The organism is Dokdonella sp., assembly GCF_019634845.1.
Classification (GTDB): Bacteria; Pseudomonadota; Gammaproteobacteria; order Xanthomonadales; family Rhodanobacteraceae; genus Dokdonella_A.
Genome location: NZ_JAHCAQ010000003.1, coordinates 57672 through 253451 on the forward strand (window position 1 = coordinate 57672; position 195780 = coordinate 253451).

Here is a 195780-nt window from a genome sequence, read left to right on the forward strand (position 1 = left end):
CGCGCACGACAGCCGGCGCGCCGCCGGCATGATCGTTGTCGCCGTGGCTGACGATGAGCAGGTCGAGGTTGCGCACGCCCAGTGCGTGCAGACTTGGCAGCACGGCCGCCTCGCCCAGATCAAAGCCCGACGCAAAACGCGCCCCGCTGTCGTAGAGCAATGTGTGGCGCTGGGTGCGCACGATGACCGCCAGGCCTTGGCCGACATCGAGCACGACCGCCTCGAAGCCGCCGGGCGGTGGCGTGGGGCGTACCGGCAGCAGCAGCGGCAGGAACAGCAGCAGGCCCAGTGCGCGTGCCGGCACGCCGCGCGGCAGGAACAGCCAGGCCGCGCCGAGCATCGCCAGCAGCAGCGCCCATGGTGCCGGCGCCGGCAGATAGCCATGCGCCGCCGGCCAGGTGGCGGCCCATTCGAGCAGACGCCACTGCTGGTGCGAGAACCAGGCAGCCAGCAGCAGCGGTGGCGTGGCCAGTGCCGGCACCAGCAGCAAGGCCAGCGTGCCGGCCAGGCACAGCGGCACGATGACGAAGCTCACCAGCGGCACCGCGATGAGGTTGGACAGCGCGCCGACCAGCGACGCCTCGCCGAAGAACCAGATGCCGAGCGGCAACAGCGCCACCGTCATCACGATCTGACCGCTCGACAGTTCGTGCAGGAAGCCCAGCAGCGAACGCGGCCCGCGCACGATGCAGAGCATGAGGAAAGCAACGCCGACGAAGGACAGCCAGAAACCGGGCGCCAGCGTCGCCAGCGGATCGGCGACCAGGATCGCCAGCATGGCCAGTGCCAGCGTGTGCGCGCCGCTGGCGTTGCGGCGCAGGAGGCGGGTGAGCGCGAACACGCCGATCATGAGTAGCGTGCGCAAGGTCGGCAGGCTGCCGCCGGCGAGCACGCCGTAGGCGGTTGCGCTGGCCAGCGTCGCCAGCGCCTGCACCTGTGGCAACGCCACGCGCAGGCCCAGCGGCGGGTGCAGCAGCCAGGCCAGCCACGCCAGCGCCGCGCCGAACAGGCCGGCCACGCCGACATGAAAGCCCGAGATGGCGATCAGATGCGGGATGCCGTTGATGCGGGCGACGCGCCAGTCCTCGTTGTCGAGCCCACGGGTGTCGCCGATCGCGAATGCCTGCAGCAGCGCGGCATCGTGCGCATCCGGGACGCGTGCCGCGATGTCGCCGGCCAAGCGTTCGCGCAGCGCATCGACGCACCAGGCGCGCTGGCCAAGTGCCGCGTTGACAGCGTCATCGCGCACGTAACCGACCGCGACGACGCCGCGCTCGAGCGCCTGTCGTTCGCTGTCGTAACCGCCCGGGTTGACGAGGCCGCGTGGGCGCTTGAGGCGCAGGCGCAGGCGCCAGCGACTGCAGGCGCGCAGCTGCGCCGGGACCTCGTCGTACCACGACAGCCGCAGCAGGCCAGCGAGCGGCACGCGGCGTCCGTCGCGTTCGGCCTGCTCCACGCGCAGCGCAAAGCGCGTGGCATCCTCGCGCCGCAACGGCAGGCCCTCGACCTGCCCCACCACGACGAAGTCGTGCCCTTCCTCGGCGCGCGGCAGGCGCGCGTCGAGGGCCAGGTCGGCGCGCAGCGCACACCAGGCAAAGCCGAGCAGACACAGCCCGAGCAGACGTGCGCGCGGCAACCACAGCAACGGCACCGCGATCGCGCCGAGCACCAGGTCGAGCCAGCGTGGCGGCAACTGTGGCAGGGCATGCACCGCAAGCACGCCGGCAACCGCAGCCAAGGCGCCGGCGGCGCCGAGCAGCGGCAGCGCGCGGGGACTGGCTGGCGGCTTCCTGCCCATGGCCGTGGTTCACCCGCTGGCGCGTGTCACATCGTGCAGCGAGCCGCCGCGCAGTTCGACCACGCGATCGGCGCGGGCGGCAAGTTTGGCGTCGTGGGTGACCAGCACCAGCGCGGTGCCGATTTCTTGCTTGAGCTCGAGCATGAGCTCGTAGACCTGCGCCGCGTTGCCCTCGTCGAGATTGCCGGTGGGTTCGTCGCCGAGCAGGCAGGCCGGGCGCGTGACGAGGGCGCGCGCCACCGCGCAGCGTTGACGCTCGCCGCCCGACAGCTCGCCGGGCTTGTGTTCGAGCCGCGCACCGAGTCCCACGCGCTGCAGCAATGCCGCAGCCTGCGCGCTCGCCGTCGCGATCGCGCTGCCGCGGATCAGCAGCGGCATGCAGACGTTCTCCAGGGCGGTGAACTCGGGCAGGAGGTGATGGAACTGGTAGACGAAACCGAGGGCGCGGTTGCGCAGCTCGCCGCGCGCGCGATCGGACAGCCGCGACATGGTCTGGCCAGTGACGCTGACCTCGCCGGCGCTGGGGGTGTCGAGGCCGCCGAGGATGTGTAGCAGCGTGCTCTTGCCCGATCCCGAGGCGCCGATGATGGCAAGCGATTCACCCCGGTGGACGACGAGATTGACCTCGCGCAGCACTTCGGTGCGCAGCTTGCCTTCCTCGTAGGTCCTGGCCACGCCGGTGGCGCGCAGCACGACCTCGGCGGCGGCGACCTGCGGCGCCGTGCGCGCGGTGGCGGTGGCCGCGGTCGTGGTCATGGCGCCGCCCCTGCGCAGCGGCCCCATGCGCGAGCGACGCGCTGGCGCCTGGCGCGGGCCTGGCTTCGCGGCCATCGCGGCGTGATGGTCGATGCCTGTTCGTGCATGACAGCGAGCTTCACTGGCCGCCTCCCGGTCTCTGCTTACTCATACCGCAAGGCCGCGGCCGGCTGCGTGCGCGCGGCGCGCCGCGCCGGATACAGCGTGGCGAGGGCGCAGAACACGAAGGCCGTCACCGTGATCCAGGCCACGTCGCCCCAGTGCAGGTCACTCGGCAGCTCGCTGATGTAGTACACGTCGGGCGACAGGAAGGTGACGTGGAAGGTCTGCTCGATCCACTGCACGAGCGAACTGAGGTTGAGCGCGAGCAGCACCCCGAACAGCACGCCGAGCGCGATGCCGAGCGTACCGACGAGGATGCCCTGCACCATGAAGGTCGCCATCACGCTGCGTGGGCTCTGGCCCAGCGTGCGCAGGATCGCGATGTCGGCCTGCTTGTCCTGCACCAGCATCACGAGCGTCGAGACGAGGTTGAACGCGGCCACCGCCACGATCAGCGACAGGATCAGGAACATCACCTTCTTCTCCATCGCCACGGCCTTGAAGAAATTGCTGTGGCCCTGCATCCAGTCGCTGACGCGGTAATAGTTGCTGCCGAGGTTGGCACTCAGTTCGCGGCCGATGTCGCGCGCCACCGCGTAGGCGCGGAACATGTCGTCGAGCTTGAGGCGGATCCCGGTCGGGCCGTCGAGGCGATACAGCACCTGCGCGTCATGCATCTGCATGAGCGCGAGGCCCGAGTCGTATTCCTGCATGCCGACCGCGAACAGGCCGACCACGCGCATGCGCTTGCTGCGCGGCAGCGCGCCGATCGGCGTGACGCTGAAACTTGGCGTGTACACCACGACCCAATCGCCGATGCCGACGCCGAGTGTCTGGGCCAATTCCTGCCCCAGCACGATGCCGAAGCCGCCTTCGACGAGATCATCGAGTTTGCCGGCCACCATGTGGCTGCCGACATCCGACACCTGCTGCTCGAGGGCGGGCTCGATGCCGCGCACCAAGGCCCCGCTCGAGCGGGTGCCCTGGATCAGCGCCTGTCCTTCCACATAGGGCGCTGCGCCAACCACGTGCGGATTGCGCCTGGCGATCGCGATCGCGCCGGGCCAGTCGCGCACCGAGCTGTCGACGCCCTCGATCGTGGCATGCGCGACCATGCCGAGGATGCGCTGCTTGAGTTCGCCGTCGAAGCCGTTCATCACCGAGATCACGGTGATCAGCGCCGTCACGCCGACTGCGATGCCGAGCACCGACACGAACGAGATGAACGATATGAAGTGATTGCGGCGCTTGGCGCGCGTGTAACGCAGGCCGATGAACACTTCCAGTGGGCGGAACATGCGGCGGCGATCCTCAGCGCGCATTGGCTCGCGCGCACGGCGGGGCAGACAGGCCGACGTACGCGCGATGCGACGACGGCGGCGCAGAGTGCCGCATGCGCGCGGGCGCGGCAAGTCGGCCACCGGCGCGGCGTGATGTAGGAAGATCGCGCATGCCGTATTGTCTGCCTGCCGATCCGCCCATATTGACTCGTCCATGAATGACTCCAGCGGCCTCACCCCCGTCCTGCGCGATGCCCTGACCCGCGCGCTCGCCCAGGTCAACCAGGTCGTGCTGGGCAAGCCACGCGAAGTCAGGCTCGCCTTCGTCTGCCTGCTCGCCGGCGGGCACCTGCTGATCGAGGACATTCCCGGCGTGGGCAAGACCACGCTCGCTCATGCGCTGGCGGCAACGCTCGGCCTGAGCTTCCAGCGCATCCAGTTCACCTCCGACCTGCTGCCGGCCGACATCATCGGCGTGGGCATCTACGAGCGCGAAAACAAGCGCTTCGAATTCCATCGCGGTCCCTTGTTCACCCAACTGTTGCTGGGGTTCAGCCGAGATACGTGTAAAAATGCCCCACGAACCTATAATAGTTCTTTCAATGCAATAACTTAGCCGACATTTTTCTTCTTCACCGGCTGCGCTAGCAGATCGAGCGTCGGGCACGGAGCGCCTGTCGCCGCATGGCGACATTCATCCACCAAATGCTCAAGGTCGGCTTCCAGTTGTCGTAGGTCATCTAGTCGCCGTCGTATTTCGGCCAACTTCAGTTCAGTCAGGTGGCGAGTCTGTTCGCAGGCGCGCTGGCCTTTGACCGCCAGCAGCCCCGCAATCTCGTCGAGACTGAACCCCATCGCCTGTGCCCGGCGGACGAACTGAAGCCGGCCGACATCGTCTGGACCGTACCGCCGCACGCTGCCCATGGGGCGCTTAGGCTCTGGCAGCAGACCTCGCCGCTGGTAGTAGCGGACTGTTTCCACATGAACGCCGGCGGCTGCAGCCAGCCGGCTGATCGTCATTGCGCCAGCAGCCATCCACTTGACTCCGTACTTAGGTACGGAGATTACCATGCGGGTATGGCCCTACGCCCCGCGCATTCCTCCCTCCCTGCCCTCATAGGAGCTGCCGTCGCGACTATCGGCGCGTCCGTGTGCTGTGTCGTGCCCTTGGTGCTGGTCCTGATGGGTATCAGTGGCGCCTGGATCTCCAATCTCACTGCACTGGAGGCTTGGCGCCCGTGGTTCAGCGCGGCCACGTTGGTGTGCCTGGGCTGGGCGTTCTGGAGGCTCTATGGTCCAACCCGACGCTGCCACATCGATGGCATTTGCGTCGATCCCATGCGATTGCAACGCCAGCGGTGCTGGCTGTGGTTCGCCACTGGCCTGATCGTTCTACTGCTGCTCTTCCCTTACTACATCGGCTGGTTCCTGTAGGAGTCCCACATGCACAAGATCCTTCTCAGTCTGGTACTCACGGCATGGATGGGCCTGGCTTGGGCGGCTACTCCAAAGCAGGTAGTCCTGCAGGTGGAGAACATGACTTGTCCAGCGTGCAACATCACGATCGAAAAGGCGTTGGACGCGGTACCGGGTGTGACGACGAAGCGTATTGATGCCAAAGCCGCCACCGTGTCGGTGGGGTTCGATGCCGAGCGGACCAACGTGGCTGCTATCGCGAAAGCCATCACCAACGCCGGCTTTCCGGCCAAGGTGAGCGCGAACGGTGGCTAAGACGCAGCTGCAAAGTACGCTTACGTGCCCTGCATGCGGGCACCAGGCAACCGAAACCATGCCCACCACGGCGTGCCAGTTCTTCTATGAGTGCTCCGCCTGCCACACGCTCCTGCATCCTAAAACAGGCGATTGCTGTGTGTTTTGCTCCTTCGGCACGGTGCCGTGCCCGCCTATCCAGCAACACAGTTCCTGCTGCGGCCATACAGGCTGAATCCCGCTACGCAATCAGGGCCAGCTCGATTTCGTACGGTTCCGGAAGATCGTCCACGTCGATCAGGTAATCGCCGAAGCGCTTCACGTGACTGGTCACGTAGGGGCTGAGCGTAGCCACGTCCTCCTGGGTGATCTTCCAGCCAGCCCGTATAAGCGTCTTGATGATGCGGGTTTGTTCGACCACGTTATGGAAGATGACGGCGTTGGCGACCAGGTCGTTGTACTTGACTGCCTTCTCCTGCTCGAGCGGATCGTTATCGGCGATCACGCCCTCTCCGCCGAAGAAGAAATACTTGGAGAATCCGTTATAGGCCTCGACCTTGTTGGTGGAGGCGGTGATCTGCTCGCGCAGCTCGCGGTCGGAAATGTATTGCAGCAGGAACAACGTGCGTACCGCGGCCCCCAGAGCCCGAAAGGTCTGGTACAGCCGATTCTTGCGGCTGTAGTTGCCAAGCTTGCGCAGCAGTGTCGACGCCGCGATCTTGCCGGACTTGATCGACAGCACCACTTGCATCAGATCCTTCCAGTGGGTCTCGATCAAATCCCAGTCCACGTCTTCCCGGAACAGCGCGTCGATGTGCTCGTAGCGGCTGTCCTCCTCCGGACGGAAGAACCGGTAGTCGCGCCAATTGCGGATACGCGGCATCAGCTGGATGCCCAGTAGATGCGACAGCCCAAACACCGGCAACGATTGGCCCTGAGTATCGGCGTGGACGGTGTCAGGTTGGATATCAGAGGTGTTCTTCAACAGCCCGTCGATGATGTACACCGCTTCCCACACACCGCAAGGGATGAAATGACTGAAGAGCGCCACGTAGGTATCAGATACGTGGTGATAGGCAATGCCGCCGTAGCCGCCATAACGGATGTGGTATGACGCGAGCAGATTCTGGTCGTACAGGTCGTACTTGGTGCCGTCGGCCGCGGCACGCTTCCCGTCACCCCAGAGTTTTGGGAGTTGCAGGCCGGCATAGCTGTTGATGATGTCGCGACAGGCCGCTGCCAGCTTGTTCGCATCCACGTGCCGGCGATTGACGAACGACAGCATGTGCGCGGAAGCGGCGCCACGCAGGTGCCGTGCGGCTTGGGCCGGGCCAAGGTTGCAGCCATAGGTGAACGCCGTCAGCACGTAGCGCTCGGTCGGCTGGTCGATCTTGGTGTCGGATCCGGACAGCGGTCCGAAATGCCGCGGCCAGCCGGTCCAGTGGGCCACGTCGCACAGGATCTCGATGACGCTGCGCTCGCGCAGGCGGTCGAGGATCGCGGTTTCCAAGGCGCGAGCACCGCGGCTCATGTCCTTGGCCTTGTGGCGTTTGAGCACCGGCAACCCGTCGTCGTCGATGATCACCTGGCCGTTCTCCAGATAACCCTGGTCGGTCAGGTCTGCAACCTGCATCAGCTTGCTCTGCAGCGCATTGACGAATCCCACCGCAGAGGCCGGCAAGCCTACTTGGCGACAGTAGTCGTCCAGCAGCGGCTCGCACTGCTCCCAAGGCAGCAACTGCTGGCGGTAGTCGGCGTAGGTTTCCGAGCCGCGTACAGCCACGTCGCCGGATTTCAGTTCGTTGGCCAGCGAGGAGAACACGCACACCTCGAACAGGCGGCGATGGATGCGTTCCTCTCCCTGTTCGGTGCGGCGGGTAATGGTCTTTCGCCAGAGATGGGTCGTGAACGCCAGATCGACCGGTTCATCGAGCCAATCGCCGCGGGCACGCTCCTGCGACAGGATCAGCTCGATAGCATCCATCAACGAACGGTCTTCGGTGGTGGATTCCAGGTCTAGCCTGCGCACCATGCGCAGGATGGTGGCGCGGTGGCTCTTATAGAAAGGCCACAGCAACGGCAGATGGTTGTCACCGCTGTGGGCGGCGATGGCCTCGCAATCGGCCTGTAGGGTCTGGGCGCCCCCGCGCGTGTTGACCAGGCGGCGGATTTCCCGTCCCGCGTCGGTGTCGCCAGGATGGCGATCGAGCACCTGGATCACATCCGACATCGTGGCCACGATGGCCTCGGTCTTCTCGCGGTAGCGCGCATGCAGCCGCTCCAGTTCCTCTTTACCGCGGTTGTGGATGTTGCCCATGCGTTTGATGAACATTTCCGCCAGGTCATCGCGGGTTTGCACGCGGGCGCGGTGGATCAGGCACAGTAGTAGCGCGTGTCGCTTAGCCGGGCCGAAATCGCGCAGCTCGGCGGCGTCCAGCGCCCGGGCCTCGGCAGCAAAGTGCTTGCGTTTGAGTTCTGGCACCTCCGCCAGATGTTGCTCGTCGCCTACCAGCTCGCCTAACTGGGCGATATGATCGATCAGTTCCTGGAAGTGCTGCAGCGACGAGCGCTTGGGCAAGCGCTTGATGGCCTGCAGTAGGCTCTTGGTGCGAACATCGGTGACGACCAGAAGATCGTCCAGCCGTTGCTTCTCGTCCACCGTCAGACGGGCGTCGATGAGGGCGAAGTAACGACCGTTGACCAGGGTCCGAATCCGGCGCGCCAAACGATCCAGCGCAGAGAACGCGGGGAGCTCGATGCGGTCGCGCACGAGTTGCTCGATCGCCACGTTGATCAGATCGGCCGGATTGTCCATGACGGCCGCGGCTTGGTGGATGGCGCGTGCCGCCACGTCCAGGCCACCATCGGCGTAGGCGCGAACCTGCAGATAGGTCCGGATGCGCTGGAAATAGCGGTAGCGCTTGTTCGGCGCGATGTCGGCGGGCTTGACCTGGACCCGGTACCGCAAGGCATTGCGAAGGTGGCGGACGACCGCGGCGGGCACTTCATCAATTGCCGGGAAGTAGCCCAGTCGCTGGAAGGATTTGAGCAGGAGGGCCAAGGTCAACCGATGGCCGGGTTGCCGGGCGCTATCGGTGATGAAAGCCAATTCGGCGTCGGTCGGCGTGTAGGCCGTGACCAGTTCCCGGACGACCGGGTTGCGCTTGAATTGTGGGTACGCGGTCCGCTCGATCGACGCCATGCAGGTCCTTAGTCGGTCATGGGGATGGAAGTGTCGGCGCTGGCAGGCCAGCCTCGATGCGCTGGCGGGCGAATGGGTCGCCGCCATCGAGGTAGCGCATGGCCGAGTGCACGTCGCGCCAGCCGACGTACTCCATCAGCGCCTTGACATCCCACCCGTTGGCGTTGGCCCATCCAGCGAAACCGCGACGCAGGGAATGGCTGCTGTAGTCCTCGGCATCGGGAAGGCCGGCGGCCTTGAACAGGCGGCGCAGCAGCGGAATCAAACTGTTCGGATGCAGCGGCGTCTCGCTGACGTGGCCCCAGCGATCGACACCGCGGAACACCGGCCCCTGTATCAAGTCGGCCGCGGCAATCCATTCAGCAGTCGCAGTCACCGGACACAAGCGCGACAACGCCGGCACCTTGTACGTATTGCCCATGGCTTGGCGATCCCCCTTGCTGCGCGACAGGAAACAGGTCATGCCTTCACCGGGCACCAGGCGCAGGTGTTCGACCTGCACGCGGATCAGTTCGTCGCCGCGGAAGCCCCGCCAGAAGCCGAGGAGGATCAGGGCGCGATCACGCTGAAGGCGGAGTGCATCTGCGCAATCATCGCGTTCCCACGCAACTGCAATCTCGGTACCAAGCCAATCATCCACCTGGGCCAGTCGGGTCAACTGCAGCGGTTCGGCCTGCTTTTCGACCGAGGGGTGGAGGGTTTGAATGCCCTTGAGCACCTTGCGCACCAAGGGCGCCTTGGTCGGATCGACGAAGCCCTGTTCGGTATGCCACTGCGCCAACGCCGCCAGACGTTGCTTGAGTGTGTTGGTAGCCAGTTGGCCGGCGTACTCGGCCAGGTAACGGGCGACGTTGTCAGCGGTCGCCGGCAAATGACCACCCCACTCGACCTCGAAATGCCGCACCGCTGAGGCATAGCTCCGTCGCGTATTCTCGCGCGTGGCGGCTTCGAGGTACCGGTCCAGCGTCATACGCGGCACCGGGCAACGTCGCGCTTTGAGACGATTCCCGTGTCCCGCAGCGCATGGAGGATGGTGCAGCACTCGCGCTCGCCGCCGGCGCACTGGGCGATCACACGTTCCAGTTCCATGGCCATGCGCTGGAGTTCGTCGATCCGCAGGTGAATGTCAGCCAAGTGCGTCCGTGCGATCGCATCGACATCGCCGCACGACATCTTGGAGTCGTCTTCCAACCGCAACAGGCTGCGGATCTCCTCCAGGCTGAAACCCAGTTCGCGCCCGCGGCTGATGAAGCGCAGCCGTTCCACCTCGGCCGGGCGGTAGGCGCGGTAGCCGCTCGCGGTTCGTGCCGGCGGCGGCATCAGCCCGACACGCTCGTAGTAACGGATGGTTTCCAGGTGGCAACCGCTGGCGGCGGCGGCTTCACTGATCTTCATGTGCATCCCGCTTGACTCTGTAGCTATTACGGACTTTACGCTGCACTTGCTCCGGTGCCAACTCAGGGACCGGCACCTTCTCTCGCGGCTGCCCATTTCCCTGCTTGCAGCTCTAATCCGCATGCTGCACCTGACTCCCATCCACGCCCTGCACACACACCGCTGAAGAACAGTGACCCTGACCATGAGTGATTGCAGTTGCCATCACGAAGCCAAGAATGCCGCGGAGCGTCGGGTACTGTGGGTTGCCCTGGCACTGAATGCGGCCATGGCAGTTATTGGTGGCGTAGCCGGCTGGATCGCACAGTCCGCCGGCCTGCTGGCCGATGCGCTGGACATGCTTTCCGACGCCACAGCCTATGCGATCGGGCTGATTGCCATTGGGCGGACCGCTCGTTTCAAGGCCAATGCGGCCTGGCTGAGCGGCAGCGTGCTGCTGGTGCTCGGTGTGGGGGTATTGATCGAAGTGGGGCGTCGCGTGCTGCATGGCGCCGAGCCGCTGAGTGGTTGGATGATTGGCACCGCGTTGTTGTCGCTTGCGGTGAACGTCTACGTGCTGCGCTTGCTGGCGCCGCTGAAGTCAGGTGAGGTGCATTTGCGAGCAACCTGGCTATTCACCCGCGCGGACGTGGTGGCCAACGTAGGCGTGATTCTCGCCGGCGTGCTGGTGCTATGGCTAGGCTCGCCCTATCCGGACTTCATCATCGGCACCCTGATCGGCCTGTACGTCATCAAGGAGGCTGTGGAAATCCTCGGTGACGCACGGCGGGCGCGTCAGAAGGCGCGGAATCGCAGCAGCGCAACCGAGTAAGGCATGCTGCCCTGGCCTCGCCGCTCGCCCGCAGACGCCTTCCGAGAAGGCGCTGCCTGATGCAATTTCATAACACCCCCGCCGGCCGGTATCATGCGCCGATGCTTGCGACCGCTCCCAGCACCATGCTTGGCCGCCTACGTGCTTCGGCGCGGCTGGCGGCGCTGGTGCTACTGGTATTCGCGATGAAGATCGGCGTAGTCGCCGCCTGCGCCCAGCACGACTTTGCCCTTTTGGGGCTGGGGACTGATTCCACCCACCAGTTGATCGTGAATTCTGTGTCGGACACGGATGGCGCAGACCCGGCCCAAGGCACGTTGGCGCAGGGTAGCGCCTGCACGCACTGTAGCTGCCCCCATGCAGTGGCCGTCCCGGTGACGCCCCACACCATGGCAACAGCCCTGCCACACGCACGGTTTGGCTATGTCGTATCGGCCAATCGCAGTGCACCTGTGCTCCTGGAGCTTCGACCTCCCATCGTCTGATCGACATCCATCATCCCTCCACTCGTCATGCGTGGGAGGGGCCCGTCGATTCAGAGGATTGATTCATGCCTGTTTTCCATTCGTCACGGCGACGTTTCGTCGTGCGTGCGGCCGTCGCCCTGCTGGCCATCGGCTCTTGGCTCACACCTGCCTGGGCCGCTGACGCGAGCACAGCTCCGCCCGCCATCCGTCAAGCGCTGCAAGCCGCCTGGCAGCAGCACCCGTCTTACCGGGCGACCGAAGCGCAGTTGGCCGCCGCCCGTGCCCGCCTGACCGCCGCAGGACAGCCGCTGTACAACCCGGAGCTGGAGCTGTCCAGCGACGATGAAGGTACCGAACGAACGAACAGCGCCGGCCTGAACTTGACCTTGGACCTGAGCGGCAAACGGCGGGTCCGTCGCGATGCCGCCAGCGCCCGCGTCGATCAGGTCACCGCCGAAGCGCGGGTGCGCCGACGCGATTTCGCCCGGCAGTGGTTCGCCGGTTGGGCCGATCTGCAGACGGCGCAGCAGCGCGTGCGTACCGGCGAACGTCGGTTGGCGTTGGTGACCCGGTTTGCCGAACTGGCCGAGAAGCAATTCACGGCCGACGACATCTCCGGCCTGGAGCGCGATCTGGCGCTGCTCGCCCGGGATGAGGCGGAGGCGGAACAGGCGCAGTTGCTGGCCGACCAGGCCGATGCCGAAGCCCGCTTCCGCACGGTCGGCGGAACGTCCGAGTGGATCGCCGGCACGGCGCTGCCGACCGACCTGCTGCCGGCCCCGGAAACCGCCGTTGATGGTGTCGAGTCTCTGCCGGACTGGCAGGCCGCGCAGGCTGCGGCCACCGCCGCCGAACGCGAGGTCACGGTGGCGCGCCGCAACCGTATCGCAGACCCGACCGTCGGCGCCTATGGCGGGCGCAAGGAATACGACGTTGGTGGCCTGACCGACAATGTCGTCGGGGTCACCCTCACCATCCCGCTGTTCGTACGCAATTCGTACCGCGCCGAAGTCGTTGCCGCCCAGGCCGATGCGGACGTGGCGCAGGCCGATCTGCGGCGGGTGCAACTGGAACTGGAAGCCGACCGCCGCCGCACGATTGACAGCTATGCCGCGGCGTTCGCGGCCTGGAAGCGATGGAAGAACAGTCGCGGTACCGATGTTGACAGGCGCGCCAACCTGTTGGAAAAACTCTGGCGCGAGGGCGAACTCTCCACCGCCGATTACCTGCTGCAGCTCAAGCAGACCCTCGACACGCAACTCGCCGGTGCCGAACTCGAAGCGCGCCTGTGGCGCCACTACGCTGATTACCTTGCCGCCACCGGCCAGCTCGAACGCTGGGCCGGCCTGGAGGGTACCCCATGAGAACCCTACTGATGACGCCGTCCCGACTGATCATGCTGCCGCTTGCTGCGGCATTGCTGCTGGCGATTTCCGCTTGCTCGAAAGCGCCAGAGACTGAATCGACCCACGCGCCCACCGCCGAACATGCCGAGTCGGGTGAAGCCGATCATGCCGAAGGTGCGGAAGCGCACGCTGAAGCAGGCGAAGAAGGCGAAGCCGCCAAGCCAGTGAAGATGGACGAGGCCGCGCTCAAAGCCGCCGGTATCAAGTTGCAGACGCTGCAACCGTCCTCGCTCAGCGAGGAACTGCGTGCACCGGGCGAAGTGGTCGACAGCGCCTATGGCACGACCTTGATCACGCCCCGTGTCGAATCGCTCGTAGTCCGCCGGCACGCCAAGCTCGGTGATGAAGTGCGCGCCGGCGCGCCGTTGGTGACGCTGGCCAGCGTCGAGGTGTCCGACGCGCAGGCCGATCTGCGCATTGCCGAACAGGAGTGGCGGCGTGTCTCGGCCTTGGGTCGCGAGGCCGTTGCCGGCCGCCGCATCAACGAAGCCAAGGTGGCAGTCGAGCGTGCCCGCGCCAAGGCGCAGGCCTACGGCTTGCCTGGCACATCGAGTGGCAGCGTCAATGGTCAATTCACCCTGACCGCGCCGCATGCCGGCCGCCTCACCGAGGACGATTTTGTCGTCGGCGAGCGCATCGAGCCGGGCAAGGCGCTGTTCCGACTGGTGGACGAGTCGACCGTCTGGGTGGATGCCAAGTTGCCGTCTGGCACAGCCTCCCGCATTGAGGCCGGAAGCGCGGCAACCATCGTGGTGGGTGGGGAGCATCTTGTCGGCAAGGTGCTACGTAGCGCCCATCGCACGTCCGAAGCCACCCGCAATGCTTCAGTCCGGGTCGAGGTGCCGAACGAGGGCGACCGTCTGCATGGCGGCGATTTCGTCGAAGTGTATTTCGAGGCCGCTCCTGCGGCTAATACGGACAACAAATCCGCCACGCAGCTAGCCGTCCCAACCGATGCATTGGTGCAACTTGAAGGTGAAACCGTGGTATTTCGTCGCAACCGCGCTGGGGCTCTCGAACCCGTTCCGGTGCGCGTGGGTGAAGTGATCGGCGATCGCACCGTCATCCGCGAAGGGTTGAAGGCAGGCGATAACGTCGTGGTCGCCGGTGCGTTTGCGGTCAAGTCGCAGATTCTCAAGGCGCAACTGGGAGAGGGTCATGGTCATTGATCTCTCCCTCGTGATACGCGGAGGTGCGCCATGCTGAATCGCCTGGTCGAACTTTCCCTGCGCTACAAGTTTCTGGTGCTGATCGCTTTCGCGGTGGTGGCCTTCCTCGGTATCAGCGCAGTGCGCAACGTGCCCATCGACGCCTTTCCGGACGTCACGCCCGTCCAGGTCAACGTCTATACCGAGTCCCCCGGCCTGGCCGCGGAGGACATCGAACTTCTGTTGACAACCCCGATCGAATCGGCGCTCGCCGGTCTGCCGAAAGTGCAGGAAATCCGATCGGTCAGCCTGTTTGGTCTGTCATATGTCGCCGTCTATTTCGAGGACGACATGGACATCTATTTCGCGCGGCAGCTGGTCAACGAGCGACTGCAGGAGATTGGCGATCGACTGCCCGAAGGTTATGGCAAGCCGAGCATGGGGCCCAATACCTCCGGTCTGGGTCAGGTGTTCTGGTACACGGTCGAGCGTGCTCCGGGCGTCAGCAAGGATCAGGTCACCGACATGGACCTGCGCACCTGGCAGGAATGGACGGTGCGCCTGATCCTGCGCACCGCTCCTGGTGTGGACGATGTCTCCTCCTGGGGCGGCGGCGAGCGCGAGTATCAGGTCCAGATCGATCCGCAACGGCTCTATGCGCGCGGACTGGGGTTTGGCGACGTGATCAACGCGATTCCGGCCAACAACGGCCAGGTCGGCGGCAACGTCATGGACGTGGGGCGCGAACAGTTCCTTGTTCGTGGCCTGGGCCTGTTGCGATCTACCAAGGATATCGGTGAGATCGTGCTCAAGGCCGAGGATGGCGTGCCGGTGTATTTGCGCGATGTGGCCACCGTGGTGGAAGCCCCGGCACCGCGTTTTGGTGCGGTGACCCGCGACGGCGAGGAAGTCGTGCTGGGCATGGCCCTGGCGCGCATCGGCGAGAACGCCAAGGACGTGGTCGAAGCGGTCAAGGGCAAACTCGATGTCGTACGCGATGCGTTGCCAAAGACTATGGTGCTCAAGCCGATTTACGAGCGCACCGACCTGGTCAACAAAGCGGTGGGGACAGCAACTCGCGCGTTGATCGAAGGCTCGATCCTGGTGGCGATCATCCTGTTCCTGTTCCTGGGCGAACTGCGCTCGGCGCTGGTCGTGATCGTGACGTTGCCACTGGCGATGCTGATTGCCTTCATCGGGATGGGCCAGGTTGGCCTGTCGGCCAACCTGATGTCGCTGGCTGGATTAGCGATCGGCATCGGCATGATGGTCGACGGCGCGGTGGTGATGGTCGAGAACGCCTTCCGGATCATGGCCGAGCGTCTCGAACACGGCGAAAAGGTCGACAGGACCTCCGCGGTGCTGGCGGCGGCGAAGGAAGTGGCCAATCCGATTACGTTTGCGATCGGCATCATCATCGTCGTGTTCCTGCCGCTGTTCGCGCTGGAAGGACTCGAAGGCAAGATGTTCAAGCCGATGGCCTTCAACATCGCCTTTGCGATGGCAGGTTCGCTGATCCTGAGTCTGACCCTGATCCCGGTGCTGGCCTCGATGATCCTCAAGCCCAAGCCGGAGCGCGATACGTGGCTGGTCGCCAAAATCAAGCGCGGCTACCGGCCGCTGCTGGACAAGGCGCTCGCACGCAAGCGGGTGGTCGTGGTCAGCGCCGTCCTCGCGCTGGTGGCAAGCCTAGCGCTGTTCCCGTTCCTGGGTAAGGAGTTCATGCCGCAGTTGCAGGAAGGCTCGATCATGTGGCGCGTCACGGGCATCCCGTCGACTTCGCTGAACGAATCGATCAAGACCAGCAACACCATTGCCAAGGCATTCGAGCAGTTTCCGGAGGTCGAAACCACGCTGGCGATGATCGGCCGCGCCGAGAAGGGCGAAACTGCCGACGTCAACTACATGGAAATCTACACCGCCCTCAAACCTGAGGACGAGTGGACCTCGGGCCGAAACATCAAGCAACTCGAAGAAGCCATGCAGGAGACGCTGGAACAGGTCGTGCCCAACGTGGTGCCGGGCTACACCCAGCCGATCCAGATGCGCGTGGAGGAACTGATCTCGGGCGTGCGCGCGACCTTGGCGCTGAAACTCTATGGCGAAGACCTGGAGGAACTCGACCGCATCAGCGGCCAGCTCAAGACTGTCCTCGGCAAGGTGCAAGGGGTGGCCGATCTCTCGCTGGAAGCCAATGTCGGCAAGCCGCAGATCCGCATCCAGGTCGATCGTGACGAACTGGCCCGCCACGGCATGAACGCCGAGGAAGTGCTGACCATCGTCCGCAATGGCCTGGGCGGTGAGCCGGTGAGCGTGCTGCTCGACGGCGTGAAGCGGTTCGACATCGCGGTGCGGTTGAGCGATGCGACACGCGATTCGGTCGAGGCCTTGCGGCAGATCCCGTTGCGCACAGCCGCCGGTGCCCTGGTGCCGTTGTCGGAGGTTGCTGACGTGAGTGTGGCCGAAGGCTACTCCTTCGTTCGCCGCGAGCAATTGCAACGCTACGCCGTGATCCAGATGGACGTGCGCGACCGAGACGTCGACGGTTTCGTCAAGGAGGCTGAGGCCGCGATCAAGCAGCAGGTGAAACTGCCCGCAGGTTACTGGATCGAGTGGGGCGGCGCATTCGAGAACCAGCAACGCGCCTTGGCGAAGTTGGCGTTGATCGTGCCGATCACGATCTTCTTCATCTTCGTGCTGCTCTATACCGCGTTCAACTCGATCAAGTATGCCGCGCTGATCCTGGCCAACGTGCCGTTCGCCACCATCGGCGGCTTGATCGCACTGTTTGTAACCGGCCAATATCTGTCGGTGCCCTCGGCGATCGGTTTCATTGCGGTGTTCGGCGTGGCCATGCTCAACGGTATCGTGCTGGTGAGCTTCCTCAACGAGTTGCGCGACAAGGGACGATCGGTGCGTGAGGCCGTGATCCAAGGTACGGCCTTGCGGTTGCGCCCTGTGCTGATGACGGCCAGCGTCGCGATCCTGGGCCTGGTGCCGATGCTGCTGTCCAGCGGCGTCGGCGCCGAGACCCAGCGTCCATTGGCGACGGTGGTCGTGGGCGGCCTGATCAGCTCGACGTTTCTGACGCTGATCCTGTTGCCCGTCTTGTACGAATGGCTGGAAAACCGCGCTGAGCGCAAAGCACAGGAGACCACTCCATGAAACAGATCAAGGCGTTCGTGCACCGCAACCGGGTCACTGATCTGATCCACGCACTGGAGGCTGCCGGTTTCCAGCGACTGAGCCTGTTCGACGTGAAAGGCCTGCTACGCGCACTCAGTGCGCGCGAGCAGCAGTACTCGGTCGAGTTGGGCGACAAGGTCATCAATGAAATACAGATGGAGTTGTTCTGTGAAGACGATGACGTTGCGAAGGCGGCCGAGATTTTCCGGACCGTAGGGCGTACCGGCCACGCAGACGCGGGCTGGATCTACGTCAGTACGATCGAACAATCGATGCCAATCAACGACACGCCATGAGCGTGTGGGCGCTTGAGGGATACCACCATGAAACTGATCGTCGCATTCGTCCATCCCTCCCACGCCGGGCCGGTTGTGCGTGCGCTTGAACGAGCGGACCTATACCACCTGTCGCTCAGTCGTGCGCATGGCGTCGTGCAACCCGACGCACCCATCACGCGACCGGACATGGGCGCAGAGGGCGAGCCAGAGATCCGGCTGGAAGCCTACTGCGAAGACGCGCGTGTCGAGCAAGTCGTCGGGCTAATTCGAGAAAAAGGACACGTTGGCGGCCTCCCCTCGGGGGCCGTCTTCGTCCATCCGGTGGACCACGCCTGGCGTGTGGGTCAAGCAGTCACAGGAGACCGGTGATGGGTGCAGGTCACGATCACGGCACCAGCGAAATCAGGCATGAGAGGCCGCTGTGGTGGGCGTTCGGCCTGACATCGGCGTTCCTGGTCGCGGAGGTCGTTGGCGGCCTGTTGACCAACAGCCTGGCGCTGTTGTCCGACGCGGCGCACATGATGACCGACGTGATCGCGCTGGCGATCTCGTTGTTTGCAGTGCGGCTCAGCCGGCGCCCGCCCGACGCCAGACGTACCTACGGCTGTGCCCGCATGGAGGCCATCGGCGCGATGATCAACGGCGGGCTGCTGTTCGTCGTGGCCGGCTACATCCTGTGGGAGGCAGCGGGTCGCTTTCGGCAGCCGCCAGAAGTGGCCTCTGGAGGCATGCTGGTGATTGCGACCATCGGGCTAGTGGTGAACCTGATCTCAATGCGCCTGCTCAAGGCCGGTAGCGGCACCAGCTTGAATGTGCGGGGTGCCTATCTGGAGGTCTGGAGCGACATGCTGGGATCGGTCGGCGTGATTATGGGCGCGCTCGTCATTCACTTCACCGGTTGGACCGTGGTCGATCCAATCATTGCCGTGCTGATCGGCCTGTGGGTGCTCCCGCGCACCTGGACGTTACTGCGCCAAGCCGGCCATGTGTTGATGCAAGGCGTGCCGGCAGGGATAGATCTAGAAGCGATTCGTGGCGCGTTACGTGCCTGCCCTGGCGTGCGCGAGATCCATGACCTTCACGTATGGGCGCTGGGGTCACAGCAACCGATCCTGACCGCCCACGTGGTGCTACAGGACGGCGGCGTAGATGCAGAGCAGGTGCGACGCACATTGACCGAGACGCTGGAGGGGCGGTTCAACGTTCACCACGTCACACTGCAGGTAGAGTTGACGCCGTGCGCGGAGGAGTGCAATCGATCGTGAGGTGCGATGTGTGGTTCTGAATCGCTGGACGACCAAGTCGGTGCTGACAGTGCAGCTATTCGTCCGCCGTGGCGGTGGCGCTCGATGGCCTTTTCATCCGCAAGCTGCACGAGCAGGGGGCTGCCGGACAGTACGAGCATGGACGGTGCGTTGGGCCGCCTGCGCTCGGTTCTGATGACGTGGTTGACCGTGTGGAGAGTTAGCCCCACGTTCGTGCCGCTCACTGGGAGCTGAGATGCCAACCGAATAGCCGAAGAGAGGGTTGGCAGGGGTTCGGTAAGAAAACAGCGTCGGGTGGCCCCTCCCGCTGACGCTATGCGCGCATAGCACTGCTTTCTGTTCGAGATGGGGGCTGGATTCGGGGTGATTGCCGTTCAATATTCATTCGATTATTCTAGAAAAATGGAAACGAATCAGGTAATCACCGCGCTGACGGCGCTGGGCCACGCCACCCGGCTTGCAATCTTCCGATTGCTGGTCGAAGCCGGTCCGGACGGCCGCATGGCAGGCGAAATCGGCGAGGCGTTGGCCGTACCCGGCGCCACCCTGTCCTTCCACCTGAAGGAACTCGTGCATGCCGGCCTGATCAGCAGCGAGAGCCGGGGCCGTAACGTTTGTTACCGCGCCAACTTTGATGCCATGAACGTCCTGGTCGCCTATCTGACTCATAACTGCTGCGCAGGCTCCTCAGACACGAGCTGCAGCCCTGGTGTGGCGACCGCCCGCGCCTGCTGACTGCCGCCTCAGCCCCTCCCCAATCAAGGAACCCACCCCGTGAAGCGTCGCGTCCTCTTCCTCTGTACCGGCAACTCCGCCCGCAGCGTCCTGGCCGAAGCCACGCTTCGCGCCTGGGCCGGCCATCGCTTCGAAGTCTTCAGTGCCGGCAGCCAGCCGACGGGCACGGTCAATCCCTTCGCGCTGGGCCAGCTGGCGGCCGAGGGCATCGCCACCGCCGGCCTGCGCAGCAAGTCCTGGGACGAGTTCGCGACAGCGGATGCGGCGCCGATGGATCTGGTGGTGACGGTCTGCGATTCGGCGGCGGCCGAAACCTGCCCCGTCGTGTTCGGCGACTTCCTGCGCGCGCACTGGGGGCTTCCCGACCCGGCCGCGGTGGAGAGCAATGACGAGGACAAGCGAGAGGCGTTCCGCCAGGCGCACCGCATCGTCAAGGCGCGCCTGCAGGCGCTGCTGGCGTTGCCGGCCGAGATCTGGGACGACCGTGCAGCTCTGAAGGAGTCGCTCGATCGTATCGGCTTCGTGCAACCTGACGACGAGGGATCCGTCGATGGCTGAGGCAGCGCCCCGCATGGGGTTGTTCGAACGTTACCTGACCCTCTGGGTCGGGCTGTGCATCGTGGTCGGCACCGGTCTGGGGCACTTCCTGCCCGACGCCTTCGCAAGCCTTGGCCGCATGGAGGTGGCCAAGGTCAACCTGCCAGTAGCTGCCCTGATCTGGCTGATGATCATCCCGATGCTGCTGAAGGTCGACTTCGGCGCCATGCGGGAGGTGGGCAAACACTGGCGCGGCATAGGCGTCACCCTGTTCGTCAACTGGGCGGTCAAGCCGTTCTCGATGGCCCTGCTGGGGTGGTTCTTCCTCCGATATGTGTTCGCCGACTGGCTGCCACCCGACCAGGTCGACTCCTACATGGCCGGCCTGATCCTGCTGGCGGCCGCGCCGTGCACCGCGATGGTGTTCGTGTGGAGCAACCTGTGCCGCGGCGATGCGAACTTCACCCTGAGCCAGGTCGCGCTCAATGACGCCATCATGGTGGTCGCCTTCGCGCCGCTGGTGGCCCTGTTGCTGGGGCTGTCGTCGATCACGGTGCCGTGGGACACGCTGGCGCTCTCGGTCGGGCTGTACATCCTCGTGCCGGTCGCGGTCGCCGTCCTGCTTCGCCGCTGGCTGCTTGCCAGTGGTGGTCAGGCGAGGCTGGATGCGGTGCTCGCGCGACTAGGGCCAGTGTCACTGGTCGCGCTGTTGGCGACGCTGGTGCTGTTGTTCGGCTTTCAGGGCCGGCAGATCATCGAGCAGCCGCTGATCATTGCGATTCTGGCCGTGCCGATCCTGATCCAGGTGTATTTCAACTCCGGCCTGGCCTACCTGCTCAACCGTAAGCTAGGCGTCGCCCACTGCGTGGCAGGGCCGTCAGCGCTGATCGGTGCTAGCAACTTCTTTGAGCTCGCCGTCGCCACCGCGGTCGCCTTGTTCGGCGTGCAATCGGGTGCGGCGCTGGCCACCGTGGTGGGCGTGCTGATCGAGGTGCCGGTAATGCTGTCGGTGGTCAGGATCGTCAATCGATCCCAGCCCTGGTACGAGCGCCGACTTCGGGCGTCATAGTCCGAGCAGGCGAGTCTCAGGATGCCATTTGGCATACTGCCTAACGGATCGTTAGCCATCACACCAAATATGACTAGACATTCCAACTATTTGAGCATCAGGCATCGAGCCAAGCCCATACCATACGGCGGTGATGGAGTACTGCGAGAGGATGGCGACGCCAACTATGGCTTTAAGTACGTCAAAGGCGATGAGGCCGCGCTCCGCGCCATACCTGAGCTAGCTAAAGACTCGGCCTTGCTTGATCTGGCGCTTGCAATCAATTCTCATCAGACAGGCTTGTGCTCGGTAGGCTGCGTAAGTGGGCCTATCGACGACGATCAAGGACATCGAGACTCCGGATATATTGAGTTCGCAATAAACTCTAAGTCCGCTATTGCCGACGCAAAGAACTACTTTCCAATATTCTTCCACTTCGATCGCTTCTTGCACACTTCTAATTTTTCCGCACCAACTTCGTTCAATTGGGAGCTGGAAGGCGCAACATTCACGGAATATGGTAATTCGTCTGGTTTTACTTGCACAATTTTTATCAACACGGGCTACTCCGCTACACGCGAAGAGGCCACACACATCTGGGCTGAGTCGCTAGGAGCGCTCGCTCACTTTTTGCAGAGCGTGCCTTCTGAGAGCAGTGACTTCATCTACCCGCAGTGATGGCTAACAGTTCATTCAAGCCGAAGCCGCTTCGCGGCTCGGCTTAATTCAGGTGATATGCGACTCTCCAACACCCTAACTTCGATCACAAGCTGACTATCGGACGCGGTGGCGCCGCGCTTCATCAAGGCTTGGATCAATTATTGGATGGACTGGACCCGGATAATCGTGGCGTTCATGCCTTCGGCAGTGAACTCAAACTGCACTTTCTGACCGGCCCGCACTGAGGCGATCTGCTCGGGTGTGGCTTTGAAGGCCATCGTCATCGCCGGCCATTGCAGCACCTCTACCGGGCCGTGCGCGATGGTGATCTTGCTGGCTGCGGCATCGACTGCTTGCACGGTGCCTGTTGCCGACGCCGTCACGGCAGCGGACGCTTCGGCCGGTGTTTTCGCTTGCTCGGCTTCGGACATCGGCATCTGCTCTGTGGGCGCGGCCTGCACCGCTTCGGTGTTGTCAGGGGCCTGCGAGCAGCCTGCCAGAAGCAAAGTGGTGATGAGATAGGCGGGGATCTTCATTGGTGTTCTCCTGTGATGACATGGGATGACGGGGTGGACGAACGGCGGCGAGTCAAGGCGCGGCCGTGCAGCAACCGGTATGCGGCCGGAATCACGAGCATGGACAACAGTGGCGCAGTGACCATGCCGCCGATCATCGGGGCGGCTATGCGCTGCATCACTTCCGAGCCGGCACCGTGACCGAGCAGGATCGGAAACAGACCGGCGAGAATGACCGCGACGGTCATCGCCTTCGGGCGCACGCGCTGCACGGCACCTTCGCGGATTGCTGCATCCAGCGCTTCCTGGTCTGCGTGGGGATCGAGCGCAAGTTGGTGCTCCCAGGCATGGTGCAGATACAACAGCATCACCACCCCAAACTCGGCTGCGACGCCCGCCAGCGCGATGAAGCCGATGATCGTGGCCACCGACACCGCATGACCAAGCAACCAGATCAGCCATAGGCCACCGACCAGTGCCAAAGGCACGCTGGCCATGATCAGCGCAGCTTCGCTCACGCGTCTGAAAACGGCATAGATCAATAGAAAAATGATCACCAGCGCAATCGGCACCACCACCTTGAGCCTTTCCGTGGCACTGGCCAGATATTCGAACTGACCGGACCAGGCCACGGTCGTACCCGGCGGCAATTTGACTTGCCGCGCCACCGCATGTTGCAGATTGGCCACCACCGTGCCCAGATCGCTGCCGGCCGTATCGACGTAGACATAAGTGGCCAGTTGGCCACCCTCGCTTTTCAACATGGAAGGTCCTGCAACCACCGCGATGTCGGCCACCTGACTCAGCGTGAGTTGGGCGCCGTTTGCGGCGACGATCGGCAGTTGTCGCAAAGCCTCGACCGAGTCGCGCTCGGCACGCGGGTAGCGCACCACGATGGGATAACGCTCGCGCCCTTCAACGGTCTGGCCGATCGGATCGCCGCCCACCACCGTCGCGATCAACTGCTGCACGCGCTCCTGGGTCAATCCGTAGCGCGCCGCGGCATCACGACGGATGTGCACATCGACGTAGCGGCCACTGGTCGGGCGTTCAGCAATTGCCGAGCTGACGCCGGGCACGGTCTTCGCCACCGTTTCGATCTGGTCGGCCACGGTCTGCAGCGTGGCCAGATCGGTGCCCAGCACCTTGATGCCGATCGGGCTCTTGATGCCGGTGGAGAGCATGTCGATGCGATTGCGGATCGGCGGCACGAACAGGTTCGTCAGCCCCGGCACGCGTACCGCCTTGTCCAGTTCCGCCTTGATCTTGTCCATCGTCATGCCGGGCCGCCACTGGTCCTTCGGCTTGAAGGTGATCGTGGTCTCGAACATTTCCAGCGGTGCCGGGTCGGTGGCCGTGTCGGCGCGCCCCGCCTTGCCAAACACATGATCGACCTCCGGCACGGTCTTGATCATGCGGTCGGTCAACTGCACCAATTGCGAGGCCTTTCCGGCGGACAGCCCCGGCAATGCCGTGGGCATGTACAACAACGTACCTTCATCCATGGCGGGCATGAACTCGCTGCCAAGCCGGCTGAGAGGCAGCAGCGCGGTGAGCAGCAGCAATCCGGCCAGCGCCAGGGTCACCTTCGGATGGCGCAGCACCGCTTCCAGGATCGGCCGGTACAGCGCGATCAGGCCGCGGTTGAGCGGGTTGGCGTGTTCCGGCCGGATGCGCCCGCGGATCAGGTAACCCATCAGCACCGGCACCAGCGTCACCGCGAGCCCAGCCGCTGCAGCCATCGCGTAGGTCTTGGTGAAGGCCAGCGGCGTGAACAGCTTGCCTTCCTGCCCCTGCAGCGCAAAGACCGGCACGAACGACAGCGCGATGATCAACAAGCTGACAAACAACGCAGGCCCCACCTCGGTGGCAGCGTCGGCGATTAGCGACCATCGTTCTGCACCTTGTGGTTCACGTCCTTCGTTCGCGTTACGCCAATGTTCCAGATGCTTGTGGGTGTTCTCGATCATCACGATCGCCGCATCCACCATCGCACCGATCGCGATGGCGATACCACCGAGCGACATCAGGTTCGCCGTGACACCTTGCAGATGCAGTGCAATGAAGGCGACCAGTACGCCCAGCGGCAGCGTGATCACGGCCACCAGCGCCGAGCGCAAGTGCACGAGAAACAACACGCAGACCAGCGTCACTACCAGGAATTCTTCGAACAACTTGCTCCACAGATTGCGCACTGCGGCATCGATCAGTTGCGAGCGGTCATAGGTGGGCACGATCTCGACGCCAACCGGCAGGCTACGCTGCAGTTCCGCCAGCCGCGCTTTCACGGCGGCAATGGTGGTCTTCGCGTTCTTGCCAGTGCGCATCACGATGATGCCGCCGACCACTTCGCCTTGCCCGTCCAACTCGGCGAGACCGCGGCGGAACGTCGGGCCTCGTCGCACAACGGCCACGTCACGCAGCAGCACCGGCACGCCGCTGGCGTCGGTGGTGACCGGCACGTTCTCGAAGTCCACGCGGCTCTTCAGGTAGCCTTCGCTGCGCACCATCAGTTCTGCTTCGCCCTGTTCGATCACCGAGCCACCGTTGGCACCATTGGCAGCTCGAACGGCGTCCACCAATTGCGCTACCGTGATGCTGCGGGCGGCCAGCGCCTGCGGATCGGGTACGATTTGCCACGCCCGTTCCATGCCGCCCAAAGTCGCCACTTCGGCGACATTCGGCACGGTCTTGAGCTGGTAGCGCAGGAACCAGTCCTGCAGCGCACGCAACTGGCCGAGGTCGTGCTGGCCGGTGCGATCGATCAGCGCGTATTCGTAGATCCAGCCCAGTCCCGTCGCATCGGGGCCGAGCGCGGGCGTGACACCGGCCGGCAGGCGGTCCCGCGCCTGGCTCAGGTATTCCAGCACCCGCGAGCGAGCCCAGTACAGGTCGGTGTTGTCATCGAACAGCACGTCGACGTAGGAGTCGCCGAAGAACGAGAAGGCGCGCACCGTCGTCGCGCCGGGCACCGAGAGCATGGTGGTGGCCAGCGGATAAGTGACCTGATCCTCGACCACCTGCGGTGATTGGCCCGGGTAGCTGGTGCGGATGATCACCTGGGTGTCGGACAGGTCCGGCAATGCATCGACGGGCGTGCGTGTCACCGAATACGTGCCGATCATGGCCAGGGCCAGTGCGGCCAACAGCACGAACACGCGATGCGCAATCGCGGCGCGAATCAGGGCGGCGATCATTGCCGATCTCCCATCGGCATGCTCGGCATGGGCGCGCTCGTGGTTGGCGTTGGTTTGGTGGAGGTGTCATTCAGGCGTTCCAGCGCACCGGACAGACTCGCCTCCGAATCGATCAGAAACTGGCCTGAGACCACGATCTTCTCGCGGCCAGTAAGCCCGGCGAGGATCTCCGTGCGCCCACCACTGCTGCGTCCGGCGCGCACCCGGACGGGACGGAAGCCGCCGTCGGCGTCTTGCACGATCACGCGGCTATCGGCACCAGTGGCGATCAGTGCCTCGGTCGGTACCAGCGGCACTGCGGCACCATCCTGTGGTTGCAGCGTCACCTCGGCGAACATGCCAGGCGCCAGGACGCCATTGGGATTGCGCAGCACGATGCGCGCCCGCTGTGTGCGGCTGGTGGTATCGACCAGCGGCAACAGCGCTTCGACCTCACCGACGAACGTCTGACCAGGCGCTGCGCTGACGACGGCTTCCACCGGAGTACCAGGACGCAACGCCATCGCACTGGCCTGCGGGATCGCCGCTTCCAGCCACAGCGTGTCGGTGCCGTTGATGCGGAATAGTGGTGTGCCCGGCATCACCGTCTGACCTTCGCGGGCGAGCACTTCGGTGACGACACCGTGTTTCGGTGCGCTCAGCGTTACGCTGCCGTCGCGGGCCATGCCGCCAGGCACGCCCAACACGCGCAGGCGTTGCTGGGCGGCAGACTGTAGTTCCCGCGCCGAAGCCGACTGCGCCTGGCGCAAGGCCCGCGCCTCGGCCAGTGCACTGCTCCAACTCGGTGCCAGCAGCGAGGCCAGCGGCTGGCCGCGCGCTACCTTCGTGTACGGGGCTTTCACCTGCACGTGGCTTACGAGGCCTTCGACGCGGGCGCTCACCACCGATTCCTGACGCAAATCCCAGGTCAGCGTGCCCGGCACGCGCACCGTGGACGCCAAGCGGCCGATTTCGACTTGCGCAGTGCGGATGCCGACACTCTGCTGCAATCCGGCGTCGATGCGCACGCTGCCGCCGGCGACTTCGTCGGCGTACTTGGGCACCAACTGCATGTCCATGAAGGGCGACTTGCCGGCCTTGTCGAAGTGCTGGTCCGGCGCCATCGGGTCGTACCAGTACAGGACCTTGCGCTCGGTCTGGCTCGCCATTGGCGTGGCCGTTTGCTTCAGGTCGTGGCCGGCATGGCGCTGCGTCCACCAGTAGCCGGCACCGAGTCCCACGGTCAGCAGCCCAGCAGCGGCTGCCGCCAACATCAAACGGTTCGTCGTGGATGTCATGGCGTGGTCTCCGCGGGCAGTAGATAGGCCAACGCTGCCCAGGCGCGGCCGAGTTCGCCCAGATGGCGGGCGTGCTCGATGTGCAGTTCGATTTCGTCGCGGCGCGCTTCCAGCCACGGTTGCAGGTCACCGCCGCCGGCATAGGCAGCCAACGCTGTCTTCGCGCGGTCGTGGGCCAGCGGAAGGGATTGGGTTTCCTTGCGGGTGACCTGACGTTGCAGGCCCTGCCAGTCGGCCAAAGCGCGGCGGACGACTTCGATCTGGACGCGACGAGCATCCTCGCGTTCAGCGGACACCGCATCCAATTCGGCTCGCCGTGCTGCCACGCCTCGATCCTGCCGATTGCGGGGGAACAGCGGCAGGTCGACAGCGAATTCGACCATCAGCATGTCGCTACGCGATACGCCTCCCGATGTTCGGTCGCGTTGCCCATAGGTCACACCGAGGCTCCAGTCTGGTCGCTTCTCAGCGATGGCAGCATCGATTTGGGCTTCGGCCAGGGCTTCGCGTGAGCGCCACGGCAGCAGTGGTCCTTGGCGGTCGATTGAGGCCAGCAGCGTGGCCGGGGCGACGGGCAGTTCCGTCAACTCGGGCGGTGCGTCTTCGGCGTCCATATCCGCCGGATCCACACCGAGCCACCGCGCCAAGCCAGCGCGAGAGGCTTCCAACGTGGCTAGCGCGGCATCGATCCGGTTTTCCAGTTCCAGCGCCGCAGCTTGCGTGGCCAGAGTGTCAGTTACCGTGCCAGTGCCACCCGTCAAACGCGCCTCGGCTGTGCGCACGGCGATGGAAGCCGGTTCCCGCAGGGTCTGCAGCGCGACTACTTCGCGCTGGGCGGCCCACAGGGCAATCCAGGCCTCGGCCGTGCCGCGTCGAACCGCCAACTGTTCGGCCACTGACAACGCTTCCGCTTGCTCGATCCCGCGATCGGCTACGGCCTGACGCGCTTGGCGTTTGGCACGAGCCGGGAATTCCTGCATCACGCCGATCTGCTTCATGGTCATGTCGTCGGCGCGGAATTCGAACGCGTCGGGACCGGTGACCGGCCAGCTGGTCAGACCCAGCGTCAGTTTGGGATCGGGCAAGGCGGCGGCGCGGGCGGCTTCTTCCTGCGTGGCCGCGATTTGCGCTTGGCGGGCCTTGAGCAAAGGAGCGCGTTCGGCCGCCAGCCGCTGCGCGTCATTGAAAGAGATGCCAGCCGCGATGGACCAGGCGGGCGTGACAACGAAACCGATGGCGAGGGCCCACACGGGCCAGCGACAAGTGCCGCACCAGCGGTGCAGCGAGAAAGAAAAGGACATGAGACCTCCGAGCACACAACGACGAGCGCGCCGCCGTGATCGGCAGCGCGGGGACGGGGTGCGGTCGGGGTCTAGATCTGCAGGCTACAGAAGCGCTGCGCCGGCGGGGGATCGGACCGGCAGGTCGGTACGTCTTCGTAGTGCTGGTCCTGCACCGGCGTCAGCAGGGCTTCGGTCAGGGTGAAATGCAGCGCCGGCAGTGCTAGCGGCGGCACCTGCGGGGCCTTGAGATCAGGATTGGTGACATGCTCACGTTGGCAGTGCTGGTCGCACAGCACCGGCGCAGTGGGGTCCGGCATTTCCATGCCTTCGCAGCCGGCCATCATCGCCTTCGGCTCCGGTGGCGTCTCGCTGACTGGGCACACGTAGGCGGCCAGCGCGACCTGCTGGAACAACAGCGCCAGCAACGCCAGCCAAGCAAAGCGAAGGCGGAGCGATCGAGTCCGGAGCACGCGCAACTTCATGGACCTCTCTCGCAACACAACGTCGCGCCGTGGCGAGCGGAAGCCATGGACAGACTTTGCGTGAGAGGGGCCAAGGGCTGGAGCATCGCCGATCTAGTGTACTGCGGGCTGTTCGCTTGGAAGTGCATTGAATCCCGAAAGTTCCCGGTACAGGCCATTTCGTACTGTCTGGCAGCCGTCGGGCACCACCTGTGGAGCATCAGGCGGGATAAACTACTATTATCCCGCCTAAATTTACAGCCAAAGCTCGATGATTCACGTGGTTGAAACGATATGTAATTACATGGTATGTAATACATTACGAAATCGTCCGGGGAGGCGGCCATGGCCCGTGCTGGGTTGTACAAGAGCGATGTACAGAAGGCCCGCGACGCGCTGCGGGTGCAGGGCAAGCACCCGTCGGTGGACGCGGTGCGGGTGGCATTGGGCAACACCGGCTCCAAGACCACCATCCACCGCTATCTGAAGGAACTGGAGGAAGAGGAAGGGCAAGGCTTGGGCGCGAAAGTCGCTGTCAGTGAGGCGCTACAGGACCTGATCGGGCGGCTCGCCGGACGTCTGCACGAGGAGGCTGAGACCGTTGTTGCCGAGGCCCAGCAGCGTTTCGAGGCGCAGTTGCAGGAGCGCGGACAAGCACTGGAGCGTGCGCAGCAGGAAGCCGTGGCCTTGAGCGCCCAGCTCCAGGGCAACGAAACGGCGTTGCACGACGAAAAGACCGCTCACGCGACCACCCGGCAGGCCCTGGCCGACCGTGTCACCGAGGTCGCCCAGCTCGGCGAGCGCATCGCCGGCCTGACCACACGCCTGGCCGAGCACGAGGCCCATGCGCAGTCGCTGGAACAGAAGCACCAGCACGCCCGCGAGGCGCTGGAGCACTACCGGACCTCGGTCAAGGACCAGCGGGAGCAGGAACAGCGCCGCCACGAGCACCAGGTGCAGGAGTTGCAGGTCGCGCTACGCCATGCCAACGAGGCGCTGACCGCCAAGAACCACGAGTTGGTACAGCTCAATCGCGACAACGGGCAGTGGCTGGAGCGCCACACACGCCTGGAGCGGGAACTGACCCAAGTGCGGCAGGATGCAGACGATCGGCAGAAGGAACTGGACGCGCTGCGGCTCACGGCCATCGAGCACCAAGCCTTGCAGACGCGCTGGACGCAAGATACCCAGACGCTGGAAGCTGTACGGGCAGAATTGGGCGGTGCTCGCGCCGATCTAACGAAGGAGCGGGAGCGTCGCGAACAGGCTGAAGCCGACGCGTTGCGGGCCGGTGTGCGCAGGGACACGCTGGAGCAGGTGCTGGCGCAGTTGCGCCCAGATCAAACTCCCGGCTCAGTCGGCAAGAAAAAATCGGCAACCAGATGATTTCACGAAAAAAATCACGTCCTATGGGGCATTTTTACACGTATCTCGGCCGAACCCCTTGCTGGCCGACGAGATCAATCGCGCGATGCCGCGCACGCAGAGCGCCCTGCTGGAGGCGATGGCCGAGGGCCAGGTCACGGTCGACGGCGTCACCCATCGGCTGGAGGCGCCATTCTTCGTGGTGGCAACGCAGAATCCACTCGACCTCATCGGCACCTGGCCCCTGCCCGACTCGCAGCTCGACCGCTTCATGCTGCGCATGAGCCTGGGCTATCCCGATCGCGCGGCCGAACAAGCGATGCTCGGCGGCGGCGACCGACGCGATCTGGTCGCCTCGCTCGGGCCCTGCCTCGGCGCGGCGCAGATCCTCGAGCTGCGCCGCGCGGCGGCAGGCGTGCTGGCGAGCCCGGCGCTGCTCGAATACGTGCATGGCCTGCTCGCGGCCAGCCGCAACCATGCCGCCATCCGCATCGGCCTGTCGCCGCGCGCCGGACTTGCGCTGCTGGCTGCCGCGCGCGCCCATGCCCTGCTCGACGGCCGCGCACACTGCCTGCCCGAGGACGTCCAGGCCGTGTTCGCGTTCGTTGCGGCACATCGTCTGGTGGCCAACCTCAATGTCGCCGGCGATCGCTCGCAGTTGGCCCAGGCGCTGCTCGAAGCCACCCCCGTGCGCTGACCGATGCCGCGTGTGCTTGCCGCCATGCGCAGTCGCCTGCTTGCCGTCGCGGAGCGACGGCTGCCTGCGCTGACACGCCTGCGCCTGCCCGAGCCAGTGCCGCTGACGCTGCATCGGCGCCGCATCTATGTACTACCGACCGCATTCGGGCTTGGCTTCGCCGTACTGCTGCTGGTGATGCTGCTCGGCGCGCTCAATTACGGCAACAACCCGGCGCTGCTGCTGACCTGCCTCATCGGCGGCATCGTCGGCGCGAGCCTGTTCGCGGGCTTCCACGCGCTGCATGGCCTGCGCCTGTTGCAACTGCATGCGCCCGAGATGCATGCGGGCGCACGCGCGGTGCTCGGCCTGCGGTTCGATCCGGCGGCGCGGTCGCGGCCGGGTCTGCGCCTGCGTCACGACAATGAGGAACTGGGCTTCGCGCTGCCGGCGGTACCGACCGTCGTCGAACTGCCGTGGACCGCGCCCGGGCGCGGCTGGCAGCGCTGCGGGCGGCTGCGGCTGTGGACCGAGTACCCGCTGGGCCTGTTCGACATCTGGAGCTGGGTCAATCCCGCACCAGCCTTTCTCGTCTATCCCGCGCTCGAAGCCGACGCACCGCCACTGCCGGAGGGCCAGGGCGCCATCGGCGAGCGCGCCCGTCACGGCGACGACGAGGAACTGGCCGGCCTGCGCGACTATCGCAGCAACGATGCGCGGCGCCTGATCGCGTGGAAGGCCTCGTTGCGGCACGACCATCTGCTCGTGCGCGAAGTGGAGCCGCGCGCCGGTCTGGCACTCACGCTCGACTATGACCGGCTGCATGGGCTCGGCCACGAGGCACGCATCCGCCGACTGGCGGCATGGGTGGTGGCGGCCGATGCGCAGGCGGCGAGCTACACGCTGCGGCTGCCTGACAGCTGCCTCGGGCCGGCGCGCGGCGCCGAGCATCGCCGCGAATGCCTGCGTGCGCTGGCCCTGCTGCCCGCTGCGGAAGCCGTCCCGTGAAACGCGTGCTCGATCGTGCCCAGTTCGCGTTGCTGGTGGTGGCGGTGGCCGCCACCATCGCGACCCATCTGCCGCACCTGCCGGCCTGGCTCGCGCCTGCGCTTGCGCTGGCGATCGGCCTGCGTGTGGGCTGGCGACGCGGTCATCCGGGTTCGGTGCGGGCGATCCTGCGACTGCCGCTCGCGGCCGCCCTGCTGGTGGCCGTGGTCGGCGAATACGGCAATGTGTTCGGTCGCGATCCGGGCAGTGCCTTCGGCTGCGGCCTGCTCGCGCTCAAGCTGCTCGAAACCGAGACGCCGCGTGACGCGCGCGTGGCACTCGCGTTCTGCGCCTTCGTGCTGATGTCGGCGCTGCTGTTCGAGCAGGGCCTGCCGTTCACGCTGCTGGTGTGTGCGGTGCTGATCCTGCAGGTCGCCGCGCTCAATCGGCTTGAACCTGCACCACTGCCGGGGCGCCAGCCGCTGTGGCGTTCGCTGGCACTGGCCGCTCGACTTGCGCTGGTGGCGACGCCGCTGGCGTTGGTCGGTTTCGTGCTGGTGCCACGCCTGGGCACGCCGCTGTGGGGTTCGCCCGGCAGCGACGGGCTCGGTCGTACCGGCCTGGCCGACAGCATGGCGCCGGGTCAGTTCAACGATCTCATGCTCGACGACAGCCCGGCGCTGCGGGTGACGTTCGACGCTGCGCTGCCGCCGCCGAGCGCGCAGTATTTCCGCACGCTCGTGCTGAGCGACTTCGACGGCACGACCTGGACGCGCGTCATGTCGGGCCTGCGCCATGCGCCACGCCCGGTGCAGGCCGGCAGCGGCCAGCGCTACGACTACCGCATCACGCTGGAACCGAGCCGGCAGCGCTGGTTGCCCGCACTCGACGTGCCGGTGAGTGTGCCCGCCGGTGCCGTGCTGGCCGGCGACGATACGCTCATCGCCAACCTGCCGGTCACCCAGCCGCGCGAGTATGCCGTGACCTCGATCAGCGGCGGCCGCGACGTGGAGAGTCTGCCCGGCTATCTGCGCCAGCGTCTGCTGCGCCTGCCGCCGGACGTCGGTTTGCGCGCGCGCGCCCTGGCCGCGCAATGGCGCGCCGAGGCCGGCAACGACGCCGGCGTGGTGGAGCGCGCGCTGGCGCTGTTCCGCAGCGACTTCAGCTACACCCTGAGCCCCCCGCTGCTCGGGCGCGATTCGATCGACGAGTTCCTGTTCGATACCCGTAGCGGTTTCTGCGAACACTACGCATCGGCGTTCGTGTTCCTGATGCGCGCCGCCGGCATCCCGGCGCGCGTGGCGACCGGTTACCAGGGCGGCTGGTGGAGCGGTGCCGGTGGCTATCTGCTGGTGCGCCAGTCGGACGCACATGCCTGGGCCGAGATCTGGCGCGATGGCGTGGGTTGGCTGCGCGTGGACCCGACCGCGGCGGTGGCGCCGCAGCGCATCGACCTTGGCGCGCGCCAGGTCAATGACGCGCCGAAGTGGACCCAGGCAGGCTGGGTGCGCGCATTGCGCAACCACGTCGATCTGGTCAACCGCTGGTGGACCCAGGGCGTGGTGCGCTTCGATGCGCTGCGCCAGCGCGCGCTGCTGAGCGAATTTGGCATCAGCCACAACGAACATGGCGATCTGCTGCTGATGCTGGCGGGCGCACTGGCACTGCTGATGCTGCTGGCTACCGTGTGGGCGCTGCATGCGACGCGCGACCGCAGTGGCGATGCGCTCGACCGGGTATGGCGGCGCTTGCGGCGCGATCTGGCCCGCGCGGGCGTGGCCAGTCGCGACTGCGACGGGCCGTCCACGCTGTGGCAGCGCGTGCGCGACATCGATGCCGAACTGGCACGCTCGCTGCAACCCGTGATCGATGCCTACGCGCGCTTGCGCTATGGCGTGGCGCGGCCCGACGATGGCGAGGTGGCGCGGCTTTCGCTGAACGCACGCCAATGGTCGCGCCAACGGCTGCAACGCCGCCGGCTCGCGCGTTGTCTACAATCGGTGGCTGCAGCGACCGGCATCAACACTGCCTTGCATCGAGGTCGATCATGAACCGAATCATTGCGATTACCGCACTCGCCGCCGCATTGGGCGCCTGCGCCAGCGTGCCGACGGCACTGCAGGGCAACTTCGACAAGTCCACGCCGCGCGACGCCGTGGCGCGACAAGACAGCGCTGCGGTGCGTTGGGGCGGACAGATCATCAATGTCGAGCCCAAGGCAACCTCGACCTGTTTCGAGATCATTTCCCGACCGCTCGACGCGAGCGCGCGCCCACAGCGCGAGCAGGAAGCCAGCGCCGGCCGCTTCATCGCCTGCCATCCGGGTTTCTTCGACCCCGAGCTGTATGCACGCGGGCGTGACCTCACCGTGGTCGGCCACGTGACCGGCAGCCAGATCGGCAAGGTTGGCCAGTTCGACTACACCTATCCGGTGGTCGAGGCCAGCGCAGTGCACCTGTGGCCGAAGCGGCCACTCTACGTGAACAACCCCTACTACGACCCGTGGTACATGGGGCCGCCGGGATGGCACGGTTACTGGGGCTGGGGTTGGGGACCGTATTGGGGTCCCGGACCGATCATCATCCGCGACCGTCACCCGCATCCGGAGCCGCGGCCAGCACCCGAGCCCAAGGCGCGGCAGTGAGCCGGCAGGTCCCGGCGCGCAGGATGTCGTGACCGGCGCCGCCGCGACGCTGCCGTTTGCGCCGACCGGCCGAGCTCCACGCGCGGCGCGCAGCCACGCCGCAAGTCTGCATCGCGTCACATCCGGCGGGTGTGCCAATGCGACCGTGCCGGCGCGTGATCGATGCGGTCATTCCTAGCCGGGAGGCCAGTGCAGCGCACGGCCTGCGAGCAGATGCAGGTGGATGTGGTAGACGGTCTGGCCGCCGTCGCGGTTGCAGTTCATGACCACGCGATAGCCATCGTCGGCGAACCCCTGCTGCCTGGCCCATTTCGCCGCCGTGACGATGAGCTTGCCGATCAGCGGTGCATCGGCATCGGTGAGCTCGTTCATCGTCGCGAACGGCTTCTTGGGAATGAACAGCACGTGCACCGGGGCCTGCGGATTGATGTCACGGAAGGCCAGCACGTCGTCGTCCTCGTAGACGATGTCGGCGGGAATCTCGCGGCGGATGATCTTGGCGAACAGGGTCATGGGCGGATGCGCTCGGCAAGCGGGAAATGCGTCGGCAACAGGCTCGCAGCTTGCGCCGACCCGTGCAAGGGCCGGTCGTGCCGCGCTGCGCGGGCGGGCTTGCGCAAGGCGGTGCGCGTCACGCCGCCACCCACCTCACAAGGCCTGCCGCCCGCCGAAGGCATGCGCCAGCGTGCCGCGATCGATGAACTCGAGCTCACCGCCGAGCGGAACGCCATGCGCGAGGCGGCTCGCGCGCACGCCGGCCGCGTGCGCGAGCTGCGCCAGCATGTGAGCGGTCGCCTCGCCCTCGACGGTCGGATTGGTGGCGACGATGAGCTCGTGCACTTCACCCTCGGCCAACCGCTGCGCCAGCAGGTCGAGCCCGAGCTCGCGCGGGCCCATCCCGTCGAGCGGCGACAAGCGTCCAAGCAGCACGAAGTACTGGCCGCGATAGCCGGTGGCCTGCTCGATCGCGAGCTGGTCGATCGGTGTTTCCACCACGCACAGCAGGCTGCGATCGCGCGTCTGGCTTGCGCACAGCGCGCACACGGCCTCCTCGCTGAAGGTGCGACAGCGCGCACAGTTGCCGATGCGCTCGACGGCCACGGCCAGCCGCTCGGCCAGCCGCCGGGCGCCGTTGCGGTCGCGCTCGAGCATGTGGAACGCCATGCGCTGCGCCGTCTTGGCACCGACTCCGGGCAGGCAGCGCAGTGCTTCGATGAGTTCGCTCAACAGGGGCGATGAGGACATGGGGTGACCGCGCGCTGGTGGCGCATCGCTCTCAGAACGGCAGCTTGAAGCCCGGCGGCAGGTTCATGCCGGCGGCGAGGCCGCCGAGCTTCTGCTGGCTCAGTGCCGCGACCTTGTTGACCGCGTCGTTCACCGCGGCCGCGACGAGGTCTTCGGCCATCTCGGGATCGTCCGCAAACAGTTTGCGGTCGATGCTGACGCCACGCACCTCATGCGCGCCGCTCATGCGCACGCTGACGAGGCCGCCGCCGGCCTGGCCGGTGACTTCGGCCTGCGCGATCTCGGCCTGGGCGCGCTTCATGTCTTCCTGCATGCGCTGGGCTTGCTGCATCAAACCGGCAAGTGGACCCTTCATCTCATCACCTTTGCTTGTGCGATCCGTCCGTCCCGCTCGCCGGCGTTCCGGCGGCGGCGGCTGACGATCATGCGGGCTTTTGCAAAGCCCATTCGCGGCCAGCCACGGCCGCACTCCTCGAACACCTGCCTCAACCCAGTGGACGCACGCTGTCGGCGATCACGCGGGCATCGAAGGTATCGACCAGCGCGCGCACGACCGGGTCGCGCGCGACCGCACCCTCGGCCTCCGACTGGCGCGCAGTGGCCGCCTGCGCGCGCTGCCGCGCGGGGGTGTGCGCCTGCGCCTGCGCCGTCCGCTCGAACCGCACGCGGATGTCGCGCCCGAGCACGTTCGAGATGCTGCGTTCGAGCTGCGCCACCATCGATGCGGTGAGCAGGTGCTCATGCGCCGCTTCGATCGCCAGTCGCAGCGTGCTGGCGTCCAGTGTGAGCAAGGTCGAGTGTTGCGCGATCTGTCCCAGCGGCCCGCGCAAGCCCGCGCGCTCGATCAGCGCGGCCCAGTCATCGACGGCGACCGGCTCGGCGCATCGCGCGCCGGCATCCGCAGCGCCGCTGCCGGCTTGCGTCATGCCGGACGTCGGCGTGGCGGCGGGCTGCGTGGCGGCAGGCGGCGTGGTGGCGGGCTGCGTGGCGGCAGGCGGCGCGACTGCGCCGGTTGCCCGCGCAGCGGGGCCGCGCGCGCTCGCCGCTGCCGCGACCGGGGTGCGCCCATCGCTGGCGCTGCCCGCCGCAGCGCCGCCCGGCGCGAACGCGAGCATGCGCAACAGGCACATCTCGAAGCCGACGCGCGGCGTTGGTGCAAGCGGCAGGTCGCGCCGCCCGGTGACGGCGATCTGGTACCACAGTTGCACGTCCTGCGCCGACAGCTCGGCGGCGAACCTGCCGGCGGCCGCATCGGCCGACGCGGCGACGAGCTGGGCCACTTGCACCCGGTGCAGCAGACCGGCGAGCTCGTCGAGCACCTGGGCGAAATCAGGGGCGAAGCCGGCGATGTGTTCGATTTCGGCGAGCAACGCGGCCGCATCGCCGCGCGCCAGCGCCACCAGCAGTTGCTGCACCTTGGCGCGCTCGACCGTGCCAAGCATTGCGTGCACCTCGCTCGCCTGCAGCGTGCCACCGCCATGGGCGATCGCCTGGTCGAGCAAGGACAGCCCGTCGCGCAGCGAGCCGTCGGCGGCAATGGCCAGCGTGTCGATGGCCTCGGCGTCGAAGCCCACCTGCTCAGCCTCGAGGATGTGCCGCATCTGGCCACTGATCTGCTCGGGCGACAGGCGCTTGAGGTTGAACTTGATGCAGCGCGACAGCACGGTCACCGGCAACTTCTGCGGATCGGTGGTGGCGAGCAGGAACTTGACGTGGGGCGGCGGTTCTTCCAGCGTCTTGAGCAGCGCGTTGAAAGCGCTGCGCGAGAGCATGTGCACCTCGTCGATCAGATAGACCTTGTGACGACCGCGGGTCGGTGCGTACTGCGCGTTGTCGATGAGTTCGCGCACATTGTCGATGCCGGTGTTGCTGGCAGCGTCGATTTCGAGCAGGTCGACGAAGCGTCCGGCGTCGATCTCGCTGCAGGCGCTGCACTGGCCGCACGGGTCGGAGGTCGGACCGCGGTCGCAGTTGAGCGACTTGGCGAATATGCGCGCGATCGTGGTCTTGCCCACGCCCCGCGTGCCCGTGAACAGGAACGCGTGATGCAATCGCCCGCTGTCGAGGGCGTGGGTGAGCGCGCGCACGACGTGTTCCTGCCCGACCAGTTCGGCGAAGCGGCGCGGGCGCCATTTGCGTGCGAGGGCTTGGTACGACATGGGCAATCCGCAGGCGAGTGCGTGATTGTAGCAGTCGCGGCGCGGCGACTCGCCGCATGGGCGAGCGCGCGTGCTGGCATCGACACGAAGGGTGGCGGCTCCGCCAGCCGATCTCCGGCACCCGCATCACCTGCTACCGTTGCTTCCTTCCGGACCTGGCGGAGTTTGCAGGCTAGCGTCGCGAAGGGACCGACGGAGCCACCATGAAGCGTGCCCACGTCATCGACGCGGGCGATCAAATTGGCGGAGAGGGCGGGATTCGAACCCGCGAAGCGGTTTGACCCGCTTACGCACTTTCCAGGCGCGCTCCTTCAACCACTCGGACACCTCTCCAATGTTTCTCATCCCGCTGCGCACTGCGTGCGCAGGGCGGGATGGCTCGGCACATCCTGTGCCTCACTCGGACGCCCAGTCCGATGTCACTCACCCGTACGGTACAGCGTCGCAGGGCGCGCGAGGATACTAGGGACGGCGCGATCAATCCACACTCGCGCCATCGCCACGCCGATCGCGATCGAGCGAACTGTCGCTAACGCCTTGATGTGCAACGGCGCCGGAACCGTCATCGGGCGCGGCGCGCAGGCCTGCACGATCCGTCGCCGCACCGGATCGGCGCGCACCTTGCTGGTGCGACCGCTCAGCCGATGAGCACGAACACGAGGATCAGGACCAGTTGCGCGAGCGGATACAGGCTGGCGCGATCGAACAGGCGCGCTGCGCGGCGCCCCTCGTGCGACCGCAGCAGCGCCACCGCCGGCACCAGTAGCAGGTAGCCGCCGATCACGAGGCTCGCGAGGCGATAGGGCCAGCCCAGTGCGAGTGGCGACATCACGGGCAGCGCCAGGCTCAGCAGCACGGTCACGCACAAGGCAACGAGCACCACGCGACCCGCGATGCGTGGCCCGAACACGAGCGGGATCGTGCGCGCACCGACGCGGCGATCTTCCTCGACATCGTTCCAATCGGCCGGGATGTTCTGGCCACCGATCTCCCAGGCGATGAGCCAGGCGACCATCAGGGCGAGCCATGCGGGTGACGGCTCGGGGATCACCGCGAGCACCGCGGCCACCGGGCCGAGCGCCTTGACGCAGCCGCTGACGAGCACGCGCCACCAGCTCAGCTTGAACAGCAGGCAGTAGATCGTCTCGAGCACGGGGGCCGCCAGCACCACGGGCAGCAGCCACGGGTTGAGCCACCAGGCACCAGCCAGCGCGCCGGCGTACCACACCACGAACCAGGCGATGCCACGGCCGAGGCTGAGCTTGCCCTGCGCGATCGGGTAGCGCAGATCGGAAGCCTCCACCGAATAGCCCGGGTTCGGCCCCGCGCCGGCGAACTTTTCGCGGTCGACCCGCACCCCGATGATGTCGTTGAGCGCGTACAGCGCCGTGTAGCCAGCCACGGCGGTGAGCAGCGCCACGGCGAGCACGGGCCAGCTCGGAAAGTGGCCGAGCCACAGCAGCGCCGCGAAGCCGGGCATCGCGATGTCGAGCACGCCGTGGGTGGATCGCGACAGGGCGAGATACTTGCGCAGCATGCTCAGGCCCGCTTGACGAAGCTGGCCATGTAGTTCACGTCTTCCCTGCCTGGCGCGACGCGAAAGCTCTTGTTGAGCGGGTTGAACATGAGACTCGCGCTGCGCAGGAATGCAAGTCCGCTGGCGCCGGCCCAGCGCCGCATCTCGTCGGGGCGGATCAGCTTGGCGTACTCGTGGGTGCCGCGCGGCAGGATGCGCATGACGTACTCGCCGCCGACGATCGCGAACAGCCAGGCCTTGAAGGTCCGGTTGATCGTCGAGAACACGACATGGCCGCCGGGCTTGAGCAGGCGCGCGCAGGCGTCGATCACGGCAGCGGGATCGGGTACGTGCTCGAGCATTTCCAGGCAGGTCACGACGTCGTAGCTGCCTGCCTCGAGCGCAACGAGCTCCTCGACGGTCTGCAGGCGATAGTCGATGTCGAGCCCGCCCTGGCGTGCATGCTGGCGCGCAACCTCGAGCGTGAGGTCGGACTGGTCGATGCCGACCACATTGGCGCCAGCCTTGGCCAGCGTCTCGGTGAGGATGCCGCCGCCGCAGCCGACGTCGACGACGCGCGCGCCGTTGACGTCGGCATGGTCGAACACGAACTGGCTGCGCAGCGGGTTGATCACGTGCAGCATGCCCATCTTGCCGGTGGGGTCCCACCACAGGTTGGCGACACGGTTGAACTTGTCGATTTCCTGCCGATCAACGTTCGAGGGCTGGTTCATGGCTGTCCTTGAGGCGGGTGTGCAACGCGCGCAGGGCGCCGTCGAGTTCCGCGCGGGTGATGTCGTTGGCGAAAGTGCAGTGGCCCAAACCGGCTGGCAGCGGCACGCGCTGCAGGCCATTGCGGTGTTCGATGCGGTCGAGCAGCGAATGCCACATGACCTCGCCGTCGAGCACGCCGTAGTCGAGTTCGATGCCGAGCGCCGCCACCAGCGCGAAGATGCGGGCGGCCTCGGTGGCGCGCAGCAACTGGCGCCGCTCGGCGATCATGGTCGACACGAGGATGTCGAGCAGCACCGCCTCGCCGTGCAGCAGGCGCTGCTCGTGGCGCGTCTCCAGCCCGTAGCTGAAGCTGTGGCCGAAATCGACCTTGCGCGCGAGCTCTTCTTCGTACAGGTTCGGCGTGAGCTCGTCGAGCATGCCGCCGATGGCGCGGTCGAGGATGAGATCACCGGTCGGGTTGGCGAAGTGCGCGGCGACGCTGGCGGCGCCATGCAGTTCGAGTGTCTCGAACAACACGCCATCGCGGATGATCGCGAGCTTGATGATCTCGCACATGCCGTTGAGCAGGTGGCGGCGTGGCAGTGTCACCAGCAGTGACTTGTCGAGCAGCACGGCTTGCGGCGGCTCGAAGCTGCCGAGGCGGTTCTTGTTGCCATTGAAGTTGATGCCGGCCTTGATGCCGAGTGCCGCATCGACGTAGCCCATCAGCGTGGTCGGCACCTTGAGGTGCGGCACGCTGCGGCGATAGCTGGCGGCAACGAAGGCGACGACGTCGGTCAGCACGCCGCCACCGATCGCGATGATCGGCTCGTCGCGGCGATGGATCGGGAATGCGTCGAGCGCACGCAGGATGTCCTGCCAGATCTCGACCGACTTGTGTTCCTCGCCACCGGGAAACACGACGATGCGGGCGTCGACCCCACGCTGGGTGAAATAGCCGCGGATCGCGCTGCCGTGGTGGCGCGCGACCTCGCCATCGACCACCACGAAGCGGCGGCCGCGCGGGCGGCCGAACGCCATCAGCGCCTCGTTGGCCGGATCGAACAGGCCCGGCGCCTTGATGACGTCGTAGGCGATCGGGCGGTCGACGCGGACCTGCCAGCGCATGCCGGTCCCGCTCATGCCGCATCCAGCCAGTCGGCGCGGCGGGCCAGGATCTCGCGCGCCACGCGCTGCGCGTCGGCGAGGCTGTGGTTGCGGTAGTTGCCGCACTGCTCGATGTTGGCGTAGGGCACTTCGCGTGCGTGCTCGATCGCGGCGAGGATCTGCTCGAGCGTGTCGCACAACCGCCCTGCCCGCCCCTCATTGCGGAACGCGAGGTAGAACCCGGTCTGACAGCCCATGATGCCCACCGAAACGAAATGCGCCGGCAGCAGGCGCATGAAGCCTTCGAGCAGGAAGTGTTCGACCGAATGCAGTTCGGTGCTGGTCAGGTAGTGGTCCGCATTGGGGTGGCGCACGCGCAGGTCGACGCAATAGATCGCCTCGCCATCGGCCGCGCCTTGTGCCGAGCGCAACTTGACGCTCGGCGCCTTGAGCCGGCGATGGTCGAGTTCGCCGACGAGTGCGGCGCGCCAACCGAGGATTTCAGTATCGATCATGCGGATGTCTGACAACGGCGCCGGTCAGTGGGCGCCCACGAACGGGGCAAGGTGGCGGTAGCTGTCGTCGAGCGCCTTCTGCCAAGAGGCAACGTGGTGGTACAGCTCGACCGAGCCATAGCCGGAAAAACCGTTGTCGGTCAGCGCCTTGAAACTTGCCGCGAAGTCGAGTGTACCTTCGCCCGGGATTTCGTGGAAATGCACCACGCCGGTCAGCGTGTTGGCCACCATGCGCTGCTGCAATGCCGGGCCACGCACGCCGCGCAGCCAGGCCACGATCGGTCGCGTACGTTCGAGCACGTCGAACGACAGGCCCGGCACCGAGATCATCCAGGTGAAGATCTCGTCGTCCAGCGGCGAGGCACCCGCGTACAGGCTGCGGTAGTCGAGCGTGGCCAGTGGCCGGGTCACGCCGCTGCGCGCCAGCAAGGCATCGATGCGGCTGCGCCGCGCGGCGGACGGCGTCTGCTCGCGGAAATAGGTCGGATGCTCGCGGTCGAGCAGCAGGAACTCGGCGCTGTCGGGAAAATGCACGAGCACGCTGGCGAAGCCGAGATCGGGCGCCAGCTCAGCATGGTCGTCGACCACCTTGAGGTTGTAGCCGGCCTGTGCGTCGGAAATGTGCAGGTAGCGCGCATGCGGCGCGGCTTCGCCAAGCGCCTTGATGTAGTCCGGTTCCGAGCAGTAGGCGTGGCAGATGTCGATGTGCAGCTTGAACTTGGGCGAATCGACCTTGCGCATGAGATCGAGGCCCTGCGCGAGCGTCTCGATGTACATGCCCGGCTCGGGCTCGACCAGCAGCGTGATGTCCTCGTCGTCGCGGATCTCGCGCAGGCATTCGTGGATCGAGTCGACCAGCAATTCACCGGGATCGACCTGCGGGTGGGCCACATGCTCGGCGCGGATGAAGCCGCTGCCGAACGTCACGAGATTGACGCCCAGATGCCGAGCGACGTCGATGCCGCGCCTGACCAGATCGATGCGGCGCTTGCGCGCGGCGCGCGACAGCGCCATCAGTGAGGGCTCGTGGGGGCGCAGCGGATCGAAGAAGTGCGAAGCGGTGGCGACGCAGGCTGCCTTGACGCGGCGCTGGTCGAGGCGCTGCTTGACCCGGGCGAGATAGGCGTCGTCGATGTCGAAGGGGTTGAACTGATCGCGATGGAACGAGATCTCGATGCCTGGATAGCCGGCCCGGTCCACCGCGTCGATCGCGTCGAGAAAGTCGAGTTCGGTCAGGCCGAAGGTGCTGTAGCTGAGCTGGATCTGGCCCATGACTGGTCCGCTGCAAAGACTGGAGACTGAAGGTCGTTGGTACAGCGGCCCGCTGCCGCGGTCAGCCCAGCCCGACGCGCGCCGCGCCCCCGATGTCGGGCGCGCGAGGCTGCGTTTCAATGGCCGGACTGGTTGCCGGCGCGGAAGGGATCACTCGCGCCCGGGCCACGGCGCTCATTGTACCCAGTCCAGGGGCCGGCCTTCACGGGCCCGGCGTGGCGCCGCGCTCGGCCGGCTCGGATGCCGGCGCATGCCGCATCAGCGGCGGCGCCAGCGCCAGCAGCTCGCCACGCCGCGCCACGCGCCAGCCGCCGCGCTGCATTGCCGCGGCTTCGGCTTCGCTGCCGTAGTGGTAGAGCACGAGGCGTTGGCGCAGCTCGGACGGGTACTCGCGCGCCAGGTCGTCGGTGCCGCTGTGTGAGGGATTGCCCTGCAGGCTGCAATCGTGGGCGACGAGCTCGCCGCGCCCGGCGTGGTGGCCGAGCATTTCGGGGATCGGGCGTGTGTCACCGGTCCAGACCACGCTGCCCGGCAGGGCGAGTCCGTACGACGTCTCGGGCGCATGGTGGCGCGTGGCGAACACCTCGAACCACAGTCCTTCATGCCAGAACCCGCGCGAACACGGCACCAGCTGGAACGCATCCCAGTAGTTGGCGCCGCCTTCGGCCAGCGGTTCGGGAAAATCGGCCACGCGCGCCTGCAGCAGCGGAATCAGCTTGGCGTGTGCGTACACGCGCAGGCGACCGCGCCGCGCCGGATCGAACCAGGCCTGGTAGAACAGGCGCTCCATGCCGCCGACATGATCCATGTGGGTGTGGGTGACGTACACCGCCGGCGGCAATGCCGCGTAGTGTGCCAACCAGGCGCTCAGCGCCTCGGGGCCGCAGTCGATCATCAGCAGTGGCACGCCATCACGCTCGAGCGCGCCGCAGGCGGACCCGAGTTCGGGTGCGTTGGCATTGCCGACGCCGACGAAGCGCAGTCCGAGACTCACGCGCCGCCCCCGCCACTGGCCATCGCCGCGTGGTAGGCGGCCAGCAGTGGATGCCAGAAGCCGGCATCGAAACCGATGATGCGACGCGCTCCGAGTTTGTCGAACGAGCGGCGCAGGCGCACGAGGTTGGCGCGTTGCCACACGAGCTGCGGCTTGCGCAGCCGGCCACGATCGAAGTCGAGCAGCCAGATCGTGCCGTCCGAGCCGACAAGGATGTTCGAGGCGTTGAGATCGGCATGCCACACACCGCGGGCGTGAAAGCGCGCGAGGGTGGCACCTACCGCACGCGCAAGCGCCTCGTCGAGGCGCTGCGCGGTCATGCGCGCCGCCAGTGGCTCCACCGCCTCGATGCGGCGCGTGAGCAGATCGGCGCGATAGCGCAGGCCGCGCCGGCGATAGCGTGCCGCCACCGGCGCCGGCACCGGCAGGCCGGCATCGGCCAGCGCGGCGAGCAGGCGGAATTCGCGGAACGCGCGCGTGCGCTCGGCGCCGAACCAGGCATACGAATCGCGCGTGAAGCGTGTCATCAGACCGCCGCGACGATAGTGGCGCAGCGCACAGGCGCCGAGCGGGGTGTCCACGAACAGGGTTCCTCCGCGGCCACCATCGACGCCGTGTGCACGCCCCAACGCCTGCCAGTACGCCGCATCGAGCCACTGCGCCTGCGGCTGCTGCGCAAGGCCGGCGTCGACCAGCAGCGCACCATCTTGCGTCGGTTGAACTTGCGCGTGGATCATTCGTCTGACAACTTCGCCCGCGCAGTCCGCGCGCCCCTGTCCCAATAGTAGCAAGCAGCGCATGATCCGACCCGACTCCGTCGCCACTGCGCCCGCATCGCTGTGCATCCTGCGCACCTCGGCGATCGGCGACGTGACCCATGTGGTGCCGCTGCTGCGTACGGTGCAGTCGCACTGGCCCGCCACGCGCCTGACCTGGCTCATCGGCAAACTCGAGCACAGGCTGCTCGGCGACCTGCCCGGCGTCGAGTTCATCGTGTTCGACAAGGCGGCCGGGCGCTCGGGCTACCGTGCGGTTCGCACCCAGCTGGCCGGGCGCCGCTTCGATGCACTGCTGCACATGCAGGTCGCATTGCGCTCCAACCTGCTCAGCCTGGCGGTTCGGGCGCCGCTGCGCATCGGCTACGATCGCGCCCGCGCCAAGGACCTGCATGGTCTGTTCGTCAACTGCCGCATTCCGGCGCGCAGTGGCGAACACGTGCTCGACGCGATGGGCAGCTTCCTCGAGCCGCTCGGCCTCAAGCAGGATCAGGTGCGCTGGGACCTTCCGATCCCCGAGTCGGCGCGCGCGTTCGCGCGCGACCACCTGCCCGACGATGAGCCCACGCTGGTGGTCTGCCCGGTATCGAGCCATCGCCTGCGCAACTGGCGGCCGGAGCGCTATGCGGCCGTGATCGACCACGCGACCCACTCGCTGGGTTGGCGCGTTGCGCTGTGTGGCGGGCCGAGTGCGTTCGAGCGCGACTTCGGCGACGCGATCCTCGCCCACGCCCGTTCGCGCCCGCTCGACCTCATCGGCAAGGACACGCTCAAGCAGCTGCTCGCCGTGCTCGAACGCGCCACGCTCGTGCTGTGCCCCGATTCGGGCCCGATGCACATGGCCAATGCCGTCGGCACGCCGGTGCTGGGCCTGCACGCCGCGAGCAATCCGGCGCGCTCGGGCCCCTATTCCGACCGTCAGTGGTGCGTCGACCGCTACGACGCGGCGGCCCGCAGGTTCCGCCACAAACCGGCCGCGGCACTGGCCTGGGGCAGCAAGCTCGAATATCCCGGGGTGATGGATCTGATCGAGACCGATGCGGTCATCGAGCGGCTCGAAGCCTTTGCCACCCGTGCGGTGGGCGCTCAGGCGCGATAATCGGCGTAGGACTTTTCCTCGACGAGCGTCGAGCCGAGTTTTTCGTTGATCGCGCGCTTGATCGCCGCGCGCTCATCGTTGCGGAAGTACACCGCGCGCGCCAGTTCGATGAACTCGGCATCGAATGCCTGGGCCTTTTCCTTGAGCCGGATGCGGTCCTCGATATCCCACAAGGTCTGGTTGACCGCGCGCAAGGCAGCCCGCTCGGGTGCGATATCGGTGCGCGACGCCGGATGGGCAGCCCAGGTGGTGCCGAGCAGCTCGAGTTCGGTGCGCACATTGGCGAGCTTGGTCGCGTCGCTCATGTGCTGGGTCTTGATCTCGAGAATCGTGATCTTGTCGATCAGTTCGCCGTAGGACACCGGAGTCGAGATCGTGCTCATGGTCTGCCGCCTCCTGTTGACATGTTGGCGGAGAGGGTGGGATTCGAACCCACGTTACGGTAGAACCGTAAACCGGATTTCGAATCCGGCGCATTCGACCACTCTGCCACCTCTCCACATGTCCCGCCGATGCTGCTGAGTGCAGGCCACACCGGCGCATTGTTCGCATCATCCTGATGCTCACCCCTCGCTGTCGCTCGGGGCCAGCCTTGCGGCTGTCCCGATTCGCTCCCGGCGAATCGGTCGACCACTCTGCCACCTCTCCACATGTCCCGCCGATGCTGCTGAGTGCAGGCCACACCGGCGCATTGTTCGCATCATCCTGATGCTCACCCCTCGCTGTCGCTCGGGGCCAGCCTTGCGGCTGTCCCGATTCGCTCCCGGCGAATCGGTCGACCACTCTGCCACCTCTCCACATGTCCCGCCGATGCTGCTGAGTGCAGGCCACACCGGCGCATTGTTCGCATCATCCTGACGCTCACCTCGCGCTGTCGCTCGGGAATGACCCGCGGCTGTCCCGATTCGCTCCGGCGAATCGGTCGACCACTCTGCCACCTCTCCACATGTCCCGCCGATGCTGCTGAGTGCAGGCCACACCGGCGCATTGTTCGCATCATCCTGATGCTCACCCCTCGCTGTCGCTCGGGGCCAGCCTTGCGGCTGTCCCGATTCGCTCCCGGCGAATCGCATGCTGATCCTCTGGCTCTCGCCAGGGGCGCGCATCATACGTGGCCCGGAGCGCGCGGACAACCCGAACGTGCCCGGCGCGGCCGGCACGCGCCTCCTGCGTCACCCGAGCCGGGGGCCGGCAGCGAGCGCGGCACTCGCCACGCGGGCCTTTCGGCACATCGCCGGGCGGTTCCGGCGCGCTTATGCTGGCGCCCGACACCGTCACCGAGGAGCTTCCGCATGCGTCCGCGCCCCGTACTCACCGCCCTCCTCGCCTGCGCTGCGCTGGCGGCGGCGCTGCCCGCGACGTTGCAGGCGCAGGACAAAAAGCCTGCCGATGGCAAGGAGGCCGAATTCAAGCTGCCGCCGTTTCCGGCCGACCGGACCGTCAAGCAGAGCACCGTGCTCGACGGCCGCACTCTCGCCTACGACGCCACGGTCGGCTCACTGCCCGTGCTCGATGACAAGGGCAAGACGATCGCCGAGGTCATGTTCATCGCCTACACCGTGCCGGGCAAGGACCGACCGGTCACGTTCGCGCTCAACGGGGGTCCGGGCGCGGCCTCGGTGTACCTGAATCTCGGTGCGCTTGGCCCCAAGCGCGTGCAGTTCGGTGCCGAGGGTGACAGTCCTTCGGACCCGGCGATCGCGCGCGACAACCCCGGCAGCTGGCTCGACTTCACCGACCTCGTCTTCATCGACCCGGTCGGTACCGGTTTCAGCCGCGCCCTGGTCGATGAAGCGGAGGCGAAGAAGCACTTCTATTCGACCGATGCCGACATCGAATACCTGTCGCGCATCATCTACGACTGGCTGGTCAAGAACCGGCGCCTGGAAGCGCGCAAGTACCTCGTCGGCGAAAGCTATGGCGGCTTTCGCGGCCCACGCATCACCCATTACATGCAGACGCGGCTCGGCGTGGCAATGAACGGCCTCGTGCTGGTGTCGCCCTATCTCGATCCGGGCGCGAGTGCCGATGGCGACCTGTCGCCGCTGCCATGGATGCTGACGCTGCCGACCATTGCGGCCGCCAATCTCGAACGCCACGGCAAGCTCAGCGATGCGGCGATGGCCGACATCGTCGCCTACACGCGCGGCGACTACGTCACCGACCTGCTCAAGGGGCGTTCCGAGCCAGCGGCGCTCGAGCGTATCGTGCAGCGCGTGACGACACTCAGCGGTCTCGATGCCGACTTCGTGCGCCGCTCCGGTGGCCGCCTCGACACCCAAGCGTTCCTGCGCGAGGTGTTCCGCAGCGAGGGCAAGCTCGGCAGCCGTTACGATGCCAACGTGACCGCTTGGGACCCGTTTCCGTTCGCGCCGCAACAGCGCACCAACGACCCGATCCTCGACGGCATCATCGCGCCGACCACGACCGCGATGGTCGATTTCATCACGCGCACGGTGGGCTGGAACTACGTCGGCCGTTACAACGCGCTCAGCTACGAGGTCAACAGTGCCTGGGATCGCGACAGCAAGGGCCGCGAACGTGGCTCGGTGGCGCAACTGCGCCAGGCCGTGGCGATCGATCCCAAGCTGCACGTGCTGATCGTGCACGGTTGGGGCGACCTGTCGTGCCCGTTCATGGCATCGGTGCTGATCGTCGACCAGATGCCGCTGATGGGTGATCCGGCGCGCGTGCAGGTCAGGTCCTACCCGGGCGGTCACATGTTCTACAGCCGCCCCGACAGCCAGGCGTTGCTGCGCAGCGACGTCAGGAAGCTCTATTCGGCGCACTGAGGCAGCCACCGCCGCGCGCTGGCCCGGGCCGAGCCGGCGCGCAACCCCGGCGAGCGCGCCGCTGCGTTCAAGCGTGCCGATGGATATGGCCTGCACAATGCCGATGCCTTACGCTCGCGCGATGGCAGCGGACGATCCGACCGACGAGGATTTGATGCTCGCGTACGGCGCGGGCGATCTGCTCGCGTTCGAGACGCTGTATCGACGCCACCGCGGCGGCCTGTACCGCTTCCTGCTGCGCAACCTGCGCCATCGCGCCGATGCCGACGAACTGTTTCAGGAAACCTGGAGTCGCGTCATCACCGCGCGCGAACGCTATCGCCCCGAGGCACGCTTCACGACCTGGCTGCTGCAAATTGCCCACAACCTCGTCGTCGACCGCTTTCGGCGCCAGCGCCCGCAGGCTTCGGAGGAAGAGACCGAGGCCGTCATGCGCACGCTCGACGCGCCCGACGGCGAGCGGCCCGAGCGCGTGCTGAGCGAATTCGAGGAACGCCGCCGCCTGCAGCTCGCGCTCGAGGAGCTGCCTGAAGAGCAACGTCTGGCCTTCATCCTGCGCATCGAGAACGGCCTGGGCCTTGAGGAAATCGGCGCGATCACCCATGTCGGTCGCGAGACCGTGAAGTCGCGCCTGCGCTACGCGCTGGCACGCATCCGCGCGAGGCTGCAGTCATGAACCTGCCCAACGACGACCGCGAACTGGAGCGCCTGCTGCACGATGGCGGCGGTGAGTTGGGCACGCTGTACCGCAAGCTGTCGCGCGTGGAGCCGCCGCGTCGGCTCGACCGCAATGTGCTTGGTGAGGCCGCGCGTGCCGTGCATGGCCGTGCCCCGCGGCGGCAGCGCTGGCTGGTCGGGTGGTCGTCGGCGGCCGGTATCGTGTTTGCGGCAGGCATCGCCTGGCACATCGGCCACGATGCGCTGCGCAACCCGACTCCGGCGGGCACCAACCTCGATGCACGCGTGCAGACGGGCGCCACCTACGTGCCGGTCGGCAGCGTCCACGCCCCGCAGGTCGCGCCGGCGCCGGTCGCGGCGGAGGTCGAAGCCGGTTCGGCTTCGCGTGCCGCGGCCGAGAAAGCGCGTGTCCAGCCAGCCCCCGCGCCGGCTCCGGTCGCCGCGCCACGCGCCTTCCCGGCCGACGCCATGCGCCCGCGCGCTGCCGCCAAGTCGCTCGCAGCTCCTGCAGCCTCGGCGGTCCCTGCGGCGTCGACCGCCGCCGCCGCGCCGCAGCTCGAATCCGCCGCGCCGGCAGCGGCGCCTGCGGCTGGGTCGATGGCCGTGACGAGTGGCTCGGGCGCGGCGGCGGGGAGTGGCGCGGCCAACCTTGAGGCAATCACCGCGACGGGCGACAAGCGCAGTGCCCCCGCGACCGATCTCAAACGCTCGGCCGAGCTGCGCAACGACCTGCGTCTCAGCCCCGGGGACTGGATCCGCCGCGTGCGCTGGCTGCTTGCCCAGGGCCGTCATGAACAGGCGGTGGAAAGCCTGCAGCTGCTGCGCCGCACGCATCCCGAGGTCGAACTGCCTGCCGATCTCCAGTCGCTGCCGTGACGCGCCGGCATGGCTGACGCAATGACGCTGCAGGGTCCGGCGCAGCTGCAGCAGGAAATCCGCAAAAGCCGCTTCCTGGCACAGGCGGCGCCGGCGGCCGACGCCGCGTCGGCGCTTGCCTTCATCGAGGCCGCGAGCGTGCGCGAGGCCAGCCACAACTGCTGGGCTTGGCGCATCGGCAACCTGTATCGCTTCAATGACGACGGCGAGCCCGGCGGCAGCGCCGGGCGGCCGATCCTGGCCGCAATCGAGGGCCAGCGCCTGGATCAGGTGGTCGTGGTCGTCACGCGCTGGTTCGGCGGCATCAAGCTCGGCGTTGGCGGCCTCGTGCGCGCCTATGGCGGCACCGCCGCCGAATGTCTGCGCACGGCGCCACGTCATCCGCTCGTGACGATGTGCCAGATCGCCGTCGACTGCGATTTCGCGCTGGCGCCGCTGCTGCATGCACGGCTGCGCGAATTCGGCGCCTGCAAGCGCGAGGAGAGCCACAACGGCGCGGGCGTGCAACTGCGCATCGACGTGCCTGCCGACCGCCGCATGGCGTTCACGCAATTCGTGCGCGAAGCCAGTCGCGGACGTGCCCTGCTGCGCGCGCTCGACTGAGACATGACCGCGCGTGGTATCGCCCGCGCGAAGGCTCTGCGAAAATACCGCCATGTCACGCCCCGCCGAATCTGACGCGCCACGCAAGTTGCGGGCGCTGACGCGCCTGGTGCCCTATCTGCGCCCGTACCGCGGCCTGCTCGCGGGCTGGCTTGGCTTTCTCGTGGTGTCATCGACGGCGACGCTGGTGCTGCCGCAGGCCGTGCGCGTGATGATCGACAATGGCTTCGTGCGGGCCAATCCAGCGGCCATCAACGCCGCCTTCCTCGGCCTGTTCGCGGTAGCGGCCGTGCTCGCGATCGCCACAGCCGCACGCTTCTTCTTCGTCACCCTGCTCGGCGAGCGCGTGGTGGCGGACCTGCGTCGGCGCCTGTACGAGCGCCTGCTCACGTTCGACCAGACCTTCTACGAGAGCACGCGCACCGGTGAGCTCGTGTCGCGCCTGGCGGCCGACACCGAACTCGTGCAGACCGTGGTCGGATCGACCCTGTCGCTGGCGCTGCGCAGCGTGGTCACCCTGCTCGGCGGCGTGGCGGCGATGGTGTGGACCAGTCCGCGTCTGGCCGGACTCACGCTGCTGGTGATCCCGGCCGTGGTGCTGCCGATCGTCGTCTTCGGCCGACGCGTGGCGCGGCTGTCACGTACGAGCCAGGACTGCATCGCCGATGCCTCGGCCATCGCCGGCGAAACGATCGGCGCGATGCATACGGTGCAGGCCTACACGCGCGAGGCAAGCGAAGCCGAGCGTTACGCGGCGGCCGTGCTGCGTGCGCTCGCTGCCGCCCGCCGCCGCATCGCGATGACGGGCTCGCTGACGGCGCTGGTGATCCTGCTCGTGTTCGGTGCGATCACGCTCGTGCTGTGGGCCGGCGCCAAGGCGGTCATGGCCGGAACGATGGCGCCGGGCGTCTTGAGCCAGTTCGTGCTGTACGCGGTCCTCGCCGCGGGCTCGGTCGGTACGCTGAGTGAGGTCTGGGGCCAGGTGCTGCGCGCCGCCGGTGCGCTGGGGCGCATCGGGGAGCTGCTCGACCTGCAGGCGACGATTGCCTCGCCGGCGTTGCCACAGGCGCTGCCGCGACCGGTGCACGGGGCGCTGCGATTCGAACACGTGCGTTTCCATTACCCGTCGCGCCCCGATCGCGCGGCGCTGGCGGATTTCACCCTCGAGGTGCGGCCCGGCGAAACCATCGCCCTGGTCGGGCCGTCGGGCGCGGGCAAGACCACCGTGTTCCAGCTGCTGCTGCGCTTCCATGATCCGGCGCAGGGACGCATCACGCTCGATGGAGTGGATCTGCGCGCACTGGCCCTGCCCGAGCTGCGCGGCAGCTTTGCGCTGGTGCCGCAGGATGCGGTGCTGTTCGGCGCCAGCGCGGCCGACAACATCGGCTTTGGTCGCGACGGTGCCAGTCGTGACGCGATCATCGCCGCCGCGCGCGCCGCCGAGGCCGATGCCTTCATCCGCGCCATGCCCGAGGGTTACGACACCTATCTCGGCGAGCGCGGCGTGCGCCTGTCGGGCGGCCAGCAGCAACGCATCGCGATCGCGCGCGCGTTGCTGCGCGATGCGCCCGTGCTGTTGCTCGACGAGGCGACCTCGAGTCTCGATGCCCAATCCGAGCATCTGATCCAGCAGGCCGTCGATCGACTCAAGGCCGGTCGCACCACGCTCGTGATCGCGCATCGGCTGGCCACCGTGCAAGGTGCCGACCGCATCGTGGTGATGGATGCAGGCCAGATCGTGGCGCAGGGCACGCACGCCGAGCTCGTCGCCGCCGGCGGCCTGTACGCGGAACTGGCGCGGCTGCAGTTTGCCGCCTGACACCACACGCCGGCATGCGCCAGCGCGGTCGCACCGCTGTCCTGTCGTGACGTGCCGGGCGGGCCGGTTCGTCCGCCCGCTGGCCTACTTGGCAGGCTCCACGCCCGCCGCCTGCGAGCCCTTGGGGCCCTGCACGACTTCGAAGCTGACGCGCTGGCCTTGCTGCAGACTGCGGAACCCCTGCGAATTGATCGCCGAATAATGCACGAAGATGTCTTCGCCGCCCTCCTCGGGCGCGATGAAGCCAAACCCCTTGGCGTCATTGAACCATTTGACGGTACCGGTACGCATCGCCCCCAATCCTCCCCATCCAACCCTGCTGCATGCGGCGCGGCTCCCCGCCGGCGACGTTGCCGACGCACGCGCAACGCATGCGCTCATCTAACATCAGTTGGCGTTCAGGTTCAAGGCGGCGCCCCGCAAGGCGGCGAGTCAGATCGCGCGACCGCGTCGAACGCGACGGCGACCACGCCGACGGCGTCCGCGGCGTCATCCGCGGGCAGGCACTGCGCCTGCCGCGGAGGCGGCGTGTTCAGGCCGTCGTACCGGCGTCGAGCAGGCCGCTGAGCAGCGGCACGAGCTGGGCCGTGCTGGAGGCGACATTGGCGAGCACCTCGTCGAGCGTGATCTCGCCTGCATCGGCGCAGCCGGCGGCCCAGTTGGCGACCAGCGCCACGCAGGCGTAGTCGAGCTCCAGCTCGCGTGCCAGGGCGGCCTCGGGCATGCCGGTCATGCCGACCAGATCGCAACCGTCGCGGCGCATGCGCTCGATCTCGGCGCGCGTTTCGAGCCGCGGGCCTTGGGTGGCGCCATAACAGCCGCCGTCGATGGCGGCCACACCGGCCCGGTGCGCAGCGGCCAGCACGGCCGCGCGCAGGGACGCCGAATAGGGTTCGCCGAAATCGACGTGGCGCACCTCGGCGCCGGCCACATCACAGTAGCTGTCGAGTCGCCCGCGGGTGTAGTCGATGATCTGGTCCGGCACCACGATGCAGCGCGGCGCCATGTCGGCGCGGATGCCGCCGACCGCGTTGACGCCGATCACGCGCCGCGCACCGAGGTGATGCAGCGCCCACAGGTTGGCCCGGTAGTTGACGCGGTGCGGCGGGATCGTGTGCGATTCGCCGTGACGCGCCAGGAATGCCACGCGATGGGCGCCGACCTGCCCCACCATCACGCTGTCGGAGGGCGCGCCGTAGGGCGTGTCGATCGCGTGCCGTTCGATGCCGGTCAGTCCCGACCAGCGATACAGGCCGGTACCGCCGATGATGGCCAGGGCGAGCGCGCGCATCACTGCCCCAACGCGTAGATTGCCGGCAGGTTGCGGCCCTGCTCGTAGTAATCCATGCCGTATCCGAACACGTAGCGGTCGGGCACCTCGACGCCGACGAAGTCGGCCGCGATGCTGACGCCGCGGCCATGCGGCTTGCGGCACAGCACCGCGATCAGGACGCGCGCAGCCCCCTCGTCCAGGCACCAGGCGCGCACTGCGTCGAGCGTGTGTCCCTCGTCGAGGATGTCGTCGACGAGCAGCACGGTGCGGCCCGTGAGCGCCACTTTCGGGCGCCGGATCCAGTGCAGCTCGCCGCCGCTCGTTTCGCCGCGGTAGCGCGTGGCGTGCACGTAATCGAACAGCAATGGGGTGGCGATGCGCGTGGCCAGCTGACCGGCGAACGGCAGGCCGCCCTGCATGATCGTCAGCAGGACCGCGCCGCTGGCGTCGAGCGAGCGGTCGATTTCCGCGGCCATGCGCGAGATGGCGGCGTCGAGCGTGGCGCTGTCGTGGATGAGATCGGCACCCTGCAGCGCAGCGGCCAATGGATGATCGGATGGGTTCATGTGGCCTCTGCGGTGTCGAGCGCGCCAAGGCGCGCGATGAAAAGGTCGCGTTGCGGGTTGTCGACGAGAGCCTGCCAGGTCGGCGCCACGGCGCCCTGCAGCACGGCCAGCCGTGCCGCCGGGCAAGGTGGGTGGCGCCGGGCTGCGGCGATCGCCTCGTCGACGATGGCCGGCGAACAGGCCAGCAGCAGGTCGCAGCCTGCCGCCAGCTGGGCGTCGACGCGGGTCGCGATCGGACCGATCGATTCGGCTGCCGCCATGCCGATGTCGTCGCCGATCACGGCACCCCCGAAGCGCAGTTCGCCACGCAGGATGTCCTCGATCCAGCGTCGCGAATAACCGGCCGCCGCAACGTCGACGGCCGGGTAGGTCACGTGCGCCATCATCACCGCCTCGGCGCCGGCGGTGATCGCATCGGCGAATGGGATGAGATCGCTCGTGCGCAGCAGGTCGAGGCTGCGCGGATCGATCGCGGCATCGAAATGGGTGTCGGCGACGACGCTGCCGTGGCCCGGGAAATGCTTGAGCGTGGCGGCCATGCCGGCCAGGCGCATGCCGCGCAGGCAGGCCAGCCCCAGTTGCGACACGACCTGCGGGTCGGCATGCAGGGCGCGCTCGCCGATGGCGAGGTTGCCGCGGGCGAGGTCAAGCACGGGCGCGAAACTCAGGTCCACGCCGATCGCGCGCATCTCGCTGGCCATGATCCAGGCATGTTCCTCGGCCAGCGCCACCGCCGCCTGCGGATCGCGGTCGTAGCGCTCGCCCAGACGCGCCAGCGCCGGCAGGCGGGTGAAACCGTCACGGAACCGCTGCACCGGTCCGCCTTCCTGATCGACGCAGACGACAAACGGCTCGCCTCGCTCGACGCGGATCGCCTCGATCAGCTCGCCCACCTGCTCGCGACTGGAAAAATTGCGCGCGAACAGGATCACGCCGCTGACCCGCGGCTCGGCCAGGCGCGCGCGGTCGGCGTCGAGCAGCGTGTGGCCGGCCAGTCCGATGATGAGCATGCAGTGATCCTTGCAGTCGCAGGCGCGGACGCGGCGTCGGTCGGCGCGCCCCTGCCTGCGCAATCGCCTATTGTAGCGGCCCCGGCGCCATGTGCCGCATGTGGTACCGGCGGCCGCGGCGTGCGGGTGACAAGCCACGCCGCAGCGCTGCCGAGGCGCCGCACGAGGCGCGCGTGGGCGCCGGCGCTATTCGCGCACGAACGTCGCGATCGACTCCACGTGCGCGGTGTGCGGGAACATGTCCATCACGCCGGCGGCCTCGAGGCGGAACCCGTGTCGATTCACGAGGATGCCCGCATCGCGGGCGAGCGAGCCGGGATGGCATGACACGTACACGATGCGGTTGGTGCCCTTGCGCGGCAGGTAGTCGAACACGCCGGCCGCGCCCGAGCGCGGCGGGTCGAGCAGCAGCTTGTCCCAGGATTCGCGCGCCCATGGCGCATCGCGCTGGTCGACGGCGAGGTCGGCGGCGAAAAACCGCGCGTTGTCGATGCCGTTGCGCAGCGCGTTGTCGCGCGAGCGCGCGACCAGCGCGGCCTCGCCTTCCACGCCGGTCACGGCCGCCACCCGGCGTGCGATCGGCAGCGTGAAATTGCCGAGCCCGCAGAACAGGTCGAGCACGCGATCGCCCGGTGCGAGTTCGAGCAGCTCGAGCGCGTGGTGGATCATGCGCAGGTTCATGTCGCCATTGACCTGGATGAAATCGAGCGGCCGGAACGCGATGTCGACGTCGAACTCGGGGATCGCAAACGACAGCGCCACCGTGTCGGGCCACAGCGGCGTCACGCTGTCGGGGCCGCCCGGTTGCAGCAGGATCGCCAGCCCGTGGTGGCGCGCAAATTCGACGAGTGCGCTGCGGTCGGCGTCCGACAAGGGCCGGAGATTGCGCAGGGTCAGCGCCACGGTGTCGTCGCCGGCCGCGATCTCGATCTGCGCGATGTCGGCGCGCGCCTCGAGGCCGCCGATCAGCGCGCCGAGCTCGGCGATGCGCAGGCCCACCGCCGGCAGCAGCGTGTGGCACTGGCCGAGGTCGGCGATGAAGCGCGGATTGTCCTCGCGGAAGCCGACCACCACCTTGTCCTTCTTGGCCACCCACTTGACCGACAAGCGTCCCTTGCGGCGATAGCCCCAAGGTTCGCCCGTGAGTGGTTCGAGCCAGCGCGCCGGTGCCACCTTGCCGATGCGCTCGAAGTTTTCGGCCAGCACATCCTGCTTGGCCGCGATCTGCGCCGCGGTCGGCAGGTGCTGCATGCTGCATCCGCTGCAGGTGCCGAAATGCGGGCAGCGTGGCTCGATGCGCTGCGGCGAGCGCACGAGCAGTTCCTCGATCCTGGCTTCGTCGAAATGCCGGTTGCGCTTGACGATGTGGACGCGCGCGGTTTCGCCGGGCAAGGCGCCGGCGACGAATACGGTCTTGCCGTCGCTGCGGCGGGCGACCCCGCGACCATCGTGCGCGAGGTCGGTAATGGAGACTTCGATGAGGGCCGTCATCCGGATTGCACTGCCGCGGCGAGAGGGCGGCGGATCACTTGCGCTGCCAGAGGCTGTTGGAGTCCTGATAATACCAGCCCGCCTTGGCGCGCTCGATCCACTGCTGCGCGAAGGTGGCGCGGATCTGCCCCGCCCAGTCGGCATGGCCATTGGCCAGCGCGATCTCGCGGTACACGGCTTCGCGGTCGCGGTTTTCGTCGGCCACGGCGGCGTTGACGGCAGCGCGCTGGGGCAGCGCGATCGCCGCCGCATCACGCACCGCGACCAGGCCGTCGCGCGTGAAGCCGAGCGCGCCGCTGTCGAAATGAGGCCGCAGCACGCTGCTGAAGCGTTCCTGCATGCGCGCCTGGATGGCCTGGATCTGCGGCGTCTGCACCGTGATGTCGGCGCCCTGCGCATAGGCACTGGCGATGACGAGGTCGAGCAACGCCGCGGCCGGCGGCTGCTGCGGCGGTGGCGGTGACGGCGGCTCATTCGCAGCCGGCGCCGGGCTGTCGCCGAGCACCTTGTCGACGAACTGGCTGGCGGCCTTCTGCGCCGCGGCCTCCGGAAAGTACACGTTGATGGTCACGCAGGCGGCAGGCAGCGCAAGCACGACGAGCAGGATCACGGTGGCAAGGCGGGAACGCATGGGATCTCCGGGGTCACTGGATGATGGGGGCCTGCCCCTGGGTTGCCTCGTGCAGGCGACGCACGAGGGTGGGCCAGTCGACATGCCGTCGATGGCCGACGATGTCGATGCGTGGCAGGCCGGCGCCCTCGACGATAGCGTAGCCACGCGCCGCAAGCGAATCGCCGTTCGCCTGCGGCGGCGCCAGCGGCTCGATGCCGCCCATCGTGCAGACCTGGTCGCGCAGGCGGCAGCGCAGGCCCAATCGCGCGAACCCGAACGTGTTGACGAGCTTGAGCGCCAGGTTCTGCAACATCGGCGCGCCGCTGGCAATGCCGGTGATGTCGTCGACCGCCTTGTAGCTCATGCGCCCGCCACCCTTGGTGCGCAGCCAGGCATCGAACGCGACCGTGCTCCAGTCGAGCAGGCGCAGGTCGTTGATCGTGCCGTACAGGCGCCCGCTCATGCTGCCGAACGAGAACGCGCTGGTGAGCTGGGTCAGGTCGAAATCCTCGAAGTGGATGTTGGCGCCGAGCGCGGGCGCGCTGCCGAACGGACGCTCCAGGCTCATCGTGTTGACGCCGAGGTGGCCATCGAACAGATACAGGTCGAGTCCGCCATGGAAGTCGATGCGATCGCCGACGAACTCGATCTCGGGCACGCCGCCCGACAGGTTGCCGGGAAACACCGGCCAGCCGAACGCGGCGGACATCTGCGGCAATTGCGCCTGGATGATCGTGAACGAGGCTTCGTAGCGGTCGCCGCGCGGCGAGGCCGGTTGGGCGACGAACTTGCGCAGATTGAGCTTGCCGCCGAACACCTCGATCGCCAGCGGCTCGAGCAGGCGCAGGCTGTCGTGGTCGGCGCCCAGGCGGGCCTGCGCCGGGCCGAACGGGACCTTGTACACCTCGATTCCTTGCCAGCCCAGCGTCGTCGGCGCCGGCACCGACCGTGCATTCCAGGCCACGGCACCGTCGAGACCATGGATCTTGAAGCGGCCATCGCCGTCGTCCACCTCGACCGCGTCGGCGACAAGGCCGAAGGCGCGCGCGCGGCCATCCTCGCGCGTGAAACTGCCGGCCAAGGTGCCGCTGGCGCGCAGGTGCGGATAGCCGCGCGCCGCGAGCCAGGCCGCCGCATACCGTGGCACCGCGCGTGCGAGGTCGACCTGACGCAGCTTGAGCTCGAACGTCGGCAGCGCCGCCACCGGCGCCGTCCATTGTCCATGCGCCGTCACTTCCAGCACGCCGGGGTCGTGCCATTCGAATGCCGCGACGTCCCAGCCGGTGGTCCCGAGCGTGGCCTCCAGGCGCGCACTGACCGGCGTCGGCGGCAGTTCCACATAGAGCGCGCCGGCCAGGTACTGGCCACCCTGCAGGTGCAGCTGCGCGTGCACCTGCGGCGTCGCCAGGGGGCCGGCCAGTTGCAGCGTCGCGTCGAGATTGACCGCGGCCGCGCCGAACGTGCCGGCAGGGGCGTCGTAGCCGATGCCGCGCAGCGCCAGCGTGGTGCTCAGCCACGGCCCATCGCCGCCCGGCGGGCGCAACACGAGTTGCTGCGCCTGCAGGCTGCCGCCGAACAGGCGTGCCTGCAACGGTCCGTGCAACTGCCACACGCCGGCGCGGACTTGCCAGCGTGACTGCAGCGCATCGATCGTGATCGCGCCGCGTCGCGCCTGTCGCCAGGCCAGCGTCTGCACGCTGCCGCTACCGTCGCGTCGCCAGTCGACCGCCCCATGCAGGCCATCGATCGCCAATGCCTGGCTCGGCCAGCGCACGTCGAGACGCGGACTCGACACGAGCACGCCCGCCAGTCCCTGCTCGTCGCTGTCGAGGCTGCCGCGCAGCTCGCCAGCCAATTCGAGGTCGGCCAGCGCGTGCGCAGCCAGCACCCCATGCAGGTAGCGCTGCGTGGCCAGCGGAAACACCGCCTGCGCGCTGTCCACACGCAGCCGCCGCAGCGGCGCGGCGGCCTGTGGATCGAACTGCGCGCTGCCCTCGAACGCGAGTGCAGCGGGGTCGTTGAAGGCCAGCCGCGCGAAGTCCCAGACGCCGCCGCTCTGGCGCGTGGCGTCGATGTCGACCTGCACCGCTGCCGCGGGCAGCTCCGCCTGCAGCACGCCGACGCCAATCCTGCCGCGCGCGAGCTGCAGTTGTGCGACCAGGCGCGGCGCATCGGCGTCCTGCGCGTAGTCGACCGAACCCTCGACATCGACGCCGCGCAGCGCAAGGCTGCCGTCATGGCTGGCGAGATCGAGCGCGCGCAACGCGCCGCGCGCGTGCAACGTGCCGTCGGCGTCGAGCCCCAGTTCGGCGTCGACCACGCCACCGTCGATGCGCCCGCCGCGCCAGTTTGCCGCCAGCGCCGGCGCCAGCCAGACAAGCGGCAGCGCCTGCAGTCGCGCCGTGCGCGGAGCACCCGCCGCGGGCAGATCGAGTTCAACCGCGCTCTGCTCGCGTTGCAGCTGCAGGTGCAGGCCCTGTTGCTGCCAGCGCAGGGTCAGGCTGGCCTGTTGTTCGCCCAGTCGCAGTGGTCCCGTGCACACCAGGGCAGTGCCGTCGCGGCGCAGGGGGCACTGCCAGTCGAGCGCGCTGTCGAGCCCCAGCATGGGGCTGCGCAGGCGCGCCACCGCGAGCTGCACGGTGCCGCCCTCGCCCGCAGTCCGTGCCTGCAGGCGCAGACCTTCGAGCCTGATCTGCGGCGTGGCCACCACGCCGGCTTCGAGTTGCAGGCTGCGCGCGGCGGCGGGCGTCGCGAACGGCAGCAAGGCCGCCGCCAAGGCAGCGAGGAACGGAATTGACGGCGCGCGCATCACGTCCCATTCTGCCGCAACGCCGCCACGGAAGGAGCCGCCATGCCGCGTCCTCGCCTGCTCGTCGCCGACGACAATCCGCTGAGCCTGCGTTTCTTCGCCGACGCCCTCGACGCGCTCGGCATCGACAGCGTGCTGGCGGCCGATGGCGAGCAAGCGCTGGCGCGTGCCGACGGCGGCGCCTTCGACGCGCTGATCCTCGACCTGCGCATGCCGGGGCTGGGCGGCGCGCAGGTGCTGGCCCGCCTGCGCGGCGGCAGCGGTCCGTGCCGCGACGCGCCGGCCCTGGCCAGCAGCGCCGGGCTCGATGCGGCAAGGGCGCGCGCGTTGCAGGCGAGCGGGTTCACCGCAGCGCTGGACAAGCCGCTGACGCTCGCGGCGCTGGCCGCGGCGCTGGCGAACGTCCTGCCCGCCTGGAGCCGGCCGGTGGCGGCCGATGGCGACGTGCTCGACGACGCGCAGGCGTTGGCCGCGGCCGCTGGCGACGCCGGCATCGTGCGCGCGCTGCGTGGACTGTTCGATGCCGAACTGGCCGCGCTGCCGACCGAGATCGCCGCGCTGACGGCCAGTGCCGATGTCGCCGCGCTGCGCGAGCGCCTGCACCGGCTCGACGCCTCGGCCGGCTTCTGCGGCGCGCGCCGCTTGCAACGCGCCATTGCCGCGCTGCGCAGCGCCCTGAGTGACGCCCAATGGCCCGCTGCGGCGTGCGCGGCGCTGCTGGTCAGCGCCAGCCAGGTGCGCGCGGCGCTCGCAGCACCGGCTGCGGACTGCTGAGACGCCTGCCTCGGTGCCGCTTCAGTCCGCACGCGGCGGCGCCAGTGGCAGCGCCAGGGCCCATGACTGCAGGTCGCCACCGAGCAGGTGGCGGATCACGCTGCGCATGAGCCGGCGCAGCTGCGCCAGTTCGGCCGCGTTCGGCACCTCGTCACGGCCGAGCGCGAGCAAGGCCGCGCCGCTGACGCGCGCCAGCCGCCGTCCCTCGTGCCAGGCCACGGCGCCGGCTTCGGGATCCCAGCCGTAATCGGTTTCGGCCAGCAAGGCGCCACCGTCGGCCGCCTGCTCCAGCGCCAGCCCATAGCCGAGTTCGGCAAGAAAGTCGCGTTCGAACCGACGCAGCGTCCAGGCCGCGCCTTCGGCGCCATGCAGGCGTGCCAGGCAGGTGCCATAGTGGACGAACGCACGCGGCTGCGCGTCGCCGCGCCCGCTCAGGCGCAGCACGAGTTCGTTGACATACATCGCCGCCGGCAGCACCTCGCGTGGCAACGACAGCGGCGCGCCTGCCGGTTCGGCGCCACTGAGATTGGCCAGTTCGCCGCCGCCTGCCCAGTCGAGCAGCAGCGGCTGCAAGGGTTGCAGCATGCCGCGCGGCCAGCGACTGCGTTCGCGGCGCACGCCACGCGCGATCAGGCCGACGCGGCCATGGTCGCGCGTGAAGACCTCGAGCAACAGCGACGTCTCGCGCCAGGCGCGCGCATGCAGCACATAGGCCGGTTGCTGGTGGACGCGCATGAGGCCGCCGGGTTCGACCGCTCAGGACACCGCCAGCAGCCGCTGCGCGGCAGCCGGTCGCGATGATGGCGCCGCGCGGTGGCCACCCGCCCACCTATTCGGCATAGCCGAACTGCTTGAGTGCGGCGGCGTCGTCGCTCCACGAGTCGCGCACGCGCACCCACAGTTCCAGATGCACGCGGCGTTCGAACAGGCGTTCCATCGCGCGTCGGGCGGCACTGCCGATCTTCTTGAGCTGGCTGCCGCCGGCGCCGATGACGATGCCTTTCTGGCCGTCGCGTTCGACCCAGATGACGGCGCCGATGCGGCTCAGGCCCGGTTGGTCCTCGAAGCGCTCGATCTCGACCGCGGTCGCATACGGCAGTTCGTCGCCGAGCTGGACCATGAGCTGCTCGCGCACGAGTTCGGCGGCGAGGAAGCGCTCGCTGCGGTCGGTGAATTCGTCCGCCGCAAACATCGCCGCGCCCGCCGGCAGCAGTGCCGCCACCTCGTCGAGCAGTGCAGGCACGCCATCGCCGCGGCGTGCGCACAGGAAGTGCACGCCGGCGTAGGAGTGCGTGCGCGTCAGCTCGGCCGCGAACGCGAGCAGGCGCGTCTTGTCGGCCAGCCGATCGACCTTGTTGACCACCAGCAGCACGGGTTTGCCCAACGGCGCGAGCAGGTTCCAGATCGCCTCGTCCTCGTCGCGCCACTGCGGCGCGTCGATCACATGGATGAGGACGTCGACCTCCTCAGGGGCCTGTCGCGCCACGCGATTGAGCTGGCGGTTGAGCGCCCGGCCGGCTTCGCGATGCAGCCCCGGCGTGTCGAGGAACGCGATCTGCGCGTCGGGGCGCGTCACCACGCCGAGGATGCGGTGGCGCGTCGTCTGCGGCTTGCGCGTGACGATCGACAGCCGCGTGCCGAGCATCGCATTGAGCAGGGTCGATTTGCCGACGTTGGGGCGGCCGATCAACGCGGCGCTGCCGAAACGGTGCGCGGCGGGCGCTTCAGTGACCATCGCTGTCTCTCTCCTCGAGCCGCGCCAGCGCCTGCTCGGCCGCGTGCTGCTCGGCCGTGCGGCGGCTCGACGCCGTGCCGCTGAAGACGCTCTCGATGCCGGCCACGCGGCAGCTCACTTCGAACAGCCGGGCGTGCTCTTCGCCAGACGCGGCCACCAGTTCATACACGGGCAACGGCAGGCCCTGCGCCTGCAGGTACTCCTGCAGGCGCGTCTTGGCATCCTTGGGCGTGCGTGCGCCTTCGCCGACGCGCTGCGCGAACAGGTCACGCACGCGGGCGCGGCAACTGGCCCAGCCGCCGTCGAGATAGATCGCCGCCACCACCGCCTCGAACGCGTCGGCGAGGATCGAATCGCGGCGGTGGCCGCCGCTCTTGAGCTCGCCGGGGCCCAGGTGCAGGCGTTCGCCCAGCTGCTCGCCACGCGCCAGCGCGGCCAGCGCGCCGCCGTTGACGAGCGCGGCCCGCAGACGCGTCATTTCGCCCTCGCTGGCACGTGGATGGAGCTCGTAGATGAGTTCGGCGACGAGCAGGTTCAGCAGCGCGTCGCCGAGGAATTCGAGCCGCTCGTTGTTGAGGTGCGCCGCGCTGCGATGCGTCAGCGCACGTTCGAGCAGGGCGGCATCGGCGAACCGGTGGCCGAGGGCACGCGCCTCACTCACCCGTGTTGTTGCCGAGTGCGACCGAGTGGTCGAAGCTGACCAGCAGGTCGACGTTGTACATGAACGGGATGCGGCGTTCGTAGGCGACGCGCAGGATCACCTTGCCGGCGTCACGCACCGCGCTGATCGCCGACGGTGGCACATTTGCATCGTCGACATACTGCGTGCTGAATTTGAACATCAGACTGCCGCGCAACTGGTCGAGCGACTTCTGCGCCGCGCCGGGTTCCTTGCTTTCCTGGTCCATCGCCTTCACCACGCCGAAGTATTCGGTGTAAGCCGGAATCAGGCGCATCGCCGCATAGGCGAAGAAGCCGAGCACGACGAGGATGATCGCGAAGCCGATGAGGGTGATGCCTTTGACCTTGTGCTGCATGGTGGTTCTCCCCGGGGAAGACGGATGGCTGGCGGCGCGGCCGGCCGCCTATTTGATCATGGTTCCGACGCGGCCCAAACTACCGAAATTCATCCAGATCATGAAGGCCTTGCCGACGAGGTTCTGTTCGGGGACGAAGCCCCAGAACCGGCTGTCGGCACTGTTGTCGCGATTGTCCCCCATCGCGAAGTACTGTCCCGCCGGCACGGTCCAGCGGCCGTCGCGGCCAACCCACACGCCCGACATTTCCAGAATCTGGTGCTGCACGCCGTCCAGATCCTCATTCTTGAGCTCGGCACCGGCATTGGAGCGCCCCGGCTCGGCAGGTCCGGTATAGGCGCCCAGATCGGTCTCGGCGATCTGCACGCCATTCACGAACAGCGTCTTGTTGCGGTATTCGATGGTGTCGCCGGGCAGCCCGATCACGCGCTTGATGTAGTCCTGGCGCGGGTCCTGCGGATAGCGGAACACGAACACGTCGCCACGCCGCGGCTCGCCCGTGGCGAGGATGCGCGTGTTGAGCACGGGCAGGCGCAGGCCGTAGGCGAACTTGTTGACGAGGATGAAATCGCCGACCAGCAGGGTCGGCATCATCGAGCCCGACGGGATCTTGAATGGTTCGGCCACGAACGACCGGAACACGAGGATCAACAACAGCACGGGGAAGAACGAATGCGCATATTCGACCACGGTGGACTCGCGCAGCGTGTCCTGCAGACGCGCCTCGCGCTCCTCTTCGCTCAGTGCGGTCATCGCCTCCAGTGCCCGCGCGCGGGCGCGTCGCCGCGGCCGCAGGAACACGATGTCGAACAGCCAGATCAGGCCCGAGACGCCGGTCAGTACCACGAGCAACAGGGCGAAATTGAAATCCATCGTCGTTTCCTTGGAAATGGCTGCAGCGCGTGCGGCCCGAGCCGGAACCCGGGTCGCGGTACGCGTTCGCGGCCTCAAACGCGCCCGGTGGTACCTGCGCGCCGCGGTCTCACTTGTCCATCTGCAATACGGCCAGGAATGCTTCCTGCGGGATGTCGACGCTGCCGACCTGCTTCATGCGCTTCTTGCCTTCCTTCTGCTTTTCCAACAGCTTGCGCTTGCGCGTGACGTCGCCGCCGTAGCATTTGGCCAGCACGTTCTTGCGCAGCGCCTTGACCGTCGAGCGCGCGATGACCTGGGCGCCGATCGCGGCCTGGATCGCCACGTCGAATTGCTGGCGCGGAATCAGTTCGCGCATCTTCTCCACCAGATCACGGCCACGGCGGTCGGCGCTGGATCGGTGCAGGATCAATGACAGCGCGTCGACGCGCTCGCCATTGATGAGGATGTCCACGCGCACGAAGGGGCCACTCTGGAAGCGCTCGAAGTGGTAGTCCATCGAGGCATAGCCGCGCGACACCGACTTGAGCTTGTCGAAGAAGTCGAGCACGACCTCGGCCAGCGGGAGCTCGTAACTGATCTGCACCTGGGTGGCCAGATAGTGGATCGAGCGCTGGGTGCCGCGTTTTTCCTCGCACAGCTTGATCACGTTGCCGATGTAATCGGGCGGCGTGAGGATGTTGGCGACGATGATCGGCTCGCGGATCTCCTCGACGTTCTGGGTCGGCGGCAGCTTGGCCGGATTGTCGAGTGACAGCAGTTTGCCGTCGGTGAGCAGGATTTCGTACACCACGGTCGGCGCCGTGGTGACGAGGTCGAGGTCATATTCGCGCTCAAGCCGCTCCTGGATGATTTCCATGTGGAGCAGGCCGAGGAAGCCGCAGCGGAAGCCAAAGCCCATCGCCTCGGAGGTCTCGGGCTCGAAATGCAGCGCGGCATCGTTGAGCTTGAGCTTTTCGAGCGCCTCGCGCAGCGCGGGATAGTCGTCGGCGGCAACCGGGAACAGGCCCGCGAACACGCGCGGCTGCATCTTCTGGAAGCCCGGCAGCGGTGCCGGCGCTGGGTCGCGGGCCTGGGTCAGCGTGTCGCCGACCGGGGCCCCGTGCACGTCCTTGATCGAGGCCGTAACCCAGCCGACCTCGCCCATGCCGAGGCGTTCGCGCGGCGCGCGCTTGGGCGTGAACACGCCCACCTGGTCGACCTCGTGGCTGCGCCCGGTCGACATCACCAGCAGCTTGTCGCGCGGGCGGATTTCACCCTGCATGACGCGCACCAGCGACACCACGCCCAGGTAGTTGTCGAACCACGAGTCGATGATGAGTGCTTGCAGCTTGTCGGTCGCGCCCGGCTGTGGCGGCGGGATGCGGGCGACGATCGCTTCCAGCACCGCCTCGACGTTCTGCCCGGTCTTGGCGCTGATCGCGATCGCCTCGCTGGCATCGATGCCGATCACGGCCTCGATCTCGGCCTTGGCGCGCTCGACGTCGGCCGTCGGCAAGTCGATCTTGTTGAGCACCGGCACGACTTCCAGGCCCTGCTCGACCGCCGTGTAGCAGTTGGCCACCGATTGCGCCTCGACGCCCTGCGCCGCGTCCACCACCAGCAGCGCGCCCTCGCAGGCGGCCAGCGACCGGCTCACCTCGTAACTGAAATCGACGTGGCCGGGCGTATCGATGAAGTTGAGCTGGTAGACCTGCCCGTCACGCGCCTTGTATGGCAGCGACACCGATTGGGCCTTGATCGTGATGCCACGCTCGCGCTCGATCGGGTTGTTGTCGAGCACCTGCGCTTCCATCTCGCGCGCGGTGAGGCCACCGCACAGCTGGATGATGCGGTCGGCCAGCGTGGACTTGCCGTGATCGACGTGGGCGATGATGGAAAAATTGCGGATATTGGTCATGCGAACCGGAGACTTGCCCGGTGGCAAGAGCCCCGGCAAAAGCGGGATTATCGCATGCCGCCAGCGAAAAGTGCGGCCAGCGCGCTGGAGCGGCGCGGCGCAACGACATCGAGCGACGCCGGCAGGTAGTGCCGACGTGGCCTGGCGACCACGTCGGCCTGCATGCGCAGCGCAGACTATTCGCTGGCGGGCGCGTCCTTCGGCACCGTCACCGCGAGGAACTGGGTCTGTTCGTTGCGTCGCACGAGCAACATGACGGCATCACCGGGCTTGGCGCCCTTGAGGCTGGCGTTGAAGTCGGCGACCGACTTCACGGGCTTGCGGCCGACCATGAGGATGACGTCGCCCGGCATCAGTGCGCTGCGCCGGGCGAGATTGCCGGCCAACCGCTGCACCACGACGCCCTGATTGTCGGTGATGCCCAGTGCCTTGCGCTGCTCGCCGCTGAGATCCTCGACCACGATGCCGAGCGCGTTGCCGGCCGCCGCGGCCGGCGCCGCGCCGCCACGCGCACTGGCCAGCGCGCCCTTGTCGACCGGCAGTTCGCCGACCGTCACCGGCAAGGTCAGCGTCTTGCCTTCGCGCCAGATCGACAGCTCGGCCTTGCTGCCGGGTCGGGTCGAACCCACCAGTGGCGGCAGATCGGCCGACATCGTGATGTCACGACCGGCGAAAGCCAGGATCACGTCGCCGACCTGCACGCCGGCCTTGTCGGCCGCGCCACCGGGGGTGACCTGGTTGACGAGTGCGCCGCCGATGCGCGGCAGACCGAGCGCCTTGGCCTGTTCACGATCGACGTTCTGGATCTGCACGCCGATCATGCCGCGGCTGACCCGCCCCGTCGTCTTGATCTGTTCGACCGCGTTCATCGCAATGTCGATCGGGATCGCGAACGACACTCCCATGAAACCGCCGGTGTTGGAAAAGATCTGCGAATTGATGCCGATCACCTGCCCCTGCAGGTTGAACAGCGGCCCGCCGGAATTGCCGCGATTGATCGGCACGTCGGTCTGGATGAAGGGCACGTACTGCTGGTCGGCGCCGCCGAAGTTGCGCCCGACCGCACTGACGATGCCGGCGGTGACCGAATGGTCGAAGCCGAACGGCGAGCCGATCGCCACCACCCACTGGCCGGCCTTGACGAGTTTGGAGTCGCCGACGCTGACCACCGGCAGGTTCGACGCGTTGAGCTTGAGCAGGGCGATGTCGTACTGGGCGTCGGTGCCGATCACCTTGGCATCGAGCTCGCGCCGGTCGGACAGGCGCACGGTCACCTGGTCGGCGCCATCGACGACATGGTTGTTGGTCAGCACGTATCCATCGGCGGAGATGATGAAGCCCGAGCCCATCGACACGCGCGTGCCATGGTCACGCGGCATCGGCATCTGCGGTCCGAAGAAGCGGCGGAAGATCTCCGGCACATCCTGCTGGTCGGGACCCTGCTGGACGCTGCTGTCGGGGTTGCCGGTGGCCTGCACGTTGACTACCGCCGGGCCGTATTTCTCGACCAGCGGACTGAAATCGGGCAGCTCGGCCGCCTGCACCGCGGCGGCGCCGCTGCACCAGACCGCTGCCGCAACCAGCCCTCGCCATACCCACACGCTTGCTCGTGGATTCATCGTCATGTTGGCCTCGTTGTGTCTGTTGTCGAATGTCCATCGCCGCCCGTGCGGCGCGACGAGGCGCCGCTGCGCGGGCGAGGAGACTTGGGTTGGACGCGCGATCGGCGTCCGGGTTCGCGGCGCGGTCAGCCACGCTTCAGCGCGTCGGCTGGCTGGCGCCGCTCAATGCCTGGCGGCAGCCGGGTCGCCGTCGTGCCGAGCCGCTGGCGCCAGCAACAGGACCGACGGCGCGGTCGCGGTCGGCTGTGCGGGGCGGCCACAGGCCGCACCGCAGCGTGGATCGAGTGCCGGCACCAGCAGGGTTTCGATGCCGAAACTGGCCGGGGCGGCATCGAGCGGTGCGTTGGGCACCAGCAAGGGCGGGCCCACCTGGCCATGGCCGAACGTGGTCGTGGTCGCCGCCGCCGGCGCCACCGCGATTGCGCCCGAACCCTGCAGTGACGATGGCGTGCGCACCAAGGTCGGTTGCGCCGCGCCGGGAACCTCACCCGCTGGCCGCGTCACCACCAGTGCCGCCACCGCGACCGAGGCGGCCAGCGCACCGCCGGCGCCCCAGCGCAGCAGGCGCTGCGCCATCGGCTGGCGCCGCGGCAATGGCGCGATGCCGGCCATCACCGCATCGGCAAACCCGCTGCGCAGCGGCGCCAGCGGTTCACGGCGCAACACCTGCGCCGCCACCTGGTAGCGCCCCCAGCGCTGCACCAGATCGGCATCGGCGCGGGCCAGCACGAAGCGGGCCTGGTGGCCGTCCAGCTCGCCGTCCATCAGGGCGGACAGTTGCTCACGGATCTGCTCGTTCATGACACTTGCTTTCCTTCCGGCAACAAGGGGCGCAGCTTTTCGTCGATCGCTTCACGGGCGCGGAAGATGCGCGACCTGACCGTACCGATCGGGCAGTTCATCGCCGCAGCGATTTCCTCGTAACTCATGCCTTCGACCTCGCGCAACGTGATCGCGGTGCGCAGGTCCTCGGGCAGTGCTTCGACCGTGGCAAACACGGTTTGTTCAATTTCCTGGCGCATGAGCTCGTGCTCGGGCGTGGCCGACTCGTGCAGGCGCGTGGCGCCGTCGAACTGCACCGCATCCTCGACCGCGATGTCCTCGGTGGGCGGGCGCCGGCCCTGCGACACGAGATGGTTCTTGGCGGTATTGATCGCGATACGGTAGATCCAGGTATAAAACTGGGCGTCGCCGCGAAACGAGCCGATGGCGCGATACGCGCGCAGGAACGCCTCCTGGGCGACGTCCTGGCATTCGCTCCAGTCGTTGATGTAGCGCGAAATGACGCCAACGAGCTTGTGCTGGTACTTCCTGACCAGCAGGTCGAACGCCCGGTTGTCGCCTTTCTGCACGCGCTCGACGAGCGCCCTGTCCAAATCGCTTTCGCCCATCCGGGGCCTACTCCCTCGTCATTGTTGCCGCGTGCGTGCATGCCACCTTGACCATGCGCACGCCGAAAAGTTCGCTGCCACCCCCGCGCCGGCTCAGACGGGCTGCGGGGTGCCGGCCCCAAGCAGCCGGGCGCGCTCCTTGAGCAGGTTGTCGAAGCTGGCCACCGACAGCGGTCGGCAGAACAGGAAGCCCTGCAGCACATCGCAGCCTTCGTTGCGCAGGAACTGGAAATGCTCCTCGGTCTCGACTCCCTCGGCGACCACCTTGCAATTGAGATCATGCGCCATCGACAGTGTCGCGCGCACGATCGCCTCGTCGTCGGGATCCAGGCCGATGTTGCGCACGAACGCCTGGTCGATCTTGATGCTGTCGGCCGGAAAGCGCTTGATGTAGTCGAGCGATGACTGACCGGTGCCGAAGTCGTCGAGCGACACCCCGCAGCCGAGCTCGCGCAGGCCGTTGAGCGTGGTGATGAGATTGGGGATGCTCTTGGCGCTGATGCTCTCGGTCACTTCCAGATCGAGCATGCGTGCTTCGAGCCCGGTCTGCTGCAGTACCGATTCCACGGTGCGCACCAGGGTCGGCTGGCGCAGTTGCAGCGGCGACAGGTTGACACCCAGGCGCAGGCGGACGCCGTACTCCTGCTGCCAACGTCGCGCCTCGCGGCAGGCCGCCTGCAGCACCCACTCGCCGATCGAGATGATGAGCCCGGTTTCCTCGGCCAGCGGCACGAAGAAGCCGGGGCTGATCATGCCCAGCTCGGGATGCTCCCAGCGCAGCAGCGCCTCCATGCCGACGATGTCCTCGCTGAGAGCGTCGACCTGGGGCTGGAAGAACACGCGCAATTCGCCGTTGCGCTCGGCCTGGCGCAACTTGGCCTCGAGCGCGAGGCGCTGGCGGTGCGATTCCTCGGACACCGCCACGTAGGCCTGGAAATTGTTGCGCCCCATGCCCTTGGCCGAATACATCGCCACATCGGCCTGCTTGAGCAGGCGTTCGGCATCGGTCGCATCATCGGGGTAGAAACTCACGCCGAGCGAGGTCGTGATGCTCAGCTCCAGCCCGTCAGCCAGCTGCAGCGGAACCTCCATCGCCCGCACGATCTTCTCGGCGATGCGCATCACGTCGTCCCGCTGCACGATGTGGCGCAGGATCAGCGTGAACTCGTCGCCGGCATAGCGCGCCACCGTGTCGGTGCCGCGCACGGTCGCCTTGAGGCGGCGCGCCACCGCCACCAGCACCTGGTCGCCCACCGCGTGGCCGAGCGAGTCGTTGATGGTCTTGAAACGATCGACGTCGACGAAGATCACGGCCAGCATCTCGCTGCCGCGGTGCGCCTCGGCGATCGCCGAATTGAGACGGTCGTTGAACAGCAGCCGATTCGGCAGGCCCGTCAGCGGATCGCGCAGGCCGTCCGAGCGGCCCTGCTCGCGCGCCCGGCGCAATTCGAACTCGGCGCCGAGCGCGTGGCCGAACAGGCGCAGGCCGGCCAGCACCGCCATGTCGACGGTCATTGGATCACGCCGCGCCATCAGCAGCGCACCGACGCAGTCCTGTCGTTCACCGCGCACCGGAACGCCGAGCACGCACTCGAAGCGCCGCTCGCGCAGCGACAGGTCGATCGCCGGCGCGGCCCAGGCATCGTGGCCGAGCACGATCTCCTCGCCTGCCAGCACCTGGCGCAGCAGGCCGTCGTAGCGCGCGCTGGCACCCTCATCGATCTCGAAGCGATGGTAGGCCGCCGCCGCCTTCGGCTCGGGCACGTTGTCGACGCCGGTCTCGATTGCAACCACCACGTCGAGCCCAAGCCATTCGGCAATCCCGCGCACGATCGCCTCGGCGCGGTCACGGTCGTCGCCCTGTGCCACGCGCAGCAAGGCCACCATGGCCTCCTGCAGCCGACTGAGTTCCTCGATCTCGCGGAAGGTGTAGAACAGCACCACGCGTTCCTGGTGCATCGCATTGCGGATGTTGACGTCGACCGGATAGGTGCCGCCATCGGCGCGCGGTTTGCGCGCGCGCACGCCGACACTGCTCTCGCTGGCCAAGCGCTGCGCGAGCGCATCGCGCCGATCGGCGCCGAGCACGAAATCGAAGCCGTCGATGCGACTGCCGATCAGGCGCGTGCGTGCATAACCCGAGCGGCGCACGAAGGTATCGTTGACGTCGAGGATGCGACCGCTGGCCGGATCGACCAGCGCCAGCTCGTCGAGGCTGCCATCGAAGGCGAAGCGGTACTGGTCGCCCGGCGCCGGCGGCGCCGCGGGTCGCTGTGCCACTGCCGGTCGCTGCGCCATCGCGATGTCGAGCCGCGCCTGCACGTCGCTGGCGCGGATCGGGCTTGCCAGCCACTCCACGACGCAGGCCGGCAGGTCGCCGGCCGTCCATTGCCGACCGCGCCCGGCGACGATGCCGATCACCGGCACGGCGTGGCCTGACTGGGCCTGCAGTTCGGCGCAGAACGCGACCGCGTCGCGCAGGTTGCCGCCGAACTCGACCACGGCCAGGTCGATGCTGATGCCGGGACCGAGGAATTCGCGCGCCTGGGCGATGTCCTTGGCCGAGTAGATTTCCTCGAACGACTGCTGGTCGAGCACGTCGAACAGCACGCGGCGGTCGCTGCGGTCGGCGGCGACGATCAGTGCCGCCCCCTGGCTGGTGGGCAACGTCGCGCTCATGGCACCCAGCGTCCGTCGCGCAGGCGCAGGCGCTGTGGCGCCTGGGTGCGGGCCGACAGCTGGCCGTAGACCCCTTCCAGTTCCTCGGGCAGCACGACGTTGTCGCCCATGAACACGACCTTGCGCTCGCTGCGCATCGTCAGGCGCGAGATGCGGCGCAGGAACAGCGTCTCGGCGGGGCGCAGGTAGTCGGCGAAATCCACGAACAGGTACACGCCGAAATGCAGACTCTGCAGCACATAGCGCAGCGCGTCGGCCAGGCGCTTGGTGCCCGGCACGTACAGGCCCGCCTCGCGCAGCGGGCTGATGCCACCTTCCGGATCCCAGGCATAGATCGACGTGCCGGCGCGGATCGCCAACGTGCGCAACTGCGCGAGTGTGTCGGCGGGATTGTCGCTGTCGAGCGCGATCACGTGCTGCGGCGACTGCACGATGCGCTCGAGCAACTGCTGGACGATCGACAGATCGGCTTTGGAATCGCTCACGTGCCCTCCGGGCCGCATTGACCCGATGCACGGCTTGCCGGGATTATAGCGATCCCGACGCCGTCGTACGGAGCCGACCATGTTCGAAGGGCTGCGTTTCCAACACTGGCAGACGTCCCAGGACAGTGATGGCATCCTCGTCCTGACCCTCGACCGTGCCGGCAGCACGGTCAATGCGATGTCGCGCGCCGTGCTCGACGAGCTGGCCGAGATCGTCGAGCGCCTGTCGTTCGAGCCACCGCGCGGCATCATCCTGCGTTCGGCCAAGGCCGGCTTCGTCGTCGGCGCCGACATCAAGGAATTCGAGGGTTTCGAGAAGTCTGGCACCGTGCAGGACGCGCTCGAGAACGGCCAGCGCATCTACCAGCGCCTGGCCAGCCTGCCCTGTCCCAGCGTCGCCGCGATCCATGGCGTCTGCATGGGCGGCGGCACCGAGCTCGCGCTGGCCTGCCGCCATCGCGTGGCCGCGCGCGATCCGGCCACGCGCATCGCCCTGCCCGAGGTTCGGCTCGGCATCTTCCCGGGCTGGGGTGGCTCGGCACGCCTGCCCTATCTCATCGGCGCCCCGGCCGCGCTCGAGTTCATGCTGACCGGACGCGCGGCGTCGGCCGAAAATGCGCGCGCAATCGGTCTCGTCGACGCGCTTGCGGCGCCCGAACTGCTGCTCGATGCGGCGCGCGAGCTGATCCGCCATCCACGACCGCGGCCGCTCAAGCAGCGTTTGCTGGCGTGGGCCAGCAACCTGTGGCCGGTGCGGCAGGTCCTTGCGCCGATCCTCGTCCGCCAGACCGCGGCCAAGGTGCGCAAGGAGCAGTATCCGGCGCCGTTCGCGCTGATCGAGACCTGGCGCCGCGGCGGCAGCCTGCGCCGCCGCCTGCACAACGAGGCTCGTGCGGTGGCGAAGCTCGCCACCACGGCCACGGCGCGCAACCTCATCCGGGTGTTTTTCCTGCAGGAGCGGCTCAAGGGCCTGGCCGGCGGCGCCGCGCACGACATCGCGCGCGTGCACGTGGTCGGCGCCGGCGTGATGGGTGGCGACATCGCGGCCTGGTGCGCATTGCGCGGCTTCGAGGTCACGCTGCAGGACCGCGAGATGAAGTACGTGCAACCCGCGCTCGATCGCGCCCGCAGCCTGTTCGACAAGAAGCTGCGGACGCCCGATCGCATCAACCCGGCACTGGCAAGGCTCAAGGCCGATGTCGAGGGCCACGGCGTGGCCGCCGCCGACCTGCTGATCGAAGCGATCTACGAAAACGCCCAGGCCAAGGAAGACCTCTACCGCGGCGCCGAAGCGCAGCTGCCAGCCGGCGCGCTGCTTGCAACCAACACCTCGAGCATCCCGCTCGCGCAGCTGCGCGAGGCGGTGCGCGTTCCGGGGCGCTTCCTGGGTCTGCATTACTTCAATCCGGTGGCGCTGATGCCGCTGGTCGAGATCGTGCGCCATGACCGCCTCGACGCGCTCAGCGAGCGGCGTGCGCTCGCCTTCTGCAAGGCGATCGACAAGCTGCCGGTGCCGGTGGCCGGCACGCCGGGCTTCCTCGTCAACCGCACGCTGATGCCCTACATGCTCGAGGCCGCGCGCGCACTGGCCGAGGGCGTGCCGGCGCCCGTCATCGACAAGGCGGCCAAGCGCTTCGGCATGCCGATGGGCCCGATCGAGCTCGCCGATACCGTCGGCCTCGACGTCGCGGCATCGGTCGGCGCCGAACTGGGGCCGTTCCTCGGTCTGGAGATTCCGGCTGCGATCGCCGAACTGGCGAAGGACGGCAAGCGCGGCAAGAAGGATGGCGAAGGCTTCTACAAGTGGCAGGACGGCAAGGCGATCAAGCCAGCGGTCGATCCACACTACGTCGCACCCGAGGACCTCGAGGACCGCATCGTCCTGCCGCTCATCAACGAGGCCGTGGCCTGCCTGCATGATGGCGTGGTCGACGATGCCGAACTGCTCGATGCCGGCCTCATCTTCGGCACCGGCTTCGCACCGTTTCGCGGCGGTCCGATCCAGTACATCCGCGACACCGGCGCCGATGCGCTGGTGGCCCGCCTCGAAAACCTCGCGCGCCGCTACGGCGAGCGCTTCAAGCCGCGACCGGGCTGGGACGCGCCAGCGCTGCGCACGCCGGCCTGAGCGGCCGGCTCGCCGCGGGTCACAGCGACTCGACGCGCGCGCGCTCGACCGCCGGTCGCGTTTGCGCCGGCCAGTCGCGCGCCACCGCCACCTGCGCCTGCCCGGCATGGGCGTCGAACGCGGCCAGATCGAGGGTGGCGATCGCCCAGCCATCGTCGCTGCGCGCGACGACGCCATCGGCGGGAAAACCGCGATCGATCGGCGCGTAGATGCCGGCGCCACCGGTGTTGCTGTCGAGCGCCGGACTCCATGGCGCCTCGCCAGCCGTCACCGCGCACGCCACGTACAACGGATTCTCGAGCGCTCGCGCCCGGCAGCCCACGCGCACGCGGTTGGCTCCGGCGGCGGTGTCGGTGCAACTGGGCACGAGCAGCAACCGCGCCCCTGCCTGCGCCTGGGCGCGCGCGTAGAGCGGAAACTCGACGTCGTAGCAGATGTCGATCGCCAATCGCCCGCAGTCGGTGGCGAACACCTTGAGTTCGTCGCCCGGCTCGATGATGCCGCTGGCGCGCTCGTAGCCCGTCAGCGCGAGCTTGTCCTGGAACGCAACCTGCCCGCCCGGCGTCGCCAGCAGGGCGCGGTTGCGGTAGCGCCCGGACGGCATGCGCAACAGGAACGTGCCTGCCAGCAGCAGCACGCCATGGCGCCGCGCCACCTCGCGAGCCAACGCCAGGTAGTCGTCCCAGCAGGGCTGCAGCGCATCGAGCGAGCGCGCGAGATCGTCGCGCACGTCGGGCGCGAGCATCGCGGCGGACTCGAGCGCGAGGTACTCGGGCAACACCACCAGCTGTGCGCCGCGCTTGGCCGCGTGTGCGACCTGGGCCGCCACGCCAGTGGCGAATGCGACGAAATCGGCAGGTTCGCCGATCGTGTATTGCGCCGCCGCCACACACAGTTTCATGTCGCCTCCAGTTCACGCCACCAGAACTGCAGCCAATGCGGCAGCGAGCCGCGCTCCACCTCGGGCCAATCGAGCGAGCAGCGTACGCCCGGCAGCGGAGCGTAGCCGCGCTTGCGCCAGAACGCCTCGTTGCCGCGATATCCCGGCGCCCGACGCGGGTCGGCCGCATCGCGTTCGACGCTGCAGAAGGCCGCGTGGGTCACGCCGCCCAGGCGCCGCGCGTGCGCCTCGCGTTCATCGAAGAAGCGATGGCCGAGACCGCGGCCGCGGTAGTCGGCCAGCAGCACCGACTCGCCGCAGTAGAAGATCCGATCCGCGGCCACGGCCAGCGTCGCGAATGGCTCGCGGATGGCCGCCATCTCGTCGACGAGCGGAATGCCGGTCGAGGCGCCGACCACGCGCGCGCGATCGAACGCGAGCACGAACACGCTGCGCGGCGAGCGCGCATAGGTGGCCAGGTATTCGCGTTCGTAGGCGGCATCACCGGCGTAGAGGTAGGGCCAGTCCCGGAACACGGCGATGCGCAGCGCGGCCACCGCATCGAGATGCGGCTGCACCGCGCCGCCCACGAACGTGCGCAGCTCGATCATGTCGCTCCCCCTGCGCTCGCCTGCGCGGCATGGGCAGCGGCGGCGGCGCCGGCCAGCCGCCCGCTGGCGAAGCAGGCGGTCAGCAGATAGCCACCGGTCGGTGCCTCCCAGTCGATCATCTCACCGGCGCAGAACACGCCGGGCAGCGCGCGCAGCATGAGGTCGTCGTCGAGCGCGTCGAAGCGCACGCCGCCGGCGCTGCTGATCGCTTCCTCGACCGGGCGGGCGCGCAGCAGCGTGAGCGGCAGCGCCTTGAGCGTCTGCGCGACAGTCACCGCGTCGCGCAGCGCATCGGCGTCGAGCACTTCGCGCAGCAGGCCGGCCTTGGCGCCAGCGAGGCCGAGGCTGCGCCGCCAGTGTTCGCTCAGCGAGCGCTTGCCGGGGTCGCGCGCAAGCGCGCGCACGAGGTTGTCGACGCTGCGGTCGGGCATGAGGTCAAGCTGGATCCTCGCCTGCCCTTGCGCGTCGATCGCGTCGCGCAAGGCGGCGCTGAAGGCATAGACGAGGCTGCCTTCGAGGCCGGTGCTCGTGACCACACACTCGCCCTGCCGGCGCTGCGTCGTTGCGTCCGCCGTGGTCCATTCGAGCACGACGGGCTTGAGCGGATCGCCGGCATGGCGCTGGGCGAAAGGCGCACTCCAGGCGACATCGAAGCCGCAGTTCGACGGCCGCAGCGGCGCGATGTCGATACCACGAGCGCCGAGCAGCGTCGTCCAGCGTCCGTCCGAACCGAGTACCGGCCAGCTCGCGCCGCCGAGCGCAAGCACGACGGCGTCGGCGCGCACCGCGATGTCGCCATGCGCGGTCGCGAAGCGCAGCGCGCCGTCGTCGTGCCAGCCGCGCCAGTCGTGGCCGACGTGCAAGCGCACGCCGCTCGCACGCAGGCGCCGTAACCAGCCGCGCAATAGCGGCGCGGCCTTGAGATCGCGCGGAAACACGCGCCCCGAACTGCCGACGAAGGTCTCGATGCCGAGCCCGGCCGCCCAAGCGCGCAGCGCGTCGGCATCGAAGTGGCGCAGCCAGCGCTCGACCTGCGCGCGGCGCGCGCCATAGCGGGTCACGAACAGCTCGAACCGATCGGAATGGGTCAGGTTGAGGCCACCCTTGCCGGCAATGAGGAGCTTGCGCCCGGGCGAAGCCATGCGGTCGTGCAGGTCGACCTCGGCGCCGGCCGCACGCGCGACCTCGGCCGCCATGAGGCCGGCCGGGCCACCGCCGATGACGTGCACTCTCGGGCTCATCCTTGAACGCCGCTTCGTGGGGCGACTCGACAGCCAGTGGCAGCCCGATTCGACCCGGCAGCCCGGAGCGTCCGGCCATGACCGCACGCGCCGCGGAAGGCCCGCGCCGTCGAAACGAAAGCAATCATCAGGCGCCGACCTGGCGCAGCCAGTCCCGCAGGTTGTAGTAGTTGCTCACGCGCCTGATGCGGCCGGCGTCGATCGCGAAGAAGGCGCCGCCCGGCAGCACGTAGGTTTGTCCGCTGGCCGGCGGCAGGCCCTCGTCGGTCGCCTTGTAGCGGCCGTGCACGACGTACTCGGCGGCAGCGCGCGTGCCGTCGTCAGAGGCGACGACGACGACGTCGCGCAACTGCTCGGCGTAGCAGCGGTCCATGCGTGCGAGAAAGGCCGCAAACGCCGCACGCCCGACTTCACGCTCGCCCTGATTGAGGTCGTGCGCGACATCCTCGGCGAGACAGGCCAGCATCGCCGCCCAGTCGCCGCGATTGAACGCTGCGTAGTAGTGCTCGACCAGCGCCCGCGCATCGTCTCGCGCCATCACCTTCGTCCTGCCAGGAAAATGGCGCAGTGTACGCGCTGCCGCCGTGCTTGCGCCGGCGGCTTGCCGCGTCAGTGGATCCAGCGTTCGGGATGCACCCAGTGCAGCGCCCAGTACAGGCCGAAACAGGTCCACAACAACCTCCTGAGCCCGCGGCCCAGCAGCCAGGCGATGGCAATGGCGGCCAGTACCGGCAGGTATTTTTCGAGCGTGGTGCGCGTGGCCGGGCTATCCGGCAGTTCGACGTTCATGGCAGCTCCTCGTGCACCGAAACAGGTGCACCGGCATGCTCGCGCAGCGCCGCGCGGCGCGGCAGTCGCGACCGTCAGCGGTCGCGGGTGACGGTTGTCAGTCGCTGCCGTCGCGCTCGCGCGGCGCGAGGTCTCAGTCCTTGACCGGGAACACTTCCGCGTCGGGTTTGGCGTCACCGACCACATCGACGCCCTTGGGCGGCACGAACTTGAACGTGCCGGCCGGCAGCGTCGGGTTGCGCTTCCAGTCGCCAAAGCGGATCAGGGTCTGGTTGCCGAGCTGGTCGGCGAAGCGCATCTGGCGCAGTTGATCGCCTTCGAACCCCAGTTCCGCGTTGGCGAACTCGGCGTCGTTGGCGCGCGGCTCGAGCTTGAGCCAGACCAGTCCGTCATGCGTGCCGCCTTCGCTGCTGCTGAACTGCTGGTCGAGCTGGCCCAGATCGGTGAGCACGGTCAGCGGGCTGTGCGCCTCGGCCGCGCTCTGGTTGCGCACCGACACCTGCTCGAGGTCGGGCTCGTAGACCCAGACCTTGCTGCCGTCGGCGACGATCGTCTGCTCGAACGGTGCCGTGGTCTGCCAACGCATCTGGCGTGGTGCCTGCAGCGCAAGCGTGCCGCGCGACTCGTCACCGCGATGGCCGTTGGCGTCGGTCACGCTCTGCTCGAACGAGCCGCTGATCGACTGCAGTGAGCGCGCGAAGGCCTCCAGACGCGCCCGCGCCGGTTCGGCCGCCAGCGCGCCCGTCGCGAACAGCAACGCCAACATCCCCACCATTGCACGCATGTTCCCATCCATCCGCATTGCCACCGGAACGGTGATTATCATCGCCGCGGCTGAATCCGCGGCGACGCGCTGCTCATTCGGGCGGCGGCGGGGCGAGCACGGTGCGGTTGCCATTGTGCTCGGGTCCGCTGACCACGCCGTCGCGTTCCATCTGCTCGATGAGGCGCGCGGCGCGGTTGTAGCCGATGCGCAGGTGGCGCTGCACGCCCGAAATCGACGCGCGGCGCGACTTGGTGACGATGGCGACGGCCTTGTCGTAGAGCTGCGCATCCTCGCCGCCCTCGGCGTCAACGGCGTCCTGCGGCAGGCCGGAGGCGTCGATGACCTTGCCGTCGTCGAGTGACTGCACTTCCTCGAGCACGCCCGCGATGTAGTCGGGTTCGCCCTGCTGGCGCAGCCAGTCGACCACGCGATGGACTTCCTGGTCGTCGACGAAGGCGCCGTGCACGCGTTCAGGCATGGCGGTGCCGGGCGGCAGGTACAGCATGTCGCCGTTGCCGAGCAGCGTTTCCGCGCCGGATTGATCGAGGATCGTGCGCGAGTCGATCTTGGACGACACCTGGAACGCAATGCGGGTCGGGATGTTGGCCTTGATGAGGCCCGTGATCACGTCGACCGACGGACGCTGGGTGGCCAGGATCAGGTGCACGCCGGCCGCGCGCGCCTTCTGCGCGAGGCGCGCAATGAGTTCCTCCACCTTCTTGCCGACGATCATCATCATGTCGGCGAATTCGTCGATGAACACGACGATGTAGGGCAGCGGCTGCAACGGCTGCGCCACGCGGGCCGGTTGCGAGGCGTCGGGCCGGAACAGCGGATCGAGCAGCGGCTGGCCGGCGTCGTCGGCCTCCTTGACCTTCTTGTTGAAGCCGGCGAGGTTGCGCACGCCGACCAGCGACATGAGCTTGTAGCGCCGCTCCATTTCGGCCACGCACCAGCGCAACGCGTTGGCCGCCTCCTTCATGTCGGTGACGACCGGCGCGAGCAGGTGCGGAATGCCCTGGTAGACCGACAGCTCGAGCATCTTGGGGTCGATCATGATCATGCGCACGTCGCTGGCAGGCGACTTGTAGAGCAGGCTCAGCACCATCGCGTTGACGGCCACCGATTTGCCCGAGCCGGTGGTGCCGGCGACGAGCAGGTGCGGCATCTTGGCCAGGTCCACCACCACGGGCTTGCCACCGATGTCCTTGCCCAGCGCCAGCGCGAGCGGCGACTTCTGCTGGTCGTACTTGTCCGAACGCAGGATCTCGGACAGGTACACGATCTCGCGGTTGGCATTGGGGATCTCCAGCCCGATCACCGACTTGCCGGGAATCACGTCGACGACGCGCACGCTCGTCACCGACAGGCCGCGCGCGATGTCCTTGTCGAGCGAGGAGATCTGGCTGCCCTTGATGCCGGGCGCGGGCTGCAGTTCGAAGCGCGTGATGACGGGGCCGGGATAGGCGCTGACGACCTGCGCCTCGATGCGGAAGTCCTTGAGCTTGAGCTCGACCTGGCGCGACAGCGCCTCGAGGGTTTCCTCCGAATAGCCGCGCGCCTGCTGCCTGGGTTCATCGAGCAGGGCCAGCGGCGGCACGCCGCCGGCGCTGGCGGCGCCGGCGAACAACGGGATCTGGTTTTCGCGCTGGGCGCGATCGCTCTTCTCGATCGGCGCAATCACCGGTTCGATGCGCACCGGTTCGCGCCGCGACTGCTTGATCGTCTCGGCCTTGCGCACCACCTCGCGCGCGGCGCGGGCATCGCGCGCGGCGCTGCGATCGTCGCTCGTGCGCAGGCGGGCGGCCAACGCCGCACCCGCCGCCAGCAGCAGGCGGCCGATCCCATCCATCAACCGCAGCCACGACAGGCCGGTGGCCAGCGTGATCGCGATGAGCGCCAGCGCAAGCAGGAACAGGTTGGCGCCGAGCGGCCCGAAGCTGTGCAGGAGGCTGCTGCCGACCAGTTGGCCGAGGATGCCGCCGGCACCGGCCGGCAGCGGACTCGGCGCGCTCGACTCGAGCCAGGCCAGGCCCGGGGTGGCGATGAAGAACGCAACGAAGCCGACCAGCCGCAGCGTCGGTTCCAGAGGCGAGCGCTCGCGGCCATCATCGCCGCGCAGCACCCGGTAGCCGACCAGCAGCAACAGCGGCGGCAGGGTCCAGGCGACGATGCCGAGCAGATAGAGCGCCACGTCGGCAATCCAGGCACCGAATGCGCCGCCGAAATTGTGGATCGGCCGGTTCGGGTCACCTGCGTGCGACCAGCCCGGATCGGCCGGCGCATAGCTGGCCAGGCAGGCGAACAGGTAGATCGCCAGCGGCAACAGCAGCAGGAAGCCGACTTCGCGCAGGCGCTTGTGCCAGCGTTCGTCGGCAGGGAGTGTCGGGAGGTCTCTTGCGGCGCGTGGCATTCGTGCAATCTACCCGAAGTACGCGTCTCAAGTCATTGATTGATCGAAACCGAATGGCGCACTGCCGCGGCGGGCAACCGCGGCAGTGCGGCGCCACTCAGGCCTTGAGTGCCGGATGCACGATCTTGCCGGCTTCGACGTTGATGCCGCGCTTGAGCGGCTCGAACTTCTTCCACTGGCGGTCACCGGCCAGCCGCGTCACGTAGGGCAGGATCGCCGCACAGATCGCCTGCGAGGAGGTCTGCGGCACCGCGCCGGGCATGTTGGTGACGCAGAAGTGGATCACGTCGTCGACGATGTAGGTCGGCTGGGCCCAGGTGGTCGGCTTGGAAGTCTCGAAGCAACCGCCCTGGTCGATGGCGATATCGACCAGCACGCTGCCCGGCTGCATCGACTTGACCATTTGGCGCGTGATCACGTGCGGCGCCTTCGCGCTCGGGATGAGCACGGCGCCGATCACGAGATCGGCATCCTTGACCTCACGCGCGATCGCCTCGCGGTACGGATACAGCGCGGTCACGTTGTGACTGACTTCCATCATGTGCGCAAGGCGGTCCTGGCGCATGTCGAACACCACCACGTTGGCGCCGCCAGCCGCCGCGAGAACCGCGGCATTGCTGCCCGCCGCACCGGCGCCGAGCACCACCACCTTGCCGCGTTCGGTCGATGGCAGACCACCGAGCAGCTTGCCCTTGCCGCCCATCGGCTGGTGCAGCAGATGGGTGCCGACCTGGGTGGCGATGCGGCCGGCGATCACCGACATCGGTGCCAGCAGCGGCAGCCCGCCGGCGTCGTCCTGCACCGACTCGAAGGCAATGCCGGTGAGACCGATGTCGAGCAGGCGCTGGGTCAGCTTGGGCTCGGCGGCCAGGTGCAGGTAGCAGAACAGCAGATGGTCCTTGCGCAGGTGCTTGAGGTCGCCCGCGATCGGCTCCTTGACCTTGACGATCAACTCGCCGGCCTCATAGAGCTTTTTCGCATTGGCGGCGATCTTCACCCCGACGCGCTCGTAGTCGGCGTCGGCAAAGCCGCTCTTGAGGCCCGCGCCGGCCTGCACGTACACCTCGTGGCCATGTCGCACCAGATCGCCACAGGCCGCAGGCACGAGCGCGATGCGCCCTTCCAGAGTCTTGGTTTCCGCAGGTACACCGATACGCATTGCAAATTCCTCGCAGGATGATGGAACGCACAGGACCACGAATGCCTTGAATCGCACCGGCGTTCACCCCATGCTCCGTCCACTGCCGTGCCGCGGCCGCCACCGGGCGGCACGCAGACCCGCAAGGAACGAAATCGGCGCCGGTGCCCCGCACCCGCCGCGACATGCAGCAAACACCAAGAAAAAGCCGCTCGAGAGCGGCGCTGGATTATACATGAGCACTGCCAAGCACTCGCGCCTCATCATCCTCGGTTCCGGCCCGGCCGGTTACACCGCGGCGATCTACGCCGCCCGCGCCAACCTCGCGCCGACCCTCATCACCGGACTGGCCCAGGGCGGCCAGCTGATGACCACCACCGACGTGGACAACTGGCCCGGCGACGTCGAAGGCCTGCAGGGGCCGGCGCTCATGCAGCGCATGGCCGAGCATGCCGAGCGCTTCCGCACCGAAATGATCTTCGACCATATCCACAGCGCCGACCTGTCGCGGCGGCCGTTCGTGCTCAAGGGCGACTCGGGCGAATACAGCTGCGATGCACTCATCATCGCCACCGGCGCCACCGCCAAGTACCTCGGCCTCGCCTCCGAGGAACACTACAAAGGCAAGGGTGTGTCGGCCTGCGCGACCTGCGACGGATTCTTCTACCGCGAACAGGACGTGGTCGTGGTCGGCGGCGGCAACACCGCGGTCGAGGAGGCGCTGTACCTGAGCAACATCTGCCGCAAGGTCACGCTCGTGCACCGCCGCGACAAGCTGCGCGCCGAAAAGATCATGCAGGACCGGCTGTTCGAGCGGCAGCGCGCCGGCAAGATCGAGATCATCTGGGACCACGCCCTCGACGAGGTGCTCGGCGACGACTCGGGAGTGACCGGGGCGCGCATCCGCAGCACGCTCGACGGCAGCAGCCGTGACCTGGCCGCCACCGGCGTGTTCATCGCGATCGGCCACACGCCCAACAGTTCGATCTTCGCCGGCCAGCTCGACATGAACAACGGCTACATCGCCATCCACAGCGGCACCGCCGGCAACGCCACCGCCACCAGCGTGCCCGGCGTGTTCGCCGCCGGCGACGTCGCCGACCAGGTGTATCGCCAGGCCGTCACCTCGGCCGCATTCGGCTGCATGGCTGCGCTCGACGCCGAACGCTACCTGGACGAAGTCGCGGCCACGCCGTCCACCGCGGCCTGACGAACCCGGGCGGCGCACGGCCAGTCGCCAGCGCGCAGGTCGCGGCTGCGCCGCGCGACCCGCACATCGCGCATGATGCGCGGGCGCGCCGGGTCGCGGTCACCAGGTCCAGTCATTCCACCCATGCTGCAGGTCGAATTCCACGCCAGCCTCGATGCGATTGACGCCGCGGCGTGGGACGCACTGCGCCCCGACGACAATCCGTTCCTCGCCCATGCCTTCCTCGCCGGCCTCGAACGGCACGGCTGCATCCGGGCGCGCGCGGGCTGGCAGGCCCATCACCTCAGCGTACGCGACGGCGGTCGCCTCGTTGCCGCCGCGCCGCTGTACCTCAAGACCAATTCGCACGGCGAATTCGTCTACGACGGGTCGTGGGCGCATGCCCACGAAGATCACGGTCTGCACTACTACCCCAAGCTCGTGTGCGCGGTGCCCTACTCGCCCGTGCCGGGACCGCGCCTGCTCGTGGGCAGCGCGGCCGATGCCGCGATGCGGCGCAGCCAGCTCATCGACGCCATCCGCGCCGAGGCGCAGCGCCTGGGTCTGGCTGCGGCACAGGTGAACTTCACCGCCGCGGCCGATGCCGCCGCCTTCGCCGGTGGCGACTGGCTGGCGCGCCGCGACTGGCAATTCCATTGGCACAACGACGCCGGCTGGCGCGACTTCGGCGACTTCCTCGCCGCGCTGTCGCACAAGAAGCGCAACAACATCCGCCGCGAGCGCGCCCAGGTCGCCGCCGCCGGCATCACCTGCCAGATCCGCCACGGTGACGAGCTCGGCGATGCCGATTGGCGCGCACTGCACGACTTCTACCGCGGCACCTTCGATGACAAGGGCAACTACGCGGCTCTCACGCTCGATTTCCTGCGCCACCTCGGCCAGGCGCTGCCGCGCCAGGTGCTGGCGGTGCTGTGCCATCGCCAGCGCGAACTCATCGGCGGTGCGTTGCTGCTGCGCAGTGCGAGCACACTGTATGGCCGCTATTGGGGCGCCCGCGAAGCCGTCGCCGGCCTGCATTTCGAGGCCTGCTACTACCAGGGCATCGACTACTGCCTGCGCGAAGGCCTGCGCAGCTTCGAGCCAGGCGCCGGCGGCGAGCACAAGATCGCGCGCGGCTTCCTGCCGACCGCCACGCACGCGTTCCACTGGATCGCCGACGCGGACCTGCGCGAGGCGATTGCGCAGGCGCTGCGGCGCGCCACGCCGCTGCTGGACGACTACCGCGACGACGTGTTGGCCCATTCCCCCTACGTGGCGCCTGCGACGCCGGTGGCGCAATGATCCGGCTGCCATGGCTCGACAGCGAGTGCCTCGACCCGTTCCCGCCCGTCGCGACGGCGCTGGCCGAACCCGACGGCCTGCTCGCGGCTGGCGGCGACCTGCGCCCGGAACGCTTGCTCGACGCCTATCGCCACGGCATTTTCCCGTGGTTTTCCGCCGGCCAGCCGATCCTGTGGTGGTCGCCCGCGCGGCGCAGCGTGTTCGACACCGCGCAGCCGCACGTGCCGCGGCGCCTGCGCCGCTGGCTGCGCGGCTGCGACTGGTCGATCCGCGTCGACACCGCATTCGGGCAGGTGATCGAAGCCTGCGCCGCGCCGCGGGCGCGCGAGCGCGGCACCTGGATCACGCCGGCGATGGTCACCGCCTACGTGCGTCTGCACGAGCTCGGCCACGCCCATGCGCTTGAAGTGTGGGATGGCGCCACGCTGGTCGGCGGCATCTATGGTGTCGCGCTGGGCCGCATGTTTTTCGGCGAGTCGATGTTCAGTCGGCGCAGCAATGCCTCCAAGCTGGCCCTGCTCGCGCTGTGCGCTGGGCTGCACGAATGGGACTTCCCATTGCTCGACGCCCAGATCGCCTCGCCCCACCTCGCCACGCTCGGCGCCCGCGAGCTGCCGCGCGATGCATTCTGCAGCGAAGTCGCCCGCCTGGCCGTACCGCCCGGTCGCGTCGGCTCGTGGCGCGAGGCATTTGCCTGCCATCGGCCGGCCGCCCTCGCCGCGATGGGCGGCAGCCGCCGCTGACGCCTGCGCCGGGCCCGTGCTTCCGCCACCGCTGCGATCGTGGCACAATCCCGCGCTTTGTTGGCTCCAATCCCCGCAACCTCAAGGCACGCATGTCCAAAGACGACGTCATCGAGATGGAAGGCACGATCCTCGAGACCCTTCCCAACACGGTCTTCCGCGTGAAGCTCGAGAACGGTCACGTGGTCACCGCCCACATCTCCGGCCGCATGCGCAAGAACTACATCCGCATCCTCACCGGCGACAAGGTCAAGGTCGAAATGACCCCCTACGACCTGACCAAGGGTCGCATCACCTACCGCAACCGTTGAGCGACGCGCGCCGCGCGCGCCAACGCCACCGCACCGACGCGACGCGGCCCCGCCCCTTCGCAGCACCCGAACCGATCCGCAGTGCCATGCCCCGCCGCGCGGCAGCGCGGTGGCATCGGCATGCCCGGTCGATCGCGCCGTCCACGGGCGCGCCCGTCAACGCTGCACGCTTCGCGTACCATCGGCGATCTGCCGCTCCGAGCCGGCACCGACCAAGCCATGAACGAAGCCGCCGCAACGCCCCCACTGTCTCGCACCAGCGACCAGCACACCCCGCTGCTGCGCCAGTATTTGCCTAGGGTTGTGTAGCCCTGTTTTGTCCGGCATTTTTTGCGTGTTTATGATCGCAACCGAGCTGGAAACGGTCTCATGGACACCCTATGGACACATCCAAACCTGCTCCAGAGCCGTCGGGAGCCCGCTCGCTGAGCGCGGCATATGCCCATGGAAATTATGGCTTTGACTCCATATGCCCTTTGAGCCATCATCGGCCATGACCTGGATCGTCATGCTTCACCCCGACTTCGACGCCGAGTTCGCAGACTTGGCAGAAGACCTGCAAGACGAATTGCTGGCCCATGCGAAGCTGCTGGCAGAGTTCGGCCCGAATCTCGGACGCCCCACGGTGGACACGCTCAAGGCGTCGAAGCACGCGAACATGAAGGATCTGCGCTTCGAATGGGCGAGCGAAGTCTGGCGCGTGGCCTTTGCCTTCGATCCGAAACGTCAGGCGATCCTGCTGACTGCCGGCGACAAAGCCGGCGCCGACCAACGCCGCTTCTACAAACGATTGATCGCCATGGCCGATGCGCGCTACGACGATCACCTCGCCACGCTCCGCAACACCCGAACCCCTGAGGCTTCCCATGGCAAGAAAGCTCGATGACGTGATCGCCGCCCTTCCGACAAACCGGCGGAAGCGAATCGAAAAACGAGCGCAGGAATTGGCGACGCTGAAGGATTTGCGCCTGGCCGTCGAGAAGACGCAGGTCGAGTTGGCCGCCGAACTCGGTGTCGGTCAGGACACGATCTCGCGACTGGAGAAGCGCAGCGACATGTTGCTCTCGACGCTGCGGCACTATGTCGAAAGCATGGGAGGAACACTCGAACTCGTTGCACAATTCCCTAATCGACCACCTGTGACTATCGAGCACTTGGGAATGGAGAAAACGAATCGCCGCAAAGCGGGCTGAACGTACACGATGGATATGAACGGGTGAAAATACCCAGCCTCACGCACCAAGGCGAACGCCTGACCAACCCGGTGGTTGCTGTCTGCGCTGGCGCAGAAGGCGGCCGACTGGAGATCCGCCGAACGCCATATCGCCGCCGTCATTCCGCTGCGCTTGGGCACGAAAGCGCTCGGGCGCAGCACCGCGCATTGCCGTTTCGCTTGGTGGTGGACGCAAGAACATCATCCGTCCCATGAGCAGCCCGTTAACGACCACGGCCAGCGGCATCGGTGGGCACACGCTGGCCCGTTTTCCGATTAGCGGCAACTGAGCCCTGCTATGGCGTGCGAAAGCGTGTCGTGCACGCGCTCGCGCGTTGAGACCCAAGAGCGATTCGATCCAAATTGGCTAGGCTGTAGATCGACACGCCCGCCGCTTCGGTCGGGAATGTGTCCACGGATTTCCTCATGTGCGTAGCTTGGGAGACCTGTGGACACAATATGGACACGCACCCCGTGCGAATTCGCCTCCCTCGATTTTTTGCACTTCACAGAAAGGCAAATGATTCTTGAACTATCAAGAGCTTAAGGAAGACAAACGCCACACAGGGGCCATGCGCCAGTACTTCGCCGCCAAGGCGGAGCATCCGGACACGCTGGTGTTCTTCCGCATGGGCGATTTCTACGAGCTGTTCTACGAGGACGCGCGCAAGGCGGCGCGGCTGCTCGACATCACGCTGACGCAGCGCGGTGCGTCGGCGGGCGCGCCGATTCCGATGGCCGGCGTGCCCTACCACGCGGCCGAGTCCTACCTCGCCAAGCTGGTGCGCCTGGGCGAATCGGTGGCGATCTGCGAACAGATCGGCGATCCGGCGCTGGCCAAGGGCCTGGTCGAACGCAAGGTGGTGCGCATCGTCACGCCCGGCACGGTCACCGATGCCGCATTGCTCGAAGAGCGGCGCGACAACCTGCTGCTCGCGATCGCCGCCGGCAGCGTCGGTTATGGCCTGGCCTGGGTCGATCTGTCGGCCGGCCGCTTCCTGCTCAGCGAGGTCGCCAGTGCCGAAGCACTCAATGCGGAACTGGCCAGACTGACGCCAGCCGAGACACTGGTCGGCGAGGACGTGGCCTGGCCGCGTTTCGTGACCGGGCTGCCGGGACTGCGCAAGCGTGGCCCCTGGCATTTCGACACCGCCACGGCGCGGCGCGAATTGGCGCGCTTCTTCGGCACGCGCGACCTGTCGGGTTTCGGCGTCGACGACCTGCCGCTGGCGCTGGCTGCGGCGGGCGCCTTGCTGGCCTACCTGGGCGAAACCCAGAAGGCCGCCCTGCCACACCTGAGCGGCCTTGCGGTCGAGAGCGCGAGCGAAACGATCGCGCTCGACGCCGCCACGCGGCGCAACCTGGAGCTCGACAGCCATGCCAGCGGCAACAGCGATCTCACGCTGTTCGGCGTGCTCGATTCGAGCGTGACGCCGATGGGCGCGCGCCTGCTGCGGCGCTGGCTCAATCGTCCGCTGCGCGACCATGAGCTGCTGCGGCAGCGCCAGCAGGCCGTGCAACACCTGCTCGACGGTGCCCGCGCAGGCGAATTGCGCGACGTGCTGCGCGGCGTCGGCGACCTCGAGCGCATCCTCGCCCGCGTTGCGCTGCGTTCGGCGCGTCCGCGCGACCTGTCGACGCTGCGCGACAGCCTCGCGCTCGCACCGACGCTCGCCGGCGTCCTCAGCGCCGGCGGCGATGCGCTACTGGCGACGGCGCCCGATACCCTGCTCGCCCGGATCCTGGACCGCATCGGCGATCATGCGCCCGTGGTCGAGCAGCTGACTGCCGCGATCGTCGACACGCCGCCCGCGCTCGCGCGCGACGGCGGCGTGATCCGCGGGGGCTTCGACGCCGAGCTCGACGAGCTGCGTCAGCTGTCGACGCACGCCGACCAGTTCCTCGTCGAACTCGAGGCGCGCGAGAAGGCGGCCACCGGCATCGCCACGCTCAAGGTCGGCTACAACAGCGTGCACGGCTACTACATCGAGATCAGCAAGGCGCAGGCCGACAAGGCGCCCGCGCATTACACGCGGCGGCAGACGCTCAAGGGCGCCGAACGCTACATCACCGAGGAACTCAAGGCGTTCGAGGACAAGGTGCTGTCGGCGCGCGAACGCTCGCTCATGCGCGAACGCCTGCTCTACGAGGCCGTGCTCGACTTCCTCGCCGCCCGGCTCGATGCGCTCAAGCTCGCCGCGGCGGCGCTGGCCGAGCTCGATGTGCTGGCCGCGCTGGCCGAGCGCGCCGAGGCGCTGCGCTGGAACTGCCCGCAGCTTGTCGACGCCGCCGGCATCCACATCGTGCGCGGGCGTCATCCCGTGGTCGAACGCGTGCGCGAGGAGCCGTTCGAGCCCAACGATCTGGACCTGCGCGAAGGCCGTCGCATGCTCGTCATCACCGGCCCCAACATGGGCGGCAAGTCGACCTACATGCGCCAGGCCGCGCTCATCGTGCTGCTGGCCCACATCGGCAGTTTCGTGCCTGCCGACGCCGCCACCATCGGTCCGATCGACCGCATCTTCACCCGCATCGGCGCCGGCGACGACCTCGCGCGTGGCCAGTCGACCTTCATGGTCGAAATGAGCGAGACCGCCGGCATCCTGCACAACGCGACGGCGGCGAGCCTCGTGCTGATGGACGAAGTCGGCCGTGGCACCAGCACCTACGACGGGCTGGCACTCGCGCGCGCCTGCGCGGTTGCGCTGGCCACGCGCAATCGCGCCTGGACGCTGTTCGCGACACATTACTTCGAACTGACCGAGCTCGCCGCCGAGCACGAGGGCATCGCCAACGTGCATCTGGACGCGGTCGAGTTCCACGACCAGGAACGCGGCGAGCAGCTCGTGTTCATGCACGCGGTCAAGGAAGGCCCGGCCAACCGCAGCTTCGGCTTGCAGGTGGCGGCGCTGGCCGGTCTGCCACGCGCAGTCGTCGACGATGCGCGCCAGACCCTGCGCGCACTCGAGGCCGCGCACTTGCCTGGCGCACCTGCCGCGGCCACGTCCGCGCCCCATCCCCAACTGGGCTTGTTCGCGCCGCCACTGCCTTCGGCGGCCGAGGAGGCACTGCGCGCGCTCGACCCCGATGCGCTCACGCCACGCGAGGCGCTCGCGGCGATCTACCGCCTCAAGCACCTGGTCTGACGGCCGGCAGCGTCACGTCATGTCGATGTCGCCGAGCGCGCGGATGAGTCGTCGCGCACGCTTGTCGGGGCGCTTGGGCGGACGCGCCAGCGCATCGCCGCGCAGGCGGCGCTGCTCGGCCGCCGCGGCGCGTGCGGCCGCGCTGGCCGGAGTCTCACTGTAAAGGGCCTGCGCGACGCGGGCCGGACCGCGTTGCCGCGACACGCCGACCACCTCGATATCGAAGCGCTCCTCGCCGCGCCTGATGTGCAGACGATCGCCCGCCTGCACGCTGCGCGAGGGCTTGGCCGTGGCGCCATTGAGCTCGACCCGACCGCCCTCGACTGCCTGTTTGGCCAGTGCGCGTGTGCGGAAGAAGCGCGCGGCCCACAGCCAAACATCCACGCGCAGGCCGGCGCCGGGAGCGGATGTGTCCGCGTGCGAACTCATTGGTAGTGCAAGGCGTCGGCCAGGCGCCGGATGTCATCGCCGGCCGACTGCGCCCACGCCGCATCGAGTGCGCGCAGGGCCGTGCTGGCGGCGTCGCGCTCGCCAGCCGCAAGCATCGCGTCGACCGCGGCCACCTCGTCGTGCAACTGCCGCGCGTGGCGCGCGCGACAGGTTGCCGCTGGCGGCGCCGGCTCGTGTGCCGGCTCCTGCAGGCGCAGCGCGCGCAACAGCGTCGGCGCATCGGCTGGCTCGTGTCCGCGCCCGGCCATGACCAGACGATAGGTTGGCGGCAGGCACCAGGTCGCCGCCGACTGCATCGAGTAGCGCGCCTGCGCGGCGTTGTAGCTGTCATCGGCACCGTAGACATAGACCAGGCGCAGCCGCTGCTGCGCCAGTTCGAGCAGGTGCGGTGGCGGCAGCAGCGCCAGCGGCGTGCCGATGCGGTCGCTGCTGCCGTCGAGCACGGCGCCATGGAAGACGTCCGGGTATGCCAGCGCGAGCACCTCGGCGATGCGCGCGCCGCCGGAGAAACCGCCGACGTACACGCGCTCGGCATCGATGTGGTAGCGCGCGACGATGTTGCCGTAACCATGCAGCGCCAACGCCATGCGTCGCGGCAGTTCCGGCTCCGGATTGCCCGACCGCGCGGCGCTGACGTAAATGATGCCAGTGCGCTCGAATACGCCTTGCCAACGCCGCGGCACGGTCGCCTGCTGCCAGGGCGCCACGTACACCAGCAGTCCGTAGCCCTGCGGCGGTGGCGGCGCCTTGGGCACGAACACGGCGAATTCCTCCTCGGCCAGATCCACCGTGTATTCGGGCACCTCGAGCCGGCGCTGCGCGTAGCGGGCCAGTGCGCGGCGCTCACCGAGCGGATTGAGGCTGCGCGCGAACAGCTCGCGCGTACGCGCGAGCGGCGAATAAGCCTCGAAACGCACGCCAAGATTGACGCCCTCGTGCAGGCGATCGACCGTCGCCGCCGCCAGCAGCGGCCAGGCGAGGAGCACGCCGAGCGCGAGGCGGCAGCGCGAACCGTGGCTTGACCGGGCACTTCCCATTGGCGCGATTCTAGCGCCGCCGACCCCAACCTGAACGCGCCGCGCCGCGCGGCGGCAGCGCGCCGCGCTTTCGCGTACACTGCGCGCGTTTGTTGCGCCGCTGCGCGATCTTCCCTTCCGGAAATCACGGCCACGAAGCGTCCATCGACGCCCGTCGCCTTCCGCACCGTTCGACTTGACGTCGCCGCAAATCGCGGACTCGCCGCCCCGGGCACGAGCCGCTCCATTTCCGTTCGCCCGCCGCGCGGTTGCAGGGAACGCCGCGGACGATGCCGGTCATCCATGCCGGAACGTTCATTGCTGCGCCCGTGCGGTCACTCGCGCCGGTGCGGTACAGGAGTTGTCATGTCTTTTGCATCACTGGGCCTCGCGCCCGCACTGCTGCGCGCACTCGACGAGCAGGGCTACAGCAGCCCCACCCCGATCCAGGCGGCGGCGATCCCACCGGCCCTGGAAGGCCACGACCTGCTCGCGGGCGCACAGACCGGCACCGGCAAGACGGCGGCGTTCGCGCTGCCGCTGCTGCAGCGCCTGTATGTCGACCACGCCGCGCCCGCCGCGCCCAAGCGCCCGCGCGCGCTCGTGCTCACGCCCACGCGTGAGCTGGCGGCGCAGATCCATGCCAACGTGCGCGACTACGGCAAGCACGTGCGCGTGCGCGCCACCACGATCTTTGGCGGCGTCGGCATGCAGCCGCAGGTCGACGCGCTGCGCCGCGGCGTCGAGATCCTCATCGCCACACCGGGGCGCCTGATCGACCACATCGGCCAGCGCAGCGTCGATCTGTCGCACGTCGAGGTGCTCGTGCTCGACGAGGCCGACCGCATGCTCGACATGGGCTTTCTGCCTGCCCTCAAGCGCATCCTCGGTCACCTGCCACGCCAGAACCGCATTACCTGGCTGTTCTCGGCGACGTTCGCCACCGAGATCAAGGCGCTGGCGAGTCAGTTCATGCGCGAACCGATCGAGATCCAGATCGCCAAGCCCAACAGCGTCGCCGCCACGGTCACGCATCGCGTGCACCCGGTCGATGGCGCGCGCAAGCGCGACCTGCTGCTGCACCTGCTCGAGGGCGATGCGAGCCAGACGCTGGTGTTCGGACGCACCAAGCATGGCGCCGACAAACTGGCGAAGATGCTCGACAAGGCCGGGCTGCGCGCCGCTGCGATCCATGGCAACAAGAGCCAGAACCAGCGTACCCGGGCGCTGGCCGACTTCAAGAGCGGCAAGATCAACGTGCTGGTCGCCACCGACATCGCCGCACGCGGCCTCGACATCGACCAGTTGCCGCGCGTGATCAATCACGACCTGCCGATGGTGGCCGAGGACTACGTGCACCGCATCGGCCGCACCGGCCGCGCCGGCGCACAGGGTCTGGCGATCTCGCTGGTTTGCCACGAGGAAGAAGGCCTGCTGCGCGACATTCGCCGCCTGCTCAAGCAGGACATCGAGATCGCACCGGTCGCCGGCTTCGAGCCGGCGCAGCCGCTGCGCACCGATGACGGCGCGCGCGCCAGGCCGCAGCAGAAGCCGCAGCAGCACAAGCCACGCCAGAACGCGGCGCCGCCGCGCCATGGCCATGCCGGCAAGACGGCCGCGCCGGCCAAGTCGGCCAGCCGCAAGCGCCGCCGCAGGGGCGGCGGGCAGCGCAGCACGCAGCCGGCCTGAACCCGACCGCCAGCGGCCGCGGCTCGCGTGTCCGCTGGCGATGACCGCACGCCGCGTTCGCCTGCAGTCGGTAGCCGCTGCGGTTGCGCGCCGCGTTGCCGGCCACCACGCGCGGCCCGAACGCGTGCGTCACCGCAGCGCGCTTGCGCGGCGGTGCGCGCTCAGCTGCGCTGCTCGACCGACTGCACGCCCGGGATCACGCGCAGCGCATCGATCACGCGGATGAGGTCGGCGCTGGAGGTGCCTTCGGCAAGGATCAGTTCGATGTCGTCGCCGCCGTTGCCGCGTCGCAGCAGGGTCTGCCGGATCGCGATGCCGCTCGCGGCGATCACCGACTCGATCGTCGACAGCCGCGCGCCATGGTCGAACGCGACGAGCAGGCGCGCGGTGCGCGAGTGCCCCAGATAGCGACGTTCGAGTGGCTTGATCACGGCCAGCGTGATCCACGCGATTGCGGTCGCCGCGATGCCGGCCAGGTACATGCCCGCCCCCACCGCCAGGCCGACCGCCGCGACGACCCAAAGCCCGGCGGCCGTGGTCAGGCCGCGGATGATGTTCTCGCGCTCGAGAAAAATGATCGTGCCGGCACCGAGAAAGCCGATGCCGCTGATGACCTGGGCGGCGATGCGCGAGGGGTCGAGCACCACCGCAGGTGTGCCGAGAACGTCGCGGAAGCCGAACGCCGACACGATCACGGCCAACGCCGCGCCGAGGCAGACCAGCATGTGCGTGCGCAGGCCGGCGGCCCATTCGTGGCGCTCGCGGTCGATGCCGACGACGCCGCCGAGGATGGCGGCCAGCAGCAGGCGGGCGACGAGCTCGATCTCGGGCACCATGAGCGGCGGCAACCTCAGGCGTGGACGTGGTTGCGCGCCATGTTACGCGCCCGCGCCGTCACTGCGCAGTCCTCGCCTGCAGCGCCGCGCGCAGGTTGGCGCCGAAGGCGCGCGGTTCGCAGCGCCCCAAGCGCAGGCGCGGCGTGCCGTGCCAGCGCGCGCAATCGTGGATGGCGCGTGCCAGGTCACGCGCCAGCGCCGCGTCGGGCGTCACGCCCTGCTCCAGGTACAGCGCCTTGATCTCGAACACGCCAGCGGTCCGGTGCGCCTTGGCATCGAGCCGGCCGACGAGGCGGCCGCGCCGCAGCAGCGGCAGCACGAAATAACCATGGCGCCGCCGCGGCGCCGGCGTGTAGCACTCGAGCCGGTAGTCGAAGCCGAACACGGTGGCGGCGCGTTCGCGATCCCATACCAGCGGATCGAACGGCGACAGCAGGCTCGTGTGCGTCGCGCGCAAGCGGTTGGCGCGCGCCTGCGCAAGCAGGCATGCGTGGTCGGCATGCAGGTAAGCCGGCGCCTCCCAGCCAGCCACCTCGATCTGCAACAGTGCACCGCTGGCGACGAAGTCGGCCAGCGCGTCATCGCGCAGGCGCGTGCCGCGGCGAAAGTAGTCGTTGATCCAGCGCGCCTGGGTGATGCCCAGCGCCTTGACCGCGCCGAGCGTGAACTCGCGCCGCAGTGTGGTGGCATCGGGTAAGCGCGGGTCGAACACATGGCGCGCGCGTGCCTGTTCGAGCACGCGCTCGCGCAGGTCGTACACACGCTGGAAGCGCTCGCGCCGCGCCACCATGAGTTCGCCGGTCGCAAACAGCGCCTCGAGCACGCGCTTTTCGTCCTTCCAGCCCCACCAACCGCCACCACCGCGGGCGGGACGCGCGAAATCGGCCGACTTCACCGCGCCGTGCGCGCGCACATGCGCCAGCAGCGCGTCCACCGCCGCGGCCTGATCGCGCCGCACACGCGCCGCGTGGCGCATGGCCCAATGCTGCCCGCGGGCGTCCTGCCGGCCATGTGCCGCATGCAGCGCGTAGTCGACGATCGGCGCGAAACAGGCCTCGTGGGCCCAACATTCGAATACGCCACCCTCGGCCAGCAGCTCGTCGAGCCAGCTTGGCTCGTAGGCGCCCAGGCGCGAGTACAGCACCAGATAGGGACTGCGCGCGACGACCTGGATGGTGTCGATCTGCAGCACGCGCATGCGTGTGATCGCGGCCAGCAGATCGGCCTTGCGCGCCCGCCGGCGCGGTGGCGTCAGCAAGCCCTGCGCAGCGAGTTGGATGAGCTGCGCCTGGCGCAGGCTGAGCCGCGGCAGCGTGTCCATGCCCGCTCGCGTCACCTTCAGCGCGGCGCGAGGATCGCGCTGAGCCGATCGGCGCTGCCTTCGATGCGCTCCAGGTGCGGAAACCTCAGTCCGCCGTGGTAGTCGAGGCGCACGCTGCGGTAGAGATTGCCGTCCTTGAGCAACAGTTCGATCGGCGCCGTGCTGCCCACCGCGGCCGTGATCGCGTCGTCGAGTTCGTCGTTGCTCCACGCCCGGCCGTTCACCGCGACGATCGTGCTGGTGGGCGTGACACCGGCGTTGAACGCGGCGCCGTCCCAGCACACGTCGCTGATGCGGCCATCCTTGCCGCCCACCACGAACCCAAGCGAGGCGGAGTAGTCCCAGCCGCGCCGGCCACCCTGGTTCGCCTTCTCGAAGGCGCTGGGCTTGTCCCTGTAGACGAGCTTCCAGCCGCTGGCGGCGAGCCCGTCCAGCGGCGGCGCGTGGCCGTCGATGCGCTCGCGCAGGAAGCGTGCCCAGTCATGGTGGGCAACACCATCGAGCGCCGCGACCACGTCGTCGAAGTCGTAGGTGCTGATGGCCCAGCTGCCGTCGTCGATGCCGAAGAAGGCACGCGCAAAGTCATCGAGCGAGCGCTTGTCGCCCGTGAGTTCGCGCAGCTTGGCGTCGACCGCGAGCCAGATCAGCTGGCCGGCGCTGTAGTAGTCCTCGCTCATCTGCCAGTTGCGATAGGGCAACGCGCGCCGCGCCGCGATGATCGGATCCTGCGTGGTGTCCTGCACATTGCGCCAGGCAAAGCCCGGGCGGTTGTCGGCATAGGTTGCCGCCACCAGCGCAAGCGCATCACGCGTCTGTTCGCTGCTCCACAAACCCGAACGCGCCGCCAGCACGAAGCCCCAATACTGGGTCTGGCCCTCGTACACCCAGAGCAGGCCATCATCCATCGGCACGTTGTAGTTGGCAGTGGCCGAGCCGACCGGGCGGCGGAACTTGCCATTCCACGAGTGGGTGAATTCGTGCGGCAGCAGGCCGCGTCCGGGCGCATGCTTGTCCCACTCGGTGAAGTAGCCCGGATCGCCAGAGTTCTCGCTCGAGCGCGAGTGCTCAAGGCCAATGCCGCCGAGCTGGTTGGTCAGCGCCAGCAGGAAGTCGTAATGGTCGTAGTGTTGCGAGCCGAACAGCTTGCGCGCCTGCACGACGAGGTTCTCATGCAGCTTGAGCTGCGCCGGCGTGGCGGCGAGGAAGCGTGCCGCGTCGGCGAACAGGTTGAGATGCACCGGCGCGTTGCCGGCGAGCTCGATGCGCTTGAAATGGCGACCGGCGAACAGCGGCGAATCGACGAGGGTCTCGAAGTCGACCGGCTTGAAGCGGGCCACGCCGTCGCTGGCGGGCTCGTTGGGCGTGGCGCCCGCGGGCAGGTCGAGCGCGCCGGCATAGTGCCAACCACCAGGCAGCTTGACGCTCGGCGCGAACGTGATGCGTCGCGCCGCATGGCCGGCCGGATACAGCGCCACCGCATCCCATTGCAGGTTCAGCATGTCGGGCGTCATCACCACGCGGCCTTGCGCCGGCTCCTGCGGCGAGAGGTACTGGAAGTCGACGCTGAGCGTGTCCACACCCTGCGGGATGTCGAGGTGGAACGCATAGACGTCGAGCGGATCGCGCTGCCACTCGAGCCTGTGGCCGTTGGCACTGGTCACGAGTCCGGCCAGCTTGTCGATCGGTCCGCGCGGCGCGTGCTTGCCCGGCAGCCAGGCGGGATAGAGCAGCGTCAGCTTGCCCGGCGCGACCGGGATTTCCTCATGCACGCGGAAGATGTGACGCTGAATGTCGGTGGCATCGACTTCGAGGCGGATCGTGCCCGGATAGGCGACGTCGGCCGGCGGTGGCACGCGCGGCGATTGCGCCCATGCGCCACCTGCCGCCATCGACAGGATCATGCCGGCCAAGCCCGTGGTCGTGTTCATCGCGCTCCTCCGCCTGCTGCAGGCAATGCAAAGTAAAGATTGTGACAGTTCGGCAGGATCGCGCCTGGGGCAATCGTCATGGCTGCTAGAATGTTGCGCTGCCGCAGTCGGAACTACCACGCATGCTCTACCACCTGCACGAGATGAACCGCGCCCTGCTCAACCCCTGGGTCGCCTGGTCGGGGGCACTGTCGCAGGCGCTGTCGGCGCCCGACAACTGGGTCGCGCGCATGCCGGGCATGGAGCGGCTCAGCGCGGGTTACGAGCTGTTCTACCGCCTCGGCAAGGATTACGAAAAGCCCGCGTTCGGCATCGACCGCGTGGAGGCGCATGGGCGCGAGGTCGCGGTCAACGAGCAATGCGAGCTGCCGACCCCGTTCTGCCGCCTGCTCCGCTTCAAGCGCTACAGCGATGACCCGATGACGCTCACGCAGTTGCGCCGCGACCCGCGCGTGCTGGTGGTGGCGCCGCTGTCGGGACACCACTCGACCCTGCTGCGCGACACCGTGCACACGCTGCTGCGCGACCATGACGTCTACGTCACCGACTGGATCGACGCGCGCATGGTGCCGATCGCCCACGGCACCTTCAGCCTCGACGACTACGTCGCGCTGATGCGTCGCTTCATCACCCACCTCGGTGCGGACAGCCTGCACGTGATGTCGGTGTGCCAGCCCACCGTGCCCGTGCTCGCGGCGGTGTCGCTGATGGCTGCGGCCGAGCAGACCACGCCGCGCTCGTTGATCCTCATGGGCGGTCCGATCGACCCGCGCGAGACGCCGACCCAGGTCAACGATCTCGCCACGCGCAAGCGCTTTTCGTGGTTCGAGACCAATGTCATCTTTGCGGTTCCGCCCAACTATCCCGGCAGTGGCCGGCATGTCTATCCGGGCTTCCTGCAGCATGCCGGCTTCGTGGCGATGAACCCGAGCCGCCACTTCGAGGCGCACTGGGACTTCTACCAGAACCTCATCCGCGGCGATCTCGAGGACGCGGCGGCGCACCGACGCTTCTACGATGAATACAACGCCGTGCTCGACATGCCGGCGCGCTTCTACCTCGACACGATCCGTACGGTGTTCCAGGAGTTTGCGCTGCCGCGCGGCCAGTGGCATGTCGAAGGCGAGCGCGTCGCGCCGGAAGCGATCAAACGCACCGCGCTGCTCACGATCGAAGGCGAACTCGACGACATTTCGGGTATCGGCCAGACCCGCGCCGCGCACGCGCTGTGCAAGGGCGTGCCCGACAAGCGCCGCCAGCATCTGGAGATCAAGGGCGCCGGCCATTACGGCATCTTCAGCGGGCGGCGCTGGCGCGAGGTCGTCTACCCCGACGTGCGCCGCTTCATCGCCCGCTTCGACAGGCGCTGACGCCAGCGCGGCTCCAGCCTGCTAGGCTGGGCGATCTCGCCGTCATGGAGTCGCCATGTCCTGCCGCCTGCCCGTCGCCGCCCTCGCCTGTGCGATCGCCTGTGGCCTTGCCCACGCAGCGCCGGCGCCGCGCCTGACCACCCAACAGGTGCTCGACGCCGCCACGCCCGCCGACTGGCGCCGGCCCGATCCGCAGCACACCTTGTACCTGGATCTCGATGCCGGGCGCGTCGTGATCGAACTGGCGCCGCAGTTCGCGCCGCTGCATGCCGCCAACATCAAGACCCTCGTGCGCGCACACTACTTCGATGGCCTGGCGATCCTGCGCGTGCAGGACAACTTCGTCACCCAGTGGGGCGACCCCGAGGCCGAGCATGCCGAGCGCGCACGCAGCTTCGGCGCGGCGCAACGCACGCTGGCAGCCGAATTCGAGCGCAGCATCGACCGGTCGCTGCCATTCACGCCCCTGCCCGATGGCGACGTCTACGCGCGCGAAGTCGGCTTCAGCGACGGTTTTCCGGCCGCGCGCGACCGCCGCATCGGCAAGACCTGGCTCGCGCACTGCTACGGCATGGTCGGCGCCGGTCGCGACAACGCGGCCGACAGCGGACCTGGCGCCGAGCTGTATGTCGTGATCGGCCAGGAGCCGCGCCAGCTCGATCGCAACATCGCCCTCGTCGGGCGCGTGCTGCAGGGCATGGAACTGCTTGCGGCGCTGCCGCGCGGCAGTGGCCCGCTCGGCTTCTACGAGCGCCCCGAGCAGCGCGTGCCGATCCGCCGCGTGCGCGTGGCTGCCGATCTGCCCGACACCGAGCGCACGCCGCTCGAAGTGCTGCGCACCGACACCCCGCGCTTTGCCGCCTTCGTCGAATCACGCCGCAACCGCAGCGATGCCTGGTACCTGCAGACGGCCGGCAAGATCGGCCTGTGCAACATCGCCGTGCCGGTGCGCAGCGCGGCGCCGACCACGCCCTGAAGGCGCCTGGCGCCGACGGCGCGGCGCCGTCATGCGGCTCGCGCGAGCCGCATGCTTCAGGTGGGTCGGCAGTGGAGGCTGCCTACAGCGTGCGCGCGGCGAAGGTGTCGCAGGCGCCGAGCTGGCCCGCGGCGAAACCGGCCTTGAACCAGCGCACACGTTCGGCCGAGGAGCCATGCGTGAATGAATCGGGCACCACGTAACCGCGCGCCTGCTTCTGCAGCGTATCGTCGCCGATCTGGTTGGCGGCGTTGAGGGCGGCGTCGATGTCGCCCGGTTCGAGCCAGTTGAGCTGCTGCTGGGCGTGGTTGGCCCACACACCGGCGAAACAATCGGCCTGCAGTTCCTGCCGCACCGACAGCCCCTCGGCGCCCTGCATCGGCGTGCCGCCGCGCGCCGCCTGCTCCACCTTGGCCATCACGCCGATGAGATTCTGCACATGGTGGCCGACCTCGTGCGCGATCACGTAGGCGCGGGCAAAGTCGCCGGCGGCATGGAAGCGCGTCTGCATCTCGCGGAAGAAGTCGAGGTCGAGATAGACCTGCTGGTCGCCGGGGCAATAGAACGGCCCCATCGCCGCCGACGCGGCGCCGCAGGCCGACTGCACGGCACCGTTGAACAACACGAGGCGCGGCGCCGCATAGCGCTGGCCGCTGGCCTGGAACATCTGGCCCCACACATCCTCGGTGCTGCCGAGCACCTTGCGCACGAACAGGCTCTGCTCGTCGTTGGCGGGCGCAGTGACCTGCTGCTGGCCCGGCGCGCCGCCATCACCGCCCATGTCGCCCAGCAGTTGCAGGATCTGTCCCGGGTCCTTGCCGAACAACAGGCCCACGATCACGACGACGATGATGCCGCCCAGGCCCAGGCCGCGGCCGCCGAAACCACCGCCACCGCCGCCGCGGCCCGTGTCCTGCACCACGTTGTCGCTGGCGCGACCCTTTTGCCACAGCATTGCGCGATCCTCGTTCGCGACCCCAGCGGTCGGACACGCGCACGCTAGCGCGCCAATCCACCCCACCGCAAGCGCAGGCGCGCGCCGCATCACTGCGTTTGAACAATGTTCACGCGCGCTGCCGGCACACCGCTGCTGGCCACGCGGACGGCCCGGCGCGTGGCGGCCCACCGCGACTTGCTATGCTGCGCCCATGAACGTCTCTGCTGCCGCGCTGCGCATGGCGCAACGCTTCCGCGGTTTCCTGCCCGTGATCGTCGACGTCGAAACCGGTGGTTTCGACAGCGAGCGTCACGCGCTGCTGGAAATCGCCGCCGTCACCGTGCACATGGACGAGGACGGCTGGCTGCACCCCGACCCCGTGGTGTCCACCCATGTCGAGCCGTTCGCCGGCAGTGAACTCGACCCGCGTTCGCTCGAGGTCAACGGCATCGACCCGACCCATCCGCTGCGCGGCGCGGTACCCGAGAAGGCCGCGCTCGACCTCATCTTCAAGGCCGTGCGCGGTGCCGTGCGCGCCGCCGGCTGCCAGCGCGCGATCCTCGTCGGCCACAACGCGGCCTTCGACCTCGGCTTCCTCAACGCCGCGATCCGCCGCACCGACCACAAGCGCAGCCCGTTCCATCCGTTCAGTTGCTTCGACACGGTCACGCTGGCGGGCCTGGCCTATGGCCAGACCGTGCTGAGCCGCGCAGTGGAAGCCGCTGGCGGCCAGTGGGACGCACGCGAGGCGCACGCCGCCGTGTACGACACCGAACGCACCGCCGAGCTGTTCTGCACGATCGTCAACCGCTGGAAGGAATTGTCCGATCTCGATGCACCACCGGGTTCGCGCTGAGCGCGTGGGCGGCGACCGGGCTGCACGCGCCGATCGCACGCTCGACCTTGCGGCGGCGTCGCGCCACAATGCGGGCTGTCCCTGATCGAACGAGTCCAGCCATGTCCTGCACGCTCCATCGCGCCGCCTTCGCCGGTACCTGTCTCGCCAGCCTGCTCGCGTTCGCGACTGCCATGGCGGCCACGCCGGCGACCGGCAAGGTCGCCGACCAGCCCGCCAAGGCACCGGCAACGCTGAAGTTCGACAAGGCCGGCGCGAGCGCAACGGCCAAGGGCAAGTTCAAGGGCCCCAAGGATGTTGTCCACGACTACGCCGTACCGATGCAGGCCGGCCAGACGCTGGAAGTGAAGCTCAGCGACAAGCCCGGCACCGCCTTCAGCTACATCTATCGCCCCGGCGCGCCGCAGGTGGAAGGCGAAGGCCGCAAGCAGTGGACGATCCAGCCCACGGTCGACGGCACCTACGTGGTGCATGTGTTCCTCACCAAGTCGGCCGCCGACAAGGGCGAGTCGGCCAGCTACGAGCTCTCGGTCACGCGCAAGTAGGCGCGCGGCGCGTACTTGCGCGTGGGCGCCGCAATCACCATGTCGCCGCCATGAGCATCCACGAATACTTTCCGGCCGAAGGCCGTGGCTGCGCGCTGTGCTGCTATGGCTTCGAACGCCTGCACCAGGCCGGCGAGGCGCCGCTCACGCACTGCCCGGCCTGCGGCGCGGCGCTGCGTCGCGCACTCGGGACACCGGCGATCATCGAGGGCGGCGGCCACCGCTTGCGCGAATCGCATCTCGCGCGGCACGGCTACACGCAGTACCGCCGCCTCGAGCGCGGCCGTTACGAGAAGACCGCCGGCGACGGCCCCGACACCATCGGCGGCGACTGAGCTGCGGCGCAGCGGCCGCTGGGCGCGCTGCGCCCTACCCGCCGCTGCCGCGCTGGCGCAGCGTTTCGAACAGCACGATGCCAGTCGACACCGACACATTGAGGCTCTCGATGTCGCCGCGCATCGGGATGCGGACGAGGAAGTCGCAGGCCTCGCGCGTGAGCCGGCGCATGCCTTCGCCTTCGCCACCGAGCACGAGCGCGAGCGGTCCCTTGAGATCGACCTCGTAGAGCGATCGTTCGGATTCGCCGGCCAGGCCGACCAGCCACACGCCGCCTTCCTTGAGTGTCTTGAGCGTGCGCGCCAGGTTGGTCGCCATCACGATCGGCACGCGGTCGGCGGCGCCGGCCGATGCACGGCGCACGGTCGGCGTCACGCCGACCGCTCGATCCTTCGGCACCAGCACCGCCGTGACGCCCGCGGCTTCGGCGCTGCGCAGGCAGGCACCGAAGTTGTGCGGGTCAGTCACCCCGTCGAGCACGAGCAGCAGCGCCGTCGCGCCGGCCTGCTCGACGAGGGCCGGCAGATCGCCCTCGGCGCGCGGTGGCGGTGCCCGGTAACGGGCCACCACGCCCTGGTGACGCGCACCGCCGGTCATGCGGTCGAGCGCGGCGCGATCGCGCGCGTGCGGTTTGACGCCGAGTTCGCGCGCGCGCTCGCCGAGCGCCTTCACGCGCGCATTGTGCGTGCCATTCTCGATGTAGAGCTCGACGAGATTGGCGACATCGTGGTCGAGGGCGGCTTCCACGGCATGGATGCCGATCAGCAGGTCATGGCTCATGCGCGGCTCGCAGCGAGTTCAGGCCGCGCAGTGTAGCGCCCATGCCGTGCGCGTGGCCGGCGACAGGCGCCGGCTCAGCGCCCCGACACCATGCGGAAGTCGATCTTGCGATCCTCCAGACTGGCGCGCAGCACCTGCACCCGCACCGCATCGCCGAGCCGGAACTTGAGGCCGCGTCGCTCGCCCGTGAGCAGGCGGCGCGTTGCATCGAAGTGGTAGTAGTCGATCGGCAATTGGGTGATGTGGACGAGGCCGCTGATGCGGGATTCGACCAGTTCGACGAACACGCCGAATGAGGTCACGCCCGAGACGATGCCGTCGAAGGTGCTGCCGACGTGCTTCTCCAGCCACGCACACTTGTAGCGTTCGTCGACGTCGCGCTCGGCCTCGTCGGCGCGGCGCTCGTTGTGCGAGCAATGCACGCACTGGCTCGCCATCTGGGTCGGGCTGTACTCGTAGGCGGCCGGCTTGCCACCGCCGAGCGCGTAGCGGATCGCCCGATGCACGAGCAGGTCCGGATAGCGGCGGATCGGCGAGGTGAAATGGGTGTAGGTGGCCAGGCCCAGGCCGAAGTGGCCGGGGTCGTCGGGCTGGTATACGGCCAGGCTCTGCGCGCGCAGCAGCACCGACTGGATCAGCGCCGCATCGGGGCGCTTGTGCACCTTGCGCATGAGTGCGGAAAAATCACCGGGTGTGACCTTGTCGTGCGCAGGCGGGCTCAGCTTGAATTCGCGCAGGAAGCCGAGCAGGTCCTCGTACTTGGACGCCGGCGGTGGTGCATGCACGCGATACGGCGCGGGAATGCGTTTCTTCTGCAGCAGCTTGGCCGCCTCGACGTTGGCGGCGATCATGCACTCCTCGATGAGCTTGTGCGCATCGTTGCGTTCGTGGGCGGCAAGCTGCACGACCTCGCCATTGGCACCCAGGCGGAACTCGACTTCGCTGGACTCGAACTCGATCGCACCGCGCCGCTGACGGGCCTTGGCCAGCAGCTTGTACAGCGCATGCAGATGCCGCAGTTGCGGCAGCACGTCGGCATACTCGGACTGCGCGTCGCGATCCTTGAGACCGATTGCCTGCCACACGCGGGTGTAGGTCAGGCGCCCGTGCGATCGCATCAGCGCCGGGTAGAACTTCGAACGCACCACCTCGCCGGCAAGGTCGACCTGCATGTCGCACACCATGCACAGGCGCTCGACCGCCGGGTTCAGCGAGCAGATGCCGTTGGAGAGCGTTTCGGGCAGCATCGGCACCACGAAGCCCGGGAAATACACCGACGTCGCGCGGTTGTAGGCTTCGGCATCCAGTGGCGTGGCGGGCCGCACGTAGTGCGACACGTCGGCGATCGCCACCACGAGGCGATAGCCCTTGTCGTTCGGCTCGGCATACACCGCGTCATCGAAGTCGCGCGCGTCCTCGCCATCGATCGTCACCAGCGGCAGTCCGCGCAGGTCGACGCGGCCGACCTTCTCGGCAGCCGTCACCTCGGGCTCGACGCGGGCGGCGTCGCGCAGCGCGGCGGCCGGCCATTCATGTGGCAGGTCGTGGCTGGCGATCGCCATTTCCACCACCAGCGAAGGGGTGAGCCGTTCGCCGAGCACGGCCAGGATGCGGCCGAGCGGTCCGCGCTGCGCGGTCGGCGGCTCGGTGATCTCGGCGACCACGATCTGGCCGGCACGCGCGCCGCGCTCCTTGCCCGGCGCGATCAACACGTCCTGATGCAGGCGCCGATCGTCAGGCGTGACGAGCATGAGTCCGTCCTGCTCGATCACGCGCCCGACCAGACGCGACGAGCGCCGCTCGAGCACCTCGACGATCACGCCCTGTTCGCGGCCACGGCGGTCGACGCGCACCACGCTGGCCAAGGCACGGTCGCCGTGCAGCACCTTGCGCATCTCGTAGGGCGACAGGTACAGGTCCTCGCCGCCGGCATCGGGCCGCAGGAAACCGTAGCCCTCGGCGTTGGCGATCACGCTGCCGGGAATCAGGTTGAGCTGACGCGCGACGGCATAACCGCCGCGCCGGTTCTGGATCAACTGGCCATCGCGCAGCATTGCGTTGAGGCGCTTGGTCAGCGCATCGAGATCCGCCGCCGCCGACAGCTCGAGCGCGCGCGACAGCGCCTCGATCGTGAGCGGGCCCTGCTGCGTCTCGAGCAGCGCGAGGATCGCCTCGCGACTCGGGATCGGTTGCGCATAGCGCTGCGCCTCGCGCTCGGCATAGGGATCGGCCACGCGCGGTGCGCCCTTGCGTGGGCGCGGCATGGCGGGCGCCGGCTGCGGCATGAAGGCCGGTACGCGCTGGCGGCTCGCCTTGGCGGACTTGCCGGCGCCGGGCTTGCCCGCAGGCACCGGTCGCGGCGTATCAGCCGTGCCGCCGCTGCGCTTGCCGGGACCGCGTCGCTGGGCGCGCTTCTGCGGCGGACGGCCGCCTGGGCTGGATCGTTTCAAGACATGTCCTCAAGTCAGCAAGGCGCCGCGGAATTGCGCGCCACAGGGGTCGGGGTGCGGGGCGCAAGCCGCTGCGTCCGCAGGCCGGGTTGCGCGCCGGGTCAGGCGCATGCTCTGGCGGCAACGCGATGGCGGCCGCCTTCAGCGCATTTCGGGCAGCGGCTCGTCGAGATCGAGTTCGCCATCGCGGACGGCGGCCATGGTGTCGAACACCGGCGCCTCGACATGGAACGTGGCCAGGTCGATGCGGCTGTCGGCGCCGGCCAAGGTCACGCTCACCTTGCCGGTCGTCAGCGGGGCGTCCGGGCTCAGCGCCTGGCCGCTGCCGCGTGCCCGCACCAGCCAGGCATGACCGTTGCTTTCGCTGTAGACGCGGCCGATGCCGTCGCTGTCGATGCACAAGGCGGTGTTTTCGTCGACACCGATGCCGATCGGTCGCTCGACCAGGCCGTCGTGTTCGGCGCGGGCGAGGAAGGTCACGAGCCGACCGAGTCGATCACGCGCACCGAAGTGGCTGTCGGTCACCACGCGCGACAGGAACGGCAGGTGCAGGAAATCGTCGTCGAGCGTCACCGCATCGCCGAGCGGGTTGGTCAGCGCGCGCAGCGAATCGATGCTGCCGCCATCGAGCGCGCCGTAGCTGGCGCTGCCGAGGATCGCCAGTCCGGCGCTGGTGCCGCCAAGCGGCTTGCCTTCGCGCACGTGGCGGTCGAGTGCCGCGTTGAGCGGCGTGCCCTTCCAGTAGCGGATATAGCGTGCCTGATCGCCGCCGGCGATGAAGATGCCATCGGCGCGCGCCACGGCCGCCAGCATGAACGGGTCGCTGGCCGCCTCGCGCCGCTCGAACACGAAGGTCTCAACCGACGCCACCGCATCGAGGCGGTCGTAGAACTCGTGCTGCAGGTCGTCGCTGCCCGATGCGCGCAGCACGACGACATGGCCGTGACCGGCGCGCTCGGCGAACCAGCGGAAGGCGTCTTCGACATAGTCGCCGCCGCCCATCAGCATGAGTCCGAAGCCAGGTGCCTGCGGCGTGGCGGCCTGCAGGTCACCGGCGGCATAGTAGCGATAGCCGCGCGTGGCACCGGCAACGGCCGCCGGCACCTGCGCGCCGACCTGTGCCGGTGGCGGTTCGGCCGGGGCTTGCGGGTCCGGCCCCAACGCCTGTCCGTGCGCCGCTGCCGCCCAACCCAGGCACGCCAGGGCCAGCAGGCGATGGCAAGGGCGGATCGGATGGCGGCTCATGGGCTGTGGGTGGTTCCGTTGGCGAGGGTGCGGGGACGTCCGCGACATGCCGCGGTGATGCGGCATTCTGACCCGAAAGGCCAGTGGCGGCAACCATTGCGGCATGCCAAGATGGAGTGGAATTTTCTTTCCGCGCAGCGCCACCGGAGCGGTGCGCGGGGCATCAGACACTCGGGCTACGGGCCCATCTTTCGGCATTGGGGAGGCAACATGCGCAGGACCACACTCGCCGCCGCGATTGCGTGCGGCATCTTCACCTGCATCACGGCGGCTGGCAATGCGCGCGCGCAGGATCAGGGCACGACCGGCAGCGAGGACAATCCCACCGGCAGCGCGCTGGAAACGATCGTCGTCACCGGCTCGCGCATTCCGCGCGCGCAGGTCGAGGGCCCGGCGCCGATCACGGTGATGACTGCCGCCGACATCAAGAACAGCGGTCTCATGAGCGTGCCCGACGTGCTGCGCGCAATGACGCAGAACGGCGGCGAGACGCAGAGCCAGCAATCGTCCAGCGGTGCGGATTTCTCACCCGGCGCGCAGCAGGTCGACCTGCGCGGGCTGGGTCCCAATCACACGCTGGTGCTGGTCAACGGCCGCCGCATCGCCGACTTCCCGCTGCCGTTCAAGGGGCGCAGCAATTTCACCGACATCTCCAACATCCCGATCGGCCTGATCGACCGCGTCGAAATCCTCACCGGCAGCGCCTCGGCAGTATACGGCTCCGACGCCATCGCCGGCGTGGTCAACTTCATCCTCAAGGACAGCGCCGACGGCACCACGGTGAACCTGCGCTATGGCGGCACCTCGCGCGGGGGCGGCGAGTCGGCCAAGCTCGACATCTCGACCGGTTTCACCCACGGCGACTTCAATCTCATGTTCGGCGCCGAGCTGATCGACCAGAAGCCGCTGTGGGCCTACGACCGCAAGATCCAGGACTCCACCGCCGATGGCCCCACCGCGCGTTCGCAGACGGCGCGCCGCGTGTTCCTGCGCACCGACTGGTACGACGACTACATCGACCCGGGCGCGGCAACCTGTGCCTCGCTGGCCTATCTCAACTTCGGCAGCACCGGCTACTTCAACCGGCGCAACTACGGTGATTTCTGCGGCAGCCAGACCTCGATCGGCTACGGCACGATCCTCAGCGGCCGCAAGGGCATCAACACCTATACGACGATGAACATGCCGCTCGGCGACGACCTCAAGTGGTTCGCCGACGTGCAGCTCGGCTACAGCAAGGTCAAGCTGTTCCGTGACGTCGAGAAGTGGAGCTACATGGCGCCCGACGGCAACGAGGAAGGGTATTTCTACAATCAGGCGACCGACCAGGTCGAATACTGGGGCCGCCAGTTCACCCCCGAGGAGATGGGCGGCCTCAACAAGGGCTTCATCGAAAACACGCAGAAGACCTTCGGCTTCACCACCGGCTTCAAGGGCACCTTGCTGCAGAACTGGGACTGGGAGGCCTCACTCAACCACTCGCAGTACCACGCGACCATCAGCTGGCCGCAGATCGTTGCGGCGGCAGCCAACAACCTGTTCCTCGGGCCGCAACTGGGCATCGATGACGACAGCGGCTATCCGATCTTCAACGCCGATCCCTCGCGCCTGTACACGCCGCTCACGCGCGCCGAGTACGACTCGATCTTCGCGCGCACCGTCTACCACCCCAAGTCGCAGAGCGACACGCTCGCCTTCAGCTTCTCCAACATCGACCTGTTCCAGCTGCCCGGCGGCGGCGCCGGCTTCGCCGGTGTGGTGGAGTACGGCTTCCAGTCCTACAACCTGCGCCCCGACCCGCTCGCCACCGAGTACTACTACTACTCGTGGAAGGATTCGGATGGCCACGGCAGCCGCAACCGCTGGGCCGCGGCCGGCGAATTGCGCATGCCGCTGCTCGAGCGCCTGAGCCTGAGCGTGGCTGGCCGCTACGACCGCTACAACTTCGCCGGCAACAGCGTCGGCAAACTCACCTGGAGCTCGGGCCTGGAATGGCGCCCGATCGACAGCCTGCTGGCACGCGCCTCCTACGGCACCGCGTTCCGCGCCCCCGACCTGCACTACGTGTTCGCCGGCATCGGCAACGACGAAACCTCGGGTAACGACTACTACCGCTGCCGCACCGACGAACCCGGCGTCGACATCACCGACTGCACCTGGTCCGACCAGGGACTGATCCGTACCCGCGAGGGCAACCGCAAGCTCAAGCCCGAGACCAGTACGTCATGGACGGCCGGTCTCGTCTGGTCGCCGTGGTCCGATCTGGACGTGTCACTGGACTATTTCAACATCGACATGCGCAACCAGGTGCAGGACCTCAGCACCGACCGCCTGCTCCAGCTCGAAGCCAACTGCCGCATCGGCAGCGACGTCAACGGCAATCCGGTCGACCGCAATTCGCCCAGCTGCGTCGATGCGATCGGGCGCGTGACGCGCCTGCCCAGCGGCCGTCTGTACGGGGTCTTCGTCAACCCGATCAACGTCGCCCGCGAGAAGACCAACGGCGTCGACCTCAGCGCGCACTACAAGCTCGAGACGCGCGTGGGCGACTTCCACTTCAACGGCAACTACACCTGGACTCGCCGCCACAGCTTCCAGCAGTACACGGGCGACGCGGTGCTCGACGAGTTCGCGGTCAATTCAGGCTTCGACATCCCGCGCAACAAGGCCAGTGCGACCGTGACCTGGAAGCTCGACCCGTGGACGGTATCGCTGCACGGCGAGCGCTTGGGTCGTCTGCCAAACTCCGATTCCTACGACCAGATCGTCGACCTGTCGGCGGGCGAAAAGGCCTGGATCGGTGCCACCTACCGCTACAACCTGTCGGGCCAATACCGCTTCAACGACCACATGCAGTTGTCGCTGTCGATCGACAACCTGTTCGACAAGATGCCGCCCAAGGATCCGACCTACACCGCGTATCCGTATTACGACATCTCCTGGTTCGACTCGGTCGGCCGCAGCTACTACCTGCAATTCACCTGGAAGTTCGGCGGTTCGCCGCTGTCGAACTGAGGCATGCGCGCTGGCCGCCCCCGCGTTGACATGCGCGGGCGCGGCCAGTAAGGTTCGCGCCCCGGTCGGCAGCGACCGGGCACCTGCCCAGGTGGCGGAATTGGTAGACGCACTAGTTTCAGGTACTAGCGGGTAAAACCGTGGAGGTTCGAGTCCTCTCCTGGGCACCAACAACAAGTCTCCGGACGTCCAAGGACGTCCACGAGAACCCCAAGAGCCCCGTCAAGCGCGGGGTTTTTTGTTTCATGGCATCCGCTACCGTCCCATGGCATCCGCGCAACGTACGGATACGCACCGGGAGATACGAGACGCAAGCGCCGTCTCCCTGCGTCATCGCTGAGGTCTCCCATGCCAAGGCCCGCCGGGAAACCGACGTCGTCGGCACCCGCGAGGCCAAGCGCGATGACTTCCCGCCACGGAACCGCAGCGGCCTGCACCTGATCCGACGCGGTGGCAAGTTGCACCAGCGCTGGAATTGCACGCGCCCCGATGGTCGCAAGAACCGCCTCGCACCTGGCCAACATTCCGATATGGACCCAGAGGACGACCGCGCGTGTTGCGTCGAATATCGCCGCCTGCCGGCCGCCGGCACCGACCCTGCCGCACTGCGCGCCGCCGCGCGCGTCACCAGGCAACAGACGTTGGCACAAGTCGCGGCGCATTGGCTGGCGATCAAGTCAAGCGGCCGGGCCGAACCACAGTGAGGTGAGAGTCCGGGGCGCGGTGCATGGCGCGCCGGGTATCCGGTGTAACATTCGCTCGGCTTCGCGCAGGATCAAGGCAGGCTCGAGACACGCGTCCTGGTTCCGGTCCCGCATCAATCAATGACTGGCAAAAGGGAGTGTGCCATGTGCTGGCAAACGAGGTTGTCGTTGTTCGGTCGTATTGCGCTCGCGCTGTTGGTACTGGGCGCAAGTTTCCGGGTGCCCGATGCTCGGGCGGGTGCTGGTGTCGCTGTGGCCGCCGGCGACGAGCACACCTGCGCCATCGTGTCTCGCGGCGCGGTCAAGTGCTGGGGCCGGAACGATTACGGCCAGCTCGGCGACAGCACGACGACGGATAGCCCGACGCCGGTATACGTGAGCAGGATCAACGGCGCGACAGCTGTGGCAGCAGGCGGGAATCACACCTGTGTCATCGTGTCCACCGGTGCGGTCAAGTGCTGGGGCCGGAACGATTACGGCCAGCTCGGCAACGGCACGACGACGGATAGCCCGACGCCGGTATACGTGAGCGGGATCAACGGCGCGACAGCTGTGGCAGCAGGCGGGAGTCACACCTGTGTCATCGTGTCCACCGGTGCGGTCAAGTGCTGGGGCCGGAACGATTACGGCCAGCTCGGCAACGGCACGACGACGGATAGCCAGACGCCGGTGGACGTAAGCGGACTCAGCGGCGCAACGGCTTTGGCAGCGGGGACGGCCCACACCTGCGCCATGGTGCCCGGCGGTGCGGTGAAATGCTGGGGTTATGGTGGCGCGCTCGGCAACGGCACGGGAGCGGACAGCGCGACGCCGGTTGGCGTGAGCGCGATCAGCGGCGCGACAGCATTGGCAGTCGGGGATGAACACGCCTGCGTCATTATGTCGAGCGGCGCGGTGAAGTGCTGGGGCTCCAACGGTTTCGGCGAGCTCGGCGACCGCACGGGAGCGACGGGGGCGAACGGCGCGACGCCGGTGGACGTGAGCGGAATTGACGGGGCGACAGCTGTGGCAGCAGGCAGGCATCACTCCTGCGCCATCGTGTCCGGCGGCGCGGTGAAATGCTGGGGCAGCAACTATTACGGCGAGCTCGGCATTGGCACATTCGGCTACAGGGCCACACTAGTGGCTGCCATTGGAATCAGCGGTGCGACGGCGTTGGCAGCGGGCAAGTATCAAACCTGCGCCACCGTGTCCCGCGGCGCAGTGAAGTGCTGGGGCGCCAACGACAGGGGGCAGCTCGGCATTGGCGCATTTGGCGACAGTGCCACGCCGGTGGCTGCCATTGACATCAGCGGTGCGACGGCGTTGGCAGCAGGCTGGTATCACACCTGTACCATCGTGTCCGGCGGCGCGGTGGAATGCTGGGGACGGAATGATTCCGGCCAGCTCGGCAACGGCACGACGACGGCTAGCCCGGCACCGGTGACCGTGAGCGGAATCAACGACGCGACGGCATTGGCAGCAGGCGGGACTCACACCTGCGCCATCGTGTCTATGGGTGCGGTCAAGTGTTGGGGCAACAACGGTTCCGGTCAGCTCGGCAACGGCACGACGACGGATAGCTCGACGCCGGTGGACGTAAGCGGACTCAGCGGCGCAACGGCTTTGGCAGCGGGGACAGCTCACACCTGCGCGATCGTGTCCGGCAACGCGGTGAAATGCTGGGGCTTTCGTAACGCACTCGGCAACGGCACGGAGACGGACAGCTCGACGCCGGTGGTCGTGAGCGGGCTCAGCGACGCAACGGCACTGGCAGCCGGGGATGGTCACACCTGCGTCAGCGTGTCCACCGGCGCAGTGAAGTGTTGGGGACACAACCAGTACGAGCAGCCCATCCCCGGTCAGATGCCATTCAACCGGACTCCCGCGAACGTGAACGGAATCAGTGGCGCTACGACATTGGCAGTGAGGGAGCATTACACCTGCGCCATCGTGTCCGGCGGGACGGTGAAGTGCTGGGGCGACAGCGTCTACTATGGCCAGCTCGGGGACGGCACGGTGGCGGAGATCGCGACGCCGGTGGACGTAAGTGGTATCAGCGGCGCGACGGCATTGGCGGTAGGTGAGTTGCACGCTTGCGCCGTCGTGTCCGACGGCGCGGTCAAGTGCTGGGGCTACAACGCTCGCGGTCAGCTCGGCGACGGGACGACGACGAACAGGCTGACGCCGGTGGACGTGATCGGAATCAGTGGCGCGGCGGCTGTAGCGGCTGCGGATGGCCACACCTGCACCATTCTGTCCGGCGGTGCGGTGGAGTGCTGGGGCGACCGTGGGGCTGGCCAGCTTGGCGACGGGTTCTGCTCGTTCTGTCTGACGCCGCAGAACGTCGTCGGACTGCTTGGTGATTCGGGCTTCCCGCCACGCCCGCATCGACCGCCGCTGCCGCCCGTTGGCCAGCGCTGGTAGCGCGGCGGGCGGATGCGTGTTGCCGCGCAGCGGCGATCGGCGCAGCGTCGCAACCGCCGTTCGCACGGCAGGCTCACACGCCACCTGCGCCTCAGCCCCGATCACCGCCACCGTGGATGACGAGCACATCGGGCGATCGGCCTCGATCCCCTGCGCGCGAGGGAAGGATTCAGGCCGGCGGGTTTCTTGTTGCCGCTGGGCACGGCCACGACGCTGCGCTCGGCTATACTGCGCCGCTTGATGCACGCGACGGGAGAAGCGGCGATGAGCCGCTGCCGAAGGCGCAACGCCCGTAATCGCTCAGGCCAGCAAACCTTCGCGTGCGCACACTCTGGAGAGATCGGCCCGCAGTCGAGCGCGGCAGCCGGCGCCGAAGGGGCATGAGGCGGCAACGCCTCCAAACTCTCAGGCAAAAGGACAGAGGGGCGCGGACGAAGTCCGCAACGACCTGCCGTGCCCGATGCTGCTGGGTGCCGGCGCTGCGCGGGATCCTTGCGTGCCGATGCGTGCACGTCGCGTCCCGTGCCGCGGCGACCCACGATCCATCAACGCCCGCGCCGGTTGCTGCGTGCTTCCCATCAACCACGATCCGGGTGCCCCGCCATGTCCTCGACCAGCCCTTCGCTCAACGAACTCGAAAACCACGACGCTTTCATCGCCCGCCATCTCGGCCCCAGCGACGCCGAGATTGCCGCCATGCTCAAGCTGCTCGGCCACGACTCGCTCGATGCGTTCTGCGACGCCATCGTGCCGGCGGCGATCCGCTCGGCGGCGCCACTGGCGCTGCCTGCTGCGATGAGCGAAGTCGACGCGCTCGCGCGCGTGCGCGCGATCGCCGCCAGGAACCGGGTGTTCAGGAGCTTCATCGGCCAGGGCTATTACGGCACCCATACGCCCAACGTCATCCTGCGCAACATCCTCGAGAATCCGGCCTGGTACACCGCCTACACGCCGTATCAGGCGGAAATCTCGCAGGGGCGCATGGAAGCGCTCATCAATTTCCAGACCATGGTCGCCGACCTCACGGCCATGGACATCGCCAACGCCTCGCTGCTCGACGAGGCCAGCGCCGCCGCCGAGGCGATGACGCTGGCCAAGCGCTCGGCCAAGTCGAAGTCCACCACCTTCCTCGTCAGTGGCGATACGCACCCGCAGACCCTGGAAGTGCTGCGCACCCGCGCCGAGCCGCTCGATCTCAACATCGAAGTCGTGCGCTCCACCGATGCGTTCCGCGCCGCGCTCGAGAAGGGTGATTATTTCGGCGTGCTGGTGTCGTATCCGGCCTCCAGCGGCTGGCTCGCCGACTGGGAGCGCGCTGCCGAGGCCATCCACGCCAACCACGCCTTGCTCGTGGTCGCCACCGACCTGCTCGCGCTGACCCTGCTCAAGGCGCCGGGCGAGATGGGCGCCGACATCGTGATCGGCAACAGCCAGCGCTTCGGCGTGCCATTCGGTTTCGGTGGCCCGCACGCGGCGTTCATGGCCTGCCGCGACGCCTACAAGCGCAGCATGCCAGGCCGCCTGATCGGCGTGTCGGTCGATGCCCAGGGCCACAGCGCCTACCGCCTGACCCTGCAAACCCGCGAACAGCACATCCGCCGCGAGAAGGCCACCAGCAACATCTGCACCGCGCAGGTGCTGTTGGCGGTGATGGCTTCGATGTATGCCGTCTACCATGGCCCGGAAGGCTTGAAGCGCATCGCCAATCGCGTTGCCCGTCTGACCGCGATCCTTGCCGCTGGTCTGCGCCAACTGGGGCATGCCGCGCTGCATGCCAGCGCCTTCGACACGCTTTGCATCGACGCCGGTGAACACAATGCCGCTGTTGCCGAGCGCGCGCGCACGCTGGGCGCCAACCTGCGCGTGCGTGACAACGGTTCGCTGTGCGTCTCGCTGGACGAAACCACCACACGCGCCGACGTCGAACTGCTGTGGCGCATTTTCGCTGGCGATGGCGCCACGCTGCCGTCGATCGACGCGCTCGACGCCAACGCGCCGTCGCTGATTCCGGCCGAACTGGCACGCAAGAGCGCATTCCTCACCCACCCGGTGTTCAACACCCACCACAGCGAGCACGAGCTGCTGCGCTACCTGCGCCAGCTCGCCGACAAGGATCTGGCGATGGATCGAACGATGATCCCGCTCGGTTCGTGCACGATGAAGCTCAACGCCACCGCCGAGATGATCCCGGTGACCTGGCCCGAGTTCGCCAACATCCATCCGCTGGCGCCAGCCGAGCAGGCGCAAGGCTATGCCGAGCTCATCGGCTCGCTGGAGGCGATGCTGGTGGAGATCACCGGCTACGACGCGGTCAGCCTGCAGCCCAATTCGGGCGCGCAGGGCGAGTACGCCGGCCTGCTCGCGATCCGCGCCTGGCACGCTTCACGTGGGCAGGGTCATCGCAACATCTGCCTGATCCCCGAATCGGCGCATGGCACCAATCCGGCCAGTGCGCAGATGGCTGGCATGCAGGTCGTCGTGACCAAGTGCGATGCCAACGGCAACGTCGACGTCGCCGACATCCGCGCCCAGGCGCAAAAGCACTCGGCCAACCTCGCGGCGATCATGATGACCTACCCGTCCACGCATGGCGTGTTCGAGGAAGACGTGATCGAGATTTGCGGGATCGTGCATGAGCACGGCGGACAGGTCTACACCGACGGCGCCAACATGAACGCGCTGGTGGGACTGGCCAGGCCGGGCAAGTGGGGCTCGGACGTGTCGCACCTCAACCTGCACAAGACCTTCTGCATTCCGCACGGCGGCGGCGGCCCTGGCGTCGGCCCCTGTGCGGTCAAGGCGCACCTGGCTCCGTTCCTGCCCGGCGCGCTGCGCAAGGACGGCCTGCGCACGGCCGGTACCGGCAATGGCGCCATGGTGGCGGCGGCGACGTTCGGCAGCGCCTCGATCCTGCCGATCAGCTGGATGTACATCGTCATGATGGGCAGGGACGGGCTGCGCAAGGCGACCCAGGTGGCGATGCTCAACGCCAACTACATCGCGCGCCGCCTCGCACCGCACTATCCGACGCTGTACACGGGCCGCAACGAGCTGGTCGCGCACGAATGCATCCTCGACCTGCGGCCGCTGGAGAAGCTCTCGGGCGTCGGCGCCGAGGACGTCGCCAAGCGCCTCATCGACTTCGGCTTCCACGCCCCGACGTTGAGCTTCCCGGTCGCGGGCACGCTGATGGTGGAGCCCACCGAGTCCGAGTCGCAACATGAACTCGACCGCTTCATCGACGCGATGATCCAGATCCGCGCCGAGATCCAGGCCGTGATCGATGGCACGCTCGACCGCACCGACAACCCGCTCAAGAATGCGCCGCACACCGCCGCCCAGGCCAGCGCGGAGCAGTGGCCGCACGCCTACTCGCGTGAGCTGGCCGTGTTTCCGCTGGCCAGCCTGCGCCAGCAGAAGTACTGGTCGCCGGTGGCACGCGTCGACAATGTCTACGGCGACAAGAACGTGTTCTGCGCCTGCATCCCGATCAGCGAGTACGCCGCACCGGCGGGCTGAGCGGACGTTGCCGTTGCCGCTGCGCCGGGACTGCCGCGGACGCACGGCAGGCAGTCCACGCGCGAAGCGCGACACCGCACGCAGGCCGCAGCGTCGCGCGCCCGGAGCCGGCGGGCCCGGGCCAACCGCGTGGCGGCGACCTGCCCTGTCCCGTTTGCCGGCGCCATTGCGTATTGTTGGATCAGTGGCCGCGACGGCGGCCGCGCCGATCGATCCTTGCGGAGCCGCCATGAAGCACCTGTACGCCTGCCTTGCCATCGCCGCGCTCGCGGCCAGCACCACCGCCCACGCCGCGCCGCAGAGTCTGACCGCCCAGGTCGGCGACATCGCGTTCGAAGCCGGCGATGACGACATCATGCTGGTGCCGCTCGATGACAGCTTCGCGCTGTCGGCATCGACCAAGGGTTCGGCGCAATGGCCACCGCCCAAGACGCGCGTCGACCGGCTGGCGATCAGCTGCGACCATTTCCAGGCCGGCCAGACCCTGCTGCTCGACGACAAGGCATTCGCCCGCAGCACCTGCGACGTCAGCTTCGAAGTCGGTCACAAGGGCATGGGCAAGGACCCCGACGCCACCTGGAAGCTCGACAAGGGCGCCAGCGGCAACCGCTTCGAGATCACGCGCGCCCAAGGCAAACAGTACGAGGGCCGCTTCACGTTCCACCTCAAGGATGCCGGCGGCAAGGCGATCGAGGTGCGCGACGGTCGCTTCGTGATCGAAGACCGGCAGTTGTGAGGCCGATGCCGCGCCTGCTCAGAGCATGCCGGTCTCGAGCCGCGCGGCGTCCGACATCATCGTTTGGTTCCACGGCGGGTCGAACACGAGGCCCAGATCGGTCTCGACCACGGTCGGGATCATCTCGAGCTTGTTGCGCACGTCCTCGATGAGGATGTCGCCCATGCCGCAGCCGGGGGCGGTCAGCGTCATGCGCAGCCTGACGCTGCGGTTGCCATCGGGCAGGTGGACGAGCTCGCATTCGTAGACCAGACCGAGATCGACGATGTTGATCGGGATTTCGGGATCGAAGCAGGTGCGCAGCTGATCCCACACCAGCCGTTCGACGTCCGCATCGCCGGCGTTTTCCGGCAACGTGATCGCCTCGGGCGGATCCATGCCGATCGCATCGGCATCGGCCCCGGCGATGCGGAACAGGTTGCCGTCGACATACACGGTGAAACTGCCGCCCAGCGCCTGCGTCATGTAGCCGATCTGACCGGCCGGCAGGATCACCTCCTCGCCGTGCGGCACCATCACGGCAGGGCAGTCGCGCTCGAAGCGCACCGGCTCGGAAGTCTGGCCAAAACCCATCGCGTCGCAAAACCCGTCTGGACAAGACCGTCATTATGCCGCAGCAACGCCGCCGCCGGCGCATGCCGCGACGATTGCACATGCAATGCTGTTCATTGGGCGAGGCCAAGCTCGCGCAGGCAGCGGCCGAGCAGGCGCAGTGCGGCCTCGATGTCGGCTGGCGGCAGACCGGCGTAGCCAAGCACGAGCCCCGGTCGCGGCGGCGGACGCAGGCAATACGGCGTGATCGTGTACAGGCCCAGGCCCTTGCCGCGCGCATGCGCGACCAGGCGCTCGCATTGGCCATGGTTGGCGTGCACGAGCCAGGCGGTCAGGTGCATGCCGGCATTGGAGTCGACGACCTCGAGCGCACCGCGCGCATGCCGCGCGATGCCCTCGAGCATCGCCGTGCGCCGCGCGCGCAGCGCCAGCGCGGCCCGGCGCAGATGGCGCTCGAAACCGCCATCGGCCATGAAGTTGGCCAGCGCGACCTGTTCGAGCGTGTTGCTGCCGCGATCCTCGAGCCACTTGGCGGCCGCGAAGGCATCGCGCAGCGATGATGGCAACACCATGTAGCCCAGCCGCAGCGCCGGGAACAGCGCCTTGGAAAAACTGCCGATGTAGATCACGCGGCCATCACGATCGAGCGACTTGAGCGCAGCCAGCGGCCGGCCGCCGTAGCGGAACTCGCCGTCGTAGTCGTCCTCGATGATCCAGGTGCGCTCACGCGCCGCCCAGTCGAGCAGCTCCACGCGGCGCGCCAGCGGCAACAGCGCGCCGGTCGGAAACTGGTGCGAGGGCGTGACCACGGCCAGCCGCGCTCCTCGCGGCAGCGCCGACGGCACCAGGCCCTCGCCGTCGACACGACAGCCGCGCACATGTGCGCCGGCGGCGGCGAACACCTGCCGCGCGCCACGGTAATGCGGGTCTTCCAGCGCAACCTCGTCGCCGGCTTCGAGCAGCACGCGCGCGGCCAGCGAAAACGCCTGCTGGGTGCCGTTGACGATCAGCACATCCTCGGGGGCGACCGGCACGCCACGCCGACGCTGCAGGTAGTCGCATACCTGTTCGCGCAGCGCGGCCCAGCCCTGGGCCTCGGGATAATCGGGCGGCATGCGTTCGCCCGCGCGCGCGATCTCGCGCCGCCACGCGCTCGCCAACAGCGGATTGGTCAGCGGGACGCCGTACTGGAGGTTGTAACGCAGGTCGTGGTGCTGATGTCCCGGCAGGTGGCGGCCATCGGTATTGGCCAGTGCGCGCCGCGCGAACCCTGCCAGCGGTGCCACCAAGGCGGTGCCGCCGATCTTGCGCGGCGCGCGTGCGCCGACGTTGGCGACGAAACTGCCCGAACCGACCCGGCCGAGCAGGAAGCCTTCGGCCTGCAATTGCTCGTAGGCGGCCAACACCGTGTTGCGCGACAGGTCGAGCTCGCGCGCCAGGGCCCGGCTCGGCGGCAGGCGCACGCCGGCTGCATAGCGGCCATCGAGGATCGCCCCCTTGAGCGCGCGGATCAGTTGCGCGTAGCGCGGTCCCTGCCCGTCCAGTTCCAGATACACGAGTGGCTCCGTCGTTCGCGCCCAACGTGGCGCTACACGGTACCAATTCCACGCGCTAGCGTGTAGTTCCGCCGCCACGCCACGGTGACCCCGATGCCCAGCCGTCCCGCCCGCCACCAGGTCCAGCGCAGCAAGGCACGCGCCTGCTACGAGCGCACCACGATCCACGCCATTTTCGACGCCGGCATGCTCGCGCACGTCGCGTTCTGCAGCGACGGCCAGCCATTCGCGATTCCGATGCTGTACGCACGCGACGGCGACGCGCTGTTGCTGCATGGCTCGATCGCCAGCCGTCTCATCGGTGAACTGGGCCATGGCATCGCCGCCTGCGTGAGCGTCACCCACCTCGATGGACTCGTGCTCGCGCGCTCGCACTTCGACCACTCGGTCAACTACCGTTCGGTGGTCGCCTTTGGCCATGCCAGGATCGTCGACGACGCCGATGCCAAGGCCGCGGCACTCGCGCGCTTCGTCGACACGCTGATCCCGGGCCGTGCCAGCGAGGCGCGCGCCGCCGATCGCAGCGAACTGGCGGCAACGCACGTGCTGCGCTTCGAGATCGAGGATGCGAGTGCGAAGGTGCGCAGTGGCGGCGTGAAGGACAACCCGGCCGATCGCGCGCTGCCGTACTGGGCCGGCGTGGTGCCGCTGCACACGCGCTACGGCCTGCCGCTGCCCGACGCCGACCTTGCCGCCACGATCGGGTTGCCGCCGTCGGTGGCGCGCCTGCTCGAAGCGGGAAGCGTGGCGTCATGATCCACTATCGCGACGACCATCGTCCCACCCTCGACGCCGCACGCGAGCTGTACCGTGCATCGACGCTCGGCGCGCGCCGCCCGCTCGACGACAGCGCGCGCTTCGCCGCCATGCTTGCCCACGCCAACCTCATCGTCACCGCATGGGATGGCGAGCACCTGGTCGGCATCTCGCGCTGCGTCACCGATTTCGTCTGGACCACCTATCTCGCCGACCTCGCGGTGGTCGCGTCGCACCAGCGCCAAGGCATCGGCAAGGAGCTCATTCGGCGCACGCAGGCTGCCGCGCCGCAGGCAAAACTGCTGCTGCTGGCCGCACCGGCGGCGGTCGACTACTACCCGCATGTGGGCTTCGAAGCGGTCGCCCAGGCGTGGCTGCTGCGCGCCGGGCAAACAGTGAGCTGAGCCGCGCCGGCACGGCGCGCGGATGAACGCGGCAAGCCTGCCGGATGCGACCGCAGCGCTGCCGGCATCGCGCCGCTGGCTTGCCATTTGCGCGCGACGAGCCGTTATCATCGCCGGGCGCGGCATTGGGCGGCGCCCACGCCCGAGCCACGATGCGAGATCAGATTACCCAATCCCCTGCCCCGCGCCGCATCGGCATCGCCACCGCCGGCATGTGCGCGCTGGCCGGCGGCGCGCTGTGGGGCCTGCTTGCATTGCACGCGGTCGGTGATCTTGCGCCATTCGCGTTCGTGGTCGCCGCGGTCGTGGCCTGGACCCTGCGCGCGCACGGCTATGGCGGGCGCCCGCTCGGCATCGTGCTCGCGCCCGTGCTGGTGGCGCTTGCCGCCACGTATGCCTACTACCTGCAGGCCGCTGCGCGCATCGCGGCAATGCTCGGACTGCCGCTGCGCGAAGCATTGTTCAGGATGCAGGCGTCGTTCGCACTCGACATCGTGCGCGTCAACCTGAGCCCGACCAGCGTCGTCACGGTGGCACTCGCCCTCGTCGCCGCGATCGCCATCATGTGGCCGCGCGGGCGGCGCTGAGCACGGCTGCGCAGGTGGCGCGGCAGCGGCGCTGGCGCAAGCCGCCGCCTTGTCACCCAGCCATCACGCGATCGAGCAACGCCTGCGCCTCGGTGATGATCTGGCGTAGATGCTGGTCACTGCGGAAGCTCTCGGCATACAGCTTGCAGATATCCTCGGTACCCGAAGGCCGCACCGCGAACCAACCGTTGGCGGCACAGACCTTGATGCCGCCGATCGGCGCGCCATTGCCGGGAGCGCGATCGAGCACGCACTCGACCGGTTCACCCGCGAGCGTGGCCACCTCGAGCTGTGCCGCCGTGAGCGCCGCCAGGCGCGCCTTCTGCTCGCGCGAGGCGCGCGCATCGGTGCGTTCGAACCACGACGCGCCGAGCTCGGCGCACAGCGCGGCGTGACATTCACCCGGATCGCGGCCGCGCCGTGCCGTGATCTCGGCCGCCAGCAGCGCCGCCGCGATGCCGTCCTTGTCGGTGCTCCACGCCAGGCCGTCACGGCGCAGGAACGAGGCGCCGGCACTCTCCTCGCCGCCGAAGCCGAGCGAGCCATCGACGAGGCCGTCGACGAACCACTTGAAGCCCACCGGCGTCTCGTGCACGCGCCTGCCCAAGCGCGCCGCCACGCGGTCGATCAGCGCGCTCGACACCACGGTCTTGCCGATGGCCGCGTCGCGGCGCCACTGCCTGCGTTCACTGAACAGGTAGTCGATCATCGTCGCCAGGTAATGGTTGGCCGGCATTAGTCCGCTGCTGCGCGCGACGATGCCATGGCGGTCATGGTCGGTGTCGCAGGCAAACGCCACGTCGTAACGGTCGCGCAGCGCGAGCAGGCGCTGCATGGCCGGTACCGACGACGGATCCATGCGCACCCGGCCGTCCCAATCCAGGCTCATGAAGGCGAATTGCGGATCAACCTCGAGGCTGACGATGTCGAGGTCGATGCGCCAGCGCTCGGCGATGCGCGGCCAGTACTGCACGCCGGCACCACCGAGCGGATCCACCGCAAGGCGCAGACCGGCGCTGCGGATCGGCTCGAAGTCGATCAGCGCGTCGAGCTCGTCGACGTAGGGGCCGACGAAGTCGTGCTCGCGCGTGGTGCCCGCAGCACGCGCCTGCGCCAGCGGCAGCCGGCGCACGCCGCGCAGGTCATCGGCCAGCAAGGCATTGGCACGTCGCTCGATCCAGCCGGTCACGCGCGAGTCAGCCGGTCCACCATGGGTCGGGTTGTACTTGAAGCCGCCGTCCTCGGGCGGATTGTGCGAGGGCGTGATCACGATGCCATCGCCCAGTCCACGGTCACGGCCGCGATTCCAGCGCAGGATCGCATGCGACAGCGCCGGCGTCGGCGTGTAGTGGCCGCGCGCGGCGCAGCGCACCTCGACGCCATTCGCCGCCAGCACTTCGAGTGCGCTGTCGAGCGCCGGCGGTGACAGCGCGTGGGTGTCGATGCCGAGGAACAGTGGCCCGTCGATGCCGGCCTGCCGGCGGTGCTCGCAGATCGCCTGCGTGATCGCGAGCACGTGCGCCTCGTTGAAACTGCCAGCGCTGGCGGTGCCGCGATGACCCGACGTACCGAAGCTCACGCGCTGCGCGGCAACGGCCGGGTCGGGACGCACCTCGTGATAGGCCGCAACGAGACGCTCGACGTCGATCAGGCGCGTCGCCGTGGCCGGCTTGCCGGCCAGTGGATGTGGGCTGGAACTCATGGCAGGTCCTGCAGGCTGGCGCGCTGGCCTCGCCACGGCGGCGCGATCGGAAACCAGCGGGTGCCGGCGCCGTTCATTGGCGCGGCGTGCGCTGGCGCCGGTAGCGGCGGATCAGCGCATTCGTCGAACTGTCGTGCGCAAGCGGCGGCATCCGCGCCGCACCGAGCTCGGCGCCGATGCGCTTGGCCAGCACCTTGCCCAGCTCCACGCCCCACTGGTCGAACGAGTCGATGTCCCAGATCGCGCCCTGCACGAACGTGCTGTGTTCGTAGAGCGCAACGAGCGCGCCCAGCGCATGCGGATCGAGCCGGCGCGCCAGCAGCGTGCTGCTGGGGCGATTGCCCTCGAACACGCGGTGCGGCGCCTGCGCGGCGGGTACGCCTTGCGCGCGCACTTCCGCAGCGGTCTTGCCGAAGGCGAGCGCTTCACCTTGCGCGAAAAGGTTCGCGATGAGCAGGTCATGCTGGTTGGCGACCGGATTGGCCGTTGCGCAAAAGCCGATGAAGTCGCAGGCGACCTTGCGCGTTCCCTGATGGATGAGCTGGTAGAACGAATGTTGCCCATTGGTGCCTGGCTCGCCCCACACGATCGGGCAGGTGTCGACCCCGACCGCCCTGCCCGCATGGGTGACGCGCTTGCCATTGCTCTCCATCATGAGCTGCTGCAGATAGGCCGGGAAACGCTTGAGGTACTGCTCGTAGGGCAGCACCGCCAGCGACTGCATGCCGAGGAAATTGCTGTTCCAGATCGCGATGAGGCCATGCAGCAGCGGCAGGTTGCGCGCCGCTGGTGCGGTGCGGAAATGCTCGTCCATTGCGTGAAAGCCCGCGAGCATGTCGGCGAAGCGGGCCGGCCCGATCGCGAGCATGGTCGACAGACCGATCGCGCTGTCCATCGAGTAGCGCCCGCCGACCCAATCCCAGAATCCGAACATGTTGACGGGGTCGATGCCGAACCTGGCGACTTCGCCGCCATCGGTCGACACCGCGACGAAGTGCCGCGCGATCGCGCGCTCGTCGCGCAGCGCCGCCAGGCACCAGCGGCGCGCCGCATGGGCATTGGCGAGCGTTTCCTGGGTGGTGAAGGTCTTGGAGCAGACGATGAACAGCGTGCGCGCCGGATCGAGGTCGCGCACGGCTTCGCTGAAATCGGTGCCATCCACGTTCGACACGAAGCGCAGGTCCAACGAGCGGTCGGCATAGTGGCGCAGCGCTTCGAACGCCATCACCGGGCCGAGATCGGAGCCGCCGATGCCGATGTTGACGACGTGGCGGATGCGCTCGCCGGTATGCCCTCGCCATGCGCCCGTGCGCACGCGCTCGCACCATGCGGCCATGCGCGCGAGCACCGCATGCACCTCGGCCACCACATCGCGCCCGTCGACGAGCAGGCGCCGCCGCCTCGGCATGCGCAGCGCCACATGCAGGGCCGGACGGTCCTCGGTGCTGTTGATGCGCTCGCCGGCGAACATCGCCGCGACGCGTTCGGGCACGCCGCGCACCTGCGCCAACGCCAGCAGCAGTTCGAGCGTGCGGGCATCGAGTCGCTGCTTGGCGAAGTCGAAGTACCAGCCGGCGGCTTCGATCGCGAAGCGTTCGCCACGTTGCGTGTCAGCGGCGAAAAGCTCGCGCAAGTGGCGGCGCTGCATGGTGGTGGCGTGACGTTGCAACGCCTTCCATGCAGTGCTGGCCGCGAGCGCCGACGCGGCCGCGGCGCGAGTCGTGGCGGATTTCATCTGCGAACCCTGCTCCGGTGCGGCGCGGCGCTCAATGCCCGCCGCCGCCCTCGATCATCTTGAGTTCCGAGATGAGCTGGTTGGCCGCTTCCTTGCCGTCGGCGTAGAGCATGCGCGTGTGGTCGGCGTAGAACAGCGCGTTCTCGATGCCGGCAAAACCGGTGCCCTTGCCGCGCTTGATGACGATCGTCTGCCTGGCCTCGACCACATCGAGGATCGGCATGCCGTAGATCGGCGAGGCCTTGTCGGTCCTGGCCGCCGGATTGACCACGTCGTTGGCGCCGATCACGATCGCCACGTCGCAGGTCTTGAACTCGGGATTGATCTCGTCCATGTCGGCGATGAGATCGTAGGGCACGCCGGCCTCGGCCAGCAGCACGTTCATGTGGCCCGGCATGCGCCCGGCCACCGGATGGATCGCGAATTTCACTTCCTTGCCGGCCTTGATCAACGCCTGCGACAGCTCCCAGATCTTGTGCTGGGCCTGCGCCACCGCCATGCCGTAGCCGGGCACGATGATGACCTTCTCGGCCATGTACAGCAGTGACGCCGCATCGGCGGCCTCGATCGGCTTTTGCGCACCGGCGATCGCCGTGCCCTCGCCGCCGCCGCCGAAGTTCGAGAACAGCACGCCGCTGATCGGCCGGTTCATCGCCTTGGCCATCAGCTGGGTCAGGAAGGTACCGGCCGCGCCGACCACCATGCCGGCGACGATCAGCGCCTCGATGCCCATCGCATAACCTTCAAACGCGACGGCCAGGCCCGTGAATGCGTTGTAGAGCGAGATCACGACCGGCATGTCGGCGCCACCGATCGGCAGCGTCATCAGCACGCCGAACGCGAGGGCCAGCACGAAGAACACCACCACGAGATTGACGTCGAGCTTCCAGAACACGAGGGCGAGGCCCGCCAGCACCGCCGCGGCAAACACCGCGAAGTTGAATGCCTGCTGGCCTGCGAACGTGAAGCGCTTGTCCATGCGGCCATCGAGCTTGGCCCAGGCGATGATCGAGCCGGTCATCGAGATCGAGCCGATCAGCGCGCCGATCACGGCCAGCACGAGCGTGGACAGCGGGTGGCTCGCGCTGGGCTCGGCCGAGAACTTGAGCAGCTCGATCGCGCCGATCGCGGCCGCCGAGCCACCCCCCATGCCGTTGAACAGCGCGACCATCTGCGGCATGTCGGTCATCGCGACCTTGCGCCCCCACAGCCAGGTCGGCAGCACGCCGATGGCGATGCCAGCGACGATCCAGGCCAGGTTGTTCGTCCCCGTGATGGCGAAGGTGGCGAGCGTTGCAATCACCATGCCGACGCCGGCCCACTTGATGCCGGCGCGCGCGGTCACTGGCGAGGACATGCGCTTGATGCCGAGGATGAACAGCAGCGCCGCGAGCAGGTAGCTGGCCTTGGCGGCGGTGACGAGCAGAACGTGCATGTCCATCGGCTCAGCCCTTGTTCTCGTTCTTGCTCGACTTGAACATCTCGAGCATGCGTTCGGTCACCACGTAGCCGCCGGCGGCATTGCCGGCACCGAGGATCACGCCAATGAAGCCGATCGCGATGCCGAGCGGCGTGGTCGCCTCGGCCAGCGCGATCATCGCGCCGACGAGCACGATGCCGTGCACGAAATTCGAGCCCGACATCAGCGGCGTGTGCAGGATCACCGGCACCCGCCCGATGATTTCCTTGCCGGTGAAGGCGGCGAGCATGAAGATGTAGAGCGCGAGGAAGCCGTCGATCATTGCTGGACTCCGGAAGCGTTGGGTGTCGTCGCCGCGGCTGGCGCCGCAAGCGACCAATCAGGCGGCGCCGACCAGGGTCCGGGTCGGCTCGTGGCGGATCTCGCCGCCATGCGTGAGACAGGTCTTGGCGATGAGCTCGTCGTCCCAGTCGAGCTTGATGGCGCCGTCGCTGAGCATGAGCTCAAGAAAGTTGTAGAGGTTGCGCGCATACATCTCGCTGGCATGCACGGGCGCACTCGATGGCAGGTTGGCGCTGCCGATGATGCTGACGCCGTTGGCGGTGACCACGGTTTGGCCCGCCGCACTGCCCTCGACGTTGCCACCGGTCTCGGCCGCGATGTCGACGATGACTGCGCCGGCCTTCATCCCGGCCACCATAGCCGCGCTGATGATGCGCGGCGCCTTGCGACCCGGCACCGCCGCGGTGGTGATGACCGCATCGAAACCCTTGAGCTGTTCGGCCAATGCCCGTTGCTGCTGCTCGCGCTCTTCGGCGGTGAGCTCGCGCGCATAACCGCCACTGCCGGCCGCACTGACGCCGAGATCGAGGAACTTGGCGCCGAGCGATTCGATCTGTTCCTTGGTCTCGGGGCGCACGTCGAACCCTTCGACCTGCGCGCCCAGGCGCTTGGCCGTGGCTATCGCCTGCAGCCCGGCAACACCGGCGCCAACGATCAGCACCTTGCTCGGCCGGATCGTGCCGGCGGCGGTGGTCAGCATCGGGAAGAACTTTGGCGCGGCCTCGGCGGCAAGCAGCACGGCCTTGTAGCCAGCCACGCCCGCCTGCGACGACAGCACGTCCATGGCCTGCGCGCGCGTCGTGCGCGGCAGCAGCTCCATCGCGAAACTCGTGAGCTTGCGGTCGCGCAGGGCTTTGCTGCGCTCGGGGGCGAGGTGCGGCTGCAGATGACCGATCACGATGGCACCTTCACGCAGCTGGCTGATCTGATCGAGCGTGGGCGGCTGCACGCACAGCAGCACGTCGGCGCGCGCGAGCGCGGCGGCGGCGTCAGTTGCCTCGACCTCGAGATAGCTCGCGTCGGCGAAGAATGCGCTGCTGCCGGCACCGCGCTCGATCACCACCTGGGCGCCCCGCGCGCGCAGCTTCCTGGCCACTTCCGGCGTCAGCGCCACACGGCGTTCGCCGTCCACCGTCTCGCGCACTGCTGCTACCGTGGTCGCCATGCACTGCCTCGATCGGTCCGATGAAAATTCGATCCTAGCCCAGATCGAGCGCCGCTGGCGAGGGCGTGGCTTCGCCCACGGGCATGGCGGCGGTTATGCTCGGCTTTTCACCTGCGGGACGCACGCGTGACCCTCCTCGATCTGCTTGGCCGGCGCCGCTCGACGCCGGTGCGCCTGCTCGGCCCGCCCGGCCCCGATCCAGCCCAGCTCCGCCGCCTGCTCAACGCCGCGCTGCGCGTACCCGACCACGGCCGCCTGGTGCCATTCCGCATCATCGCGCTGCACGGCCCGGCGCAGGTGCGCTTTGCCGAGGAAGTGGCCGCGATCCACGCCCGCAGCGAGCCGGCGCTGCCGGCCACCGCATTCGACAAGGACCGCGAACGCTACGCAGCGGCGCCACTCATCCTCGTCGTCGTCGCCTGCATCGACCAGGCGCATGCCAAGGTGCCGGCGCAGGAACAACTGCTCAGCGCCGGCTGCGTGGCGCACAACCTGCTGCTCGGCGCACACGCGCTCGGCTATGGCGCGCAATGGCTCACCGGCTGGGCCGCCTATGATGCGGCGGTGGCGACCCTGCTTGGTCTGGCCGCGCACGAGCGCATTGTCGGCTTCATCCATATCGGCACCGCACGCGAGGAGGCACCCGAGCGCCCGCGGCCCACGCCGGCCGACGTGGTCAGTGACTGGGCGGCGCCGTGACGCCGACGATCCATCTGGTCGACGGCAGCCTGTATGTCTGCCGCGCCTGGTTCGGGCAAGGTCCCGACGTCTTCGATGCCGCCGGCGAGCCGGCACACGCCGTGCATGGCTTCGTGCGCTTCCTGCTCGAACTCATCGAGCGGGCACGCCCGAGCCACCTCGCGGTCGCGTTCGACCTGTCGCTCGGCGGCTCGTTCCGACATGCGTTGTATCCGGCCTACAAGGCCAACCGGCCGCCGGCGCCGCCCGATCTGCAGCGCCAGTTCGCGGCCTGCACCGCACTGGCACACGCGCTAGGCGCGACCGTGCTGGCCGACGCCGGGTTCGAGGCCGACGATCTCATCGGCAGCGCACTGGCGGTGGCGCGCGCGGCAGGCCATCGCGGCGTGATCGTCTCGGCCGACAAGGACTTCGGTCAGCTCATCGGCGCCGACGACGAACAGTGGGATCCGCCACGCAACCAGCGCTGGGATGCCGCCGGAATCAGGCAACGCCTGGGCGTGCATCCGCATCAGGTCGCCGACTATCTCGCGCTGACGGGCGATCCGGTCGACAACATTCCAGGCGTGGCCGGCGTCGGTGCCAAGACGGCGGCCATCCTGCTGGCGCACTACGGCTGCCTCGACGCGATACTGGCGCGGACCGACGAAGTGGCCTTCCTGCGTCTGCGCGGCGCCGCCGCCATCGCCGCGCGCCTGCGCGAGCAGGCCGCCGCCGCGCGCCTGTCGCGCGCGCTGACCGGCATCGCCACCGACGCGCCGGTGCCAGACTCGATCGACGCCTACGGCCGCCGCGGGATCGACGCGAACATGCACGACCTGCTAGACCGCTACGCGTTCGGCGCCCTTACGCGTGCGCGCGTGCAGGCCCTGGCGGAAAGGTGCTGAAGGCGCGCGCCGCGCCGAGTCCGGTGCGGCGCACAGGCCCTTGCGATCAGTTGCCGGTGACCGAGGTCGAACCGCCTTCGACGTTGGAAAAGGTTCCCGCACCCGGCTTGGACTTGCTGATCACAGTGTCCGCCTTCGAGATCGATTCGTGCTTGCTGGCATCCCAGCCAAAGCGCAGGTCGGTACGGAAGATCTCCACCGGTTTGAGCTTGGTCACGTCCTTGGGATTGCCGTAACCGTCGTATTCGTTCTTCTGGCTGTTGGCGATGAAATACAGGAAATTTCCCGCGACCGTGCCGTAGGTCGGCAACGCGAACGCCGGCTGGGCGGCATCGAGCGGCGTTGCGCCGATGACCGTCCGTCCGTCTGCGCTCAAGGCCAATCGCATCACCCGGCGTGGCGACATGCCGCTCTGGATTGCAACGAGATGGTTGTCGTACCACGACAGACCGTCGATGCCCCCCAGCGCGAGCTTGGCTGGATCGGTGTGTACGTCGAAGGCGCGGCCAGCAGCCAGGTCGACGCCGAATACGCCCATGACGTAGTCGGCGAAGTACAGGAAGCGGCCATCGCCGCCGACGGCCATGCCGCGCAGGCTGGTCAGCTTGGGGTTGGCCAGCAATGGCTTGAGCTGGCTGCCGTCGAGTCGATAGATGATGTTGCGCAGGCCATCCGCCACGAACACCTTGCCGTGTGGCCCCACCGCGATGCTCGACAAGGTCTGCGGCGGGCCATCGGATTCGAGCAGGTACTTGTCGAGCAGCTTGCCGTCGGTGAGCGAGAACCTGAACACGCCGGCCTTGCCGTAGTCCTGCTGCGTGAAGCCCTTGAAATACACCGACGAGGTGCTCGCGACATAGAGCGAATCGCTCGATGTGTCGACGGCCAGCGCGTACACGCTCCACAGCCCGTTGCCGGCATCGGCACGGACCAACGGACTGCTGTTGCCCTTGGCATCGACGCGCAGCACCGTGCCGTCACGAACGCTGCCGACCAGGAACTGCTCGCGCTTGGGATCCCACGCGATCGAGTCATACAGGTGATCGCCACCCGGCAGGTCGAAGGCCACCTTGCCTTCGCCAAACGGCTTGAGGTTGGACTTGAGCTGGTCGACGATGTAGGTCCAGACCTTGGTGCCGGCGACCTTGGCGAAATTCGGGTTGTCAGCGAGGTCGACGCCGTAGCCGACCTGCTGCAGTTTGAGCAGCGTGTCGTAGGTTCTGCTTTGCTGGCCCTGCATGGCGTACGTGGTTGCCAGGGCGAGTCGCAGGTCGCTGGAATTGGGGCGCATCGCCAGCAACTGTTCGAGCACCCAACCCATGCGCTGGTAATCGCCGGCCTGCTTGTAGGTCGCCGCCAGCCGCATCAGGACCTCGGCGGAGTCGACTTCGCCGATCTGGGCCTGGGTCAACTGATCGGGCGTGACGGGTGTCGGCGCCGGTTGCGAGCTCGCCGCAGCGGCGAACAGCAGCAGGAAAACGCATAGAATGACGCGGATGTGCATGGAAACCTCGCGGCAGAACGGGCCGCTCGCAGACCTGCCGGCGACCACGAAAGTTCAGGAAAGCCGTCAACGATGACCCAAACCCAGACCCTTTGCAATGGCAAGTGGCTGCGCCTCATGAAGCGCGGCCGCTGGGAATATGCCGAACGCACCAATCCCGGCGGCGGGGTGATGATCATCGCGCTGACCAACGAGGACAAGCTGCTGTTCGTGGAACAGCCGCGCCCGGCCATCGAATGCATGACGATCGAGATGCCGGCCGGCCTCGTCGGTGACGTCGCCAGCCACGCCGACGAGGATGCGATCGAAGCCGCCCGCCGCGAACTCGTCGAAGAGACCGGCTACCGTGCCGGGCGTGTCGACTTCCTCATGGCAGGGCCGACTTCGGCCGGCATGAGCAACGAGATCATGGCCTTCGTGCTGGCCCGCGAGCTGACCCGGGTGGACGCCGGCGGCGGCGACGACAGCGAGGACATCATCGTGCACGAGGTACCGCGCGGCGAGGTCATGACCTGGCTCGTTGGCCTCATGCGTGACGGCTACTCGATCGATCCGAAGATCTTTGCCGGCCTGTACATGCTCGATCACGCCCACGAGTTCGCCACGCTCGGCTGAGACCCGGACCAGGCCACCGCAACGGCCTGCGCGGCGGCCCCTTCATCGCCGCGGCTGCGTTCAGCCGCCGACCATCAGCCAGCGCCACAACAACAAGGCGGACATTGCCAGCATCGCGCTCCAGGTCAGCAGGGTGCCGACGAAGCGGCCGATGCTGGTGCCGGCGCTATGCCACAGGCCGAACGCGTGCATGACGCGCGCCACGATCAGCGTGCTGCCGAAACCGTGCAGCCACAGCGGACTGGTTTGCCGCAGTTCCAGGCACAGCAGCAGCAACAGCGCCAGCGGCAGGTTCTCCAGTGCATTGGCGTGGGCGCGGATGCGCTGCAGCAAGGTGCTGTCACCGCCCGAACCCAGACCGACCCTGACCTGGCCGCGCCGCATCGACACCCCCAGCGCGAGGCCAATGACGAGGAAGGTGGCCAGTGCCACGTAGATGCCGGTGACCTGCATGAAACTCTCCAGACGGTGGTGGAAGTACGCCGCCCACTACAACCGCAAGTCGCGGCGTTGTCCAGCCCGGGCGGCGCGGCCCGCTCAGGGTTGCGCAACCAGGCGCGACGCGCGCTGCGTGCCGACCACGGTCAAGGCGGCCTCAGCCGGTACCGCGTAGCTCACGCGCAGGTCGCCGACGGCGGCGTGGGCCGGGTCGCCCGTGTAGAGCGCGCCGCCCTCGCTGCGGAAGCTCGCCGCGAGGTTGGGGGGCAACTGTGCCAATGTCACCGGCCACGACCGGGTCGGCCCGCTGCGCGGCAGCAACGCCGGATCGAGCGCGAACGCGCCGAGCCGCAACGGTTCGGCGACGAAGCGGGCGCTGCGCAGCGGCCACGGCAGCGTATTGGCATGCCCCTGTGGCACGCGGAAGCGGCTCGAGTCGATCGGCTGCGCCGACCACGCCAGCACATAGTCGCAACGACCGGCGCTGCAGGTTTCCTGCCACTGCCGCATCTCCACCTTGCGCAGCAAGGCCGGCGCGGCCGCCTCGACCCCAAGCTCGGTATCGCGTGCCGGGCCGGCCGCCTCCACGCGCCCTTCGATGCGGATGCGCCGACCCTCGTTGGCCGGATCGACACGCGCCGCCGACACCACGCGCGGCGTGCCATCGGCCACGCCCGGTGCGGTGCTCACAACCGGCCGCAGCCAGGTTGCACCTTGGCGTTGCAGGTACTGCCACAGCGCAATGGCGATCACCACCAGCGCCAGGGCCACGATCAGCAAGCGCCGCGCGCGGCCGGATCTGCGTCGCCGCGCCATCACAGCACCTCGCCGATGAGTGCATCCTGCCCATCCACCGCCGCATAGCGCCCGCTGTCGTCGCGCACGACGCGCGCCGCGGCGCAGTGCGCATCGTGGGTGAAGAACAGCCGCGTGCCGCGCGCGATCATCTGGTCGAGGAAGGTATGCTTCTCGTCGATGAGGCGTTCGGGGTAGCGGTCGTAACCCATCGTGATCGGCAGATGCACCCACGGCCGCCCCGGAATCAGGTCGGCGCAGAACACGATGCCGCCGTGGTCGCCGCCCACCTCGGCCAGCATGAGCCCCGGCGTGTGCCCGCTGGAGCGGTGCAGGCGCACGTGCGGGCCGAGCGTGGCCGAGCACTCGCCGCTGACGAGTTCGAGTCGGCCGCTGGCTTCGAGCAGGGGCTGCAGTTCGGCGATGAACGAGGCACGATCGCGCGGATGCGGCTGCTGCGCCCGCCGCCAGGCTTCGTCGCCGATGATGAAGCGGGCGCGCGGAAACAGCAGACTCGGCGGCACGTCGGCCTGCCACGCCGCGAGCAGCCCGCCCGCATGGTCGAAGTGCAGATGCGAGATCACCACCGCGTCGATGTCGTCGTGGCCAAGGCCGACCCGGCGCAGCGAATCGAGCAGCACGTGCCGTTCCTCGACCACGCCGTAGCGCTCACGCAAGTGCGGCGCGAAGAATGCGCCGATGCCGGCGTCGAACAGCACGTTGCGGCCGTCGAGATCGGTGACGAGCATCGCGCGGCAGGCCAGCTCGATGCGGTTGTCGGCGTCGGCCGCGACCCAACGCTGCCACACGGCCTTGGGCGCATTGCCGAACATGGCGCCGCCATCGAGGCGCTGCGCATTGCCTTCGATCGACCACACTTGCATGGACGTCTACCGCACCACGCCGCTGCCCGACGCGCCACGCGGATCGGACGCTGCATGCAGCTTGCCGGTCGTGCGGTCCCAGCTCACGGCATTCATGAAGCCCCAGCGGCGGTCGGATTCGTGCACCTGGTGCCCCATCGCCTCCAGTGCCTTGATCTGCGCCGGCGTGAAGGCGCCCTTCTCCACCGCGATGACATCGGGCAGGTACTGGTGGTGAAAGCGCGGATTGGCCACCAGTTGCTCGGGCGTCTGCCCATCGATGAAGGCAAGGATGCCTTCGAGCACCATCGTGATGATGCGACTGCCGCCGGGCGTACCGAGCACGCCGATGCGATCGGGGCCGATCACGAAGGTTGGTGACATCGACGACAGCGGCCGGCTGCCAGGGCGCGGCGCGTTGCGTTCGTTGCCGACGAGGCCGAAGGCGTTGGGCTTGCCGACGACGAGTGCGAAGTCGTCCATTTCGTCGTTGAGCACGAAGCCGGTGCCCGGCACCACGAGGCCAGAACCGAAGATCAGGTTGACGGTCTGCGTGCCGGCGGCGAGGTTGCCGTCACGATCGATGATCGAGAAGTGCGAAGTGTGACTGCCCTGCGCAGCATCGAGGTAGGGCGGCAACAGCTCGCTCGGCGTCGCCTTGTCGGGATGGATCGAGGCGCGCAGACCGGCGGCGTAATCGAGGCTCGTGAGGCGTGCGATCGGCATCGCAACGAAATCGGGATCACCGAGGTATTCGGCGCGGTCACGGTAGGCGCGCCGCATCGCCTCCACCATGAGGTGGGTGCGGTGCACCGTGTCGAGCCGGTCGAGCTCGTAGCCGCTCAGGATGTTGAGCATCTCGGCCAGCGCAACGCCACCCGACGAGGGTGGCGACGCGCTGACGATGCGCCAGCCACGATAGTCGAACGCGATCGGCGCACGCTCCTTGACCTCGTAGTGCTCGAGATCGGCCAGCGTCCAGTTGCCGCCCGCACTGCGCACGCCATCGACCAGCGTGCGGGCAAGCTCGCCGCCGTAGAAGCCGGCATTGCCCTGCTCGGCGATGCGCTCAAGCACGCGCGCCAGATCGGGCGAGCGGAACGTCCAGCCCGGCTTCGGCACCTGGCCATTGACGAGGTACAGCGCCGCCGAACCCGGATAGCGCGCGAGCACGTCCTTGCGCATCGCCAGTTCATCGAGGAAGCGCCGGTCGGGCTTGAAGCCTGCGCGTGCGATGCGGATCGCCGGCGCCAGCGATGTCTTGAGCGGCAACTTGCCGTAGTGCGCGGCGATCCAGACCAGTCCGGCCGGCTCGCCTGGAATCGCGGCCGACAGCGGGCCGTTGATCGAGTGGTTGCGGTCGGGGCGGCCATCGGCGCCGAGGTAGTCGGCGACGCGCACCGCGGCCGGCGCCGTCTCGCGTGCATCGACCATCACCTCGTGGCCGTCACTGGCCCGCTGCAGCAGGAACAGGCCGCCGCCGCCGATGCCCGAACTCTGCGGCTCGACCACCGCCAGCGTTGCCGCCACCGCCACCGCCGCATCGAAGGCGTTGCCGCCCTTGCCGAGCACCTCGAACCCGGCCTGGGTCGCAAGCACGTGCGCGCTGGCGATCGCCGCCTGCTGCGGCTTGACCGGCGCGGCGGCAACGCTCGCGACGAGGAACCCCAACAGCCAAATGCAGCGCGATGTTCTCACCCCGGTTCTCCCGTCGATTGCCGGCCGCTGGCCAGGCAGGGATCCAACCTCCTCACGTCCAGTTCCGTTGCCGCTGGCGGCCATCCCGATCATCCGCCGCGGCGCTTCGATCCACCGCGCGCGGCGCCGGCGGGCACAGCCCGCCGATCGACTGCGCACGGCCGCGTCCGCCGCGCGTTCGCACCTGGCTCACTTCGCCTCGACGAAGCGCGCCTCGGCACCCGAGCTCGCCAGCGCGGTCTTGACCGCATCGAAGTCGCCCGGCGCGCCAACGAACAGCACCACCACATCCTTGAACGAACCGGCCGAGGCGTCCTTGAACGCAGCGACGATGAGCTGCGCGGTCGCCGCCGAATCGGGGCCGCCGAAGGCCATCATGTTGCCGGGCAGGACGCCGCGCTGCACCACGATCGACACGTTGTCGAGCTGGTTCTGGCGATCGGCCTTGGTCGCATCGTCATCGCCGCCCGGCACGAAGTACATGTACGGCCGTGTGGTCTTGACGCCCTGCATGTTGGCGGTGACGACGCTCACGAGGTACTGCTTCCACGCCGCCTTGTCGGCCGGGTTGGTCGGCAGCGGCAGTACGGCCGGTTTCTGTTCGGCGGCGGCCTGTTCGGCTGCCGGCTGCTGACTCTGGTTGCAGGCGCCCAGCGCAAGCGCACCGGCGAGGGCGATGACAGGCAGGCTGAAGATGTTGCGCATGGTGATCGTCTCCTGGAAAAGTGGGGCCAAAACTGGAAGCGGCCGCGCCGTCACGATACGGCCGAGCCGCCGCATCGGCGCAATGCCACGGGATCAACCCGAGTAACGGCGGCGCAGTGCGTCCTGCACGGCTGGATGCACGAACTTCGATACATCGCCGCCCAGACGCGCGATTTCGCGCACCAGCGACGACGAGATGAAACTGTATTGCTCGGCCGGCGTCAGGAACAGTGTCTCGGCAGCCGGGATCAGATGGCGGTTCATGCTCGCGAGCTGGAACTCGTACTCGAAATCGGACACCGCGCGCAAGCCGCGCAGGATCACGCCGGCACCGATCTCCTCGACGAAGTTGGCCAGCAGCGAGGAGAACCCGCACACCTCGATGTTGGTCGCGCCGGCCAGCGCGACGCGCGCCAACTCGATGCGCTCGTCCAGCTCGAACGCCGGCCCCTTGCCGGCACTCTGCGCGATCGCCACCACCAGCCGATCGAACAGCGGCGCCGCGCGCAGCGCGAGATCGATGTGGCCATTGGTAATCGGATCGAACGTGCCCGGATACACGGCCACGCGCGCGCGCTGCGGTGTCACCATGCGGCTGCCATCGTCAACGGACCAGCGGCTAGCTTAAGGATACTCGGCTCGATCCTGCAATGGCGGCATGACATCGGTGCGGCCTGCGGTGCGGCGATACAGCGCGAAGCGCACCGCGCCGGCACGGCCTTCGCGATGCAAACGCCAGTTGGCCGGCGCTGTCGGCGTCACGTCGAGCGGTGATTCCACGTAGACGAAAGCGCCATCGCGCAACCAGCCGTTGTCGAGTGCCGCCAACGCCGCTGGCCACAATCCGCGCGCAAACGGCGGATCGACGAAGGCGATGTCGACGGCCGCGCCCGGCTGGCCCAGCCACGTCAACGCGTCGGCCTCGATCACGCGGGCATCGTCCACGCGCAGTCGCGCCAGGTTGTCGCGCAGCGCCGCGGCGAGGCTGCGATCGCTCTCGACGAAGGTGCAATGCGCCGCGCCGCGCGACAGGGCCTCGATGCCGAGCGCACCGGTCCCCGCGAACAGGTCCAGGCAGCGCGCACCCTCGATGAACGGTGCCAGCCAGTTGAACAGCGTCTCGCGCACGCGATCGGGCGTCGGGCGCAGCCCGTCGCGGTCCGCCACCGCAAGCCTCGAACCGCGCAGGCGGCCGGCGACGATGCGCACGACATGAGTGGAACGGGTGGACTGCTGCATCGTGCCTGTGCCGCTGGTCGAAGGGTGCTAGCATTTTCGGCTCGCATTCTCGCCCAAGCGTCCCGCGATGTTGAAGTTCTGGAAGAAAAAGCCCGCGCCCGACGCGACCACGCCGACAGCGCCCGCCACGCCCGCGGACGATGGCGCCGCGACGGCGCTGCCGCTGGAGCAAGCGCCGTTCGAAACCGAGGCGCTGCTGCCATCGACGCCGGCGGCGATCGCGATGGTCGAGGACGTGGTCGCCGAAGCGCCTGGCAGTGCCGAAGCGCCGCGCCGCAGCTGGCGCGAGCGCCTGGCCGGCAGCGGCTTCGCGCGCGGCCTGGCCGGCCTGTTCGTGCGCCATCCCAAGCTCGACGACGCCTTTCTCGACGAGCTGGAAACCTGCCTCATCACGGCCGATGTCGGCATCGCCACCGCGACCGAAATCGTCGACGACCTGCGCCAGCGCGCCGGCAAGCGCGAATTCGCCGACGTGGCCGCCCTGCTCGCTGCGCTGCGCCACGACCTGCTGCAGCGGCTGGCGCCGGTGGCACGCCCACTCGAGGTGGCCACGCCGCAACCGTTCGTGATCCTCGTGGTCGGCGTCAACGGCGTGGGCAAGACCACCACCATCGGCAAGCTCGCCCACCGCCTGCGCGGCGAGGGGCGTTCGGTGCTGCTCGCCGCCGGCGACACCTTCCGCGCCGCCGCGGTGGAACAGTTGCAGAGCTGGGGCCGCCGCAACGACGTGGCCGTGGTGGCGCAGGGTTCGGGCGCCGACTCGGCGAGCGTGATCTTCGATGCGCTGCAGACCGCACGCTCGCGCCAGCTCGACGTGCTGATTGCCGATACCGCCGGGCGCCTGCACACGCAGGCGGGCCTGATGGACGAACTGGCCAAGATCCGTCGCGTGCTCGCCAAGCTCGACCCCAGCGCACCGCACGAGGTGCTGCTCGTGCTCGACGGTACCACCGGCCAGAACGCGCTGAGCCAGGCGCGCCAGTTCAAGGCCGCGATCGGCGTGACGGGCCTCGTCGTCACCAAGCTCGACGGCACCGCCAAGGGCGGCATCGTGTTCGCGCTGGCGCGCGAGTTCGGCCTGCCGCTGCGCTATGTCGGCCTTGGCGAGCAGGCGCAGGACCTGCGCGTGTTCGACGCCGCCGCATTCGTCGACGGACTGCTGCCCGACGACCTCGGCGGCAAGGGCTGACAAGCCGTGCCTCGACGCGCCTCGAAGGCAGGCCACGACGGCCTGCCGAACGCGCCGACCGCCGAGCAACGCGCGGCCGCCGCCCGTCGCCGCCGGCGGCGACGCTGGCGCGGCGCGCTGCTCGTCTTGATCCTGATCGTGGCCGGCGGCGCCGTTGCCATCCACCTGCTGCTGCAGCCCGAGCGGGTCAGCGCGCTGCTGGTCGACAAGACCCGCGCCGCCGGGCTCGAACTGCAGCTGGCCGGTGGCGCGCACTACCGCTACACGCCGCACATCGTCGCCGTATTGCCGGCGCTGCGCCTGCGCACGAGCGCGGGCGACGAGCTGCTGCGCGCGCAGGCGCTGCGCGTGCAGGTGCCATGGCGCACGCTGTGGTCGCAGCCGCTCACGCTCGACGAGCTCGGCATCGAGCAGCCCGTGCTCGACCTCGCCGTGTTGCGTGCCTGGCTCGCCACGCGCCCGTCCGATGCCGCGCCGATGCCCGACCTGCGCCTGCAGCTGCACGTCAGCGACGGCCGCATTGTCGATGGCACGCAGGCGGTCGCCAGCGGCATCGACGCCCGCCTGCGCAACAGCGCCGATCTCGCCGCCTGGCTCGCGCAATGGGCATCGCCGCCGGCATTGCCGCAGCTGCTGCCGCCGATCAGCGGCAGCCTGCGCGCCGGCTCGCTCGATGTTGGCGACACCCATGTCGAGGATCTGCGCATCGAAGCGAGCGAGGCGGCGCCCCCGCAGCAGCCGTGACGACGATCTCCAGGGCACCCGCCGACCGCTTCGCACGCGACCTCGTGGCCTGGTACCGCCACCATGGCCGCAAGGACCTGCCGTGGCAGCGACCACGCAGCCCCTATCGCGTGTGGTTGAGCGAGGTGATGCTGCAGCAGACGCAGGTGGCGACCGTCATTGCCTATTTCGAGCGCTTCGTCGCCGCCCTGCCCGATCTGCCCGCACTCGCCGCGGCCAGCGAGGACCGCGTGCTCGCGCTGTGGTCGGGACTGGGCTATTACTCGCGTGCGCGCAATCTGCTGCGCGCTGCACGGCGCTGCGTGGATCAGCATGCCGGCGCCTTGCCGGGCACGCTGCAGGAACTGGCGGCGTTGCCCGGCATTGGCCGCTCCACCGCCGCGGCAATCATGGCGCTGGCCCACGACGCGCCCGAGGCGATCCTCGACGGCAACGTGCGCCGCGTGCTGGCGCGCTGGCACGGCGTGTCGGGCTGGCCCGGCAATGCGCGCGTGCAGCAACAGTTGTGGCAGCTCGCGCAGGGGCATGTGCCTGCAGACGAGGCGGCGGCCTACACACAGGCGATCATGGACCTCGGCGCGACGCTGTGCCGACGCACGCAGCCGCGCTGTGAGGCCTGTCCGGTCGCGCGCGACTGCGTCGCACGACGCGAGGGACTGACCGCGCAACTGCCCACGGCACGGCCCCGGCGCAGCAAGCCGGAGCGCTCCGTGCTGGTACTGATCGCACGTGACGAGGGCGGTCGCATCCTGCTCGAACGGCGCCCGCCCACCGGCGTGTGGGCGCGGCTGTGGAGCCTGCCCGAGGCGCACTCGCGCAGCGCCGCGCGCCGCCTGCTGGCGCAGCGCTTCCGGCTCGAGCCGGGGCGGACCGCGGTACTGCCATCGTTCCGCCACAGCTTCACGCACTATGATCTGCAGATCACGCCGCTGGCATGCGAGGTCGGCGGCCAGCCGCACCTGGCCGTCACGCCGGACACCGACTGGTACGCGGCCACGAGCCTCGACGCACTCGGCATGCCGGCGCCGATCCGCCGTCTGATCCAATCGCTGGAGCCACCATGAGCCGCATCGTTCACTGCATCAAGCTCGGTCGCGACGCCGAGGGCCTCGCCTTCGCGCCGTGGCCGGGCGAACTGGGCAAGCGCATCTACGCGCAGGTCTCGCGCGAAGCGTGGTCGGGCTGGCTTGCGCACCAGACCATGCTCATCAACGAGAACCGCCTCAATCCACTCGAACCCGGGGCGCGTGCGTTCATCGCCGGCGAGATGGAAAAATACTTCTTCGGCGCAGGCTCGGACGCACCACCGGGTTACGTGCCGGCGGAGCACACCGACTGACCGCACCCGTTCCACGGGTGCCCCTGCGCCACGGCCAGCCACCATGCCGACACCCCACCCGCATCCGGCTGTCGACACTGCAAGCGGCGAGCCGTGGCCAATCGACACGCCGCGCCTGCGCCTGCGCCGCATGCAGGCAGCAGATGTCGCGGGCTTCGCCGCCTACCGCGCCGACCCCGCGCTCGCGCGCTACCAGGGTTGGAGCCCGCTGTCGCCCGCGCAGGCGGCACGCTTCATCGAATCGATGCAGGACCAGCCGGGGTTCATCGAGGAAACGTGGCTGCAAATCACCATTGCGACGCGCTCCACCGACGCGATCGTGGGCGACATCGGCCTGTGCCTGCACGCCGAAGGTGAGGTGGAGATCGGTTTCACGCTGGCAACGTCCTGCCACGGCAAGGGCTACGCCACCGAAGCGCTCGGCGCGCTGGCCGACGCGCTGTGGCGGCGCAGTGGCATCGAGCGGCTGATCGCCGTCGTCGACGCCCGCAACGAGGCATGCGTGCGCGTACTGCAGCGCCTGGGCATGCGCCAGGTGGCAAGCACCGCCACGGTGTTCAAGGGCGAGCCGTGTACCGAGCTGCGCTACGTGCTGGAAGCGCCGCGACCCCGCGCATGACGCGATCGCGGTGGCCGCGGAGCGCGACGCGCCGCCGCCCTAGGGTCGCGTCACCGGCTCGCGCTCGACGACACCGTCCTTCATCACGAACACCGCCGTGCGCAGCGCCTCGATCGAGCGGCTCGGGTCGCCATCGAAGGCGGCGAGGTCGGCGCGCAGGCCGACGGCGATGCGACCGAAGTGGTCCTGTTGGCGCAGGATCCGGGCGGCGACGTCGGTGGCGGCGTGCAGTGCCTGCGCAGGCGTCATGCCCAGGCGCACCATCCAGTCGAGTTCGCGCCAGTTCTCGCCATGCGCGAACACGCCGACATCGCTGCCATTGCCGATCACGAGGCCGAGCCTGAGCGCGGCGCGGAACGCCTGCTGCGATTCGCGCATGCGTGCAGTCGGCTCGCCGCCGGGCACGTAATGGTCGAAGTATTGCCCGATCGCGGCCACCGCGGTCAGCGTCGGCAGCCAGCCGACGCCGCGCTGCCGTGCCAGGCGCAGCGTCGCCTCGCTCGCGCCATCACCGTGTTCGATCGTGTCGACACCGGCCTCGATCGCCATGCGCACGCCGGCGTCGCTGCCCGCGTGCGCCGCCACCGGACGCCCGAGCTGGTGCGCGGTGTCGACGATGGCCTTCATCTCGGCCGGGTCCAGCGTCGGCAGGGTTTCGCCATTGGGACCGACGCGGTAGTCGGCATAGAACTTGATCCAGTCGGCGCCACGCGCGGCTTGCTCGCGCACTGCACGCACGGCTTCGTCGACGCCGGTCACCGCCTGGGCGCCCTGCGGCAGTTCAAGATCGGGGCGGAAGCCGCGCGGGCCGGGGCCATAGCCCGAGCTGGCCACGATCGCCCGCGTGGCGATGAACAGGCGCGGTCCGGCAACGAGGCCTTCCCCGATCGCGCGCTTGAGCGCGGCATCGGCATAACCGGCGCCCTCGGTGCCGAGATCGCGCAGCGTGGTGAAGCCGGCCTGCAGGGTGGCTCGCGCATGGCGCGCGGCGAGCAGGGTGCGGTAATCCTGCGGTTCCTTGAGCACCTGGTCGTTCCACGACACCTCGTTGTAGGGATGCAGGAACAGATGCGAATGCAGGTCGATGAGTCCGGGCGTGAGCGTCGCCCCCGGCAGCTCGATGCGGCGCGCGTCGGCCGGCACCGTCAGGGTGTCGACCGGGCCGACGGCCGCGATCGCGCCCGCGTGCACGAGCACGGCCAGGCCCGTCTGCGCCTGGTCGCCCTGCCCGGTCCAGACCTTGGCAGGCAGCAGCAGGATGTCACCACTGGCCGCCCCGGCCTGCCCGCCACCGAATACGAGCGCCAACAGCGCCAGCGATGACCACAACGACTGTCGCATCGTGCGTACTCCCGAGTCGGAACCGAGCGCCCGATTCTCGACCCTGGCGGTCCATGCCGACAACTGCAGCCGGCTCATTCCCTGCGACAGCCCCGTGGCAGGCTGCCCCACGACCACCCACAACGCCCGATGGCAGCCGTGGGTACTTGCGCACACCGCACAGAACACGTACAAATGTACATATGAACGATCACGACCTGACTCCCAACCAGCAGCGCGTGCTGGCCTGCATCCAGGCCTGGTTCGAGCGCCATGGTCACGCACCGACGCTGAGGGAACTTGCGCATAATCTGGGGCTTGCAAGTCATACCTCAGCGCAGGATTATGTAGCGGCGTTGGTTCGCAAGGGTGTGCTGGAACGTCTGCCACACCATCGCGGGCTGCGTCTGCCGCATCGTTCACGGGCGCCGGCGGCGACCTCGCTTCCCCTCGTCGGGCAGGTCGCCGCCGGCAGCCCCATCCTCGCTGCCGAAAACATCGAAGCGCAGCACGCCGTCGATCCCGACCTGTTCCGCCCACGCGCCGACTACCTGCTGCGTGTGCGCGGTCCGAGCATGCGTGATGCCGGCATCCTCGATGGCGACCTCATCGCCGTGCATCGCAGCGCCCACGCCGAGGATGGCCGCATCGTCGTCGCGCGCATCGACGACGAAGTCACCGTCAAGCGCCTCGACACGCGCATGGGCCGCATCCGCCTGCTGCCGGCCAACCCCGATTTCACCCCGATCGAAGTCGACGAGCAGCGTCACGCCTTCGCGATCGAAGGTCTGTATGTCGGCCTGCTGCGCGCCGACTCCGTCAACGCGACACGGTAAGCACGATGTTCACCTCGACCGCCGACTTGTTTGCACTCGATTCCCTGCCTGCTTCAACGGCGTGGCCTGTCGCCGCACCCGCGACCACACCTGCATCGGCGCCCGCGAGCGTGCCGGCAGCGCGCAACACCGCCGCACTCGACACCGTGTTGCGCCATCCGGGCATCTGGCGACGCCGGGCGCCGGGCACGTCGGCACTGGCCACGCAACCGAGCGGCCATGCCGCGCTCGATGCGCTGTTGCCCGGCGGCGGCTGGCCGCGCGGCGCCCTGTGCGAACTGCTGGTCGAGCACGATGGCCTGGGGGAATGTTCGCTGCTGCTGCCGACGCTGGCGGCACTGACCCAGGCACGGCGGCGCGTCGTGCTGGTGGCGCCACCCTATGTCCCCTATGCACCGGCACTGGCCGCGGCCGGCGTCGACCTGCGACATGTGGTGCAGATCGACGCCGCCCACACCGATACCCACTGGACCGCCGAACAGTGCCTGCGCTCGGGCTGCTGCGGCGCCGTGCTCGACTGGCTGCCGCGCAGCGACTACCGCGAACTGCGCCGCCTGCAACTGGCCGCCGAAAGCAGCGGCACGCTCGGCTTCGTGTTCCGGCCACTGGCCGCCGCCGACCAGGCCAGTCCCTGTGCGTTGCGTCTGCGCATCACCACGGCGATGAACGGAACGCAATTCGAGCTTCTCAAGTGCCGTGGCCGCCTCGGTGGCGCCACGTCCCTGCGCCTGCGTGCATGATCCGGCACTGCGGCCATGCTCTGGGCCTGCCTGCGCTTTCCGCAGCTTGCGTTCGATGCCTTGCGCGGAACCTTGCCGAACACGCCGGGCGCCTTCGCCGTGGTGGCCGGGCCAGCCCAGCGACGCGGCATCGTGTTCGCCAACGCCGCCGCGCGCGGTGCCGGTGTGCGTGCGGGACAGGCGATTGCAACCGCACAGGCGCTGTGCCCGCACCTGTGCCTGCTGGCGCGTGACCCGGCAGCCGAGCAGCAGGCACTGGGCGCCTTCGCCACACTGGCCTGGCGCTACAGTTCCGACATTCACCTGCGCGAACCCGATGCGGTCCTGCTCGAAGTCGGTGCCAGCCTCAAGTTGTTCGACGGCTGGCCGGCGCTGGAGCGGCGCCTGCGCGACGAGATCGCGCGCAGCGGTTTCGCCTGCCGCATCGCGGCCGCACCGACGGCCTGCGCGGCGCAGGTGCTCACGTTCGCCCACGACGGCATTGCACTGACCACGACTGCGGTATTGCAAGGCGCGCTGGCGCAACTGCCACTCGCGCAGGGTGGCCTGGAATCGGCCACGGTCACGGCCTTGCACGGCATGGGCCTGCGCACGCTGGGCGATCTGTTCCGCCTGCCCCGCGCGGAACTCGCGCGGCGCACCGGGCCGGCCGCGCTGCTGCATCTGGACCGCCTGCGCGGCCACCTCGCCGAGGCCTGTCCGCGCTGGCAGCCGCCGGCGCGCTTCGCCCGTCGACTCGAGTTCGAGTCTGCTGCGCACTCGACCACGGCACTCGCATTTCCATTGCAGCGCCTGCTGCGCGAACTGGAGCTGTTCCTGCTTGCCCGTGATGGCGGCGTGCAGCATTTCGTGCTCGTGCTCGGACACGAACGTGGCGCCAGCACGCGCGTCGCGGTCGGCCTGCTCGCACCGCAACGCGATGCAGCGCATCTGCTCGAACTCGCCCGCGTGCGGCTGGAGCGCATCGCCTTGCCTGCCCCGGTGTATTCGCTCGCACTGCAGGTCGACGAACTGCCACCGCTGACACCGCCGCACCGCGATCTGTTCGATACGCGCGCACAGGGCGGGCTCGATTGGCCTGCGCTGGCCGAACGCCTGCGTGCCCGTCTCGGCGACGGCGCGCTGCACGGCCTGGCCTGTGTCGCCGACCATCGCCCGACACATGCCTGGCGGCATACGCCGCTGGATCCTGCTGCGCCGGCCACGCGCGACGCGACCGCACCCGCGCCGACGGCGAACCGCCCGTTCTGGCTGCTGCCGCAGCCACTGGTCCTGCGCACGGCGCCGCAACGCATCCTCGCCGGGCCCGAGCGCATCGAAAGCGGCTGGTGGGATGCGCACGACCAGCGCCGCGACTATTACGTGGTCGAACTGCGCGGCGGCCAGCGCGCCTGGGCCTTCACCGAGGCCGGCTCCAGGCAGCACTGGACCCTGCATGGCTGGTTCGCATGAATGCACCGCCCGCTGCCGCTGCCGCGGCCGACGTGCCGGCTTATGCCGAGCTGCACTGCCTGTCGAACTTCTCGTTCCAGCGTGGCGCTTCCAGCGCGGAGGAGCTGTTCGAGCGCGCCGAAAAGCTCGGCTATGCCGCGCTGGCGATCACCGACGAATGTTCGCTGGCTGGCATCGTGCGCGCGCTCGTCGCCGCGCAGGGTCGCCGCACGCGCCTCATCGTCGGCTGCGAAGTCACGCTCGACGATGGCGTGAAGATCGTCCTTCTGGCACGCGACCATGCCGGCTATTCCGATCTGTGCCGGCTCATCACCAGCGGTCGCCGGCGCAGCGCCAAGGGCGAATACCGACTCGGTCGCGCCGATCTGGCGCTGCTCGGCAACGGTGTGCTCGCGCTGTGGGTTCCCGCCGCCACGGCGACCGGACTCGATGTGCAGGCCGCCTGGTTCAGCCGGCAGTTCGGTGCGCGTGGCTGGCTGGCAGTGGAACTGCATCGCGGCGGCGACGATGCGGCGCGACTGGCCGCCTTGCAGGCGCTGGGCGCCCTCCATGGCCTGCCGCTGGTCGCCAGCGGCGACGTGCACATGCACGTGCGGCGCCGGCGCGCACTGCAGGACGCACTGACCGCGATCCGCCTCGGCACCACGGTGGCCATGGCCGGCCATGCGCTGCATGCCAATGGCGAACGCCACCTGCGCCGGCGCGAAGCCCTGGCTGCGCTGTATCCGCCATCGCTCCTGGCCGAAACACTGCGCATCGCCGATGCCTGTCGCTTCCAGTTGCGCGGACTCGACTACCGCTATCCGGTCGAGCTGGTGCCTGCGGGCCTGAGTGCGATCGCCCACCTGCGTACGCTGACCTGGCGTGGCGCTGCGCAGTTGTGGCCGGACGGCGTCCCACCCGCGGTGCGTGAGCAGCTCGACAGGGAACTCGCCCTCATCGCGGACCTGCGCTACGAACATTTCTTCCTCACCGTCGAGGACATCGTGCGCTGGGCGCGCACGCGCACGGCCCCGATCCTGTGCCAGGGGCGCGGTTCGTCGGCCAATTCGGCGGTGTGCTACTGCCTTGGCATCACCGCGGTCACACCCGAGAGCGGCAACCTGCTGTTCGAACGCTTCCTGTCGAAGGAACGCGACGAGCCACCCGACATCGACGTCGACTTCGAGCACGAGCGGCGCGAAGAGGTGATCCAGTACGTGTATGCCAAGTACGGCCGCGAGCGCGCCGCGCTGGCCGCCACCGTGATCCGCTACCGCAGCCGCAGCGCGCTGCGCGATCTGGGCCGCGCGCTCGGCATCGGCGAAGACGAGCTCGACGGTCTGGGGCGCGCCTACGCACGCCTGCGCGACGGCGTGCCGTTGGCGGCCGCGCTGCGCGAATACGGCTTCGATGCCGACAGCGGTGTCCTGCGGCGCCTGTTTGCGCTCACCAGCGAACTGCGCGGCTTTCCACGCCACCTGTCGCAGCACGTCGGCGGTTTCGTGATTTCGCAGGCACCGCTGCACGAACTGGTGCCGGTCGAGAATGCGGCGATGCCCGAGCGCACGATCATCCAGTGGGACAAGGATGACCTCGAGGAGATGCGCCTGCTCAAGGTCGACGTGCTCGCGCTGGGCATGCTGACCGCGCTGCGCAAGTGCCTGGACCTGCTGCACGCGCACGGCCTGTGGCGACGGCCACGACTGGGCGCGCGGCCGAGTCTGCACGACATTCCCGCCCCCGACGAGCCAGGCAGCGCGGCCGTGTTCGACATGATCGGCAAGGCCGACACCGTGGGCGTGTTCCAGATCGAATCGCGCGCGCAGATGTCGATGTTGCCGCGGCTGAAGCCACGCAACTTCCACGATCTCGTGGTGCAGATCGCGATCGTGCGCCCTGGGCCGATCCAGGGCGACATGATCCATCCCTACCTGCGCCGCCGCCAGGGCAAGGAAGCGGTGGACTATCCGCAATCCACGCACGAACGCGATGACGGGCAAGGGGCCTCGGCGGTGCGCGAAGTGCTGGCGCGCACGCTTGGCGTGCCGATCTTCCAGGAACAGGTGATGAAGCTGATCCAGGTGGTGGCCGGCTTCACGCTCGGCGAGGCCGACCAGCTGCGCCGCGCGATGGCGGCCTGGAAGCGCGATGGCAACCTCGAACCATTCCACGACCGCATCCGCGACGGCATGCTCGCACGCGGCTACGCCCCCGACTACTGCGAACGCCTGTTCGCGCAGATCCGTGGCTTTGGCCAGTATGGATTCCCCGAATCGCACTCGGCCAGCTTCGCCAATCTCGCCTGGGCCTCGGCCTGGCTCAAGTGCTTCCACCCGGCCGCCTTCACCTGCGCACTGCTCAACGCGCAGCCGATGGGCTTCTATCAGCCGGCCCAGCTCGTGCAGGATGCACGCCGCCACGGCGTGACGGTGCTGCCGGTCGACGTGCAGCACAGCATGCCCGAGGCGACGCTGGAACACCTGCCGGCTGCCGTCGGATCCGGTCCGGGCCAGCCACCGCTCGCACTGCGCCTGGGCCTGGGCCAGATCCGCGGCGTCGGCGTCGAACTGGCCGAGCGCATCGTCAGCACCCGCCGGCAGCAGGCCTTCCGCGACGTGACCGACCTCATCATCCGCGCCCGACTGGACGCACGCGAGCGCGCCGCGCTGGCCGATGCCGATGCACTGCGCTCACTCAGCGGCCATCGCCATCGCGCGCGCTGGGACAGCGCCGGCGTCGAGACGCCACTGCCGCTGCTGGCTGCCGCGGCGATCCACGAGACTGCGGTCACCCTGCCCGCCCCCGCACTGCACGAAGAGGTGCTTGGCGACTACGCGACGCAGGGCCTGTCGCTCAAGGCGCATCCGTTGAGCCTGTTGCGCCCGGAACTGCAGCGGCGGCGCGTGGTGCCCGCAAACCGGATCGCCGGTTCGACACGCCACGCGCAAGCCCTGCGCTGTGCGGGCCTGGTCACGATGCGCCAGCGCCCCGCCACGGCCAAGGGCGTCACCTTCGTCACGCTCGAGGACGAAACCGGCTTCGTCAACGTGATCGTGTGGCGGGCCGTCGCGCAACGCCAGCCGCGCGTGCTGACCGAAGCCGTGATCATGGCCGTCGATGGCCTGCTGCAGGTCAGCGAGGACGGCGTGCACCACCTCATCGCGCGGCGCCTGCACGACTATGGTGCGCTGCTGCCACGCCTTGCGTTCGCCTCGCGCGATTTCCGCTGACGGCGTCTGCGGCGCATCTGCCGCCAATACTCGCGCAAGCCCTGCCGTCGCGCCCACGACGTCCCTGCACCGCCTGCAGAGAGCGCAATAAACGCTTATATATCCATGTTTTATAAGAGGCACCCAGCCTGGATCGACGAATTGTTAACAGCACTGTTATATTGACATGTGCCGAATGTTGGTTTTTTGTTAATGCGCCCGAGCGGGGGATGCGCCTGGCGCGCGCCACCAACATCGCAACACGGCATCGTGCGGGGTACTCGCTGCCGTGGCGGGAGCACGTCCGCTCCAACCCCTCATTTTTTCAACATCTTGGGAGTTGTCATGAGATTGAAGAAGAGCAAGCTGCGCGAAGCACTGCTGCTGGCGCTGATCGGTGCCGGCACGATTGCCGTGGCCGCGCAGGCGCAGGAAACCCCCGACCAGGATCGGACCACGACCCGGACCGACGACGCTTCCTCCGCCGAAGCGCAGACCCTGGAAGGCATCACGGTCACCGGCACGCGTATCAAGAGCCAGACCATGACGGCCTCCAGTCCCGTTGCCGAAATCGATGCCGAAGCGTTCAAGCTCACCGGCGCCACCCGCGCTGACGACCTCGTCAACCAGTTCCCGCAGATGTCGCCGTACTTCGACAACTTCATGAACAACGGCGCCACCGGCTATCCGACCATCGATCTGCGTGGTCTGGGACCGGACCGCACGCTCACCCTCGTCAACGGTCACCGGCTGCCGCCGGGCGCCGCCGAATCGGTCGACATCAGCATCGTCCCCGCCGCCGTCATCAAGCGCGTCGACCTGCTCACGGGTGGCGCCTCGGCCGTCTACGGCTCGGACGCGATCGCCGGTGTCGTCAACTTCGTGCTCGACACCGACTTTGAAGGCGTCAGCCTCAGCGCCGGCACCTCGGCCTACCAGCACGACAACAGCACCAAGTGGATGCAGAACCTGATGAATGCGCGCGGGTTCACCTATCCCAAGGGCAATTCGGGTTTCGACGGCACCTCCAAGAACATCGACATCGCGTTCGGTGGCCATTTTGCCGATGGCAAGGGCCACGCGATGGGCTGGCTCAGCTGGCGCGAGAACGAACCGCTGATGCAGGGTGACCGCGACTATTCCTCGTGCGCCCTCAACGGCAGTGGCACCAGCTGCGGCGGCTCGGGCACCGCGCCGGTACCGAACTTCTACATCTTCGATGCCGATGACACGCTTGCCGGTTCGGGCTACGCGGCGCACTACGATCCGGCGACCGGACACTGGGCTCCTGGCATCGGCATGCTCTACAACTATGCGCCGATCAATTACTACCAACGGCCCGACACGCGCTACAACTTCGGTGGCTCGCTGCGTTACGAGGTCAACGAGCACTTCCGCCCCTACGCGGACATGATGGCGATCAACAAGAAGAGCACGATGCAGATCGCCGAATCGGGCACCTTCTTCGCGCAGGACCTGTTCATCGACTGCAGCGATCCGGTCATCAATACGATGTGCTCGGACCTGGGCCTGTCGAGCGCTGACCCGCTGTACATTCTCGCCGGCAAGCGCAACGTCGAAGGTGGCCCGCGCATTTTCCACGACGACACCAATTCGTTCCGCGTGGTGGCCGGTGCCGAAGGCGACATCACCGATCGCTGGAGCTACAACGCCTCGTACCTGTTCGCACGTACCGAGAACACCAACATCTCCAAGGGCGATTTCCTGTCCGACCGCGTGACGCAGGCGCTGCTCGGCTGCCCGGCCGGCTCATTCTCCGGATGCGAGTTCTACAACATCTGGCAGCCCAACGCCGTCACGCCCGCGGCGATTGCCGCGATCGAAGGCACCGGCATCGTCAAGATCAGCACCTCGATGGCCGTCCTCAACGGTTACGTCAGCGGCGACATCGGCTGGGGCTTTGCCAGCGCCAACAACGATCCGATCAAGCTCGTGGCGGGCCTGGAATGGCGCCGCAGCAAATTCAACCGCGAACCCGACAGCAATACCGCAACCGGCAACTTCACCGGCTCGGGTGGCCCCACCACGCCGATCACGGGCGACATCTCGGTCAAGGAACTGTTCCTCGAGAGCGCGGTGCCGCTGCTGGAGAGTGACGGCTTCGTGCGCAGCGCGGCCCTCGACCTCGGTTTCCGGGCATCGGATTACGACACCAGCGGCCGCGCCAACAGCTGGAAGCTCGGTTTCAACAGCGATCTGAGCGGCGTGCACGTCCGCGGCGGCTTCAACCGCGCGATCCGTGCTCCCAGCGTCGGCGAACTGTTCCTGGCCCAGTCGATCTCGCTGTTCGAAGGCGACGATCCCTGCGCCGGCACCAATCCCGCATTCACGGCGGCGCAGTGCGCCAACATGGGGGTGACGCCGTCACAGTACGGATCGATTCCGGAAAGCCCGGCCGGCCAGTACAACCAGTTCGGCGGCGGCAATCCGAACCTCAAGCCCGAGCAGGCCAAGACCTGGACCCTCGGTGCGGCGTTCACGCCGTTCCGCGGCCTCGACATCAGCGCGGACTACTACGACATCCGCATGACCGACCGCATCGCTTCGATCGGCGCCGGCACGATTCTCGACCTGTGCGGCAGCACCGGCAACGCGAGCATCTGCAGCCTCGTGCATCGCCGCGCGGGCAGTGGCGACCTGTGGATCGGCAGCAACCCTGCCACCGCCGGCTACGTCGAGAATCTCGCCGGCAACTTCGGCAAGTCGCACCACACCGGCATCGACCTCACCGCGAACTACGGTTGGGACGCACTCGGTGGCCGCTTCACCACCGGTTTCGTCGGTTCGTACGCGTTCAAGGTGCAGATCGACAACCTGCCGCAGGTGGCGGGAACGCGCTTCGACTGCGCCGGCAAGTTCAACAGCTCGTGCCAGAACCCCAAGTGGCGCCACATCGCCAATTTCGGTTTCGCGCGTGACTGGTACAGCGTGAACGCGCGCTGGCGCTACATGGGCGGCATGGACTACGTCGATGCACTCAGCGGGCAGAACCTGACCACCGACGCGATCCTCGTGGCGCATGGCAACCGCTTGGGTGCCTACAACTACTTCGACCTGTCGGGCACCTTCACGTTTGGGCCGGCCGAATGGACGGTCGGCGTCAACAACGTGTTCGACAAGATCCCGCCGATCGTGGGCAGCAGCGTCGATCCGGCCAACGCCAACTCGCCGGGTGGCTACGACCAAGCCGGTCGTTACTTCTTCACCAACGTGACGGTGAAGTTCTGAGCGCAGGATTGACTCCTGTCTCGACGGTCCGGATTCGCATCCGCAACGAGCGCCCCGCAAGGGGCGCTCTTTTTTTGCTCGGTCAATCCTGCGCCGTGTCCTGTCCCGCCGCGCCGATGCGTCCGAGGAACGGGCGGTAATAGCGCAGTTCCGCGATCGAGTCGCGCACGTCGCTGAGCGCGGTATGGGCCGATTCCTTGCTGAAGCCGCGCGCGACCTCGGGCGCCCAGCGCCGCGCCAGCTCCTTGATCGTCGACACGTCGAGGTTGCGGTAGTGGAAATAGCGTTCCAGCCGCGGCATCAGCCGATACAGGAAGCGCCGGTCCTGGCAGATCGAATTGCCGCACATCGGCGACTTGCCGGCCGCGACCCAGTCGTGCAGGAACGCGACCGTGCGCGCCTCGGCGCTGGCGATGTCCACGGTCGAATCGAGCACACGCTGCCACAGCCCCGACTTGCTGTGCTGGTTGCGGTTCCAGTCGTCCATTGCCTCGAGCCGCGCCAGCGGATGGACGATCGCGAACTCCGGCCCCTCGGCCAGCACGTTGAGATCCCTGTCGGTCACCACGGTGGCGATCTCGAGGATCGAATCGGCATCGGGATCGAGTCCGGTCATTTCCAGGTCGATCCAGATCAGGTTGCCGTCATCCTGCATGTGCGTGCTGCTCCGCCGTTGATGGTCGCTGCAGTCTAGCAAGCACGACCGGCTTGGTATGCTCGCACCATGACGCCGACCTTCCTCTGGCATGACTACGAGACGACCGGAACCGATCCGCGCCGCGATCGTCCGGCGCAATTTGCCGCCATCCGCACCGATGCCGACCTGCAACCGATCGGCGAACCCGTGATGCTGTTCTGCCGGCCTGCGCCCGACGTGCTGCCGCATCCGGCGGCCTGCCTGCTGACCGGCATCACGCCCCAGCAGATGCAGCGCGAGGGCGTGATCGAGGCCGAGTTCGCCGGCACCCTGCACGAGCTCATGAGTGAAGCGGGCACCTGCACGGTCGGCTACAACTCGATCCGCTTCGACGACGAATTCACGCGCAACCTGCTGTACCGCAATCTGTACGACCCGTACGAACGCGAATGGCGCAATGGCAATTCGCGCTGGGACCTGATCGACCTCGCGCGCATGTGCCATGCGCTGCGGCCTGACGGCATCCAGTGGCCACAACGTGACGACGGCACGCCGAGCTTCCGGCTCGAGGATCTGGCTCGCGCCAACCGCATCGAGCAGCAGCATGCCCACGATGCGCTGTCCGACGTGGAAGCGCTGCTCGGGCTGGCCCGGCTGATCCGCCGGCACCAGCCACGGCTGTGGCAATTCCACTTCGAGCTGCGCCGCAAGCAGGCGGCCTTCCGCTATCTCGACGTGGCGCACATGACGCCGGTCGTGCACGTATCCTCGCGCTATCCGGCCAATCGTGGTTGCCTGGCCGTGGTGGTGCCGCTGGCGCTGCATCCGACCAACCCCAATGCGGTCATCGCCTACGATCTCGCCGTCGATCCGCAGCCACTGCTCGAACTCGAGGCCGGCGACATCGCCGATCGCCTGTTCACGCCGCGCGCGGACCTGCCCGTCGGTGTCGAGCGCATTCCGCTCAAGGCAATCCATGCCAACCGCTCACCGGCACTGGCGCCGGTGTCGGTACTGCAGGGCGTTGACCACGCCCGCATCGGCCTCGACCTGCCGCGTGCGCTCGAGCATCTGCAGCGGCTGCGCGACGCCGAGGGCCTGCCCGCCAAGCTCGCGAGCGTGTTTGCGCAGGCCCACAGCGAGGACGCGCTCGACCCGGAGCTGGCGCTGTATGCGGGCTTTCCGACCGATGCCGACAAGCGCCGCCTGCGCGAGGCGCGCGCCACGCCACCCGCGCAACTGGCGCAACGCCGCATTGCATTCGACGATGCGCGCTATGGCGAACTGCTGTTCCGCTACCGCGCGCGCAACTGGCCCGACACGCTCGATGGCGACGAGAGCCGGCGCTGGCAGGCTTTCCGTGACCAGCGGCTCGAGCGCGAAACGGCCTTGACCACGCTCACGCGCGAGCAGTACTTCGCCGCCATCGCGGCGCTGCGCGTCGACGCCGCGACCACGCCATCGCAGCAAGCGCTGCTCGACGCGCTGGAGCAATGGGGGCGGCAAGGCGCCTGAGCCAGGCCGGCATCGGCTGGTCCGCCGCTACAATTCCCGCTTCCGTCTCCGCGCCGCGCCCCGTGTCGAACATCTACTTTTCCCGCGCCACCTTCCGTTTCCTGCGCGAGCTGGCCGCCAACAACAATCGCAGCTGGTTCCACGCCAACAAGGCGCGTTACGAAGCCGTGCTGCGCGAACCGTACCTGCAGCTGATCGCCGATCTGGCCGCGCCACTGGCCAAGCTCAGCCCCCACTACCGCGCCGACCCGCGCAAGCAGGGCGGCTCGCTGTTTCGCCTGCAGCGCGATACCCGCTTTCGCCACGACAAGACGCCGTACAAGACCTGGGCCGGCGCACGACTCGGCCATGAGCGGCGTCACGAGGTGCAGGCGCCGTCGTTCTACATGGAGATCGAACCCGGCCACTGCTTTGCCGGCGGCGGCATCTGGCGTCCCGAGCCGGCAACGCTGCGTCGCATCCGCGACTTCCTCGTCGACAATCCGGCGGCGTGGCGACGTGCCGTGCACGGTCGGTCGTTCACCGAACACTTCACGTTCTGGGGCGAATCGCTCCAGCGCTCGCCACGCGGCTTCGATCCTGCCCATGAGCTCGCTGGCGACATCCGCCGCAAGGCCTTTGCCGCCGGCGCCCATTTCAGCGACGCCCTGGCCTGTTCGGACGAACTGCGACCGCATCTGATCGCCACCTTCAAGCGCATCGCACCGATGGTCGACTACCTGTGCGCAGCGCTCGACCTCGAGTTCTGAGTCGCCGCCCGAGGCGGGCGCGGATTGCTGCACCTGCAGATTGACGCCACCCGTGGCTGGCGCGTAGCGTGCGTACGCCACCGTACGGGACCGGGAGATCCACGACGGCAGGCGCGTCCTTTCATGCTCCATTGGTCCGGCTGCAGCCGCAGGATGTGACAGGCGGCGGGTCGATGCGGGCTCGACACGGGCACTGGCGCCGACACGCGCCGATTCGGGGAGACGACATGCTGCGCATCACCATGACCCTGCTGCTCACTGCAGCAGCTTCGACCGCTTATGCGGCCACCGCAAAGACCGGCGTGGCCTTCGTGCACGGCACCGGCAGCCAGACCAACGCCTACGCCGACTACTGGCAGGCGCCGATGGTCGACACCGTCCGCCAGGGCCTCGTCAACCAGGCCAACTACGTCGTCATCAACTGCGATTTCACCCAATACATGTGGGACAGCCGCGCCGCCGGTTGCCTCGCCGGCCAGCTCAAGAGCTTCATCGACAGCCGCGGCATCACCGACCTCGTCGTGATCACGCACTCCAACGGTGGCAACGTGATCCGCTGGATCATGTCCAACCCGACCTACGACAGCCGCTACCCGGCGATCATCAGCAAGATCCGCTGGGTCAATGCACTGGCGCCGTCCAGCGCCGGCACGCCGCTGGCCAACGCGGTGATGGCGGGCAACGTGTTCGAGAGCGCACTCGGCTGGTTGCTCGGCTACAAGAGCGATGCGGTGCGCCAGCAGCAGACGAGCTGGATGGCCCACTACAACCAGAACAACCTGTACGGCACCAGCGGCCGCCCGGCGCTGCCCAAGGGCTTCTGGAGCGTGGCCGGCACCGACGTCGTGAGTGCGGTGTGGAACTCCGATGCCTACTGCGGCGGCTATTCGCAGAGCGTGGGCCTCGAGGTCACCCAGAACTGGCTGTCGAGCTGCTCGGACGGCTTCATCGAGTGTTCGAGCGCCACCGCGGCCGGCAGCCTGTGGTTCTACGACAAGAACCGCACCGGCGGCAAGGTGCTCAACCACAACCAGAGCCGGCGCGCCTGCTTTGGCCTGCAGAACATCCTGCGCAACGATCTGTGAGGAGCCGACCGATGAACTTCAGCAACCTTCGTCCGCTCCCGCTCGTGGCTGCCCTGGCCCTTGCCAGCGGTCTGGCCGCTTCCGCCCACGCCGCCCCGGCGCTGCGCCTGCTGGCCGCATCGTCCCAGGATCTCGTCGCGGCCGAACTCGTCGCGCCGGTCGCCAAGCGCCAGGCCGCTGATGCGCTCGAGCGCGCCCCGCTCGCGGTGTCATGGCCGCTCGACGCCAGCGCCGCACTCGATGCCCAGCCGCAGGCCTACGTCGCACAGAGCCGTGAATACTGGGTCGACGCCAGCGCCAGCGAACTGCAGGCCGGCTTGCGCCTGAAACTCAGCTCGCCCGGTGCGCTGGTACGCATCAGCCCGCATGCGGGCAAGGCCGCCGTCAGTGCCAGCGACGTGCAATTGACCGTCGACGGGCGCCGTCTCGACAATTCGAAATCGATGAGCGCGGTCGCCGACGCCGACGCGCTGCACGCCGCGGGCATGGACGTACCGCAGGGCAGCATCATCATGAAACTCGACAGCAAGGCCGTCGGCGACGTGCGCCTGGCCATGCCGGCCGCACAAGGCGCCCATCTCGTCCACGTGTTCGAGCCCGCCAGCGCGGTGGCGCTGTCGCTGGCGGCCACGCGCGACAGCATCGCCGGTGGCGACACGATCGCGTTCCGTGCCCAGTTCGAGGGCGCCACGCTCGATCGCATCGGCGGCCTCGTCAGTGCCCCCGACGGCAGCAGCCAGAACGTCGACTTCGTGCGCCAGGGTGATGGTAGCTATCTGGGCCAGGTCCGGCCCGATCTCGCACACGCCGGCGGTCCCGGTCTGTGGGAAATGCACGCGTTCGGCGTGACCGCAGGCAAGGACGCGATCCCGCGCGATGCCAAGACCGCCTTCGCGGTCAGCGTGCCGGTGGCGCGCCTCGATGGCCACGTCAGCCAGAGCGCCAGCCTGACCAAGGACGGCAGCATCGCCGTGCGTATCGGCGTGCAGGCCAGCGTGGCCAGCCGCTACGCCGTGTCCGGCGTGCTCCACGGCACCGGTGACGACGGTCAGCTGCATCCGGTCGCGATGGGGCAATCAGCGGCCTGGCTGCAGCCCGGCCACGGCACGCTCGAGCTGCGCTACGACGCGGCCTCGCTGTCGCTGCATGCGCCGTGGGAAGTGCGTGACCTGCGGCTGGTCAATCAGGCCGACTTCAGCCTGCAGGAGCGCCGCGCGCGCGCGCTGTACCTGCCCTAGCCGACGATGCGGCGTGGCCACCCGCAGGGGGTGGCCACGCCATCGCTTGCTCGCGGCAGCGCTGGCGCACTTTCGCGCCAGCGTCCGTTCCGGCGTCAGCCGTCGAAGCCATTGCCGAAGATCCGGTCGTCGACCGTGAGCGTGACCGGCACCACCACGAGCGCGGTGCCGTTACCGGGACCCGCATCGGGATCGTTGCTCGTCACGCACAGATTGGCGTGATGGATGCCGGGCGCGAGGCCGCTGGCATTGAGGCTCACGGTGACCGGCGTGTACTGCATCGGCCCGATGCTGCCACCGCTGGCATCCACACTGAGCCACGGCACGTCGGCAGGCGCCGTGCATGGCGCCGCGGCGCCAGCGAGCCCGCTGCCGGCCAGTGCCTGCATTGCAACGGGCTCCGTCACGATCGCCCAGACGAGGTCGGCACTGCCGGTATTGGTGAGCGTGAGCGTGCGGCTCGTGCTCGCCCCCTGCGACTGGGTCGCGGCGAGACTGAGCGGATCGACCTCGACGTTGGGTGTGTCTGGCGCCGCGCACGACAGCGACTCGTAGACGCCGCTGGCCACATGCGGCGCATTGCTCAAGCCATCGCCAGCGATGTGCCACGGCAGATGCCACGGAGCGCCGCTGCAATCGGGCACGGTCACCTGCGCGCACAGGATGAATTCACTGCCGCCGGGCCCACCGAACCAGGCGCCACACTTCGTGGGCAGCGTGCCACTGGATTGCCAGTAGATGAGGTTGCCGGCCGCGACGCCGGCCACGAGCGGCCTGGCATCGGTACAGCCATTGGCCGGCGGCTCGCTGTCGGCAGCCAGTGCAGCAACCAGCCACGCGTCGGGCAGGTCGAGGTCGATGCGGTCGATGTATTCCGCATCGGCCGATCTGAGGTTGGCCGTCACGCACAGCGTATTGGACTGACCCGGCGCCAGTGTCGATGGGCCGATCCACGTGACCATCGACAGGCTGACTTCACCCGGCGTCACGGGCTGCCCGGCGTGACCCGGTGCGGCAGCGGCGAGCGCACATGCGGCGCAAAGTGCCAGTACGCGGCAAGCCATCAGCGCGGGTGATGCATGGTGGTGATCCATCGAGAAATCCCCCTGTGGCAACGATCCACGCGACCGACGCAGGCCGCTGGCGACCGCGCCCGACGGCTGGTCGCGCCGCGATGCAGGCGCGAGTCTGGCAGATTCATGCAAGTTCCGCGCCGTGATTGGTGCCGGCCACCGCCGCGACGAGGGCCGCCACACGGATCACGCCGGGCCCGCCACGCGGTGCCGATGCGATGCGTTCGCAGGCGTTCACCGCAGCGTTCGATTCCGGACATGTGACCGCTCACGGAGCCGGTTGCGCTTCAAGAAACCATCGCCCGATCAACATGATGCGATCATTGGCCCAGTTGGCATTGCCCTTGCTATGGATTGCGCATGGACATCGCCCGCCCCGAACTCAAGCAACGCAAGCGCCGCCGCCAACTGCTCATCGGTGGGGGTGTCCTCACCCTCGTCATCATCACCGCGATCAGCCTGGCCCGGCTCGGACCGGCGATCCCCGGCGTCGAGCGCAGCAGCGTGCTGGTCGATACCGTCAAGCGCGGTGAACTGCTGCGCGAAGTGCGTGGGCCCGGCACGCTGGTGCCCAAGGAGATCCGCTGGATCGCGGCCGAGACCACCGCCCGCGTCGAGCATATCGTCGTCAAGCCGGGCGCCACGGTCGAACCCGACAGCATCATCCTCGAGCTGTCCAACCCCGAGGTCGAGGACCAGCTGCGTGCCGCGCAGAGCGCCTATGCGGCCGGGCAATCGGACCTGGCCGCCAAGCGCACCGACCTCAAGTCGCGCCTGCTCGACGAGCAATCGGCGCTGGCCGGCGCCAACGCCGACTACGCCACCTCGAGCATGCAGGCCGAGGCCGAAAAGCCGTTGGCCGAAAAGGGGATCATCCCCGGCGTGCAATACCGCAAGACGCTGATCACGCTCGACCAGCTCAAGAACCGCGTCGCCATCGAACAGCAACGCGTGGAGGAATTCCGCCGCAACATCGCCGCGCAGCTCGCCGCCGAGCAAGCCCGCCTCGACCAGCTCGCGGCCACGCGCACACTACGCCAACGCCAGGCCGATGCACTGCACGTGCGCGCCGGCATCGCCGGCGTGCTGCAACAGGTGCCGGTGGAGGAAGGCCAGCAGGTCGCTGCCGGTGCCAATCTCGCCCGCGTCGCCCGGCCCGGCGAGCTCATGGCGCAGCTGCGCATCGCCGAGACCCAGGCCAAGGATGTCGCGATCGGACAGGACGTGCGCGTGGACACGCGCAACGGCATCGTCGCCGGCAAGGTCCGTCGCGTCGATCCGGCCGTGCACAACGGCAGCGTGCAAGTCGACGTCGAGCTCAGCGACGCACTGCCGCCGGGTGCCCGCCCCGATCTCTCCGTCGATGGCACGATCGAGCTCGAGCGCATCGCGAACACCCTCTATGTCGGCCGTCCGGCGTTCGGCCAACCCGACTCGCAGGTGCGGCTGTTCCGCATCGCCGCCGACGGCGTGGCCAACCGCGTCGCCGTGCAGCTCGGCAAGGGTTCGGTCAACCAGATCCAGGTGCTGCAGGGTCTGGCCGAGGGCGACCGCGTGATCCTGTCCGACACCAATGCCTACGACCAGTACGACCGCATCCGATTGAAATGAATCCGCATCCACCACCACCACATGCCAGCAGGAGCCCGCCATGAAGCCATTGGCGGCAGCACCGGCAGCGCGCAGCATCGGCACCGAAGCGGGCCCGTGGCATCACCGGCACACGACACCATCCACACCGGCGGCGAACCCATGAACGACGACACGTTGATCCACCTCGATTCCATCAAGAAGGTGTTCCTGACCGACGAGGTCGAGACCCACGCGCTGGCCGATGTGCACCTGGACATAGCCAGCGGCGAATACGTTTCGATCACGGGTCCGTCCGGCTGCGGCAAGTCGACGCTGCTGGCGATCCTCGGCCTGCTCGACACGCCCAGCGCCGGCACCTACCGCCTCAATCGGCGCGAGGTTGCCGACATCGGTGCCAGCGAACGCGCCCACATCCGCAACCAGGAAATCGGTTTCGTGTTCCAGGCCTTCAACCTGATCGGCGACCTCACCGTGTTCGAGAACGTCGAGCTGCCGTTGACCTATCGCGACGGCGTGTCCAAGGCCGAGCGCCGCGACCGCGCCGTGCAGGCATTGGAGCGCGTCGGCATGGCCCATCGCGTCAAGCACTATCCGGCGCAGCTCTCGGGCGGCCAGCAGCAGCGTGTCGCCGTCGCCCGCGCCCTGGTCGGTGCGCCGTCGATCCTGCTGGCCGACGAACCGACCGGCAACCTCGACTCGAAGAACGGCGAGGCGGTCATGCAGCTGCTCGACGAGCTGCACAAGGCCGGCTCGACGATCTGCATGGTCACCCATGATCCGCGCTATGCCGACTTCGCGCAGCGCAAGATCTTCATGTTCGATGGCCGCATCGTCGACGAGGAAACCATGCACCGCCTGCGCCACGAAGAAGACCAGCGCCTGCTGCGCCCGGCGCGTGGCGCCCGCTGAGGCCCCTGCCATGCCGAGCCGCTCGCCAGCCGACCCGTTGCGCATTCCCGCTGTCATCGGCGGCACACTGCGCGCGCGCTGCGGCACGATCGACCATGCCACGGTGATCTCATGAGCAGCATGCGCGCCGAATTGCGCGCCGCCCTGCTGCGCCTGCTGCGTGCGCCGGCGTTCGCGGCGGCCGCCCTCACCATGCTCGCACTCGGCTTCGGGCTCACCGTGGCCATGGTGTGCACGGTCGACGGCGTGCTGCTGCGTGGACTGCCGCTGCCGGCCGCTCAACGCCTGGTGTCGATCTACGCCGACAACCCGTCACAGCAGGTGCACCGCGCCCAGTTGTCGATCGCCGAAGCCGAGCAACTGGCCAGCGGCACCGCGGGGTTCGACGCACTCGGCTACTTCCAGTGGACCGGCCTCGGTGTGCTCGAAGACGGCCATCCGAGGGAGATCCCCACGCAGCTGGTCAGCGTCGGCTACTTCGACACGCTCGGCCTCGCGCCCGCGCTGGGCCGCTTCCCGAACGCGCAGGACATCCGCGCCGGTCTGCCGTTGGCAGTCATCTCCTGGGACGAGTGGCACGACCGCTTCGGCGGCAGCGCGGCGGTGATCGGGCGCCGCCTCGAAACGCTCGACCGCCCGCCGCTCGAGATCGTCGGTGTGATGCCGGCCGCGATGCGTTCGTTCAGCGGTGACACCGGGGTATGGACCGCGCTGCGCCCGCAGGAGCTGCCGCAGGATGCGGCGCGCCGGCTCGACCTGCGCATCCTGCAGATGGTCGGGCGTCTGCGCGCCGATGCCACGCCCGCCCAGGCCGACGAAGCGCTCGCAGCGCAGCTCGCCACGCTCGACCAGGCCCATGGGCGCAGTCCTGCACACGGCTGGCGCCTGCGCACGCGCGGGCTGCTCGACCTCATCGTCGGCCCGGTGCGCAGCCTGTTGTGGGGCGCGCTGGCGCTGGCGCTGATGGTGCTGCTGATCGGCTGCGCCAACGTTGCCTTGTTGATCGACGCGCGTCAGGTCGCGCGTCGCCGCGAGCTGGCCGTGATGCAGGCCATCGGCGCCAGTCGCGCGCGCCTGCGGCGCGGCACCTTGCTGGAACTGCTGTGGCTCGGTGCTGCCGCCCTGCTGCTCGGCACCGTGATCGCCGAGTTCGGCCTGTCGATGCTGCGCGCGCTCGCCGCCGACAGCGTGCCGCGCGCCGAGACCATCACGCTCGACTGGCGCGTTGCCGCGATCGTACTCGCGCTCGGCGCCGTGCTGCCGATGGTTGCCGCGCTGGCCGGTTCGCTGCGCGTCGATGCCGACCCGCTGCAGGCGATGCGCAGCGCCGGCAAGGGAGTGGTCGGCGACGGTCGGCGCCAGCGTCTGTTGCCGGCCACGGCGATGGCGCTGTCGACCGTCTGTCTGCTCGCCGCCGCTGGCCTCGGCCTCGGCCTGTTGCGTCTGCAGGGCGTGGATCCGGGCTTTCGCAGCGCTGGCGTCCATGCACTGTCGATGTTCCGCGAAGCGCTCGGCACCGACAGTGGCGGTGCCGGCCCGGCGCAGTGGAACGATTTCGGCGACGCGGTGCTGCAACGCCTGGCGGCAGTGCCGGGGGCGCAGGGCGCGGCACTGACCAGCGCGGCGCCGTTGTCGCAGATCGGCGGCGGCAGTGCCGATGTGCGTATCGCCGGCGTCGACGCCGTGCCGGTACAGGCCGCGCTGCGCCGTGTCTCCGCCGGCTACAACGGCCTGCTCGACATCGCGCTGCTGGCCGGCCGCGATTTCGATGGCAATGACCGCGCCGGCGCCGAGCCGGTGGCGATCGTCAACCGCACCCTGGCACGCCGCCTGTTCGGCGATACCTCACCCCTGGATCGCAGCATCGACCTGCCCCTGGGGCGCAGCGGACGCAGCGTCTGCCGCATCGTCGGCGTCGTCGCCGACATCCACAACGACCGGCTGCGCGCCGCCGCCCTGCCCGAGGTGCTGGTGCCGTTCGCGCAGGCGCCGCGCGTGGCGATGACGTTTCTGCTGCGCAGTGACCCCGCGCTGCCCGGCATCGACACCGCCATGGCGAACGCGCTGTGGAGCGTCGATCCGCGCCAGACCATCACCGCCCAGTACACGCTCCAGCAGCGCATCGACGATGAGCTGCGCCCGCTGCGTTTCTTTGCCCGCGTGGTCACTGGTTTCGCGTTCGCGGCGCTCGTGCTGGCAGTATTCGGCGTCTACGCCGTCGCTGCCTTGCAGCAACGCCGCCGCATCGCGGAGTTCGGCCTGCGCCTCGCGGTCGGCGCGACGCCGTCACGGCTCGCGCGCGGCATCCTTGGCGCAAGCCTGATCGTGAGTTCGCTCGGCGTCGGCGCCGGCTGTGCAATCGCCGCCGTCGCGCTGCGGTGGTTCGACCCCTCGCGCCTGGCCGGTGCGATACCGCTGCTGCCGGTGTTCGTGGGCGGCACCGCCGCGATGATGCTCGCCGCGCTGCTGGCGGCGGCGCTGCCGGCCTGGCGCGTGCTGCGTGTCACGCCACTGGAAGCGTTGCGCGATGAATGAGCATTCCACCGCGGAGATCGACCGATGAGCTGGCTGCAGGACGTCAAATTCGCCGCGCGCAGCCTGCGCGCCCACCTCGGCACCAGCGCGTTCGCGGTGGCCACGCTGGCGCTTGGGCTCGGCGCCGCGCTGGCGCTGTACGCGGTCATCCAGGCCGTGCTGCTGCGCGCACTGCCCTACGCCGATGCCGACCGCATCGTGCAGGTGCGCGAGCTTGCCGAGGATGGCCACTCGATGGCGTTGGCCTGGCCCAACTACGCCGACCTCGCCGCCAGCGGAGTGTTCGCCGCGACGGCCTACCACGCCAGCTCGCACGAACCGATCGCGCGCGGCGCGGCACTTCGCGAAGGCAGCGTGGCCTGGGTCGGCGGCGATTTCTTCCGCCTGTTCGCCACCGCGCCACAGCTCGGCCGCAGCTTCGACGCGCAGCAGCGCGCTGCCACGGTCGTCAGCTCGCACACGCTGTGGCAGGACCTGCTGCAGGGTCGGGGCGACGTGATCGGGCAACCGCTCGATGTCGGCGGCAGCGCCGCCACGATCATCGGCGTGATGCCAGCCAGCTTCGATTTTCCACCCGGCACGGCGGCCTGGATGCCGTTCAGTGACGCTCCCGGCACCTCGCGCAGCGCCCACAACTGGTCGGTGTTGGGTCGCCTCGGTGAGGGCGCTGCGCTGTCGCAGGCGCGCCTGGCCGCCCACGCGCTGGCGACACGCCTGCTCAGCCAGTACGGCAGCGAGGTCGATCTGCGCGACTTCGAGCTGACGCCGCTGGCCGATGCCATCGCCGCTCCGGTACGGCGCGCGCTGCTGCTGCTCGCTGCGGGCACGCTGTTTCTGCTGCTGATCGCGGTGACCAATGCCACCAATGTGCTGCTCGCCCTCGGCGGCGCGCGTGCACGTGAACTCGCGGTGCGCGCGGCCCTCGGTGCCGATCGCCTGCGCCTGGCGCGACAGTGCCTTGCCGAAGGCCTGCTCATCACCGGCAGCGCGGCGCTGCTCGCGCTGGCGCTGGCCTGGGCCGCACTGCGCCTGTTCGTGCACGGCGGGCACATCGAACTGCCGCGCGCCAGCGAAATCGGCCTCGGCGCCGACGCCCTCGGCGTCGCCCTCGCCTGTGCCTTGCTGATTGCGCTGGTCACCACGGCCGCTGTACTGGTGGCGCGTCGCGGCCCGCTGATGGCCGAGCTGCGCGAGAGCGGGCGCGGACACTCGTCGGGCAAGCCGCAATTGCGCCTGAGGTCGGGTCTGCTGATCGGCCAGATCGCCCTCACCACGTTGCTGCTGGCCGCCGCCGGCCTGCTCGGCCGCAGCTTCCTCGCGCTGCTGGCGATCGATCCGGGATTCGACGCTGCCGGCGCCGCCAGCGTGCAACTGTCCGGCCCCAGCACGACCACCCCGCAAGCGGCCGCGGCCAACGCGCAGCGCTACCAGCGACTCATCGACGCAGTGGGCACGCTGCCGGGCGTGAGCGCAGTCGGCGGCGTCAACGCCCTGCCGCTCTCGGGCAGCGGTGCCGACGGTGCGTTCTGGGATGGCAGCGTCAGCGATCCCGCGCACGCCCCGGCGCCGCTCGGTTATGCCCAGTTCCGCGTCGCCAGCGCCGACTACTTCCGCGCCGCCGGCATCCGCCTGCTGGCTGGGCGTGGTTTCGATGCGCGCGACCGCAACGACGGTGAGCAGGTCGCGCTGATCAGCGCCGCCGCGGCGCGTGCAACCTGGGGCGACGCCGATCCGCTCGGCAGACGGATCCAGTACGGCAACATGGACGGCGACCTGCATCCACTCACGATCGTCGGCGTGGTTGCCGATGTGCGCGAGCAGAGCCTCGATCGCGCGCCGATGGGCAGCGTCTACGTGAACCTCGCCCAGCGTCCGCGCGCCGCCGCGCGTTTCAGCCTGGTGGTGCGCTCGAGCCTGCCACTGGCCAGCTTGCTGCCAAGCCTCGAGCAGGCGCTGGCCACCGATGCCGCCGACATTCCCTACGCCATCGCACCACTGGCGCAGATGCGGCGCGCCGCACTCGCCGATCGACGCGCCAGTCTGGGCCTGCTCGGGGCCTTCGCGCTGGTTGCGCTGAGCCTGGCCAGCGGCGGCCTGTATGGCCTGATGGCGTTTGCGGTCGGCCAGCGTCACCACGAGTTTGCGCTGCGTCAGGCCCTCGGTGCCACCCGTGGGCGCGTACTGCGACTCGTGCTCGACCGCGGCCTGCTGCTGGCCGCCGGCGGCGTCGCGGCCGGCATCGGCGTGGCCGTGCTTGGCGCGCGCGTGCTCGACGGCCAGCTCTACGGCGTCACCGGCAGTGATCCGGTCACGCTCGTCGGCGTCGCCCTGCTGCTGCTCGCGACCACCGCCATCGCCTGCCTGCTGCCGGCACGGCGCGCCTGTGCCGTGGCGCCCAGCGATGCGCTGCGCTGACGCCATGACCGGCGCATCGACCCGTCGCGCGGCGTCCTCATCACGGCGGCGCGCCCAGCGGTATCGCACCGCGGCCACCCACCGCCCGCACTGATCGGAACTCGCCATGCCCGCTTTGCTCACCGACCTGCGCCACGGCCTGCACCAACTGCGGCAACGCCCCGGCTACGCGGCGACCATCATCCTCACCCTGATGCTTGGCATCGGTGCCGTGGCCGCGATCTTCACGGTCTACGATGCGGTGCTGCTCAAGCCACTGCCCTTCACCGAGTCGGCGCGCATCGTGCGCGTGCTGCGCGATCAGCCGCCCGTGCGCAGCAGCCCGATCGCGACCTCGACCTACGCCGACTGGGCCGAGCGCAGCGGCACGGTGTTCGATGCGATCGGCGCCTGGGCGCCGCAGACATTGAATCTGACTGGCAGCGGCGCCGCGCAGCGCCTGAGCGGGTACCAGGTGTCACCGGGTTTCTGGGCGGTGTTCAGCCAGCCGCTCGCGTTGGGGCGCGGCATCAGCGACGACGACGAAACCAGCGGCGAGCACGTGGTGGTGCTCAGCGATGCGCTGTGGCGATCGAGCTTTGCCGCCGACCCCTCCGTGGTCGGCCGCGACATCATGCTCAACGGCGAAGCCTGGCGCGTGATCGGCGTGACCACGCCGGGATTCCACTACCCCGCTGACGCGCGCCTGTGGACACCAACGTTCCTGCCGGCCCGCCCAGCTGATCGCGGCAACAACATGCTGGCACCGGTGGCGCGCCTGGCCCCCGGTGTCACCCGCGAGCAGGCCCAGGCCGCGCTGCGCGGCATCACCGAGTGGCAGGCGGCGACGTTTCCCGACAACTACAAGGGTCTGTCGGCGCGCGTCGAGCGACTCGGCGATCTTGCCGCCGCCAATCTGCGGACGTCGTTGTCGATCCTGCTCGCGGCCGCATTCCTCGTGCTGCTCATTGCCTGCGCCAACATCGCCGGACTCGTGCTCACGCGCACGCAGTCGCGAGCGCAGGAGCTGTCGATTCGACGCGCCCTGGGCGCCAGCCGCCGCGCGCTCGTGCATGGCATGCTGGTCGAGACGCTCATGCTTGCCGTGGTCGGCACCGGCGCCGCGCTGCTGTTCGCGCAGGCCGTCGTGCACGCCTTGCTGCGCCTGGTCCCCGATCTGCTGCCGGGTTGGAACGCGCCTTCGCTCGACCTGCGCGTGGTCGCTGCGTGCAGCGCCCTCATGCTGCTCGCGCTGCTGCTGTTCGGCCTCATCCCCGCCTGGCGCGCCAGCGGCGCCGACCCAGCCACGGTGCTTGGCAGCGGCGCGCGCGGCCAGATCGCCGAACGCGGCCAGACACGTGCGCGGCGTGTGCTCATCGTGTTCGAACTGGCGCTGTCACTGACGCTGTTGTCGGGCGCTGGTCTGCTCGTCGACAGCCTGTATCGCGTCGTCAGCGTCGACTCGGGGCTGCGCGGAGTCGACCAGGTCCTCAGCGCCGGCTTCTCGCTGCCAGCGCCAACGCCACAGGGCAACGAGGACTTCCTCACCGCCGCACCACGCATCAAGGCAGCACTGGCGCCGCGGCTCGACGCCGTGCGGGCGCGATTGCTCGAGATCCCGGGCGTCACCGCCGCCGCCATCAGCAACTTCCTGCCGGCCTCGGGCGACGGCGGCTTCAACGGCGGATTCTCGATTCCCGGGCACGAGGTGCCCGACACCGCGCTGGCCGAGTTCCGGTTTGTCAGCCCCGGTGCATTGGCCACCTTCGGCATCCCGCTCAAGGCCGGCCGCGAGTTCGACCAGCGCGACGGCCAACAGGGCACCTTCGCCAGCGAGATTGTCGTCAACCAGGCGTTTGTCGACCGCTATCTGGGCGGCGGCGACGCGCTGGGCCAGCAGGTCGCGGTCTACGACGGCTCCGCCAAGACCATCGTCGGCGTGGTCGGCAACGTGCATCAGTTCGGGCAGGACCAGCCGGTCTCGGCCGAAGTCTGGTTCCCGGTACGCACCGTGCCACTCGGCGACTTGCGCCTGGCCGTGCGCGTGCGCGGCGACCCACTGGCGCTCGCACCGACCTTGCGTCGGGTGCTGCAGGACGCCTTTCCCGACATGCCGGTGTATGAGGTGCGCACGCTCGACGAGGTCACCGGCAGCACGCTGCGCATGCGCCGCTTCAACGTGACCCTGTTGGGCGCCTTTGCGGCCGCCGCACTCGTCTTGACCTGGGTCGGTCTCTACGGCGTGATCGCCTGGCTCGTCGCGGCACGGCGCCGCGAACTGGCGGTGCGACGCTCCTTCGGCGCCACCCGTGGCCACATCCTGCGCCTCCTGCTCGGCAACGCCGCCAGCATGGTGGTGCCGGGAATCGTGCTCGGCGCGGGCGGCGCCCTCGTGCTCGGCCGCGTCATCGCCAGCCAACTGTATGACAGCGGCGGCAGCCAGCCCGCGATCCTCGCGGCGGTGGCTTCGCTGCTTGCCGCGCTCGCCACCCTGGCCTGCCTGCTGCCGGCGCGACGCGCGCTGCGCGCCGATCCAATGACCGTACTCCGCAACGATTGAGGAAAGCACGATGGCCACTCACGTCCTGTTGGATCTGCGCCACGGCCTGCGCACCTTGCTGGCGCGGCCCGGCTTCGCCTTGGTCACGATCCTCACGCTGGGGTTGGCGATCGCGGCCCATACGACCCTGTTCGGCATCGTGCATGCGCTGTTGCTGTCGCCGGTGCGCGGCATCGCCGCCGCCGACCGCCTGGTCGAGATCGGCAGCACACGCGGCGGCGGGCTCGACACGATCTCGTACCCCGACTACGTCGACTTTGCCGCCGCGCGCTCGTTCGACGGCATGTTTGCCTACTCGCTCGATCCGTTGAACGTCACCACCAGCGGCGATGCACGCCGCGCGCTCGGCCTGCTCGTCACCGGCAGCTACTTCCCGACCCTGCGCGTGCAGCCGGCGCTCGGTCGCCTGCTGGTACCGAGCGACGACTCGGCCGCGGCGCCAGCGGTCGCGGTCGCCAGCCACGCCGCGTGGCGCAAATACTTCAATGCCGATCCGGGCGCGATCGGCCACACGCTGTCGATCAACGGCCACGTATTCACCCTGGTCGGAGTGGCGGCGCCCGAGTTCCAGGGCCACATCGCCGTGCTCGCGCCAGAGTTCTACCTGCCGCTGCATGCGCGTGCACTGTTGCGTGAAGGCTCGGGCGACCTGCTGAGCGAGCGCAAGTCGCTGTGGCTGATGGCCGGCGGACGGTTGCGCGACGGTGTCGACATCGCCCTGGCACAGACCGAACTGAGCACGATCCTGCAGCGCCTCGAGACGCAGTACGGCAGCGGCGAGCGCGAAGCCGGCATCGGCGTCGCCGCGTTGCGCGGCGTGCCGACCGCCGTGCGCGGTCCGCTCGGCGCGTTCTCGGGACTGCTGTTCGTCATGGTCGGCATGGTGCTGCTGGTCGCATGCGTGAACGTGGCCGGGCTGCTCATTGCACGCGGTGAGGCGCGGCGGCCGGAGATCGCCCTGCGCTTCGCGCTCGGCGCCAGCCGCGGCCGGGTGATGTTCCAGCTGTTCGCGGAAAACCTGCTGCTGGCACTCGCTGCCGGCGTGCTTGGCGTGTTGCTGGCAAGCTGGTGGCGCGAGCTGCTGCTGCGCATCGACCTGCCGACGCCGTTCCCGATCAGCCCGCGCATTCCATTCGATGGCGCGGTGCTCGGCTTTGCGCTCGCGCTGACCGGCGTTACCGCCCTGCTGTTCGGCGCGCTGCCGACCCTGCGTGCGTCGCGACAGGCGCCCGCAACCGGCGGCGCCCTCGTGGCGCCGCGCAGCGTGCGCGCTGGCTCGCGGCTGCGCGAGGCGCTGGTGGTGGCGCAGCTCGCACTCACGCTCGTGCTGTTGATCGGCTCGGGCCTGTTCGTGCGGGCACTGCAGCGCGCCGCGGCGATCGACATCGGCTTCGACGTCAACCACGTCGTCAGCGCCGACTTCGATCTGGAGCCGAGCGGCTACGATGCGGCGCATCGCGCACGCCTGCAAGGCGCTCTGCTCGAGCGCGTGCGCGCGGTCGCCGGCGTGCAGCAGGCCGCGCTCGCCGCCGTGCTGCCGCTCAGCTTCAACCGCATGGTGCTGGGCTGCGTCCACGGCAACGGGCTCGGTGAGGACGAATTGTGTCCCGAAGTCAACGCCGTCAGCGACGGCTTCTTCGCCACGCTCGGCATGCCGGTGCGCGGCCGCGGCTTCGATACGCACGACGTGGGTGGCGCCGCGGGCGTCGCGGTCGTCAATGAGACGCTGGCGCAGCGGCTGGCCGCCGGCGGCGACGCGCTGGGGCGCAGCTTCGCGTACGGCGAGGACCAGGACGCGCGCACGCTGACCGTGGTCGGCGTGGTGGCCGACGGCAAGTACGCCTCGCTCGGCGAGGAGCGCCGCCCGTTCCTGTTCCTGCCGCTCGCGCAGTCGCCGTCGGCGCAGGCGAGCCTGTTGATCCGCAGCAGCGAGGATTCGCCGGCGCTCGCCCGCGCGCTGGCCGCGGCGGTGCACGACGTCGACCGCAGCCTGCCGGTGGCGCAGACCCATCCGCTCGCCGACACGCTGGCGCTGTCGCTGCTGCCGCAGCGCATAGCCGGTCTCGTCGGTGGCGCGCTCGGCGTGTTGGGGCTGCTGCTCGCCGCGATCGGGCTGTACGGTCTCATCGCCTTCCACGTTGCCAGCCGCACGCGCGAGATCGGCATTCGCCTGTCGCTCGGCGCGGCGCCGCGTCGCGTCCTGCACGAGGTGCTGTGGCGCGGCGGCCGCCTCATTGGCATCGGCTTGGTGATCGGCGAGGCGCTTGGCATCGGCGCCGCCGTGCTGGTGTCGGGACTGCTGTTCGGCGCACGTGCCAGCGACGCGCTCGCGTTCGCCGCCGCTGGCCTCGTGCTGGGTCTGGTCGCGCTGCCGGCCTGTTACGTGCCGGCAAGGCAAGCCGTGCGCATCGAGCCGGCGCTCGCGTTGCGCCACGATTGAAGGAACCCGACGCGATGCCCAACGATCTTTGCCCTTCCCCGCACGCACTCGCGCGCGCGCCGGCACTCACGCCCACCCACGTGCTCGCGCTCGCGGCCGGCGGCGGTCCGCCCATCCACGGGCTTGCCGCGACCGATGCCTTCGCGCCGCGACCGCTGCCGTTTGCGCAAGCCGACCGGCGCGTGCGGGTGCAGCACGTCAAGGTCGACAACCGCCAGCGCCATCTGTCGTTGCCGCGGTACGACCGCATTGGCGGCGCCGGCACCACGGCTTTCCGCGGCGCCCGCACGCGCCCGGCGCGTCCGGGTGGCGGCGCCGCCCATTCAACCCACGCCGACTCAGGGTATCGCCATGTCTCCGACTGAAATCCTCCGCAGCCTGCGCGCACTCGCACGCGCCCCCGCGTTCAGCCTGCTTGGCATGGGCCTGATCGCGCTGGCCTTCGGCGCCTTCGCCTGCGTCGCCAGCGTGGTGTACGGCTTGCTGCTCAAACCGTTGCCATTCCCACAGGCCGATCGTCTGGTATCGGTGCAAGCGCGCATTTTCGGCATTCCACACAACGTCGGTCTGTCTACGCCGCTGCGCGAGGAAATCGCCGCCCACGCACACGGCGTCGAGAGCATCGCTGCCTACCGCTCGAAGTTGGTCGTCCTGCGCGACGAATCCGGTCACCGCATCGGCACGCTGAACGTCGCCCTGGTCGAGCCACGCCTGCTCGGCATGCTCGGCGCGCAACCGGCGCTGGGGCGCCTGTTCGCGGCCGAAGACGTTGCCGATGGTGCGGCACGCAGCGTGATGCTGTCGTGGCAGGAATGGCAAACACGCTATGGGGGTGCCACCGATGCAATCGGTCGCACGCTCCGGCTCGACGATGCCGACTATCGTGTCATCGGCGTGTTGCCGCAAGGATTCGCCTTGCCAACGGGTAGCACCAACCTGTGGCTGCCGCTCGCGTTCGATGCGCAACAGCGCAGCCGCCAATTTTCCGTTCGCTTCGACGGCACGCTGGCCATCGCCCGCCTGCGCGCCGACACGACGCCTGACGCGGCGACGGAAGAAGTGACGACACTCGCCAAGTCGATGCCAGAACTGACCGCGGCCTTCGGCGACCAGTTGAAGCTGCAGATGCAGCCATTGCGCTCGCTGTGGATCGGCGAGCGCCGCGGCGCGCTGCTGCTGATGCTGCTGGCCGTATCGATGGTCTGGCTGGTGACCGCCGCGAACGTCGCCAACCTGTTCCTCGCCCGCGGGCTCGAACGACGCCAGCACTCGGCCCTGGCCGCCGCACTCGGCGCAACGCCATGGCAGCGTGCGCGCACCGTCATCATCGAGGCGGTCCTGTTGTGTCTGGGCGGCATCGCGTTCGGTTGCGCCCTGCTGCCGGCTGGCCTGGCCCTGCTGCGCCATTTCGACCTGCTGCCAACGAGCACGCCACAGGCCATCGGCATCGACGCGCCAACGCTCGCTCTGCTGGCCCTGCTCGCGTTCGCGCTATGCGCCGCACTGGCCGCGGTCGGGGTGTCGGCGCAGCGCGGCAACCTCAATGACATGATCCGTTACGGCGGGGCGCAGCAGACCCCCGGCGGTGCAGCGCAAGCCGCGCGCCGATCACTGGTGGTTGCACAGGTTGCCCTGACCGTGGCGCTGCTGTTCGGCATTGGCGTATTGCTGCGCAGCTCGCACAACCTGCTCGCCGAGGACATCGGCTTCCGGCGCGACCATCTGTTGTATGCGTCGCTTGCGGACGTCGTCCCGGCCGACGCAACAGCGGAACTGCGCGGCGCGCGCCTGACCGAACTGGCCGCACGCGTACGCGCCCTGCCCGGCGTCACTGCCGCCGGCATCGGCAGCATGGTGCCGTTCGGCAACAGCATCGCCGCCGCTCACTACACACCACCAGGCTTGGGCGACCACGACGGCAATCTGGTCGCCCACGACCAACGCGTCGATGCGGGGTACTTCGCCGCACTCGGCATCCCGCTCCTGCGCGGGCGCGCTTTCGATGACGCCGAAGTGCGCTCCAATGCGCCACTCGCGATCGTGGACGAGCTGTTCGTGAAGCGTCATCTCGGCGCCACCGATCCGCTCGGCCAACACTTCAGGATCTCGGCCGAGCCGACCGAGCCAGATCGCGAAGTCACGATCATCGGCGTGGTGCCGACGTTGAAGCAGCGCGCGCTCGACGAAGTCGCCGATCGTCCAGCCATTTACCAGCCGACAACGGCGCCACCGTACGCGATACTTGCGGTGCGCACGAGCGTCGATCCGACCGCGCTGATCGCGCCGCTGGAAGCACTCGGCTGGCAGATCGCGCCGATGGATGGGATCGGACCGATCGCCACGCTCGACGAACGCATCGCCGACACGCTGCAGGAACGCACGCGCCTGAACAGCCTGCTCGGCCTGCTTGCTCTCACCGCGCTGCTGCTCGCCACGGTGGGCCTGTATGCCGTCCTGGCCTACGCAGTACGCCAGCGCGTGCCTGAATTTGGCGTGCGCATGGCGCTGGGCGCGAACGCATCCAAGGTATTGCGCCAGGTGCTCGGGCAGGGCTGCGTGCTGGTCGGTCTGGGCGTTGCCCTCGGCCTGCCGTTGGCGTGGGTGTTTGCGCGCCTGTTGTCCGCCCGGCTGTACCAGGTCGGCACCTTTGACCTGCCGACCCTCGCTGGCGTTGCCCTGCTGCTCGCGATGGTCGGCCTCTTCGCCTGCCTGTGGCCGGCGCGCCGCGCGGCGGCCACCGATCCTGCTGTGGCCCTGCGCAACGAATGAGCCCCGCATCCCCATGAGCCGCGCCATGATACGACTCCAAAACATCGAAAAATCCGTGCCGCTCGCCGGCGGCCGCAGCTGGCTGCTGCGCAACATCAGCCTCGACATCGCCGAAGGCGAATTCGCCAGCGTCATGGGGCCTTCGGGCGCCGGCAAGACCACGCTGCTCAACGTGCTCGGCCTCATGGACCACGACTGGCAAGGCGCCTTCACGTTCGACGGCGTCGCCGTCGAGACGCTCAATGCCAAACAGCGTCAGGCGCTGCAGCGCGACAAGGTCGGTTTCATCTTCCAGCACTATCACCTGATCGATGATCTCAAGGTGTGGGAGAACCTCGACCTGCCATTGCAGTATCGCGACGTGCCGGCCAAGGAACGCGCCTCGCGCGTCGGCGACCTGCTCGACCGCTTCCAGATCGTCGGCAAGAAGGACCTGTATCCATCGCAGCTTTCGGGTGGCCAGCAGCAACTGGTGGCGGTGGCGCGCGCGGTCATCACCCGGCCGCGCCTGCTGCTGGCCGACGAACCGACCGGCGCCCTGCATTCGACCCAGGCGCGCTCGATCATGGACCTGCTGCACGAGCTGCATGGCGAGGGCATGACCATCGTGCAGGTGACCCACAACGCGGCCTTTGCCGACGAGGCGCAGCGCGTGATCCACCTGCGCGATGGCTGGCTGGAGCACGCGGGCGGCAGTGTATGATCGCGACGGACTGGCCGGATGGACGGGCGCGCATGGGCTGGCAACTGCAAGCGGCGGCAACTCACGACGCCCAGGCGCGAGCGGCACGGAGCGGCGCGCCATGCATCCCGGCAGCGCGCGGCCGGCGCGGCCCAGGCCGATGATCGAATGTTGCCGGGGAAGCGCAACGCGGCTTGCTCGTGCGCCCGCAGCCGGCATGCGCCGGCCACCGCGATCGCCACGCCGTGCCCTGCCGGCACGCCGGGCCGCCACGCTGGTGCGTTGGCCGGTACGGCGGCACGAGCGGCAGCGGGCGGCCAGCGCCGGCCCGTTCGACGCCGCGGCGATCGCGCGCCAACGGCACGGCCGACCCGGCGCCGCCGCCTGCGCCCGCTGCCGGCGCGCGCGACCGCGGGTGGCAACGGACGAGGTCGCCACTCGCACCCACTTCGACAGCCACCGTCCTGATCCATGGCCATGCCCCCACCGAGCCTTCTCATCGCCGACGACCAGCGCGACATCCGCGAAGCCCTGCGCCTGTTGTGCAAGGCCGAACGCATCGACGCGCACTGCGTCGACAGCCCTGCCGCGGCGCTCGCCGCGCTGGGCACGCGCGGATTCGATGCCGCGCTGATCGACCTCAACTACGCGCGCGACACGACCTCGGGCCGCGAAGGCCTCGACCTGCTGCGCGCGCTGCGGCAGGCCGACGCCGAACTGCCGGTCGTGGTGATGACGGCCTGGGGCTCGATCGATCTCGCAGTCGAGGCGATGCGCCTGGGCGCGGGCGACTTCATCGAAAAGCCCTGGGACAACGCGCGCCTGCTCAGCGTGCTGCGCAACCAGTTCGCGCTCGGCGGCTCGCGGCGGCAGGCCGCGCGCCTGCAGCGCGAAAACGAAATCCTGCAGCAGGGCGAGGCATCGGGGCTCATCGCCGAATCGGCGCCGATGCGGCAGGTGCTCGCTCAGCTCGAGCGCGTCGCGCCGACCGATGCCAACGTGCTCATCCTCGGCGAGAACGGCACCGGCAAGGGCGTGCTCGCCCGTCTGCTGCACGAACGTTCGCGACGCGCCGGGCGGCCACTGGTCAAGGTCAACATGGGCGGCATCCCCGAATCGGTGTTCGAGGCCGAGATGTTCGGCCACGTCAAAGGGGCCTTCACCGATGCCAAGAGCGATCGCATCGGCCGCTTCGAACTGGCCGACGGCGGCACGCTGTTCCTCGACGAGATCGCCAACATTCCGCTGGCCCAACAACCCAAGCTGCTGCGCGTGCTCGAGGACGGCGAGCTCGAGCGTGTCGGTTCCTCGCGCACGCTCAAGGTCGACGTGCGCCTGGTCGCCGCCACCAATGCCGACCTCGCCGCCGAAGTGGCCCGTGGCGCCTTCCGCAAGGACCTTCTGTTCCGCCTCAACACGGTCGAGCTGCACCTGCCGCCGCTGCGCGAACGCGGCCAAGACATCCGCCGCCTGGCACAGGCGTTCGCCACGCGCTTCGCGCGGCGTTACCAGCGCAGCACGCCACTGTTCAGCGACGATGCGTTGCGCGCACTCGACACCTACCCGTGGCCGGGCAACGTGCGCGAGCTGTCACATGCGGTCGAACGCGCCATCCTCATGCTCGACGGCGAACGCATCGATGCCGACGCGCTCAATCTGCGTCCGCCCGCCGGCCATCCCGGTGGCGCTGCAGCGGCGGCGCCATCGGGCGAATCGATGAGCGTCGACGCCGCCGAAGAGCGGCTCGTGCGCGAGGCGCTCGACCGCACCGGCGGCAATGTGCAGCGCGCAGCAGGCCTGCTCGGCCTGTCGCGTCCGGCGCTGTATCGACGCATGGAAAAGTACGGAATCGGGTGAGCGCGCGGCCGCCACGCTGGAGCTTCGAAACGCGCCTGCTGCTGGGCACGCTGCTGGTCGCCGCGCCGGCGCTGCTGGTGCTGGCCGCACTGCTGCCCGGCCTCGCCGCAAGCCCCCTCGTGGCGCTCGCCCTGTGGGGCGCGATGGCCATCATCACGGTGGTGCTCGCGCTGTACCTGCGGCGGCGAACGATCTATCCGCTGTACACGCTGACCAACCTGCTCGAAGCCCTGCGCGAGGGCGATTACAGCCTGCGCGCGGCGCATGCCCGCAAGGGCGACGCGGTCGGCGAAGTGCTGCTCGAAGTCAACTCGCTGGCGCAGCGCCTGCGCGAACAGCGGCTGGCCTTCGAGGAACGCGGTGCACTGCTGGCAAAAGTCGTCGCCACGCTCGATCTGGCAGTCGTCGCGTTCGATGACGAAGCGCGCCTGCGACTGGCCAACCCGGCCGCTGAACGGCTGTTCGCGGCACCGGCGACGCAACTGCTCGGCTGCGACGCGCAGGCATTGGGGCTGGCCGATTGCCTCGACAGCGATGGCGGGCGCCTGCTGGAGCGTGCCTTTCCGGCTGGCCATGGCCGCTGGGAACTGCGTCATGCGCGCTTTCGCGAACACGGCCGCGTGCATCACCTGGTCGTGATCAGTGATCTCAGCCGCGCGCTGCGCGAGGAAGAACGCCTGGCCTGGCAACGCCTGCTGCGCGTGCTCGGCCACGAGCTCAACAATTCGCTGGCGCCGATCCGCTCGATGGCCGACACGCTGGCGCGGCTCGCCGGCGCCGCCACGCCCGCCACCGACTGGCGCGACGATGTGCGCACCGGACTGCAGGTGATCGGCGAGCGTGCCGAGGCGCTGGCCGCGTTCATGACCCGCTACACCCAGCTCGCACGCCTGCCCCCACCGACCGCACGCGACTGCGACCTCGCCACTCTCGCGCAGCGTGTTGCGGCGCTCGAACAGCGTCTGCCGGTGCACGCACAGGGGCCCGAACCCGCCCACCTGCACGCCGATGCCGACCAGGTCGAGCAGGCGCTCATCAACCTCGTGCGCAATGCGGTCGATGCCGCACTCGACGGTGGCGGCCACGTCACGCTGCAATGGCAACGCGCTGCCGGCACCTGGCGCATCGACGTGGTCGACGACGGTCCGGGTCTGCCGACGAGCGAAAACCTGTTCGTGCCGTTCTTCACCACCAAGCCGGGCGGCTCGGGCATCGGCCTCGTGCTCGCGCGCCAGATCATCGAGGCGCACGGCGGCAGTCTCGTGCTCGCCAACCGCGACGAGGGCCGCGGCTGTGTGGCGCGCGTCAGTCTGCCGGCGCCCACCTGAGCCGCCGGCAGGCCGGCCCGCCCTCCACGCGCAGCCGACCCGCCGCCGCAGCGGGGCGCGACAGCGGCATCAGGCGCGCGCGAATGCAAAGGTCAGTACGTCGGCGATGTCATCGCTGCCGGCCAGCCACATCAGCAGGCGCTCGACCCCGAGCGCCACGCCGGCGCAGGGTGGCAACTGCGGCAGCGCGGCGAGCAAGGCCTCGTCGAGCGGGACCTCGCTCTGGCCACGCGCGCGACGTCGCGCGTTGTCGCGCACGAAGCGCGCGCGCTGCTCGCCGGCAGCGGTCAGCTCCTGGTAGCCGTTGGCCAGTTCCTCGCCGCCCAGGTACAGCTCGAAGCGCTCGGCGACCGGCACCGCATCATCGCGGATGCGCGCCAATGCCGCTTGGGTGGCCGGAAAGTCGCGCACCAGCGTGATGCGCTCGGGCGCGAAGCGCGGCTGCAGCCGGTGGCTCATGAGCAGGTCGAGCCAATCGTCGCGCTCGAGCCCGGTTGGGTCGACGCGCACCGCGCCAAGCGCCTCGCGCAGGCGTTCGACCGGCGCCAGCAGCGGATCGAGGCCGAGCTCGCGCTCGAACAGCTCGCGGTAGGTGCAGGTCACGACCTCGACCTCGCGGCCACCGGCCCGCGCCAGCTCGCGCACGAGCTCGATCGTTTCCTGGGCGAGACGCTGGTAGTCCCAGCCGACGCGGTACCACTCGAGCATCGTGAACTCGGGGTTGTGGCGCCGCCCCGCTTCACCATTGCGGAACACGCGCCCCAGTTCGTAGCAGTCGCCGACGCCGGCCGCGAGCAGACGCTTGAGCGCGAACTCGGGCGAGGGCCGCAGCCAGCGCGCGCGCGGCCCATGGGCCACGTGTCCGCCGAACGCGGTCACGAAAGGCTCGATGTTCGGCTCCGGATTGGCAGCCACCGACAGCACCGGCGTCTCCACCTCGAGCACGCCACGCGCGGCAAAAAACCCCCGGATGTGCGCCTGCACGGCCGCGCGGCGGGCGCAGGCGGCGCGCAGGCGGGCTCCATCATCAATAGTCATTGTCTATTGTCTTGTTCATATCAATCAATTTCACAAAACCTTGGCACTCCCCTACCATGCGCCAGTCAGTTTTCCACCCACCCGCAAGGAGACACCGATGTCGCTCATCAACACCACCATCAAGCCGTTCAAGGCACAGGCCTTCCACAACGGCAAGTTCGTCGAGGTCACGGAGCAGACGCTCAAGGGCAAGTGGGCGGTCATCATCTTCATGCCGGCCGCGTTCACGTTCAATTGCCCGACCGAAGTCGAGGACGCCGCCGAACATTACGCCGAGTTCCAGAAAGCCAATGCCGAAGTGTACGTGGTCACCACCGACACCCACTTCTCGCACAAGGTCTGGCACGAAACCTCGCAGGCGGTCGGCAAGGCCAAGTTCCCGCTGGTCGGCGACCCGACCCACCAGCTCACGCGCGCCTTCGACGTGCACATCGACGAAGCGGGCCTGGCCCTGCGCGGCACGTTCATCGTCAATCCCGAGGGCGTCATCAAGACGCTCGAGATCCATGACAACGCGATCGCCCGCGACGTGACCGAGACGCTGCGCAAGCTCAAGGCCGCGCAGTACGTTGCCGCCCATCCTGGTGAGGTCTGCCCGGCCAAGTGGAAGGAAGGCAACAAGACGATCGCGCCCTCGATCGACCTCGTCGGCAAGATCTGAGCCCGCACCGGCCAGCGCAGTGAACCCCGCGCCGCGCGGGGTTCACTGCCACGGCCACCCGATTCCGCCCCGCAGTGGAGATGCAGACCATGTTGGACGCCACCCTCAAGACCCAGCTCAAGGGCTATCTCGAACGCGTGACGCAACCGATCCAGCTCATCGCCACGCTCGACGACAGCGCCGCCGCGCAGGAAATGCGCCAATTGCTGACCGACATCGCCGAGCAGTCGGCGCAAGTCAGCGTGAGCGAACGCGACGAACCCGGCGTGCCACGCCCGTCGTTCGCGATCGCGCGCCCCGATGGCAGTGTGCACCTGCGCTTCGCCGGCCTGCCGCTCGGCCATGAGTTCACTTCGCTGGTGCTCGCGTTGCTGCAGGTCGGCGGACATCCCTCGCGCGAGGCGCCCGAGCTGCTCGAGCAGGTGCGCGCCCTGCCCGGCCGATACCGCTTCACGACGTATTTCTCGCAGTCCTGCCAAAGCTGTCCCGATGTGGTGCAGGCACTCAACCTGATGGCGACGCTCAATCCGCGCATCGAGCATGTCGCGATCGACGGCGCCGCATTCCAGGCCGAGGTCGAGCGCCTCGGCATCATGGCGGTGCCCGCGATCTATCTCGAAGGCGAGCCCTTCGGCAATGGCCGCATGGGCCTGGCCGAGATCCTCGCCAAACTCGATACCGGCTCGACCGCGCGCGCCGCCGAGGCGATCAAGGCCAAGGAACCGTTCGATGTGCTCGTGGTCGGTGGCGGGCCGGCCGGCGCCGCGGCGGCGATCTATGCCGCGCGCAAGGGCATCCGCACCGGCGTGGTGGCCGAGCGTTTCGGTGGCCAGGTACTCGACACGCTGGCGATCGAGAACTTCATCTCGGTGCCGCACACCGAAGGCCCGCGCCTGGCCGCCGCACTCGAGCAACACGTGCGCGAGTACGAGGTCGACGTGATGAACCTGCAGCGGGCCAAATCACTCGTCGCCGGCAGCGATGGCTTCGAACTGCAACTCGAAGGCGGCGCTGCGCTCAAGGCGCGCAGCGTGGTCCTTGCCACCGGTGCACGCTGGCGCCAGATGAACGTGCCCGGCGAGAACGACTATCGCAACAAGGGCGTGGCCTATTGCCCGCACTGTGACGGCCCGTTGTTCAAGGGCAAGCGCGTGGCCGTGATCGGCGGCGGCAACTCGGGCGTCGAGGCCGCGATCGACCTGGCCGGCATCGTCGCGCACGTCACCCTGCTCGAGTTCGATGCCAAGCTGCGTGCCGACGAGGTGCTGCAGCGCAAGCTGCGCAGCCTGCCCAATGTGCGCGTCATCGTGTCGGCGCAGACCACCGAAGTGCTCGGCGACGGTCAGCGCGTGACCGGCCTGAGCTACAAGGAGCGCGCCAGCGGCGACAGCCACCGCGTGGAACTCGAAGGCATCTTCGTACAGATCGGCCTGCTGCCCAATACCGAGTGGCTCAAGGGCACGCTCGCGCTGAGCGGACGCGGCGAGATCGAGACCGATGCGCGTGGCGAAACCTCGCTGCCGGGCGTGTTCGCGGCCGGCGACTGCACCACGGTGCCCTACAAGCAGATCGTGATCGCGATGGGCGAGGGTTCCAAGGCCGCACTGAGCGCCTTCGACCACCTCATCCGCAGCAGCGCGCCCGCGCAGGACCCGGCGCGCCAGGTGGCCTGAACGAGTGTGCGCGGCGCCGCATTGCGCCGCCCGCGCCCGACCCGGCGCGGTGCCGCGCCCGCGCGGCGCGACGCCTCGCGCCGACGTTCGCCACGCCATCCGGAGCGCGTCCGCTGACGCAACCTGCGCAATGCGGTAGAAAGGACGCCACGCCGGCCCCCTGACCGGCAGCGGCACGCCCCCGGAGGCTACGATGTTCGGCAAGGTGTTCAACTACGGCGGGATGAGTGGCCTCATCGCCGGCGTCCTCATGTTCGCGCTGGCCGCGACCTCGCGCAGCCATCCGTCGACCCACTTCGGCGAACCGTTGGCTTACGTCGTGATGCTGCTGGCGGCACTGCCGATCTTCGTCGCGATCCGTCGCTATCGCAGCGACGACAGCCGCGGCAAGGTCGGCGTGGTACCGGGCCTGGCGATCGGTCTCGCGGTCGCCGCAGTCGCCGCGGTGGTGTATGCGCTGTGCTGGGAGCTCACCCTCGCCTGGAGCGGTATCGACTATGCCGCCGACCATGCCGCCCAGGTGCTGGGCCAGGCCCAGGACCAGGGCGTGAGCGGCGCCGCGCTCGACCAACTGAACGCGCACCTGCAGCAATTCAGGACCGACTACGCCGCCCCATCGCATCGCCTGGCGTTCTCGTTCATGGAGAGCTTCCCAACCGGCGCGGCAGTGGCGCTGGTATCGGCACTGCTGCTGAGCAACCCCCGCTTCATGCCGCTGCGCGGCGGACGCAGGCGCTGACGCGGCGGCCCAGCCGCATCAGAACATGTGGCGCTCGATGCCGAGCTGGGACAGGATCTTGCTGGCGATTTCCTCGATCGAGGTGTGCGTGGTGTTCTGCACCGGGATGTTCTCGCGGCGGAACAGCTTGTCGGCCAGTTCGAGCTCGCGGCGGCACTGCTCGATCTTCGCGTAGCGGCTGCCCGGACGCCGCGCCTCGCGCACCTGCGCGAGGCGACCGGCCTCGATGGTGAGGCCATACAGGCGCGGCCGGTACGGCAGCAGGCGGCTGGGGATTTCCAGTCGCTCGAGGTCCTCGTCGGTCAGCGGATAGTTGGCGGCCTTCACCCCGTAATGCAGCGCCATGTACAGGCAGGTCGGCGTCTTGCCCACGCGCGACACGCCGACCAGAATCACGTCGGCGTCGTGGTAGTTGACGTCGATGCCATCGTCGTGGGTCAACGCGTAGTTGGTGGCGTTGATGCGTGCCTCGTACTCGGTGAAATCGGTCAGCCCATGCGCCTTGCCCACGCGCGCCGAACGCTGCGCGCCAAGCTCGGCCTCGAGCGGGGCGATGAATGGCGCGAACACGTCGAGCATGAGCGCGCCACTCTCAGCCACCACGTCGCTGAGACGCTGATCCATGATCGTGTTGACGACGATCGGCCGCGCGCCGGTCTGGGCGTAGGCAGTCTTGATGCGCAGCGCGGCGGCCTGCGCCTTGTCCTCGCTGTCGACGAACGGCAGGCGGAAGGTGTCGAACTGGACCGAATCGAACTGCGTGAGCACGCTGTGGCCGATCGTTTCGGCGGTGATGCCGGTGCCGTCGGAAACGTAGAAGATGATGCGGTGCATGGGATGCTCGCAAGGCAGGACGCCCAAGCATGCCGCAAGCCGCGTCCTCAACGATAGCGGCGCAGGTAGATCTTCTCGAACGCCGCCTTGGCCCAGTGCATGATCCGCATCGGTTCGAGCGTGCGTCCGCCGCCCTCGTGGCGCGTCACCAGCATGCCGCGGTCGAGGCTGTCGATGATGCAGCTCAGTTCGGCGCGGAAGTTCTCGCGCGGAGTCTCGCCAGCCAGTTCGCGCAGCAGATTGCGCGCGGCCACGGCGGCCTGCAGATCGGCCTGGTGTGCCTGCTTGGGCATCCACTCCGGCCCCGGCAGGCTGGCCCCGTCGCCTGCCGCATAGGTGCACGCGAAGCCGGCCACGCGACACTGGGCATCGCCCTGCACGAGCCCGCCGGGCGAGCGTGGCAGGCGCGTCGCGTCGAGCCATGCCGGCCCGGTCAGGCCCGGCATGAACAGCGTCAGGTCACTGCCGATGCGCGTGTGCTCGAGCTGCACCGCAGCGGCTTCGAAGGCCTTGGGTTTCTCGCCGAGCACGGTGTCGATGCCGCGCTTGGCCATCTCGGCGAGGATGAGGCCAACCGCGCGCTCACCGAGGCGCTGGCCCGGCGTCGGCGATGGACTGAAGAACACGAGGCGGAAGCGGTCGCGCCGACCCTGCCGGCGCAGCAGCGTGTCGATGCCGAACACGAACTCGAAAATTGGCCCGCCGCGCATCGCGATCGGTTCCTGCGGGTTGGAGGCGAACCCGAAGCACAGCGTGCCGCCCGCCAGCGCGGCCAGCCGATCACGGATCGCCTCGCCTGCCGCCACGCCCTCGCACGGCACGATGGCGTGCTCGATGCCGGGCAGCTTGCGGATGAAGCGTGCGCCGCTGGCGATGACGAGACCGTCATTGGCGACCTCGCCCGCATCGGTCAGCAGGGTGCGTCCGTCGTCGGACAATCCGCTCGCGCGGGCGGCGTGGAAGCGAATGCGCTGGCGGCGCAGGAAATTGCCGAGCGGCACCACGAGATCCTCGCGGCGGCGACGGCCCGACGGCAGCCAGATCGTGCCCGGCAGGTAATGCAACTCGGCGACCGGCGCCACCAGCGTGAGCTCGGCTGCAGGGGCGCCGCGCCGCAACGTGCGCAGCGCGGTGAGGCCGGCAAAGCCGGCTCCGACGACCGTGATCCGCGGCGCAGCCATATGCCCTCCTAGTGGGCGATGCCGAGCATCTGGCGCACGCGGGGTTCGGTGCCCGTCATGCCGGCGGCGCGACCCAGATCGAGCGCCGCCTGCGGCGCCATGCCGTCGAAGTCGGCCTGCTCGAGCGCGAGCAGGCCACCGACGCGATTGCCGCTCGCACAATGCACGAGCACGCCGGCGTGCCGCGGCTGCAAGGCGTCGTGCAGGCGCTGCGCGTTGGCGACGGTGACGCCGTCGGCGCCGGCCACCGGGATCTCGAGATACTCCATGCCGGCCGCACGCACCTCGGCGGCCTCGTCACGTCCTGCAAGCTCCTGCGCCGGGCGCAGGTTGATCACGGTGCGCACACCGCGCGCGCGGATCGCCGCCCAGTCCGTTGGCGCCGGTTGGCCGGCCGTGAACAAACCCGGCAACGGCTGCTGCAACTTCAGCTCACTGCGGGTGGTGCTGGCCGGCGCATGGGCGCAGCCGGCGAGCGCGAGCAACGCCGCGCACAGCGCGATATTGGCGAGCCGCCTGCTCATGGCGTCGCTCCGGCCGCCGCGCCGAGCTCGTCGAAGGCCCGCAGTGCCTGCGCCGCGTACAGCACCGACGGACCGGCGCCCATGTACACCGCCATCGACAGCGTCTCGAGGATATCCTCGCGGCTGGCGCCGGCCTTGATCGCAGCCTTGACGTGGAAGCCGATGCAGCCGTCGCAGCGGATCGCCACGGCGATCGCGGTGGCGATCAGCTCCTTGGTGCGTACGTCGAGCGAACCTGGCTTGAGCGCCGCGCTGGCCAGCGCCGAGAACGCGCGCATCGGATCGGCGGCATCGGTGCGCAGCCGATCGAGGTCGGCGTTGAGCGATTGCAGCATCGCGGGATAGGACTCGGTACTCATGGTGTGCCCTCAGTGTGGAATTCGTTGCCGCACCCAGCGCGCGATGTCGCCCGCCGCCATCGCGCCGGCCTGGCGCGCCAGCTCGCGACCGTGCTGGAACAGGATCAGGGTGGGAATGCTGCGGATCGCGAAGCGCGCGCCCAGCGCGGGCTGCGCATCGGTATCGACCTTGGCCAGCCGCAACTGCGGCTCGAGCAGCGCCGCAGCCTGTTCGAATTGCGGCGCCATCGTGCGGCAGGGCCCGCACCAAGGCGCCCAGAAGTCGACCAGCACGGGCAGCTCGGCGCGTTCGACATGGGCGTGGAAGCCGGCTGCGTCGAGTGCAACCGGATGGGCGGCGAACAGCGTCTGGCCGCACTTGCCACACGCCGGTGCCTCGCCCAGTCGCGCCACCGGCACGCGGTTGAGCGCGTGGCAATGCGGACAGGCGACCAGCAGCGATTGCGTCGGGTTCATCGCGCGATCCTCACGCCGCCGCCCCGGGAACATGGGCCACGCCGTCGCCATCGACCACGCGCACGTCGACGGCGATGCCCTCACGCACGCTCTGGGTGACGATGCAGAACTGCTCGAACTGCGCCAGCACCCGCTCGAAATGCTCGAGCTGCGCCGCCTTGTCGGCCAAGGTCAGCGTGACCTGCGCGCGCGCAATGCGCCAGCGCCCTTGCGCGTTGCGCTCCTTGCGCGCGCTGATCTGCGCGCGGATCGGAGCGGGCTCGTTGTGGAACTTGCGCAACGCGAACACGAGGCTCGCCGCAAGACAGTTGGCCACGCCGGTCAGCAGCAGCGCCGACGGATTGGGACCGCTGCCGCCGCCGAGCGGCGCCGGCTCGTCGGTATGCAGGCTGGCGAGTCCGCTTTGGCCGAAACTCACCTTGAATGCGTAGGGACCCTCCTGTTCGAGCACCAGCTGGATCTCGTCGTTGTCGGCCATCGTCGTGACTCCGTTCGGATCTTGGAAAAATTGCGCCGACCTGCGGCTTTGCAAGACGGCCTGCAGCGGACGCGACACGCCGCCGCGGCAGCGGCCGCGGCGATTGGTGCGACTTCGGCAGTCAGCGGCCGGTCGGTACTTCGACCCACAGCGCACCGCGCAGATCGCCGGCGGAAAAACCGGTCGCGCCGTCGCCCGGATAGAGCCGCTGCAGCGCGGCGCGGGTGTCGTCAGCGAGCGCCTTGCCATGACAGGCCAGGCACATCGGCTCGACCGGAATGCCGCGCAGCAGGCGCAGGTCGACGCCCGCCGGCAGATCAGCGTCCTGCACCTGCACGAGGTCGGCGACCGGCGTGCCCGCCGCCACGCGCTGCTCGAACACGGCCAGCCCCTGCGCCTGCCAGGGCTCGGCCGTATTGGCTGGGCTGCGCTGGCGTCCGGCCACCGGCACGCGACCGATGCGCAGCCGATGTTCGGCAGCCACGCGCGCCGCGATGCGCGGCGCCTCGTCGTGACAGAACGTGATCGCACCGACCGTACCACCACGCTCGAGTTGTGCGGCCAGCGCAGCCTTGAGCGACCGGCTCAGGTCGAGCGCGGCCGCCTGCGCGCGTTGCCGCGGCGTGGTTGCGGCCGCCGCGGTGGCGGCATCGGCCGCCTGCCCCGCCGAGATGCCGGGCAGCAGGGCCATGAGCAACAGCCAGCGCGTCTTCATGTCGACACCTCCGTCGCCTGCAGTGCCGGGTCGCGGCGCCTGAGGCCATAGTAGAGCAGCGGGATCACCACCAGCGTCAGCAACGTGCTGACGAGGATGCCGAAGATGAGCGAAATCGCCAATCCATTGAAGATCGGATCATCGAGGATGAACAGCGCACCGAGCATGGCCGCCACTCCGGTCAGCACGATCGGCTTGGCGCGCACGGCGCAGGCGTCGATCACGGCCGCCGCCAACGCCACGCCGCGTGCCGTCTCGTGGTTGATGAAGTCCACCAGCAGGATCGAATTGCGCACGATGATGCCGGCCAGCGCGATCATGCCGATCATGCTCGTGGCCGTGAACTGCGCGTGCAGCAACGCATGGCCCGGCATCACGCCGATCACGGTGAGCGGGATCGGCGCCATGATCACGAGCGGCACCAGGTAGCTGCGGAACTGCGCCACCACGAGCAGGTAGATCAGGATCATGCCGGCGCCGTAGGCAATGCCCATGTCGCGGAATGTCTCGTAGGTGATCTGCCACTCGCCGTCCCACTTGACCGCATAGTGGCTGGTATCGGCAGGTTGCGCGATGAAGGTCTGGTCGAGCCTCTGCCCGCCCATCGCGCGCTCGCGCAGCGTGCCGACCATCGCGAACATGCCGTACAGCGGGCTGTCGAGCTTGCCGGCCTCGTCGCCCATCACGTACACCACCGGCAACCCGTCCTTGTGCTGGATCGCGTCGTCCCAGGCGCCGCCCTGCACCGCCACGACTTCCGACAACGGCACCAGGCTGCCGCCCGCGCTGCGCACACGCAGGCCGAGCAGGGTCGGCAGCAGCGACTGGTCCTGCGCCGACAGCCGCAGGCGGATCGGCCGCGGATACTTGGAGGCCTCGTCGTGGATGTAGCTGGCGTCGAAGCCACCGACCGCGAGCGCCAGCGCGTCGACGACACTGGCCTGCGCCACGCCAAGCCGCGCCGCGCGCACGCGGTCGAGCGCGATCGTCTCGCGCGGCGCATCGGCGGCCACGCTGGTATCGATGTCGACGATGCCGGTCGTGTGCGCGAAGGCGTCGCTGGCCAGCGCACGCGCCACGCGGCGCTGGCCGGCGTAGTCGGGGCCATAGACCTCGGCCACGAGCGGGGCCAGCACGGGCGGCCCCGGCGGCACCTCGACCACCTGCACCACCGCCTGGTGGCGTGCCCCGATCGCCGCCAGCGCCGGTCGCATCGCGCGCGCGATGTCGTGGCTCTGGCGCCGGCGCAGGTGCTTGTCGACGAGGTTGACCTGCAGATCGCCGAGGTTGGCGGCGCTGCGCAGGTAGTACTGGCGCACCAGCCCATTGAAGTTGATCGGCGCCGCCGTGCCAGCATAAGCCTGGTAATCGAGCACTTCGGGAATCGTGTCGATCTCGGCGGCCAGTTCCGCCAGCAGCGCGCTGGTCTGCTCGAGCGTGCTGCCCTCGCGCAGGTGCACGACGACCTGCACCTCGGACTTGTTGTCGAACGGCAGCATCTTGAGCACGACCAGCTCGACCAGCGCGAGCGAGGCGCTGAGCCCGACCAGCAGCGCCATCGCTCCGAACAGCAGCCGGCGGTGGCGGGCGGCGCGCGCGCCGTACAGGAACGGCGACATCACGCGCTCGAACAGCCGATGCAGGCGGCCATGCTGCGCCGCCTCGGTCGCCTCGGCCTGCGCCGCGTGCGCACCATCGCCGTGGCGGCGCAGCAGTTTGAACGACAACCACGGCGTCACCACCAGCGCGATGACGAGCGACAGCAGCATGCCGGCCGAGGCATTGATCGGGATCGGCCGCATGTAGGGCCCCATCAGGCCCGACACGAAAGCCATCGGCATCAACGCCGCGATCACCGTGAGGGTGGCCAGAATGGTCGGCCCGCCGACTTCGTTGACGGCGACGGGGATGAGTTCGAGCAGGCTGCGGCGCTGACCCTCGCGCGCGTCGAGCAGCATGTGGCGATGGATGTTCTCGACCACCACCACGGCATCGTCGACGAGGATGCCGATCGAGAAGATCAACGCGAACAGCGACACGCGGTTGAGCGTGAAGCCCATCGCGTGCGAGGCGAACAGCGTGACCGCGAGCGTGAGCACGACGGCGCTGCCGACCACGATCGCCTCGCGCCAGCCCAGCGCGAACAGCACCAGCAGCACCACCGAGCCGGTTGCGAACATGAGCTTCTGGATCAGCTTGCGCGCCTTGTCGGTGGCGGTGCGCCCGTAGTCGCGCGTGACCGTGGCGTGCACGCCGCTCGGGATGAGTTCACCGTGCAACTGCTGCACGCGCTGCTCGACCGCGCGCGTGATGTCGGCGGCATTGCTGCCGGGCTTCTTGGCGATCGCGATCGTCACTGCCGGCGCGGGACCGGTCTGCGGCCCGGCGCGCTGTGGCGGCGCGCCGTGCCAGACATAGCTCGTGGCCAGATCGCCGCGCGCCTCGACCGTGGCCACATCGGCCAGCAGCAGCGGTCGACCGCCATTCATGCCAATGACGAGCGCGGCCACGTCCTCGGCCGAGGCGAGGAAGCGTCCTGCCGTCACCGGCACGGCCCCCGCCGGCGCGACACGCTCGCCGGCCTGATGCACGACATTGGCCGCCTGCAGCGCCTGCACGAGATCGCCCGGCGCGAGCTGGTATGCCGCCAGTCGCGCCGGATCGAGCGTCACCAGCACGCTGCGCTGCGGCGCGCCGATCGTGTAGATGTCGCGCGTGCCGGGGATGCGCTTGAGGTCGCTTTCGAGCGTGTGCGCGACCTCGGCCAACCGCGTCGCATCGGTGGCCGCGTCATCGCTCCACAGCGTCAACGCCATCACCGGCACATCGTCGATGCCCTTGGGCTTGACCACCGGCGTGCCGACGCCAATGCCGCGTGGCATCCAGTCCTGATTGGAAAACACCTGGTTGTAGAGGCGCACCAGCGCCGGCTGGCGCGCCACGCCGACCTGGTATTCGACCGTGAGCACGGCCATGCCGGGGCGGCTGATCGAATAGACGTGCTTGATGCCCTCGATCTCGGCCAGCTTCTGCTCCAGCGGCGTCGCCACCAACTGCTCGACGTCGCGCGCGCTGGCGCCATCGAACGGCACCATCACGTTGGCCATCGTCACGTCGATCTGCGGTTCTTCCTCGCGCGGCGTGATGACCACCGCGAGCAGGCCCAGCAGCAGGCCGGTGATGGCCAGGATCGGCGTCAGCGGATTGTTCTGGAACGCGGCCGCGAGGCGGCCCGACAGTCCCAGCCGCGGGCTGCGCGCCGGCTCAGTCATGTCGCGCACCCATGGCCTGACGTTGCGCGGCCAGCGCCTGGGTGGCGGCCACCGGATCGCTTGCCACCACCTCGCCCGGCGCCAGCCCACTGATCACCTCGATCGAGTCGCCCTCGCGCGCGCCAAGGCGCAGCTGGCGCAGCAGCAGGCGCTCACCTTGCCGAACATAGACGCCACTGAGTTCGCCGCGCTGCGCGACCGCGCCGAGCGGGATGCGTACCGCCGCCACGCGCGTGGTCGGATCGTCGGCCAGCTCGGTGTCGAACACGATCTTCGCCGTGGTGCCCGGCGCCGGCGGTGGCGCCAGTGCCGGCAGCACCACGCGCACGTTGACGCTGTGGCTGGCCACGTCGGCAGCCGGAAACACGATGACCTGCGCTGGCGTCACCACGCGCCCGTCGGGCAACACGACGCTGGCGGCCGGATTGCGACGGATCGCTTCCGCGCGCGTCTGCGGCACCGACACTTCGATGCGCAGCGCATCGGGTGCGTACACGCTCAGCAGCGGCTGGCCCGGCGCCACCGTTTCGCCCGGCTCGACGTCACGCCGTGCGACGACGCCCGCGAACGGCGCCCGCACCACGGTGTAGCGCGTCTGCTGCAGCGCCTGCGCCAATTGCGCCTGCGCCGCGCCGCGCGCCGCAACCGCCGTGTCGCGCGCGGCCCGCGCCTGATCGAGCTGGGCCTGCGAGACGTAGTGGGTCTGGGCGAGTTTCGCGTGACGGGTGTAGTTCTGCTCGGCCTCGACCGCCGCGGCCTCGGCCGCGCGCAACTGCGCACGTGCGGTGTTGGCGCCGGCGTCCTGCTCGACCGCGCTGATGCGCAGCAGCACCGCATCGGCCGCGACGCGGTCGTTGACGTCGACCTCCACCGCGGTGATGCGTCCAGCCGTCTGCGCACTGAGATCGGCGCGGCGCACGGCCTCGACCACGCCATCCCAGGCGTGACCCGGCAGGCCCTGCGGCGCCGCCACCGTGAACGTCGCCAGTGGCGGCAGCGGCGGCGACGTGGTCGCACTCTGGCGGCCGCTGCAAGCGCCCAGCAGCAATGCCGCGAGCACCAGTGCGTGTTTACTTGAATGCACAGCCACTCCCACTCACGCCGAGCTTCTTGAACAGCATGGCAGCCGGACAGAAGCCCGTGAAACTCGCCTGCAGCAGGTTGAGGCCGATGAAGGCCGTGAGCAGCAACCAGCCCGGCGCGACGAAATGGGCCAGGGCCACGCTGACGAGGATCATCACACCCGCAAATGCCATCACCGCACGATCAAGATTCATTGCCAATTCTCCACGTTGCCGTTGCTCGAATGCGCCCGCCGCATCACTCTGCGCTGGCGCGCCTGACGTCCTTGAGCCGCTCGATGCCGAGCGCCTTGAGGATGTATTTCTCGTAGATCGGCTCGGAGGTGCCGTGCCGCATCTTGTAGAGGAAGTATTTTTCGAAGCCGACCTTGGCCAGGTGCACCCACTTGCCGATCCGGGTCCAGGTCACGTTGCGCGGCGGGATCTGCGGCAGCGCCACGAAGGCGGCGCCCGTGTCACCCATGTCGGCCAGGCACACCGCATTCCAGGTGCCTTCGAAATCGGCCGGCTGGCCCTTGAGCTCGGCCTCGATGTTGCGCACGATCGTGGTCACCATCGACTCGATCATGAAGCCGGTCTTGGGCGCACCGGTCGGAACCGGCGTGGCCTCGACCGGCGGGATCGCCACGCAGACGCCGGCGGCGAAGATCTTCGGGTACTGCGGGCTGCGCTGGTGCTTGTCGACGAGCACGAAGCCGCGCGGATTGCACAGGCCTTCGACCGCCGCCACCGCTGGCACGCCCTTGAACGCCGGCAGCAGCATCGCGAACTTGAACGGCAGCGTGTGCGTCTGCACCGGCTGCCCCTTGGCGTCGTGTTCGACCACGCTCATCTGGCCGGCGTCGACCTGGCTCACCTTGCCGTTGGCGATCCAGCCGATGTGGCGCTGGCGCATCTCGGCTTCCATGAGGCCCTTGGAATCACCGACGCCACCGAGTCCCATGTGACCGATGTAGGGTTCGCTGGTGACGAAGGTCATCGGCACCTTGTCGCGCAGCTTGCGCTTGCGCAGGTCGGCGTCGACGATCATCGCGAATTCGTAGGCCGGCCCGAAGCAACTGGCGCCCTGCACCGCACCGATCACCACCGGGCCCGGCGATTGCAGGAACTGCTGATAGCGCTGCCAGGCCTGCAGCGCGTGCGGCGCCGTGCAGACCGATTCGGTATGCCCGCCGTCGGGGCCGGCGCCGGGCACTTCCTCGAATGCGAGCCGCGGGCCGGTGCAGATCACGAGATAGTCGTAGTCGATCGTCTCGCCCGCACCGGTGACGACGCGGTTGGCCTCGGCTTCGATACGGGCGACGCCGCTGCCGAGGTAGCGGATGCCCTTGCGCGCGACGTGCTCGGCGACCGGCAAGGTGGTGTCCTTTTCCTGGCGCCAGCCGACCGCCAGCCACGGATTGGAAGGCGTGAAGGCGAAGCGCTCGCCCTCACCCACCAGCACGATGGCGTGGCCGTTGCCCAGCGTCTCGCGCAGCTCATAGGCCGCGCTCATGCCACCCAGTCCCGCACCGACCACCACGATCGTCGACATCGCCGCCTCCCGCCGTGCTGTTGATGATTGTATATTAGCGGTGGCTTATATGCGTGTCAACTGATATTATCCTGCCGACCCGCAGGATCCAGACATGCCAAGCCGCCCCAGGACCGCCTTCCAACTCGACCCCGAACAGATGCGCGCGCATGCCGACGCGGCCAGCCGCATGCTGCGCACGCTCGGCAACGACAACCGGCTCATGATCCTGTGCCTGCTGGCACAGGGCGAACGCTCGGTGGGCCAGCTCAACGAGCGCCTCGACCTGAGCCAATCGGCGCTGTCACAGCACTTGGCCGTGCTGCGCCACGAAGGCCTCGTCGATACGCGGCGCGATGCGCAGACGATCTACTACGCGCTGGCCGCCGGCCCCGCCGAGCGCATCATCCAGACCCTGCACGACATCTACTGCGGCAGCCAGATCGCCTGTTGAAAGGCCAGGCGCTGCGCCGCAGCGCGCCCGCTGCCGGCCATCGCGGCTTGCCCCGTCCGGCGCAAAGACCGAAAATTGCGCGCTGCCGCAAAGCGGTCCCGCCCACTTCGGAGTACCCCCTTGAGCGACCTCGTCCTTTGGCTCGATTCCCTGCGCATGTCCGATCTGGGCAAGGTAGGCGGCAAGAACGCCTCGCTCGGCGAAATGATCGGCAACCTGACCCAGCTCGGCGTTTCGGTGCCGGGCGGCTTCGCCACCACGGCGCAGGCGTTTCAGCAGTATCTGGAGCGCAGCGGCCTGGCCGCGCGCATCCAGCAGCGCCTGGCCACGCTCGACGTCGAGCACGTCGACGCGCTGACCGCCGCCGGCGCCGAGATCCGCGGCTGGATCGTCGATACCGCGCTGCCGGCCGAACTCGACCAGGCGATCCGCGAGGCCTACGCGCGGCTGTGCCGCGAAGCCGGCGCCGGGACGCAGGCCGTGGCGGTCGCGGTGCGCTCCTCGGCCACCGCCGAAGACCTGCCCGATGCGTCGTTTGCGGGCCAGCAGGAGACCTTCCTCAACGTGTGCGGCATCGATGACGTGCTGCACAAGGTCAAGGAGGTGTTCGCCTCGCTCTACAACGACCGCGCGATCGCCTACCGCGTGCATCATGGTTTCAGGCACGAGGACGTGTTCCTGTCGGCCGGTGTGCAGCTCATGGTGCGTTCGGATGTCGGCGCGGCCGGCGTGCTGTTCACGCTCGACACCGAATCGGGCTTCCGCGATGCCGTGTTCGTGACCGGCAGCTACGGCCTGGGCGAGATGGTCGTGCAGGGCGCGGTCAATCCCGACGAGTTCTACGTCTACAAGCCCACGCTCAAGGCCGGCAAACCCGCCATCCTGCGCCGCCAGATCGGCGCCAAGCAGCAGCGCATGGTGTATTCGACCGTGGCCGGTGAACGCGTGCGCATCGAGGAAACGCCGGCCGCCGACCGCGCGCGATTCTGCATCAGCGACGCCGACGTGCATGAGCTGGCGCGGCAGGCGCTCGTCATCGAGCAGCACTACGACCGGCCGATGGACATCGAGTGGGCCAAGGACGGGCTCAGCGGCAAGCTCTACATCGTGCAGGCACGCCCCGAGACCGTGAAGTCGCGCGCGCGCGCGACCCAGATCGAACGCTTCCAGCTCCGCGAGCGCGGCGAGGTCCTCGCCCAAGGCCGCTCGATCGGCCAGAAGATCGGCGCTGGCAAGGCGCGCGTGATCCGCTCGATCAAGGACATGAACCGCGTGCAGCCCGGCGACGTGCTCGTTGCCGACATGACCGATCCCGACTGGGAACCGGTGATGAAGCGCGCCGCGGCGATCGTCACCAACCGTGGCGGGCGCACCTGCCATGCCGCAATCATCGCCCGCGAGCTTGGCGTGCCCGCGATCGTCGGTACCGGCAACGGCCTCGACGCGATCCCCGATGGTGCCGACGTCACGGTGTCCTGCGCCGAGGGCGATACCGGCTTCGTCTACGCGGGCCAGCTCGCGTTCGAGCGCGTGACCGCCGACCTCGGCGCGATGCCGCCGGCTCCGCTCAAGATCATGATGAACGTGGCCAACCCCGAGCGCGCATTCGACTTCGCGATGCTGCCCAACGCTGGCGTGGGGCTGGCCCGCCTCGAAATGATCATCGCCAGCCACATCGCCGTGCACCCCAAGGCCCTGCTCGAATACGAGCGGCAGGATGCCGCTACCAAGGCCCAGATCGACGAGCGCATCGCGGGTTACGCAAGCCCGGTCGACTTCTACGTCGACCGCCTCGCCGAAGGCATCGCCACCATCACCGCCGCGTTCGCGCCGCAGCCGGTGATCGTGCGCCTGTCCGACTTCAAATCCAACGAATACGCCAACCTCATCGGCGGCAAGCGCTACGAGCCGCATGAAGAAAACCCGATGATCGGCTTCCGTGGCGCCAGCCGCTACGTCGACCCGAGCTTCGAAGATGCCTTCGCACTCGAATGCCGCGCGATGAAGAAGGTGCGCGAAACGATGGGCCTGGCCAATGCCTGGGTCATGATCCCGTTCGTGCGCACGCTCGAGGAAGGCCGCAAGGTCATCGAGGTACTCAAGCGCCATGGCCTCGAGCAGGGCAAGGACGGCCTCAAGGTCATCATGATGTGCGAGGTGCCGTCGAATGCGCTGCTCGCCGACGAGTTCCTCGACATCTTCGACGGATTCTCGATCGGCTCCAACGACCTCACCCAGCTCACGCTCGGCCTCGATCGCGACTCCTCGATCGTGGCGAGCCTGTTCGACGAACGCAATGCCGCGGTCAAGAAGCTGCTGTCGATGGCGATCGCCACCGCGCGGCGCAAAGGCAAGTACGTCGGCATCTGCGGCCAGGGACCCAGCGACCATCCCGATCTCGCCGAGTGGCTGATGGAACAGGGCATCGAGTCGGTCTCGCTCAACCCGGACACCGTCGTCGATACCTGGCTCGCGCTGGCGAAGAAAAAGGCCGGCTGACCGCCGCGGCGGCCAGCGTGCCGCCCTGCCACTGCCGTCGAAACGCCCCCCGCCGCTGCCGGCGGAGGCGGCTTCCTCGTGCCCGCCTCGCTGGGTTGGCGGACTCTGCGTAAATCAGACTGGCCTTGAAAGGGGGGGGCAGGTCATATACGGCCATGGCAGACTCAATTGGTCTTCCTGCAACGTCCTATTTCTTCGTCGGTCATCACTGGTTTGATTACGCACGGTTCTCGTGGCGGAGAATGGCGCGAAACATTCCGCTCAGATGACTGCGCAGCGATTGTCGGTGCGGGCGATTTTGCGACCGGCGTTTGTACCGCATTCACCTCGCGCATTCTGCTCCCAGCGCTGCTAGCTTGGCTCTGATTCGTGCGGCTAGGAGTTACAGACTGCCTCTCAGGCCCCCTGTTAGCCAACCACGCCCATAACACTATCGCTCCGATTACAACCCACACCGAATACCAGTCGTGTTCTTTATTTTGCGACTGCTTTGGTCGCTGTTGTTCAGCTAGCACGCGCCGCTGCTCTGCTTCTTCGAGTTGACGTTGCTGTTCAATTCTTCTCTCTTGTGCCTGGAGTTCCTCTTGGACGCGTCCTGCAATGTATCGCTGATCGCGCAAGTCTTTTACCACAAGCTTGATGTATTCGGCCCTTGCTCGCTCTTCGCTACCTCCTGCATTGGCGAGTGCTTTGGCCCAGAGTCCGTGGCGGCGGATCCCAGCCTCTATTTCGCGCAGGGCTTCGGCATAGAGCGCTTCATCCTCTTTCCGACCGGCAACTTGGGCGTCGCGAATATCTGACCAGATGCCCATCTCTAATCTCCTGATCCCTAACGCTTGAGCTCACCTGCCGCTATGGAGCGTAGCGGAATAGCGGTCAGGTGGAGCGATTGGTTATATTTCAATCTCTTTCGCCTGCCAACCCGCGATCTTATGGTGCTTAGTGATGCACGTCGCACTTGGACGTAGCAAGACCCGATGAGGTGTGTGAATAGGTTTGC

At 68.4% G+C, this 195780-nt stretch carries 169 protein-coding genes, 3 tRNA genes, 1 other RNA gene, 3 pseudogenes and 1 riboswitch (1 of these 177 cut by a window edge); of the genes and pseudogenes, 83 read left to right on the top strand and 93 right to left on the bottom strand.

Translation table 11 applies throughout. The features are described 5' to 3' along the window. The 3 genes from KF903_RS02875 to KF903_RS02885 form a co-directional block, all read right to left on the bottom strand. Positions 1–1798: the 5' portion of a DNA internalization-related competence protein ComEC/Rec2 gene (locus tag KF903_RS02875; RefSeq protein WP_291210760.1), read on the bottom strand. It extends 539 nt beyond the left edge of the window; only the first 1798 of its 2337 coding nucleotides appear in the window; the start codon lies at positions 1796–1798; the stop codon falls past the left edge of the window. 9 nt (positions 1799–1807) lie between these two features. Further along, complete coding sequence (gene lolD, locus KF903_RS02880) at positions 1808–2554, bottom strand: lipoprotein-releasing ABC transporter ATP-binding protein LolD (protein WP_291210762.1); 747 nt, start codon at positions 2552–2554, stop codon at positions 1808–1810. A gap of 143 nt (positions 2555–2697) precedes the next feature. After that, positions 2698–3954, bottom strand: a complete 1257-nt coding sequence (locus tag KF903_RS02885) for a lipoprotein-releasing ABC transporter permease subunit (RefSeq protein ID WP_291210764.1) — start codon at positions 3952–3954, stop codon at positions 2698–2700. 196 nt (positions 3955–4150) lie between these two features. Between KF903_RS02885 and KF903_RS02890 the strand changes: the two are divergent. Further along, positions 4151–4531 (top strand): annotated as a pseudogene (locus KF903_RS02890) (AAA family ATPase); the annotation flags it as partial. Positions 4532–4548: 17 nt separating this feature from the next. Here the strand turns inward: KF903_RS02890 and KF903_RS02895 are convergent. Beyond that, a complete protein-coding gene (locus KF903_RS02895) occupies positions 4549–5007 on the bottom strand; it encodes a MerR family transcriptional regulator (RefSeq protein ID WP_291210766.1) in 459 nt (152 codons plus the stop codon). 6 nt (positions 5008–5013) lie between these two features. Between KF903_RS02895 and KF903_RS02900 the strand changes: the two genes are divergently transcribed. Genes KF903_RS02900 through KF903_RS02910 form a run of 3 tightly spaced genes read left to right on the top strand, consistent with a single transcriptional unit; the run spans position 5014 to position 5881 of the window. Then, entirely contained in the window at positions 5014–5370 is a 357-nt protein-coding gene (locus KF903_RS02900) for a mercuric transporter MerT family protein (RefSeq protein ID WP_291210767.1), read from the top strand. 9 nt (positions 5371–5379) lie between these two features. Then, positions 5380–5667, top strand: a complete 288-nt coding sequence (locus KF903_RS02905) for a cation transporter (protein WP_291210769.1) — start codon at positions 5380–5382, stop codon at positions 5665–5667. Then, entirely contained in the window at positions 5660–5881 is a 222-nt protein-coding gene (locus KF903_RS02910; RefSeq protein ID WP_291210770.1) for a GDCCVxC domain-containing (seleno)protein, read from the top strand. Before KF903_RS02905 ends, KF903_RS02910 begins: the two co-directional genes overlap by 8 nt. Positions 5882–5887: 6 nt before the next feature. Here the strand turns inward: KF903_RS02910 and KF903_RS02915 are convergent, their stop codons facing one another. From KF903_RS02915 to KF903_RS02925, 3 genes and pseudogenes are all read right to left on the bottom strand, one after another. After that, the gene (locus tag KF903_RS02915; RefSeq protein WP_291210773.1) at positions 5888–8848 is read right to left on the bottom strand and encodes a Tn3 family transposase; all 2961 of its coding nucleotides are present in this window, start codon (positions 8846–8848) and stop codon (positions 5888–5890) included. A gap of 40 nt (positions 8849–8888) precedes the next feature. Further along, positions 8889–9818, bottom strand: a pseudogene (locus KF903_RS02920) (site-specific integrase); the annotation flags it as partial. Then, positions 9815–10243: a helix-turn-helix domain-containing protein gene (locus KF903_RS02925; protein ID WP_291210775.1), complete on the bottom strand. Its 429-nt coding sequence runs from the start codon at positions 10241–10243 to the stop codon at positions 9815–9817. The pseudogene KF903_RS02920 and the gene KF903_RS02925, both read right to left, overlap by 4 nt. A gap of 184 nt (positions 10244–10427) precedes the next feature. Here KF903_RS02925 and KF903_RS02930 point away from each other — a divergent pair, with 184 nt between their 5' ends. The 11 genes from KF903_RS02930 (at position 10428) to KF903_RS02980 (ending at position 21802) form a co-directional block, all read left to right on the top strand. Then, entirely contained in the window at positions 10428–11054 is a 627-nt protein-coding gene (locus KF903_RS02930) for a cation transporter (protein ID WP_291211161.1), read from the top strand. Positions 11055–11604: 550 nt separating this feature from the next. Next, the gene (locus tag KF903_RS02935) at positions 11605–12885 is read left to right on the top strand and encodes a TolC family protein (RefSeq protein WP_291210778.1); all 1281 of its coding nucleotides are present in this window, start codon (positions 11605–11607) and stop codon (positions 12883–12885) included. Next, on the top strand, positions 12882–14096 hold the full coding sequence (locus tag KF903_RS02940) for an efflux RND transporter periplasmic adaptor subunit (protein ID WP_291210779.1): 1215 nt from the start codon (positions 12882–12884) through the stop codon (positions 14094–14096). The genes KF903_RS02935 and KF903_RS02940 overlap by 4 nt, the downstream gene beginning before the upstream one ends. 30 nt (positions 14097–14126) lie before the next feature. Next, entirely contained in the window at positions 14127–17240 is a 3114-nt protein-coding gene (locus tag KF903_RS02945) for a CusA/CzcA family heavy metal efflux RND transporter (RefSeq protein ID WP_291210781.1), read from the top strand. Next, the gene (locus KF903_RS02950; RefSeq protein ID WP_291210783.1) at positions 17237–17557 is read left to right on the top strand and encodes a P-II family nitrogen regulator; all 321 of its coding nucleotides are present in this window, start codon (positions 17237–17239) and stop codon (positions 17555–17557) included. Before KF903_RS02945 ends, KF903_RS02950 begins: the two co-directional genes overlap by 4 nt. Positions 17558–17584: 27 nt before the next feature. Continuing rightward, positions 17585–17908 carry a P-II family nitrogen regulator gene (locus tag KF903_RS02955; protein WP_291210785.1) on the top strand — a complete coding sequence of 108 codons (324 nt, stop codon included), beginning with the start codon at positions 17585–17587 and terminating at the stop codon, positions 17906–17908. Further along, entirely contained in the window at positions 17908–18804 is an 897-nt protein-coding gene (locus tag KF903_RS02960) for a cation diffusion facilitator family transporter (protein ID WP_291210787.1), read from the top strand. The genes KF903_RS02955 and KF903_RS02960 overlap by 1 nt, the downstream gene beginning before the upstream one ends. 402 nt (positions 18805–19206) lie before the next feature. Further along, positions 19207–19539 carry a metalloregulator ArsR/SmtB family transcription factor gene (locus tag KF903_RS02965; protein WP_291211164.1) on the top strand — a complete coding sequence of 111 codons (333 nt, stop codon included), beginning with the start codon at positions 19207–19209 and terminating at the stop codon, positions 19537–19539. Positions 19540–19578: 39 nt separating this feature from the next. Beyond that, positions 19579–20097, top strand: a complete 519-nt coding sequence (locus KF903_RS02970) for an arsenate reductase ArsC (protein WP_291210789.1) — start codon at positions 19579–19581, stop codon at positions 20095–20097. A gap of 13 nt (positions 20098–20110) precedes the next feature. Further along, on the top strand, positions 20111–21145 hold the full coding sequence (arsB, locus tag KF903_RS02975; RefSeq protein WP_291211168.1) for an ACR3 family arsenite efflux transporter: 1035 nt from the start codon (positions 20111–20113) through the stop codon (positions 21143–21145). 21 nt (positions 21146–21166) lie between these two features. Further along, positions 21167–21802 carry a hypothetical protein gene (locus KF903_RS02980; protein WP_291210791.1) on the top strand — a complete coding sequence of 212 codons (636 nt, stop codon included), beginning with the start codon at positions 21167–21169 and terminating at the stop codon, positions 21800–21802. A gap of 140 nt (positions 21803–21942) precedes the next feature. Here the strand turns inward: KF903_RS02980 and KF903_RS02985 are convergent, their stop codons facing one another. The 5 genes from KF903_RS02985 to KF903_RS03005 all read right to left on the bottom strand — a co-directional run bounded on the left by KF903_RS02985 (position 21943) and on the right by KF903_RS03005 (position 28538). Next, the gene (locus KF903_RS02985; RefSeq protein ID WP_246373314.1) at positions 21943–22320 is read right to left on the bottom strand and encodes a copper-binding protein; all 378 of its coding nucleotides are present in this window, start codon (positions 22318–22320) and stop codon (positions 21943–21945) included. Beyond that, positions 22317–25496, bottom strand: a complete 3180-nt coding sequence (locus tag KF903_RS02990) for an efflux RND transporter permease subunit (protein ID WP_291210794.1) — start codon at positions 25494–25496, stop codon at positions 22317–22319. The genes KF903_RS02985 and KF903_RS02990 overlap by 4 nt, the downstream gene beginning before the upstream one ends. Further along, entirely contained in the window at positions 25493–26773 is a 1281-nt protein-coding gene (locus KF903_RS02995) for an efflux RND transporter periplasmic adaptor subunit (protein ID WP_298429878.1), read from the bottom strand. The genes KF903_RS02990 and KF903_RS02995 overlap by 4 nt, the downstream gene beginning before the upstream one ends. Further along, entirely contained in the window at positions 26770–28074 is a 1305-nt protein-coding gene (locus KF903_RS03000; RefSeq protein WP_291210796.1) for a TolC family protein, read from the bottom strand. Before KF903_RS03000 ends, KF903_RS02995 begins: the two co-directional genes overlap by 4 nt. Positions 28075–28145: 71 nt before the next feature. Continuing rightward, positions 28146–28538 (bottom strand): hypothetical protein, encoded by a 393-nt coding sequence (locus KF903_RS03005; protein WP_291210799.1) that lies wholly within the window; start codon positions 28536–28538, stop codon positions 28146–28148. Positions 28539–28862: 324 nt separating this feature from the next. Here KF903_RS03005 and KF903_RS03010 point away from each other — a divergent pair, with 324 nt between their 5' ends. The 5 genes and pseudogenes from KF903_RS03010 (at position 28863) to KF903_RS03030 (ending at position 34189) form a co-directional block, all read left to right on the top strand. Then, positions 28863–29903, top strand: coding sequence for a DNA-binding protein (locus KF903_RS03010; RefSeq protein ID WP_291210801.1), 1041 nt, complete (start codon positions 28863–28865; stop codon positions 29901–29903). Positions 29904–29961: 58 nt separating this feature from the next. Then, a pseudogene (locus KF903_RS03015) lies at positions 29962–30579 on the top strand (MoxR family ATPase); the annotation flags it as partial. Positions 30580–30603: 24 nt separating this feature from the next. Then, positions 30604–31566, top strand: a complete 963-nt coding sequence (locus KF903_RS03020; RefSeq protein ID WP_291210803.1) for a DUF58 domain-containing protein — start codon at positions 30604–30606, stop codon at positions 31564–31566. Next, the gene (locus tag KF903_RS03025) at positions 31563–33596 is read left to right on the top strand and encodes a DUF3488 and transglutaminase-like domain-containing protein (RefSeq protein ID WP_291210805.1); all 2034 of its coding nucleotides are present in this window, start codon (positions 31563–31565) and stop codon (positions 33594–33596) included. Before KF903_RS03020 ends, KF903_RS03025 begins: the two co-directional genes overlap by 4 nt. Next, positions 33593–34189 (top strand): Slp family lipoprotein, encoded by a 597-nt coding sequence (locus tag KF903_RS03030; RefSeq protein ID WP_291210807.1) that lies wholly within the window; start codon positions 33593–33595, stop codon positions 34187–34189. Before KF903_RS03025 ends, KF903_RS03030 begins: the two co-directional genes overlap by 4 nt. Before the next feature lie 174 nt (positions 34190–34363). Here KF903_RS03030 and KF903_RS03035 read toward each other — a convergent pair whose 3' ends face one another. The 13 genes from KF903_RS03035 to KF903_RS03095 form a co-directional block, all read right to left on the bottom strand. Then, positions 34364–34702 carry a histidine triad nucleotide-binding protein gene (locus KF903_RS03035; RefSeq protein ID WP_291210810.1) on the bottom strand — a complete coding sequence of 113 codons (339 nt, stop codon included), beginning with the start codon at positions 34700–34702 and terminating at the stop codon, positions 34364–34366. A 135-nt stretch (positions 34703–34837) separates the two neighbouring features. Beyond that, a complete protein-coding gene (gene recR, locus KF903_RS03040; RefSeq protein ID WP_291210811.1) occupies positions 34838–35434 on the bottom strand; it encodes a recombination mediator RecR in 597 nt (198 codons plus the stop codon). Positions 35435–35465: 31 nt separating this feature from the next. Beyond that, positions 35466–35789: a YbaB/EbfC family nucleoid-associated protein gene (locus KF903_RS03045; RefSeq protein WP_291210812.1), complete on the bottom strand. Its 324-nt coding sequence runs from the start codon at positions 35787–35789 to the stop codon at positions 35466–35468. A 130-nt stretch (positions 35790–35919) separates the two neighbouring features. After that, complete coding sequence (gene dnaX, locus KF903_RS03050; protein ID WP_291210813.1) at positions 35920–37593, bottom strand: DNA polymerase III subunit gamma/tau; 1674 nt, start codon at positions 37591–37593, stop codon at positions 35920–35922. A gap of 98 nt (positions 37594–37691) precedes the next feature. Beyond that, positions 37692–37788: signal recognition particle sRNA small type (gene ffs / locus KF903_RS03055), an RNA gene on the bottom strand. A 46-nt stretch (positions 37789–37834) separates the two neighbouring features. After that, positions 37835–37926 (bottom strand) — tRNA-Ser (locus KF903_RS03060). A 304-nt stretch (positions 37927–38230) separates the two neighbouring features. After that, positions 38231–39130, bottom strand: coding sequence for a UbiA family prenyltransferase (locus KF903_RS03065; RefSeq protein WP_291210816.1), 900 nt, complete (start codon positions 39128–39130; stop codon positions 38231–38233). Between the two features lie 2 nt (positions 39131–39132). Then, on the bottom strand, positions 39133–39843 hold the full coding sequence (gene ubiG / locus KF903_RS03070) for a bifunctional 2-polyprenyl-6-hydroxyphenol methylase/3-demethylubiquinol 3-O-methyltransferase UbiG (RefSeq protein WP_291210818.1): 711 nt from the start codon (positions 39841–39843) through the stop codon (positions 39133–39135). Beyond that, complete coding sequence (locus KF903_RS03075) at positions 39821–40966, bottom strand: sedoheptulose 7-phosphate cyclase (RefSeq protein WP_291210821.1); 1146 nt, start codon at positions 40964–40966, stop codon at positions 39821–39823. Before KF903_RS03075 ends, ubiG begins: the two co-directional genes overlap by 23 nt. Then, positions 40963–41445: an S-ribosylhomocysteine lyase gene (locus tag KF903_RS03080; RefSeq protein WP_291210823.1), complete on the bottom strand. Its 483-nt coding sequence runs from the start codon at positions 41443–41445 to the stop codon at positions 40963–40965. The genes KF903_RS03075 and KF903_RS03080 overlap by 4 nt, the downstream gene beginning before the upstream one ends. A 24-nt stretch (positions 41446–41469) precedes the next feature. Continuing rightward, positions 41470–42717, bottom strand: coding sequence for a sugar phosphate isomerase/epimerase (locus KF903_RS03085; protein WP_291210825.1), 1248 nt, complete (start codon positions 42715–42717; stop codon positions 41470–41472). 202 nt (positions 42718–42919) lie between these two features. Then, entirely contained in the window at positions 42920–43711 is a 792-nt protein-coding gene (locus tag KF903_RS03090) for an MBL fold metallo-hydrolase (protein ID WP_291210827.1), read from the bottom strand. Beyond that, positions 43708–44448, bottom strand: a complete 741-nt coding sequence (locus tag KF903_RS03095; RefSeq protein ID WP_291210830.1) for a 3-deoxy-D-manno-octulosonic acid kinase — start codon at positions 44446–44448, stop codon at positions 43708–43710. The genes KF903_RS03090 and KF903_RS03095 overlap by 4 nt, the downstream gene beginning before the upstream one ends. Before the next feature lie 61 nt (positions 44449–44509). On the opposite strand from KF903_RS03095, the gene KF903_RS03100 reads away from it, so the two are divergent. After that, positions 44510–45586, top strand: coding sequence for a glycosyltransferase family 9 protein (locus tag KF903_RS03100; protein ID WP_291210833.1), 1077 nt, complete (start codon positions 44510–44512; stop codon positions 45584–45586). Here the strand turns inward: KF903_RS03100 and KF903_RS03105 are convergent. Both KF903_RS03105 and KF903_RS03110 read right to left on the bottom strand, forming a co-directional pair. Then, on the bottom strand, positions 45574–45969 hold the full coding sequence (locus KF903_RS03105; protein WP_291210836.1) for a DUF6165 family protein: 396 nt from the start codon (positions 45967–45969) through the stop codon (positions 45574–45576). The genes KF903_RS03100 and KF903_RS03105 overlap by 13 nt on opposite strands. 25 nt (positions 45970–45994) lie before the next feature. Beyond that, a tRNA-Ser gene (locus KF903_RS03110) sits at positions 45995–46085 on the bottom strand. A 793-nt stretch (positions 46086–46878) separates the two neighbouring features. Here KF903_RS03110 and KF903_RS03115 point away from each other — a divergent pair. The 5 genes from KF903_RS03115 (at position 46879) to KF903_RS03135 (ending at position 52354) form a co-directional block, all read left to right on the top strand. Then, positions 46879–48378 (top strand): peptidase S10, encoded by a 1500-nt coding sequence (locus KF903_RS03115; RefSeq protein WP_291210839.1) that lies wholly within the window; start codon positions 46879–46881, stop codon positions 48376–48378. A 121-nt stretch (positions 48379–48499) separates the two neighbouring features. Then, positions 48500–49054 (top strand): RNA polymerase sigma factor, encoded by a 555-nt coding sequence (locus tag KF903_RS03120; RefSeq protein WP_291210842.1) that lies wholly within the window; start codon positions 48500–48502, stop codon positions 49052–49054. Further along, positions 49051–49932: a hypothetical protein gene (locus KF903_RS03125; protein ID WP_291210843.1), complete on the top strand. Its 882-nt coding sequence runs from the start codon at positions 49051–49053 to the stop codon at positions 49930–49932. Before KF903_RS03120 ends, KF903_RS03125 begins: the two co-directional genes overlap by 4 nt. A 9-nt stretch (positions 49933–49941) precedes the next feature. Continuing rightward, positions 49942–50535 (top strand): YigZ family protein, encoded by a 594-nt coding sequence (locus tag KF903_RS03130; protein ID WP_291210846.1) that lies wholly within the window; start codon positions 49942–49944, stop codon positions 50533–50535. A gap of 52 nt (positions 50536–50587) precedes the next feature. Then, positions 50588–52354 carry an ABC transporter transmembrane domain-containing protein gene (locus KF903_RS03135; protein WP_291210847.1) on the top strand — a complete coding sequence of 589 codons (1767 nt, stop codon included), beginning with the start codon at positions 50588–50590 and terminating at the stop codon, positions 52352–52354. Between the two features lie 84 nt (positions 52355–52438). Here KF903_RS03135 and KF903_RS03140 read toward each other — a convergent pair whose 3' ends face one another. The 7 genes from KF903_RS03140 to KF903_RS03170 form a co-directional block, all read right to left on the bottom strand. Continuing rightward, complete coding sequence (locus KF903_RS03140) at positions 52439–52645, bottom strand: cold-shock protein (RefSeq protein ID WP_291210849.1); 207 nt, start codon at positions 52643–52645, stop codon at positions 52439–52441. A gap of 241 nt (positions 52646–52886) precedes the next feature. Next, positions 52887–53645, bottom strand: coding sequence for an S-methyl-5'-thioinosine phosphorylase (locus KF903_RS03145; protein WP_291210852.1), 759 nt, complete (start codon positions 53643–53645; stop codon positions 52887–52889). Beyond that, positions 53645–54193, bottom strand: coding sequence for a hypoxanthine-guanine phosphoribosyltransferase (locus KF903_RS03150; RefSeq protein WP_291210854.1), 549 nt, complete (start codon positions 54191–54193; stop codon positions 53645–53647). The genes KF903_RS03145 and KF903_RS03150 overlap by 1 nt, the downstream gene beginning before the upstream one ends. Then, on the bottom strand, positions 54190–55203 hold the full coding sequence (gene nagZ / locus KF903_RS03155) for a beta-N-acetylhexosaminidase (protein ID WP_291210855.1): 1014 nt from the start codon (positions 55201–55203) through the stop codon (positions 54190–54192). The genes KF903_RS03150 and nagZ overlap by 4 nt, the downstream gene beginning before the upstream one ends. Before the next feature lie 186 nt (positions 55204–55389). Further along, positions 55390–56694, bottom strand: coding sequence for a 23S rRNA (uracil(1939)-C(5))-methyltransferase RlmD (gene rlmD / locus KF903_RS03160; protein ID WP_291210857.1), 1305 nt, complete (start codon positions 56692–56694; stop codon positions 55390–55392). 34 nt (positions 56695–56728) lie between these two features. Further along, positions 56729–57325, bottom strand: coding sequence for a YdbL family protein (locus KF903_RS03165; RefSeq protein ID WP_291210859.1), 597 nt, complete (start codon positions 57323–57325; stop codon positions 56729–56731). Between the two features lie 13 nt (positions 57326–57338). Beyond that, entirely contained in the window at positions 57339–60116 is a 2778-nt protein-coding gene (locus KF903_RS03170) for a hypothetical protein (protein ID WP_291210861.1), read from the bottom strand. Positions 60117–60158: 42 nt separating this feature from the next. Here KF903_RS03170 and KF903_RS03175 point away from each other — a divergent pair, with 42 nt between their 5' ends. Continuing rightward, positions 60159–60890 (top strand): response regulator, encoded by a 732-nt coding sequence (locus KF903_RS03175; protein ID WP_291210863.1) that lies wholly within the window; start codon positions 60159–60161, stop codon positions 60888–60890. Positions 60891–60911: 21 nt separating this feature from the next. Here the strand turns inward: KF903_RS03175 and recO are convergent, their stop codons facing one another. From recO to KF903_RS03230, 11 genes are all read right to left on the bottom strand, one after another. Next, complete coding sequence (gene recO / locus KF903_RS03180; RefSeq protein ID WP_291210867.1) at positions 60912–61625, bottom strand: DNA repair protein RecO; 714 nt, start codon at positions 61623–61625, stop codon at positions 60912–60914. Between the two features lie 94 nt (positions 61626–61719). Then, positions 61720–62625 carry a GTPase Era gene (gene era, locus KF903_RS03185; RefSeq protein ID WP_291210870.1) on the bottom strand — a complete coding sequence of 302 codons (906 nt, stop codon included), beginning with the start codon at positions 62623–62625 and terminating at the stop codon, positions 61720–61722. Further along, positions 62615–63286 (bottom strand): ribonuclease III, encoded by a 672-nt coding sequence (gene rnc / locus KF903_RS03190; protein ID WP_291210874.1) that lies wholly within the window; start codon positions 63284–63286, stop codon positions 62615–62617. Before rnc ends, era begins: the two co-directional genes overlap by 11 nt. Further along, a complete protein-coding gene (locus tag KF903_RS03195; RefSeq protein WP_291210875.1) occupies positions 63279–63662 on the bottom strand; it encodes a DUF4845 domain-containing protein in 384 nt (127 codons plus the stop codon). Before KF903_RS03195 ends, rnc begins: the two co-directional genes overlap by 8 nt. A 48-nt stretch (positions 63663–63710) precedes the next feature. Next, a complete protein-coding gene (gene lepB / locus KF903_RS03200) occupies positions 63711–64535 on the bottom strand; it encodes a signal peptidase I (protein ID WP_291210878.1) in 825 nt (274 codons plus the stop codon). A gap of 109 nt (positions 64536–64644) precedes the next feature. Next, complete coding sequence (gene lepA / locus KF903_RS03205; protein ID WP_291210881.1) at positions 64645–66435, bottom strand: translation elongation factor 4; 1791 nt, start codon at positions 66433–66435, stop codon at positions 64645–64647. Positions 66436–66611: 176 nt separating this feature from the next. After that, positions 66612–68054, bottom strand: coding sequence for a DegQ family serine endoprotease (locus KF903_RS03210; protein ID WP_291210884.1), 1443 nt, complete (start codon positions 68052–68054; stop codon positions 66612–66614). 165 nt (positions 68055–68219) lie between these two features. Then, the gene (locus KF903_RS03215) at positions 68220–68858 is read right to left on the bottom strand and encodes a sigma-E factor negative regulatory protein (RefSeq protein WP_291210887.1); all 639 of its coding nucleotides are present in this window, start codon (positions 68856–68858) and stop codon (positions 68220–68222) included. Continuing rightward, positions 68855–69448: an RNA polymerase sigma factor RpoE gene (gene rpoE / locus KF903_RS03220; protein WP_291210890.1), complete on the bottom strand. Its 594-nt coding sequence runs from the start codon at positions 69446–69448 to the stop codon at positions 68855–68857. The genes KF903_RS03215 and rpoE overlap by 4 nt, the downstream gene beginning before the upstream one ends. Positions 69449–69541: 93 nt before the next feature. After that, complete coding sequence (locus tag KF903_RS03225; protein WP_291210893.1) at positions 69542–72127, bottom strand: EAL domain-containing protein; 2586 nt, start codon at positions 72125–72127, stop codon at positions 69542–69544. Then, on the bottom strand, positions 72124–72612 hold the full coding sequence (locus tag KF903_RS03230) for a hypothetical protein (RefSeq protein WP_291210896.1): 489 nt from the start codon (positions 72610–72612) through the stop codon (positions 72124–72126). The genes KF903_RS03225 and KF903_RS03230 overlap by 4 nt, the downstream gene beginning before the upstream one ends. A 79-nt stretch (positions 72613–72691) precedes the next feature. Here KF903_RS03230 and KF903_RS03235 point away from each other — a divergent pair, with 79 nt between their 5' ends. Beyond that, complete coding sequence (locus KF903_RS03235; RefSeq protein ID WP_291210899.1) at positions 72692–74740, top strand: 3-hydroxyacyl-CoA dehydrogenase NAD-binding domain-containing protein; 2049 nt, start codon at positions 72692–72694, stop codon at positions 74738–74740. A 19-nt stretch (positions 74741–74759) separates the two neighbouring features. Here KF903_RS03235 and KF903_RS03240 read toward each other — a convergent pair whose 3' ends face one another. The 8 genes from KF903_RS03240 to ald form a co-directional block, all read right to left on the bottom strand. Next, entirely contained in the window at positions 74760–75635 is an 876-nt protein-coding gene (locus tag KF903_RS03240) for a nitrilase-related carbon-nitrogen hydrolase (RefSeq protein WP_291211173.1), read from the bottom strand. 2 nt (positions 75636–75637) lie between these two features. Continuing rightward, on the bottom strand, positions 75638–76231 hold the full coding sequence (locus KF903_RS03245) for a GNAT family N-acetyltransferase (RefSeq protein ID WP_291210902.1): 594 nt from the start codon (positions 76229–76231) through the stop codon (positions 75638–75640). After that, a complete protein-coding gene (locus KF903_RS03250; protein ID WP_291210906.1) occupies positions 76228–77472 on the bottom strand; it encodes a TIGR03862 family flavoprotein in 1245 nt (414 codons plus the stop codon). Before KF903_RS03250 ends, KF903_RS03245 begins: the two co-directional genes overlap by 4 nt. 127 nt (positions 77473–77599) lie before the next feature. Continuing rightward, positions 77600–78010, bottom strand: a complete 411-nt coding sequence (locus KF903_RS03255) for a ketosteroid isomerase-related protein (RefSeq protein WP_291210910.1) — start codon at positions 78008–78010, stop codon at positions 77600–77602. 71 nt (positions 78011–78081) lie between these two features. Beyond that, the gene (locus KF903_RS03260) at positions 78082–78261 is read right to left on the bottom strand and encodes a hypothetical protein (protein WP_291210913.1); all 180 of its coding nucleotides are present in this window, start codon (positions 78259–78261) and stop codon (positions 78082–78084) included. 133 nt (positions 78262–78394) lie between these two features. Then, entirely contained in the window at positions 78395–79045 is a 651-nt protein-coding gene (gene lolA / locus KF903_RS03265; protein ID WP_291210915.1) for an outer membrane lipoprotein chaperone LolA, read from the bottom strand. Between the two features lie 73 nt (positions 79046–79118). Continuing rightward, complete coding sequence (locus tag KF903_RS03270; protein ID WP_291210918.1) at positions 79119–81440, bottom strand: DNA translocase FtsK; 2322 nt, start codon at positions 81438–81440, stop codon at positions 79119–79121. Between the two features lie 97 nt (positions 81441–81537). Then, positions 81538–82599: an alanine dehydrogenase gene (gene ald / locus KF903_RS03275; protein WP_291210921.1), complete on the bottom strand. Its 1062-nt coding sequence runs from the start codon at positions 82597–82599 to the stop codon at positions 81538–81540. Between the two features lie 214 nt (positions 82600–82813). On the opposite strand from ald, the gene trxB reads away from it, so the two are divergent. The 7 genes from trxB (at position 82814) to mutS (ending at position 90482) form a co-directional block, all read left to right on the top strand. Further along, positions 82814–83788, top strand: coding sequence for a thioredoxin-disulfide reductase (gene trxB / locus KF903_RS03280; RefSeq protein ID WP_291210923.1), 975 nt, complete (start codon positions 82814–82816; stop codon positions 83786–83788). 123 nt (positions 83789–83911) lie between these two features. Then, positions 83912–85069 carry a peptidogalycan biosysnthesis protein gene (locus KF903_RS03285; RefSeq protein ID WP_291210926.1) on the top strand — a complete coding sequence of 386 codons (1158 nt, stop codon included), beginning with the start codon at positions 83912–83914 and terminating at the stop codon, positions 85067–85069. Then, the gene (aat, locus tag KF903_RS03290) at positions 85066–85812 is read left to right on the top strand and encodes a leucyl/phenylalanyl-tRNA--protein transferase (protein WP_291210928.1); all 747 of its coding nucleotides are present in this window, start codon (positions 85066–85068) and stop codon (positions 85810–85812) included. The genes KF903_RS03285 and aat overlap by 4 nt, the downstream gene beginning before the upstream one ends. Before the next feature lie 92 nt (positions 85813–85904). Continuing rightward, a complete protein-coding gene (gene infA / locus KF903_RS03295) occupies positions 85905–86123 on the top strand; it encodes a translation initiation factor IF-1 (RefSeq protein ID WP_291210930.1) in 219 nt (72 codons plus the stop codon). A 493-nt stretch (positions 86124–86616) separates the two neighbouring features. Continuing rightward, positions 86617–87009 (top strand): type II toxin-antitoxin system RelE/ParE family toxin, encoded by a 393-nt coding sequence (locus KF903_RS03300; RefSeq protein ID WP_291210932.1) that lies wholly within the window; start codon positions 86617–86619, stop codon positions 87007–87009. Continuing rightward, positions 86990–87316 (top strand): helix-turn-helix domain-containing protein, encoded by a 327-nt coding sequence (locus tag KF903_RS03305; protein ID WP_291210935.1) that lies wholly within the window; start codon positions 86990–86992, stop codon positions 87314–87316. The genes KF903_RS03300 and KF903_RS03305 overlap by 20 nt, the downstream gene beginning before the upstream one ends. 592 nt (positions 87317–87908) lie before the next feature. Then, a complete protein-coding gene (mutS, locus tag KF903_RS03310) occupies positions 87909–90482 on the top strand; it encodes a DNA mismatch repair protein MutS (RefSeq protein ID WP_291210938.1) in 2574 nt (857 codons plus the stop codon). Positions 90483–90494: 12 nt separating this feature from the next. On the opposite strand, the gene KF903_RS03315 is transcribed toward mutS, so the two are convergent. Continuing rightward, positions 90495–90911, bottom strand: coding sequence for a S4 domain-containing protein (locus KF903_RS03315; RefSeq protein WP_291210941.1), 417 nt, complete (start codon positions 90909–90911; stop codon positions 90495–90497). Next, on the bottom strand, positions 90908–91969 hold the full coding sequence (locus KF903_RS03320) for an alpha/beta hydrolase (protein ID WP_291210943.1): 1062 nt from the start codon (positions 91967–91969) through the stop codon (positions 90908–90910). Before KF903_RS03320 ends, KF903_RS03315 begins: the two co-directional genes overlap by 4 nt. A gap of 345 nt (positions 91970–92314) precedes the next feature. Between KF903_RS03320 and KF903_RS03325 the strand changes: the two genes are divergently transcribed. Then, the gene (locus tag KF903_RS03325; RefSeq protein ID WP_291210945.1) at positions 92315–93637 is read left to right on the top strand and encodes a DEAD/DEAH box helicase; all 1323 of its coding nucleotides are present in this window, start codon (positions 92315–92317) and stop codon (positions 93635–93637) included. Positions 93638–93798: 161 nt separating this feature from the next. Here KF903_RS03325 and KF903_RS03330 read toward each other — a convergent pair whose 3' ends face one another. Genes KF903_RS03330 through KF903_RS03340 form a run of 3 tightly spaced genes read right to left on the bottom strand, consistent with a single transcriptional unit; the run spans position 93799 to position 97722 of the window. Then, positions 93799–94473, bottom strand: a complete 675-nt coding sequence (locus tag KF903_RS03330; protein WP_291210948.1) for an MgtC/SapB family protein — start codon at positions 94471–94473, stop codon at positions 93799–93801. Between the two features lie 58 nt (positions 94474–94531). Further along, positions 94532–95794, bottom strand: coding sequence for a crosslink repair DNA glycosylase YcaQ family protein (locus KF903_RS03335; RefSeq protein WP_291210950.1), 1263 nt, complete (start codon positions 95792–95794; stop codon positions 94532–94534). Positions 95795–95811: 17 nt separating this feature from the next. Further along, positions 95812–97722: a peptidase M61 gene (locus KF903_RS03340; protein ID WP_291210952.1), complete on the bottom strand. Its 1911-nt coding sequence runs from the start codon at positions 97720–97722 to the stop codon at positions 95812–95814. Positions 97723–97844: 122 nt separating this feature from the next. Between KF903_RS03340 and phaZ the strand changes: the two genes are divergently transcribed. Next, positions 97845–99092: a polyhydroxyalkanoate depolymerase gene (phaZ, locus tag KF903_RS03345; protein WP_291210954.1), complete on the top strand. Its 1248-nt coding sequence runs from the start codon at positions 97845–97847 to the stop codon at positions 99090–99092. 55 nt (positions 99093–99147) lie between these two features. Continuing rightward, positions 99148–100068, top strand: a complete 921-nt coding sequence (locus tag KF903_RS03350) for a peptidylprolyl isomerase (RefSeq protein WP_291210957.1) — start codon at positions 99148–99150, stop codon at positions 100066–100068. An 82-nt stretch (positions 100069–100150) separates the two neighbouring features. Here the strand turns inward: KF903_RS03350 and KF903_RS03355 are convergent, their stop codons facing one another. After that, complete coding sequence (locus KF903_RS03355) at positions 100151–101023, bottom strand: neutral zinc metallopeptidase (protein WP_291210959.1); 873 nt, start codon at positions 101021–101023, stop codon at positions 100151–100153. 193 nt (positions 101024–101216) lie between these two features. On the opposite strand from KF903_RS03355, the gene rnt reads away from it, so the two are divergent. From rnt to KF903_RS03370, 3 genes are all read left to right on the top strand, one after another. Continuing rightward, the gene (gene rnt / locus KF903_RS03360) at positions 101217–101861 is read left to right on the top strand and encodes a ribonuclease T (RefSeq protein ID WP_291210961.1); all 645 of its coding nucleotides are present in this window, start codon (positions 101217–101219) and stop codon (positions 101859–101861) included. A 101-nt stretch (positions 101862–101962) separates the two neighbouring features. Beyond that, positions 101963–102406, top strand: coding sequence for a hypothetical protein (locus KF903_RS03365; RefSeq protein WP_291210964.1), 444 nt, complete (start codon positions 101963–101965; stop codon positions 102404–102406). Between the two features lie 50 nt (positions 102407–102456). Further along, on the top strand, positions 102457–102741 hold the full coding sequence (locus KF903_RS03370; protein WP_291210967.1) for a hypothetical protein: 285 nt from the start codon (positions 102457–102459) through the stop codon (positions 102739–102741). 34 nt (positions 102742–102775) lie between these two features. On the opposite strand, the gene rlmB is transcribed toward KF903_RS03370, so the two are convergent. The 3 genes from rlmB to KF903_RS03385 form a co-directional block, all read right to left on the bottom strand. Beyond that, the gene (gene rlmB, locus KF903_RS03375) at positions 102776–103522 is read right to left on the bottom strand and encodes a 23S rRNA (guanosine(2251)-2'-O)-methyltransferase RlmB (protein WP_291210969.1); all 747 of its coding nucleotides are present in this window, start codon (positions 103520–103522) and stop codon (positions 102776–102778) included. Between the two features lie 74 nt (positions 103523–103596). Beyond that, complete coding sequence (gene rnr, locus KF903_RS03380) at positions 103597–105807, bottom strand: ribonuclease R (protein ID WP_291211175.1); 2211 nt, start codon at positions 105805–105807, stop codon at positions 103597–103599. A gap of 306 nt (positions 105808–106113) precedes the next feature. Continuing rightward, positions 106114–107217, bottom strand: a complete 1104-nt coding sequence (locus tag KF903_RS03385; protein WP_291210972.1) for a cyanophycinase — start codon at positions 107215–107217, stop codon at positions 106114–106116. Positions 107218–107427: 210 nt separating this feature from the next. Here KF903_RS03385 and KF903_RS03390 point away from each other — a divergent pair, with 210 nt between their 5' ends. From KF903_RS03390 to KF903_RS03415, 6 genes are all read left to right on the top strand, one after another. After that, the gene (locus tag KF903_RS03390; protein ID WP_291210975.1) at positions 107428–110232 is read left to right on the top strand and encodes a TonB-dependent receptor; all 2805 of its coding nucleotides are present in this window, start codon (positions 107428–107430) and stop codon (positions 110230–110232) included. An 85-nt stretch (positions 110233–110317) separates the two neighbouring features. Continuing rightward, positions 110318–110402, top strand: a tRNA-Leu gene (locus KF903_RS03395). Positions 110403–110477: 75 nt separating this feature from the next. Next, positions 110478–110936: a hypothetical protein gene (locus KF903_RS03400; RefSeq protein WP_291210976.1), complete on the top strand. Its 459-nt coding sequence runs from the start codon at positions 110478–110480 to the stop codon at positions 110934–110936. A gap of 144 nt (positions 110937–111080) precedes the next feature. Next, the gene (locus KF903_RS03405) at positions 111081–113342 is read left to right on the top strand and encodes an RCC1 domain-containing protein (protein WP_291210977.1); all 2262 of its coding nucleotides are present in this window, start codon (positions 111081–111083) and stop codon (positions 113340–113342) included. Between the two features lie 321 nt (positions 113343–113663). Beyond that, a riboswitch (glycine riboswitch) is annotated at positions 113664–113773 on the top strand. 172 nt (positions 113774–113945) lie between these two features. Continuing rightward, positions 113946–116861, top strand: a complete 2916-nt coding sequence (gcvP, locus tag KF903_RS03410) for an aminomethyl-transferring glycine dehydrogenase (RefSeq protein WP_291210980.1) — start codon at positions 113946–113948, stop codon at positions 116859–116861. A gap of 229 nt (positions 116862–117090) precedes the next feature. Next, a complete protein-coding gene (locus KF903_RS03415) occupies positions 117091–117597 on the top strand; it encodes a hypothetical protein (RefSeq protein ID WP_291210983.1) in 507 nt (168 codons plus the stop codon). Positions 117598–117615: 18 nt separating this feature from the next. Here KF903_RS03415 and sufT read toward each other — a convergent pair whose 3' ends face one another. After that, on the bottom strand, positions 117616–118170 hold the full coding sequence (gene sufT / locus KF903_RS03420; protein WP_291210986.1) for a putative Fe-S cluster assembly protein SufT: 555 nt from the start codon (positions 118168–118170) through the stop codon (positions 117616–117618). A 92-nt stretch (positions 118171–118262) separates the two neighbouring features. Beyond that, positions 118263–119705 (bottom strand): PLP-dependent aminotransferase family protein, encoded by a 1443-nt coding sequence (locus KF903_RS03425; RefSeq protein ID WP_291210989.1) that lies wholly within the window; start codon positions 119703–119705, stop codon positions 118263–118265. Positions 119706–119798: 93 nt separating this feature from the next. Here KF903_RS03425 and KF903_RS03430 point away from each other — a divergent pair, with 93 nt between their 5' ends. The 3 genes from KF903_RS03430 (at position 119799) to KF903_RS03440 (ending at position 121452) form a co-directional block, all read left to right on the top strand. Beyond that, positions 119799–120461 carry a pyridoxamine 5'-phosphate oxidase family protein gene (locus KF903_RS03430; RefSeq protein WP_291210992.1) on the top strand — a complete coding sequence of 221 codons (663 nt, stop codon included), beginning with the start codon at positions 119799–119801 and terminating at the stop codon, positions 120459–120461. Beyond that, entirely contained in the window at positions 120458–120865 is a 408-nt protein-coding gene (locus KF903_RS03435; RefSeq protein WP_291210995.1) for a GNAT family N-acetyltransferase, read from the top strand. The genes KF903_RS03430 and KF903_RS03435 overlap by 4 nt, the downstream gene beginning before the upstream one ends. A gap of 152 nt (positions 120866–121017) precedes the next feature. Continuing rightward, a complete protein-coding gene (locus KF903_RS03440; protein WP_291210998.1) occupies positions 121018–121452 on the top strand; it encodes a hypothetical protein in 435 nt (144 codons plus the stop codon). A gap of 52 nt (positions 121453–121504) precedes the next feature. On the opposite strand, the gene pgm is transcribed toward KF903_RS03440, so the two are convergent. The 5 genes from pgm to KF903_RS03465 all read right to left on the bottom strand — a co-directional run bounded on the left by pgm (position 121505) and on the right by KF903_RS03465 (position 127816). Beyond that, positions 121505–123154, bottom strand: coding sequence for a phosphoglucomutase (alpha-D-glucose-1,6-bisphosphate-dependent) (pgm, locus tag KF903_RS03445; protein WP_291211001.1), 1650 nt, complete (start codon positions 123152–123154; stop codon positions 121505–121507). Positions 123155–123227: 73 nt separating this feature from the next. Further along, entirely contained in the window at positions 123228–124889 is a 1662-nt protein-coding gene (pgi, locus tag KF903_RS03450) for a glucose-6-phosphate isomerase (RefSeq protein WP_291211003.1), read from the bottom strand. Between the two features lie 31 nt (positions 124890–124920). Next, the gene (locus KF903_RS03455) at positions 124921–126330 is read right to left on the bottom strand and encodes an NAD(P)(+) transhydrogenase (Re/Si-specific) subunit beta (protein ID WP_291211006.1); all 1410 of its coding nucleotides are present in this window, start codon (positions 126328–126330) and stop codon (positions 124921–124923) included. 4 nt (positions 126331–126334) lie between these two features. Next, entirely contained in the window at positions 126335–126631 is a 297-nt protein-coding gene (locus KF903_RS03460) for an NAD(P) transhydrogenase subunit alpha (RefSeq protein WP_291211009.1), read from the bottom strand. 57 nt (positions 126632–126688) lie between these two features. Next, positions 126689–127816 carry an NAD(P) transhydrogenase subunit alpha gene (locus KF903_RS03465; protein WP_291211012.1) on the bottom strand — a complete coding sequence of 376 codons (1128 nt, stop codon included), beginning with the start codon at positions 127814–127816 and terminating at the stop codon, positions 126689–126691. Between the two features lie 126 nt (positions 127817–127942). Here KF903_RS03465 and KF903_RS03470 point away from each other — a divergent pair, with 126 nt between their 5' ends. Together KF903_RS03470 and KF903_RS03475 are read left to right on the top strand one after the other, a co-directional pair. Next, a complete protein-coding gene (locus tag KF903_RS03470; protein ID WP_291211015.1) occupies positions 127943–128515 on the top strand; it encodes a nitroreductase in 573 nt (190 codons plus the stop codon). After that, positions 128512–129402: a 5'-3' exonuclease H3TH domain-containing protein gene (locus tag KF903_RS03475; RefSeq protein ID WP_291211018.1), complete on the top strand. Its 891-nt coding sequence runs from the start codon at positions 128512–128514 to the stop codon at positions 129400–129402. The genes KF903_RS03470 and KF903_RS03475 overlap by 4 nt, the downstream gene beginning before the upstream one ends. 46 nt (positions 129403–129448) lie before the next feature. Here the strand turns inward: KF903_RS03475 and KF903_RS03480 are convergent, their stop codons facing one another. Continuing rightward, complete coding sequence (locus KF903_RS03480; RefSeq protein WP_291211021.1) at positions 129449–130906, bottom strand: hypothetical protein; 1458 nt, start codon at positions 130904–130906, stop codon at positions 129449–129451. 72 nt (positions 130907–130978) lie between these two features. Between KF903_RS03480 and KF903_RS03485 the strand changes: the two genes are divergently transcribed. Continuing rightward, on the top strand, positions 130979–131521 hold the full coding sequence (locus KF903_RS03485) for an NUDIX hydrolase (protein WP_291211023.1): 543 nt from the start codon (positions 130979–130981) through the stop codon (positions 131519–131521). 60 nt (positions 131522–131581) lie between these two features. Here KF903_RS03485 and KF903_RS03490 read toward each other — a convergent pair whose 3' ends face one another. From KF903_RS03490 to rsmD, 7 genes are all read right to left on the bottom strand, one after another. Next, entirely contained in the window at positions 131582–131974 is a 393-nt protein-coding gene (locus KF903_RS03490) for an MAPEG family protein (protein ID WP_291211026.1), read from the bottom strand. A gap of 84 nt (positions 131975–132058) precedes the next feature. Further along, positions 132059–132730, bottom strand: coding sequence for a TMEM43 family protein (locus tag KF903_RS03495; RefSeq protein ID WP_291211178.1), 672 nt, complete (start codon positions 132728–132730; stop codon positions 132059–132061). A 44-nt stretch (positions 132731–132774) separates the two neighbouring features. Next, positions 132775–133638, bottom strand: a complete 864-nt coding sequence (locus KF903_RS03500; RefSeq protein ID WP_291211029.1) for an MBL fold metallo-hydrolase — start codon at positions 133636–133638, stop codon at positions 132775–132777. A gap of 6 nt (positions 133639–133644) precedes the next feature. Beyond that, positions 133645–135297: a gamma-glutamyltransferase gene (gene ggt / locus KF903_RS03505; protein WP_291211180.1), complete on the bottom strand. Its 1653-nt coding sequence runs from the start codon at positions 135295–135297 to the stop codon at positions 133645–133647. Positions 135298–135504: 207 nt separating this feature from the next. Beyond that, the gene (locus KF903_RS03510) at positions 135505–136020 is read right to left on the bottom strand and encodes a hypothetical protein (RefSeq protein ID WP_291211032.1); all 516 of its coding nucleotides are present in this window, start codon (positions 136018–136020) and stop codon (positions 135505–135507) included. Between the two features lie 93 nt (positions 136021–136113). Next, a complete protein-coding gene (coaD, locus tag KF903_RS03515; protein WP_291211183.1) occupies positions 136114–136608 on the bottom strand; it encodes a pantetheine-phosphate adenylyltransferase in 495 nt (164 codons plus the stop codon). 36 nt (positions 136609–136644) lie between these two features. After that, on the bottom strand, positions 136645–137259 hold the full coding sequence (gene rsmD, locus KF903_RS03520; RefSeq protein ID WP_291211034.1) for a 16S rRNA (guanine(966)-N(2))-methyltransferase RsmD: 615 nt from the start codon (positions 137257–137259) through the stop codon (positions 136645–136647). Positions 137260–137326: 67 nt separating this feature from the next. Here rsmD and ftsY point away from each other — a divergent pair, with 67 nt between their 5' ends. The 5 genes from ftsY to KF903_RS03545 are packed head-to-tail and all read left to right on the top strand — an operon-like array spanning position 137327 to position 141150. Beyond that, positions 137327–138448 carry a signal recognition particle-docking protein FtsY gene (gene ftsY / locus KF903_RS03525; protein ID WP_291211037.1) on the top strand — a complete coding sequence of 374 codons (1122 nt, stop codon included), beginning with the start codon at positions 137327–137329 and terminating at the stop codon, positions 138446–138448. A 6-nt stretch (positions 138449–138454) separates the two neighbouring features. After that, entirely contained in the window at positions 138455–139192 is a 738-nt protein-coding gene (locus tag KF903_RS03530) for a hypothetical protein (RefSeq protein ID WP_291211040.1), read from the top strand. 5 nt (positions 139193–139197) lie between these two features. Beyond that, positions 139198–140256, top strand: coding sequence for an A/G-specific adenine glycosylase (gene mutY, locus KF903_RS03535; RefSeq protein WP_291211186.1), 1059 nt, complete (start codon positions 139198–139200; stop codon positions 140254–140256). After that, the gene (locus tag KF903_RS03540) at positions 140253–140531 is read left to right on the top strand and encodes an oxidative damage protection protein (RefSeq protein ID WP_291211043.1); all 279 of its coding nucleotides are present in this window, start codon (positions 140253–140255) and stop codon (positions 140529–140531) included. Before mutY ends, KF903_RS03540 begins: the two co-directional genes overlap by 4 nt. Positions 140532–140574: 43 nt before the next feature. Next, the gene (locus KF903_RS03545; RefSeq protein ID WP_291211046.1) at positions 140575–141150 is read left to right on the top strand and encodes a GNAT family N-acetyltransferase; all 576 of its coding nucleotides are present in this window, start codon (positions 140575–140577) and stop codon (positions 141148–141150) included. A gap of 39 nt (positions 141151–141189) precedes the next feature. Here the strand turns inward: KF903_RS03545 and KF903_RS03550 are convergent, their stop codons facing one another. Next, complete coding sequence (locus KF903_RS03550; protein ID WP_291211048.1) at positions 141190–142491, bottom strand: amidohydrolase family protein; 1302 nt, start codon at positions 142489–142491, stop codon at positions 141190–141192. A gap of 182 nt (positions 142492–142673) precedes the next feature. On the opposite strand from KF903_RS03550, the gene lexA reads away from it, so the two are divergent. The 5 genes from lexA (at position 142674) to KF903_RS03575 (ending at position 151938) form a co-directional block, all read left to right on the top strand. Further along, positions 142674–143306, top strand: coding sequence for a transcriptional repressor LexA (lexA, locus tag KF903_RS03555; protein ID WP_291211050.1), 633 nt, complete (start codon positions 142674–142676; stop codon positions 143304–143306). Positions 143307–143311: 5 nt separating this feature from the next. Next, positions 143312–144046, top strand: a complete 735-nt coding sequence (gene imuA, locus KF903_RS03560; protein WP_291211053.1) for a translesion DNA synthesis-associated protein ImuA — start codon at positions 143312–143314, stop codon at positions 144044–144046. Positions 144047–144061: 15 nt separating this feature from the next. Next, the gene (locus KF903_RS03565; protein WP_291211055.1) at positions 144062–145498 is read left to right on the top strand and encodes a DNA polymerase Y family protein; all 1437 of its coding nucleotides are present in this window, start codon (positions 144062–144064) and stop codon (positions 145496–145498) included. Continuing rightward, positions 145495–148710 (top strand): error-prone DNA polymerase, encoded by a 3216-nt coding sequence (locus KF903_RS03570; RefSeq protein ID WP_291211057.1) that lies wholly within the window; start codon positions 145495–145497, stop codon positions 148708–148710. The genes KF903_RS03565 and KF903_RS03570 overlap by 4 nt, the downstream gene beginning before the upstream one ends. A 324-nt stretch (positions 148711–149034) precedes the next feature. After that, on the top strand, positions 149035–151938 hold the full coding sequence (locus KF903_RS03575) for a TonB-dependent receptor (protein ID WP_291211060.1): 2904 nt from the start codon (positions 149035–149037) through the stop codon (positions 151936–151938). Between the two features lie 82 nt (positions 151939–152020). Here KF903_RS03575 and orn read toward each other — a convergent pair whose 3' ends face one another. After that, entirely contained in the window at positions 152021–152593 is a 573-nt protein-coding gene (gene orn, locus KF903_RS03580; protein ID WP_291211063.1) for an oligoribonuclease, read from the bottom strand. Between the two features lie 69 nt (positions 152594–152662). On the opposite strand from orn, the gene sbcB reads away from it, so the two are divergent. From sbcB to KF903_RS03600, 4 genes are all read left to right on the top strand, one after another. Further along, positions 152663–154090: an exodeoxyribonuclease I gene (gene sbcB / locus KF903_RS03585; protein ID WP_291211066.1), complete on the top strand. Its 1428-nt coding sequence runs from the start codon at positions 152663–152665 to the stop codon at positions 154088–154090. A 62-nt stretch (positions 154091–154152) separates the two neighbouring features. Continuing rightward, positions 154153–154839 (top strand): DUF2461 domain-containing protein, encoded by a 687-nt coding sequence (locus KF903_RS03590; protein ID WP_291211069.1) that lies wholly within the window; start codon positions 154153–154155, stop codon positions 154837–154839. A gap of 227 nt (positions 154840–155066) precedes the next feature. Next, the gene (locus KF903_RS03595; protein ID WP_291211072.1) at positions 155067–155924 is read left to right on the top strand and encodes a hypothetical protein; all 858 of its coding nucleotides are present in this window, start codon (positions 155067–155069) and stop codon (positions 155922–155924) included. Between the two features lie 11 nt (positions 155925–155935). Next, positions 155936–157162: a DUF4785 domain-containing protein gene (locus KF903_RS03600; protein ID WP_291211074.1), complete on the top strand. Its 1227-nt coding sequence runs from the start codon at positions 155936–155938 to the stop codon at positions 157160–157162. Positions 157163–157257: 95 nt separating this feature from the next. Here KF903_RS03600 and KF903_RS03605 read toward each other — a convergent pair whose 3' ends face one another. Further along, on the bottom strand, positions 157258–158256 hold the full coding sequence (locus KF903_RS03605; protein ID WP_291211076.1) for a hypothetical protein: 999 nt from the start codon (positions 158254–158256) through the stop codon (positions 157258–157260). 339 nt (positions 158257–158595) lie between these two features. On the opposite strand from KF903_RS03605, the gene KF903_RS03610 reads away from it, so the two are divergent. The 11 genes from KF903_RS03610 (at position 158596) to KF903_RS03660 (ending at position 177302) form a co-directional block, all read left to right on the top strand. Beyond that, positions 158596–159846, top strand: a complete 1251-nt coding sequence (locus KF903_RS03610; RefSeq protein WP_291211078.1) for an HlyD family efflux transporter periplasmic adaptor subunit — start codon at positions 158596–158598, stop codon at positions 159844–159846. Positions 159847–159987: 141 nt separating this feature from the next. Then, complete coding sequence (locus KF903_RS03615) at positions 159988–160737, top strand: ABC transporter ATP-binding protein (protein WP_291211080.1); 750 nt, start codon at positions 159988–159990, stop codon at positions 160735–160737. A 111-nt stretch (positions 160738–160848) separates the two neighbouring features. Continuing rightward, complete coding sequence (locus tag KF903_RS03620; protein ID WP_291211083.1) at positions 160849–163272, top strand: ABC transporter permease; 2424 nt, start codon at positions 160849–160851, stop codon at positions 163270–163272. A 24-nt stretch (positions 163273–163296) separates the two neighbouring features. Continuing rightward, a complete protein-coding gene (locus tag KF903_RS03625; RefSeq protein WP_291211086.1) occupies positions 163297–165687 on the top strand; it encodes an ADOP family duplicated permease in 2391 nt (796 codons plus the stop codon). A 106-nt stretch (positions 165688–165793) separates the two neighbouring features. Next, positions 165794–168226: an ADOP family duplicated permease gene (locus tag KF903_RS03630; RefSeq protein WP_291211089.1), complete on the top strand. Its 2433-nt coding sequence runs from the start codon at positions 165794–165796 to the stop codon at positions 168224–168226. A 10-nt stretch (positions 168227–168236) separates the two neighbouring features. Continuing rightward, the gene (locus tag KF903_RS03635) at positions 168237–170666 is read left to right on the top strand and encodes an ADOP family duplicated permease (RefSeq protein ID WP_291211092.1); all 2430 of its coding nucleotides are present in this window, start codon (positions 168237–168239) and stop codon (positions 170664–170666) included. 14 nt (positions 170667–170680) lie between these two features. Beyond that, entirely contained in the window at positions 170681–171031 is a 351-nt protein-coding gene (locus KF903_RS03640; protein WP_291211095.1) for a hypothetical protein, read from the top strand. Next, entirely contained in the window at positions 171018–173435 is a 2418-nt protein-coding gene (locus KF903_RS03645; protein WP_291211097.1) for an ABC transporter permease, read from the top strand. Before KF903_RS03640 ends, KF903_RS03645 begins: the two co-directional genes overlap by 14 nt. Before the next feature lie 25 nt (positions 173436–173460). Next, positions 173461–174138, top strand: coding sequence for an ABC transporter ATP-binding protein (locus tag KF903_RS03650; RefSeq protein ID WP_291211100.1), 678 nt, complete (start codon positions 173461–173463; stop codon positions 174136–174138). A gap of 456 nt (positions 174139–174594) precedes the next feature. Further along, positions 174595–175974: a sigma-54 dependent transcriptional regulator gene (locus tag KF903_RS03655; protein WP_291211102.1), complete on the top strand. Its 1380-nt coding sequence runs from the start codon at positions 174595–174597 to the stop codon at positions 175972–175974. Continuing rightward, positions 175971–177302, top strand: coding sequence for an ATP-binding protein (locus tag KF903_RS03660; RefSeq protein ID WP_291211105.1), 1332 nt, complete (start codon positions 175971–175973; stop codon positions 177300–177302). Before KF903_RS03655 ends, KF903_RS03660 begins: the two co-directional genes overlap by 4 nt. 69 nt (positions 177303–177371) lie before the next feature. On the opposite strand, the gene epmA is transcribed toward KF903_RS03660, so the two are convergent. After that, positions 177372–178340, bottom strand: a complete 969-nt coding sequence (gene epmA / locus KF903_RS03665; RefSeq protein WP_291211108.1) for an EF-P lysine aminoacylase EpmA — start codon at positions 178338–178340, stop codon at positions 177372–177374. 97 nt (positions 178341–178437) lie between these two features. Between epmA and ahpC the strand changes: the two genes are divergently transcribed. The 3 genes from ahpC (at position 178438) to KF903_RS03680 (ending at position 181413) form a co-directional block, all read left to right on the top strand. Beyond that, complete coding sequence (gene ahpC / locus KF903_RS03670; RefSeq protein WP_291211111.1) at positions 178438–179001, top strand: alkyl hydroperoxide reductase subunit C; 564 nt, start codon at positions 178438–178440, stop codon at positions 178999–179001. Positions 179002–179090: 89 nt separating this feature from the next. Further along, positions 179091–180674 carry an alkyl hydroperoxide reductase subunit F gene (ahpF, locus tag KF903_RS03675; RefSeq protein ID WP_291211114.1) on the top strand — a complete coding sequence of 528 codons (1584 nt, stop codon included), beginning with the start codon at positions 179091–179093 and terminating at the stop codon, positions 180672–180674. A gap of 193 nt (positions 180675–180867) precedes the next feature. Beyond that, positions 180868–181413 (top strand): DUF4199 domain-containing protein, encoded by a 546-nt coding sequence (locus tag KF903_RS03680; RefSeq protein ID WP_291211116.1) that lies wholly within the window; start codon positions 180868–180870, stop codon positions 181411–181413. Positions 181414–181431: 18 nt separating this feature from the next. Here the strand turns inward: KF903_RS03680 and KF903_RS03685 are convergent, their stop codons facing one another. From KF903_RS03685 to KF903_RS03735, 11 genes are all read right to left on the bottom strand, one after another. Then, positions 181432–182247, bottom strand: coding sequence for a pyruvate, water dikinase regulatory protein (locus tag KF903_RS03685; protein ID WP_291211118.1), 816 nt, complete (start codon positions 182245–182247; stop codon positions 181432–181434). Positions 182248–182294: 47 nt separating this feature from the next. Further along, complete coding sequence (locus KF903_RS03690; protein ID WP_291211120.1) at positions 182295–183428, bottom strand: FAD-dependent oxidoreductase; 1134 nt, start codon at positions 183426–183428, stop codon at positions 182295–182297. An 8-nt stretch (positions 183429–183436) separates the two neighbouring features. After that, positions 183437–183952 (bottom strand): sulfur transferase domain-containing protein, encoded by a 516-nt coding sequence (locus KF903_RS03695; protein WP_291211123.1) that lies wholly within the window; start codon positions 183950–183952, stop codon positions 183437–183439. Beyond that, positions 183949–184311, bottom strand: coding sequence for a carboxymuconolactone decarboxylase family protein (locus tag KF903_RS03700; protein ID WP_291211126.1), 363 nt, complete (start codon positions 184309–184311; stop codon positions 183949–183951). The genes KF903_RS03695 and KF903_RS03700 overlap by 4 nt, the downstream gene beginning before the upstream one ends. 9 nt (positions 184312–184320) lie before the next feature. Beyond that, a complete protein-coding gene (gene trxC, locus KF903_RS03705) occupies positions 184321–184767 on the bottom strand; it encodes a thioredoxin TrxC (protein ID WP_291211129.1) in 447 nt (148 codons plus the stop codon). Positions 184768–184777: 10 nt separating this feature from the next. Then, positions 184778–185245: an OsmC family protein gene (locus KF903_RS03710; RefSeq protein WP_291211131.1), complete on the bottom strand. Its 468-nt coding sequence runs from the start codon at positions 185243–185245 to the stop codon at positions 184778–184780. A gap of 121 nt (positions 185246–185366) precedes the next feature. After that, on the bottom strand, positions 185367–185960 hold the full coding sequence (locus KF903_RS03715; RefSeq protein ID WP_291211134.1) for a DUF3365 domain-containing protein: 594 nt from the start codon (positions 185958–185960) through the stop codon (positions 185367–185369). Further along, positions 185957–189232: an efflux RND transporter permease subunit gene (locus KF903_RS03720; protein ID WP_291211136.1), complete on the bottom strand. Its 3276-nt coding sequence runs from the start codon at positions 189230–189232 to the stop codon at positions 185957–185959. The genes KF903_RS03715 and KF903_RS03720 overlap by 4 nt, the downstream gene beginning before the upstream one ends. Next, a complete protein-coding gene (locus tag KF903_RS03725) occupies positions 189225–190316 on the bottom strand; it encodes an efflux RND transporter periplasmic adaptor subunit (protein ID WP_291211138.1) in 1092 nt (363 codons plus the stop codon). The genes KF903_RS03720 and KF903_RS03725 overlap by 8 nt, the downstream gene beginning before the upstream one ends. After that, complete coding sequence (locus KF903_RS03730) at positions 190303–190509, bottom strand: DUF2892 domain-containing protein (protein ID WP_291211140.1); 207 nt, start codon at positions 190507–190509, stop codon at positions 190303–190305. The genes KF903_RS03725 and KF903_RS03730 overlap by 14 nt, the downstream gene beginning before the upstream one ends. A gap of 43 nt (positions 190510–190552) precedes the next feature. Further along, positions 190553–191848, bottom strand: coding sequence for an FAD/NAD(P)-binding oxidoreductase (locus KF903_RS03735; RefSeq protein WP_291211143.1), 1296 nt, complete (start codon positions 191846–191848; stop codon positions 190553–190555). 94 nt (positions 191849–191942) lie between these two features. Here KF903_RS03735 and KF903_RS03740 point away from each other — a divergent pair, with 94 nt between their 5' ends. Together KF903_RS03740 and ppsA are read left to right on the top strand one after the other, a co-directional pair. Further along, complete coding sequence (locus KF903_RS03740; RefSeq protein WP_291211146.1) at positions 191943–192281, top strand: metalloregulator ArsR/SmtB family transcription factor; 339 nt, start codon at positions 191943–191945, stop codon at positions 192279–192281. A 120-nt stretch (positions 192282–192401) separates the two neighbouring features. Next, a complete protein-coding gene (ppsA, locus tag KF903_RS03745; RefSeq protein WP_291211149.1) occupies positions 192402–194780 on the top strand; it encodes a phosphoenolpyruvate synthase in 2379 nt (792 codons plus the stop codon). 164 nt (positions 194781–194944) lie between these two features. Here ppsA and KF903_RS03750 read toward each other — a convergent pair whose 3' ends face one another. Then, positions 194945–195592: a hypothetical protein gene (locus tag KF903_RS03750; protein WP_291211152.1), complete on the bottom strand. Its 648-nt coding sequence runs from the start codon at positions 195590–195592 to the stop codon at positions 194945–194947. Positions 195593–195780: the final 188 nt, after the last annotated feature.

What these genes read in the sequence shown, in the direction of transcription:
- sufT (WP_291210986.1), bottom strand. Translation starts at nt 118,170, where the DNA reads ATGGGTTTTGGCCAGACTTCCGAGCCGGTGCGCTTCGAGCGCGACTGC.
- dnaX (WP_291210813.1), bottom strand. Translation starts at nt 37,593, where the DNA reads ATGTCGTACCAAGCCCTCGCACGCAAATGGCGCCCGCGCCGCTTCGCC.
- KF903_RS03490 (WP_291211026.1), bottom strand. Translation starts at nt 131,974, where the DNA reads ATGCAGGTCACCGGCATCTACGTGGCACTGGCCACCTTCCTCGTCATT.
- trxC (WP_291211129.1), bottom strand. Translation starts at nt 184,767, where the DNA reads ATGAACCCGACGCAATCGCTGCTGGTCGCCTGTCCGCATTGCCACGCG.
- sbcB (WP_291211066.1), top strand. Translation starts at nt 152,663, where the DNA reads ATGACGCCGACCTTCCTCTGGCATGACTACGAGACGACCGGAACCGAT.
- lexA (WP_291211050.1), top strand. Translation starts at nt 142,674, where the DNA reads ATGAACGATCACGACCTGACTCCCAACCAGCAGCGCGTGCTGGCCTGC.
- epmA (WP_291211108.1), bottom strand. Translation starts at nt 178,340, where the DNA reads ATGACTATTGATGATGGAGCCCGCCTGCGCGCCGCCTGCGCCCGCCGC.
- KF903_RS03645 (WP_291211097.1), top strand. Translation starts at nt 171,018, where the DNA reads ATGTCTCCGACTGAAATCCTCCGCAGCCTGCGCGCACTCGCACGCGCC.
- KF903_RS03125 (WP_291210843.1), top strand. Translation starts at nt 49,051, where the DNA reads ATGAACCTGCCCAACGACGACCGCGAACTGGAGCGCCTGCTGCACGAT.
- KF903_RS03260 (WP_291210913.1), bottom strand. Translation starts at nt 78,261, where the DNA reads ATGAACGTCGAACTGCCGGATAGCCCGGCCACGCGCACCACGCTCGAA.
- rnr (WP_291211175.1), bottom strand. Translation starts at nt 105,807, where the DNA reads ATGCCGCAGCCGGCGCCCGCCATGCCGCGCCCACGCAAGGGCGCACCG.
- KF903_RS03195 (WP_291210875.1), bottom strand. Translation starts at nt 63,662, where the DNA reads ATGCAGCACAAGGTCAAAGGCATCACCCTCATCGGCTTCGCGATCATC.
- KF903_RS02950 (WP_291210783.1), top strand. Translation starts at nt 17,237, where the DNA reads ATGAAACAGATCAAGGCGTTCGTGCACCGCAACCGGGTCACTGATCTG.
- mutS (WP_291210938.1), top strand. Translation starts at nt 87,909, where the DNA reads ATGCGCCAGTACTTCGCCGCCAAGGCGGAGCATCCGGACACGCTGGTG.
- KF903_RS03730 (WP_291211140.1), bottom strand. Translation starts at nt 190,509, where the DNA reads ATGAATCTTGATCGTGCGGTGATGGCATTTGCGGGTGTGATGATCCTC.
- KF903_RS03065 (WP_291210816.1), bottom strand. Translation starts at nt 39,130, where the DNA reads ATGCTGCGCAAGTATCTCGCCCTGTCGCGATCCACCCACGGCGTGCTC.
- KF903_RS02925 (WP_291210775.1), bottom strand. Translation starts at nt 10,243, where the DNA reads ATGAAGATCAGTGAAGCCGCCGCCGCCAGCGGTTGCCACCTGGAAACC.
- gcvP (WP_291210980.1), top strand. Translation starts at nt 113,946, where the DNA reads ATGTCCTCGACCAGCCCTTCGCTCAACGAACTCGAAAACCACGACGCT.
- KF903_RS03270 (WP_291210918.1), bottom strand. Translation starts at nt 81,440, where the DNA reads ATGCCACGCGCCGCAAGAGACCTCCCGACACTCCCTGCCGACGAACGC.
- KF903_RS03610 (WP_291211078.1), top strand. Translation starts at nt 158,596, where the DNA reads ATGGACATCGCCCGCCCCGAACTCAAGCAACGCAAGCGCCGCCGCCAA.
- KF903_RS03680 (WP_291211116.1), top strand. Translation starts at nt 180,868, where the DNA reads ATGTTCGGCAAGGTGTTCAACTACGGCGGGATGAGTGGCCTCATCGCC.
- KF903_RS03100 (WP_291210833.1), top strand. Translation starts at nt 44,510, where the DNA reads ATGATCCGACCCGACTCCGTCGCCACTGCGCCCGCATCGCTGTGCATC.
- KF903_RS03365 (WP_291210964.1), top strand. Translation starts at nt 101,963, where the DNA reads ATGTCCTGCACGCTCCATCGCGCCGCCTTCGCCGGTACCTGTCTCGCC.
- arsB (WP_291211168.1), top strand. Translation starts at nt 20,111, where the DNA reads ATGGGGTTGTTCGAACGTTACCTGACCCTCTGGGTCGGGCTGTGCATC.
- ftsY (WP_291211037.1), top strand. Translation starts at nt 137,327, where the DNA reads ATGTTGAAGTTCTGGAAGAAAAAGCCCGCGCCCGACGCGACCACGCCG.
- KF903_RS03510 (WP_291211032.1), bottom strand. Translation starts at nt 136,020, where the DNA reads ATGCGCAACATCTTCAGCCTGCCTGTCATCGCCCTCGCCGGTGCGCTT.
- KF903_RS03630 (WP_291211089.1), top strand. Translation starts at nt 165,794, where the DNA reads ATGCCCGCTTTGCTCACCGACCTGCGCCACGGCCTGCACCAACTGCGG.
- KF903_RS03605 (WP_291211076.1), bottom strand. Translation starts at nt 158,256, where the DNA reads ATGGATCACCACCATGCATCACCCGCGCTGATGGCTTGCCGCGTACTG.
- KF903_RS02960 (WP_291210787.1), top strand. Translation starts at nt 17,908, where the DNA reads ATGGGTGCAGGTCACGATCACGGCACCAGCGAAATCAGGCATGAGAGG.
- KF903_RS02885 (WP_291210764.1), bottom strand. Translation starts at nt 3,954, where the DNA reads ATGTTCCGCCCACTGGAAGTGTTCATCGGCCTGCGTTACACGCGCGCC.
- KF903_RS03635 (WP_291211092.1), top strand. Translation starts at nt 168,237, where the DNA reads ATGGCCACTCACGTCCTGTTGGATCTGCGCCACGGCCTGCGCACCTTG.
- KF903_RS03085 (WP_291210825.1), bottom strand. Translation starts at nt 42,717, where the DNA reads ATGGGCCAGATCCAGCTCAGCTACAGCACCTTCGGCCTGACCGAACTC.
- KF903_RS03620 (WP_291211083.1), top strand. Translation starts at nt 160,849, where the DNA reads ATGAGCAGCATGCGCGCCGAATTGCGCGCCGCCCTGCTGCGCCTGCTG.
- KF903_RS03400 (WP_291210976.1), top strand. Translation starts at nt 110,478, where the DNA reads ATGGCATCCGCTACCGTCCCATGGCATCCGCGCAACGTACGGATACGC.
- nagZ (WP_291210855.1), bottom strand. Translation starts at nt 55,203, where the DNA reads ATGCTCATCATCGGACTGGCCGGCCACACGCTGCTCGACGCCGACCGC.
- KF903_RS03720 (WP_291211136.1), bottom strand. Translation starts at nt 189,232, where the DNA reads ATGACTGAGCCGGCGCGCAGCCCGCGGCTGGGACTGTCGGGCCGCCTC.
- rlmD (WP_291210857.1), bottom strand. Translation starts at nt 56,694, where the DNA reads ATGACGGCCCTCATCGAAGTCTCCATTACCGACCTCGCGCACGATGGT.
- KF903_RS02990 (WP_291210794.1), bottom strand. Translation starts at nt 25,496, where the DNA reads ATGATCGCCGCCCTGATTCGCGCCGCGATTGCGCATCGCGTGTTCGTG.
- KF903_RS03130 (WP_291210846.1), top strand. Translation starts at nt 49,942, where the DNA reads ATGGCTGACGCAATGACGCTGCAGGGTCCGGCGCAGCTGCAGCAGGAA.
- KF903_RS03300 (WP_291210932.1), top strand. Translation starts at nt 86,617, where the DNA reads ATGACCTGGATCGTCATGCTTCACCCCGACTTCGACGCCGAGTTCGCA.
- KF903_RS03460 (WP_291211009.1), bottom strand. Translation starts at nt 126,631, where the DNA reads ATGATCGACGGCTTCCTCGCGCTCTACATCTTCATGCTCGCCGCCTTC.
- KF903_RS03715 (WP_291211134.1), bottom strand. Translation starts at nt 185,960, where the DNA reads ATGAAGACGCGCTGGCTGTTGCTCATGGCCCTGCTGCCCGGCATCTCG.
- KF903_RS03655 (WP_291211102.1), top strand. Translation starts at nt 174,595, where the DNA reads ATGCCCCCACCGAGCCTTCTCATCGCCGACGACCAGCGCGACATCCGC.
- KF903_RS03550 (WP_291211048.1), bottom strand. Translation starts at nt 142,491, where the DNA reads ATGCGACAGTCGTTGTGGTCATCGCTGGCGCTGTTGGCGCTCGTATTC.
- imuA (WP_291211053.1), top strand. Translation starts at nt 143,312, where the DNA reads ATGTTCACCTCGACCGCCGACTTGTTTGCACTCGATTCCCTGCCTGCT.
- lepB (WP_291210878.1), bottom strand. Translation starts at nt 64,535, where the DNA reads ATGGATTTCAATTTCGCCCTGTTGCTCGTGGTACTGACCGGCGTCTCG.
- KF903_RS03750 (WP_291211152.1), bottom strand. Translation starts at nt 195,592, where the DNA reads ATGGGCATCTGGTCAGATATTCGCGACGCCCAAGTTGCCGGTCGGAAA.
- KF903_RS03595 (WP_291211072.1), top strand. Translation starts at nt 155,067, where the DNA reads ATGCTGCGCATCACCATGACCCTGCTGCTCACTGCAGCAGCTTCGACC.
- KF903_RS02945 (WP_291210781.1), top strand. Translation starts at nt 14,127, where the DNA reads ATGCTGAATCGCCTGGTCGAACTTTCCCTGCGCTACAAGTTTCTGGTG.
- KF903_RS03335 (WP_291210950.1), bottom strand. Translation starts at nt 95,794, where the DNA reads ATGGACACGCTGCCGCGGCTCAGCCTGCGCCAGGCGCAGCTCATCCAA.
- KF903_RS03030 (WP_291210807.1), top strand. Translation starts at nt 33,593, where the DNA reads ATGAACCGAATCATTGCGATTACCGCACTCGCCGCCGCATTGGGCGCC.
- KF903_RS03565 (WP_291211055.1), top strand. Translation starts at nt 144,062, where the DNA reads ATGCTCTGGGCCTGCCTGCGCTTTCCGCAGCTTGCGTTCGATGCCTTG.
- ald (WP_291210921.1), bottom strand. Translation starts at nt 82,599, where the DNA reads ATGCGTATCGGTGTACCTGCGGAAACCAAGACTCTGGAAGGGCGCATC.
- KF903_RS03370 (WP_291210967.1), top strand. Translation starts at nt 102,457, where the DNA reads ATGAGCATCCACGAATACTTTCCGGCCGAAGGCCGTGGCTGCGCGCTG.
- KF903_RS02955 (WP_291210785.1), top strand. Translation starts at nt 17,585, where the DNA reads ATGAAACTGATCGTCGCATTCGTCCATCCCTCCCACGCCGGGCCGGTT.
- KF903_RS03305 (WP_291210935.1), top strand. Translation starts at nt 86,990, where the DNA reads ATGGCAAGAAAGCTCGATGACGTGATCGCCGCCCTTCCGACAAACCGG.
- KF903_RS03075 (WP_291210821.1), bottom strand. Translation starts at nt 40,966, where the DNA reads ATGAGCGGGACCGGCATGCGCTGGCAGGTCCGCGTCGACCGCCCGATC.
- KF903_RS02995 (WP_298429878.1), bottom strand. Translation starts at nt 26,773, where the DNA reads ATGACATCCACGACGAACCGTTTGATGTTGGCGGCAGCCGCTGCTGGG.
- KF903_RS03435 (WP_291210995.1), top strand. Translation starts at nt 120,458, where the DNA reads ATGATCCACTATCGCGACGACCATCGTCCCACCCTCGACGCCGCACGC.
- rpoE (WP_291210890.1), bottom strand. Translation starts at nt 69,448, where the DNA reads ATGGGCGAAAGCGATTTGGACAGGGCGCTCGTCGAGCGCGTGCAGAAA.
- KF903_RS03020 (WP_291210803.1), top strand. Translation starts at nt 30,604, where the DNA reads ATGCGCAGTCGCCTGCTTGCCGTCGCGGAGCGACGGCTGCCTGCGCTG.
- recO (WP_291210867.1), bottom strand. Translation starts at nt 61,625, where the DNA reads ATGCGCGTCCACCAGCAACCGGCCTATGTGCTGCATGCGCGCGCCTGG.
- KF903_RS03330 (WP_291210948.1), bottom strand. Translation starts at nt 94,473, where the DNA reads ATGGTGCCCGAGATCGAGCTCGTCGCCCGCCTGCTGCTGGCCGCCATC.
- ubiG (WP_291210818.1), bottom strand. Translation starts at nt 39,843, where the DNA reads ATGAACCAGCCCTCGAACGTTGATCGGCAGGAAATCGACAAGTTCAAC.
- KF903_RS03225 (WP_291210893.1), bottom strand. Translation starts at nt 72,127, where the DNA reads ATGAGCGCGACGTTGCCCACCAGCCAGGGGGCGGCACTGATCGTCGCC.
- era (WP_291210870.1), bottom strand. Translation starts at nt 62,625, where the DNA reads ATGGTCACTGAAGCGCCCGCCGCGCACCGTTTCGGCAGCGCCGCGTTG.
- KF903_RS03650 (WP_291211100.1), top strand. Translation starts at nt 173,461, where the DNA reads ATGATACGACTCCAAAACATCGAAAAATCCGTGCCGCTCGCCGGCGGC.
- lolD (WP_291210762.1), bottom strand. Translation starts at nt 2,554, where the DNA reads ATGACCACGACCGCGGCCACCGCCACCGCGCGCACGGCGCCGCAGGTC.
- KF903_RS03095 (WP_291210830.1), bottom strand. Translation starts at nt 44,448, where the DNA reads ATGATCCACGCGCAAGTTCAACCGACGCAAGATGGTGCGCTGCTGGTC.
- KF903_RS02985 (WP_246373314.1), bottom strand. Translation starts at nt 22,320, where the DNA reads ATGAAGATCCCCGCCTATCTCATCACCACTTTGCTTCTGGCAGGCTGC.
- KF903_RS03385 (WP_291210972.1), bottom strand. Translation starts at nt 107,217, where the DNA reads ATGAGCCGCCATCCGATCCGCCCTTGCCATCGCCTGCTGGCCCTGGCG.
- KF903_RS03690 (WP_291211120.1), bottom strand. Translation starts at nt 183,428, where the DNA reads ATGGCTGCGCCGCGGATCACGGTCGTCGGAGCCGGCTTTGCCGGCCTC.
- pgm (WP_291211001.1), bottom strand. Translation starts at nt 123,154, where the DNA reads ATGAGTTCCAGCCCACATCCACTGGCCGGCAAGCCGGCCACGGCGACG.
- KF903_RS03485 (WP_291211023.1), top strand. Translation starts at nt 130,979, where the DNA reads ATGACCCAAACCCAGACCCTTTGCAATGGCAAGTGGCTGCGCCTCATG.
- KF903_RS03500 (WP_291211029.1), bottom strand. Translation starts at nt 133,638, where the DNA reads ATGCAAGTGTGGTCGATCGAAGGCAATGCGCAGCGCCTCGATGGCGGC.
- KF903_RS03440 (WP_291210998.1), top strand. Translation starts at nt 121,018, where the DNA reads ATGCGAGATCAGATTACCCAATCCCCTGCCCCGCGCCGCATCGGCATC.
- KF903_RS03415 (WP_291210983.1), top strand. Translation starts at nt 117,091, where the DNA reads ATGAAGCACCTGTACGCCTGCCTTGCCATCGCCGCGCTCGCGGCCAGC.
- KF903_RS02915 (WP_291210773.1), bottom strand. Translation starts at nt 8,848, where the DNA reads ATGGCGTCGATCGAGCGGACCGCGTACCCACAATTCAAGCGCAACCCG.
- KF903_RS03235 (WP_291210899.1), top strand. Translation starts at nt 72,692, where the DNA reads ATGTTCGAAGGGCTGCGTTTCCAACACTGGCAGACGTCCCAGGACAGT.
- KF903_RS02930 (WP_291211161.1), top strand. Translation starts at nt 10,428, where the DNA reads ATGAGTGATTGCAGTTGCCATCACGAAGCCAAGAATGCCGCGGAGCGT.
- KF903_RS03000 (WP_291210796.1), bottom strand. Translation starts at nt 28,074, where the DNA reads ATGTCCTTTTCTTTCTCGCTGCACCGCTGGTGCGGCACTTGTCGCTGG.
- KF903_RS03455 (WP_291211006.1), bottom strand. Translation starts at nt 126,330, where the DNA reads ATGGACATGCACGTTCTGCTCGTCACCGCCGCCAAGGCCAGCTACCTG.
- KF903_RS03165 (WP_291210859.1), bottom strand. Translation starts at nt 57,325, where the DNA reads ATGCGTTCCCGCCTTGCCACCGTGATCCTGCTCGTCGTGCTTGCGCTG.
- KF903_RS03285 (WP_291210926.1), top strand. Translation starts at nt 83,912, where the DNA reads ATGCTGCAGGTCGAATTCCACGCCAGCCTCGATGCGATTGACGCCGCG.
- KF903_RS02940 (WP_291210779.1), top strand. Translation starts at nt 12,882, where the DNA reads ATGAGAACCCTACTGATGACGCCGTCCCGACTGATCATGCTGCCGCTT.
- KF903_RS03105 (WP_291210836.1), bottom strand. Translation starts at nt 45,969, where the DNA reads ATGAGCACGATCTCGACTCCGGTGTCCTACGGCGAACTGATCGACAAG.
- rsmD (WP_291211034.1), bottom strand. Translation starts at nt 137,259, where the DNA reads ATGCAGCAGTCCACCCGTTCCACTCATGTCGTGCGCATCGTCGCCGGC.
- KF903_RS03710 (WP_291211131.1), bottom strand. Translation starts at nt 185,245, where the DNA reads ATGGCCGACAACGACGAGATCCAGCTGGTGCTCGAACAGGAGGGTCCC.
- ahpF (WP_291211114.1), top strand. Translation starts at nt 179,091, where the DNA reads ATGTTGGACGCCACCCTCAAGACCCAGCTCAAGGGCTATCTCGAACGC.
- KF903_RS03600 (WP_291211074.1), top strand. Translation starts at nt 155,936, where the DNA reads ATGAACTTCAGCAACCTTCGTCCGCTCCCGCTCGTGGCTGCCCTGGCC.
- trxB (WP_291210923.1), top strand. Translation starts at nt 82,814, where the DNA reads ATGAGCACTGCCAAGCACTCGCGCCTCATCATCCTCGGTTCCGGCCCG.
- KF903_RS03115 (WP_291210839.1), top strand. Translation starts at nt 46,879, where the DNA reads ATGCGTCCGCGCCCCGTACTCACCGCCCTCCTCGCCTGCGCTGCGCTG.
- KF903_RS03245 (WP_291210902.1), bottom strand. Translation starts at nt 76,231, where the DNA reads ATGATCGAGCTGCGCACGTTCGTGGGCGGCGCGGTGCAGCCGCATCTC.
- KF903_RS03405 (WP_291210977.1), top strand. Translation starts at nt 111,081, where the DNA reads ATGTGCTGGCAAACGAGGTTGTCGTTGTTCGGTCGTATTGCGCTCGCG.
- KF903_RS03145 (WP_291210852.1), bottom strand. Translation starts at nt 53,645, where the DNA reads ATGCGCGCGCTCGCCCTGGCCATCATCGGCGGTACCGGCCTGTATCGC.
- KF903_RS02900 (WP_291210767.1), top strand. Translation starts at nt 5,014, where the DNA reads ATGGCCCTACGCCCCGCGCATTCCTCCCTCCCTGCCCTCATAGGAGCT.
- KF903_RS03625 (WP_291211086.1), top strand. Translation starts at nt 163,297, where the DNA reads ATGAGCTGGCTGCAGGACGTCAAATTCGCCGCGCGCAGCCTGCGCGCC.
- KF903_RS03545 (WP_291211046.1), top strand. Translation starts at nt 140,575, where the DNA reads ATGCCGACACCCCACCCGCATCCGGCTGTCGACACTGCAAGCGGCGAG.
- KF903_RS03540 (WP_291211043.1), top strand. Translation starts at nt 140,253, where the DNA reads ATGAGCCGCATCGTTCACTGCATCAAGCTCGGTCGCGACGCCGAGGGC.
- KF903_RS03045 (WP_291210812.1), bottom strand. Translation starts at nt 35,789, where the DNA reads ATGAAGGGTCCACTTGCCGGTTTGATGCAGCAAGCCCAGCGCATGCAG.
- KF903_RS03325 (WP_291210945.1), top strand. Translation starts at nt 92,315, where the DNA reads ATGTCTTTTGCATCACTGGGCCTCGCGCCCGCACTGCTGCGCGCACTC.
- KF903_RS03150 (WP_291210854.1), bottom strand. Translation starts at nt 54,193, where the DNA reads ATGAACCCATCCGATCATCCATTGGCCGCTGCGCTGCAGGGTGCCGAT.
- KF903_RS03175 (WP_291210863.1), top strand. Translation starts at nt 60,159, where the DNA reads ATGCCGCGTCCTCGCCTGCTCGTCGCCGACGACAATCCGCTGAGCCTG.
- KF903_RS02980 (WP_291210791.1), top strand. Translation starts at nt 21,167, where the DNA reads ATGCCATTTGGCATACTGCCTAACGGATCGTTAGCCATCACACCAAAT.
- KF903_RS03215 (WP_291210887.1), bottom strand. Translation starts at nt 68,858, where the DNA reads ATGAACGAGCAGATCCGTGAGCAACTGTCCGCCCTGATGGACGGCGAG.
- KF903_RS03120 (WP_291210842.1), top strand. Translation starts at nt 48,500, where the DNA reads ATGGCAGCGGACGATCCGACCGACGAGGATTTGATGCTCGCGTACGGC.
- orn (WP_291211063.1), bottom strand. Translation starts at nt 152,593, where the DNA reads ATGCAGGATGACGGCAACCTGATCTGGATCGACCTGGAAATGACCGGA.
- infA (WP_291210930.1), top strand. Translation starts at nt 85,905, where the DNA reads ATGTCCAAAGACGACGTCATCGAGATGGAAGGCACGATCCTCGAGACC.
- KF903_RS03390 (WP_291210975.1), top strand. Translation starts at nt 107,428, where the DNA reads ATGCGCAGGACCACACTCGCCGCCGCGATTGCGTGCGGCATCTTCACC.
- KF903_RS03320 (WP_291210943.1), bottom strand. Translation starts at nt 91,969, where the DNA reads ATGGGAAGTGCCCGGTCAAGCCACGGTTCGCGCTGCCGCCTCGCGCTC.
- KF903_RS03615 (WP_291211080.1), top strand. Translation starts at nt 159,988, where the DNA reads ATGAACGACGACACGTTGATCCACCTCGATTCCATCAAGAAGGTGTTC.
- KF903_RS03355 (WP_291210959.1), bottom strand. Translation starts at nt 101,023, where the DNA reads ATGCTGTGGCAAAAGGGTCGCGCCAGCGACAACGTGGTGCAGGACACG.
- KF903_RS03700 (WP_291211126.1), bottom strand. Translation starts at nt 184,311, where the DNA reads ATGAGTACCGAGTCCTATCCCGCGATGCTGCAATCGCTCAACGCCGAC.
- KF903_RS02895 (WP_291210766.1), bottom strand. Translation starts at nt 5,007, where the DNA reads ATGGTAATCTCCGTACCTAAGTACGGAGTCAAGTGGATGGCTGCTGGC.
- KF903_RS03695 (WP_291211123.1), bottom strand. Translation starts at nt 183,952, where the DNA reads ATGAGCAGGCGGCTCGCCAATATCGCGCTGTGCGCGGCGTTGCTCGCG.
- KF903_RS03315 (WP_291210941.1), bottom strand. Translation starts at nt 90,911, where the DNA reads ATGAGTTCGCACGCGGACACATCCGCTCCCGGCGCCGGCCTGCGCGTG.
- lepA (WP_291210881.1), bottom strand. Translation starts at nt 66,435, where the DNA reads ATGACCAATATCCGCAATTTTTCCATCATCGCCCACGTCGATCACGGC.
- KF903_RS02965 (WP_291211164.1), top strand. Translation starts at nt 19,207, where the DNA reads ATGGAAACGAATCAGGTAATCACCGCGCTGACGGCGCTGGGCCACGCC.
- recR (WP_291210811.1), bottom strand. Translation starts at nt 35,434, where the DNA reads ATGTCCTCATCGCCCCTGTTGAGCGAACTCATCGAAGCACTGCGCTGC.
- KF903_RS03250 (WP_291210906.1), bottom strand. Translation starts at nt 77,472, where the DNA reads ATGAGCCCGAGAGTGCACGTCATCGGCGGTGGCCCGGCCGGCCTCATG.
- pgi (WP_291211003.1), bottom strand. Translation starts at nt 124,889, where the DNA reads ATGAAATCCGCCACGACTCGCGCCGCGGCCGCGTCGGCGCTCGCGGCC.
- lolA (WP_291210915.1), bottom strand. Translation starts at nt 79,045, where the DNA reads ATGCGTGCAATGGTGGGGATGTTGGCGTTGCTGTTCGCGACGGGCGCG.
- KF903_RS02905 (WP_291210769.1), top strand. Translation starts at nt 5,380, where the DNA reads ATGCACAAGATCCTTCTCAGTCTGGTACTCACGGCATGGATGGGCCTG.
- KF903_RS03255 (WP_291210910.1), bottom strand. Translation starts at nt 78,010, where the DNA reads ATGGCGCGAGACGATGCGCGGGCGCTGGTCGAGCACTACTACGCAGCG.
- KF903_RS03465 (WP_291211012.1), bottom strand. Translation starts at nt 127,816, where the DNA reads ATGGCGACCACGGTAGCAGCAGTGCGCGAGACGGTGGACGGCGAACGC.
- KF903_RS03740 (WP_291211146.1), top strand. Translation starts at nt 191,943, where the DNA reads ATGCCAAGCCGCCCCAGGACCGCCTTCCAACTCGACCCCGAACAGATG.
- KF903_RS03735 (WP_291211143.1), bottom strand. Translation starts at nt 191,848, where the DNA reads ATGTCGACGATCGTGGTGGTCGGTGCGGGACTGGGTGGCATGAGCGCG.
- KF903_RS03340 (WP_291210952.1), bottom strand. Translation starts at nt 97,722, where the DNA reads ATGAACACGACCACGGGCTTGGCCGGCATGATCCTGTCGATGGCGGCA.
- rnt (WP_291210961.1), top strand. Translation starts at nt 101,217, where the DNA reads ATGAACGTCTCTGCTGCCGCGCTGCGCATGGCGCAACGCTTCCGCGGT.
- KF903_RS03170 (WP_291210861.1), bottom strand. Translation starts at nt 60,116, where the DNA reads ATGCGCGCGCCGTCAATTCCGTTCCTCGCTGCCTTGGCGGCGGCCTTG.
- KF903_RS03575 (WP_291211060.1), top strand. Translation starts at nt 149,035, where the DNA reads ATGAGATTGAAGAAGAGCAAGCTGCGCGAAGCACTGCTGCTGGCGCTG.
- KF903_RS03140 (WP_291210849.1), bottom strand. Translation starts at nt 52,645, where the DNA reads ATGCGTACCGGTACCGTCAAATGGTTCAATGACGCCAAGGGGTTTGGC.
- KF903_RS03480 (WP_291211021.1), bottom strand. Translation starts at nt 130,906, where the DNA reads ATGCACATCCGCGTCATTCTATGCGTTTTCCTGCTGCTGTTCGCCGCT.
- KF903_RS03035 (WP_291210810.1), bottom strand. Translation starts at nt 34,702, where the DNA reads ATGACCCTGTTCGCCAAGATCATCCGCCGCGAGATTCCCGCCGACATC.
- KF903_RS03640 (WP_291211095.1), top strand. Translation starts at nt 170,681, where the DNA reads ATGCCCAACGATCTTTGCCCTTCCCCGCACGCACTCGCGCGCGCGCCG.
- rlmB (WP_291210969.1), bottom strand. Translation starts at nt 103,522, where the DNA reads ATGAGCCATGACCTGCTGATCGGCATCCATGCCGTGGAAGCCGCCCTC.
- aat (WP_291210928.1), top strand. Translation starts at nt 85,066, where the DNA reads ATGATCCGGCTGCCATGGCTCGACAGCGAGTGCCTCGACCCGTTCCCG.
- ahpC (WP_291211111.1), top strand. Translation starts at nt 178,438, where the DNA reads ATGTCGCTCATCAACACCACCATCAAGCCGTTCAAGGCACAGGCCTTC.
- phaZ (WP_291210954.1), top strand. Translation starts at nt 97,845, where the DNA reads ATGCTCTACCACCTGCACGAGATGAACCGCGCCCTGCTCAACCCCTGG.
- KF903_RS03080 (WP_291210823.1), bottom strand. Translation starts at nt 41,445, where the DNA reads ATGATCGATACTGAAATCCTCGGTTGGCGCGCCGCACTCGTCGGCGAA.
- KF903_RS03210 (WP_291210884.1), bottom strand. Translation starts at nt 68,054, where the DNA reads ATGAATCCACGAGCAAGCGTGTGGGTATGGCGAGGGCTGGTTGCGGCA.
- KF903_RS03010 (WP_291210801.1), top strand. Translation starts at nt 28,863, where the DNA reads ATGGCCCGTGCTGGGTTGTACAAGAGCGATGTACAGAAGGCCCGCGAC.
- KF903_RS03005 (WP_291210799.1), bottom strand. Translation starts at nt 28,538, where the DNA reads ATGAAGTTGCGCGTGCTCCGGACTCGATCGCTCCGCCTTCGCTTTGCT.
- KF903_RS03430 (WP_291210992.1), top strand. Translation starts at nt 119,799, where the DNA reads ATGCCCAGCCGTCCCGCCCGCCACCAGGTCCAGCGCAGCAAGGCACGC.
- KF903_RS02935 (WP_291210778.1), top strand. Translation starts at nt 11,605, where the DNA reads ATGCCTGTTTTCCATTCGTCACGGCGACGTTTCGTCGTGCGTGCGGCC.
- KF903_RS03135 (WP_291210847.1), top strand. Translation starts at nt 50,588, where the DNA reads ATGTCACGCCCCGCCGAATCTGACGCGCCACGCAAGTTGCGGGCGCTG.
- KF903_RS03685 (WP_291211118.1), bottom strand. Translation starts at nt 182,247, where the DNA reads ATGCACCGCATCATCTTCTACGTTTCCGACGGCACCGGCATCACCGCC.
- KF903_RS03570 (WP_291211057.1), top strand. Translation starts at nt 145,495, where the DNA reads ATGAATGCACCGCCCGCTGCCGCTGCCGCGGCCGACGTGCCGGCTTAT.
- KF903_RS03350 (WP_291210957.1), top strand. Translation starts at nt 99,148, where the DNA reads ATGTCCTGCCGCCTGCCCGTCGCCGCCCTCGCCTGTGCGATCGCCTGT.